General features: G+C 51.1%; 212 protein-coding genes, 3 tRNA genes, 1 other RNA gene and 3 pseudogenes (2 of these 219 only partly in view). 39 read left to right on the forward strand and 180 right to left on the reverse strand.

The genetic code is table 11. The features are described 5' to 3' along the window. The 3 genes from MKX51_RS22060 to MKX51_RS22070 form a co-directional block, all read left to right on the forward strand. On the forward strand, positions 1 to 127 hold the 3' portion of the coding sequence (locus MKX51_RS22060; protein WP_340993888.1) for a HAMP domain-containing sensor histidine kinase. 1,613 nt of this gene lie to the left of the window's left edge; only the last 127 of its 1,740 coding nucleotides appear in the window; its start codon lies off the left edge, out of view; its stop codon occupies positions 125 to 127. A 216-nt stretch (positions 128 to 343) separates the two neighbouring features. Next, on the forward strand, positions 344 to 658 hold the full coding sequence (locus tag MKX51_RS22065) for a DUF6809 family protein (RefSeq protein WP_340993889.1): 315 nt from the start codon (positions 344 to 346) through the stop codon (positions 656 to 658). Positions 659 to 935: 277 nt separating this feature from the next. After that, on the forward strand, positions 936 to 1,841 hold the full coding sequence (locus tag MKX51_RS22070) for a discoidin domain-containing protein (RefSeq protein WP_340993890.1): 906 nt from the start codon (positions 936 to 938) through the stop codon (positions 1,839 to 1,841). Between the two features lie 72 nt (positions 1,842 to 1,913). On the opposite strand, the gene MKX51_RS22075 is transcribed toward MKX51_RS22070, so the two are convergent. The 6 genes from MKX51_RS22075 to MKX51_RS22100 all read right to left on the reverse strand — a co-directional run bounded on the left by MKX51_RS22075 (position 1,914) and on the right by MKX51_RS22100 (position 10,036). After that, positions 1,914 to 2,453: a hypothetical protein gene (locus MKX51_RS22075; protein ID WP_340993891.1), complete on the reverse strand. Its 540-nt coding sequence runs from the start codon at positions 2,451 to 2,453 to the stop codon at positions 1,914 to 1,916. A gap of 974 nt (positions 2,454 to 3,427) precedes the next feature. Further along, positions 3,428 to 5,152 (reverse strand): ABC transporter ATP-binding protein, encoded by a 1,725-nt coding sequence (locus tag MKX51_RS22080; protein WP_340993892.1) that lies wholly within the window; start codon positions 5,150 to 5,152, stop codon positions 3,428 to 3,430. After that, on the reverse strand, positions 5,149 to 6,006 hold the full coding sequence (locus MKX51_RS22085; protein WP_340993893.1) for an ABC transporter ATP-binding protein: 858 nt from the start codon (positions 6,004 to 6,006) through the stop codon (positions 5,149 to 5,151). The genes MKX51_RS22080 and MKX51_RS22085 overlap by 4 nt, the downstream gene beginning before the upstream one ends. A 9-nt stretch (positions 6,007 to 6,015) precedes the next feature. Then, entirely contained in the window at positions 6,016 to 7,029 is a 1,014-nt protein-coding gene (locus MKX51_RS22090; protein ID WP_340993894.1) for a FecCD family ABC transporter permease, read from the reverse strand. Continuing rightward, a complete protein-coding gene (locus MKX51_RS22095) occupies positions 7,026 to 8,051 on the reverse strand; it encodes a FecCD family ABC transporter permease (RefSeq protein ID WP_340993895.1) in 1,026 nt (341 codons plus the stop codon). Before MKX51_RS22095 ends, MKX51_RS22090 begins: the two co-directional genes overlap by 4 nt. A 17-nt stretch (positions 8,052 to 8,068) precedes the next feature. After that, positions 8,069 to 10,036 carry an AraC family transcriptional regulator gene (locus tag MKX51_RS22100; protein ID WP_340993896.1) on the reverse strand — a complete coding sequence of 656 codons (1,968 nt, stop codon included), beginning with the start codon at positions 10,034 to 10,036 and terminating at the stop codon, positions 8,069 to 8,071. A 365-nt stretch (positions 10,037 to 10,401) separates the two neighbouring features. On the opposite strand from MKX51_RS22100, the gene MKX51_RS22105 reads away from it, so the two are divergent. The 3 genes and pseudogenes from MKX51_RS22105 to MKX51_RS22115 all read left to right on the forward strand — a co-directional run. Next, a complete protein-coding gene (locus MKX51_RS22105) occupies positions 10,402 to 10,695 on the forward strand; it encodes a phosphatidylinositol kinase (protein ID WP_076154277.1) in 294 nt (97 codons plus the stop codon). A 69-nt stretch (positions 10,696 to 10,764) separates the two neighbouring features. Beyond that, positions 10,765 to 10,911, forward strand: a complete 147-nt coding sequence (locus tag MKX51_RS22110) for a DUF2642 domain-containing protein (protein WP_340995679.1) — start codon at positions 10,765 to 10,767, stop codon at positions 10,909 to 10,911. A 244-nt stretch (positions 10,912 to 11,155) separates the two neighbouring features. Further along, positions 11,156 to 12,004 (forward strand): annotated as a pseudogene (locus MKX51_RS22115) (aldo/keto reductase); the annotation flags it as partial. Positions 12,005 to 12,367: 363 nt separating this feature from the next. On the opposite strand, the gene MKX51_RS22120 reads toward MKX51_RS22115, so the two are convergent. The 5 genes from MKX51_RS22120 to MKX51_RS22140 form a co-directional block, all read right to left on the reverse strand. Continuing rightward, the gene (locus MKX51_RS22120; protein WP_340993897.1) at positions 12,368 to 13,258 is read right to left on the reverse strand and encodes an ROK family protein; all 891 of its coding nucleotides are present in this window, start codon (positions 13,256 to 13,258) and stop codon (positions 12,368 to 12,370) included. After that, the gene (locus MKX51_RS22125; RefSeq protein ID WP_340993898.1) at positions 13,239 to 14,789 is read right to left on the reverse strand and encodes a glycoside hydrolase family 32 protein; all 1,551 of its coding nucleotides are present in this window, start codon (positions 14,787 to 14,789) and stop codon (positions 13,239 to 13,241) included. The genes MKX51_RS22120 and MKX51_RS22125 overlap by 20 nt, the downstream gene beginning before the upstream one ends. Before the next feature lie 93 nt (positions 14,790 to 14,882). After that, complete coding sequence (locus MKX51_RS22130) at positions 14,883 to 16,472, reverse strand: ABC transporter substrate-binding protein (protein ID WP_340938979.1); 1,590 nt, start codon at positions 16,470 to 16,472, stop codon at positions 14,883 to 14,885. Between the two features lie 48 nt (positions 16,473 to 16,520). After that, complete coding sequence (locus MKX51_RS22135) at positions 16,521 to 17,405, reverse strand: carbohydrate ABC transporter permease (RefSeq protein ID WP_340938978.1); 885 nt, start codon at positions 17,403 to 17,405, stop codon at positions 16,521 to 16,523. Between the two features lie 14 nt (positions 17,406 to 17,419). Then, positions 17,420 to 18,322 carry an ABC transporter permease gene (locus tag MKX51_RS22140; RefSeq protein WP_340944452.1) on the reverse strand — a complete coding sequence of 301 codons (903 nt, stop codon included), beginning with the start codon at positions 18,320 to 18,322 and terminating at the stop codon, positions 17,420 to 17,422. Positions 18,323 to 18,845: 523 nt separating this feature from the next. On the opposite strand from MKX51_RS22140, the gene MKX51_RS22145 reads away from it, so the two are divergent. Next, positions 18,846 to 19,883 (forward strand): LacI family DNA-binding transcriptional regulator, encoded by a 1,038-nt coding sequence (locus MKX51_RS22145; protein ID WP_340938975.1) that lies wholly within the window; start codon positions 18,846 to 18,848, stop codon positions 19,881 to 19,883. A 116-nt stretch (positions 19,884 to 19,999) separates the two neighbouring features. On the opposite strand, the gene MKX51_RS22150 is transcribed toward MKX51_RS22145, so the two are convergent. The 7 genes from MKX51_RS22150 to MKX51_RS22180 all read right to left on the reverse strand — a co-directional run bounded on the left by MKX51_RS22150 (position 20,000) and on the right by MKX51_RS22180 (position 30,483). After that, complete coding sequence (locus tag MKX51_RS22150; protein ID WP_340993899.1) at positions 20,000 to 21,028, reverse strand: SGNH/GDSL hydrolase family protein; 1,029 nt, start codon at positions 21,026 to 21,028, stop codon at positions 20,000 to 20,002. A gap of 88 nt (positions 21,029 to 21,116) precedes the next feature. Then, positions 21,117 to 22,763 (reverse strand): hypothetical protein, encoded by a 1,647-nt coding sequence (locus MKX51_RS22155; protein WP_340993900.1) that lies wholly within the window; start codon positions 22,761 to 22,763, stop codon positions 21,117 to 21,119. Positions 22,764 to 22,821: 58 nt separating this feature from the next. Continuing rightward, positions 22,822 to 25,728, reverse strand: a complete 2,907-nt coding sequence (locus MKX51_RS22160; protein WP_340993901.1) for an alpha-mannosidase — start codon at positions 25,726 to 25,728, stop codon at positions 22,822 to 22,824. A 156-nt stretch (positions 25,729 to 25,884) separates the two neighbouring features. Next, entirely contained in the window at positions 25,885 to 27,507 is a 1,623-nt protein-coding gene (locus MKX51_RS22165) for an extracellular solute-binding protein (RefSeq protein ID WP_340993902.1), read from the reverse strand. Positions 27,508 to 27,537: 30 nt separating this feature from the next. Then, a complete protein-coding gene (locus MKX51_RS22170; protein WP_340993903.1) occupies positions 27,538 to 28,434 on the reverse strand; it encodes a carbohydrate ABC transporter permease in 897 nt (298 codons plus the stop codon). Positions 28,435 to 28,445: 11 nt separating this feature from the next. Next, on the reverse strand, positions 28,446 to 29,360 hold the full coding sequence (locus MKX51_RS22175; RefSeq protein WP_340993904.1) for an ABC transporter permease: 915 nt from the start codon (positions 29,358 to 29,360) through the stop codon (positions 28,446 to 28,448). Positions 29,361 to 29,634: 274 nt separating this feature from the next. Beyond that, on the reverse strand, positions 29,635 to 30,483 hold the full coding sequence (locus MKX51_RS22180; RefSeq protein WP_340993905.1) for an AraC family transcriptional regulator: 849 nt from the start codon (positions 30,481 to 30,483) through the stop codon (positions 29,635 to 29,637). 154 nt (positions 30,484 to 30,637) lie between these two features. Between MKX51_RS22180 and MKX51_RS22185 the strand changes: the two genes are divergently transcribed. Then, positions 30,638 to 31,579 carry an MTP-1 family protein gene (locus tag MKX51_RS22185; protein WP_340938966.1) on the forward strand — a complete coding sequence of 314 codons (942 nt, stop codon included), beginning with the start codon at positions 30,638 to 30,640 and terminating at the stop codon, positions 31,577 to 31,579. A 307-nt stretch (positions 31,580 to 31,886) separates the two neighbouring features. Beyond that, positions 31,887 to 32,972 carry a LacI family DNA-binding transcriptional regulator gene (locus tag MKX51_RS22190; RefSeq protein ID WP_340993906.1) on the forward strand — a complete coding sequence of 362 codons (1,086 nt, stop codon included), beginning with the start codon at positions 31,887 to 31,889 and terminating at the stop codon, positions 32,970 to 32,972. Between the two features lie 170 nt (positions 32,973 to 33,142). Here MKX51_RS22190 and MKX51_RS22195 read toward each other — a convergent pair whose 3' ends face one another. Then, positions 33,143 to 33,361, reverse strand: coding sequence for a DUF3502 domain-containing protein (locus tag MKX51_RS22195; RefSeq protein ID WP_340993907.1), 219 nt, complete (start codon positions 33,359 to 33,361; stop codon positions 33,143 to 33,145). Between the two features lie 295 nt (positions 33,362 to 33,656). Further along, positions 33,657 to 33,902 (reverse strand): helix-turn-helix domain-containing protein, encoded by a 246-nt coding sequence (locus MKX51_RS22200; RefSeq protein WP_445322077.1) that lies wholly within the window; start codon positions 33,900 to 33,902, stop codon positions 33,657 to 33,659. 4 nt (positions 33,903 to 33,906) lie between these two features. Here MKX51_RS22200 and MKX51_RS22205 point away from each other — a divergent pair, with 4 nt between their 5' ends. Next, positions 33,907 to 34,164 (forward strand): hypothetical protein, encoded by a 258-nt coding sequence (locus tag MKX51_RS22205; RefSeq protein ID WP_340993909.1) that lies wholly within the window; start codon positions 33,907 to 33,909, stop codon positions 34,162 to 34,164. 1,382 nt (positions 34,165 to 35,546) lie between these two features. Here the strand turns inward: MKX51_RS22205 and MKX51_RS33250 are convergent. From MKX51_RS33250 to MKX51_RS22225, 5 genes are all read right to left on the reverse strand, one after another. After that, positions 35,547 to 35,828, reverse strand: a complete 282-nt coding sequence (locus MKX51_RS33250; protein WP_445322027.1) for a phBC6A51 family helix-turn-helix protein — start codon at positions 35,826 to 35,828, stop codon at positions 35,547 to 35,549. 96 nt (positions 35,829 to 35,924) lie between these two features. Next, complete coding sequence (locus MKX51_RS22210) at positions 35,925 to 36,155, reverse strand: hypothetical protein (protein ID WP_340993910.1); 231 nt, start codon at positions 36,153 to 36,155, stop codon at positions 35,925 to 35,927. 172 nt (positions 36,156 to 36,327) lie between these two features. Further along, positions 36,328 to 36,816, reverse strand: coding sequence for a type II toxin-antitoxin system PemK/MazF family toxin (locus MKX51_RS22215; protein ID WP_340993911.1), 489 nt, complete (start codon positions 36,814 to 36,816; stop codon positions 36,328 to 36,330). Between the two features lie 14 nt (positions 36,817 to 36,830). After that, positions 36,831 to 37,022, reverse strand: a complete 192-nt coding sequence (locus tag MKX51_RS22220) for a hypothetical protein (RefSeq protein ID WP_340993912.1) — start codon at positions 37,020 to 37,022, stop codon at positions 36,831 to 36,833. A gap of 503 nt (positions 37,023 to 37,525) precedes the next feature. Continuing rightward, positions 37,526 to 38,284 carry a hypothetical protein gene (locus tag MKX51_RS22225; protein ID WP_340993913.1) on the reverse strand — a complete coding sequence of 253 codons (759 nt, stop codon included), beginning with the start codon at positions 38,282 to 38,284 and terminating at the stop codon, positions 37,526 to 37,528. Between MKX51_RS22225 and MKX51_RS22230 the strand changes: the two genes are divergently transcribed. After that, positions 38,270 to 38,503 carry a hypothetical protein gene (locus tag MKX51_RS22230; RefSeq protein ID WP_340993914.1) on the forward strand — a complete coding sequence of 78 codons (234 nt, stop codon included), beginning with the start codon at positions 38,270 to 38,272 and terminating at the stop codon, positions 38,501 to 38,503. The two genes, MKX51_RS22225 and MKX51_RS22230, sit on opposite strands and share 15 nt — an antisense overlap. Before the next feature lie 40 nt (positions 38,504 to 38,543). Here the strand turns inward: MKX51_RS22230 and MKX51_RS22235 are convergent, their stop codons facing one another. From MKX51_RS22235 to MKX51_RS22250, 4 genes are all read right to left on the reverse strand, one after another. After that, a complete protein-coding gene (locus tag MKX51_RS22235; protein WP_340993915.1) occupies positions 38,544 to 39,059 on the reverse strand; it encodes a hypothetical protein in 516 nt (171 codons plus the stop codon). Positions 39,060 to 39,115: 56 nt separating this feature from the next. Beyond that, positions 39,116 to 39,340, reverse strand: coding sequence for a hypothetical protein (locus MKX51_RS22240; RefSeq protein ID WP_340993916.1), 225 nt, complete (start codon positions 39,338 to 39,340; stop codon positions 39,116 to 39,118). Positions 39,341 to 39,500: 160 nt separating this feature from the next. Beyond that, positions 39,501 to 40,901, reverse strand: a complete 1,401-nt coding sequence (locus MKX51_RS22245) for a hypothetical protein (RefSeq protein ID WP_340993917.1) — start codon at positions 40,899 to 40,901, stop codon at positions 39,501 to 39,503. 635 nt (positions 40,902 to 41,536) lie between these two features. Beyond that, entirely contained in the window at positions 41,537 to 41,863 is a 327-nt protein-coding gene (locus MKX51_RS22250) for a hypothetical protein (RefSeq protein WP_340993918.1), read from the reverse strand. 588 nt (positions 41,864 to 42,451) lie between these two features. On the opposite strand from MKX51_RS22250, the gene MKX51_RS22255 reads away from it, so the two are divergent. After that, a complete protein-coding gene (locus MKX51_RS22255) occupies positions 42,452 to 42,643 on the forward strand; it encodes a helix-turn-helix domain-containing protein (RefSeq protein ID WP_340995680.1) in 192 nt (63 codons plus the stop codon). A gap of 609 nt (positions 42,644 to 43,252) precedes the next feature. Here MKX51_RS22255 and MKX51_RS22260 read toward each other — a convergent pair. The 14 genes and pseudogenes from MKX51_RS22260 to MKX51_RS22315 form a co-directional block, all read right to left on the reverse strand. After that, the gene (locus MKX51_RS22260) at positions 43,253 to 43,723 is read right to left on the reverse strand and encodes a helix-turn-helix domain-containing protein (protein WP_340993919.1); all 471 of its coding nucleotides are present in this window, start codon (positions 43,721 to 43,723) and stop codon (positions 43,253 to 43,255) included. Between the two features lie 321 nt (positions 43,724 to 44,044). Further along, complete coding sequence (locus MKX51_RS22265; RefSeq protein ID WP_340993920.1) at positions 44,045 to 44,446, reverse strand: hypothetical protein; 402 nt, start codon at positions 44,444 to 44,446, stop codon at positions 44,045 to 44,047. Beyond that, on the reverse strand, positions 44,433 to 44,858 hold the full coding sequence (locus MKX51_RS22270; protein WP_340993921.1) for a hypothetical protein: 426 nt from the start codon (positions 44,856 to 44,858) through the stop codon (positions 44,433 to 44,435). The genes MKX51_RS22265 and MKX51_RS22270 overlap by 14 nt, the downstream gene beginning before the upstream one ends. A gap of 899 nt (positions 44,859 to 45,757) precedes the next feature. Beyond that, positions 45,758 to 46,039, reverse strand: a complete 282-nt coding sequence (locus tag MKX51_RS33255; RefSeq protein WP_445322028.1) for a tyrosine-type recombinase/integrase — start codon at positions 46,037 to 46,039, stop codon at positions 45,758 to 45,760. Next, positions 46,036 to 46,212 (reverse strand): annotated as a pseudogene (locus tag MKX51_RS33260) (tyrosine-type recombinase/integrase); the annotation flags it as partial. The gene MKX51_RS33255 and the pseudogene MKX51_RS33260, both read right to left, overlap by 4 nt. 40 nt (positions 46,213 to 46,252) lie before the next feature. After that, positions 46,253 to 46,858, reverse strand: a complete 606-nt coding sequence (locus MKX51_RS22275) for a tyrosine-type recombinase/integrase (RefSeq protein ID WP_340993922.1) — start codon at positions 46,856 to 46,858, stop codon at positions 46,253 to 46,255. 63 nt (positions 46,859 to 46,921) lie between these two features. After that, positions 46,922 to 47,194, reverse strand: a complete 273-nt coding sequence (locus tag MKX51_RS22280; protein WP_340993923.1) for a hypothetical protein — start codon at positions 47,192 to 47,194, stop codon at positions 46,922 to 46,924. Between the two features lie 722 nt (positions 47,195 to 47,916). Continuing rightward, positions 47,917 to 49,455, reverse strand: coding sequence for a hypothetical protein (locus tag MKX51_RS22285; RefSeq protein WP_340993924.1), 1,539 nt, complete (start codon positions 49,453 to 49,455; stop codon positions 47,917 to 47,919). A gap of 105 nt (positions 49,456 to 49,560) precedes the next feature. Beyond that, positions 49,561 to 50,493 (reverse strand): hypothetical protein, encoded by a 933-nt coding sequence (locus tag MKX51_RS22290; protein WP_340993925.1) that lies wholly within the window; start codon positions 50,491 to 50,493, stop codon positions 49,561 to 49,563. Positions 50,494 to 50,816: 323 nt separating this feature from the next. Beyond that, complete coding sequence (locus MKX51_RS22295; RefSeq protein WP_340993926.1) at positions 50,817 to 51,833, reverse strand: hypothetical protein; 1,017 nt, start codon at positions 51,831 to 51,833, stop codon at positions 50,817 to 50,819. Positions 51,834 to 51,893: 60 nt separating this feature from the next. Further along, positions 51,894 to 53,072 carry a hypothetical protein gene (locus MKX51_RS22300; protein WP_340993927.1) on the reverse strand — a complete coding sequence of 393 codons (1,179 nt, stop codon included), beginning with the start codon at positions 53,070 to 53,072 and terminating at the stop codon, positions 51,894 to 51,896. A 53-nt stretch (positions 53,073 to 53,125) separates the two neighbouring features. After that, the gene (locus tag MKX51_RS22305) at positions 53,126 to 53,641 is read right to left on the reverse strand and encodes a hypothetical protein (RefSeq protein ID WP_340993928.1); all 516 of its coding nucleotides are present in this window, start codon (positions 53,639 to 53,641) and stop codon (positions 53,126 to 53,128) included. A 42-nt stretch (positions 53,642 to 53,683) separates the two neighbouring features. Further along, the gene (locus MKX51_RS22310; RefSeq protein ID WP_340993929.1) at positions 53,684 to 55,420 is read right to left on the reverse strand and encodes an ATP-binding protein; all 1,737 of its coding nucleotides are present in this window, start codon (positions 55,418 to 55,420) and stop codon (positions 53,684 to 53,686) included. A 12-nt stretch (positions 55,421 to 55,432) separates the two neighbouring features. Further along, on the reverse strand, positions 55,433 to 56,587 hold the full coding sequence (locus MKX51_RS22315) for a hypothetical protein (RefSeq protein WP_340993930.1): 1,155 nt from the start codon (positions 56,585 to 56,587) through the stop codon (positions 55,433 to 55,435). Between the two features lie 385 nt (positions 56,588 to 56,972). Here MKX51_RS22315 and radC point away from each other — a divergent pair, with 385 nt between their 5' ends. Next, positions 56,973 to 57,584, forward strand: a complete 612-nt coding sequence (gene radC, locus MKX51_RS22320; protein WP_340993931.1) for a RadC family protein — start codon at positions 56,973 to 56,975, stop codon at positions 57,582 to 57,584. Here radC and MKX51_RS22325 read toward each other — a convergent pair. Further along, on the reverse strand, positions 57,581 to 57,928 hold the full coding sequence (locus MKX51_RS22325; protein WP_340993932.1) for a helix-turn-helix domain-containing protein: 348 nt from the start codon (positions 57,926 to 57,928) through the stop codon (positions 57,581 to 57,583). The genes radC and MKX51_RS22325 overlap by 4 nt on opposite strands. 190 nt (positions 57,929 to 58,118) lie before the next feature. Here MKX51_RS22325 and MKX51_RS22330 point away from each other — a divergent pair, with 190 nt between their 5' ends. Further along, complete coding sequence (locus MKX51_RS22330) at positions 58,119 to 59,348, forward strand: stalk domain-containing protein (protein WP_340993933.1); 1,230 nt, start codon at positions 58,119 to 58,121, stop codon at positions 59,346 to 59,348. A gap of 85 nt (positions 59,349 to 59,433) precedes the next feature. Here the strand turns inward: MKX51_RS22330 and MKX51_RS22335 are convergent, their stop codons facing one another. Further along, entirely contained in the window at positions 59,434 to 59,781 is a 348-nt protein-coding gene (locus tag MKX51_RS22335; RefSeq protein WP_340993934.1) for a hypothetical protein, read from the reverse strand. Positions 59,782 to 60,090: 309 nt separating this feature from the next. Between MKX51_RS22335 and MKX51_RS33265 the strand changes: the two genes are divergently transcribed. Beyond that, positions 60,091 to 60,393, forward strand: coding sequence for a transposase (locus MKX51_RS33265; protein WP_445321984.1), 303 nt, complete (start codon positions 60,091 to 60,093; stop codon positions 60,391 to 60,393). Beyond that, a complete protein-coding gene (locus MKX51_RS22340) occupies positions 60,315 to 61,268 on the forward strand; it encodes an IS3 family transposase (protein WP_445322057.1) in 954 nt (317 codons plus the stop codon). The genes MKX51_RS33265 and MKX51_RS22340 overlap by 79 nt, the downstream gene beginning before the upstream one ends. A gap of 720 nt (positions 61,269 to 61,988) precedes the next feature. Here MKX51_RS22340 and MKX51_RS22345 read toward each other — a convergent pair. After that, entirely contained in the window at positions 61,989 to 63,920 is a 1,932-nt protein-coding gene (locus tag MKX51_RS22345) for a hypothetical protein (RefSeq protein ID WP_340993935.1), read from the reverse strand. Between the two features lie 389 nt (positions 63,921 to 64,309). Here MKX51_RS22345 and MKX51_RS33270 point away from each other — a divergent pair, with 389 nt between their 5' ends. The 3 genes from MKX51_RS33270 (at position 64,310) to MKX51_RS22355 (ending at position 65,912) form a co-directional block, all read left to right on the forward strand. After that, a complete protein-coding gene (locus tag MKX51_RS33270) occupies positions 64,310 to 64,510 on the forward strand; it encodes a helix-turn-helix domain-containing protein (protein ID WP_445322078.1) in 201 nt (66 codons plus the stop codon). 80 nt (positions 64,511 to 64,590) lie between these two features. After that, positions 64,591 to 65,760, forward strand: a complete 1,170-nt coding sequence (locus MKX51_RS22350; RefSeq protein WP_340993936.1) for a tyrosine-type recombinase/integrase — start codon at positions 64,591 to 64,593, stop codon at positions 65,758 to 65,760. Beyond that, the gene (locus MKX51_RS22355; protein WP_340993937.1) at positions 65,757 to 65,912 is read left to right on the forward strand and encodes a hypothetical protein; all 156 of its coding nucleotides are present in this window, start codon (positions 65,757 to 65,759) and stop codon (positions 65,910 to 65,912) included. The genes MKX51_RS22350 and MKX51_RS22355 overlap by 4 nt, the downstream gene beginning before the upstream one ends. Before the next feature lie 201 nt (positions 65,913 to 66,113). On the opposite strand, the gene MKX51_RS22360 is transcribed toward MKX51_RS22355, so the two are convergent. The 3 genes from MKX51_RS22360 to MKX51_RS22370 all read right to left on the reverse strand — a co-directional run bounded on the left by MKX51_RS22360 (position 66,114) and on the right by MKX51_RS22370 (position 67,617). Continuing rightward, positions 66,114 to 66,199: transfer RNA gene (locus tag MKX51_RS22360), tRNA-Leu, on the reverse strand. Between the two features lie 179 nt (positions 66,200 to 66,378). Continuing rightward, positions 66,379 to 66,855, reverse strand: a complete 477-nt coding sequence (locus tag MKX51_RS22365) for a WGxxGxxG family protein (RefSeq protein ID WP_340993938.1) — start codon at positions 66,853 to 66,855, stop codon at positions 66,379 to 66,381. Positions 66,856 to 66,930: 75 nt separating this feature from the next. After that, positions 66,931 to 67,617 carry a M15 family metallopeptidase gene (locus tag MKX51_RS22370; RefSeq protein WP_340993939.1) on the reverse strand — a complete coding sequence of 229 codons (687 nt, stop codon included), beginning with the start codon at positions 67,615 to 67,617 and terminating at the stop codon, positions 66,931 to 66,933. 178 nt (positions 67,618 to 67,795) lie between these two features. Between MKX51_RS22370 and MKX51_RS22375 the strand changes: the two genes are divergently transcribed. Then, positions 67,796 to 67,957 carry a hypothetical protein gene (locus tag MKX51_RS22375; RefSeq protein ID WP_340938952.1) on the forward strand — a complete coding sequence of 54 codons (162 nt, stop codon included), beginning with the start codon at positions 67,796 to 67,798 and terminating at the stop codon, positions 67,955 to 67,957. A 40-nt stretch (positions 67,958 to 67,997) separates the two neighbouring features. Here the strand turns inward: MKX51_RS22375 and MKX51_RS22380 are convergent, their stop codons facing one another. After that, a complete protein-coding gene (locus MKX51_RS22380) occupies positions 67,998 to 68,333 on the reverse strand; it encodes a YolD-like family protein (RefSeq protein WP_340993940.1) in 336 nt (111 codons plus the stop codon). Positions 68,334 to 68,608: 275 nt separating this feature from the next. Here MKX51_RS22380 and MKX51_RS22385 point away from each other — a divergent pair, with 275 nt between their 5' ends. Further along, positions 68,609 to 69,034 carry a GNAT family N-acetyltransferase gene (locus tag MKX51_RS22385; protein WP_340993941.1) on the forward strand — a complete coding sequence of 142 codons (426 nt, stop codon included), beginning with the start codon at positions 68,609 to 68,611 and terminating at the stop codon, positions 69,032 to 69,034. Positions 69,035 to 69,121: 87 nt separating this feature from the next. On the opposite strand, the gene MKX51_RS22390 is transcribed toward MKX51_RS22385, so the two are convergent. Further along, positions 69,122 to 69,724, reverse strand: a complete 603-nt coding sequence (locus MKX51_RS22390; RefSeq protein WP_340938949.1) for a hypothetical protein — start codon at positions 69,722 to 69,724, stop codon at positions 69,122 to 69,124. A gap of 201 nt (positions 69,725 to 69,925) precedes the next feature. On the opposite strand from MKX51_RS22390, the gene MKX51_RS22395 reads away from it, so the two are divergent. After that, positions 69,926 to 70,417, forward strand: a complete 492-nt coding sequence (locus MKX51_RS22395) for a PH domain-containing protein (protein ID WP_340993942.1) — start codon at positions 69,926 to 69,928, stop codon at positions 70,415 to 70,417. Between the two features lie 17 nt (positions 70,418 to 70,434). On the opposite strand, the gene MKX51_RS22400 is transcribed toward MKX51_RS22395, so the two are convergent. Beyond that, positions 70,435 to 71,910 carry a glycosyl hydrolase gene (locus MKX51_RS22400; protein WP_340993943.1) on the reverse strand — a complete coding sequence of 492 codons (1,476 nt, stop codon included), beginning with the start codon at positions 71,908 to 71,910 and terminating at the stop codon, positions 70,435 to 70,437. A gap of 162 nt (positions 71,911 to 72,072) precedes the next feature. Here MKX51_RS22400 and MKX51_RS22405 point away from each other — a divergent pair, with 162 nt between their 5' ends. Together MKX51_RS22405 and MKX51_RS22410 are read left to right on the forward strand one after the other, a co-directional pair. Further along, complete coding sequence (locus MKX51_RS22405; protein ID WP_340993944.1) at positions 72,073 to 72,513, forward strand: NucA/NucB deoxyribonuclease domain-containing protein; 441 nt, start codon at positions 72,073 to 72,075, stop codon at positions 72,511 to 72,513. A gap of 128 nt (positions 72,514 to 72,641) precedes the next feature. Further along, positions 72,642 to 72,788: a hypothetical protein gene (locus MKX51_RS22410; RefSeq protein WP_340993945.1), complete on the forward strand. Its 147-nt coding sequence runs from the start codon at positions 72,642 to 72,644 to the stop codon at positions 72,786 to 72,788. A gap of 47 nt (positions 72,789 to 72,835) precedes the next feature. On the opposite strand, the gene MKX51_RS22415 is transcribed toward MKX51_RS22410, so the two are convergent. Then, positions 72,836 to 72,991, reverse strand: a complete 156-nt coding sequence (locus MKX51_RS22415; RefSeq protein WP_155991357.1) for a hypothetical protein — start codon at positions 72,989 to 72,991, stop codon at positions 72,836 to 72,838. Between the two features lie 169 nt (positions 72,992 to 73,160). Here MKX51_RS22415 and MKX51_RS22420 point away from each other — a divergent pair, with 169 nt between their 5' ends. From MKX51_RS22420 to MKX51_RS22430, 3 genes are all read left to right on the forward strand, one after another. Next, positions 73,161 to 73,337, forward strand: coding sequence for a YjfB family protein (locus MKX51_RS22420; RefSeq protein ID WP_076076056.1), 177 nt, complete (start codon positions 73,161 to 73,163; stop codon positions 73,335 to 73,337). A 143-nt stretch (positions 73,338 to 73,480) separates the two neighbouring features. Next, the gene (locus tag MKX51_RS22425; RefSeq protein ID WP_340938943.1) at positions 73,481 to 74,023 is read left to right on the forward strand and encodes an ImmA/IrrE family metallo-endopeptidase; all 543 of its coding nucleotides are present in this window, start codon (positions 73,481 to 73,483) and stop codon (positions 74,021 to 74,023) included. Positions 74,024 to 74,115: 92 nt separating this feature from the next. Continuing rightward, entirely contained in the window at positions 74,116 to 74,280 is a 165-nt protein-coding gene (locus MKX51_RS22430) for a hypothetical protein (protein ID WP_340938942.1), read from the forward strand. 10 nt (positions 74,281 to 74,290) lie between these two features. Here the strand turns inward: MKX51_RS22430 and MKX51_RS22435 are convergent, their stop codons facing one another. The 3 genes from MKX51_RS22435 to MKX51_RS22445 form a co-directional block, all read right to left on the reverse strand. Next, positions 74,291 to 75,094, reverse strand: coding sequence for an undecaprenyl-diphosphate phosphatase (locus tag MKX51_RS22435; protein ID WP_340993946.1), 804 nt, complete (start codon positions 75,092 to 75,094; stop codon positions 74,291 to 74,293). 190 nt (positions 75,095 to 75,284) lie between these two features. Beyond that, positions 75,285 to 75,524: a hypothetical protein gene (locus tag MKX51_RS22440; protein ID WP_340993947.1), complete on the reverse strand. Its 240-nt coding sequence runs from the start codon at positions 75,522 to 75,524 to the stop codon at positions 75,285 to 75,287. Positions 75,525 to 75,700: 176 nt separating this feature from the next. Continuing rightward, complete coding sequence (locus tag MKX51_RS22445; RefSeq protein WP_340993948.1) at positions 75,701 to 75,919, reverse strand: hypothetical protein; 219 nt, start codon at positions 75,917 to 75,919, stop codon at positions 75,701 to 75,703. A 763-nt stretch (positions 75,920 to 76,682) separates the two neighbouring features. Between MKX51_RS22445 and MKX51_RS22450 the strand changes: the two genes are divergently transcribed. Then, complete coding sequence (locus MKX51_RS22450; protein WP_340938938.1) at positions 76,683 to 76,883, forward strand: DUF6199 family natural product biosynthesis protein; 201 nt, start codon at positions 76,683 to 76,685, stop codon at positions 76,881 to 76,883. 601 nt (positions 76,884 to 77,484) lie between these two features. On the opposite strand, the gene MKX51_RS22455 is transcribed toward MKX51_RS22450, so the two are convergent. The 11 genes from MKX51_RS22455 to MKX51_RS22505 all read right to left on the reverse strand — a co-directional run bounded on the left by MKX51_RS22455 (position 77,485) and on the right by MKX51_RS22505 (position 88,316). Beyond that, positions 77,485 to 77,558, reverse strand: a tRNA-Ile gene (locus tag MKX51_RS22455). 49 nt (positions 77,559 to 77,607) lie between these two features. Continuing rightward, positions 77,608 to 77,681, reverse strand: a tRNA-Met gene (locus MKX51_RS22460). An 85-nt stretch (positions 77,682 to 77,766) separates the two neighbouring features. Next, positions 77,767 to 77,931 (reverse strand): hypothetical protein, encoded by a 165-nt coding sequence (locus MKX51_RS22465; RefSeq protein ID WP_340993949.1) that lies wholly within the window; start codon positions 77,929 to 77,931, stop codon positions 77,767 to 77,769. 599 nt (positions 77,932 to 78,530) lie between these two features. After that, positions 78,531 to 79,172, reverse strand: coding sequence for an orotate phosphoribosyltransferase (pyrE, locus tag MKX51_RS22470; protein ID WP_340993950.1), 642 nt, complete (start codon positions 79,170 to 79,172; stop codon positions 78,531 to 78,533). Then, on the reverse strand, positions 79,169 to 79,885 hold the full coding sequence (gene pyrF, locus MKX51_RS22475; protein WP_340995682.1) for an orotidine-5'-phosphate decarboxylase: 717 nt from the start codon (positions 79,883 to 79,885) through the stop codon (positions 79,169 to 79,171). The genes pyrE and pyrF overlap by 4 nt, the downstream gene beginning before the upstream one ends. 196 nt (positions 79,886 to 80,081) lie before the next feature. Further along, positions 80,082 to 83,303: a carbamoyl-phosphate synthase large subunit gene (gene carB, locus MKX51_RS22480; RefSeq protein WP_340993951.1), complete on the reverse strand. Its 3,222-nt coding sequence runs from the start codon at positions 83,301 to 83,303 to the stop codon at positions 80,082 to 80,084. A gap of 1 nt (position 83,304) precedes the next feature. Continuing rightward, positions 83,305 to 84,486: a glutamine-hydrolyzing carbamoyl-phosphate synthase small subunit gene (gene carA / locus MKX51_RS22485; protein WP_340752336.1), complete on the reverse strand. Its 1,182-nt coding sequence runs from the start codon at positions 84,484 to 84,486 to the stop codon at positions 83,305 to 83,307. 84 nt (positions 84,487 to 84,570) lie between these two features. Continuing rightward, complete coding sequence (locus MKX51_RS22490; protein WP_445322029.1) at positions 84,571 to 85,845, reverse strand: dihydroorotase; 1,275 nt, start codon at positions 85,843 to 85,845, stop codon at positions 84,571 to 84,573. A 115-nt stretch (positions 85,846 to 85,960) separates the two neighbouring features. Beyond that, the gene (locus MKX51_RS22495; RefSeq protein ID WP_076076017.1) at positions 85,961 to 86,869 is read right to left on the reverse strand and encodes an aspartate carbamoyltransferase catalytic subunit; all 909 of its coding nucleotides are present in this window, start codon (positions 86,867 to 86,869) and stop codon (positions 85,961 to 85,963) included. Positions 86,870 to 86,871: 2 nt separating this feature from the next. Next, the gene (pyrR, locus tag MKX51_RS22500) at positions 86,872 to 87,453 is read right to left on the reverse strand and encodes a bifunctional pyr operon transcriptional regulator/uracil phosphoribosyltransferase PyrR (protein WP_076076014.1); all 582 of its coding nucleotides are present in this window, start codon (positions 87,451 to 87,453) and stop codon (positions 86,872 to 86,874) included. A gap of 626 nt (positions 87,454 to 88,079) precedes the next feature. Beyond that, entirely contained in the window at positions 88,080 to 88,316 is a 237-nt protein-coding gene (locus MKX51_RS22505; protein WP_340993952.1) for a hypothetical protein, read from the reverse strand. A gap of 169 nt (positions 88,317 to 88,485) precedes the next feature. Between MKX51_RS22505 and MKX51_RS22510 the strand changes: the two genes are divergently transcribed. Beyond that, positions 88,486 to 89,046, forward strand: a complete 561-nt coding sequence (locus MKX51_RS22510; RefSeq protein ID WP_340993953.1) for a GNAT family N-acetyltransferase — start codon at positions 88,486 to 88,488, stop codon at positions 89,044 to 89,046. 354 nt (positions 89,047 to 89,400) lie between these two features. On the opposite strand, the gene MKX51_RS22515 is transcribed toward MKX51_RS22510, so the two are convergent. From MKX51_RS22515 to lspA, 3 genes are all read right to left on the reverse strand, one after another. Further along, entirely contained in the window at positions 89,401 to 90,654 is a 1,254-nt protein-coding gene (locus MKX51_RS22515; protein WP_340993954.1) for an LL-diaminopimelate aminotransferase, read from the reverse strand. A gap of 101 nt (positions 90,655 to 90,755) precedes the next feature. Beyond that, the gene (locus MKX51_RS22520) at positions 90,756 to 91,730 is read right to left on the reverse strand and encodes an RluA family pseudouridine synthase (protein WP_340993955.1); all 975 of its coding nucleotides are present in this window, start codon (positions 91,728 to 91,730) and stop codon (positions 90,756 to 90,758) included. After that, positions 91,723 to 92,226 carry a signal peptidase II gene (gene lspA / locus MKX51_RS22525; protein WP_076075971.1) on the reverse strand — a complete coding sequence of 168 codons (504 nt, stop codon included), beginning with the start codon at positions 92,224 to 92,226 and terminating at the stop codon, positions 91,723 to 91,725. The genes MKX51_RS22520 and lspA overlap by 8 nt, the downstream gene beginning before the upstream one ends. A gap of 289 nt (positions 92,227 to 92,515) precedes the next feature. Here lspA and MKX51_RS22530 point away from each other — a divergent pair, with 289 nt between their 5' ends. Further along, positions 92,516 to 93,244 carry a TraR/DksA C4-type zinc finger protein gene (locus tag MKX51_RS22530; protein ID WP_340938926.1) on the forward strand — a complete coding sequence of 243 codons (729 nt, stop codon included), beginning with the start codon at positions 92,516 to 92,518 and terminating at the stop codon, positions 93,242 to 93,244. A 361-nt stretch (positions 93,245 to 93,605) separates the two neighbouring features. Here MKX51_RS22530 and MKX51_RS22535 read toward each other — a convergent pair whose 3' ends face one another. The 14 genes from MKX51_RS22535 to MKX51_RS22600 form a co-directional block, all read right to left on the reverse strand. Next, complete coding sequence (locus tag MKX51_RS22535) at positions 93,606 to 93,890, reverse strand: DUF5665 domain-containing protein (protein WP_340995684.1); 285 nt, start codon at positions 93,888 to 93,890, stop codon at positions 93,606 to 93,608. 453 nt (positions 93,891 to 94,343) lie between these two features. Beyond that, entirely contained in the window at positions 94,344 to 97,436 is a 3,093-nt protein-coding gene (gene ileS / locus MKX51_RS22540) for an isoleucine--tRNA ligase (RefSeq protein ID WP_340993956.1), read from the reverse strand. 899 nt (positions 97,437 to 98,335) lie between these two features. Beyond that, positions 98,336 to 99,388, reverse strand: coding sequence for a pseudaminic acid synthase (gene pseI / locus MKX51_RS22545; protein ID WP_340993957.1), 1,053 nt, complete (start codon positions 99,386 to 99,388; stop codon positions 98,336 to 98,338). Continuing rightward, entirely contained in the window at positions 99,366 to 99,938 is a 573-nt protein-coding gene (gene pseH / locus MKX51_RS22550) for a UDP-4-amino-4,6-dideoxy-N-acetyl-beta-L-altrosamine N-acetyltransferase (RefSeq protein ID WP_340993958.1), read from the reverse strand. Before pseH ends, pseI begins: the two co-directional genes overlap by 23 nt. Then, entirely contained in the window at positions 99,910 to 101,028 is a 1,119-nt protein-coding gene (gene pseG / locus MKX51_RS22555) for a UDP-2,4-diacetamido-2,4,6-trideoxy-beta-L-altropyranose hydrolase (protein WP_340993959.1), read from the reverse strand. Before pseG ends, pseH begins: the two co-directional genes overlap by 29 nt. Next, positions 101,022 to 101,816, reverse strand: a complete 795-nt coding sequence (locus MKX51_RS22560) for an SDR family NAD(P)-dependent oxidoreductase (protein WP_340993960.1) — start codon at positions 101,814 to 101,816, stop codon at positions 101,022 to 101,024. Before MKX51_RS22560 ends, pseG begins: the two co-directional genes overlap by 7 nt. 4 nt (positions 101,817 to 101,820) lie before the next feature. Further along, positions 101,821 to 102,738 (reverse strand): aldo/keto reductase, encoded by a 918-nt coding sequence (locus MKX51_RS22565; protein ID WP_340993961.1) that lies wholly within the window; start codon positions 102,736 to 102,738, stop codon positions 101,821 to 101,823. A gap of 17 nt (positions 102,739 to 102,755) precedes the next feature. Beyond that, the gene (locus MKX51_RS22570) at positions 102,756 to 104,525 is read right to left on the reverse strand and encodes an N-acetylneuraminate synthase family protein (RefSeq protein ID WP_340993962.1); all 1,770 of its coding nucleotides are present in this window, start codon (positions 104,523 to 104,525) and stop codon (positions 102,756 to 102,758) included. Positions 104,526 to 104,548: 23 nt separating this feature from the next. Further along, positions 104,549 to 105,745, reverse strand: coding sequence for a UDP-4-amino-4,6-dideoxy-N-acetyl-beta-L-altrosamine transaminase (gene pseC / locus MKX51_RS22575; protein ID WP_340938918.1), 1,197 nt, complete (start codon positions 105,743 to 105,745; stop codon positions 104,549 to 104,551). Then, complete coding sequence (locus tag MKX51_RS22580; protein WP_340993963.1) at positions 105,742 to 106,707, reverse strand: dTDP-glucose 4,6-dehydratase; 966 nt, start codon at positions 106,705 to 106,707, stop codon at positions 105,742 to 105,744. The genes pseC and MKX51_RS22580 overlap by 4 nt, the downstream gene beginning before the upstream one ends. 11 nt (positions 106,708 to 106,718) lie before the next feature. Further along, the gene (locus MKX51_RS22585) at positions 106,719 to 107,723 is read right to left on the reverse strand and encodes an SDR family NAD(P)-dependent oxidoreductase (RefSeq protein WP_340993964.1); all 1,005 of its coding nucleotides are present in this window, start codon (positions 107,721 to 107,723) and stop codon (positions 106,719 to 106,721) included. A gap of 17 nt (positions 107,724 to 107,740) precedes the next feature. After that, on the reverse strand, positions 107,741 to 109,165 hold the full coding sequence (locus tag MKX51_RS22590; protein WP_340993965.1) for a CDP-glycerol glycerophosphotransferase family protein: 1,425 nt from the start codon (positions 109,163 to 109,165) through the stop codon (positions 107,741 to 107,743). A 41-nt stretch (positions 109,166 to 109,206) separates the two neighbouring features. Continuing rightward, positions 109,207 to 109,983, reverse strand: a complete 777-nt coding sequence (locus MKX51_RS22595; RefSeq protein ID WP_340993966.1) for a glycosyltransferase family 2 protein — start codon at positions 109,981 to 109,983, stop codon at positions 109,207 to 109,209. Between the two features lie 179 nt (positions 109,984 to 110,162). Further along, positions 110,163 to 111,137 (reverse strand): CgeB family protein, encoded by a 975-nt coding sequence (locus MKX51_RS22600; RefSeq protein WP_340993967.1) that lies wholly within the window; start codon positions 111,135 to 111,137, stop codon positions 110,163 to 110,165. Between the two features lie 110 nt (positions 111,138 to 111,247). Between MKX51_RS22600 and MKX51_RS22605 the strand changes: the two genes are divergently transcribed. After that, entirely contained in the window at positions 111,248 to 111,691 is a 444-nt protein-coding gene (locus MKX51_RS22605) for a hypothetical protein (protein ID WP_340993968.1), read from the forward strand. 106 nt (positions 111,692 to 111,797) lie between these two features. Here the strand turns inward: MKX51_RS22605 and MKX51_RS22610 are convergent, their stop codons facing one another. From MKX51_RS22610 to MKX51_RS22785, 36 genes and pseudogenes are all read right to left on the reverse strand, one after another. Beyond that, positions 111,798 to 112,283: a DivIVA domain-containing protein gene (locus MKX51_RS22610; protein WP_036690176.1), complete on the reverse strand. Its 486-nt coding sequence runs from the start codon at positions 112,281 to 112,283 to the stop codon at positions 111,798 to 111,800. A 131-nt stretch (positions 112,284 to 112,414) separates the two neighbouring features. Continuing rightward, positions 112,415 to 113,197, reverse strand: coding sequence for a YlmH family RNA-binding protein (locus tag MKX51_RS22615; protein WP_340938910.1), 783 nt, complete (start codon positions 113,195 to 113,197; stop codon positions 112,415 to 112,417). A gap of 4 nt (positions 113,198 to 113,201) precedes the next feature. After that, entirely contained in the window at positions 113,202 to 113,474 is a 273-nt protein-coding gene (locus MKX51_RS22620; RefSeq protein ID WP_340938909.1) for a YggT family protein, read from the reverse strand. Between the two features lie 4 nt (positions 113,475 to 113,478). Continuing rightward, entirely contained in the window at positions 113,479 to 113,922 is a 444-nt protein-coding gene (locus MKX51_RS22625; RefSeq protein WP_036690181.1) for a cell division protein SepF, read from the reverse strand. Beyond that, positions 113,922 to 114,617 (reverse strand): YggS family pyridoxal phosphate-dependent enzyme, encoded by a 696-nt coding sequence (locus MKX51_RS22630; protein ID WP_340938908.1) that lies wholly within the window; start codon positions 114,615 to 114,617, stop codon positions 113,922 to 113,924. Before MKX51_RS22630 ends, MKX51_RS22625 begins: the two co-directional genes overlap by 1 nt. Before the next feature lie 4 nt (positions 114,618 to 114,621). Next, positions 114,622 to 115,479 (reverse strand): peptidoglycan editing factor PgeF, encoded by an 858-nt coding sequence (gene pgeF / locus MKX51_RS22635; RefSeq protein WP_340993969.1) that lies wholly within the window; start codon positions 115,477 to 115,479, stop codon positions 114,622 to 114,624. Between the two features lie 103 nt (positions 115,480 to 115,582). Beyond that, positions 115,583 to 115,927, reverse strand: a complete 345-nt coding sequence (locus MKX51_RS22640) for a YlmC/YmxH family sporulation protein (RefSeq protein ID WP_209871931.1) — start codon at positions 115,925 to 115,927, stop codon at positions 115,583 to 115,585. Between the two features lie 167 nt (positions 115,928 to 116,094). Further along, positions 116,095 to 116,877: an RNA polymerase sporulation sigma factor SigG gene (sigG, locus tag MKX51_RS22645; RefSeq protein WP_036690188.1), complete on the reverse strand. Its 783-nt coding sequence runs from the start codon at positions 116,875 to 116,877 to the stop codon at positions 116,095 to 116,097. A gap of 78 nt (positions 116,878 to 116,955) precedes the next feature. Next, positions 116,956 to 117,678, reverse strand: a complete 723-nt coding sequence (gene sigE / locus MKX51_RS22650) for an RNA polymerase sporulation sigma factor SigE (protein ID WP_036690190.1) — start codon at positions 117,676 to 117,678, stop codon at positions 116,956 to 116,958. A gap of 8 nt (positions 117,679 to 117,686) precedes the next feature. Then, the gene (spoIIGA, locus tag MKX51_RS22655; RefSeq protein ID WP_340993970.1) at positions 117,687 to 118,655 is read right to left on the reverse strand and encodes a sigma-E processing peptidase SpoIIGA; all 969 of its coding nucleotides are present in this window, start codon (positions 118,653 to 118,655) and stop codon (positions 117,687 to 117,689) included. A 214-nt stretch (positions 118,656 to 118,869) separates the two neighbouring features. Next, positions 118,870 to 119,733 carry an Rpn family recombination-promoting nuclease/putative transposase gene (locus MKX51_RS22660; RefSeq protein WP_340993971.1) on the reverse strand — a complete coding sequence of 288 codons (864 nt, stop codon included), beginning with the start codon at positions 119,731 to 119,733 and terminating at the stop codon, positions 118,870 to 118,872. Positions 119,734 to 119,858: 125 nt separating this feature from the next. Then, positions 119,859 to 120,977 (reverse strand): cell division protein FtsZ, encoded by a 1,119-nt coding sequence (gene ftsZ, locus MKX51_RS22665; RefSeq protein WP_036690196.1) that lies wholly within the window; start codon positions 120,975 to 120,977, stop codon positions 119,859 to 119,861. A gap of 63 nt (positions 120,978 to 121,040) precedes the next feature. Then, the gene (gene ftsA, locus MKX51_RS22670) at positions 121,041 to 122,303 is read right to left on the reverse strand and encodes a cell division protein FtsA (RefSeq protein ID WP_036690197.1); all 1,263 of its coding nucleotides are present in this window, start codon (positions 122,301 to 122,303) and stop codon (positions 121,041 to 121,043) included. A gap of 316 nt (positions 122,304 to 122,619) precedes the next feature. After that, the gene (locus tag MKX51_RS22675) at positions 122,620 to 123,384 is read right to left on the reverse strand and encodes a cell division protein FtsQ/DivIB (RefSeq protein ID WP_340993972.1); all 765 of its coding nucleotides are present in this window, start codon (positions 123,382 to 123,384) and stop codon (positions 122,620 to 122,622) included. A gap of 65 nt (positions 123,385 to 123,449) precedes the next feature. After that, positions 123,450 to 124,733 (reverse strand): UDP-N-acetylglucosamine 1-carboxyvinyltransferase, encoded by a 1,284-nt coding sequence (gene murA / locus MKX51_RS22680; protein WP_340938902.1) that lies wholly within the window; start codon positions 124,731 to 124,733, stop codon positions 123,450 to 123,452. Positions 124,734 to 124,918: 185 nt separating this feature from the next. Continuing rightward, positions 124,919 to 126,034 (reverse strand): undecaprenyldiphospho-muramoylpentapeptide beta-N-acetylglucosaminyltransferase, encoded by a 1,116-nt coding sequence (gene murG, locus MKX51_RS22685; RefSeq protein WP_340993973.1) that lies wholly within the window; start codon positions 126,032 to 126,034, stop codon positions 124,919 to 124,921. 5 nt (positions 126,035 to 126,039) lie between these two features. Further along, positions 126,040 to 127,137: a stage V sporulation protein E gene (gene spoVE, locus MKX51_RS22690; protein WP_036724276.1), complete on the reverse strand. Its 1,098-nt coding sequence runs from the start codon at positions 127,135 to 127,137 to the stop codon at positions 126,040 to 126,042. Positions 127,138 to 127,186: 49 nt separating this feature from the next. Beyond that, positions 127,187 to 128,608, reverse strand: a complete 1,422-nt coding sequence (murD, locus tag MKX51_RS22695; protein ID WP_340993974.1) for a UDP-N-acetylmuramoyl-L-alanine--D-glutamate ligase — start codon at positions 128,606 to 128,608, stop codon at positions 127,187 to 127,189. A gap of 3 nt (positions 128,609 to 128,611) precedes the next feature. Then, a complete protein-coding gene (gene mraY / locus MKX51_RS22700; protein ID WP_340938899.1) occupies positions 128,612 to 129,577 on the reverse strand; it encodes a phospho-N-acetylmuramoyl-pentapeptide-transferase in 966 nt (321 codons plus the stop codon). Between the two features lie 15 nt (positions 129,578 to 129,592). Then, positions 129,593 to 131,002, reverse strand: coding sequence for a UDP-N-acetylmuramoyl-tripeptide--D-alanyl-D-alanine ligase (locus MKX51_RS22705; protein ID WP_340993975.1), 1,410 nt, complete (start codon positions 131,000 to 131,002; stop codon positions 129,593 to 129,595). Next, positions 131,002 to 132,489, reverse strand: a complete 1,488-nt coding sequence (locus MKX51_RS22710) for a UDP-N-acetylmuramoyl-L-alanyl-D-glutamate--2,6-diaminopimelate ligase (RefSeq protein WP_340993976.1) — start codon at positions 132,487 to 132,489, stop codon at positions 131,002 to 131,004. Before MKX51_RS22710 ends, MKX51_RS22705 begins: the two co-directional genes overlap by 1 nt. 248 nt (positions 132,490 to 132,737) lie before the next feature. After that, positions 132,738 to 134,666: a stage V sporulation protein D gene (locus tag MKX51_RS22715; RefSeq protein ID WP_036724385.1), complete on the reverse strand. Its 1,929-nt coding sequence runs from the start codon at positions 134,664 to 134,666 to the stop codon at positions 132,738 to 132,740. 90 nt (positions 134,667 to 134,756) lie between these two features. Continuing rightward, a complete protein-coding gene (locus MKX51_RS22720) occupies positions 134,757 to 136,988 on the reverse strand; it encodes a penicillin-binding transpeptidase domain-containing protein (RefSeq protein ID WP_340993977.1) in 2,232 nt (743 codons plus the stop codon). A gap of 46 nt (positions 136,989 to 137,034) precedes the next feature. Next, the gene (locus MKX51_RS22725; RefSeq protein ID WP_340938894.1) at positions 137,035 to 137,430 is read right to left on the reverse strand and encodes a hypothetical protein; all 396 of its coding nucleotides are present in this window, start codon (positions 137,428 to 137,430) and stop codon (positions 137,035 to 137,037) included. A gap of 23 nt (positions 137,431 to 137,453) precedes the next feature. After that, positions 137,454 to 138,407, reverse strand: coding sequence for a 16S rRNA (cytosine(1402)-N(4))-methyltransferase RsmH (gene rsmH, locus MKX51_RS22730; protein ID WP_340993979.1), 954 nt, complete (start codon positions 138,405 to 138,407; stop codon positions 137,454 to 137,456). Positions 138,408 to 138,446: 39 nt separating this feature from the next. Further along, positions 138,447 to 138,884: a division/cell wall cluster transcriptional repressor MraZ gene (gene mraZ / locus MKX51_RS22735; RefSeq protein ID WP_036724286.1), complete on the reverse strand. Its 438-nt coding sequence runs from the start codon at positions 138,882 to 138,884 to the stop codon at positions 138,447 to 138,449. Between the two features lie 209 nt (positions 138,885 to 139,093). After that, the gene (locus tag MKX51_RS22740) at positions 139,094 to 140,365 is read right to left on the reverse strand and encodes an adenosylhomocysteinase (RefSeq protein WP_340752293.1); all 1,272 of its coding nucleotides are present in this window, start codon (positions 140,363 to 140,365) and stop codon (positions 139,094 to 139,096) included. A 25-nt stretch (positions 140,366 to 140,390) separates the two neighbouring features. Beyond that, entirely contained in the window at positions 140,391 to 142,022 is a 1,632-nt protein-coding gene (gene bshC, locus MKX51_RS22745) for a bacillithiol biosynthesis cysteine-adding enzyme BshC (protein ID WP_340993980.1), read from the reverse strand. Between the two features lie 194 nt (positions 142,023 to 142,216). Continuing rightward, on the reverse strand, positions 142,217 to 143,137 hold the full coding sequence (locus MKX51_RS22750) for an ABC transporter ATP-binding protein (protein ID WP_036724386.1): 921 nt from the start codon (positions 143,135 to 143,137) through the stop codon (positions 142,217 to 142,219). Between the two features lie 251 nt (positions 143,138 to 143,388). Further along, positions 143,389 to 143,555 (reverse strand): annotated as a pseudogene (locus MKX51_RS22755) (peptide ABC transporter ATP-binding protein); the annotation flags it as partial. A gap of 25 nt (positions 143,556 to 143,580) precedes the next feature. Further along, a complete protein-coding gene (locus MKX51_RS22760) occupies positions 143,581 to 144,528 on the reverse strand; it encodes an ABC transporter permease (protein ID WP_340938891.1) in 948 nt (315 codons plus the stop codon). Between the two features lie 3 nt (positions 144,529 to 144,531). After that, positions 144,532 to 145,464, reverse strand: a complete 933-nt coding sequence (locus tag MKX51_RS22765) for an ABC transporter permease (protein ID WP_340938890.1) — start codon at positions 145,462 to 145,464, stop codon at positions 144,532 to 144,534. A gap of 224 nt (positions 145,465 to 145,688) precedes the next feature. After that, positions 145,689 to 147,407 (reverse strand): peptide ABC transporter substrate-binding protein, encoded by a 1,719-nt coding sequence (locus tag MKX51_RS22770; RefSeq protein ID WP_340938889.1) that lies wholly within the window; start codon positions 147,405 to 147,407, stop codon positions 145,689 to 145,691. Positions 147,408 to 147,557: 150 nt separating this feature from the next. Continuing rightward, positions 147,558 to 147,944, reverse strand: a complete 387-nt coding sequence (locus tag MKX51_RS22775; protein ID WP_036690228.1) for a DUF3397 domain-containing protein — start codon at positions 147,942 to 147,944, stop codon at positions 147,558 to 147,560. 6 nt (positions 147,945 to 147,950) lie between these two features. Beyond that, complete coding sequence (locus MKX51_RS22780) at positions 147,951 to 148,931, reverse strand: ketopantoate reductase family protein (protein ID WP_340938888.1); 981 nt, start codon at positions 148,929 to 148,931, stop codon at positions 147,951 to 147,953. 137 nt (positions 148,932 to 149,068) lie between these two features. Then, positions 149,069 to 149,716, reverse strand: coding sequence for an RsfA family transcriptional regulator (locus MKX51_RS22785; protein ID WP_340938887.1), 648 nt, complete (start codon positions 149,714 to 149,716; stop codon positions 149,069 to 149,071). 346 nt (positions 149,717 to 150,062) lie between these two features. On the opposite strand from MKX51_RS22785, the gene MKX51_RS22790 reads away from it, so the two are divergent. Further along, positions 150,063 to 150,299, forward strand: coding sequence for a DUF2626 family protein (locus tag MKX51_RS22790; protein WP_036724295.1), 237 nt, complete (start codon positions 150,063 to 150,065; stop codon positions 150,297 to 150,299). Between the two features lie 173 nt (positions 150,300 to 150,472). Further along, complete coding sequence (locus MKX51_RS22795; RefSeq protein WP_340938886.1) at positions 150,473 to 151,609, forward strand: coiled-coil domain-containing protein; 1,137 nt, start codon at positions 150,473 to 150,475, stop codon at positions 151,607 to 151,609. On the opposite strand, the gene MKX51_RS22800 is transcribed toward MKX51_RS22795, so the two are convergent. Together MKX51_RS22800 and MKX51_RS22805 are read right to left on the reverse strand one after the other, a co-directional pair. Next, on the reverse strand, positions 151,601 to 152,833 hold the full coding sequence (locus tag MKX51_RS22800) for an extracellular solute-binding protein (RefSeq protein WP_340993981.1): 1,233 nt from the start codon (positions 152,831 to 152,833) through the stop codon (positions 151,601 to 151,603). The two genes, MKX51_RS22795 and MKX51_RS22800, sit on opposite strands and share 9 nt — an antisense overlap. Before the next feature lie 406 nt (positions 152,834 to 153,239). Further along, entirely contained in the window at positions 153,240 to 154,571 is a 1,332-nt protein-coding gene (locus MKX51_RS22805; RefSeq protein WP_036724299.1) for a PhoH family protein, read from the reverse strand. A 106-nt stretch (positions 154,572 to 154,677) separates the two neighbouring features. On the opposite strand from MKX51_RS22805, the gene MKX51_RS22810 reads away from it, so the two are divergent. After that, the gene (locus MKX51_RS22810) at positions 154,678 to 155,253 is read left to right on the forward strand and encodes a YhcN/YlaJ family sporulation lipoprotein (protein ID WP_076075880.1); all 576 of its coding nucleotides are present in this window, start codon (positions 154,678 to 154,680) and stop codon (positions 155,251 to 155,253) included. A gap of 34 nt (positions 155,254 to 155,287) precedes the next feature. Here MKX51_RS22810 and MKX51_RS22815 read toward each other — a convergent pair whose 3' ends face one another. From MKX51_RS22815 to MKX51_RS22840, 6 genes are all read right to left on the reverse strand, one after another. Continuing rightward, complete coding sequence (locus tag MKX51_RS22815; protein WP_036690242.1) at positions 155,288 to 155,740, reverse strand: pyridoxamine 5'-phosphate oxidase family protein; 453 nt, start codon at positions 155,738 to 155,740, stop codon at positions 155,288 to 155,290. Positions 155,741 to 155,840: 100 nt separating this feature from the next. Next, the gene (locus MKX51_RS22820; protein ID WP_340993982.1) at positions 155,841 to 156,947 is read right to left on the reverse strand and encodes an LCP family protein; all 1,107 of its coding nucleotides are present in this window, start codon (positions 156,945 to 156,947) and stop codon (positions 155,841 to 155,843) included. Between the two features lie 87 nt (positions 156,948 to 157,034). After that, positions 157,035 to 157,331: a YlaH-like family protein gene (locus MKX51_RS22825; protein WP_340938881.1), complete on the reverse strand. Its 297-nt coding sequence runs from the start codon at positions 157,329 to 157,331 to the stop codon at positions 157,035 to 157,037. A 151-nt stretch (positions 157,332 to 157,482) separates the two neighbouring features. Next, positions 157,483 to 159,327 (reverse strand): translational GTPase TypA, encoded by a 1,845-nt coding sequence (typA, locus tag MKX51_RS22830; protein ID WP_036724305.1) that lies wholly within the window; start codon positions 159,325 to 159,327, stop codon positions 157,483 to 157,485. Positions 159,328 to 159,582: 255 nt separating this feature from the next. Then, the gene (locus MKX51_RS22835) at positions 159,583 to 160,095 is read right to left on the reverse strand and encodes a hypothetical protein (RefSeq protein WP_076075875.1); all 513 of its coding nucleotides are present in this window, start codon (positions 160,093 to 160,095) and stop codon (positions 159,583 to 159,585) included. A gap of 210 nt (positions 160,096 to 160,305) precedes the next feature. Then, complete coding sequence (locus tag MKX51_RS22840) at positions 160,306 to 160,968, reverse strand: TerC family protein (RefSeq protein ID WP_340938880.1); 663 nt, start codon at positions 160,966 to 160,968, stop codon at positions 160,306 to 160,308. 182 nt (positions 160,969 to 161,150) lie between these two features. Here MKX51_RS22840 and MKX51_RS22845 point away from each other — a divergent pair, with 182 nt between their 5' ends. Further along, complete coding sequence (locus MKX51_RS22845) at positions 161,151 to 161,840, forward strand: TerC family protein (RefSeq protein ID WP_340938879.1); 690 nt, start codon at positions 161,151 to 161,153, stop codon at positions 161,838 to 161,840. Here the strand turns inward: MKX51_RS22845 and thiI are convergent. From thiI to MKX51_RS22875, 6 genes are all read right to left on the reverse strand, one after another. Next, positions 161,822 to 163,063, reverse strand: a complete 1,242-nt coding sequence (gene thiI / locus MKX51_RS22850; RefSeq protein ID WP_340995686.1) for a tRNA uracil 4-sulfurtransferase ThiI — start codon at positions 163,061 to 163,063, stop codon at positions 161,822 to 161,824. The genes MKX51_RS22845 and thiI overlap by 19 nt on opposite strands. Positions 163,064 to 163,120: 57 nt before the next feature. Beyond that, on the reverse strand, positions 163,121 to 164,272 hold the full coding sequence (locus MKX51_RS22855; RefSeq protein ID WP_340993983.1) for a cysteine desulfurase family protein: 1,152 nt from the start codon (positions 164,270 to 164,272) through the stop codon (positions 163,121 to 163,123). 112 nt (positions 164,273 to 164,384) lie between these two features. Next, positions 164,385 to 165,095: a lytic transglycosylase domain-containing protein gene (locus MKX51_RS22860; protein ID WP_340993985.1), complete on the reverse strand. Its 711-nt coding sequence runs from the start codon at positions 165,093 to 165,095 to the stop codon at positions 164,385 to 164,387. Positions 165,096 to 165,250: 155 nt separating this feature from the next. Next, complete coding sequence (locus MKX51_RS22865; protein WP_340938876.1) at positions 165,251 to 165,661, reverse strand: hypothetical protein; 411 nt, start codon at positions 165,659 to 165,661, stop codon at positions 165,251 to 165,253. A 13-nt stretch (positions 165,662 to 165,674) separates the two neighbouring features. Beyond that, positions 165,675 to 165,896, reverse strand: a complete 222-nt coding sequence (locus MKX51_RS22870; RefSeq protein ID WP_445322030.1) for a DUF1540 domain-containing protein — start codon at positions 165,894 to 165,896, stop codon at positions 165,675 to 165,677. A 152-nt stretch (positions 165,897 to 166,048) separates the two neighbouring features. Beyond that, positions 166,049 to 166,546 (reverse strand): YpuI family protein, encoded by a 498-nt coding sequence (locus MKX51_RS22875; protein WP_036724316.1) that lies wholly within the window; start codon positions 166,544 to 166,546, stop codon positions 166,049 to 166,051. Positions 166,547 to 166,830: 284 nt separating this feature from the next. On the opposite strand from MKX51_RS22875, the gene MKX51_RS22880 reads away from it, so the two are divergent. Continuing rightward, the gene (locus tag MKX51_RS22880; RefSeq protein WP_340993986.1) at positions 166,831 to 168,702 is read left to right on the forward strand and encodes a S8 family peptidase; all 1,872 of its coding nucleotides are present in this window, start codon (positions 166,831 to 166,833) and stop codon (positions 168,700 to 168,702) included. Positions 168,703 to 168,719: 17 nt separating this feature from the next. Here MKX51_RS22880 and pdxR read toward each other — a convergent pair whose 3' ends face one another. Beyond that, the gene (gene pdxR, locus MKX51_RS22885; protein ID WP_340993987.1) at positions 168,720 to 170,153 is read right to left on the reverse strand and encodes a MocR-like pyridoxine biosynthesis transcription factor PdxR; all 1,434 of its coding nucleotides are present in this window, start codon (positions 170,151 to 170,153) and stop codon (positions 168,720 to 168,722) included. Positions 170,154 to 170,249: 96 nt separating this feature from the next. On the opposite strand from pdxR, the gene MKX51_RS22890 reads away from it, so the two are divergent. Next, positions 170,250 to 171,464, forward strand: coding sequence for an aminotransferase-like domain-containing protein (locus tag MKX51_RS22890; RefSeq protein ID WP_340993988.1), 1,215 nt, complete (start codon positions 170,250 to 170,252; stop codon positions 171,462 to 171,464). Between the two features lie 423 nt (positions 171,465 to 171,887). Here MKX51_RS22890 and rnpB read toward each other — a convergent pair. The 31 genes from rnpB to MKX51_RS23045 form a co-directional block, all read right to left on the reverse strand. Beyond that, an RNA gene (rnpB, locus tag MKX51_RS22895) (RNase P RNA component class A) lies at positions 171,888 to 172,305 on the reverse strand. A 63-nt stretch (positions 172,306 to 172,368) separates the two neighbouring features. Next, entirely contained in the window at positions 172,369 to 173,484 is a 1,116-nt protein-coding gene (locus tag MKX51_RS22900) for a Nif3-like dinuclear metal center hexameric protein (protein ID WP_076075850.1), read from the reverse strand. Continuing rightward, positions 173,460 to 174,239, reverse strand: coding sequence for a tRNA (adenine(22)-N(1))-methyltransferase (locus MKX51_RS22905; RefSeq protein WP_340993989.1), 780 nt, complete (start codon positions 174,237 to 174,239; stop codon positions 173,460 to 173,462). Before MKX51_RS22905 ends, MKX51_RS22900 begins: the two co-directional genes overlap by 25 nt. Then, positions 174,236 to 175,060, reverse strand: a complete 825-nt coding sequence (locus MKX51_RS22910) for a hypothetical protein (protein WP_036724394.1) — start codon at positions 175,058 to 175,060, stop codon at positions 174,236 to 174,238. Before MKX51_RS22910 ends, MKX51_RS22905 begins: the two co-directional genes overlap by 4 nt. Before the next feature lie 139 nt (positions 175,061 to 175,199). Beyond that, complete coding sequence (gene rpoD / locus MKX51_RS22915; RefSeq protein WP_036690273.1) at positions 175,200 to 176,333, reverse strand: RNA polymerase sigma factor RpoD; 1,134 nt, start codon at positions 176,331 to 176,333, stop codon at positions 175,200 to 175,202. Between the two features lie 40 nt (positions 176,334 to 176,373). After that, complete coding sequence (gene dnaG, locus MKX51_RS22920; RefSeq protein WP_245368119.1) at positions 176,374 to 178,209, reverse strand: DNA primase; 1,836 nt, start codon at positions 178,207 to 178,209, stop codon at positions 176,374 to 176,376. 24 nt (positions 178,210 to 178,233) lie between these two features. Further along, positions 178,234 to 178,713, reverse strand: a complete 480-nt coding sequence (locus tag MKX51_RS22925) for a YaiI/YqxD family protein (RefSeq protein WP_076076338.1) — start codon at positions 178,711 to 178,713, stop codon at positions 178,234 to 178,236. Positions 178,714 to 178,888: 175 nt separating this feature from the next. Continuing rightward, positions 178,889 to 180,970: a glycine--tRNA ligase subunit beta gene (gene glyS, locus MKX51_RS22930; RefSeq protein ID WP_340993990.1), complete on the reverse strand. Its 2,082-nt coding sequence runs from the start codon at positions 180,968 to 180,970 to the stop codon at positions 178,889 to 178,891. Next, positions 180,963 to 181,850 (reverse strand): glycine--tRNA ligase subunit alpha, encoded by an 888-nt coding sequence (gene glyQ / locus MKX51_RS22935; RefSeq protein ID WP_036724333.1) that lies wholly within the window; start codon positions 181,848 to 181,850, stop codon positions 180,963 to 180,965. The genes glyS and glyQ overlap by 8 nt, the downstream gene beginning before the upstream one ends. Positions 181,851 to 182,296: 446 nt before the next feature. Continuing rightward, positions 182,297 to 183,052 (reverse strand): DNA repair protein RecO, encoded by a 756-nt coding sequence (gene recO, locus MKX51_RS22940; protein ID WP_076154225.1) that lies wholly within the window; start codon positions 183,050 to 183,052, stop codon positions 182,297 to 182,299. Between the two features lie 36 nt (positions 183,053 to 183,088). Continuing rightward, on the reverse strand, positions 183,089 to 183,232 hold the full coding sequence (locus tag MKX51_RS22945; protein ID WP_076075837.1) for a YqzL family protein: 144 nt from the start codon (positions 183,230 to 183,232) through the stop codon (positions 183,089 to 183,091). A 110-nt stretch (positions 183,233 to 183,342) separates the two neighbouring features. After that, positions 183,343 to 184,233, reverse strand: coding sequence for a GTPase Era (gene era / locus MKX51_RS22950; RefSeq protein ID WP_036724337.1), 891 nt, complete (start codon positions 184,231 to 184,233; stop codon positions 183,343 to 183,345). 473 nt (positions 184,234 to 184,706) lie between these two features. After that, a complete protein-coding gene (locus tag MKX51_RS22955; protein WP_340993991.1) occupies positions 184,707 to 184,961 on the reverse strand; it encodes a hypothetical protein in 255 nt (84 codons plus the stop codon). 212 nt (positions 184,962 to 185,173) lie between these two features. Further along, positions 185,174 to 185,593: a cytidine deaminase gene (locus tag MKX51_RS22960; RefSeq protein WP_340993992.1), complete on the reverse strand. Its 420-nt coding sequence runs from the start codon at positions 185,591 to 185,593 to the stop codon at positions 185,174 to 185,176. A gap of 246 nt (positions 185,594 to 185,839) precedes the next feature. After that, positions 185,840 to 186,235: a diacylglycerol kinase family protein gene (locus MKX51_RS22965; protein ID WP_339311095.1), complete on the reverse strand. Its 396-nt coding sequence runs from the start codon at positions 186,233 to 186,235 to the stop codon at positions 185,840 to 185,842. After that, positions 186,235 to 186,735: an rRNA maturation RNase YbeY gene (ybeY, locus tag MKX51_RS22970; RefSeq protein ID WP_340938864.1), complete on the reverse strand. Its 501-nt coding sequence runs from the start codon at positions 186,733 to 186,735 to the stop codon at positions 186,235 to 186,237. The genes MKX51_RS22965 and ybeY overlap by 1 nt, the downstream gene beginning before the upstream one ends. Further along, positions 186,707 to 188,986, reverse strand: coding sequence for an HD family phosphohydrolase (locus tag MKX51_RS22975; RefSeq protein ID WP_340938863.1), 2,280 nt, complete (start codon positions 188,984 to 188,986; stop codon positions 186,707 to 186,709). Before MKX51_RS22975 ends, ybeY begins: the two co-directional genes overlap by 29 nt. Positions 188,987 to 189,003: 17 nt before the next feature. After that, positions 189,004 to 189,975 (reverse strand): PhoH family protein, encoded by a 972-nt coding sequence (locus MKX51_RS22980; protein WP_036690294.1) that lies wholly within the window; start codon positions 189,973 to 189,975, stop codon positions 189,004 to 189,006. 15 nt (positions 189,976 to 189,990) lie between these two features. Then, positions 189,991 to 191,172, reverse strand: coding sequence for a sporulation protein YqfD (yqfD, locus tag MKX51_RS22985; RefSeq protein ID WP_076075818.1), 1,182 nt, complete (start codon positions 191,170 to 191,172; stop codon positions 189,991 to 189,993). Continuing rightward, the gene (gene yqfC, locus MKX51_RS22990) at positions 191,169 to 191,462 is read right to left on the reverse strand and encodes a sporulation protein YqfC (RefSeq protein WP_036690297.1); all 294 of its coding nucleotides are present in this window, start codon (positions 191,460 to 191,462) and stop codon (positions 191,169 to 191,171) included. Before yqfC ends, yqfD begins: the two co-directional genes overlap by 4 nt. A 181-nt stretch (positions 191,463 to 191,643) precedes the next feature. Beyond that, positions 191,644 to 192,237 carry a hypothetical protein gene (locus MKX51_RS22995; protein WP_340993993.1) on the reverse strand — a complete coding sequence of 198 codons (594 nt, stop codon included), beginning with the start codon at positions 192,235 to 192,237 and terminating at the stop codon, positions 191,644 to 191,646. Between the two features lie 16 nt (positions 192,238 to 192,253). Next, on the reverse strand, positions 192,254 to 193,255 hold the full coding sequence (floA, locus tag MKX51_RS23000) for a flotillin-like protein FloA (protein WP_076075813.1): 1,002 nt from the start codon (positions 193,253 to 193,255) through the stop codon (positions 192,254 to 192,256). A 36-nt stretch (positions 193,256 to 193,291) separates the two neighbouring features. Further along, complete coding sequence (locus MKX51_RS23005; RefSeq protein WP_340995690.1) at positions 193,292 to 194,629, reverse strand: NfeD family protein; 1,338 nt, start codon at positions 194,627 to 194,629, stop codon at positions 193,292 to 193,294. A 201-nt stretch (positions 194,630 to 194,830) separates the two neighbouring features. Beyond that, positions 194,831 to 195,274, reverse strand: a complete 444-nt coding sequence (locus MKX51_RS23010) for a GatB/YqeY domain-containing protein (RefSeq protein WP_036724349.1) — start codon at positions 195,272 to 195,274, stop codon at positions 194,831 to 194,833. A gap of 15 nt (positions 195,275 to 195,289) precedes the next feature. Continuing rightward, complete coding sequence (gene rpsU, locus MKX51_RS23015; protein WP_005547957.1) at positions 195,290 to 195,463, reverse strand: 30S ribosomal protein S21; 174 nt, start codon at positions 195,461 to 195,463, stop codon at positions 195,290 to 195,292. 142 nt (positions 195,464 to 195,605) lie between these two features. Next, positions 195,606 to 195,965, reverse strand: a complete 360-nt coding sequence (locus tag MKX51_RS23020) for a histidine triad nucleotide-binding protein (RefSeq protein ID WP_076075810.1) — start codon at positions 195,963 to 195,965, stop codon at positions 195,606 to 195,608. A gap of 799 nt (positions 195,966 to 196,764) precedes the next feature. Then, positions 196,765 to 200,415 (reverse strand): AAA family ATPase, encoded by a 3,651-nt coding sequence (locus tag MKX51_RS23025; protein ID WP_340993994.1) that lies wholly within the window; start codon positions 200,413 to 200,415, stop codon positions 196,765 to 196,767. Position 200,416: 1 nt separating this feature from the next. Continuing rightward, a complete protein-coding gene (locus tag MKX51_RS23030; RefSeq protein WP_340993995.1) occupies positions 200,417 to 201,598 on the reverse strand; it encodes an exonuclease SbcCD subunit D in 1,182 nt (393 codons plus the stop codon). A gap of 371 nt (positions 201,599 to 201,969) precedes the next feature. Then, positions 201,970 to 206,151 carry a UvrD-helicase domain-containing protein gene (locus MKX51_RS23035; RefSeq protein WP_340993996.1) on the reverse strand — a complete coding sequence of 1,394 codons (4,182 nt, stop codon included), beginning with the start codon at positions 206,149 to 206,151 and terminating at the stop codon, positions 201,970 to 201,972. Further along, the gene (gene addB / locus MKX51_RS23040; RefSeq protein ID WP_340993997.1) at positions 206,148 to 209,708 is read right to left on the reverse strand and encodes a helicase-exonuclease AddAB subunit AddB; all 3,561 of its coding nucleotides are present in this window, start codon (positions 209,706 to 209,708) and stop codon (positions 206,148 to 206,150) included. The genes MKX51_RS23035 and addB overlap by 4 nt, the downstream gene beginning before the upstream one ends. 314 nt (positions 209,709 to 210,022) lie before the next feature. After that, positions 210,023 to 211,426, reverse strand: coding sequence for a class I SAM-dependent rRNA methyltransferase (locus MKX51_RS23045; protein WP_340993998.1), 1,404 nt, complete (start codon positions 211,424 to 211,426; stop codon positions 210,023 to 210,025). A 100-nt stretch (positions 211,427 to 211,526) separates the two neighbouring features. On the opposite strand from MKX51_RS23045, the gene MKX51_RS23050 reads away from it, so the two are divergent. Then, positions 211,527 to 212,516, forward strand: coding sequence for a Na/Pi cotransporter family protein (locus tag MKX51_RS23050; protein WP_340993999.1), 990 nt, complete (start codon positions 211,527 to 211,529; stop codon positions 212,514 to 212,516). 153 nt (positions 212,517 to 212,669) lie between these two features. Here the strand turns inward: MKX51_RS23050 and MKX51_RS23055 are convergent, their stop codons facing one another. The 13 genes from MKX51_RS23055 to MKX51_RS23115 all read right to left on the reverse strand — a co-directional run bounded on the left by MKX51_RS23055 (position 212,670) and on the right by MKX51_RS23115 (position 225,628). Continuing rightward, on the reverse strand, positions 212,670 to 213,551 hold the full coding sequence (locus tag MKX51_RS23055; protein ID WP_340995691.1) for an Rpn family recombination-promoting nuclease/putative transposase: 882 nt from the start codon (positions 213,549 to 213,551) through the stop codon (positions 212,670 to 212,672). Positions 213,552 to 213,780: 229 nt separating this feature from the next. Then, positions 213,781 to 216,027 (reverse strand): Ig-like domain-containing protein, encoded by a 2,247-nt coding sequence (locus MKX51_RS23060; protein ID WP_340994000.1) that lies wholly within the window; start codon positions 216,025 to 216,027, stop codon positions 213,781 to 213,783. A gap of 211 nt (positions 216,028 to 216,238) precedes the next feature. Further along, on the reverse strand, positions 216,239 to 217,588 hold the full coding sequence (mtaB, locus tag MKX51_RS23065; protein WP_340994001.1) for a tRNA (N(6)-L-threonylcarbamoyladenosine(37)-C(2))-methylthiotransferase MtaB: 1,350 nt from the start codon (positions 217,586 to 217,588) through the stop codon (positions 216,239 to 216,241). Positions 217,589 to 217,591: 3 nt separating this feature from the next. Continuing rightward, positions 217,592 to 218,356 (reverse strand): RsmE family RNA methyltransferase, encoded by a 765-nt coding sequence (locus tag MKX51_RS23070; protein WP_340994002.1) that lies wholly within the window; start codon positions 218,354 to 218,356, stop codon positions 217,592 to 217,594. Positions 218,357 to 218,519: 163 nt separating this feature from the next. Beyond that, positions 218,520 to 219,203, reverse strand: a complete 684-nt coding sequence (locus MKX51_RS23075) for a site-2 protease family protein (protein WP_340994003.1) — start codon at positions 219,201 to 219,203, stop codon at positions 218,520 to 218,522. A gap of 2 nt (positions 219,204 to 219,205) precedes the next feature. Next, a complete protein-coding gene (gene prmA / locus MKX51_RS23080; RefSeq protein WP_340994004.1) occupies positions 219,206 to 220,264 on the reverse strand; it encodes a 50S ribosomal protein L11 methyltransferase in 1,059 nt (352 codons plus the stop codon). Positions 220,265 to 220,489: 225 nt separating this feature from the next. After that, positions 220,490 to 221,071, reverse strand: coding sequence for a DNA-3-methyladenine glycosylase I (locus tag MKX51_RS23085; protein WP_340994005.1), 582 nt, complete (start codon positions 221,069 to 221,071; stop codon positions 220,490 to 220,492). A gap of 111 nt (positions 221,072 to 221,182) precedes the next feature. Further along, positions 221,183 to 222,844, reverse strand: coding sequence for a DUF4179 domain-containing protein (locus MKX51_RS23090; RefSeq protein ID WP_340994006.1), 1,662 nt, complete (start codon positions 222,842 to 222,844; stop codon positions 221,183 to 221,185). Further along, positions 222,804 to 223,301 (reverse strand): RNA polymerase sigma factor, encoded by a 498-nt coding sequence (locus MKX51_RS23095; protein WP_445322079.1) that lies wholly within the window; start codon positions 223,299 to 223,301, stop codon positions 222,804 to 222,806. The genes MKX51_RS23090 and MKX51_RS23095 overlap by 41 nt, the downstream gene beginning before the upstream one ends. Positions 223,302 to 223,549: 248 nt before the next feature. Beyond that, positions 223,550 to 224,461 carry a methyl-accepting chemotaxis protein gene (locus MKX51_RS23100; RefSeq protein ID WP_340938845.1) on the reverse strand — a complete coding sequence of 304 codons (912 nt, stop codon included), beginning with the start codon at positions 224,459 to 224,461 and terminating at the stop codon, positions 223,550 to 223,552. 110 nt (positions 224,462 to 224,571) lie between these two features. Next, positions 224,572 to 224,931, reverse strand: a complete 360-nt coding sequence (locus MKX51_RS23105) for a hypothetical protein (RefSeq protein WP_340994010.1) — start codon at positions 224,929 to 224,931, stop codon at positions 224,572 to 224,574. A 122-nt stretch (positions 224,932 to 225,053) separates the two neighbouring features. Further along, positions 225,054 to 225,233: a YfhD family protein gene (locus tag MKX51_RS23110; RefSeq protein ID WP_036732220.1), complete on the reverse strand. Its 180-nt coding sequence runs from the start codon at positions 225,231 to 225,233 to the stop codon at positions 225,054 to 225,056. Between the two features lie 35 nt (positions 225,234 to 225,268). Beyond that, positions 225,269 to 225,628 (reverse strand): hypothetical protein, encoded by a 360-nt coding sequence (locus MKX51_RS23115; protein WP_340994011.1) that lies wholly within the window; start codon positions 225,626 to 225,628, stop codon positions 225,269 to 225,271. A 538-nt stretch (positions 225,629 to 226,166) separates the two neighbouring features. Here MKX51_RS23115 and MKX51_RS23120 point away from each other — a divergent pair. Continuing rightward, on the forward strand, positions 226,167 to 230,237 hold the full coding sequence (locus MKX51_RS23120) for a S8 family serine peptidase (protein WP_340994012.1): 4,071 nt from the start codon (positions 226,167 to 226,169) through the stop codon (positions 230,235 to 230,237). Positions 230,238 to 230,657: 420 nt separating this feature from the next. Here MKX51_RS23120 and dnaJ read toward each other — a convergent pair whose 3' ends face one another. Continuing rightward, on the reverse strand, positions 230,658 to 230,686 hold the final stretch of the coding sequence (dnaJ, locus tag MKX51_RS23125; protein WP_340994013.1) for a molecular chaperone DnaJ. It continues 1,099 nt past the right edge of the window; the window shows 29 of its 1,128 coding nt (coding positions 1,100-1,128); its start codon lies beyond the right edge, outside the window; the stop codon is at positions 230,658 to 230,660.

Raw genomic sequence — 230,686 nt, forward strand, 5'->3', positions numbered from 1 at the left:
ATCCACAGACGGCTCCGGCCTCGGCATGAGCATCGCCAAGACCATCGTGGAGGCACACGGTGGGGAAATCAAGGTTCAATCGACAACCGGGCAAGGCACGGAGTTTGAGATTGTTTTGCCGTGCTGAGTAAAAAAGGGTTCCAGTTCTGATGAGCTGGAGCCCTTGTTTCTGTTTAAGTATGAATACATACTCAAAGGCATCCATTGTCATCCCACATTTAACAGAATTTATATTACTATTCCTAAGGATTCATGTAATCTCCATCATTCTGTAGAGTAAACTACGTGGATTTAACAGTTTATATCTTTTACTGTTAAACACAAAGATGAAGGAGATGAGTAAGTGGAAAGTATCCTAGAAAGCCTGTATCATGGCAACTTGCATCCCGATGAAAACATTATACCCGATGACCTACAGTACTCTATTTTAAGAAAAAGAACATCTGACATCATAGAGGTTTGGAAGGAGCGGCTTTCAGCGGAGGAATTCGACGAATTAGAAGCACTGTTAGACTTGTATGGTCAAACTCATGGCATGGAGTTGGCAGCTAGTTTCAAGTGTGGATTTCGCTTGGGAGCGGGGATTATGGTAGAGGTTTTGACCGGGGAGAAGGGGCTTGCTGGTCGGTTGAGTGTTGATGGTGATAAGACTCAGTAATTAACAGAATGAATTGTAAATGATGATGACCTGCTCTTTATAGTGGATCAGATTCTAAACAATCCAGATTATTTGCCTAATACTTAACAATGATTAAAGCCCGCCGACCAGTAAGGTTGATGGGCTTTTACTTTTATTAAAGTGACTATTTTACCATAATTATGTACTTTTAATGTCTTAAATCTATATATCCCAAATATAAGAATTAATGTTTAGACACAGTCACTTAAAAAACTTTATTCTTATCACATCTTATTACAAAGGTGGTATTCAAAAAGTGTCAAGATCATTTAAAATCGTCATCTCGACTTTTTCAGTATTATTGATTATTGCTGTACTTTCCTCATTCACTTTTCCTTTATTAACCTCCGCTGAAGAGAGTTCAACACCCAAAAATTTGATTCCTATTATGACCTCTAATGATGCTCCGACTGGGCATGTAACTGCTAGTAGCGTTTGGGTTAGTGTTGATGGGATAGCTCACCACCAACCATTTAGACTTTTTGATGGAGATTTAACCGATGTTGGATGGGGTACCAGCCAAGGTAATAAATCTGGATGGGTTGCATATGAATTTGATCGCCCGGTTGTAGTCAACCAGTATGCATTATTGTCTCGTCCATGGATTGAGCAAGATATTTATAAAGGAGAAACACCTAAAGACTTTACTTTGGATGCATGGGACGGAACAAACTGGATTGTGCTCGATTCTGAGGTAGATATTACAGACTGGAAGCCAAACGTAAAAAAAGTATTTTCTTTCACTAATAAAAATCCTTATAAAAAATATAGATTAAATATCACTGATAATAATGGGGAACCTAGAGATGTAGCATTAGGAGCAATAGAAATGTATAGTACTGCTACAGCCGCACCCGAGCCGACCGCACCTCCAAAACCTATTGAAACTCCAGTACCCACTCCTACTAATTTACCTGAATTACCCAGCGGCGACCGCGCATTATTGACAGTCACATTAACAAATGGAGTTGATAAAGAATTCGACCTTCCCATTTCTGAAGTTGATGCTTTCCTAACTTGGTACGACTCAGCGAACGGATCTGCTCGGTATGGAATTGATAAATACGACTACAACAAAGGCCCCTTCAGTAAACGCACTGAATACGTAATACATGATAAGATCCTAACTTTTGAAGTAAGTGAGTATACAACAACCGAATAAGTAGTCCCATTATGTATGATACTCTTTATAAAAAAGCCCCGCCAGAGATAGCGGGGCTAAGCACAATGGTGATTATTGCAGAATCGTAGCCATTTGTTTATCGGTAAGTATGATGCTATATGCATACCCATTATCATCAAACATTGCTGATATTAAGTAAACTTTGGTGCCATCATAATCATTTTTCAACCATTCATCTTTATTTAAAAATTTCCCATTTACTGAGTCATATGCATAGTCTAAATTCGATTCATTTTCCCCAAAGTTTTGATTTCCGTATTTTTCCTTAATCTCATCTCTCAGCATTCCTATTTTTAGTTCTTTATTCGTTATGTAAACATTCTTTGAATCCTCACCTATTCCAATACCCACTACTTTTTCATCTCGGTACATAATTCTTATGCCATCATTATAACTGAATCTATTTTTGCCGACTTTTTCCCCTTCCCCAATCACCTTTTCTGCTGCTGTACGACTCATACCGTAGCTTACAATTTGCTTTTCATCGTTTACTCTCATTATTGCTAAATCACCTGTGGTCAGCCCACTTTTTGAAGAGCCGCACGCAGTCAGCAAAACCAAAAAAAACAATACTAAAATCTTCTTACGCATGTCCATTCCCCCATGATAATTTCCCTAAAGTTTACCATGGACAGAAAAAAGAAAAAAGCCCGCCAACCAGTAAAGTTGACGGGATGAATTGATTTAAAAACCTTCTATATTAATAGATGGTCGTCTTGTAGTAAACGTATTTGTAGCGGAAGTAACCCCCAAGAAAGCTGCCCCATTTTTCAGAATATGTAGGAGCTAAAGGTGTGTTAGTTTACCAATTAGTATAGGTAATTGTTTTATAGTAAACATCGGGGAATCCAGCCTGAAGATCTTCCCAGCCCCCTCCAAGTGATTGGTTCGTTTGAAGAATTCTAGTATAATCAATAACATCAGCTACTTGTGCAGCGGAAGCAACGGGAGCGATAGTAAAAATTAGAGACAACGCATTATACCTGCGAATCTCTTTTTCACAAAATCACACCTTTCGTTATTAGGATAACCCAACTTTATTCCATAAATAATAATTGTTGGTATAAGATAAAAATACTTTCCATATATAGTTAAAAATTTACCGTTTTATGTACGTTAAAAATTCAAATTGATCTCGCTAATGCAATTTCCGGCCATCTTAACCATACCTGAATGATACCCCTTCTACTATTCCGCCATAATCATGGATTTACTCTTCAGGGTAATCGTTATATTGGTACCAGACAAATACTCGTGTTTGTGACATCGCCGCAACTATGAAGTTTATATCGCTCTCCAGGACTTTCTATGCGCTATGTAACTTTTCAAGACACTTTTGCATTTGGTATGAAGGATTTCTGCCAAGGCTTAAATCATTCTCTGCCGAACGACGAGGCCAGTGTCATAAGACTTTAACCAATAGCCCGCCGACCAGTTAAGGTTGACGGGCTTCTGCCTATGTTGTAAAAGCAAGGTTATTTGCGGGTTTATATGTTGTATTAAGCCACGCTCCTACCATTGACGAAGCAACTGCTTGCAACGGATCGGCGTAACGCCTCTCACATTCAAGAGGCTTGCGTCGCATACAATCGTGCATAAATGCCGCCGCTACGCAGCAGTTCCTCATGCGTACCCGTCTCGGCTATCTCTGTGCCCTCCAGCACGACGATCTGGTCGGCATGACGGACCGTGGATAGCCGATGGGCAATCACCAGTGTTGTGCGATCCTTCGATATTTCGTCCAGCGCCTGCTGGATCTCTTGCTCGGTCTTGGTATCCAGCGCCGAAGTCGCTTCATCCAGAATGAGGATTGGCGCATTACGCAGAATCGCCCGTGCTATCGAAATCCGCTGTTTCTGCCCTCCTGACAGCCGTACACCGCGTTCACCAATCACCGTATCGTAGCCTTGCTCCATCTGTGCTATGAAATCATGCGCTTTCGCCGCTTTCGCTGCGGCCATCACATCTTTCCCGGTTGCATCCGCCCATCCATAAGCGATATTGTCATACACGGAGCCGTCAAACAGGAAGGTGTCCTGCAGCACCATCGAGATATTGTCACGCAGGCTGGAGAGCGTCACATCCCGAATATCAATACCATCCACTCGAATCGAACCGGCCTGAGGGTCGTAGAATCGGTTAACGAGACTGGCCAATGTCGTCTTTCCTACACCGGTTGTACCTACAAGCGCGACCGTCTTTCCGGGATCAATAGTCAGGTTCAGCCGTTCTAGTACAGGCGCACCCTCCTGATATACGAAGGTGACATCTTGAAAAGATATCTGTCCTTGTACACGCGGTAAGCTGACTGCGTCTCGCTTCTCCTGTATATCCTCCTCTTCTTCCAGCACCTCGTATACCCGTTTAAGACCTGCGGCGGCTCGCCCGGTCATCTCCACCAGATTGGAGAAGGACTTTACCGGCTGATAGAACATACCCAGGTAGGCGATGAATCCGATGATATCAGCAATGCTGACCTCGCCTGTTGCCATTAATCTGCCGCCTAGAATCACGACAAACACAGTACCCAGCGCAGTGACAAAGGCTAACAACGGCACAGACGTTTCATAGAACAGACTGGCGCGCAAATAGGTCTTCGTATGTTTCATAGCCAGACGAGATACGTTGCCCTGCTCCTCCTCCTGCCGATTAAAAATTTGGATTTCCTTCATGCCCGCCAAGTTCTCCTGCACCTTGCCGGAGATTTCTCCCCGCGTTTTGGAATTCTCTCCCCACAGCGGCGACAAATGCTTGCTCTGCCATATCGTAATCGCAAGCAGCAACGGAATCGTAATCAGACTGATCAGTGCCAGCTTCACATTAATCGTCAAGAGAAGAATGCCTACTCCGATAAAGGTCAATGCGTTGATGATAAAGTCAGGAATAGCATGGGCAATGAAAATTTCAGCTTCCATCGCATCATTCACAACGCGCCCGGTCAAGTCACCCGTCCGGCTTCGGTGGAAATAGCGCAAGCTCATCTGCTGATATTTGCTATACAATCTTGTTCTTAAATCTGCTACATAATGAAGTGCCGCATAATGGTTCATATAGCCGGCCAGTGATGTTCCGATGGCTTGCAGACAGGTGGCTCCAAGCAGCAACAAACCAATCTTCAGCGCTTCCGCGGCAAACTGGCTGCTGCCTTCGGTAGCCAATTGGGTCAACGACCGAAGCGCCCAGGGCAGATAAAACCCGGCCATTGTGGCCATTACGACACCGGCAAATCCAATCCCTAACTGCAACCAGTATTTCCGTGCGCCCAGCAGGACACGCCATGCGGTTGTCATGTGGCAATCGCCTCCTTCTGCCCCTTAGCCTCTGGGAATCCTTGATCTACTTCTTGGTCTCTACGCTTATCACGCAATAGCTCGTACGTCACATACACCGGCCGCCCTGTTCGTGGTTCCAGCATAATCTCGGCATCAATGGCAAACACCTCACGCAGCGTCTGTACCGTCATTACACGCTCTGGCGAGCCATGCTCCACCACCTGGCCCTCACGAATCGCCACCATATAGTCGGAGAAGCGTGCTGCCAGATTCAGGTCATGCAGTACCATCACAATCGTCACGTGCTGACTGCGATTCAGGTCATAGAGCAGTTCCAGTACTTCGAGCTGATGCGCCAGGTCCAGATAGGTGGTGGGTTCATCCAGCAGGATCAGATCGGTCTGCTGGGTGAGCGCCATCGCAATCCATACGCGCTGACGCTGACCGCCAGAGAGCGTATCCACCTCACGATGCTCGAACGCTGTAAGCTGGGTAACCGCTAAGGCCCAGGCTACTACTTGCTTATCCTCTTTGGAGAGCTTGCCGAAACCCCGTTGATGAGGAAAACGTCCATAGGCGACTAACTGGCCGACCGTCAAACCGCTCGGTGCGGTTGGCGTCTGCGGCAGAATCGCCATCTGCTTGGCGACTTCCTTGGTGGACAGTGTGCGGATATCGGCACCATTCAGATAGACCGTACCATTATTCGTCTTGAGCAGCCGGCCGACTGCCTTGAGTACAGTTGATTTGCCGCATCCATTGGGACCAATAATCGAGGTGATCTGTCCACGCGGAATCTGCAAATCCAGTTCTTTGACGATAAGCGTGTCATTATAGGCAATATCAATTTGCTCTGCTGTAATACTTTCCATGACGTCCTCCTAATTGGCCTTCGCTAGTAAATAAAGAAAGTACGGAACACTGATGACCGTAATGACGATTCCCGTCGGCACATCTCCCCCCAGGTTAACCGTGCGCGTAATCGTGTCTGCCAGCACCACGACTAATCCGCCGGTCAGGCTGGCAGCCGGAATGAGCAATTTGTGATCGGGCCCGACCAGTTTTCTTGCCATATGCGGAGCGATCAAGCCAACGAAGAAGAAGCTTCCGCCAACAGCCACAGCGCCAGAGGATAAAGCAACAGCAGCGATCGACAACCCCAAAAACTGCCGCTTCACAGAAAGACCCAGCCCTTCTGCCGTCTGATAGCCCAGATGGAGGGTGTTCAGCATCCGGGACTTGTAGAAAATATAGCCGATTAAAATCAAGACCCATGGTGCCAGTACGGAAATATAGCGCCAATCAGCGCCCCACAAGCTTCCCGCCAGCCAATTCAGCATGAAGTCCATCTGCGAATCATCCAGCTTGAGTGTCAGGAAGGTGGTCAGCGCCCCATACCCGCTTCCGAGCGCGACCCCGGTTAAGATCAGACCGATTGGCGAGAGGTTTCGCCCGCGGTGATAAGATAATAAGAAGATCAATCCCGCCGCCAGCAGGCCGCCAACAAAGGCCAGCAGCGGCAGGGCAATGAAGGAACTTTTTCCTGTCGATGCGATGAATACTACGAAGAACAGGACAAACAAACCTGATCCTGAACTAATCCCCAGTGTCCCCGGACTAGCCATGTCGTTGCGCAGCAAACTCTGCATCACGACCCCACCCGCTCCCATTCCCAGACCTACCAAGATCGACAGTACGATTCGTGGCATTCGAAAATCGAACAGGATCAGATTGTGCTTGCCGGTACCGTTACCCAGGAGAACGTTCAGCACTTCCAGCGGTGAAAGATTCATCTTGCCGGAATTCATGCTAATGACAGCAAACATAAGGATGAGCAGCACAAGCACTACATTGATGAGGATACCCCGTTGCACCGTATAACGCTGCTTGATCATTCGAATTCCCTCCTTTGCCTGCGGGCGAGGAAGAGAAAGTACGGCACACCAATGATGGAAAAAATAATGCCAATCGGTGTTTCGAACGGCCTATTAATCAAACGGCCAGCCAGATCGGCCGATACGGTCAGCAACGCGCCATATAGCGCAGCCGCCGGAATAATGTACCGATAGTCGACACCGACCATATATCGCACAATATGCGGGGTAATCAGACCCACAAAACCGATTGGGCCAACCACGACAACAGCCAATCCAGTCAGCACGAGCACGATAATCGTCGATAGCCCCTTGACCAGTCCGCTACGGATACCGAGTCCACTTGCCACATCCTCTCCCAGACTGAGCAGTGTAACGGAAGGAGCCAGCGCCAGCGCCAGCAGTATACCACCAACAAATAAGGGGGAGATAATCAGTAGTTCCCCCCACTTGGCCCCCGCTGTACTGCCTGCCGTCCAGAATGCCAATGCCCGGCCCAGGTTGTAATTGATCGCCAAATACTGACTGAGTGCGCCAAACAGCATGGAGATGGACAGCCCTGCCAGTACCAGCCGCTGAGGCGTCATTCCGCGCTTGCCCAGTGACGCAATGAAGTAAGTGATCCCGGTCGCGAGCGCTGCTCCCAGACATGCAAACAGCATCATTTGCCCATACGAATAACCCGGTAGAAACGCCAGGCATAGCGCAATCGCGAATGCTGCCCCGGAGCTGATCCCCATCAGCCCGGAGTCGGCCAGCGGATTGCGCGTTGTCCCCTGCATGATCGCACCACAAACCGCAAGGCTACATCCGACGATCAGATCGGCTACAGTACGCGGAAGACGTAGGGTTTGAATAATTTGATGTTCAGTGAGCGTTGGATCAAACCGGAAAATAGCCTCCCATGCAGTCGCTAACCTCATATCAGCGGCACCAAAGCTAATCGACGCCGCTGACATGAGAACCGTTAATCCAAGCCCTACCACCATGTAGATGGTGAAGTTCACCGCCCCACGGCGATTTTGTTCAGGCTTGTTTTTCATCGTATTTCCAGGTCCCCTTATTTAGCTAATGCCAGCAATTGATTGATAATATGATCAATCAATGCACTGGAAGTCATTATATCCGTGGACCAAGATAGCGATGAACCCACCGTTACGATCCGGTTATGTTGCACAGCGGGTAGTGATTTCCAAACCGCATGATCAGCAGGAACTTCCGTATCTCCTAAGGCGATCAAATAATCCCCCATGTAAGCGGGCAAGACCTCCATAGAGATCTGTCCCCAATATTTATCCGCGTCAATAATATCAGATTGAACTTTTGACGGTGCCTTCATTTGAAGCTGATTATACATAAGCTCGCCAACCGCATGCTTGGCTCCAGCGATGGAGTTCGTTTTATCACCGAATTCTCCCATAGTAATCGTCACGTCTGCAAGGCCGGCATTCTTAAGGGATAGCTTCGCTTCTTCGATTTTGTTAGCATAAGCATCCAAAACAGCCTCAGCCTCTTTCGGCTTATTCAGAACATCGCCAATGAAATGGATACGCTCCTCTGTGGTCATATCACCATAAGGGACATAAATGGTCGGGGCAATTTTGGATAAATCCTCATAATTCTCTTCGCCCCATGCTAATATGATCAGATCAGGCTCAAGCGTCATGACATCTTCCGGCTCCATTTTTATGTTAACTGAATCTTTAATCTCGTTAGAATAGACCGCCTCTGTCTCGCCCTTTGTCGCTCTCGCCACACCTAGAGGAGTTACACCCAAAGCTACCACATCACCAACCAGATAATCGACTACAACACGCTGAGGGTTGCCCGGCACCTCAACATCACCCTTTACTGTAGATATCTTTCTGGTCTGCGAGACTGCTTCTGAAGCTTTCGTCTCCTGTACTTCCGGTTGTGTCGTCTGCCCGGTCTCCGCAGGCGGATTCACCGTTCCCCTATTATTCGCTGGCGTCCCCGACGTACATGCCGTCAGCAGCAGCATCAGGCTCATCGCCGCCACAAAGATCATTTCTTTACTTCGTACTTGTCCAAACATGCTTGATTCCCCATCTCTATAAGACTTGACTAGACTCGCCAGTTCCCTCTCATTGTATTGAAGATGAGAATCATTATCAATACCATCAACCTGCATAGGTAGTGCGTTTATTTTCCGATAATCACTCGGCGTCATCTTGTAATACTTCTTAAACATCCGAAACAAGTTCTTCTCATCAGCAAATCCAGATCCTGTTGCTATCTCTTTAATGGTTGCCTCTGTATACTTCAAGTCATGACAGGCAGCTTCAATCCTTCTCTGAATGAGATACTCCTGTAAGCTCATCCCTTCCTTCTTTTTGAACAACCGCGTTAATTGCCCGCCACTGATCCCAAACATAGCGGCAATATCCTGGAACATAATCGGCTCCCTGTAATGCTTATCGAGATATACCTTCGCAGAACAGGCTGGATTGGGCTGGAGATAGCGAATCTCGCCACCCTCTAAATCTCTGAACACCCTATGAATCAATTGATATAGATAAGCTTTGGCCTGTAGCTGATCCATCGCCTTGCCGCGGTTCCAGTCATTCATCATCTGTTGAAACCAGTCGAGCAGCAAGATAGGATTACTTGGTGTATAACCAAACTGTTGAACAAATGGATTGACTTGCTCCAGTAGTTGCTGCAGGTACCTCCTGGAGAAGAGAGGGGATTCAGCTTTATACAACACCATGAAGGTCTTCACCTTCTCCCCTGTAGACGAAATACTAAGCAGGCTCCCCTTGCCGCCGTGAACCAAACCGAAGCGTTCCATCCCAAATGTGGTCTCATTCAGTTGAATTTGCGCTTCCCCTCCACATACATAGATAAGCATGCTGCTAGGCATTTTATATTGCTCCAATGGATATTGGGGCGCTACATGATGTAAGCGTACATCTATCAATGTAATGATTGAACGTGCCCAGATGCGGGCCATCATGTCGATCATCTCCGGTGTATAGGCATGGCTTGCTTCTGATTTCTCTTGCATCTATCCGCGCTCCCTCATCAATTGATATTGATTATCAATATCATATTTCATGAGGTAAGTATATCATCATTAAGTAAACTTGGGTTGTTTTGTAGGAAGGGTTAGGCTCGATATCATCAAAATCGTAGAACCCTTAGCACGCTATCCTCGATTTTCAAATATGGCAGTTTAAGTTCACCCTCAACCATTTCCTCCAATCATTCAGACCGTTAATATTCGTTTCCCCTATATCCATACTCATCGTTTATCCCTCGTTACAAAGGGCTTATTTCATTATGAATTTTGTGTGCTATGGGCATATGCCGTGTTGGATATGGGTTATAGTCCATAGACTGTTGACGAGATATTATTTGAGGAGGTTACTTATGGAAACGAATTATCAACAAGTTGCCTGGAATTGTATGAATAAGTATGTCGGTATTACGACAACGGACGGTCAGTCTCACGACGGGTTTATTGCTCAAATCGATCAGAACAACGTTATACTTGCCATTCCCACAAATGAAATGATGGGCCAGATGAACGGAATGCCTGCTAACGCAACAGCCTACAGACAATTCGGATACTATCCGGGATTCTACCCGCGCCGCCGCTTTTATCCAAGACCGATTCCCTTTGGTGCCATTACAGCTTTATACTTGCTTCCATTTTTCATTTAATAATGATTAGGGAATTCGTTATTGCATGGGCATCCGCCCAGTTCTTTATGTGGGCATTAGCATAGGATGATGTATAACCAGGTAGTGCTCGAAACCACTCGCGGAGGGATTAGCGGCTGCTTAGTGGAAGTTAAGCCAGACCACGTTGTATTGCATACCAGGGGCCGGAAGTTTTTCGTACGAATCTGCGAGATTGTCTGGATCATGCCAGAATAGATTTTGTGAGGGAGCTACGACAGTAGCTCTTTTTTTGATTTGCCAAAGAAATTCTATACAAGGTGCTGCACGGTGAACACGGTGACTCCTTACGACAAATTGTAACGGAGGGGAGTCCAAGCGTTCATATTAAAAACGCAATCGAGCACATTCTGAATCATTATCAGGATTCATTCCGCATTGAGGATTTGACACAACTTGCGAAGATGAGCGTTCCGTCGTTCCATAGGCCAGCGAAGAGAGCCTCGGCAGAGCGTTCAAGGATTTCGCTACACGGGAGAACGTCGTCATTGCCACCAAACTGGGTGCTCCCATGCGTTCAGGACCTAACTCATTCGGGCTCTCTCGCAAAGCGATTATGACCGAAATTGACCACAGCTTGCGACGTCTTGGAACGGATTATATCGACCTGTACCAGATTCATCGCGCTGACCCTTTTACCCCGTGGGAAGAGACGCTTGAAGCCCTCCATGATCTCGTAAAAATGGGCAAAGTACGCTATTTGGGCGCCTCCACCATGAGAACTTGGCAGTTCGCAAAGGCCCTGCATCTCCAGAAAGAGCACGGTTGGGCCCGCTTCATCTCCATGCAACACAACTACAACCTGATCGCCCGCGAGGAAGAGAACGAGATGATCCCGCTCTGTGCCGACGAAGGGATTCAGACGATGGTCTTCAGTCCGCTGTCGCGGGGCGTCCTTGCCCGGCCTTGGGGTACACAAACGCCCCGCTCCGAGACCGAAACCGGTGCTGCCCAATACTATCAGGCAACTGCAGCAGCCGACCAAAAGATTGTGGAAGCCATCGGTCACGTTGCAAAGGAACGCGGAGTTAGCCGCGCCGAAATCTCACTCGCCTGGCTGTACCGCAACCCCGTCGTTGCCGCGCCCATCGTGGGAGCGCTCAAAACCAGTCATATTGACGATGCGATCAAAGCCCTCTCGATCAAGCTATCCGACGAAGAAGCAGAAAGACTGGAAGCTGCATACACCCCTCGCATCGACGTAAATGTTAGAAATTCCGACCCGAAGTCGATAGCCCGCATGGCGGCAACCGTTGGGCATGAGGTTGCAATTCCGGGTGGGGGGAAGTGAATTGAATAGAGTAATAGGCCCATGCAGGTTGCATGGGCCTATTGGACCAATGTAACAATTTCACTCTCTCAATATTTAGTGAACTATATAATTACATATCTAAAACCGCAATTCTTTTAAAACCAAAAGATTCAATTTAGGCTTGTTCTTCTGTTTTTAATTTTGGAACTGCCCAAACTAATGAATATTTAGCTCTTGTATTAGCAACATAACCTATTCTTCCTGATTCCAGCTCTTTTTCGAGCCAATGTTCCCCACTGAAAGCAGGACAGCTTCCTAATGCTTCAGCTTCAACCATCTAAATACATAAAAAGCCGCCAATCCGGCAGCTTTTTATGCACTTATTCTAACATCATTCAACCACTACCTTACCTTTGAGCGTGAATCGAATGCTTGTACTCCCAGTGCTAATGCCCCGCACAAGCCAGCATTATCGCCGAGCATAGGTGCTACAATATAATGTCCCATATCCGATACAATCGGCTTGGCACTCACGTATCCATTTAGAAGGCTGCCTACTTGCTCCCGGATCATCGGGAATAAGTGGATTTGTTTCATCACGCCCCCGCCGAGAATGACTTTCTTAGGGGATAACGTCAGGATGACATTCGATATGGCCTGCGCGATGTAGAATGCCTCCATCTCCCATGCCGGGTGGTCTTCCGGCAGGGTATCGCCCTTAGCCTTCCATCTTGCTTCTAGCGCCGGGCCGGCGGCCATACCTTCCAGACAATCGCCATGATAGGGACAATTGCCACCAAAGTCATCGTTCGGATGCCGCCTTGTGAGGATATGTCCACCTTCTGGATGAACAAGTCCATGTACCAGGTTACCCTCGGTATAGACGCCGACTCCTACGCCAGTCCCGATCGTATAGTAGACGCAGCTATCCAATCCTTGTGCTGCACCCCATGTGGCTTCGCCCAACGCGGCAGCATTGACGTCCGTATCCCAACCAACCGGAACATCGAAGACCGATTTTAGCGTACCCAAGAAATTATATCCGGACCAGCCAGGTTTTGGCGTTGTCGTCACATAACCGTAAGTCGGACTGGAGAGTTCGAGGTCAATCGGACCAAATGATCCAATCCCTATGCTATCGACTCTCTTCTCCCGGAAGTAGGCGATGACATTCTCCATCGTCTCTTCGGGTCGACGGGTCGGAAAGTGAATCCGATCCTCAATCTCCCCTTCTTCGTTCCCGACACCGCAGACAAACTTTGTTCCGCCTGCTTCAATTGCCCCGATACGCATGAGCTTCCTCCTTGACCTCATCTCTCCATATGCTTCCCAGCTCATTGATTTGGAGCGACATCAGCTTTACGTCTCCGCCAACCGCGTAGAGCTCAAGTCCGTTGCTCTCGGAAGCGGGGAAAATCATGTCCGAGATGACCGCTAGACCCTCACCACCGAACACTTCAATCGAAGACCAATCCATGAAGATGGACATGCGTACACGGTTATTCACAGGCGTCAGCGGTGCCTGGTGCTTAGCTGCGAAGTCCGGATGGAAATTCGTAGTGCCTGAATTCGTGCGATCGACAAACAACTCCATCTTGAGGGTATCGTACCCCACCACCGTTTCTTCATCTGCAGACTTTCTAACCTTCATTCCGAACTCCGTTGCGGTTCCAATTTCGAATTCCGCGGTCAATTCCGCTCTATCAGTGGTGATGTCCGCCAGCGGATTCATATCCGGAACCAAGGTTACATTCTCCAGAGCCATAAGCGGTGAACCTATCCTTCTCAATTCTTCTACCGGTTCTTGCACCAGACGAAGGCCTTCCCGATAGGTTCTCAACTTCAACTCCCGTGGAATGGATGCATTTCCCCGCCACTTGTCAGTCGGAAGCGTCCCGGCATACCGCCAGTTGTTCATCCAGCCGATCCAGAGCTTACGGCCGTCTCCTTCCGGTATATCGCTCCAGGTGACGGCTGCATAGAAATCGGACCCGAAATCAATCCATTTCACATCATGAACCGAAAGAATAGGCTCGTCAGGTGTAAATGTCTTACCATCGAAGCTGCCGACGAAGTACATCATACCGGAGCCGCCTGCCGGTGGTTCAGGTTCGTTCGGGTTCACTCCATTACAATCGCCCACACTTAGAATGAGCACCCACTTCTTCTGATTGGGATCACCATCGACATGAATCGAGAATAGATCCGGACATTCATAAACGCCGCGATGTGTTCCGATGACGTCAGCGCCAAATGCACTAGCAAATGCCCATTCCTTCAAATTCGGAGAAGTGTAGAACTCCACACGGTCTTGAACAGCCAGAGTCATAATCCAACTAGATGTATCCTCATGCCAGAATACCTTCGGATCGCGGAAATCAAGCGTCGTCTCCGGAAACAATACCGGGTTTCCTTCATATTTTGTCCAAGTCCGTCCCTTGTCTCTGCTGTAGGCGATGCTTTGAACCTGCGGCTTACCTGGCTGCACCTTGTTGTCGTTATTCGTATAGATCGCCACAAGCCCTGACCCGTACTCATCAAAAAAACCACTAGTGTTTTGTGTATCGACTACCGCGCTTCCAGAGAAAATCGCACCGTCCTCACCTGGCGGCAAGGATGCTTCAAGCTCCTCCCAATGGACCAGATCGGTGCTTACCGCGTGCCCCCAATGCATTCTTCCGAAATCGGGTTGGCTTGCGAACGGCGTGTGCTGATAAAAGAGGTGGTACTCATTCTCGTAATACACCATTCCGTTCGGATCGTTCATCCAGTTTTGTTGTGGCGAATAATGATACTGCGGACGGAACTTCTCTGTATAATTCATGTTTCTCCCACTCCTCCAGAATAATAATAGTCGGAGCATGGCCTGCTATAGCATGAACTCACACTCCGACGGTATGCATTATAATGTAACTGGCTATTTCCCCGCTCTGTCGTAACCTGTTTGTTTGATTTTCAGCCAATCCTGCATGCCAAGACGATCAAGCTCTTTGATGAATGCGTCCCACTCTTTGTCCACGTTCGCGCCTTGCATCCATTCCGTACGCTTCTTCAGAATATATGGCCACAGGTCGGCTTCGGTTTGGGTCAGGCGCTCTGATTCCTCTTTGGAGAAAAACACTCTCGGATATATATGCTCAGCTTTCATATCCGGCACATAGATCTTCTTCAAAATATCAATGCGATAGGCCGCATCGTCCGGCATCGTCGTTACCTTACCGTAATAGGAATCGAGAATAGCTAACGGTCCGCCAGCGCTCGTTTTGACGCGCAGCTCGTTCGGTGAAGCACCGTTCAGCGGCAAGTGCTTCAGCATTTTAGTAGCTTCGTCCATTTCAAAAATATTCTGTTGCGTTTCGTCGCCATAAGTTCCCCAATTGTTCTGTACAGACTGGGACGGATCATACATTGCGTCTATCCATTTAATCGTCGCTTCGATGTTCTTGTTATCGGCTGTGATCACCATTCTGCCGCGGTCAAATCCCATACCGTTCGCACGGGCTACATTCTTCCAGCCGTTCGGCCCTTCCAGTGCCGGCATCGGTTCAAACGGACTGTCCATGCCGCTCACATTCGCCTTGTCCCAGGTGAAGTACAAGCCGTAGCGATCATCTTTTGCTTTGGCTATAAATTTGTTCCAGTCTTGGGTAATGAATTCCGGATCGATCAGACCCGCTGCGTACAGCTCCTGAAAGTACTTCATGCCTTCCTTATAGCCCGGCGCCAATACGGCATTGTTCACCTTGCCGTCATTGTCGACCAGCGTTAGATCCCCGTTAAAGCCAGCTCCGAAGGAACCGAGAAGGAAACTTAAATCCTCGTTGGCCCCGTCATCATTAATAAAAGAAACCGGAATCTCGTCGGCTTTGCCATTGCCATTCGGATCCTTCGTTTTGAACGCGATCAACACTTGTTTCAGTTCCTCCGTCGTCTTTGGCATTTGCAGGCCAAGCTTATCCAGCCATGCCTTGTTAATCCATGGAATATTGTTGACAGAGTGAATACTCTCCTTGCCTTCACCAAGCTCCTCAATCCAAGGGAATGCGAGGATGTGCCCGTCCGGTGAAGTCATCATACCTTTGTATTGGGGTGCCTGTTCCAGCACCTTACTGAGGTTCGGCATTTTCTCAGGCGTAATGTATTCCTCGACAGGAATGATTGTGCCGTCATTGGCCAATTTCAACAAATCGAAATCACTGAGGCCGGCGTTGAAAAGCGCATCCGGAAGCTCACCTGTGGCCAAAGCGAGATTCCGCTTCTCGACGTACACATCTTCCGAATAGACTTTCCAGTCGATATGAATGCCGGTCTTTTCTTCCAGGCGTTTGAAGATCAGCTTCTCATTCGGGTCTTGAGGAGCAAGCGGCGAGTTCGGCGTCATGAAGGTTAGGGTTTGATCACCGGAATTCCCCTTTTCTTTGTCGCCTTCTTTATCGCTGCTGCATCCCGTAATTGCCATAACAGCCCCCAGGGAAATAATGGATACTGTTTTCTTAAAATGTTTCATACTAATTCTCCCCTTTTAAATGTCTTCATTTATATAACTGTAGGCTCTCTACTTGAGGGAACCGACCATGACACCTTTTTCGAAGTATTTCTGGAAGAAAGGATACATTACAAGAAGCGGAAGACTGGAGACTACGATGGCCGCATACTTCATCAATTCGGACAATCGTGCTAACTCAGCCTGTTCCTTAATTGAAGAGACAATATTCGGATCAACCTTGTTCAGAATCAGAATACGCCGAAGTACGAGCTGTAGCGGATATTTATCTTGATTCTCCAAGTAGATCAGAGATTGAAAGAAATCATTCCAGTGACCAACGAAAGCATATAACGCAAGGACAAACACGATAGGCTTGGAGAGCGGAATGATAATGCTAAAGAAGATTGTGAAATCTGAGGCACCGTCAATCTTAGCCGCTTCGTTCATTTCCTTTGGCAAGCCCCGGAAGAACGTACGGGCCAGAATAATGTTCCAGACACTCACTGCACCCGGGATCACGAGCGCCCAGATGGTATCAAGCATGCCCAGACTCTTCACCACGAGATAAGTCGGGATCAGACCCCCGCCAAAGAACATGGTGATAATGAAAAGCGTCATAATTATTTTTCTTCCGACGAAGTCGTCGAGCGCCAATGGATATCCTGCAAAGACGCAGACAGAAACCGTTATCACTGTGAAAACGGAGGAATATAGCAACGCGTTCAGAAATCCACCAATGATTTTGTCATCCGATAAAATCATTCTATATCCCTCAAGGCTATAATCTGAGAAGTCGAAGGATAACCCCTTATTCAGAAGTGCCGTCGGTTCCATGAACGAAGCCACGACCATATAAATCAGCGGACCAATAATCGCTACAACGAGGAGAACCAGCAGGGTGAAGATAACACCGAGCACGACCTTGTCCATCTTAGTTGGTTTAATACTGTCCATGATGATCTCCTTTCCTATACAATTCCATCGCCATCGTTAACCCGTTTCACGATAAAATTCACCGTAAACAGCATAATGAGGTTAATGACGGTATTAAACAATTCCACGGCAGCGGAGAACGAATAGTTCGCCTGCTGGAAGCCGATCCGATAGACATAAGTACTGATTACATCCGATTTCTCCATGTTCATTTCGTTCCACATCAGAATGGCTTTGTCACCGCCACCGGCCATAATGCCGCCTGCCGCGAGAATGATCATGATCGCAATAACCGGCCTGATGGTTGGTATATCAATATGCCTTATACGCTGAAGCAGGCTTGCACCGTCAAGTGTCGCCGCATTATGCAGCTCCGGATCCACATTGGCCAATGCAGCCACATATATAATGGACGACCATCCAGCCCCCTGCCAGATTCCGGAGAGGATATACATCGGACGGAAATATTCCGGTTCTGACATGAACGAGAGCGGCATTCCGCCAAAGGCCACAACTAATTTATTTACCGGGCCTGTTGGAGAGAATAAGACAAAGAGCATACCCACAACAACAACAACAGAAATGAAGTTCGGCGCATATAAGAACAATTGAATGTTCTTTTTCATCGCGGCCTTGCGTACCTGATTCAACATTAATGCCAGAATAATCGGCACCGGGAATCCCAGCAACAGACCGTAAATGTTCAACTGAAGGGTATTGAATAACAATTGCTCAAAATTGGGTGCATTAAAGAATCGTTCGAAGTGATGAAACCCAACCCAGTCACTCCCCAAAATACCTTTTCGAAAGCTGTAGTCTTTAAAAGCGATCAGAACACCATACATAGGGAGATATTTAAAAATAATAGTCAATACGACTGCCGGAAGGACAAAAAGGTAAAGCCAATAGTTGTTCTTGATATACCTGAGTTTCTCCATAAGTCCTGTGCGATTCCTAGCTTCCGGTCTTTTATTTTGTGTGATTCCAGAAGTTTGTTGCAACTTCTCCTCCCCCTCAATACTCATTTGCAAAACATAAATGTGATTTTGGATACTTCTCGCGCGAAAGTAAGTGCTTCCATAAGTCACTGACAACAGCTTAGCAAATTCAATTTACAACATCACGATTACTTCGTCAAGACTTTTTACGACTGCAAAAGTAAACATATGCACACTTAAAAAGCACTCTTTCATTTTAATAACGTAAAATTCATTAATTTTCCTGCTCAAAACAACGAAATAATAGTTTTATATTCCGAAAAAGCCATCACGAGGTGAATGCACACCATCCACCTTCTTTGTGCATTTGTTTACTTTTGCACAAAATGTAAACCTTAACACTCGTTCTTTTTCCTTTTTCTCCATTTGTTCATTTGTAACAATTAAGTTGACAATTATATTATTTTATACTACGATTATTTTGGTCGAGAACGCACTACTTCTGCTAAAGGAGCCATTCTCTTTGAACAAAGAAAAAGTAACCATTCAAGATATAGCCGATTCGCTTGGACTATCTAGGAATACTGTATCCAAAGCATTAAATAATAATCCTTCTATACCGGATGAGACACGCAGCAAAGTGGTCAGAAAAGCTATTGATATGAATTACAAGCAGTTCGCCTTGTTCGAACAAGAAGTCACACCTGCCAAAAAAACCGGCAATATCGCCCTGCTTACAGCAAATATGCCGAACAATTCACATTTTGGCACATCACTGCTAAGCGGCCTCGAACAAAAAATCAGCTCCGAAGGCTTTAATTTGTCGATACATATCGTTCGAGAGAATGAACTCGATTCGTCGGCTCTTCCTGTCAATTTCGACAAAAGTAAAGTAGATGGCATTGTCTGTATCGAATTGTTCGACAAGAGCTACTCGGAGTTTATTACGTCATTTGAGATCCCGACATTATTCATTGACGCTTCAGCAGAACTGACGTTTTCTGAGATGAAGGCAGATCTGCTGCTGATGGAGAACATTCACAGTTCTTTCAGTATAACGAAGAAGCTCATTGATGAAGGAATTACGGAGATCGGGTTTATCGGCGATTCCCGCCACTGCATGAGCTTCAACGAGCGTTGGGACGGGTTCACCAAAGCCATGTATGCCGCCCGGATTGATCTTGATGAATCCTTCTGCATTCTCGAAGACGACCGGCGCATCGCTGACTATAAGTGGCTTAAGCAGCGACTAGCCAGCATGACAAATCTTCCACCCGCGTTCGTATGCGCCAATGACTACATCGCTATTAATGTCATTCGTATCTTAAAGGACCTTAATATCCAAATTCCTGGTGAGGTTAAGGTCTGCGGATTCGATAATTCCCCGGAGTCGCGAATCGTGGAACCCCACTTGACCACCGTTCATATCCACCGGTCCGAAATGGGCTTTCTTGCGGCCGAGATGCTTCTGTCCAAAATCGAAAATCCCGGTAGACCTCCGCTGGTTACGCATGTGAAGACGATGCCGCTTTTCCGTCAATCGACGGGTCATGAGGAGTAGAGTGTAGAACCATGCCGTAGACTGCGCGTTGGCAGAAGTTGAGTGTTGCGCGTGTCGCGAAGCTTACAACAAGGAACCCTTTCAGCAAACGTTATGCTGAAAGGGTTCCTTGTTTTTTATTTCATGCAGCAATTATCCGTAGCAATCAACGGACGCTTAAGCAACTCCCATCCGGTCTTGGCGGATATAAAAGAGGCAAGCTCCCACCCCATCCGGTAATGCGTCTGATAGCCGGGATGGTAACGGCCTCCCCAGCCTTCTACCTCTGGATGAATCAGCCCTAAATCAACCAAGAATACCTTTCCGTTTCCAGTTTGATTACAATAAGCCACGACCTTATCTACACTGGCCAGATAGTTGTTGTTCATGGTTCCAACACAGCAAAAAACATAGGGATCATTGTATTGATCCAGGATAACCTGAATGAATTTTAAATAAGCGGCGATATACTTCTCATCATCAATTGGCGTTGAATAATCGTTTTGACCCAAATTAATGATAATTCCATCAGGAATATATCTGGAGAAGTCCCATGGCGCCGTCTCTTTGCCAAGGGTCCCGAAAAAATGCTCCGGCAATCCATGCTTATTCCCTACCGCATCCTGCCAAACGCCAATGCCGCAAATGGCCATCGTATGATATTCCGCGTTCAACATTCTGGCACTGATCCCGGCATAGGACATATAGCCGTCGTCAAGATGCGGGGCTTCAGCGAGCTCATGCGGATGACCGATCCCTCCTCCATCTGTAATGGAATCCCCAAAGTATTCAAGCCGGATAGGTTTGGCCGCAGGCGGGGCAAGGAAGCTTCCGCCGTCAGGAAGAGAAAAATGATGAAAAGCGATGTTTCCAGTCAAAATCCCTGTCCGCTTGTGAATTTCCAAAGTATGCTCACCATCCGGGAGTCCCTGTTCGATTATGTATGCATGAACCCCCTTCTTCAGATTAATCCAATTACGGGCGATCCCGTCCAATACGATTTCAACGTAATCCTGGCCGCCGGAATCCTCCGCTGTCATAGAGATGGCCGTACCCCGGAAGGCAAGATGAACAGCACTGTTGACCCATCCGCATATCGGATTCCCCTTGTCCGTTAGATCAAATCGCCCCATCAGCCTGGTGTACTTGGTAAAGTCAAAATCCAAAGTAACTCCTCCCCTAAAGGACTCCTCCGGAAAACCTACAGCACTTCCGGAAGGGTCCTTATTCAGTTAATGCATATGACCAGGCTCGCTATTGACCAGTCTTCCCCTGAACCGGAGTAAGCCCTAGCTCCGGATTCGCCAGATCAAGTTTATACATGATTTGATTATAGTTATACCGTGGTGTCGCGACATGATTCGTGAACGTATTCGTATAAGTCCCCTCGAAGTAGATTACCCGGCCGCCATACTTATTGAAGTTTTTATGCTGGGCAACGTTATAGAAAGTATAATTATCGTGCGTAACGATCTTTTTGGCATTAGTCCATGGACCTTGAGGCGCCGGAGCTTCCGCGTACCAGATTTCTCCGAGCACCGATGTCTTCCCCTGCAGCTGCTGCCCGATCATCACATAACGCTGCCGGTAAGCGTTCCATTCGACGGAGCTTGAGGAGATTTGAACCTCTTCGCCGGTATCGGCATCCTTCAATTGATAGTATTGCAGGTCGGACGCTTGGATCACGCCTAAATGGATCAGCTCCTTCTCTTGATCCTGCTTAAGCGGCGGAGTATTCTTTTTCCACCCCCATACAAGCTGGCCGCTTGCGTCACGTTCCAACGACGTTTGAGCTCCGTTGTACGTCGTTCCCGGTGTTAAAGCTGTAAACGATTCATATTGAGTATAGTCGATGATAGCGTCATAGCTTGCGGGAACGCGCAAATTCGGCATCCGGTGTTCGGTAAAGAGCCAATACCCCAGGCCGTTCTCCTCATAATAGGTCGCCTGGCCGCCCGGATGACGCCAATCGTCTATGGAAGGGAACTGGACGACCTGCTCGAATTCCTTAATATTGTCATTAAAAGCAAGGATGCCGAAAGCATTGAGTCCGGGATTGTGAGTACTATATCCGGCGAGCAGGCGTTCATGTCCTGTACTGTCCTTGGCAGTCATCAAACCGAACACCCAAGCTATGCCGGCACCGTCTGGCAGCTGCGGCACCAGGCTTTTGACGAAACCGTCCGGTGTAGTGAAATAGTCCAGATTCACACCAGCATCAGGATCCAATCCGCCGTTTTGCGGCAGCTGAGAAGTTGCTCCCGTCACCCGGAAGTTCCCCAGCGGATACGCCGGTCTGTCGGTGTCGCCCCAGAACCAGTACAGCTTATCGTTGTACGTGATCGTCTGTACGGAATCCTGTCCCATGACCAGACCGTTTATCAGAGGCTCCTGAATCGGCGCCCCCAGACCAAGGAGCATACTGTCTCGATAAATGCCTTGACCCGTAATCCGGTACAGCCGTTCAGCGATGTTGACCCGGTTCATCTCGATTGTAATCGTGCCCCCGGGCGTAATCTGCACAGCCTGCCCGCGATTGCCAAACATATCGGCGGGGATATCATAACCGTGGCTCGACAGATGGAAAAAGACCGACTGATCCATCAATCCGGGTTCACTGAACGCCACTACACCAGCACTATCCGTGTAATACAGAATGTTGTTCGTCGTCTTCAGCTCAACCAGCGGAATGCCCCGGCCCGTCTCGGCATCCACGATCTTGATCTTGAATGGCTCCTGGACCCCTTTCTTTGTGCTGCTCAGATTTTGCCGGGCGCCGCTTTCATCCGCCTGCGCTGCAAACGCGCCGCCCGGCGCCGTCATCATCATCATCATCATCATCATCATCAGCAGCACAAGGCAAGTCCATATTCCCGCACTTTTCCACTGTTTCATTGTCATTTTGTTGGCCTCCCGATCTTAGTCAATTGGATAGAATGAAATCCCCTGTCTATTCATATCACGCCTTGCGTAGCGCCAATCGAAGGGTCTTCACCCCGAACGGACGAAGCCTAAGCATAACTTCTCCGCCTTCGTGCGGCACTTCTGCAATCTTCTCCTCCAGCATATTGGTTTCACTAACCTCCGCCACGGACAGCCCGATGTGAAGCTTGCAGACTACAGAGGCCCCTTTACTCTCGTACAGACGCACCACCCAATCACCCGATCCGTCTTCGGCAAGCTTGACCGTCTCCGCAATCACATTGGCTTGATCAATGCAGAGTACAGAGTGTGTCCCGCCCCCTCCTCCAGGCACAAGGCTGACAGGATAGTTCAGCTCATATGCTTCGCGCACGACAGGACTATCAAGAAACGCACCGTTCCAGAACGTAAATGCATAAGTAAAATGATGCACCCCTTGATCGGACGTTTCATCCGGCCAGGTCGGAGCCCGAAGCAGCGTCAGGCTCATCGTGTTATCATTGACGGAAATGCCGTATTTGCAGTCGTTCAGCAGTGCGAAGCCGCGGTTGGCCTCAGCAAGGGCAGACCACTTATGCTGAACCACTTCGTAACGATCCGCATCATGCGGACGCGAAGCATGATTCGGCCTCTTGACGTGACCGAACTGAATTTCCTGCAGGGACTCGTTCGTATGAATGCGAACCGGGAAATCGACTTTCAGCAGCTTATTCTTCTCGCGCCACTGAATCGTTGTATGGAACTCCACCCGGCGGCTGCCCGCAAGCAACCGGATATCCTGAATCATAGTCGAATGATTCAATTCCCGCTCCACCCGAATATTCGCGAAGAGCGGTCCATTCGCAGTAACGGAAATCTTGGCGTTGGCGTTTAGCTCAACGGGTGCCAAGCGGTAGCGCCGGTCAATCTCCCAGGCATCGAAATCCGAATTTTGATCCCGGTACATCCGCATGACATTACAGCAGTCTGCTGCCCATTCCGTACCGTTCTCCTTATCGACAACCCGTGTAATCTCACCCTTTTCGTTAATTCCAAGGTCAATCCATTCATTCTCCATATGCGATTCACTTGCAAAGACTGTGGACAGAACAGGAACGGCCGGAACTTCCGGTTCAGCCTTGTAAGTCGACCAGCCCATGGAAGGAGCCTCCAGCTGGACATAGCTGACTCCTTCGTGCAATTGCACTGGTAGAACGGCTCCATTGCTATTCGCAATTCCGTGAACGCCATTAGGTAGTGCAACCAGTTCCTGTCTTCTCCAGGACATCGAGTTAAATACGGTAACACTGGATGACTCGCCGTCCGTGATGGCATCTTTTGCTTCAGACGCCATGTTGTACAGTTCCTTATTCAATTCCATCAGCTCAAGCTGCGCCTCTTCATGGACGCGGTGGATAGACGAGCCTGGCAGAATATCGTGGAATTGGTGCAGCAGCAATACCTTCCACAGACGGTCCATCTCCCCGTACGGATAGGCCCGGCTGTTCAAGTGATCCGCTGCAGCCCCCCACAACTCCGCCTCACGGAAGCCAATTTCCGCCTTCCTGTTCAGCTTTTTGATGACCGCTTGTGTTGTATACGTCCCCCGGTGAGCGGGGTAATAGAGCTCTCCCACATACTTGGCATCAGGGATGCCCTTTTCGATCTGATCCCGGAAAAATTCGATTGGCGAGCCGTGCTTCGTCTTGGGAACGCCCTCCAAATTGCCGAGCCTGCGCATAAACTCAAGATCGTCCCGGCTCGAGCCTCCGCCTCCGTCGCCATGCCCGAACTGCGTGAGCCGTGTAGAAATCCCTTCAAGCTGGACGCGGTCTTTCCACTGATTGATCAAGAATGACGGACTGATCCGAATCGGGTAGTAATCCCCATAGTTAAGCAGATGCGACAAGATTTGCGAACCGTCGATCCCCTCCCACAGAAACGTATTATGCGGGAACGGATCTGCCACATTATCATAAGTACCGAACAATTTAACGGTACCGAAATACTTTATCCCGCAACCCTTCATGATTTGCGGCAGGTTCCCGGAATAGCCGAACACGTCAGGCAGCCACAGCATTTCATTGTCTACGCCGAATTCTTCCTTGAAGAAGCGTTTACCGTGCATCGCTTGGCGGATCAGGCTTTCACCGCTAGTAAGATTCGTATCAGGCTCTATCCACATGGAGCCTTCGGGAATGATCCTGCCTTCCTTCACCGCTTGTTTGATCCGCGTATACAGTTCTGGATACAGCCTCTTGACCAACTGGAACAAATAGGGCTGGCTCTGCATGTAGGTATATTCCGGATATTCATCCATGAGCGCAAGCTGATTGGACAGGGTCCGTGCAATCTTACGCTTCGTCTCGGCAATCGGCCACAGCCAGGCCACATCCAGGTGGGACTGTCCCATAAGGTACAGGGTAGGCGCCGTAGAACCGTTGACACAGGATAAAAGCGGTTTCATGATCTCCCTGCACTCTTTTACGTTCTCTCCCAGCAATTCCTGACGCAGGGTCAGGTCCAACGCCGCAAATACCTGGGTCAGACAACGGTCTATCTCCGCAACGCGGAGAGATTTGACATCAAGATGATTGCGAAGATCATACAGGCATTCCAAATCAATGAAAAACTGGTACACCTCTTCTTCAAAAATACAGAGCTGTGACTCTCCGAACACCGGCTGAGAATTGGAATGGCCGGCGTACGCCTCTGCGACAATCTCGAATGGTTCGCCGCTTTTTGCCGAACGGGTTAAGGTTATATAATGATGGTTAAGATCCTTTGCGCCACTCACGATGCCGTCAACATACACCGTCGCTTCGGATCCAAAATCAAGCATGGCCACCAGCCGTTTGCCTTCGGCCTCCTTAGGGACGATAACCGTGGAGCGGAACCAGCCGTACCCCCAGTTCTCCCCCCACTGTTGTCCCCTGGGAATGCTCTGGAACGGTTGTTCATCCATTTCATGAATGAACAGCTGTTCCTTTGTCGTAAAACCTGAAAACTCTATTGAAGAAACCTTTGTAATCATAAATTGATTTCTTTTATTCAGAAGCTTTTCGACATGGAATAAAATCTCCTTTTTCTCATTCAAAGCTCTTCTCACATCCTAGTTATCTTAATTTGCTGTTACTCTTTGCGCAGCATCGTTATAAATTTTCAGAACTTCATCAATGGCGCCCATTTCTTGGACCTTATCTATGAATTCCTGCCAATCATCGAAGCTGCTCTTGCCGGCCACGAATTTAGCCTGTTCTTCCGTAACAAACGTTTTAATCGGGTTCATAATCTCCGAGATCCGTTGGTTCTCATCGCCTGTGAGCTGAATCGAAGGTTCGCTCAGCCAGGAAGGAACGTATTCGTTCTCAGGCATGGGTAAGCTTGTCAGGAAGGGCGACTTCTCAATCGGCACCTCTTCATACTTGCCGTTGAACACGGTATAGTCTGTCGCGGCAAAATCTACAAACGCTCTTGCATCACTAACCATTTGCAGGCCAGGATTATGATTCCGGCTTGCCCGCATGCCATATTTATCACCTTCCAGCCATGGATCTTTGGCATTTTTCAACGAGTCTGCAAAGGTCGGAATACCATTCTCCCCCATCGTATAGGTCGTGCCCTCAATTCCCCAGGTGATGAGTCTGATCATGTCCTCCGAATATTGATAATCAATGAATTTGATCAACTCCTCGGGGTTTTTCACTTTTGAACTTAGGCCATAAGCTGCCCAGCCCAAATCAGGAGTATTGCCATTCACCACTTCCTGCCAGGCTTTCCCGTACTTCGGATTGTCAGGATACAGGGAAACTGCAAAAATCTTGCCATCGTTGGCCGTTCTTGTGTATTCCGCCGGAGTGGTGAACCACTGCGTCAGCCACATGAGGTTGTCGCCGTTCAGCGCCTTTCTTTTCAGCGTATCATCTGTATCAATCGTATACTCCGGGTCTAACAGCTTATCCGCATACAGCTTATTTGCAAATTGGAGCGCATCTTTAAACCCTTCTTCCAGAACCCCATATACATATTTCTCACCGTTCCAGAAAATTTCATCCTTGATATGGTTCGCAGAGAACAGCGATCTCAGACTATTCCATTTGGTTGCGACGGGATATTTGTCGGGATAGAGTTTTTTAAGACTTTTGGCTGCCTCATAAAATTCATCAAGCGTCTTTGGAATTTCGATATGATTCGCTTTGAACACGTCATAGCGGTAAGAGGACGTATTCTGAATGAGCATGCCGCGATCCTCAGGGAACCTCGGAGTGGAAGTTTCCATAAAGGTATACATCTCGCCGTCAGCATTCGTTACCCGCGTCATTCCATTTTTCACCTTGCTAATGTAGTTCATATAATTCGGCATTAACTCTTTATATTGGGCTAATTCGAGGAGCTGGCCCTGAGCAGCCATTTCACTCGTATCATAAAATAACGGCGTCACGAAGAAGTCTGTCAGGTCGTCGCTCGCAATCATGAGTTTGACCTTCTCGTCATACTCGGAAGACGGAATATAGTTATAATCAATCTCCACCTTTTTACCCATGTATGCTTCCATACGTTTGTGCCATTCCTTGCCTACGAGACTATTCGGATTATCCACACCATACGTAGGCAGAGTCACCGAAAAGCGCATCACTTCCTGATCCCCACCATCAGTGGCAGAATTTTTGGATTCATTTGAACATCCTGAAACAATCATCAGTGCGACCAACCCGAGGACAAGTATTTTCGCCAGCTTGTTCATTTCATCCCCCCCTAATTTGTACGATAAATCTCAGCCTTTAACGGAGCCTACGAATAATCCCTTGGTGAAATGCTTCTGAAAGAAGGGATAAATGCACATAATCGGAAACATGGTTATAATAATGACACTCATTCGTACCGCCTTCGGATCAAGCGTTTCTCCCGGGGCATTGACAGCAACAGCACCGCCTCCTACCCGGCCTTGAATCGCAGTCGTATCCAAAGTGAACAGATAGTTTCTTAATACCATCTGCAAAGGGTACTTATCCTGATCCCGCAAGTATATCAGGGCTTCGAACCAGCTGTTCCAGCTTCCGACCAGACCGAACAGAGCAAAGGTTGCAAAAAGCGCTTTCGACAACGGCAGTATAATTCTGAATAGGACCACTAAATCATTCGCCCCGTCGATATAAGCAGAGTCCTTCAGCTCAGAAGGGATATTTAGAAAGAAGGTACGAAATAAAAATACGTTATAAGCGCTGATTGCGCCCGGGAGAATCATGACCCATACCGTGTCTAACAGGTTCAGACTGCGCATAAGCAGATAGGTCGGAATCAAACCGCCGCCGAAAAACATCGTTATCATAAGGAAGAAGGTCAAAAATTTCTTACCTGCAAATCCAGGGATCGTGAGCGGGTACGCCATCATTGCCGTAAAAAACAGCATGATCCCCGTCGAGCCTGTCGCATAAATAATTGAGTTCAGATACCCTTTAAAAATGTATGGATCATGAAATACCGTCGTGTAGGCTTCCAGATTAAATCCCTTAGGCCAAATCGTTACGCTCCCGGAAGAGATGTAACTTGCACGGCTTAGCGATGTCGCGACAATGTGCAGAATCGGATACAGTACAACAACCAGAATCAACAGCATGATCACAACATTTATTACATCGAAAGCTCTGGAGCCTAAGCTATCCCTTTTCAACTTCCCACCACCTAGAACAGACTTGTCTCTGACACTTTGCGGCTAATCCAATTGGTCAAGTAAAGAACAATAAAGGAAATAAGCGACATAAACATTCCGATTGCTGTGGTGTACTCATATTGCGCACCCAGTATACCTTGACGATAAACATAAGACCCAATGACATCCGCTACTTCATATGTCTCAGGGGAATAGAGCAGAATGATCTTCTGAAAATCACTCCCAAGAACTCCTCCTACGGCGAAAATCAGCAAAATGATTGTGGTCGGCTTGAGCGAGGGCCATGTAATGTGCACAACCTTCTTCCACCGGCCTGCCCCGTCTACTTCAGCCACATCATAAAGCGTTGGATCTATTCCGCTTAATGCGGCAAGGTAGATGATCGTGCCGAACCCGACGCCTTGCCATATACCGGAGGAAATGAAGATGGACCGGAAAAAATCCGACTCCAGAAGAAACATAACCGGCTCTCCGCCGAAAAAGGCGACAATATTATTAAACAAGCCGTCTCTTGCCGTAAATTCCTTCAGCATTCCCGCAACAATGACGACGGAAATAAAATGCGGGAAATAAGATACCGTCTGAACCATCTTCTTAAATCTTTTATTCCTTAGTTCATTGAACAGCAGAGCCAATATAATCGGCGCCGGAAACGACCAGAATAAAGTATACAAACCAAGAAGCAACGTGTTCTTCAACACTCTAAACGCCATGGGATCATTAAAAAAAGAAAGGAAATACTTGAATCCCACCCACTCGCTCCCCCATATCCCCTTAGAAGCGTTAAAATCCTTGAAAGCGATTAGAATTCCGTACATCGGAAAATAATGAAAAATTAACAGCGTCAGGAAGCCGGGAAGCACCATAAGGTAGAGATAGCGGTGCCTGATCATTCTGGCTATGAACCTGTTATTACTTGTCTTCACATTAACGCCTCCTGACTGTCAACGTGTTGTAGTCTTATACGGCTGGTACTAGGCTCACAGACACCTGAACTCCACGATTCAGCCGTTTGCAAGCGCATTCATTTTCACCTCCAGATCAGAACCCAGTTCGTCGAAACCGGGTTGTTCGTGCTTTCCGTTTCATCAGATTAGACCATCATGATGCCAAATGTTATTATGCTAAATAAAAAATATCACATACCTTTTAATGCGTCAATATATAAAACCTAAACAGAAATAATATTAATTTGGTATACTATCTGTGAATTTTGCCAAATTGCCGGTACCGATGAGGCGTCAGATTATGTCTCCGTTTAAACAAGTCGTAGAAGTAGCTAACATTCTCAAGTCCAATCTCCAAACTGATATCTACGATTTCCATATCCGTATTCAGCAGCAAATTCCCGGCGTAGGAAATCCTTAATTCATTGATATATTGGGTCGGAGACATCCCGAGATGCTCCCTGAACATTCTGCATACGTAAGCATGCGATTTGCCGGACAGCTGAACAAGCGCGGCCGTTCCCCGCGTAAATTGTTCTTTCTTATTCACCTCTTTGCATAGGGCCTTTAACCATTCCGGCTGTCCCGCAGGTTCGAACGGCTCCGCTTCAGCCGTGATATAACGGGAGAACAGGTCGGTCAAGATGGCTCTTACCTCTGCTTTGATAGCCAGCTTCTTCTCCTGCGGGATCAGATTGAGCTGCTCCAGCCGATACCGCACATATTCTTTTTCCGTTTTGGACAGCAAAGCCGACGGCGGCATGGCCGGCTCAAGAAGCCTCCCACTCGGGAATCCCTCTCCCAAAAAAGCAATCATGTCATCCAGAACCTCCCGGTTAAACGACAAATTAATGAACTGGCAATCACTATCTGCCGTCTGCTCATAGCAATGCACATCCCGGTCCCGTATGAACACGAGCGTATTTTCCTGCAACAACTGACGATTGCTGTTAATAACATGCACAACGCTTCCCTTCAGAATGAGAAACAATTCAAAAAAGTCATGACAATGCAAACCGATCGTCTCGCGCACCGAAGCGATCAGCCGGTAATGGGCCTGAATTTCAGAATCAATGCCGTCCGCCGCGAGAAGCTTCAACATTGGCGATATTCCTCCTTGTTCGTAAATGTACTTTGATAAAGACAAGCCTTGCAATGTCAAACCACCATAATACATCCAAAAATGGAGCAAGAATTGGGATATAGCTATCCATTAGGATAGAATTGTTATTGAAGCCTGAAAGGAGATTGCGCAAATGAACTTATTGCAGCTGCGTCAGCAATTTGAAGCAAACAAGCGGATCTATGAAAGCGCTAAGCTTGTCTTCCACGGGGTGGAAGACTTCGATGTCTACAATCCTACGATCCCGTTTGAATGGAACGGCAAGCGCTACATTTATGGACGCCTGGAAAGACGCCAGGAGTGGGCACGGTCTTGGGTTCGCCTGTTCGAGCAGAGCGGTCCGGATGACTGGACAGCCGTGCCGGACACCATGATTTACCAGCTTGAAGACCCTTATATTAGCATCATCCACAAACAACTTGTATTGGGCGGTACACATGTCCGTTATAAGCAGGGGCAGCTTGATACTTTCTACGGGTACTTCTACAAAGGCCGTGATATTCATGATCTCTTCTACTTCACGACCGGTCCGGATTATATGAAAGACATTCGGCTCGTAGAGCTTCAGGATGGCAGAATCGGCGTCTTCTCACGACCACGCGGAGAAGGAATACGCAAGGAATTCGGAAGTGAATCTTTAGTTGGATTCACGATCATCAACAGTCTCGACGACCTGTCTCCGGAGGTTATCGGGAACGCCCCTAACATCCGAGGCCTGTTCCACGAGGATGAGTGGGGGGGCTGCAATCAGGCCTACTTGCTTGAGAGCGGGAAGATCGGCGTCATTGGTCATATCTGTTATGCCGAAAGAGATATATCGACCTATATGAACATGGCTTTCGTATTGGACCCGCAGACGAATCAATTCTCCGGGTTGAGAATCATCGGCACACGTCCATGTTATCCGGAGGGTCCCGCCAAGAAACCGCATCTGACGGACTGCACATTCACCGCCGGCATAGAAATGCGTCCCGACGGCAAGGTCAATCTGTACAGCGGCATCGGCGATTGCGAAGTTGCTCGTATTGTCATCGACTACCCGTTCGAGAAGGAAGGCGCCATTGTTACTCTCTAAATCAAACACTCAAGCTTCGGGCTGCTGGATTTGCCAGCAGCTCTTTGGGTTGTCCGTTGACGGCGTAGCTGACTGCAGTAAAGATGTTATGTTAAGTTAATGAAACAGCATACTTTATTTGACCCCATAGTAATACATACCTGCACAAATTTCAATTATTTTATCTAATAAAGCCCCAATATTACTTAATTCCCGAGAATCCTCTCCTTATTCGATAAAAATTCATCCAAAACACTTTGCAAGTAAGTATACTTTTTGAAACAATGTACGCTATAATTGAGGAAATGTCGATATGAGGTGAACTTACTTGAGCAAGAAGGACTTAACTCTGCCAAAGTACCAGATGGTTAAAGACTATGTCTTATCCCAGATTGAGAATCAGGAATTTACAGAAGAAAACCGGATTCCCAGCGAGTCGGAATTCTCCAAGCTGCTGGAAGTCAGCACTATTACTGTGCGCAAAGCACTGTCAGAGCTGGTAAACGAAGGCGTGATCTACCGTGTCAGGGGTAAGGGGAGCTTCGTCGCCAGTCAAGCGGCCGTCCCGGAAAAGACCTCGAATCTGGTGGCTTTTGTCATTTCCGGCGTCGAACTGTACGATAGCTCGTATATGCAGATCATGAGGGGCATCCAGTCCTTCCTGGGCAAACATGGCTGCAAGCTGATCATTGAATTCGTGGAGAATGATTTCGAGCAGGAGCGTGCACTTGTGCTGGAGCTGATTCGAACAGAACTAAGAGGACTACTCATCTATTCCTCTGATCCCGAAGCAGCAAAGGGCTACCTCGGGGAGATTCGCAAAACAGCAATTCCCTTTGTTATGCTGGATCGCTCGCCTTCCGGCTATCCAGTCAACGTCGTCACTTGTAATAACCACGACGGCGCTTATGAAGCAGTAGAATACTTGATACAGCAAGGTCACCGGCGAATCGGATTTGCAGCTTACGACTATCATCTGAGTCCGGAGATTGACAGATATAACGGTTATCGCAATGCCATGTTGAATGCGTCCATTCCGATATCCGAGTCTCTCTTGTTCCTGGATAAGGACATGGATCACTCTATGCTTGCACACCTGATTCAAAGCGGGGAGCTGACCGCTCTTTTCTGCGCCAACGATAAGCGGGCCCTTGAGGTAATAGAGCAGCTGACCGCACTTGATATCCGTATCCCTGAACAGGTATCCCTGATCGGCTTTGACGATTTCGAGAGCTCCAAGTTCGCCAAGGTCGCCTTGAGCACAGTGAAGCAATATTTCGACGTTCTTGGCTATGAGAGTGCCAAACTGCTGTTCGAAATTACCGAAGGCTCGTCCTATGGCAACAAGAAAGTCATGTTGCCTACTAGCCTGGTTATACGTGAGACCACTAAGCCATTCCAAGGTAATGCTTGATTCACCCGGTCCATTCTATCCTGATTATATTGGACCGCAAGCTTTTACCCGCTAGCCGATACGCAGAAGCTCACAATAGGCCAGCCCCCTGATTAAGGAGGCTGGCCTATATTAACAGACCCTTTTATCTCTCTAACTTCCAACCTCCCAGTATCTTGGGTGAAGCCCGGTCACATTGCTTTCCACTCTTCGAATTGCTCCTGTGCTTCTGCAATGACTTTATCCAGCCCGGCAGCCTTCATCTTAGCTATTGCCTTCGGCAGATATTCATCCGGATCGACCGCACCTGTCATAATAGGTGGATAGAATTCCTTCACGATCGCCGAGATGGACGCCACTTCCGTCTTCGCCGGATCCGGGTTGAAGTTAAAGCCAAAAAATAACATCATCAGAGAGCAGGTTCAAGAACATCATAGCCCGCTCTGGATTGGGCAGATCGAACGTGGAGAAAAGAACCCTACGATCAAAATATTAGAACTAATCTCGGCTACTCTGGAGATCATCTTAGTTGATTTATTAACTTTATATGATCCGAAGGGTGGTATGAGAAAGCGGTTGCCATCCTTCAGTTTTAACAATAACCCCAGAAACCATTAAGCAGTGTCTACTGGAAGGTGTGGGCAGGTTCCAAAAAGCAAAAAAAAGAGCACCTTTACAGTACTCTCCCAGCTCCTTCACAACAATCTATTCATCAGGGCTATACTCTATCAACTCCGACAGCTTACACTGGAACGTATCGCATAACCTAACCAATGTCTCCAGCTTAACGGTCTCCAAGTCCGTTTCCCGGTACAGTTTGTTAATCGAATTCCGGCTTAGGCCTGATTTCTCCATCAACTCGGTGATGTCGTCGATCCGGTGTTTGGCCATTAGGATTCTTAAGTTGCTTCTCAACATGAGGCGTAGCTCCCTACACTTAATAGTATTTATAGTTATGTTCCATATCCATCTGGAAGGGATGTACCGGGAACTGCTGGATACGGATCCTACATATAAAATGCTGCTGCAAGAAAGTGATCAGTACTTCCACCAGCTTAGGAACGCCCTTCCCGAGGACCAGCAGGGTTCTGCTTTCCAGTATGAAGACACGCAGTTCTCCCTTCAAGCCATAACCGAACGCGCCATTTACCTGCAAGGCTTCAAGGATGCGCTCTATCTCTCCAATGAGCTGCGGAGTTCTTCCACTGCTTAATTCTATCTTAGCTGTATATTTTCCTGTTTCTATTGTGAAATCTGTTTCTACCCAAACTCTGTTTTCATCCTGTACTCTTTTTTCGATATCAGTATGTATAGAAAAGACGCATTCAGCAGAATGCGTCTTTCTCTACTACTATATATGCCGAGGACGGGGGTCGAACCCGTACGGTACTCACGTACCGCAGGATTTTAATTCCACCCTAGTTATTCGCACGACAAAAAACCGCACCACTGCGCCACTCCTACGCTATTTTCACGTTTACCTGCCCGCCAGCTACCCGAGGACCTGTCCGTTCATTTACTCGATATGCCCTACGCAGAGTACGTAATACTGTGCGCTTAGCTTCTAATAGTTTAGCGTATTTGCAAACGCAAAAAAGCGCAACCCTCACGGATGCTACTCTGCAAAGACTGCGTAATGTTTCATTTCGTGATTAACTCCCCGGACGCCGTTCGGATAATTCGCGTTTTACATTTCGGGCATTTAGACGACCCGTCGAGTAGCTTCGATTCAAATCCGCACGTAGGGCAGGCAACGCTCTCCGTCTTTACGTATTTTACAATCGCGAGTGGTATGCCGATGACTCCACCGAGAATAAGTCCGATAATGATCGCAAGTATGAACACGCGCGTTCGACCTCCGTTTAATTTTACCATTATTTACCTTTATTATCGTCCGCCGGGAACGTTTTGGTTTTGTAAGTAACGATACTCACACGACATTAAGATTATTACATATACTGACTCCCCGAGATAAAAATGCTGCGCGGATTCTGAGTACAGCTGAATTCGCTTACTTAAAGTAAGCCCTTGGGGTTCAATTTTCTGCGTTAAAGCGTCACTTTAACGTAATGAATACGATATACATTTACCAGTACACAGGACTCTAACTCCTGTGCGTATGCAAAACGAGGGTAAACGTAGGCGCGGCGCGGGTTTGAGCCGTCCGTTGCATAAACGCCCCTTATACGCTGCATATACATTTCCAGCACACGGCCTTACGATCCCTACAACCGCGCGGCTTAACGCATATCGACGCTGGTAGATTATACATACGTAATGATTACGTTTATGCATGCGTTTATGCAGCGCCAGGACACGCCGAAACGCTGCCCCCCTGAAATTTCCAAGGGGCCACCCGGTCCGAGCCGCCTGCAGGTGAAACGGCCAATAGTCGCCAAAAGTCGAAAGTATCCGAAGCCCCCATGTTTGCGAAAAGATGCCGTTTTGTATACTTTTGGGACGATACATGTCCCGGTACAATCAGTGTATATTCCCCGTACATCTGCGTCACGCTTACGATTATGCGCGTTTACATCGCCTTCCGTTTTGTTGTGCGTTAACCCGACGCAAGGTAACACGCATGAGTTTCGTATCCTACATGAATCCGCAATCTTTAAACAGACGTTCGATCCCGTCAACGGTCGTAGGTAATGGCCTGCGCTTTATACGTGGACGTTTCGCTTCCATCTTCCTACGTAGTTCCCTAGCGAATTCCTTACGCAGCCGCCATCGGTACAGCGTACGCCTATCTACCGTACAGGCCCGCGCTATATCGTCAAGGTTAGGCGTAGGCACCGTCGTTAGTAGCTCGATCGCTAGGTAATGGCGTTCATCCAGCGGCGGCCGGCTGCGCTTCTTACGCTTCTTTGATGCCACGTTATCACATTCCTTTCTCTTTCCTTACTGATAGAATTAAAAAATAAACCTATTAATAGGCAAAACGTACACGACTAAGAGTGGCCAATCGTTCGGCTATGCCGCATCCCTTCCGTTAAGATTCGCTTTGATATCGTGTACATCCAGCGCAAGCGTTTCGTACTGGCCTGCGAGTGACTCGAACCGTTGCGCCAGGCTCTCCGCTAAACTCATTAAGCGGTCTTCACGCGCCAAAGCTGCTATATTTATGCGCTTAATCTCGCGCCATACTACCCCGGTGACAACCGCAATTGCTCCGATGACAGCGCCATTAATAATCGTATCCATCCGTTAACCCGTCTCCTTTCGTTGGGTATACGCAAAAAAGCCCCGCGCGTGATTGCGAAGGGCTTGCGTTTGGGATTGCGAGTTAGTGCGTAGTAAGAGGAAGAAGATGAATTAGAGTAGAAATCAAAAAAGCCACTCCGATGAGGGAGTGGCTTTAGATAAAAGTTATGTACTATTTCCTCGTGAAGTCTTTCATATAATCGCCTTTATATTGGGAAAGGAGTTCCTTGAATGCATTTGAGATTGATTCGAACAAATCAAAATTATAAAAAATTGCCTCGTCAATCATTTGAGTATTAGAAACTTTACCCATATACCATTCTTCACAGAGATCCGTTTTGGGTACAGTAAACACCTGATCTAGCAGCACTACACTATCTTTGTCTAAAAAATTATTATCAGCCAATGGTAGTGCTGCGTGATAAGGGTATTTTAATACTCCGTTCTCCGTAAGTCGGTTAGATATGTCTGTAATCGGAGAAATGATCACTCTATCTTGTTTTGGTCTGAACTTCCCAATTATTATACAGGGATGTATCAAATCCATTGTGTTTGCCGAAGCAACGCTTAAACTACTAAAGTTGAACCAATGAACACAACCACGATCTGTGTTTTCGAGCTTAATTCGAGTTGGCGAAGATGGTAATGCGGGAGCTGGCATTTATCACACCTCAACTATTCTTCAGAATATAACTTCTTTTTTTCTTTCATTGATTCCACAAAATTAATTCCATAATCGTCATCTTGATTTTCAAAATGTTTTTGTATAGACTTTCTTTTGTGAGGATCAATGATCATATCAAGTATATTCTTGGTGTTCAAAGCGTTTTTAATTTTGGAACTTTTTAATTCTAATACTACACCCATGTCTTCGTCCTCCTTGTTTTTACTCAAGCATATCGCCTCCCATATAAGTCAATGGTAAAGTCTACGCCAGAATAAAAATTTATATACCCAATTGATGACTCATTGTCAATAGGTATTTTCTCTCTTGTAGGAATAATATACCATGTAAATATATGATAAGAAACATCTGTGGATTATTCTGTGGATAAACCTGTGCATAACTCTTTTCTATCCACAAGTGAGTGGGGAAACGTTATACAAAAATTGATTAATAAAAGAATTGAAAATATATTATTCGCAATTATTAGTAGATTTTTTGTGCAAGAAAACAACCAAAATAAAAGAGCCATTCAGAGAGTGAATCTGAAGGCTCTTTTATAATGCGTATTTTTACGTCTCACTAGTGAACAGTATGGTCCTATCGCAAATCAATTACCCGTCAAGGATCTGTCTTCGGTCCAGTTTGCGTTAAGTGTATTTGAAAAACCAGCTGTTATATTTGCGGGCCTCCGTTAATTTATTCGTTAATCTTTTATTCCCGTAGACTGCAGCCGCGCAACCGCTCGCGTACGTTCATCGTAGAACGCAGTAATATCAGCGCGGTCCGTAAGCACGACCTCTTCTGCGCCCATGTCGATGTTCTGCGTAATATACGTCGGAGCCGCCGGAGCCTGCGCTGCTACACGCGGAGTTACGATCATATCCCACAACGCTGCCTGTTGCGACGCGTTGAGAATTAGCTCTTGTCCATGCGCGATAACCGGTACAGCCGATCCCACTGCGCCTTGAACGATGCCGCCCTCGCTAAAATGCTGCAGCTTCTTCCCGGTATCTGCGCCGACTCCGTACAGGTCGCGCAGCTCTTGATTCCGCGCAGCTAACCGCGCCATTTCCGCCGCATCCCCGCGAGTCTTGGCTGCCGTCCACCGGTCCTTATTCGCGTTGTACTCGTCGAGGTCGGCCTCTTTCTGTGACGCCGCTTTTGTCGCAGCGACTTCGGCCATCTTCGCTTTATACTGCGAGACGAACGTGTCCAGCTCGGTCAGAATCGTAGCGTTAGCCGTAGCAGCCTCGGAGACACGGAACGCGGCAATGCCGGCCTCAATCGTTTTGATATCGCCAGAATATGCGTCAAATGCTGCGGTCAGCGCTTCGTACTGCGCCTCGGCATCCGTTTTCTCTTTCTCGTACGCCGTAAGCTGCGTCTCCTTCTCTTTCTGGAGCGCGGTCTTCTGCGATTCAAGTTCACGCTTGCGCAAGTCGCGGTCGTGTTCGAGAACCATACGGTCGCGGTCTTTGATCGCCTGCTCGCGCTCTGCGATTCCCTCCGGCCCTACTGCGGACGCGAGTTCTGCAATTCGGGCGTTCTTCTCCGTGATCTGCGTTCCGTAGTCGGCATCCGCGTTAAGCGTCTGCTCTTTCGCAAGCAGTTCGTCGATGGCGGCGATCTTCTCGTCCTGCGCAGCGACATACGCCTTCTTCCGCGCCTCAATCGCTTCTAGGTCCGTCTTCTTCGCGGCATCAATGCGGGACTTTTCAGTTTTAACGAGTGCCTCCGCCAGTTTGGCCGTATCGTCTATAAGCGTTTTGCGCGCTTGATATAGCTGTTCGTCGGCCTTCTCGTAAATACTCGCTATCCTTCGCATACTGACCGCGCAGCTTCGTCCATTCTGCGACCTTGAACGCTGCGACGTCCGCTTCCGCTGCGCCTGAGTCTTCGAGCCTGCGCACCTCTTTCTCCAAGAGCTTCACGCGCTTATCGTACGTATCCCTCGCTTCCCTCTCGGTAGCCGAAGCGACATCCTTACGGGCAGCGCGCGCCTGCTCATCCGCTTTCGCGTAGTAATCAGAATCCTTGCCGTAGCGATTACGAAGCTGCTGCCAGAGATAGAGTTTTTGATTCGCAATTTGACGCTCCGTCTTGCCCGCGTCTTCCATGCGGCGGACTTCCTGCTCAATCGTCGTATTGCTGAAATCATAACGCGACTGAACGGAATCCTCAGAAAGACGTTTGAGCTGCAGATTAAGAGTGCACGCGTCTTCTACGGATTCCTTCAAAAAGACCGCATGTTTCTTCTTTAACGCCTCGTACTTCTCGATCTGCTTGTCTGCGGTCAGGTTGTAGATATCGGACGTATACTGGACGGTGGAGAGGTCGGCCTGGAAAGCTTCTTCCGCAACTCCGCCGCTAGTTCAGCCGTCGACTTCGTCTTCTTTTCCTTCGGTGCTTTCGGCGGTTTCTTCGGGTCCGGCGCGATGATGTCCTTCGTAAAGTCCTGCGATCCCGTCTCGACTTCGTTCGCCAGCTTCTCCATTTCACGCGCGGCTAAACGGCCCAAGAAGGGGCTCCTGCATCACTCGCCCGGCGGCAATTGCTTCCGCGCCTGTGAACGAGAGCCAGGAAGATGCGCGCCAATAAGCCGCCAGGTTATGGCCGCTCTCAGTCGTGTACGAAATGCCTATTAATAGGTTTATTTATCCTATCTGAACTACAGGAAATCAAGCAGGAATATCAGTAATGACCGCTTCAAACTGACGACGCGGTAGCATAGCCCTGAGCTCTGCAGTCTCATAAAAGTAAGCAAGGCACGCCGGCAAACTCGAACCTTCTTTAACTTCGTACGTCCTGCCCTCCTCGGTAAGTAGCATACGGTAGACGTTAGGCTTCTTTATAACCATTCCTCTCCGCCTTTGGTCGCGCTGCAGTATCTCGATAAAGCCGACGTCTCTCAGCTTTCCGATGTTCCGGAATGCCGTCTGCTTATCAATGCCGGTTGCCTCCGCCATTTGGTCGAACGTCATATAGAACGTACCCTCGTCGCTGCTCCATCGCTTCGAGTGGATTAACAACGCATAGGCCAGCGCCTTATGATTCTTCTGCGGACAGTTACGGATTATGCCGTTAATCTCGCCATAAGTAACCGATAGGTCGCGTTGCTCCATCGTTAGCGTCAGGTTCCTGTCGTACACGTACTCGACGCATTCCCGAAGATCCCGCGCGCAGAACTCGTAATCATAGGCGTAATACTCCGGGTTCTGCCAGGCAAACCATTCGTACATATTCGCGACCGCATCGTCCTTCTCAACGCCGTTGTGATTGAATAGGCGCGCTAATAGAAGGAACGACTTATGACGCTGACCAGGGCCGGGTAATCCGTTAACGTAGATGTCGGCAGCGCGTGATAGCGTGTAGCTTTCCGATTGATCGTACGTGCCGAGCTGCTTGTGCCGGCTGATCGCGGTTTCCATCTCAACGGCTGCGTGCGTATCCTGTGCGTATTCGTCACTAGCGGCGACGGTATCGAGAATGAACGCGTGGTCCATCTTTTCAATCGTAGCGAGGTAGGCCTCCGATTCTTCCGGACTCATGACGCGCAGCCCTTCCTCAACGCGGCAGAATCCGCAATAGTTGCCGGTCTTCTGATGCTTGCCTAGCGGTAACTTAACACCTTGCTGTCCGGAGGGCCGGAACTCAACCTCGCCGCCCTTAACCGCGCTAACCTCTGCGATTGAAAGCGTCAGGTCGAACAGCTTGCGGGTTACTTCGATAGATAGCGCTTTGTCGAAGAACACGTCAACGTGATAACCCTTATTCCCGCTGAATGAGATCACGTATTTATGTACGCTGAGGGAATCAAGTGCGGCCGCCAGCTTGTACGTAACCCATTTCGCCGTATCTAGGTCGGGGAAGTCTACGTCGAACGTTAGGAACTTCGTCAGGAAGCGACCGGCGAATGTGCCTACCGTCGTCTTACCGCCGACGTGGTTCGCCAGGTGGAAGCGACGCAGCGGCTTATCGCGTTCTGTAAATGTCGCGTAGTGACCGCCCCGGAACTGTAGGAGGTAGTGCGTATTTTGAATAATGTAGAGTTCAAACAGACGATCGACAGTATCAGCCATTATGCGCCGCCTCTCCGAGATTTAGCTTGTAGTATAGATTGCGCCCATCGCTAATCAAACGTAGAACGCCGGATACCTGCATATCAGCAGCGCACCGTCTCATTTCGTCAACGGAAAGCCCGGTCATATACGCAAGTTGCTCGTAAGTAACGGGCGTGTAGCCTTTTGGGATTCGGGTAGACCGCATTCTCATCGCTCCTTTTTGATTTGAGTTATTATTCGTAACTAGACAGACATAAAAAATAAACCCCCGCGCCGCCGGGCAGACGGTACGAAGATGATTTCAAAATTTGTCTTCGTACTAGAGGTCCGTAGACGTTACGTAATACAACCCTCTTTAGAAAACTAACGTAAACTTTCCTCTAAAAAGTTGAAACGCTAATTAATAATCCCCGTATAATCAGATATAAAACAAAACGGACAACCCCTCGCCCGATTAGGAGGAGTCGTCCGAATGAATCCAGCAGACTATTGGCGTAATCCACGTTGTTACCCGAATTGTTAGCGCAATCCGGCAAAGCGTTCCGCGTGGCGATTCCTACGTTTGCAACCGCAGGACACGGAAGTACATCGTATCGGCCGTCAACGTTCGAGCGCTGGCGATCGACGAAACGTTATGAAACGAGTTGTATGGATTACTCTACTACCTCCGTCGGAACCATCGGCGGCGCATCTACGGAAGCCGCGAGAGTAAACGCAAGGTAATCCAACGTGGTCATGTTACGCAAGCGAACGGCGAGTACAGGCAATGTCTCGCAAGATTCAAGCGCCAAGCCAGCGCCTACAATAGCGTAGATTCCGACTGTGGCGGTCGGTTCTACTACTGCAATCTCAGCGGCCCCATTAGCGTGATATAGCGCGGCCAGTTGACCGTTAAGCTCGGATACGATGATTCCTTGATGGAACTCGTCGTCAGCCGGGCTATTGTCGCTGCGCCATTGGATCGTTACTTCGTTGTTCATGCGTCCCCCTATACGTTTAAAGCCCGCCGGCTATGGTTTGTGCGGATTTCCGCGAAATGCCCCCGCGTGGGAACACGTTTCGACCGGTATCCCTCCGGCTGCTCATCGGGCGGAAGTGACGGCGAGAGACAACGCAATCCAGTTGCCGCCCTTCGTACGTATGTATAAGCGGCCGTTCATGCGTTTACCGGCGGTGTACGTCATAGGAACACCTCACGTACGAAAACGCCGAGCAATATAACGGAAGCTTTAGCGAGAGGCCATAACATTTTACGGAGTGCCTGGCGGCGCGGGTCGGGTACGTGGGGACTTCAACAGTGATTAACGGTATCAGATTGGGCATTGCGGTAATCCTCCTAATTGATTAAATGGTCGTGGTTTGATACGATGAATTTAATAAATAAATATATGTAAATTGAAACTTGCCGATGCTGAGAACGTACAATAGAGTGCAAGAGTTCTAGTCAACTAGTTGACGTGCGTTCTTGACGTCTACTATACACCCCCCTCGTCTTGTTGTCAACTAGGTGACCAACCTTATTAGGAGGAATTTTAGAGATGGTAATTAGGTTCACACTAGGTCGTTTGATGAAGGAACGCGGGTTAGAGCAAAAGGATATAGTCGAGATTACAGGGATAAGCAGAAACGCAGTCAAGGCGCTCGCTTTGGATGCAAATAATCGGATCGACTTTCCAACGCTAGACAAACTTTGCCGCAAGCTCGGAGTTACACCGGGGGAGCTAATCGAATACATAGACGAAGAGGACCGCGCCGAATAATTGGGCGGTCTTTTTACGTGGAATTACCCTGGAATTAGGCGTCATACCCCGACCTTACGCTAACCCTCGGTCGGCTCTTGCGCGGCAAATTCGCGGCTGTACGCAGGCAGAACGTGCGGTATGTGCGGACATAAGAAAAGCGCCAGCCCTAACGGATTGATTCCGCTAAGGCTGGCGCTCCTTGTTGTGTCTCACGTTGAATAAGCGTACAATGGCATTGAGTAAATTCTGCGGAGTGATAACCGTTATCTTGGCGGATGGCCGGTTATTTTAGCTCCGCTTTTTTCTGTCGATTACAAGTACCAGGGAAGCAAATGATATCATTAATGTCAGGGCTTGCTCTATTGTCAACACTGTCCTCACCTCCTTTATGATTGCGCGAAAATTCGTTGTTAGTAGAATCATTTGAGTTACCCTAAGCTTGATCCATGGCGCACATCCTTCGGAAACTGTAGCAAACCATGCTAATCTCGGGCAACAACGCGATGAGGCGGCTGCGAGCGTACAGTAGATTACGCCAGGGATAACGTTCGAGCTCGTCGAGGAATACCGCATGATTAATATTAGCCATTTCATAGTCTCCTTAGTCGACCTGACAAGCACGTCCTGTTATGCACGCGAAATCAGAGACTTTTTTCTGACGGTATAAAAGTCCGCAATCTCTGAAGCTAGGAGTTCCACTTGCTCCTTTGACAGCTCGCCGTCCCTCTCTACCGCCCAAAACTTTAGCCAGTCCTCAATAGTCGTCCCTTCTACCGCTCTCAGGAGATGCTCCTCCATCGACTTTGCTTCTTGGATTGTCTTTTCTACAAACTCGGCTTTTTCACGAATCTCAGCAAATATCTCTTCTATCCTCATCGTCGGGTACCCCGCTATAATGAGCATAGACTCCTCCTTGACCCCCAGCGCTTTGGCGAGGGAGATTACATTAGCCCGGGTGGGGAAACTCGTCCCTCTTTCTATTTTGCTAATCTGCGAAGTACTAATCCCTGACCGTTCAGAAAGAGCCTGTAGTGTAAGCCCGGCCCTCTTTCTAGCGGATCGAACAAACGTGTCTAGTTCAAATTCATTCTCTTCCATAAACTACCACTCTCCTCGTGCATTTATCCTAACATAACAAAAATCAAAGTTCAATATAAATTTGTTATGGAGAGATAAATCAAAACCCGCTCGCAACCTGCGCAGCCTCTTCGCGTAAATCCGTTTCTTGCACGATGCCCCAATTCGGCAGGTACACGATTTCAATGCGAGCACCTTCACTGCGTCCGCTTGACGAGCGAACACTGCACGGGTAGTATGCAGTTTTTAGAATGCGCGACGTGTGATATTGCCTACCTCCTTACGTTTTACAGCTTATAATTTTATCCTTAAAAAAGTCAACGCTTCACAAATTCGTCACATTTAGAGGTACTCCGCAATCTCCTCCGCCGACTCAGCTCGTTCCTTCCGCTTCCCTTCCGCCAACACCTGCGCCATGATACGCGGCAACATGTACGTTATCAAAAATCCCGCCGTTAATTGCGGATACTGCGCTGTTACACGATGTTCTGCAAAAGCGCGTTCGATCGTTTCGCGCAAGGGGCCCTCACCGTATAACGTTAGCGCACGTTTGATTACGCCCTGCTCGTAGCGATATCCGCCGGCAGTCGGAATGTACGGATTAGCTCCGTAGCGTTCACGGTTAAGGTCGATAATCTGAGTCATAACGGTTAGTGTATTCCAATCGGCGAGAGGTAGATTGCGCCAGTCCTTGCGCTGCTCGGCGGTAATACGCGGTTTAGCTGGCGCTTTACTCTCCGCCATTATTCCACCACCTCCGGAAAAAGGATCGGCTGCAGATCGCGGACAAGGCGCATTGCGAACGGATAATCTGCGAACGTTGCCGTTCCGTAACACTGGCCGCCTGGAATACGTGCATCATAGCAGATCGGAGGATTTCGTTTTCCTTCGCGTAGGTCAACGCCTCAATAGTGGCTGACTCCACGCGTATCGACTTGGACTCGGCGTCGAACTTCCAGTAATCGCGGTCCTTTTCTGCTTTAATCGCTCGTTCGATCGCGTGAGGCCAGGCGACCGGTGCCTCTTCGAAGAACTGCGTCGCTGCGTCCGATAGACTTGACGCTGTGTAGCCGCCTCCTTCATCGTAATACACTTCCGGAACCGCTGTGCATAATGCTAAGTCTGCGTGTAAATCACGTTGTGTTTCCGTTGTCAATCTTCAACACCTCCGATTATATATTTGATTCTAATACTGCGCAAATTCAAATTCGCCAAAAACACCATGCGGGCAGACCCGTCTTCACTCCGCAAAATACAATAATTTGTACGTTTTTAACGACAAGTTGTTCGTTTAAACTTGCTTCCTGTAGCTATTATCCGACATTTAACCATAATATGGTATATAATCAAACTCCCTATATCTCCCCTATACTCTTTTTTCCGCAATTTTTCATTTTTGAATTTCGGCCTTCCGGGCAACGTTTTATATCCATCCGCATTCATATAAGGAATTATTATCTATATTCTTCATCAATCTTCGTCAACACCTCCGATTATAAGTTAACGCCCTATTTCCGTAAAACGCCAAATTCGGCGATTTCATAGATTTCGAGCAAAACACCGTAGAGCATTGATAATCGTTGTTTCGCAACTAAAAATACCAATTTAATGTAAAAATCCTTCGTTAGACTTCGCCAAAGTGCGTACATCGTTGTAGATTAACACGCACAAATGCGGTCCAGAATGTCCGAACTCGTTATGTCTCGCGAATTCTCTCGCATCCTTACGATTTCATTTCCGCCCTCCCTTCGTATAATGTTCGATGATATGTCTAACTGTCTTCACTTACGCAGCCTCCCTTAATATCTGCGAAGATTTGGCGTAACCTATGCAGCCTCCCTGTATAATCCATTTGTGCGCAGATACAACCGGTAAGCCGCCTGCTCCCGCCGGCACATGGAGATCGGCGCACCCACCCGCAAGTACTCCGCTATGAACGTGTCATCCACGTCATCAAACGGCTGGCCGGTCGTGTGTAAGCGCCAGTGTACGAACCTATAGACGAAGAAAAAGCCGGTCGGCCCTAGCCTGGGCGTTCCGGCTTTATTTACGCTACTATCTCGGCTTTAATACATCGTGAATTACCGAATGCTCTGCGTGCTGCTCCTTAAGGGCGTGCTCAGTTGGCGTTGTATACCGCATTGTCGACCGCATATCTTTGTGACCTAGCATTGCGGCGAGATGGCGGAGTGAGCCTCCGTTATCCATGAACATTGTCGCGGCCGTGTGGCGTAATTGGTGCAGGAACACGTTAGCATCTATGCCCGCCTCCCTTGCGTATTTCTTGAAGCTCTCTCTCAGGCGGTCATCACGCAATCTCTTCCCCTGCGTCGTCAAAATATGTATTCAGATTCAAACTTCCTATTCTCGTGAATTAGTATCGTCAGGAGTCGTAGTGTGTAATCCGATAGGGGGACGGATCGCCCTTTTCGCGTCTTCACATCTTCCGCAGCAAAATGGACCATTCCGCGCGTGAAATCTATACTCGAAACTTTAAGCGATAGCAATTCGCCAGCCCTAACGGATTGATTCCGCTAAGGCTGGCGCTCTCTATTTACGCTTCTTTATATTCGTATTCCTTTTCGTTGTTGCCGTCAGCTTCTTAAGCGGACTCGACTTCGCATGTTCCACCTTCAAGTCCTCGTTAGCTAGCGCGACGTACCGCCGCGTCATTTCCATACCGCCATGGCCCAGCGTCTTCTGCAGCGTAAAAGCGTTCGCACCGCTACGTATATATTCGAGACTGAACGCATGACGCAGATCGTACGGACGAATGTGAACGCCGAGCTGATCGCTATACAGTTCCAGGCGGTCGCCCCACGTATGGCGGTTCATATGCCGGCCTTCATACGTGCAGAATATCGGCGTGTCCGGCCCCCAATCGTCAGGCCGCGCGAGTAGTAACTTCCGGATTGCCCGAACGGTCATGTCGGATATCGGAAGCGTGCGGCTTTTGCGTGCCTTCGCAATCTTCGCCGGTATGCAAATTTCCGCTGCTTTTTCCTTGAAATCAACGGGCAGTAAATGCAACGCTTCCGACGGTCTGATGCCGCAATCTAGCGTTATGAGGATGAGACAATAATCACGCAGTCCTGTGTACTTGTCTTGATCCGGTAGCTTCAAAAGCTCGCGGAGTATCTTCTCGTCGATGTTCACAACGCGCGGCTCGGCCTTCCGTTTCTTAATATTCTCGATCGGATTCGCGCCGATAATTCCGCGCTAAACGCACCAGCCGAAGAATGTCCGTAGATAAACCAAACGGTTGTTATACGTTGACGGCGCGATGTCCTCCGCTAAGTATTCGAACACCGCCTCCGCTAACCTGTCCGACGTAAACCACGCGCCAGGATAACGCCGCATAAACCGGCCTACGTGCTGCGTATAGTCGTTCTGAGTCAGCTCCGCCAGCCCCTCCGCGCGCTTGTATTCGAGGAAGCGCCCTAACGCCGATTCCCACGAATGATCCGCTCTAACCGTCTTAATTCTCGCCAAAACAAAAACGCCTCCCATTCGTAATGAACGGAAGGCGTTCGAGTCCTGTGCGTCAGCTAAACGCGTTCGCGCAAGTACACAGGATTAGCGTGTACCTGACGCTCATTTAACATTGATGCAACCGTGATTTAATGCGTAGTGCCGAGGACGGGGGTCGAACCCGTACGAAGGTCACCCTTCGCAGGATTTTAAGTCTTGAAGTAGCCCCTTTAGCTCCACATCTACACTAAGGAAAGATCGCACATAAATCCTTTAACCATGCGGGTTGAAGGCTATTTTTTGTTCAATACACTTTTACGTTCAGGGATTGGGATATGCAGCCATGTTAGCAAAAATGTTAGCAAATGCTGTTTCGAATGGCTTGTGCTTCTACTCCTTCTAAATGCACCTCATCGTTTCTTGTGGTGCATCGAGTGATATGGATGTAAAAAAATGAACTGAGAAAGGTATTAGTTACTGCCTCCCATAAATCACTTCGATTGAATACGAATTGAGTTATGTAGTCTCGAACTGTCTGCTCCACGCTTATCTTGTAGAGATAATCCATTTATTATTTTTGGTAATATAATCAGATTTGATAGCGATATTATTAGCGGATGTTCTCTTACGGAATATACTCATGATAATACCTTTTCCTCTTACTGCTTTCCGTTATGATTGAAAAGTGTAGACACTTCCCTGATCGTTGTGAAGCGTTACTCTTGGTAAGTTAGGCAACTGTATTATACAAACTGCTTGTGTTTTAACTTAAAAATGGGATATGTAATTTTATATCCTGCAAAATCCACTTCTTGTTCTTCACTCCAATAGTCATTATTCAATTTAGGAAGTAATATATCAGAGTTAACTTCCTGTATTAGATTAGCTAAGTTTCCTTTGTGCCTTTTTAGTAGATTTTCGAAATTGATCGTATCAAATATTTTAATATCTTCATACAAATGTGAACCTAAATTATTTTTCGAAATTACTGTAAAGCAGATAGTTAAGTTATTCGGTGCATTTTTCAGTCCAAAACATCTCCTGAAAAAATCACTAGTATTACTATAAAAATATTCTCTAATCTTCGTAATTTGAGAAAAACCTTTATTTATACCTTCATTATTTTTTCGTCCTTGTACATTTAAATGTTCAACAGTTGTGTCTGCTCGTGACAAATTTTTCAATTCTGAAACTATAATTGAATTACTTTTTTTGTCGTATAAAACCATATCGATATCCGTTAAGTTTTCATTTGAAGTTTCTTTTGGAATTTTTATATTGAATTTGCAATTAATATTTTCATATGATTTGAGCATTTCAACAATTTCATTAATTAGTGATTTCTCTTTAAAACTTTTATCACTAATCTTATATATCTCATCTAATAAAACAAGTGTATTTCGCTCAATATTACTATACAAAAACAACCCATGTGAAGTAATATAGCTCTTTTTTTTATTCACGTCCAATATTTCAATCAATGGAGTACAAATTACATCAAGTCTTTGCCCAGTCTTAAATGTTAGATCATCTATAATATATTTGATTTTTTCTAAAGACATATTAGTTAATTGATTTATTTTCCCGAATAAGTTTTCGCAATCAAGATACATAGGGTTGTAATCGTTCTTATATATGTCTAATTGTCTATTAAGTAATACATACGTATACACACTTAGATATACATCATAGAATTCATCTAAACTGTAATTATTAAATTCCAGCGTATTATCAAATTCTCGAACTTTTTTCAAGTAAGAATAGCGCAGAAATCTATATACCTCCTTAGGTGGGCCATCATCACCTTTTCTAAAGTTCAAACTTTCAAAAAGTTTTTTGTTATAATTTTGATTTCGATTGAGTTTATTATATAGATTTAAAGCCTCTAAGGCATAAAAAGTTTGATTATAATTGAATTGAACAAAGTCTTTATTTATTATGAAATCAGCCTTCCCATTACAGTACAGGATAAAATAATTTCTAATATGATTGTAAGTTTGTACATCTTCAAAGTATTTATCTAATTTGGTTAGTAAGTGAGTGTCTTTTCTACAGGAATCATTACATTGCTTAAATGCCAGTTTTAAAGAAGTATCCAGTATGTCCAACTCATGATGTATATCAGTCTCAGCTGTTATTTTTCGTGAAGCAATATCAAATCTCTCTTCAAATTTCAACAAAATACCTTGTATTAAATAAGATAAATTGTTTTTAAATAAATTTTTGTTTTTCATATAAAGCTCTATATCATTTTCAAACTTCTTATGTTCTTCACTAAGCATATGAGACCTCTCTTCTGATGACCCAAAATGATTATAAATATTTTCAGAAAAATGATAGCTAAGTTAGTATTGTGTGGAAGTTATTTTATCCTCTATAAAGAACTTTTATAATGCCTCTTCTTGACGGTTTAAAAGCCAGTACAAATAATAATTGTGTTCTTCATATTCATTCCATCTCTTGCCGAATTCCATTTTCACAAGCCATTGTGAACCAGTTAATTGCCTGAAATTTCTCATAACGAAGAAACTATAGAGTAATTCATATTCTTTAAGATGTCTGTATTTTTCATTAAGTAAACTAAATGCTTCAGAGTATATCTTATTTTCTAAAGTTATTATTTCTATTCCTTTTCTAAATTTGATGACAAAATCTCTATTCTCTTGATCCTCGAGATTATCATCATCAAGCTCATCAATCAACTGATTTATATCGTGATTTTCAATATATTCTGGTTCGCTACATGCAATAGAATAATTTCCAGATTTAGTATAGGTATTTCTATGATGGTTATTTAAATCGACTACTCTTTTGAAATTAGAATATTTTATTATTTGTTTTTTTATATATCTATCAACAAGTTCATCAACTTTGTGCAATGCAGGTGAAGCATATATTGCTAGAACTTTTGAGCCTAGATTATTATGTATTTCCATGAGCAATTCTTGTTGCTCTTTATAAATATTATAACGGTAATAAGGAGTATTCCAATAATGCCATTCGCTTGCTCTTGAATTTGTAAAATATTCAGGCCTTTTATATTGAAATAAAATGTTGGCTTTCATTTTCGGCAAGTCATTTATTTTTTTATTTAAATACTTTTCCATTATCTCGGCGATATTTCTTAATCTGCTTCCCGAATAATCAGAGGAGGAGCACCCCATTATTGACCACATTTTTGTATCAATTGAGTAAGCAGATGCATCAAATCCTAAATCTCCTTCTTGTACCTGTCCTAGTGGAAAATAGATATCAGACCGTTGTCCTAGTTCCAAATTAAAGTAATTTTCATACGTTTTTTCCTCAAAAGTTACTCTCATAGATTCACCTCTATATTGAGCTTCTAATACTCTAAGACATATATCACTACATTTCTATTAATAGTAATAGCTAAAAATTATCAATTCCATAAAAGTTAACAAAATGAAGGTTAGAAGGTTGCATTACTGCCATTATGTATGATAGCGGACCTAAAGAATGAGCATTTGGCACCAAATACTACCAATAACCGAAAACCTAAAACTTAAAAATTGGATCAAACGTTTTGCTTTACATCAGTTTTATAAACTATCACCAGGAGTGCTATAAAAAGATTCAAAGATACGGACAATCGTGAGAAGTTTAAAGAATCACATCGAGAAAATCACAATAAATCATATATCTCTAAACTTCGAAGCTTAGAATCTAAGTATCGGTTTACAGATAGATTCTTACTTTCATTAACTTTCGATTGACAATAATCATATATTTTACTTCCATTTCCTGTGAAATCTTGAATTAAGCTTTGGTTTATTCCTCTTTTTATCATCTCAATTATAGCAAACTTGATTATTCCTGTTGTATCTCCTCTTCCTGTAAATTGAACCAACGTATCTGAGATAAAAGAAGTCCCTTTAAGTTTTTCTCCATCGAAGCGAGTAAATAAAAAATTGTCTTTATTATCACAATCGCTTTGCATCTGTTTTTTTATTGCCACATATTCTTGAAGTTGTGTGAAGAGATTAATCGGCAGTCGAATGTAATATCCATTAATTCTTAATATTTGCTGTTTCAAATTTAAATCTGATAACCTAAGATTTATAATTACTTGGTATTTCGCTCCGGTAAATAACAGAAGTTTTATTATTATGCATGAAACGAAATCATTATATTGTGAAGGGTATTTTAATATCGAGTCTCCCTCTAGCAATTCTTTGATTTGCTGGTCACATTCAGATATTAATACTTCAACCTCTTCTTGTGTAAGTTCTGTTTTTGAATCTTTTTTCTCAAGATCACCACTTTCAAAAATTTCTTTTTTTATTTTGTATGTAAATGAGTCCTTGCTGTCATTGGATAAACTAAATGATTTAATTAAATTTGCATTCTGAATTATCAATTTTTCAGCATCATAAATGAATAGAAAATATCTTTTTATAACTGATATATAGTGCCAAGCAACGCTTTCACTATTAATTTTGTTGGCGATTATATAATAGTTTAGACTTTCAATAACTTCTTCTGTTTTCATTGCTTCAAGATATGATTTATAAGACTTATCATTTATTCCTTTATCAGAAACTAAGAACTTATAAAAAACCATTATTTTATTTTTGTATATTTCATATGAGCTATCTGATACTTGGTTCATAAAAAGTTCAATAGTTTCTTTAAAAGTCATAATATCACTCTTTCTTTAAGCAGTTTCAACTCAGTTTCACTTTTAATGTAAGCAAATCAGCTAATTAAAAGCTGAGGAATTAGAATTTTGAAATGCCTGAATGATAATTGCAAAAAGACCACTCCCGAATAAAATACTCACTACAACTAAATAGACGTTTAAGAAAAGCAGGGACTGTGAGAATGATGTTCGTTTATTGATCCAACCAAGAAATTTAAAGACAACACTTTTTGAGGGTTTGCTTTTGTTCATAATTAGATGTGTTATATGAAATACTTCAAAAGTAAGCAAGAGCAAAGATAAAAAGGAAAGGAACAATAATGATAGTGCTTGTCCCAAAAGGAATACAAAATCCATTGTACTTTGAAAGGACAACTGCATGATACGTGACACAATGCCATTCATTCCATTCTGGATTATTTGCTCTTTAACTAATCCAATTTTTTCAGATTTATAAATAGGAAAATTTGTGACGCTTATAGCACCTACAGCCCCAAACCAACAAACCACAGGAGTCCAAAGTGCCCTTTTGTATTTAGAATCTATTTTTTTAAATATATTTTTCTTTTTTAGGATGTAAATTCGATGCACAGATAGTAAAGCCATTACACCAAAAAAGAAAATTCCTGTCCAAAAGATAAGAGATTGATATTTTAAATAGATCACCATTGTAATGACGCTAAGAATCATTCCTATAATAATAAAAATTTGAGGCTCTGAAGTTGTCTCACTCTTCTGAACTGGAGTAAGTAAAACCACTTTCTCATTTTTTGTATCAGGTGCTATATTTAAAAACCTTTCTCGTAAATCATTGTTAAACAACTGATCCAGCGCTTTTGAAATTTTACTATTATGAAAAACTTCAAATCGGCAACCATTTTGCTGGCATAACTCTTGACATCTAAGTATTTCATTTGACTGAGGTTCAGTATTTACAAATGCTATACACAATGCACCTTCAGCTCTTTGTAACTCCAAAAGCTGCTCAATACTTTTAACAATATCATCATAAACTTTTCCGAATTTAGAATCAGTGGTCACTTGTACATAGATAAGTTTACCTTCGTCAGACTCCTTCCACATATCAGGCGTACCTTTTCTAGTTTTGTGGGTACCCTCAACTGCTCCACTATGAATAAGCCCATCCCACTCATGATTCATTCTTGGTAACAGCTCAAATGCAAGCCGCTGTAGTTCTCCTCCACTCAATCGCTTTAACATATACTCTGTATCTATCAAATTCTCTACCACCTCTAGTAAAGTTAAATGAAATTAAGTGATCTAGAACCAGATCAAAAAGTAAGCATTTCTGTATGTGTTAACTTTCCCCTTAAGTAATATTCAGTGTATACTTCCCTCTTTGCCGCATTAATTTCATAATATATGCCTAATCCGTATCTACAAACATGTTCAGGATGACATGTACCATCAAATGACCAGACATCATCGAATCTATCTTTAGTTAGGGCAATTAATCTGTTCTTATCCTTAATTTTTGCGGATTTCCTATTGGATGATTTTTTCATCTCTAATGCTATTAAATTATCTTGATATATATTCTCGCCTCTACTATGGATTATGATGTCACAATTTATAGGAATAACTTCAATATTCTCATTTATTATAGTCTTTACTTTTCCATTGTTTCTGTTGTACTCAACATCTACATAGTATTCTGAATAAGTAGTTCCTTTTAGCTCCTTTTGAAGATAAACCATCAACGATCCGCATAAAGTTCGTTCGGCTACACCACTGAGGATTAATTTATCTTGTTCTAAGAGAAAGCTTGTATTAGCTTTCTCAAACAAAGCAATTAGCCTCCTAATTGTCCCATCCACTTTTGCATTTCCTCACTTTATCCAACTTTTTTCTAATGATTCAAAATGCACGGTAGCCCAAGGTTTTTTCCATTCCTGCAAATAATTTATGTCATTAGATGAAGGAGTCATCTCACACTTATCTATAATAACAAGTGAAGGCATTACAATCGAATCTCCAATTAATATCGCCTCCCCTTCTTTTAGGGTTGAAAGCGAATCTGTAAGCGGCCCTAAGTTATCGGGCAACAAACGTTTAACGTAATTCTGATCGTCAGGATTGGTTAGTCGCATAGCAATAAAATTATTACATTGAGAAAAAATTGTCTCTGATATCTCGGACGGTCTCTGACTAACTATCATTGCGGAAACACCATACTTCCTACCTTCTTTTGCTATACGTTCAATTGAAACCCGGCAAGAATTGTACTTTGCAGATTGGATTTTCGGAACATACTTATGTGCTTCTTCATATACAAGTAATAATGGTGTTTTGTCGAAATCTTCACTGAAACTTTTCTTGAAATGATAACCATATTCAAATAACAATCGAGAGATTAATGATACAGTTATACTCAAGACTTCAAAAGGGACTCCGCTTAAATCAATGATAGTTATATTATGATTTTGTATACTCGAATCTTTTTTAACATCATATCCCAAAAATTGAGTGATTGCCTCTCTAAATCCAATTGTCTCAGCTTTGTCTTTTAATAGAAAAGCTAACCTTTCATCATTAAGCTTATTCTCCATTCTTGAGATAAAGTTCAAAAAATCACCATGATTAGGTCCATTTGAACTGGCGCTAGAAGCAGGTTCTAATAAGCTTTCAAACATTAGGCTGATATTGTCTTGATTTATCTCAAGTTCTTTTTCCTCAGGTCCTTTCCAAACGATTTTGTTAGATTTATTTTTCCGATTATTGTTTTTGTTTTGAATATAGGTTAAAACTTCATTAATGCTGAACTTATAAGGAGCATCGTATGTAATGTGTTTTGGATTTACGTCAGGATTGTATTTTCTTTTGTTAAGGACCACAGCCTCTTTAAATACATTCCGCTGATTATGATCGTTAGCCTCCGTGTCAATAAATAATTCTTGAAGTTCTTCACTATTCATGAGCCAATAAGGAAGAACTAAATTTTCAATATCGATGTAATTAGCTTTTGGAAATGCAGATAAATACTCTGAATGAATATCAAACAGGACAATATGCGAGTTATTCAACCCTTGGAATTCACTACCATCTTTCTCAAGAATAGCATTTTGCAATATTTTTGCTACAGTGTGTGACTTCCCTGATCCAGTTGAACCAACAACCGCAATATGCTTATTAAAGAACTTATTACCATTCACAGGCACTTTAATACTGACATCTTGAGACAATGAAGAAAAACAGAATCTCTTTTCAGTTTCAATATTCTCATAAATCCCTTGAATTTCCGTCATCTTAGCAGGTTCAACATCAGTCGGAGGTATTGCTATGTTATTTCCTCCTCTTGTAAAAACACCATCCGAATCTAGAAATCCGATCGGCATTGCTTCCAAAAGATATTCATTCTTTTCATTCTCATTTTTTTGAATTGAAAAATTCTCAATTATACAAATTAATGCACAGTCCTCGCTATCCGATACTCTTAGATAAGTACCAACTGAGAACTTATCACTTTCTAGCTTAAACCTTTCAATATCACTAACTTCAATTTTAATTTTATTAGGAAGTACCGAAACTACCCTTGCTAATTTTTTTTCCGTTTCAAAATTCTCCATATTGTAGCCCTCCTAAGTAATCATTCTAGCTATCTGCTCAACTTCATCAATTTGTATTTGATAATGTCTGGACTTCAATAATTTTTCAACATTTAATAATGCGGCTCTATCTAAATAAAAATGATAGACCTCTTGAAAAGAAATAGCTGACATGATTTCTTCCAGAGATTTATATTCCACTATCTTGACCATTGTGTTCTTTTCGATTGCGGTTAATTTTTCAATTCTGAATTTATCACCATTAAAATACGTTCCATCATTGAACATTATTTTTCTATCAATCAGTGTCTGCTTTATTAAGTTCAATTTATCATTACAGATATCTTTAAAAACAACAAAAGGTGGGGGGGATTTATCAGGACGAAAAAATTTTTGAAATATTCTACCTACTATTGTCAGTAAGACAAATTCATCACATCTATCATCAACAGGTATAATAAACAGTCTTTCGTAATTATCAATATTTAATTTTTTCATTGTAAAAAAACTCTTTTTTACAGTCAATTCATACTTTTCTTTGGTAAGGAAATCGGCATATGCTGCATGGAATATAACATACTTAACATCTTTCAAAAAAGAATGAAGCGATCCAACATTTAATTTTCTCTCACTTCTATTTTGTATTGCCATCTCTAAAAGTTTCGAACGAAAAATCGAATGATAATAAATGGCTGTTTCTAGGTTTTTACAACCAAAAGTTTGATTTATTAAGTCTATAGTTTCTTGAAACTGTGTGCTATAGTCATTAGTAAATTTGATGATAAAGTTTTTTAAAAAGTTAATTTTAAAGGGACGATTGTATTTGGACTTCTCCGCCCCTAAAATTTTTTCCAGTTCACTAAGTTTCAGCACCTTGTCTTGTAAAGGCATATCCTTAAAATAACAATATAAAGAATATTTTTTCTGGTCATCCTTTTGAAATAAATTCATTAATTGAATTATCGGTTTTCTTACCTTGCTCTCAGAGTAGGTTTGAGTTTCCTTATGTTTAACTTGTATCACATAATCTTCGTAAGAAATGTCCTGAACTTGTTCAAAATTAATATTACTTTTCGGATTACTCAATATTGTCATTAAAGTCGAATCAAATTGGTAAAGGAATCCTTTTATAGCGTAATATCCTCCATCGGAATCATCCTCTAGTATATCGGCAGTACCCTTTTGCACTATATCCACTCCTTCCAAGCACAATTTCATGAGACAACAAATGCTTCTAGTATCTTAACCTCATAAAATTCAAGATTTTTACAAATTCTATGTATTGGTATAATGGAGTTCTTAGACTTCAATCTAATGCGGTATAAGTGCTAGTTGCTATTAGAATTAAAATTCGACAATTTCCTCCATTTCCCTTTTTTTAATGATGATTATTTTATATTTTGAATCTATGAACAAAACATGCGTACATTAAGTAACTTCGATTCTATATTATATCCCAGATACCTATGCTTGATAGGTAGTCCTCGCGAGAGGCTAAACCAATGAAAGAGCCGGACACATTTAATCGTGTCCGGCTCTTTGTTTCCCCCAAATATTATCAGGAGGCGTTGTTATGAATCACAACTACAGTGAAGAACTAAAGAAACTGATATCTGAATCCTTAAGAGAACGACCTGACAGCTATCCTATACAGCAAATCTTTGCGGAATTTCCCACAACGACAGAATTAATGGATGTATCTGAACAACAACTAATAAAAATAAAAGGTATCGGGATGGGAAAAGCTCGGCAACTTACTGCAATGTTGAAGCTGGCCAAACTACTCACGATTCCCTCATCTCAAGAACAAGTTAAAATACGTAGTCCTAAAGATGCATTTGAGTTGCTTGAGCCTGATTTCAGATATTCTACAAAGGAGTATTTCACCTGTCTATTCCTAAATACTAAAAACTGCGTAATTTCTAAAGAGAACGTATCAATAGGCTCTTTAAACGCTGCCATTGTACATCCTAGAGAAGTATTCAGAGCCGCAATCAAACGCTGTAGTGCCTCTCTCATTTGCTCTCATAACCATCCGAGTGGAGACTCGACTCCATCTTTTGAAGACGTTGAATTAACAAAACGGCTAGTGAAAGCAGGCGAAATTATTGGTATAGAAGTACTCGATCATATTATTATTGCCGGAAATAGTTTTGTAAGTCTTAAAGAACAGGGATTAATCTAAACTGTTTTGCCAAAAGAAATATCGTCAAGATGCAGAAACATTAACTCTAACATCTCTAATGCCATTTTCTGCTCTTTGCTCGAGCGATTATTTAAGAGTTTATTTATCTTATTCGCATAAAACTCATCACTAATTTCAATTGATTCATGAAGAAGATCGTCAATTGTTACTCCTAGTTGATTAGCAAGTCTAACGAGGGTATCAAGAGTTACCGATCTTTCAGCGCGTTCTATCTGTCCTATGTAAGCATGAGAAATGTCTACCATTTCCGCAAGTTTCTCTTGAGTCATATTTAGTCGTTGTCGCTCTTGGCGCAAACGAGCACCTAATAAAGCATAGTCCATTATTAACGCCTCCTTCTTAACACTAGATAAAAAGGAAAAGTTAATTAATACACTAGTAGTTTCAAAAAATATACTGTAAGCTTTATTTATGGGGAATGATTCAAAAATACAGATGTTTAGGAAGGGAGGTTTGCTATTAAACTTGCGTTTTTTAATGAAAATAGAATTTTAAGGAAAGAGGGATTTCAATATGAACAAATTCATGAAATTTTTTATGACATCCGTATCTTTAATTCTGATCATTGTCTTAACTTCTCCTAATGTGAGCGCTCACCGAAATTCAGAATTCACTTATGAGTACAACGGAAAAACCATAGGGAAAATAACTAACCCCGAAAATGATTATGGCACTTATTATTTCCCGGTTGCAGAGATACTTAGTGCGATTGATTCAAACACTAAAGAAACTTATCTAGGCCGTGTTGGAGCATACGATACATCCCAAATCATTTTTAGAGAATCATGCTATGAGTTTAAACTATCCAGCAAAGTTACTGTATATGATAAGGAATGCAAAATCGTTAAGGGTAGTATTGATATTAGTCGGAAGCAGCTTTTTCTTGATGACAACAAGGTATTTATGCCCGCATTTATATTTGAAGATATCCTCGGTGAAGGTGCTACTGTTAGCCTTTATACAGACCGAATTATCATACGTACGAAAGATCATGTAGAGGATATTAAAGAAAATAATAAAGTTATCCTCATTAAAGTGGATGATCCATGGATGTATGTCAATGAGGATATAAAAAAGCTTGACCCCCAAGGAGGAAGTCGTCCTGTAATGCAAGATGGAAGGACTTTGCTGCCTATTGCTGCGATAATATCGGAATTCGGTGGGTCAACTGCGTGGAACGCAAAAGAACAAAAAGCTTCTATTACACTTCTCAATAACAAGGTTGATATATGGATTGGTAAAACAAAGGCACTTGTAAATGGTGTAGAAAAAACTCTTGATGTTGGTCCAAAAATCATTGACTCAAGAACAATGGTTCCTCTACGTTTTGTAAGTGAAAATTTAGGACTCAAAATTGGATGGGACAATGCAAATCTAACAGCTGGAATTTATTACGGCGACTTTGACACTATCCCTAGTTCATACACTAGTTATTTTAAATACAAAGAGGAGCAGAAAACTACAGAAAAGACTGTTCAGGCAGAGGTTACATACATTACTACTGATCCATTAGATAAAAAAGGAATTAGGATTAATCTCGGAGATGTAGTCTCTGCAGAAGGCATGTTTAGTGGATCAGTAAAAGATATTAACGGCTCTAAAATCTTAGTGTATTGGAACTCTAAAAGTATACTGATTCCAAACGGGGATGAAGAATTTTGGGGCTTAGTAACGGGAATTAAATACAAAACAAATCAATGGTTAGAGGCTAGAACAGTTACCATAGAAAGTTCCGGTCATTAAATCTCAATTTATGACTCATTGCTAATAGTAAATAATATCAATCAAGTGCCAGTACTACTTAGAAGTAAAAGTAGTGGCACTTTTTTTATTTTTCAACACTAAACAAGCATGGCAAAAAGTCTATCCCTTCCGTCATAGGAATCGTTACAGGGTTAATTCCAAGCTCATGCAATTTTTTTATACATTTATCGAATTCTTTCCTGTCTTCAAAAGCTTCCTTCGCCTTCCAAATCCCTCTTTTGTAACTTACTAATTCAAGGGTTCTTATCAAAGCTTCCTTCAGTCTTAATTGCATTTTTTTATTTTCAATGATCGCTTTAGCTTTTGACAAAGTATAGTAATCTCCAAAGCCGATAGTTTTTTTATAGTATTTAAGAAGCTCATTTTCCGATATATCTTCCCTCAGAAATTGAGAAAAACCTTGTTTGCTCAATTGGTTTTTCTTCATAATTCTATAGACTTTATTATAATAACACTGCACCTCAAAACGAATTGTATAATTAGCTCTATCATCCTCACAAGGCAAATCATTTTCCTTTAACTGCTCGCCTTTATCATAACATTGGATATTCAAAGTAACATGCGGCAATGACTTTGTATTCGATTTGCTTGTTCTGAAAATATAAAAACTATGTTCAGTCGGTTCATGGCGTTTACTTGGTATTATCCCCTTTAAGTAGACACTCGAAAAAACCTCATGTGTTAACATGAGGAAATGAGTGAACTGGGAGGGGATTTTGGTATGGCCAAAAAGGGACAAGTGTTTCAATCGTACACGGAGGCATTCAAGAAAGAGGCTATTCAAGCCTATTTTACAGGAGGGGAGAGCTATAAGGTCGTCTCCGACAGGTTGGGGATTGTGAACTGTACCCAGCTTAAAGTATGGGTAAAGAAATATCGGAATGGGGAGCCACTCCATACACCAAAAGGGGCAACAAGCCCTTTAAAAGGACGTCCACGTTCTACATTTGCCAGTATAGAAGAAGAACGAGATTACTTAAAGGCACAGGTGGACTACTTAAAAAAGCGGTATCCAAATCTGTAAAGGGAGGGAAGCTTGGACTGCATGACAAATACGCCGTAATTGAAGAACTACGTGACCAACATGGCATCACCCGCCTATTAGCCATTGCAGAGGTATCGCGGGCAAATTACTACAAGTGGCGAGGTGCAGAGGTTCGACGAATGGATGCCCATGAGCAAGAGCACGCCATGAAAGAGCATATGGTGGCGATTCACCTGGTTCATCCCTATTTCGGGTACCCTCGAATGCAGGCAGCCCTGCGGGAGGCAGGCTACCTCGTCAACCACAAGAAGGTATGGCGGCTCATGAAAGAGCTATCGATCCAGTCTGTCATTCGCAAGAAAAGGCGTCGTGCGGGCTCTACTCCTTCCGTGGTCTACCCGAACCGATTAAAGCGTAAGTTTCATGCGACAGCACCTCAGCAGAAGCTAGTAACGGACATTACGTATATCTCAGACGGCACCCGTTTTTATTATCTGTCTGCGATTCAGGACCTCTTCAACAATGAAATTGTAGCTTGGCAGATCTCGGAGCGAAACGACGTAAACCTCGTCTTGGATACGGTTGAACAGTGGACACGGAAAAGAGACGTGTCTGAGGCCGTGCTCCATTCGGACCAAGGCTTTCAGTACACGTCTCAGGCGTACAACACACGATTAGAGGCATTCAGCGTCAAGGGCAGCCACTCTCGCAAAGCAACCTGCCTGGATAACGCCTGCATCGAATCCTTCTTTTCGCATCTGAAGACAGAAAAGTTGTACCTTCACCAGTGTAAGTCAGAAGCAGAGATTCATCAAGCCGTTGAGGAGTATATCTACTTTTACAATTACCAACGTTTTCAGGCGAAACTGAAACAGCGCGCGCCGATTGAGTATCGACACGCGCTGGCTGCTTAGCTTTTTTCATCTGTCTACTTGACAGGGGTATGACCAACTTGATGGTCTATATTTTAAAAACAATTGAAAACCATTCGGGATATTGGCCCGTTTAATCAACTTTATATACAGTTTGATATGTTCTGTATAAAAATTGAATGCAAAATCCACTCTTTTGAAACAATAAGTATCTAACAGATGTAATTTGAATTTAAACTGTCGGTTACGCCTCTTACTTTCAAATTTCTTTTTTATTGGAGTAAAAGCCTTCTTGAAGGCAGTATAAATGGATTTCGAATGCTCCATTGTAGCCAATTGTAGGTAGTCGTTTACATCAAACAGCCTCATGGGATTCATAATAATCTCCAGTGCCTTATAACTAATACCTTCCTCATATTCCAGGCTTCTTAGAATTAATTTTATTCCTGCCTCTTCCCGAAGTAAGTGGCAATGATAAGTACCGTCCTTCTCTTGGTAAAACTTTGTGTGGTTGATTCTTGATAATTCTTGCAGAACTTTAAATAACGCTGAATAAAAATGATAATCCAATTTACAGAACATATGAACAGTATGATGCATAACAAAAAACCTCCATTCATTGAATTTAGGTTCTTGTTACGCGCATTTTTAAAATTAATACAACTATATTTACAATCAGAAAATAGCGGTTGTAACAACTATTGATAATCAGATAAATAATAAAAGATAATATATACGTATAAGAACGCGACTACTCTCTGTTCATGAATCTTTGCTATTTTCATAAAGACTATTTTTTAACCTTTTCAGTTCTCGTTTATTTATCTTGTGTTCTCTTTTCTCTTCCTCAACACGATTGTTCCTCTCATGATCCAATGCATATTCTTCAAGCAAGGTATTAAGAGTACTTTCTTTATTGATTTCTACAATTTCCTCAATCAGATCAGGAAATTTTTCAGTATTAAATTGAATGGCACGCCCACTCAGTCCTGTTACTGGTTTTGTCACTTTATCATTCGATCTGTATATTAAATTTGCTTCCCTCAACAGCTTGCCAAGCTTTATAATACCTATAAAGTCTGATCTTTCGGTTTGGAACAGAATATAATCAACAACCTTATCATACACAGACTGCCATACCAAACTTAACGTTTTTTTATTTCTATCAACGATCCCTAATAATTCGCCTTGTTCCATATAAGGGATATCATTCACGGTAACAGTGATTTCCTTCTGAATAATTAAGGCTTTAAGGGCATCTAGAAATGTTTGAACGTCCTGGTTTAATGTTGAAACAGCTTGCTGTTTTAACAATTCACAAAATATGTTTTTCGCCTTCTCACCATAAATAGCATTTTCTTCAGGCGTTATATAGCCCTTCTCTAAACCATATGCCAAGTAAAAATTAAATGAAACCGTCAGATGAGCAAAACTATCTTTTTGTCTGCTATGCACATTCGGCTCTATTGAGTAGTAATTTCGGTAGTATTCAAAATCTCTACGGTAACTTTCAATGAAATGAGAATTCAACTTCTCACTCATCCACTTCAAATAACTAACCACACTTGTTGGCAAAAAGCTACCTTCTTTAAAGCGGTTAAATCTTTCTACCTTCAATGGATCATATGTTGAAGTTTGCTTCTTATCGAATAAATTGTCCATTTGAACACGTACAACTCTTCCTGCAGTTGATGCTATATCAGCATTGCCCATGGTAATGAATTTTTCGCCAGTAAAAAGCACCATACCTTCAGGACGAACTGTAAAATTTGAACTCGTTTCCCTATCACCTATATCTCTAATTAGTTTTTCTATTTTTTCATTTGTTAAATCAGCAATCCTTTTTGTTTTTGAAGTCCCGTAATCATCGTAGATCGAAACACAGTCTCTATTCATAATATTTTTGGTTAAGTCTTTCTTATGATCATATACATGAACAAGCTTGAGACTCTCAAAGATTTGAGTAAACATCTTAGATAAACTCGTCTTGCCCATCCCCGATTTCCCTTCAATCCACATACTGAATTTAGGAGCTATATCGTTTTGGATTAACGGTGATGTTATTACTGAAACCAATACTAGTGAAAAAAGAGCGTGCGTTAGCTTCGGTTCACAAATATTCAGCATGTCCAAGCTTCCTAAAAACGCTTCTTTTGATGTAATTTCCTCATCAATCTTTAAATTTGATTCCGTTTCTTTTAACCGTATATTCTTATCCGTTTCACCAATTGTTCCTCCACTATGTACATAAACCCATTTCTCACCTATGTAATGCCAACCTGATCTTTCAACATCAAATACATCAATCAATTCTTTACTTTGAGATCTTAAGATGAATTTCTTAAATAACTGATATCCCTTGGTTCCGCTCATATTAAACATACCTAATGGGATCTGATTGCTCAACCAGCTCTTAGTTGCTATGTCCTTATTCAGTACTTCTATTTCAGGCAAAATTGTAGTTTTTTGACCATCAAATATCAGTCCCGTAAAAAGATACGAGCCTATTTTCCCATCTACATTTTTGACCGTCCCCTTTGGAATAAGACTAAAGTTTGCTATCGCCTTCAGCTTCTTACTTTGGATAATGCAAAATTCCCCGTTTTCATTTAAATCAAATTCATTATCAGAATATTTGCTTTTAAATTCCTCTATTAATTCCTTTACAGAAAGATCGTCCAGTTCTCTCTTCATACACAAAACCCCTTTTCATTTAAAAAGTGATAGTGTGATGAATTTTCTTCAATATCCATCACACTATCACACTTTTTCATTCAATAACTCTAATTCCACCTTTATTTTGTGTTTTAAAAATTGTCTTAGTAAGAAATAATTTTCCCTCATACATTGAAATAATCGAATAAGATTTACCTCTGCATAATTGGGATTTTGGATAAACATATTTTCACTATAACTTGATATGTTTTTGAAGTCCATGACATACAGACAATAACCGAGAAAGGTGCAGAACAACAACGAAAGGCATGAACAAATAACATAAGGTACGGGATAACGGTTTCAGAACCGTAGTGTCGAAACTGACAAATATATATTATTACCACGAACAGGAGTTGATTGCATTGATGCTACAAGATTATCCAGAAGTTATTACAGTTGAAGAGCTTTTAGACATATTGTTAATTGGCAGAAACTCTGCCTACAGACTACTGAAATCTGGCGAAATTAGGTCGATAAAAATTGGACATACGTACAGAATTCCTATACTAAGTGTTAAAGAATTTATTCTAAGCAAAGCAAGTCTAGACCTATCGAAATACATGTAATCAAATAGCAGTTTCGCAGGCAGGGGCAATCACGCTCCTGTCTTTTTCATATTCAATAAAATCATTGGAGGTCGAAGCACATGAAAGGCAGCTTACGTAAACGCAATCAATACTGGTACATCATTGTCGAAACAAAAGACGAATCCGGGAAACGGAAGCAAAAGTGGATTAATACCAAATGCGAGAAGAAATCAGATGCAGAAAAGTTTCTACGAGAAACTCTTACGAAGATGGACAATAACAGTTTTGTCCTTCCACAGCGAAAACTCAAATTCACTGAATTTATGCTAGATTGGCTTAATAATGTTATTAAAAACGAGGTCGAGGAAACGACTTGGGAGGGTTATGAGATGATTGTAACAAAGCATATCATCCCATATTTCATGAGTAAGAATGATATACCCCTACAAGAATTACAACCCATGCATCTGCAAAAATATTATGAGACAAAGTATCAAGATGATCCATCAACTGGAAAAAAAAGATTATCCGCTAAAACACTACGAAGACACCACGCTAATATCAGGAGTGCATTAAAATTCGCATTACGAATGGAGTTAATTCCCTTTAATCCCGCAGATCGAATCGTACTTCCAAAGCAGGAGAAGTTCAACGCTAGCTATTACACTGTCGAACAGCTCGAAAAGCTATTTGAGGTTTGTTTGGGTACACCGATAGAATCGGCAGTCTATCTCGCGGCTCACTATGGGCTTCGCCGTTCCGAGGTGCTTGGGCTAAAGTGGGATTGCATCGATTTTGAAGAAAAGACAATCTCAATTCGAGAAGTTCGTGTAAAGATCGGCAAAAATGTTGTCATAAAGAAACCTAAAAGCGAAAGCAGCCAGCGCACTTTGCCTTTAATGGAAAAACTTGAGGATTACTTGTTACATCTAAAGAAACAACGGAAGAAATACAAACAGCAATACGGCAAAGATTACGTCAATAGCGGTCTTGTTTGCTGCTGGCCTGATGGCAGTCCTATGAAGACAGAATACCTGAACCACAAATTCAAGGACATACTCGCAAAGAATGAATTGCCACACATCAGATTCCACGATCTCAGGCACTCAACAGCCAGTTATTTGATTAAGCATGGAGTAAGCCTGAAAGAAATCCAGGTGTGGCTGGGGCATTCTACCATCAGCATTACAGCCAATACCTATACGCACATCGACATGGAGACTAAAAAAGATACAGCACAAAAGATCAACGATCTATTTTCCAAAAATACAAAGGAAGCAGCTCAATGAAGTACAAAGCCTGGAGAGCTTTAGATAATGAGGCGATCAATTCTGCGCTGCTGGACATAGCCACGCTCCATGTAAAACTTGCTTTGGAGTACTGCGACAAGATACTTTACCTTGTCGTAAAGAAGTCATCAGAGCAGAAATCCAGCGATTGAGAATGGAGCGTGACAAATTCCACAAACGCAGACTCTGAACTAGAACAGCTCATCGTGAAGTCGGTCCAAGCATCATTCTGAACGTATCGGAAACCTCGAATCTACACCAAAAAAGAGGCACCGTTAGCAAAATGTTAGCAAACCACCTTAAAAACAAACAAGGGTTCCAGCTCTAATGAGCTGAAACCCTTGTTGCTGTAGTGCCGAGGACGGGGGTCGAACCCGTACGAAGGTCACCCTTCGCAGGATTTTAAGTCCTGTGCGTCTGCCTGTTCCGCCACCCCGGCATGTTGTGTGTGCGTTATACGCGACAAGAAATATAATATCACGTATCTGGAGGATACGCAATTGCTTTTTCCAATATTTCTGCATAAGCAGCAAATAGCCCGTTCAGTCGAGACTGACACGGGCTTTAGTGCTTGGCGCTGCTGTTCCTTATTTGCAGAACTGCGGTGCCCCGCTCAGACTAGTGGCGGTCACGCTCACCGGTTCTGCTGCGCATGCCAGCCAGACCCAGGAGGCCGAGCAGACCGAGCCAGCCCCAGTTGGAGGAGCGGTTGTCGTTGTTGGCTGTGGTGGTTGTGCTCTGTGCCCGGTAGCGGCCCGTTGTGTTATTGTTGGACAACGGGGAGACGGAGCTGTTGTCGCCGGTACGGATTTTGTCCTTCATGATGGATTCGGTCTTGTGCATGGAATCTCTGGTCTCATTCATCATGGTGTTGCCCCGGCTGTCCATCATCCGGTCATCCAGATTGCCCATATTCCCCATGTTGCCCATCCGGCCGTCAGTAGTTGTGCTGTGCATGCCCGGAGCGGTGGTGCTCATAACGCCCGGAATCGTAGTGGTCATACCGCCCGGCGCTGCTGCGGAGATGTCACCTGCTCCGAGCAGACTCATGGACAGGACCGTACCGCAGGCAAGACTTGTGATCAGCTTGTTCAAAATGTTGTGCCCCCTTCATGGATGTGGTTAATCGCTGATAATTTCCCCATCCGGCACAGCATCTATGCAGAGAAGTTATTCCTTCACAATGTTCACGGTCTTGCTGGACGCATTATACGTGACCTTGGCTCCAAGCGCTTCCGCAATCGCACGTACAGGCGCATAGGTAACCGCATCGTCCATGACGCCGGTCGTCAGCTTCTTACCGTTGAGCGTAATATTTACCGGGATATCCTTGTTCACCTCTGGCTCACCTCCGGTTATACGGCTTAGTGCGGCTGCACTCTGCTGGGCAGTAGGCCGCCGGCCTGCCTTCAGGTCCTGGATGGTAAGGCCGAAGCTCATCTGCAGATGGGCGTAATCCTTGAAGGAGGTCCAGTCCCCGCCCCATTCGAACCCCAGCTTCTTCCCCTCCTGTACCACCTCTTGCCAGTCTGCCACCTTGTCGCCATCCCCGTCACGATTCATATCCCAGGACACATTCCTGCCATCCGGCAGCAGCAGCGCGAAGTCTATCGCGAGGCCGTAATTATGGAAGCTGTCGCCTCCCCGGGCATTCGTTACAATGTCGCCCTTCTTGGTTCTCCCTTGAGCATATAGCTCATTCTGCTGCGCTATCGTGCGCATGCCCTGCGTAATGAGGATCTGCACCCCCCGGTTATAGCTCCGTCTAATCAGCTCGTTCGCCCCGGCCAGTACGGCCGGATGCAGCTTCGCCAGCCTTGCGGCCGACTTCTGCTTGACCTGCTCCAAAGTAAGCATCTACTCACCCCCTGGTATAGTATATGCCCGCTTTGGCCGGGCGGTTTACGCCGATGACCATTTTTTTCGCAAAATGAGCTGTGCAGCACCTGATCTCCCCGGATGAACTGTGTGCCTACAGGCCAGAATAAGAATGCAGACCGCAAGTCAGGTCATTCTAACGGAAAGGGGGATGAACATGGAGATATACAGCGACAGCTACAGAATAGCCCCGCTTAGCGACCAGGAGGATGTGGTGGAGGTAATCCGCCAGGCGGAGTCGGAAATTGCCCGGATGACCGGGAACCCGGAGGTCACGCTGATTGCCTATGAGAAGACGGGCACCGCGGCAGGTAAATGAAGCTTGGACCCGTGCTGATTCCAGGCAGAACGGTTATCTTTTAGACAATATAAGCCTCCACAATGTCATCTACCAGCAGCCACTTCCATTCCTCCGCCCACCGCAGCTTGAATTCACGCGAGTGGGTGTGAATGGAGGTCACGAACCCGCTCAGCTTCCTCTGCTCCAGAGGACCATACAGCACCAGCGTAACCCGCACATGACTCCGCAGCGATAAGGCCAGCGTATGCTCAATCTCCTCCAGCTTCTGCTCGTCCAGCACCGGCTTCAGGCTATGCCAGGTCTCCCGTTCGTCCCTCCTGATCCCGCCCTTATGCTCCGTCAACATGATCCGGCTGCTCTCCCGCAGACCGCCCGCTTCAAGCTTCTTGCCCATTGCTATTCCCCCACTCTGTTGTTTATAACCCGGACTACATCATCTTGCCGCCCACAAACCGAACGCATGTTTGTATTATATCTGCGATCCATCTTGTTAGGCAAGCAGAAATTAATGTCAGGCCAAGGACGCTGAAGGAGAGCTTCAGCTAATCATAATACAGGGTTGAACTAGCACCACACCTGCATGAAAACAGCCATCCCGTGGTTCTAGTATTTTAGCTAATCTGATGCCATCATTAGGGTAATGGGGTAGAAAGGACGGAGATGAAATTTATGATTAGAGCTGCAAATGTGGAGGATCGGGAGGATATTTCCAGACTATTAACGCAATTAGGTTACCCGGATACCGAGCTTTTTATGAAAGAGAATATAGAAAGACTGCTTGCTGACCCCAATGAGGAGTTAAAGGTCTATGAAGCGGAAGGATGTGTTATCGCCTGTCTTTCCCTGCATTATATCCCGCAGCTGGGCATGAGAGGAGATATCGCCTCCATTAGTTATCTGGTTGTGGATTCCTCAGTTAGAGGGAAGGGAATCGGACAGGAATTAGTGGAATTCGCCTCAGCTTCCGCCCGCCGAAGAGGATGTGCCAGTATCCAGGTTCATTGCCATGCCAGAAGAATAGAGGCTCATACATTTTATGAAAGACAAGGTTTCAGGGAGGCCCCTAAGTACTTCTCAAGAAGGTTGGACCAATAATTCAATCCACAGCAAAAAGACGCCTACAGTAATGCTGTACAGCGTCTTCATCCGAACCCTTTGGCGTATAACAAGTCTTGTCTCTGCTTATTTCACTGACGAAGTCCCTGCGCTTCCAGCACCCGGTTCCTGCTTGGCATCTGTGCCTGCATCTGACACGGTTCCCGGTACGGCTTGCTCCGGTTCAATCAGTCCTGCGGCTTCTCTGGCTTCATTCAGCTTGGAGATGCCGTAGAGCATCGCTATGTCCGCCTGCTCATTCATCGTGTTGAATTCCTCAGCGGTCACATCGGGCGATACTGCGCCCTTGGAAGCCTTCTCCTTGATCTGATAGGCACTCTGAAAAGCAATCACAGAATCTCTAAGCAGCTTCTCGATCGTATCCGGCAGGCCACCCGCAATCTTGATATCGTTCACATGATCTGCAAGCTGAGATGCGGTATCCTGGAAGCTGTCCACAGCCTTCTGGAATTCTTTGTCTGTCGCTTGTCCGGTGGAATAAGAGGTTAGCGTGGTGTTGAAGTTCTCAAGCGAGGATTTGCCCATTTCGTCGAATTTCGACATTTCATTGTAAAAGCTCTGTACCGTCTCCTGTACCTCTTCCGGGGATGCCGGTTCAGCACTGTTATTGCCGCAGGCACTGAGGATCATGACGGCCATTAGCAGTCCTGCAAGTAAAGCTTGTCTCATAGTTAATATCCCTCCACTTAACAGAATAATATCGATTTTTGTTAAGTGCAAATGAAATTAATGTAAAATTCGGCGTAATGAAACATATGTCAGCAGATAAGCGTATTCATAGGGAGAAACGGCGGTCAATAACCCGTTGATGACTGGCAATTCCTGTTATACTATAATGAATTTATCCGTTCAAGGAGAGGAAGATCTATCATGGCTTATTGCACAGCATGTGGTGCGGAATACAAGCAAGGTGCCAAATTCTGCGGGGAATGCGGGGCAGGCACAGAAGAGGCCGGTTCTTCGGCAGCAGCACGGCGTCCGGCGGCTGGCCATAGCTCCGGTCCCGAGCAAGAATTATGGCAGGGCAAGCCTGCCGGCATCTCCGACCGTCTCAAGGGGCTGATCGGACTGAATACCACCAAGTATACGATTACGTCCCAGCGGATTATGGTGAAGAGCGGACTGATCGGCAAGGATGTCGAAGAAATTGAGCTGCTGCGGGTCAACGATTTCTCCGTCACCCAGTCGGTTATGCAGCGCATGCTGGGCATCGGGACGCTGATCATTTTGTCGGATGATGCTTCATCTCCGCAGCTACCCTTCAATAGAATCCGTAAGGTTCAATCTGTCAAGGATATCCTGCGCCAAGCCGTCCGTGACGAGAAAATCGCCAACAACATCAGCTACCGCGAGCATATCTGACGCTTCGTTACTCTTTGTTATGGAAGGTAGAGGGCTCCTGCCGGAATGACGCCTTTGGCCTGGCTGGGGCTCTCCCACATCAGTACCGCCCGCGCATCCCCCTGATTCTCATAGTACTCCACCTTCAGCTCATGCAGCTTCCCTGCAATCAGACTCACGGTGCCTTGCCGCTCCTGCCCGCTCTGCTTCATCCAGCTGTCAATAACCAGCTTCCCGTCAATCCATACCCGGATTCCGTCATCGGAATATGAATAGATCGTGTAGGTCTCACTGTAGGCAGCGCTTATTCGGCCGCTCCAGCGTACCGAGAACAGATCTGCGTGAACGGCCGGATCAGGCGCCGCCTGCCTCCAGGCGAAGTTAATATTGGTATCTGTCCGGGTGAGGGCAGGCGTGCCGGTAAGCGTAATATTGTTATAATACTGCCCATAGAGGCCCGGCTTGGGGAGTACCCCTCCTGAAGAAGCATACGCCGCCGCTTTGGCCGAATAGTCATCTCTGGAGAATACGGCACTATTCCGCATAAAAGCCTGAATCACTGCATCCTTATTGCGCTCGTACAGCATCTTGCCCCAGGTCATCTGATAGCTCCATTTGTTCTGCGTGCCTGCCAGCACAGCTGGCGGAGGAAGCTCTCCGTTCTCGCCGATGGCGATCAGCTTGCCGCGCCCCAGGTCCCAGAGCGTATCATGATGGCTTGCCTTGTAATCCCCCTCGAAAATATCCGCCGCCAGCACATCCACTCTGCCGCTGCCCGGATAATATTTCGCCGGCTCCTCACTATTCTTGTTCTTGGCATTCGGACTCCACACCCACAGAAGATTGTGCAGCTTATGATAGACGGTGTACCGCTGGAACATGATCTCCCAGAGGGTCACGAAGGAGGACTTCTGCCCCCACCAGAACCAGCCGCCGTTCATCTCATGATAAGGTCTCCAGAGGACGGGGACACCGGCGTCATTGAGCTTTTTCAGGAAAACAGCTACCTTATCGAGCTCGGCAATCAGCGCGGTATATTCGGGGGTTCCGGGTGTGATGTACTTGCTGAAATTAGCTTCGCTGAGGCTCATAGAGACATTCGTCCAGGCGGGTGCGCTGCCCGGCAGGTTGGCATGATAGGTCATCGCTACGATGCCCCCGGCCTTGTGCCAGCGGATCGCACTGTCGGTTACGCCCTGCCGCTGACTGCTGATAAGCTTCTCCGTCTGGCCGCTGATCGGCCCCATCTCATAACCGTGTAGTCCGGCATAGCTGCCAGCCGTAATCTTCAGCTTGTTGTTGATATCATCCGGGCTCTCCAGGTAATCATGCTGACCGCTGATCATTCCCTGGCCCTGCAGCCAGTACAGCGTCTCCAGCAGCTTCCGTGCGGGAGCTCCCAGCTCCGCGTCAGCTGGAGCCATTTGTATTTTGCGAAAAGCCGCTTGCCACTGCACATCACCAATCAGCCGCGAGGCCGAATCCAGCAGGTCCCTGAGATTGCGCTGTTCCACATTTTCCACCATCCTTTTCATTGTGTTTGTACATATTATGACGAATTATGGAACTTCAGCACGGCAGATGCACAGAATTCGGGCTGTCACAATCCGGTATTCTTACGCTATACTATTCTGGGCACAGGCCTTATACCCATACCAACCTACAAAGGAGCAGATATGAAAGCCAAAAAGTCCATCATCAGTCTCATCATTATCGCCCTGCTAAGTCTTGCCGCCTACCTGCTGGAGGAGAACGGGCAATGGCTGCCGCAGACCCCTTCTGCGAATCCTTCGGAGGTCGTGAAGCTGAAGTTCCCGGCAGACCGCTACCCGGAGACCGCAAAGCACATCCAGAAGGCCATCCGCAAGGGAGAGTCAGCGATCTGCACCATCAACCGCAAGGACGCGGAGGAGAACCGCAAGGCGTCTCTGAAGGGAGTCCCCACGAAGAAAGGCTATGACCGGGACGAATGGCCGATGGCCATGTGTGCAGAAGGCGGAGCCGGGGCGCATATTGAGTACATAACGCCCAGTGATAACCGCGGAGCGGGAAGCTGGGTCGGCAATCAGCTGGAGGCGTTCGCTGACGGTACGCGTGTGGAGTTTATTTTCAAATAAGCCGGCATGTGGGGGATGTTATTCAATTTCACCGCGATACAGCGTAGAATGAAATGGGATAATATAACTTTGATGGAGAGCCGGAAGTGTTCTATATCTGTTATCGGGGCAAAAGGCTGTACGGCCCTATGTCCGAAGCTGAAGCCTTACAGGAATGGTTCGCGCTTGCAGGAACAATCAAAGAACTCTATATCATTGAAACCGATGCAGCTACAGGCAGAATCAAACGCCAGATCGGGCCAACGGCCCGTGCTCATAAGAAGAAAAAGAAATAGCCCTATCCGGCACAGGCCGGACAGGGCTACACTGGCTATTGGCGATTCTAGAACAAACAGGCTTTAGTGATGATAACCAGCAGAATGAACAGAACCAGAATGGCACCTGTCGAAGTCCAAGGGCTTACTACCGGAACGATTGGAGGTCCCTGATTCACTCCACCTACGTTATTTCCACAACCGCAACCATACTCTGCTCCCATAATTAATTCCTCCTCTTGAATATTGAATACAGCACAGAATATGTGGAATTCCGCCCCGTTGCATGGGCCAATTGGCAAAGAAATACCATTCACCTAACGGACAGGCGTCCAATGGTCGATATAGAGTATGAAGCAATAGCTTCAAAACAAATGGAGGGAGGAATGCCGGATGGATATTGCTGCATTATCCGTAGTGATGAGCCAGTCATCCTTACAGCAGGCCGCAGGGCTGCAGGTGATGAGCCTTGCCAAGGAGCAGGCGCAGAGCAGCGCCCAGGATATGGTTCAGATGCTGAGTCAGGCCACGCACCCCACCTTGGGAAAAACACTTGATATTCGGGCGTAATTCCTTTATGCTTACATACATAGGAACACCCGTTCCATATTTCAGCCGGTGAAGAGTACGCGCTGAACTGCTGCTTAGCCCTTACGGGCTTTTCTTTTGGCCAATAACACGAACATACGATCTTATATCTGGGGTGATTGATTATGCAAGGCTATTATCAGATGACCGCTTTGGAGAAATGGACAGAGGATCTGTACCAGCGCATAGGCATCCGCAAGCCGTCTGACATCTCCATCGATTACATAGCGAAGCGGCTCAATATCTGGGTACACTATCTGGATGTCAGAAGCAAGGCGATTGAGGCTGCGGCCGGAATGTACAGCATGTTCATCGACAACCGTCTTCCTCCCGAGCTGCAGCGGCTGGAATTCCTCCACGAGCTCTGTCATCTGCTGCGGCATGCCGGCAAGTCTACGCTTATGCCCGGAGTGTTCACGCAGGCGCAGAGAGATGAATCCGACCGGTTCATCCTGTATGCCTCCATGCCCTATAGTATGATCTCAGCGAATACGCTGCCCGAGCTTCGTGAGGATGCCGTTGCCGAGCTGGCTGTAGCGTTCCAGGTACCCGTCCCACTTGCTCTGCAGCGGATCGATCAGATCCAGAGACGAATTTTCCAGGGGCAATTAATGGCTGTTATGGAACGTAACGAAGACAGAAATATCATCCACAGACATATTCGCTAAGCAGTGCGGGGATAATACGCTATAGACCCGGAGGGCGGAGATTCCCCTCTAACACAGGGTTAGATTCTACTGTAAAGGGGATCACCATCGACATGGAAGCTATGCAAGTGATTCAATTACTGCTGACTCATCCGGAATACAGCGTGGATGCCGTCCACCCCGAGATCCCGGATTTTGTCGGCATTGAGACGATTGAAGTGGACCACGAGACCCAGACCTTCTCCATCCTGCTGCAGGAGCCTAAGGAATACGGCTGAGTGCAGGATTTTACAGAATAACAATTACATAGAATAGCCCCGCTAACACGAACCGGTACAGCGCGAACCATTCCAGGCGTAGCCGCTTAATCAGCTTGATGAACGTGACTACTGCAATCATGGCTACGAGGAAGGACGTCACGAACCCGATAAGCATCAGGGTCAGCGCATCTGAACTGAGTAGATCCCTGCTGTCATACAGGTCAAGGAGGCTTGCTCCGAACATCACCGGCACTGAGATCAGGAAGGTGAAGTCCGCAGCGGCTTTCTGGCTGGTTCCCAGCAGCAGACCGCCTGAGATCGTCGAGCCGGATCTTGAGAAGCCGGGCCACAGCGCCAGACACTGGAACAGCCCGATGCCGAAGGCTTGTTTATAATTCAGACCGTCCACGGTCTCTGCCGTTACGGTACTCCTGCTGCGTGCGGCGAAGATCATCAAGAGACCACCAGCAATCAGACCAATGAGGACCGGCTTGGGGCCGAATAGCTGGCTCTTGATCGTGTCCTTGAATAGTAGATAGATGATTAACGCTGGTACCATGGCCAGGATCATATGAATTGCATTCAATCCCTTACTCTTGGCGAAATCCATCTTAAGCATATTCACGCCAATGTTCACATACTTCTTCCAATACAGCAGCAGCACGGCCATTACCGCACCTAGCTGGATTACGATTTTGAAGGTAACCGCAGCCTCCCCCTCGAAATCCAGCAAATCCCCTGCCAGGATAAGGTGCCCGGTAGACGAGACCGGCAAGAATTCAGTCAACCCCTCAATAATCCCTAATATGATTGCTTTGATAGCTTCAGTCACTGGTGAATAGCCCCTTTCGGAAGTGAATCAATATATTTCCAGTATAAGAGGCAGGAAGGAAATTCCCCATCGTTTGACCTTACAATAACGGATTAGGTGTGACATAAATGTCATGTGGCGTTGTGACCACAAAAAAGCCACCAAGCTACTGGTGGCAAAATTTCATTATGCTCTATTCGTAAAATAGCCGCTATGCTAATTGTGTAATAACAAGATGTGCTGAAACGGGTCTTGTTCCTCCGGCAAGAGGAGTAATTGTAAGTGCAGCGGCATTTCCGGCAGGATTGCGAACGGTTAGAATACTGTTAATGACCGTTGTTTGCACGATCGCCATTTCTACGATTTGTGAGGTACCTGTTGCCCGCCCAACTACGGTATAAGCGAGATCTGCACCATTTAAAGTCAAGATTAGTTGTCCGGCTTCGTCCACGCTAACCTGAAACAGCACCTGATACGTCCCAATAGCCGCTAAATTAAAAGAACTCGGTCCGGTACGGGCAATCGTTGTCCCGCTGGTAGGGCCATCTTGAGGAAAGCTTACATCTGTGCCCGGCGCTACCGTTGCCGTATTATCAGAAGGCATCAGAGCAAAGAAATCAGCAAATCCTAATACCCCTCCCGCCGTTCCTGTTGCCCCGGTTGCTCCTGTTGCCCCGGTCGCTCCTGCAGCTCCTGCGGCTCCTGCAGCTCCTGCAGCTCCTGCCGCTCCGGCTGGCCCAGTGGCTCCTGTTGCTCCAGCCGACCCTGCAGCTCCTGCCGCTCCGGCCGGACCAGTAGCTCCGGCAATGCCTTGTGGCCCAATCGCTCCCGCCGGACCAGGTTCACCCTGAGGGCCCTGGGGACCTATGAGGCCCTGGGCTCCCGGAACTCCCTGCGCCCCTTGAGGGCCGACAGGCCCCGCTGCTCCCTGGGGGCCTATCGCTCCAGGTGGCCCGGGCACACCTTGGGGGCCTTGGGGCCCTGGAGGCCCGCCGGCAGGTCCCGGAGGACCTGCTGTTCCCTGGGGACCTCTTGCCCCCGGGATTCCCGGTATGCCCGGGGAGCCCTGCGCTCCTTGGGGCCCTGTGGGACCAATGACGGTTGGAGTAGTGACATTGACTTCAGGCGGTGGACAGGTTACTTTAACAACCTTTTTAATCACTTTCTTAACAACTTTCCGGTGTTCTTTTCTTTTTCTTTTTGGAGAAACGAGGGTGACGATTTTTTTAGGATGACATTTTTTATCGTCTGGACAACTCAATACGGACACCTCCCTAATAAGATAGTGTAGTGTACGCATCCCATCTGGTTTAGAAATGGACGAAAAACCAGTTTTTACTAGTCAGCAACCTAATTCCAAAAAAAACGGGCGTTAGCCATAGTAGTTACGCCCTTAAATACATCACAATGTCCCACACCAAATTTTATTATTTTTCGTATTTTAGAATTGGACAACTGATACTTCCCTGTCAGACCCGAATTTCTAATTCGGGTCTGTTTTTTGGTTATTCTCCTTCAAACTCATGCTGCATCAATTAAGCTGACGCTATAAATGATGTGCAACTTCAGATGCTCAATTCACGTAAAACTGATAAAGGAGCTGGTAAAAATGGTTGTCTTTGCTATTCTATTTGTACTGATTGCGATGCTGAATATCTTCTTCCCGGCCATGGGCTGGCATATGCGTTATGGCTGGATGGTCAAGGGCGACTCCGGCCCCAGTGAAGCCTATCTCATGATGAGCCGAATCACAAGTGTGATCGTTCTTATTCTCTTTTTCTTGTTCTTTTTGCCCTCTATGTTTGGTTAGGGGGATAAAACAATAAAACAGGAGCTGCTGGCGCTTCCCTGCCAACCACTCCTGTTTTTATTTTCATTTAAAATTTTTAGCCCTGTTAAGGAATAGCAATGAGCGCACGGGGAAGGCCAGACGATTGACGGTACATTAATATTTTCAACGGTTCCGTGGATAACTATAAAATAATGTATGTGAAAGGTAAAATAATGAAAAACACTACTAAATGGTTTGTTTACTTATGTTGGTTCGGGGCTCTTGCTATAAATATTCGGTTGCTAATAAGATCATTTTCAAACAATGAGCCTGTATTCTCTAATATAGTAGGTGTTGCTTTATTGGTAATTGCTATTATTAGCTTACATTTCAGTGAGAAAGCTAAAGAACAAAAGAATGGAAGTAACAAGTAATAAAATTAAACCCTAAGAAATCAGAACATATTTATTGAGTATTTGAAAAAGCTATAAAATAAAACTCGCCGGGCTTAATGCCAGACGGACTTATTATTTGTACAGGCTCAATCATAGTAAAACTTCTATAATATATTTGTTAACATGTAATACAGCAGCCGATGCATATTAAAAACCCCCTTGCTAGGCAAGGGGGTTAAGTGAAGTGGGCCCTACAGGACTCGAACCTGTGACCAATCGGTTATGAGCCGACCGCTCTAACCAACTGAGCTAAGGGCCCGGACTAGGATATCCGTATTATACAAGTGCTGTCCGGTGTAATAAGGTAATTGCGGGGGCAGGATTTGAACCTGCGGCCTTCGGGTTATGAGCCCGACGAGCTACCGGGCTGCTCCACCCCGCGTCAGTTAATAATTATTTAAACAGCGACAATAGATAATATACAATATAGCCATGGATAAAGTCAAGGATGATTTTGGTTTTTCTGGCTAAGGCAGAAAACGCACACCATAACGCCCCTTGCGCGAACGGTATATTTCCACAAAACGCGGATCATGATAGCCATAGATCCAGCCGTCCTGCTCCAGTCTTTTGGCAAGGCAGCCCGCTTGAAATCTGGTCCTGAACAGCTTGGAAAAATAGATCCAATTCATGATACCCTCTTCTCCTTCATCGCAATAATATATGTCCCGGTGCTATTTATCATGCCCAGTTTTGCAAGAAAATTAGAGGATTGCTCTGCGGAGTGGATGGCAATTTCTGCCCTTATGCTTAGGTGACTGGTTGAAGGATAACGCTGGCATGGAGCAGATTACTGGGGGGGATGGAGTCTAACAAATGAGTTGAGAACAGAGTATGGAGTATGCAGCTAATTGTAATGAGCAGTTGAGGGGAAATAGTTGGATTTTATACACTTGCTTGGGCGGAAATCGCCTCTTCAAAGGAAATAAGTGGATTTAGGTCATTTAGTTCTGGCGGTATCTGCGTTATTGTCGATTTCAGATTTCAACAAGTGTATTTTTTCCAACTAAAGCCTCTATAAGTATGCTGGGCCAGTGAATAGATGCTGTTTTTCCACTTCTTTTCCCTAAGAGCCCAAAAACTAATTAAAGCATAAAAAAGAAGCCCCTTCCCCGGCTAAGGGTACAAAGCTTCTTCTACGCACTCTCTACGCTTTACACTTTACGCTTTACACTTTACGCTTTACGTATTCTCCACGCACTATCTTCCAGCCTCAGCGTCTTCTCCTACCCTACACGCCGAAGGCGGCAGGGTCCTGGCGCCAGGATTGCAGCAGCGCTACATCGCTCTGAGCGATCTTGCCTTGGGCCAGCGCCACATTAATCAGCGTGCTGTAGTTGGACAGGCTCTGGAGCGGAAGCTCCGCTGCAGCGAATGCGTCTACCGCGCGGTCCAGCTCGTAGCTGAAGATGGCCAGCACGGCCAACGGGAGGCCGCCTGCTTCCTGAACGGCCTGCGCGGCTTTGATGGAGCTGCCGCCGGTGGAGATCAGGTCCTCGATGACGACGACCTTCTGGCCGGGCGTGATGAGTCCTTCGATCTGGTTCTGCTTGCCGTGGCCTTTGGCCTTATCGCGGATGTAAGCCATCGGCAGACCGAGCTTATCGGCCACCCAGGCCGCGTGCGGGATACCGGCTGTTGCTGTCCCGGCGATCACCTCGGCGTCCGGATAGCTGGTTCTGATCAGCTCTGCGAAGGCCTCCGCAATGTAGTTGCGGACAGCCGGAAAGGCCATGGTCAGACGGTTATCGCAGTAGATCGGCGATTTAATGCCGGAGGTCCAGGTGAACGGCTCCTGCGGGCGCAGGGCTACCGCTCCGATCTCCAGCAGATGACTGGCGACCTGTTCACTTCGATTCTCTAATATGCTCATGCTTGGCTCATCTCCTCAATAATATTCAGTGCTGCAGCTCGCGGATCTGCCGCTGCTGTAATCGGCCGGCCTACTACCAGGTAGTGGCTGCCTTGGCGGATAGCCTGTCCGGGAGTCATGACCCGGGACTGGTCGTCCAGGGACGCCCCGGCGGGCCGGATGCCCGGGGTAACCGTGCGGAATTCCGGTCCGCAGGCTTCGGCAATCACCAAGGATTCCTGCGGGGATGCTACGACTCCGTGCAGGCCTGCTTCCGCTGCAAGCTTGGCATAACGCACCACCGCATCCGTCACTGGTCCGGCTATGCCGATTTCGCGGTTCATCACTTCCTGACTGGTGCTGGTAAGCTGGGTTACCGCGATAATCAGCGGCATGTGCAGCGACGGCTGGAGGCTGACGGCCTTCGCCGCCCCCTCCACCGCAGCTGCCATCATGGCAGCTCCTCCGGCGGCATGTACATTGAACATATCAACCCCGAGCAGGGTCAAGCTTTCGGCCCCGCCCCGTACGGTGTTGGGGATATCATGCATTTTCACATCGAGGAATACCGAATATCCGCGCTCCTTCAGTTCCCGGATGAACTCAGGTCCGGCTGCATAGAACAGCTGCATACCCACCTTCATATAACAGGGAATGCCTTCGAGCTGTTCGATCAGCGCCCGCGCCTTGTCTGCATTCGGATAATCCAAGGCTACCATCAGGCGTCCGGCCATTTCATTACGCTTCTCTACCTGTCCTATGTTCTCATGTTCATGCTGCTGTGCTGCTGTCCCGTCCATTCGCTTCCCCTCTTTCTTGGTTCAAGTGGTCTCCTAAGCAACCATTTCCAGGTCCCGGGCATAGGGGAACGGTCTGCGTTAACGCAAACCGTCCCTGTAGCAGCCTGTTACAGCTGCCTCACCCTCTATCTTATTGTCCGACAAAAGCAGGCATCGACTGGGACGAGAAGTTAATCGTCTGCAGCATTCTCAGCAGCGCCGTTACCGTGTCAAGCGAGGTCATACAAACGACGCCGTTCTCTACCGCTTCACGGCGGATGCGGAATCCGTCACGCTCAGGTGTTTTGCCCTTAGTCAATGTATTGAAGACGAAGTTCGCTTGACCGCCGCGGATCAGATCCAGAATGGTCGGCTCCCCCTCATCCAGCTTGTTCACGTTCATCACGTTCAGCCCGGCCTGCTCCAGCGCCGCTGCTGTACCGCCGGTGGCGATGATTTTGTAGCCCATGGCATGGAAGCCCTTCATCAGCTCAACCGCTTCAGCCTTGTCTTTGTCGGCTACAGTTACAATGATTGCCCCGGTAGCCGGGATCTTCATCCCTGCGCCGATCAGGCCCTTGTAGAGCGCCTTGGCATACAGCTTATCGCGGCCCATGACCTCACCGGTGGATTTCATCTCCGGTCCGAGTGTAGGCTCAACTCTGCGCAGCTTGGCAAAAGAGAACACCGGCACTTTGACTGACACATAGTCGCTCTCCGGCCAGAGGCCTTCCGTGTACCCGTCTTCCTTCAGCTTGCCGCCGAGAATGATCTTGGTCGCCAGGTTCGCCATCGGAATACCGGTCACCTTGCTCAGGAACGGAACCGTACGCGAGGAGCGCGGGTTAACCTCGATCACATACACTTCGTCCTGATAGATAACAAACTGGATGTTCACCAGCCCGATGGTCTTGAGCTCTTTGGCAATCTTTATCGTGATCTCGGCAATCTTCTGCTTGAGGCCTTCATCCAGATATTGCGGCGGGTAGACAGCGATGGAGTCGCCGGAGTGAACCCCTGCGCGTTCCACATGCTCCATGATCCCCGGAATAACTACGGTCTCGCCGTCGCAGATGGCGTCAACCTCAACCTCTTTGCCCAGCATATAGCGGTCGATCAGCACCGGATGCTCCGGATTGACTTTTACCGCTTCAACCATATAGCTCAGCAGCTCTGTGTCGTTGTAGACAATCTCCATGGCGCGTCCGCCCAGGACATACGATGGACGAACCAGCACCGGATAACCGAGTGATTGCGCGGTTTCGACAGCCTCATCAATGTTGATTACAGTCTTGCCCTTCGGTTGTGCGATATCCAGACGGGCCAGCAGCGCTTCGAACTTCTTGCGGTTCTCGGCTTCGTCGATACTCGCAAGGCTGGTACCCAGAATGTTCACACCCGCAGCAGCAAGCGGTGCAGCCAGGTTAATCGCGGTCTGTCCGCCGAACTGCACGATAACTCCGATCGGATTCTCTTGGGCAATGACGTTCATGACATCCTCGAAGAACAGCGGTTCAAAGTACAGACGGTCAGAGGTATTGAAATCCGTAGATACGGTCTCTGGATTGTTATTGATTATGACGGCTTCATAGCCAGCCTTCTGGATAGCCCATACCGCATGCACAGTGGAGTAGTCGAACTCAATCCCCTGGCCGATACGGATCGGACCGGAGCCGAGTACAATCACCTTCTGCTTATCGGAATGAATGACCTCATTCTCTGTCTCATAGGTAGAGTAATAGTATGGCGTAGTGGCCTCAAATTCAGCGGCGCAGGTATCGACCATTTTGAATACCGGAACCAGACCCTGCTGCAGACGCAGCACACGTACCTCCGACTCCTTGGTGAATGCCCCGCCCGGACGGCCTTCGGCACGAATCTCGGCAATCGCCCGGTCTGTGAAGCCCTTGCGCTTGGCCTGATACAGTATGTCAGCAGACAGTGTCTCTTCGGCACGGATCTCATCCTCGAAGCTCACAAGCCCTTCGATCTTGGAGAGGAACCACCAGTCCACATTTGTAATATCCTGAATCTCCTGCAGCTCATACCCGCGGCGGAAGGCTTCGGCGATCAGGAACAGGCGCTCATCATCCGGCTTGGCAAGTCTATAGCGCAGCACACTCTCTTCAAGCAGCTCCGCTCCCGGCAGACGGAAACGGTGGACACCGATCTCCAGCGACCGGATGGCCTTGTGAATCGACTCTTCAAAGGTACGGCCGATCGCCATGACCTCACCGGTCGCCTTCATCTGGGTACCCAGCTTGCGGTTCGCCGAGGTGAACTTGTCGAACGGCCAGCGCGGGATTTTGCTGACAATATAGTCCAGTGTAGGCTCGAAGCAGGCGTAAGTCTGCCCGGTCACCGGATTGACGATTTCATCCAGCGTATAGCCGAGGGCAATCTTGGCTGCCATCTTGGCAATCGGATAACCAGTCGCCTTCGAGGCCAGCGCCGAGGAGCGGCTTACACGCGGGTTCACTTCAATGACGTAATACTGGTAGCTCTGCGGGTCCAGTGCGAACTGAACGTTACAGCCGCCTTCAATACTCAGCGCGCGGATAATCTTCAGGGAAGCGCTGCGCAGCATCTGATATTCACGGTCGGACAGCGTCTGGCTCGGTGCCACAACGATACTGTCGCCCGTATGTACGCCCACCGGATCAAAGTTCTCCATGTTGCAGACTACGATACAGTTGTCGTTCGCATCACGCATAACCTCATATTCAACTTCCTTCATCCCGGCGATGCTCTTCTCGACCAGACATTGGCCGATCGGGCTGTAACGGATACCCGCCTTAACGGTCTCACGCAGCTCTTCTTCGTTGTCGCAGATCCCGCCTCCGGTTCCGCCCAGCGTGTAGGCAGGACGAACGATCAGCGGATAGCCGATTCCTGCGGCGAAGCCCAGAGCTTCTTCCACACTGGTAATAATCGCACTTTCCGGCACTGGCTGATCCAGCTCGCGCATCAGCTCGCGGAACAGATCGCGGTCCTCCGCTTTCTCGATGGATTCGAGCTGTGTACCCAGCAGCTTCACTTTCTCTTGCTCCAGGACTCCGGCACGGGCCAGTTCTACAGCCATGTTCAGGCCGGTCTGTCCGCCGAGTGTCGGCAGCAGCCCGTCCGGGCGCTCCTGACGGATAATGCCAGTCACGAATTCCAGCGTGATCGGCTCGATGTATACTTTGTCCGCCATATTGGTATCGGTCATAATCGTCGCCGGGTTGCTGTTGATCAGCACGACCTCGACGCCCTCTTCTTTAAGGGCCTGGCAGGCCTGAGTGCCTGCATAGTCGAATTCGGCAGCTTGACCAATAACGATCGGGCCGGAGCCGATAACCAGAATTTTTTTGAGTTTGTTGTTCTTAGGCATGTTATAAAGCTCCTTTCACGGCTTCAAGCTGGGGTGCGGATGATTTCGGTGCCGTGATTCTGGCATTCGCTGCAAGCTGCGCCTGACGCGATCCGGCCGGCCGCTGTGCCTTGTGGTCTGCGATCAGCTGCAGGAAGCGGTCGAACAGATAACTGCTGTCATGCGGCCCCGGCGCCGCTTCCGGATGGTACTGCACCGAGAAAGCGGGGTAGCGGGTATGCTTCAGTCCTTCAACGGTCTTGTCATTGTTATTGATATGGGTAACTTCCAGGTCAGTGCTGGCAATGGATTCCTCATTCACGGTGTACCCATGATTCTGGGAGGTGATGAAGCAGCGTCCGCTCTCCAGCTCCTTCACCGGATGGTTCCCGCCGCGATGGCCGAACTTAAGCTTCTCAGTATCGGCGCCACAGGCCAGGGCGAACAGCTGATGCCCCAGGCAGATGCCGAAGATCGGGTATTCGCCGAGCAGCTCGGAGATCGTCTGTACCGCATAAGGCACATCCTTCGGGTCTCCAGGGCCATTCGAGAGCTGAATCCCGTCAGGGTTCAGGCGGCGGATCTCGTCTGCGGTGACATCATGAGGGACAACCACCACATCACAGCCGCGGTTGTTCAGCTCGCGCAGAATACCGGTCTTCGCGCCGTAATCGACCAGCACGATGCGCTCTTTGGTGCCCGGGCTGCTGTAGGCTGCTGTAGTTGAGGTACGTGCAACCTGATTGCGCAGCTCTTCAATGGTAGTGTCACCCATCATCTCCATCAATTCTTCCACACGCTTGTTCGAAGTGGTGAGAATTGCCTTCATGGTGCCATAGTGGCGGATAATGCGGGTAAGCATACGGGTATCAATCTCGCTGATGCCGGGAATGTCATATTCCTTCAGCAGATCGTCTACACTGTATTCAGCACGCCAGTTGCTGGGTACGGATTCGTGACGCCGCACGACAAAGCCGTGTACAAAAGGGCGAACGGACTCGAAGTCATCACGGGTAATGCCGTAATTCCCGATCAGCGGATACGTCATGGTGACGATCTGCCCACAGTACGAAGGGTCCGATAGTACCTCCTGATAGCCTGTAATTCCTGTGTTAAAAACAACCTCGCCCGTCTTCTCGCCTTCCGCGCCAAATGCGGTGCCTGTAAACAGTGTTCCGTCCTGAAGCAGCAATCTCGCCTGCATGCCTTCCACTCCTTCTTGTTTCTGTAGTCTGATTCTTATGTCACAGCCATGCAGCCGGGCTGCATGGGCTACTGCTTACTTCTGTTAAGCCTCACTCCATACGGCTCTGCCGTCTACCCAGGTCTTCACCGGCCAGCCCTTAAGCTTCCATCCGGTAAAAGGTGTATTACGACCCTTGCTTGCAAACGTAGCAGGATCTACTGCTCTCTCTTCATTCAAGTCAATCAGGGTCAGATCGGCAGGCGCCCCTACTGTAAGGCTGCCTGTATTCAGTCTGAACACCCGGGCCGGATCAGCGGTCATCCGCTTCACCAGCAGGGACAGATCCCATTTGCCTGTGGCCACAAAAGCGGTATACAGCAGCGGGAAGGCCGTCTCAAAGCCGACGATGCCAAACGGGGCAAGCTGCATTCCCTTGGCTTTCTCTTCCTCGCTGTGCGGGGCATGGTCGGTCACGATGATATCCAGCGTGCCGTCCAGCAGCCCTTCGATGCAGGCTTCGACGTCGCGGCGCGAGCGCAGCGGCGGGTTCATTTTCCAATTGGCGTCCATGCCCGGAATATCTTCCTCCGAGAGCAGCAGATGATGCGGGCACACCTCGGCGGTCACCTTAATGCCGATTTGCTTCGCCTGGCGGATCAGCCGGACCGATTGCTCGGTGCTGACATGGCACACATGATAGTGGACGCCCGTTGCTTCAGACAGCAGAATGTCACGGCCTACATGAATGGCTTCCGATTCGTTCGGAATTCCCTTCAGGCCATGCTTGTCGGCAAAAGTGCCTTCGGCTACAGGCGCTCCTTCCACCAGCGAGTTATCCTCACAGTGGGCAATGACCGGCATATCCAGTCCCTTGGCCAGCTTCATCGCATCCTTCATCATCTGCGCGCTCTGTACGCCTACGCCATCATCGGTGAAGCCGATCGCTCCTGCTTCCTTGAGTGCCGCAAAATCCGTCAGCTCGCGTCCCAGCTCATTCTTGGTAATGGCCGCATAAGGCAGCACCTTAACTAGTCCCGCTTCGCGCGCCTTATCCTTCACGAGCTGTACGATCTCTGCACTGTCTGTTACCGGGCGTGTATTCGGCATGCAGGCAATCGTTGTGAATCCGCCTTTGGCTGCCGAACGTGCGCCGGTCTCAATCGTTTCCTTATGCTCGAACCCCGGTTCGCGCAGATGTACGTGCATATCAATCAGTCCCGGAATCAGCAGCTTGCCTTCCGCTTCAACGGTCTCCCCGGCTTCCTCTACCGCCTCGGCGGCATCCTGAATCTTCGAGATAATACCGTCCTGCACAACAATATGCTTGCGCTCCAGCACGCCTTCTTCGTTCAGTACACTGGCATTTTTGATGATCACGGTTAGGATTCTCCTTTGTGCCTTCCGGCCGCAGCCGTAAGCTCTGTAGTTATTATATAATAAAAATTCATCTTTGTGTATATTTATTAATGCCCTTATGTGAGGTTTTTTTCTGCTATTGCAGCGCCCGCTCCATGACAGCCATCCGTACCGGGACTCCGTTCGCCATCTGCGGGAAAATCCGGGACTGGCTGCTCTCCACCACCGCATCGTCGATCTCCACATTGCGGTTCACCGGCGCCGGGTGCATGATAATCGTTGCCGGGTCCAGCCTGGACGCCCGTTCCTCAGTCAGCCCGAAGTGCTCCCGGTACTGCTCAGCCGATAAAATAATACCCGAAGCATGCCGCTCCAGCTGCACTCTCAGCATCATGACCACATCCGCCTTCAGCGCTTCTTCCATGGACACGTATGGAGCGTAGGCCGCAAGCTCAGGAGCCTGCATATTCGCCGGTGCGCAGAACTGCACGCTTGCCCCCATTTTGGTGAGTGCCCAGAGGTTGGACCGTGCTACCCGGCTGTGCATAATATCCCCGATAATCGACACCTTCAGGCCCTTCAATCCGCCAAAATGCTTGCGCATCGTGTACAGGTCCAGCAGCGCCTGCGTCGGATGCTCGTTGTTGCCGTCCCCGGCATTGATCAGCGGAACGCCAACCTTCTCGGCAAGCTGCTGCAGCACACCGGCAGGCTTCAGCCGGACCACTCCGGCATCGATACCCATTGACTCCAGTGTGCGCACGGTGTCGTAGATCGACTCGCCCTTCTCCACACTGGAGGCCGCAGCCGTGAAGTTCAGCACTTGCACACCCAGGCGTTTCTCGGCCATCTCGAAGGAAAAGCGGGTTCTTGTACTATTCTCGAAGAACATATTGGCAACAAAATGTGCTCTCAGCACCGGCGTGAGCTTCTCGCTCTGATGATCCCAGTAGGCTGTTCTGTCTAGCAGCTGGGTAATCTCCGACCCCGCCAGCTCCTTCATCCCCAGCAGACTGCGTTCCTTCACTTTGGTTGCCGTCATCATTGTTATCGTTCCTCCCGGTTTGAAATAATGTACACTTCGTCCTTGCCGTCATATTCGCTCAGGGACACTTCAATCTGCTCATGCCTGGAGGTAGGTACGTTCTTGCCGATATAGTCGGGGCGGATCGGCAGCTCCCGGTGGCCGCGGTCCGCCAGTACAGCCAGCTGGATCATCCGGGGCCGTCCGCAATCCATCAGCGCATCCATTGCCGCGCGGATCGTTCTTCCGGTGTACAATACATCGTCGAACAGGATCACTTTCTTGTCCCGGGTGCCGCTGGTGCCCGGAGGCAGGATCAGGTTGCTGTTGACAACTGCCTTGTCCATCGCTTCCCGGTTGTCCCCGCCGCCTTCGCGGTCATCGCGGTAATGGGTAATGTCCAGCTCCCCGTAAGGGATGTCCACGCCCTCAATTTCCTTAATGCGCTCCGCAATCCGCTGAGCCAGATAGATCCCCCGGGTGCGGATGCCGACCAGCAGGCAATTCTCGATACCCTTGTTTTTCTCCAAAATCTCATGTGCAATGCGTGACAGTGCCCGGCGAATCGCCGTTTCGTCCATAATGACATTTTTTTCAGTAACCATCCTCTTTGCCATCCCCCTGCTTGATCGCCTGTTCAAGTTCCCCGGATAACAAAAAAACTCCTTGCCCAAAGCAGGCAAGGAGTGAAATCCGCAGATTCAAAAAGATGGCGTGTCCGCGCGCATAAAAAGACCCTCCGTACTCATACGGATTCCTTCTCGACGACCGCGAACCTCGATTCACGTTACCTTGCCAGCCTCACGGGACTGAATTAAAGGCGCTATTCAACTATAGGGAATTATGACAGATGGATGGGGGGATGTCAAATTTTCTGGGAGGGAAGTTGAAGGAAGGGCGGTTTAGGTGCGGGGCGGCTGGGTTTAGGTGAAGGGCGCGGCTGCGGTGATTTTGGACTTTCGGTCGCAGTTGTCTCCAGATTGATTTGAATAAACCGCTTAGCGGATTAAATCCGGAGACAAAGGCGAACGCTGCCGCTCCTACAGTTCCAAAATCCCCTCCGCCGCTTCCACCTAAACGGTGAAAGAGATAAGGACTTGCCATCCTCCCTTGGGGAGGGGGCAGGCAGGAGGGCACTATGGCGCTGCGCTGATAGTGCGGACTACACAACTGCGGAATTCAGGAGTTTCACTAATGGCACAAGACACCGTATCAGCGGCAATATGCCAGCTCATTTAAAAAAAGTGACCGCCACAATCAAACTCATTAACAACACAGGGATACCGTAGACAATCATGTATCCTATATATTTCACGGGTCTGGGAAGGCTGGTTAGATCAATTCGCCGAAAAGGCCCCCCGCCTTCGATCAGCTGCTGAGGCAACAATTGTTCATCAATATAACCGATACTGCTTTCAGCAATATCAGCTTTCTTATGGGTTTCAGTATGTGCGGGTGTAGTGTTCATCTTCTCTCTCCTAATGGAATTATAATGTCGTACAAGATCCAACAGCACAAGAGTCTGATTATTTGTTCTCATATTATACATTTTTTTACATGGTCGATCCACCCTAATTTCGTTCCAGCCCCTGCTCTGTTATGATAAAACTGGAATGGAACTGGAGGCGAATGAAATCATGAACATGGAGTTTATTACTATAGAAGAATGGGATGAAGCGTGGTGGGGGCGGATGGAGCAGATCTACCGGGAGGCTTTTCCCAGCGGGGCTAAAACGGAAGCGATTCTGCGCAGTATGCTGAACCGGGGGATTGGTTACTTACATGCGGGGGTGCATCAGGGGGTAGTTGTCGCGATGGCTGTTACGGGTGTTGTGGGACAAGCTGCGGACAAGATCCTGATTATCGATTACCTCGCAGTAGATAAGGCATTGCGCGGAGAGGGAACGGGGACCTGGATGCTGGAGCAGATCAAAGCTTGGGCTGTGCAGGAATACGGCATCCGGGGAATCATCATTGAGGCGGAATCCGGGGCTACGGAGTCGCACAAGGAACGTATTCATTTCTGGAAGCGGAACGGGTTCGTCCTGACCTCCTATGTGCATCAATATCGAATGGTACCGGAGCCATATCAGGCGATGCTGCTGCCGCTGGATGAGAGCGCGAATGTGCCGGATGACGGCGAAGGATTGTTCCGTTATATCAATGCTTTTCATAAGGTAGCTTACCGGAAAGGATAAGCGGCACTGCTTCCCTACATGTTGCACATTATGCAGGAATTCTTCCGCTTAACGAAGCTGCTGGGCCAATTGTTGCAGTTTTTGCAGGATTCATGCCAAAGATTTATCATTACCGAATGTATTGTTGCAAAAAGTGCAGGATTTGCGTGTCCGGGCTTGGTTTGAGCGGTGCGAGGTTGCAATTTGTGCAACAAATTGGGGCGGGTGGCCGGTTCAGGCCGGGCGATCACTATAGTAAATAGACGGCGACCAAGTGGAAACGGCATTGCCGTCCTTTTAAAGGACGGTACCGTTTCAGCGAGAAATAAAAACCGCCGCAGATTGCTCTGCAGCGGCTCCCATTCAAACCAAAACTTAAAATTCAAATTCAACGTCGCTAAGACGTCTTTGGATTTCGGAGATGACACGCTTCTCCTCTTCCTCGCCCTTGGCCACGAAGGTCACGGAGAAACGCACGAACGCGCCGGCATCATCCCAAGGCACGGTGGAGATGAGCTTCTCGCGGATCAGGAACTGCGAGAAATCCTCGCCGGATTCGAAGCGGCGTCCGCCCTTGACGCCCTTAGGTGCGGCTACATACAGGAAGAAGGAGCCCTTCGGCTTCTCGGCCTTGAAGCCCAGGCTGTTCAGCGCATCCACCAGCATGTTGTGGCGGCGGGAGTATTTGGCGGCAATCGCTTCGGTAATCTCAGGATGAGAGAGGCCGTAAGCGGCAGCTTTTTGAATGGCGATGAACTGGCCGGAATCATTGTTGTCCTTCACATCACTGAACGCCTTCACGATCAGCGGATTGCCGGCCACGAAGCCGATTCTCCAGCCGGTCATGTTATAGGACTTGGACAAGGAGTGCAGCTCAACGCCAACATCCTTCGCACCAGGCACGGACAGGAAGCTCAGCGGCTTCACGCCGTCATACGTCAATGCAGCATAAGGTGCGTCATGGATGACGACTACATCATATTTTTTGGCCCAGGCCACTACTTCGCTGAAGAATTCAGGGGTGGCGCTTGCGCCGGTAGGGTTGTTCGGATAGTTGAGGTAGAGCAGCTTCGCCTTACGGGCAACCTCTTCAGGAATGGAGCTCAGATCAGGCAGGAAGTTGTTCTCCTTCTTCAGCTCCACAGAGTAGACTTGTCCTCCCAGATACTTGGTATGAGTACCCAGTACCGGATAGCCCGGAATGGTCATGATCGTGATATCGCCCGGATTAATGAATACGGATGGCAGCATAGCCAGCGCAGGCTTGGAACCGATGGAATGCACGATTTCCGTTACAGGGTCAATTCCGTCTACCTGAAAAACTTCCTTAAGATACACAGCCGCAGCCGCTTTGAATTCAGGAATACCGTTATCGGAGTAGCCGCGGTTCTCTTCCTTGGCCGCTTCCAGCGCAAGTCTTGCCACGATGCCTTCATCTGCCATTTCGTCCGGCTCGCCGACGCCCATGTCGATCAGTTCAATGTCCGGAAAATCCTGCTTCGCCGAAGCTTTGGCGCGTTTGATTTTCTCAAATTTGTAGATGGAGGTGTCCTTGCCGTATCCTTCGCCGCCGATGCGGTCTGCGAAATTCGTCTGAATGAATGTAGCCTGATATTGTTCAATGCTCATAATCTTCTATTCATCTCCTGGGCCTAAATTGTGAAGCTATGCTCTTAATATGACGCAAATCCGGCCTGTGTACCATGGATTTATAATCTATTGATTTGTACTTATCTGCTGCGCAGTGTAAATAGAAGCTCTTCCATATCCGCCGGGATCGGCGCGCTGAACTCCTTGTACTCGCCTGTAGTAGGATGCACGAATCCAAGTACCGCTGCATGAAGGGCTTGTCCATTCATGGTAGTTCCCTTGCTGCGCCCGTAGACCGGATCACCCACCAGCGGATGGCCGATGAATTTCATGTGAACACGGATCTGGTGCGTCCGCCCCGTCTCAAGCTGAAGCTCCAGCAGTGTGCAGTCACCGAAGCGCTCCAGCACGGTAAAATGCGTCACGGAGCGCTTGCTGTTCTTCTCAGTTACGGTATACAGCTTACGGTCATGCGGATCACGGCCGATTGGCGCATCTACGGTTCCCTTGTCATGGGACAGATTGCCGTGTACCACTGCGATATAGCGGCGGGTCACGCTGTGCTCCTTAAGCTGGGCGGACAACGAAGCATGACTGGCGTCATTCTTAGCCGCCATAATCAGACCGGAGGTATCCTTGTCGATCCGGTGGACAATGCCTGGACGAATCTCGCCGTTAATGCCGGACAGATCCTTGCAATGATACATCAGCGCATTGACCAGGGTGCCGGAGGGATGTCCCACTGCCGGATGCACGACCATGCCGCGCGGCTTGTTCACCACAATCACATCGCTGTCCTCGTAGGCCACTTCCAGCGGAATATCCTGTGCGATCAGATCCGTAACCTCGGGTTCCGGCACCGTAACAGTTACCTTATCGCCTTCATTCAGCTTGTAGTTCGCTTTGACCGGCGAGCCGTTCACCACTACATGTCCGCTGCCGATCCATAGCTGAACCTGGGAGCGCGAGATCTCGTCTTCCAAGGCCTCTGTAACGTATTTATCAATCCGCTCCCGCGCATTGCCCTCGGCAACGATCCATTCGGTGACGTCTCTGTCTTCCTCGAGGGCGCCTGAATCCGCCAGCTCTTTGACGTCTTTGTTCAAATCATTCATTCCCTTCTTTGACTTCCTGTGATTCCTTCACCTCGGTGACTTCCTGTTCGCCCTTCACTTCCAGCAGCGTGTCCAGAATAATCAGACCCACCCCGACCACGATACAGGAATCGGCCACGTTGAAGATCGGGAACGTATAGCTTCCGAAATTGAACATGAGGAAATCCACAACCTCACCGTTAAGAATCCGGTCCAGGAAGTTGCCGATCGCTCCGCCAAGGACAAGCGCCAGCGCGGTAGGCAGCAGCTTGCGGGTCTTGCGGGCCTTGTTCAGGTACCAGACGATTCCGCATACAACGATTACTGTAATCACAATGAAGAACCATTGCTGCCCCTCCAGAATTCCAAAGGCGGCTCCACGATTGCGGTGCGACGTAATAATGAAGAAATCCTTGATTACCGGAATTTGCTCTGCGAGCTCCAGCCGGGTGGCAATCAGATATTTGGTACCCTGGTCAATCAGAAATACAATTAGCGCAATCAGAAAGTACACCACAGAAGTTGTCACTCCGTTCTTATTTTTCCCGCGGCTACGCGGTACGAATACTGTATAAAGACTTGTATATTGTAGCACAGGCCTCAAGAACCCGTCTATTGCATGACCAGGCAAACCGGTTAAGTAAGGGCACTATTTGCCAGCGCTAAAAAAGGGCCCCGGAGGCCAAGCTATCCAGAGAAAGAAACGGCCTCGCCGGTATCCTGCCGGGGTATTCTTCCCTTCCTTCATCCCTGGCACCGGCGCTAGGCCCATTTCAGCGATTAGCTACCGAAAGGAGCTCACAGCAATGAGCCATCTGACACCACAGCAGCTCTCCGGGCTGCGTACTGCTCTTCTGCAGCAGCAGGAGGATATCAAGCACAGGCTAAGCAATAGCGGACAATACGGACTGCAGGAGGCTATGCGTGACAACACGGGTGAGCTGTCGGAAATCGATAACCATCCCGGCGATGCTGCCACAGAGCTGTATAACCGTTCCATGGATATCTCCCTGCTGGAGCGGGATGAGCATGAGCTGGATGATATTGAATCAGCCCTGCGGGCGATGGACGAAGGAACCTACGGCATCTGCATCGCCAGCGGCGAACCTATTCCCTATGAGCGACTGGCCGCCCTTCCCTCCACCCGCTACACGAAAGAGCATGCTCCCCGTCAGAGTGCTCCGTTCACCCGGCCGGCCGAGGAGGAGCTGCTGTCTCCGCCGTTTGGCCGCACCAGTCTGGATGAGCGGGACGACCAGAACGGGTTCGATGGCGAGGATGCCTGGCAGATCGTGGAGAGCTGGGGCAACTCGGATTCGCCGGCTATGGCAGAAGGGAACAACATCGGCTCCTACAATGATATGGAGATCGAAGCAGACGAAACCGAGGGCTTCGTGGAGCCCTGGGAGAATTTCGTGGCCACCGACATTTCAGGCAATCATCTGATGATTATCAAGGGCAACAGCTACCGTCATTACATGGACGACGAGGAAGGCGACTACCTGCTGGACCCGACTCGAAAAGAACGGAAGTAGCACAGCTGGCACAGCAAGTGAGCACAAACCATGGCCCAGCTAATGCTTGGCAATGGTTAGGAACGATCCGATGAGAGAGCTGGAGAGGCTTAATTGCACTTTGTACAACTAAAACATCTGATTCATAGGCTATATCTCGTTTAGTTGCATTCCGTACATTTAAAAAGCCTTCTTCGCTAAGTTCGGTCCTCTTTAGGCAAATTTAGTTGTACAGAATACAGTTATCCATCTAAAGCAGGCTATTTCGCTGCATTTAGGTGTACATTCTACAACTATCCCTGTGCTTGTCTTAGAACCCTGTTCCATTTCTGTCTAACTAGTACTGCCCCACAATGTGGGGTTATTTCAGGTTCAGCGCCGCTCAGAACGTCTTCAGCTCCAGTTGATGCTGGACAATCCGTACAATATCCGCGATATAATCGCCGATGATCGGCAGATTGAGCGCACCAAGCACCTGAAGCACATAAATAATCGTCGCTGCAAAAAAAGTGAATCCGAGCGCAATCCCCAGCCCCCTGGCCACGCCGGAGAGAATGTTCAGCCAGATTAGCCGGAACGGGGAATACAGCAGCTCGGTATATTCCGAGATTCGTGACTTCTCCATCTGCTGGGCCAGACTCGTGGTCATCCGGTACAGGGCGTTCAGCTTCTCTTCCGGGGGAAGGTCGGCCGGATCAACGGTTGCTGTGACAGATACTGTAGGCTTAGAACGGGGAGAAGCGGCTGGCTGACTTGTCCCAGGATATTCTGCGCCCGGTTCTGTCTTGCCCGAAGGGCCTGCTCCAGAATGCGGGGGCTGCTTCTCATGCGGCGAGTCCTCCCTGTTATTCCCTCTGTCCGTGGTTCTGATCGAAATTCTGCCCGGCCCTTCCGGCTGCTTCGGCTGCTCCGCAGGACTCTTCCCGCCTTTCCATCCGCCCATGCCCCTGCACCTCCTGGTTGTCTATAAGCCGCAAAACAAACGAGCCCGGTCAAAGAGAATTCTCTCTTCAAGCACAGGGCTCGTCATTTGCATTCTAACCCGTGGAAACTTTTCCTTTGCGGCTAGTATATGCCATACAGGGACAAGTAATGCAGGAAATGCGCGGCCGCTCTGGAGTTAAGCGCCGATATGAATACCGATGCTCTTGCCGCCGGCATCCACGGTCTCATAGGTATACTCTCCGTCAAAATCAACCGTAGTCACCAGTACATTCTCACGCAGCACATGCTCGAATGCAGTCACCGCTGCCTTCAGCTCGTCATCGACATGCAGCGTCAGGGCAATCCGCTTGTCGATCGGCAGATCTAGACGTTTGCGGTAATCCTGCACCGCACGTACGACTTCGCGTACCCAGCCTTCCTGTACCAGCTCCGGCGTGATTTCCGTGTTCAAGGCCACTGTCAGTCCATAGCTGGAAGCGGAGGCAAAGCCTGGTTTGGCCTGCTTCTCCACCAGCAGCTCTTCGGACGTAATCTGCAGCTCTTCTCCGTCCGGTGACACAATGGCGATAACGCCTTCTTGCACTGCTTTGCGGGTAGCATCACTATCCATCGCTTTGAGGAAGCCTTGCAGGAAGCCGACGCTCTTGCCGTATTTCTTGCCTGCCACCTTCAGGTTCAGCTTCAGGGTGAAGTCTACGAAGCCGCTGTCGCTGTGCTCGATGACGATATGCTTGACATTGATCTCTTCTTTGATCAGCTCTTCATAATCCGCCACGTTGAAGTTGTCAGGCGTGGATGCAATCAGCTCGGACAACGGCTGGCGGTTCTTGATGCCGCTCTCGTTGCGGACGTTACGGGCCAGCTCGACGATGCCGCGGGCGTACTCCATATCTTTTTCCAGGGCAAGGTCGATCAGGTTCTCATCCGCTGCGGGATAGTCTGCCAGATGCACGCTCTCCCCGCCGCCCAGATTCGTGAAGATATCCTCGGACAGCATCGGGGTGAATGGAGCCATCAGCTTGGCTGTGGTCAGCAGGACATGCGTAAGGGTGCGGTAAGCATCCAGCTTCTCTTCGCCCAGCCCGCTGCCCCAGAACCGGTCACGGGAACGGCGGATGTACCAGTTGCTCAGCTCATCCACGAAATTCTCAATCGCCTTGGAGGTGTTCACGAAATCATTCACGGCCAGCCCTTTATCCACCAGCACGATCAGGCTGTTCAGGCGGGACAGAATCCAGCGGTCGAGCTTATGCCCAGACACCTTGAACGGGTGATCCGCAGGATCATAGCCGTCGATTCCGGCGTACAGCGTAAGGAAAGCATGCGTGTTCACCAGAGTGTCCACTACCTTGGACTTCGTCTCCCCGACCAGACCGCGCGAGAACCGCTTGTTGTTCCACGGCGCACTGTCAGACAGAATGGCCCAGCGGAAGGCATCCGTGCCGTATTCGTTCATGATTTCCCATGGGTCGATGACATTGCCTTTGGATTTGGACATTTTCTGGCCGTTCTCATCGAAAATATGGCCGTGGGCGATAACCGCCTTATACGGAGCCTTGCCTGTGAACAAGGTCGATACCGCCAGCAGGCTGTAGAACCAGCCGCGCGTCTGGTCGATCCCTTCGCAGATCATATCTGCCGGATACTGGTCCTCGAACCGGTCTTGATTCTCGAACGGGTAATGACTCTGGGCGAACGGCATCGAGCCGCTGTCGAACCAGACGTCGATCACTTCCGGAGTGCGGACCATGACGCCGCCTTCGCTGAACGGGCTGCGCAGCTGGATATTATCCACGTACGGCTTGTGCAGCTCGATATCCTCAGCGACCTCGCCGATGGCCATCGCTCTCAGCTCGGCAATGCTGTGCGGTGCGAATTCCTTGCCGGTATCCTGGCAGACCCATACGTTAAGCGGTGTACCCCAGTAGCGGTTACGGCTGATATTCCAGTCCACCAGCTCCTCCAGGAACTTGCCGAAGCGGCCTTCGCGCACATGGTCCGGGTACCAGTCCACACTGTTATTGTTGGCAATCAGCTGATCCTTGATTGCTGTCGTCTGGATGAACCAGCTGTCTGTTGCGTAATAGAGCAGCGGGGTGTCGCAGCGCCAGCAGAACGGATAGCTGTGCTCGTATTTCTCTTTGTGGTAGAGCAGTCCACGTTCAGACAGCACCTTCACGATATCAAGGTCACAGTCCTTCACGAACCGTCCGGCAAAATCACTCACTACATCCGTGTATTTCCCGGAAGCATCCACTACATTCACGAAGCTGATCCCATTCTCGCGGCAGCTCTTATAGTCGTCTTCCCCGTGAGCCGGAGCCATATGTACGATCCCGGTACCGCTGGAGTCCGTTACAAAAGAGGCTCCGACAATCACATTATGCTTCTCTGCCTTGATATAACCGAACGGCGGTGTGTAGCTCTGGCCGATAAAGTCAGCGCCTGTGTGTGTCGACAGGATAGTGTACTCGCCCTTCAACACATCGTCCACCAGATTCTTAGCCAGTACATACACGCCGTCTTCCTGCTGCGCACGCACATATTCCATAACCGGATTCATCGCCAGCGCCATGTGCGCCGGAAGCGTCCAAGGCGTAGTCGTCCAGGCCAGCACATAGTCGCCGCTGCCGTCCAGCTTGAACTTGGCGGTGGCACTCAGATCCTTAACTGTCTTATACCCCTGGGCTACTTCATGGGAGCTGAGGGTCGTCTGGCAGCTCGGGCAGTACGGGCTAACGCGGTGCCCCCGGTACATCAGGCCTTTCTCATGAACCGTAGCCAGGATGTTCCATACGCTCTCGATATACGTATTGTCCAGCGTTACATACGGATGATCCAGATCCGTCCAGTAGCCGATCGCTTCCGTGAACTCGCGCCACTGCTTCTCATAGCCGAATACACTTTCCTTACATTCCTTGATGAACTTCTCCACACCGTATTCTTCGATATCCTGCTTGCCTGAGATACCGAGCTTCTTCTGCACCCCGAGCTCTACCGGCAGGCCGTGCGTGTCCCAGCCTGCTTTGCGGATGACGCGGAAGCCCTTCATGGTCTGATAGCGGCCGATGAAGTCCTTGATGACCCGGCCCAGCACGTGCCCGATATGCGGCACCCCGTTCGCGGTCGGCGGCCCTTCATAGAACACATAGTTCGGGCGTCCCTCGCGGTTCTCCATCGAGCGGCGGAAAGTGTCCTCCTCGCTCCACTTTTTCAAGATCCGGACATCTCTGGCCCGGGCTTTTTCTTTGACGTCTACCTTATGCATGATGGTCAATCCCTTCGTTTAGTCTTAAACTGTATCGGATATCATCCGAGCCTTCTTCTTTTAAAAAGATTTTAAAACTTTAAAGCTTTTCGATCCCTCCCAAACCCTCCCTTCGCCAAGGGAGGGCCCCAAGGGCGCTGCCCTCTGGACACCCGAAATAAGTGCATCGTGCGAGGAGCAGGGTCAGTGGACGGGAAGGATTACTTCGGCGGAGTCCTCGGCCCTTCTTAGGCTGCCCTGACGGGTACGCCTGCGGGGCCTTAACTGCGTGGGTCCTTGCCGTTACTTTTGGGCCACCCGGCCCGCGAACCCGGAGGGCAGCACTGGACGGGCGCGCCCGGGGCTTTGCCGTTTTCGCTGTTGAGGCGCCGCAGGCGAACCCGATAGGGCAGCCTAAGAAGGGCCGGTCCTACGCCGAACAAATTTTTCCCCTTCCGCGGACGCCTCTCCAACCTCGATAAGCACTTGTTGCGGGTGTCCAGAGGGCGGCCAGCCCTTGGGGTCCCCCTTGGAAGGGGGATTTAGGGGGATGCCCACCACACAAAAAGGCGCCGCCCCGCCCCCAAAGGGGCGAGACAGCGCTCGCGATACCACCCTAATCTGCACTGCACGCACACCCTACGGGTGTGGATTCAGTACAATCTCAGTCCGCAGGCAATAGACAACCTTGCGGGTCCGGGATAACGTCCGGCAGACGGCGGAGCCTACGCACGTATTACACGCTTCAGCTTAGCTTCTAGGGGAGGATCTTCGGGTAAGGCGTGAACGATCGGCTCGCAGCAAGCACCGACTCTCTGGAGAACGTTACCTTATCGTACTTGTCCCGTCATCGAATTTGGATTCAATGGATACAGATATGTTCTAGTTATAGACGTTTTCGCCCCAATTGTCAAGGCGGATTACAGCAGCAGGTCCCAGCTCAGTGGGGTGCCGGCGGGCAGATCGGTTCTGAGGCGTTTGCCGAGAAGCAGATCATAGTATTTGGGCGCGAGGCCGTAGCCGGGACGAATGACTTTGAGGTTATCCGCAGTGAGCAGGTCTCCGGCCTTGATGTCCTTGGAGGTATAGACAGACCGTCTGAATTGCAGGGATTTCTCTTCTTCGGGCGTGGGCCCGATGGAGACGCCGCCGAGCGCCCTCCAGGCCGTATCTGTCTCCCGGACCAGGGAAGCGAATTCTGCCGGCTCCAGGGAGAATGCAGCATCCACCCCGCCTTCCGCACGGTTAAGGGTGAAATGCTTTTCGATCACCGTACTGCCCAGCGCCACGCTTGCCACAGCGGCCCCTACGCCCAGGGTATGGTCGGACAGGCCCACCTGAGCACGGAAGACGTCGCGCAGATACGGAATGGTATTGAGGTTGGTATTCCCGGGCGAAGCCGGATAGCTGCTGGTGCATTTGAGCAGTATATATTCCTGGCAGCCTGCTCCGGTAATGGTGTGGACAGCCTGTTCAATATCGCCAAGCGAAGCCATCCCGGTGGATATAATCATCGGCTTCCCTTTGGAGGCTACCTTACGCAGTAAGGGAATATCATTATTTTCAAAGGAAGCAATCTTGTAGCAGTCGACGCCGAGGGTCTCCAGGAATTCGAGCGAGGACTCATCGAACGGGGTGCTGAACGGAATCATCCCGAGCGCCCTGCACGAAGCAAAGATAGGCTCATGCCACTCCCAGGGCGTATACGCCTCAGCATACAGCTCATACAGCGATTTTCCCTTCCACAGTCCATTCGAATCCCCAATCATGAAATCCTTATTCCGTAGATTAAGCGTCATGGTGTCCGGCGTATAGGTCTGGATTTTGAACGCATGTGCGCCCGCCCGGGCGGCGGCCTTAACGATTTCGAGCGCACGGTCCAGGGACTGATTATGATTACCGGACATCTCCGCGATCACAAAAGGCGGATGCCCGCTGCCGATGGTGCGGTTACCGATCTTTATTTCCTTCATGGCCTGTCGTTGCCTCCTCTGTCAGCCGTAGCCTGTGCTTCTCCCATTGCTCCCGGAACAGGGCCATCAAGACCACATCCACTGGCTGATGATTTCTGATCCGTTGCCTGCCTAGCCTGCCTTCCTCTATGAAACCTAGTTTGCGGTGATAGGACAGGCTCCGCTGATTGAAATCCAGGATTTGCGCGCACACCTTACTTAGCTGCTCCACCTGGAAAATATGCTCCAGTGCCAAGATTCCCATCATGGTGCCGGAGCCGGGGGGACAGCTCATGTCCCCTATATAAAAGCCCCATTCACAGGTCTTATGGACCCTGTCGATCTGTGAGAACTGCACGAAGCCTACCGGTGTGTCCAGATAGTAACAGATTCGGACCACCCGGCTGGTATCCTCGGCAATAGCATCCATCCAGCTAAGATGCTCTTCCAGCGCAATGATCCCGTCATGATTCATATAGGGCCGGATATGATCGGCATTGCGCCATTCCCATATGAGCCGGCTATGCTCTTGGCCCAGCTTCTCAAGCCTGTAGTCCCTTAGGTCTGCCATAGTCCCCTCCCATAATCCTGTCTATGACCTCATCCCATTTATCCTCGCTCATCAGGCGGAGCGCCTGCTCAGACATGGCCCGTACCCTGGGCGGGTTAGCGAGCATAGAATTAAGCCCCTGCTCAATTGTTTGAGCGGTCACCTCGTTACTCTTCCCCAGGCAAAGTGCAGCCCCCTGCGCATGAACCAAGGCCGTGATCTCCCGCTGATTATCCGCCGTAATAATACACAGTGAAGGCAGGCCCAGGTAACAGCGCTCCCAGGTCGTACTTCCGCCTGCTCCGATGGAGAGGTCTGCCTTCTGCATCAAGTCAGCCATGTAATCAATCTGACAATGGAAGCTGGCCTGTGGCATCGTGCCGCATAAGGCTGCGATGTCACCCTTGCGGCGGTTCATTCCTCCTGCTACGACATCCAACTGCAGGTTAGCGAATCTGGGGCTCTGTAGTGCTTGTAAGGTCTTCAGGGTCTCCCCCGTTGGATCTGTGCCGCCAAAAAACACCAGAACCCGGTTGATGCTTCCGTCCCGTTCAGCCAGCCCCAGCTTAGCCGCGCGGAATTCCGGCCGCAGCAGCGTATAGCATGTGCCTGTCAATTTCGTGCAATAAGCGGGAAGCAGCCCCTGGTAGCGGTCCCGGGCAGCGGATGGATTGGGGTCCAGCAGCAGATCACACTCATGCGGACGGTCCGCCAAATCGTCGATGGCCACCAGCTTCTTCACTTTCCTCTGGACCATTGTCTCCCACCGCTTATCAATGCCGTAATGGTCAACAATGAGGCAATCTGCAGGAGCAGCTCCCTCCAGCCGCTGCACTGTCTCCAGGGCATCGGTCCGCCAGTCCACCTGAAGCCAGAATGCGGCGTATGACGGATCATCCGGCGGCGGAAGCAGCTCCACCGCATAGCCCTGCCCCCTGATATAATCTGCCAGATTCCCCGGCAGCTCGCGGCAGATGAAGGTGACCTGCCCGCCCCTGGCGGCAAGTCCGCCTGCAAGTGTGAGGCAGCGCATAATATGGCCCGTGCCCATAGAATACGAGGAATCGGCGCGAATCCATATATTCATCTGCTTATCTGCTGTGCTTACCATGCGGTCCAGCCTCCGTCAACAGAGATATTCTCACCTGTAACATAGCTTGAAGCGGCAGAAGCCAGGAATACCATGACTCCCTTCAAATCTTCAGGAGTGCCGATCCTGCCCAGCGGATTCTTCCTCTCCAGCTGCCGGATGAACTGCGGATCGGCTTGAACCGCTGCATTAGGAAAAGGCCCAGGCGATACCGTATTGGCCCTGATTCCGTGTGTCCCGAAGTGGCAGGCAATGTAACGGGTAAACTGGCCAATCGCCGCTTTACCGGCCCCGTAATTGGCGGGATTATCCATCCCGCTGTCTCCGTAGACCTCCGGGTTCGGCGAGACCAGCCCATACATCGAGGAGACGTTAATGATGGAGCCTCTCTTTTGTTCAACCATATAGGGCAGGACGGCCTTGACACATCTGAAGGTTCCATTGATCGTCCCGTCCAGCCCGGCCAGCCACTGCTCTTCACTCATGACGGCCAGCTTGGCGGCTGAGCTGAACGCGGCATTATTCACCAGAATATCGATGCTTCCGGCCGCTTCGGCGATGCTCTGAATACATTCTCTGACTGATGCTTCATCCCGGATATCCATTGCCTTGCCGAAGCAGGCTGCTCCGGTTGTCCGGGCGATCGTCTCAGCAGTCTCCTTGCAGCGCTGACCACTTGAGCTTACCAGATAGACTGTCGCGCCAGCCTCAGCCAGCCCCTCTGCTATAGCTGTGCCCAGATAACCAGCCCCTCCGGTCACAACCGCTGCCTTGCCTTGCAGATTAAATAATTCTTGAAGAGTACGCATCCGGTTACTTCCACCTCCTGGGGTCAATGATCTCTACAGGAATATCCGTAAAGGATTCACCAAGCTTCTGCCTCACTGCCCGGCTTAGAGGGGGCAACGCCATCATCCGCAAGTTCTCCTGCACCTGTTCCACCGTCTCGCAACCAATCACCATCCCGGATATCCCCGGAAGATCCCTCACATAGAGGAAGCACAGCTCTTTAACGGGTATCCCGGTTTCCTCGCTGTACCTGATTAATCGTAACAACGGCTGCTCCGCCTGCTTCAGCCCCGCCGGAAGCTGCTCCGGTGCCATCAGCAGCAGGCCTTGCAGATAGACACTGCGGACGAAGATTTCTGTGCCCTTCCGGGCGAGCCGCTCCAGCATTCCATTCGTTATCCATCTCTGGTCCAGCACATTCAACGGAATTTGAATGCTGTCCAGGTCCTCCGCGCGCATAAAATTCGCAATATCCTCCGCATCATACACGGATACACCGATTCTGCGGATGAGCTGCTGCTGCTTCAGCTCCTGCAGCATTCGCAGAATCTCACCGCCCTGGTAGGGCAGATCCAGCGGATCATGCAAGAGACAGACATCCAGCGCAGAGCACTTCAGCCGGTTCAGGGAAGAGCGGACAGAAGAGGTGACGAACCTCCTCCGCGCTTCCTCCGTGTGCAGTCCTAACCGCTGGACGGAAGGAAGCTTCGTCACAATCTGCGGCCGGCTCTGCGGATCTGCACCTTCCAGGCAATCTCCGATGATAGACTCGCTGTCCCCATATCCCGGTGCGGTATCCAAATAACCGATCCCCGAGGAGAGGGCATATTGGAGCAGTTCGTTCCTCTGTTGTATAGAGAAATTGACAGCTGTATTCGCAATCCCGTAATTTCCGCCTAACTGGGCTGTACCCAGCACAAGGCTCACTCTATTCGTCATCATCCGAAGCCTCGCTAACGTTATGGTCTCTTCTTCAGGGTGGTTGCTTCATTCAGCTCCTTGACCAGCTCCGTATCATCCCGCCATTTCACCTGAATGCCCCGGTTGCGCTCAGCCATCTCAGGGTGGCCCTGCAGGAATGCCTTCAATTCTTCGAAGTACAGCGGTCTTGCACCCACATCCAGTGCCTGGTAGATCGCCTCGAACAGCTCCAGATCCTGAATCTCATCCATGGTTAACCGCCACTCGGGATGCACCCACTCTGCAGGAAGATCCACAGCATTGATCTTGAAGAGCTGCGGATTGTTGAAAAAGTAAAAGGACAGATACTCCGCATGCGTAAGCGGATTGGAATAGTGCAGCAGCCTTCTCAGCGCTTCAACGGTAAACACATCCCCCACCGTACCCATGGTCGACTCCTTGGCGTAGGTAAAGTCCGCACCGCTTGCCAGATGCCGGTCTATCAAAAACTGAAGCATCTCCGGGGAGATCGCCGGATTGTCACCGGTGACCCGGACTACGATATCTGCCTGGGCCGCTTCAGCCACGCTCAGCATTCTTGCAGCCACATTGTCCGGGTCGCCGGTTACCACCTTCACCTGATGGTTCAGGGTGAACGCTGTAAGGGGCTGGTCGTCCGGCAGATCCGAGGTGGCAAGCACCACCTCATAGCCGCCCGGCACAGCCAGACAATTCATCAGGCATCTCTCGATGGCTGGAATGCCGTGAATCTCGCGCAGCGCCTTGCGGCGGAGCCGGGTGGATTTCAATCTGCAGATGACGGCGATGCAGATTTTGGGTGCTTTTACCTTCCCGGGCGTGATGGGTGTGTTCGCTGGTATTGCTGCCGTTGCAATCATAGGGAATTGCACCGAAGCATTGCGGGCCATGAGGGCATCCGGCTTAGAGGAACGTTTATAGCATATGTTCGCAGGCGTGATGATTTCACCAGGGCGCAGCTTCGTACGGGAGATGATCTTCAGAGAGGAATCCTCCAGATACCTTCTTTCCGATTCCTTAATTTCGAGGCTGCCCAGTACACACTCTGCCCGGCGCAGCTTATCCACCATCCGCCAGAATTCCTCGGGCGTAAGCGCCGAATAATAGTCAATGCCCTTCTCCGCACGATTCAGAGTGATATGCTTCTCAATGACACTGGCGCCCAGCAGAAAGGCATAGACCGGAAGATCAACCGCCATTTCATGATCGGCATCCTCATGGTCCGCGAAGCCCACCTCCAACTGATAGGTCTGCTTAATATGGGCGATCCGGCTCAGATTAGACTCCTCCGTCCGGGTCGGATAGCCCTGGAAGCCGTGCATCAGCACGATGGGGCCTTTGAAATGACTCCGGATGTAGGATAATTGGGAATCCATCTCTTCCTCCAGCCAGCCACTTACGCCGATGAGTAAGGGCTTATCGAACCTGTGCAGGGCTTGAATCAAGGGGAGCGACTGTAAGACGGTTGTCGGTAATTTCAAGCCGTCTACCTGACCTTCAAGCTCCGTAAGCAGCCCGGCCCCCCATTCATCATAGAGATCTACCCAGACCTCCAGCCCCGCATCCTTGGCAAGCTGTACCGCCTCCGCCCATTGCTGCTTGCCGATGAACAAATCGATATACGTCTGATAATGGATGAAATCCGGCACCGCTAGGCTGTCGTAATGGAACCATTGAAATTTCACCCCGTCAGCGCCGCTGCGTGCGGCTGCGAGGATCAGCTCCCGCAGCCGGCCGGGGTCGCCCATATGGGCATTGGCAATCTCGGCAATAACCTTCACTTTGGCCACATTAATCACTCCCTTCTCTATTTTCACTTGGAGTAGTGGCGGATCACCTTCTTGACCGCGGCGACCACATCCATCACATCTTCAGCTTCCATGCCCGCATACAGCGGGAGCGTAATGAATTCTTCGTAGCAGCTTTCCGCGACCGGACATATCCCCTTCTTGAACCCCAAGCTTTCGTAGTACGGATGCAGATAGGCGGGAATGTAGTGGACGTTGACTCCGATGTTTTCCTTTTGCAGCGCCTGAAAGACCGTCTTGCGGGTGGCCTTCAGCCTTACGAGCTGAAGTCTGACAATGAACAGATGCCAGCTCGACTCTGCCTCGGGAAGCTGATGCGGCAGAATAAGCTCCTTGGCACTACTCAGCTCTTGCAGATACAAGGCTGCAAGCTGCTTGCGCTTCTCAATGAAGCTTCCGATTCTGCGCAGCTGGGAGATGCCGAGTGACGTCTGGATATCTGTGATCCGGTAGTTGTATCCGAGGAATTGCATCTCGTAATACCAGGGTCCGTGGTTCTCCCTTAACTTGCGCTCATCCCTGGTGATGCCGTGGGTGCGGAACTGCAGCAGCTTCTCATAATACGCCGGGTTATTGGTCGTAATCATTCCGCCTTCGCCCGTTGTTATATGCTTTACAGGATGGAAGCTGAACATGGTCATATCCCCGATAGCCCCGATGCTTCTATCCTTATATCTGGCGCCAAGCGCATGGGCGGCATCCTCAATCACGATCAGATTATGCTCCCGGGCAATCTGCAGAATCTCATCCAGCTGTGCCGGCTGGCCGGTGAAATGGACCGGGATAATCGCTTTCGTTCTCGCGGTTATGCTCTCCCTGATCCGCTGCGGATCAATATTGTACGTCAGCGGATCGATATCCGCGAATACCGGTACGCCTCCCTGATACAGCACACAATTCGCCGTGGCAGCAAACGTCATGGGAGTCGTAATCACCTCATCCCCTTCGCCGATCCCGGCGGCATAACAGGCCCCGTGCAATGCCGCAGTTCCGCTGGAGAAGGCCACCGCATATTTTGCCCCTGTAAACGCTGCGATCTCTGCTTCGAATTGCTCAATGGCCGGGCCGCTGGTCAAATAATCACTTTGCAGCACCTTGACCACGGACTCAATATCCTCGTCATCGATCATCTGTCTCCCATACGGCAAGTAGTGGGCACGTACAGGCTTCCCGCCGTCAATGGCCAGTTTGCTTTTACTCATGACTGGTTCGGCTCCTTTCGGTGAAAGGTCTCAAGAATCCATTGCTCTGTCCGCCGGATGCCCTCTTGGATCGTAACCTTGGGCGTCCAGGACAAGTGCTTCTCCGCCTTGTTGTAATTGCATAACAGCTTCTGGATCTCACTCTGCGGGTGAATATGCGGAACGTGATGGATGGGAGCCTGCCCGTCTGCAATAAGCTCGGCCAATTGATTGACAGTGATATCCTCACCCGTGCCTGCATTAACAATTTCTCCATGCAGCTTGTCGCTGTAGCCCGCCTCCACCACGAAATCTGCACAGTCCCCCACGTATAATAGATCCCGTGATTGGGTGCCGTCTCCGTAGATATTCAGCGGCTCGCCCTTTAATTTGCTGTGGATGAAGATCGCCACAACGCCGCCTTCGCCGCCGGTTTTCTGATAGGGACCATAGGTGTTGAACGGTCTTACAACGACCACCGGCAGATCATAAGCATAGTAATAGGATAGCACCATATTCTCCGCAGCAATCTTGGCACCGGCATAAGGAGAGGCTGGCTTGATGGGGGATTGCTCGTCAATTCCCTGCTCATCCGTAGCTCTGGCGTAGACCATGCAGGTACTCATGAAGACCATCTTCACCTGCTGCTTGCGGCATTCCTCCAGCAGATAGAAGGTGGCCAGTGTATCATTGTTGAACGTGGTTTCAGGATCATCTATGCTGTCTTGCACATTGATACTTGCTGCCAGATGGTAACACAGGTCGAAAGTATGCTCCCGGAAAAGCTCCTTCAAGGCTTCTCTGTCCTTGAGGTCCATGATCTGCACCTTCTGCAAATGCTCGTGATCTTCATACTCTTTCAGATTATCCAGGGAAGAATTCGCCAGATTATCAATGATCCATACCCTTTGTCCATCCTTTAACAAACGTCCGACCACCGATCTGCCGATGAAGCCTGTGCCTCCGGTTACAAGTATATTCATAGTAGCCTCCACTAGATTAGATTTTGTTCCGATGCCAGCTTCCTTACCTGCTCCTTGGTCAGCGGGATCTCTCCTTCGGAGCTGTAGGTGCCCGGCTTCGGCCTGCCTGCTCCCCGGTAGGACTGCGGTGCAGCATAGGGGGAAGGGACAATGTATACATCCTTTAATTCATAGGCGGTTAAGGATTCCTCGTGGGTCATCAGCTCTTCGTACCTCTTCTCACCGGGCTTCAGGCCGATCTCCAGAATCTTCACCGCAGACGGGCGGGTCCCGTATTTCTTCGGTGCCTCCTCGGCCACAACCTCAGCCAAGTCCTTCAGCCTGATCACCGGCATCTTCAGAATAAAAGTCTCACCGCCCTTCGCCAGCTGCAGAGACTGAACGGTGAGCCGGGTCGCCTGCTCCAGCGTCATCATGAACCTTGTCATGGACAGATCCGTTACGGTGATCGCTCTGCCTTCTCTCGCCTGCTTCACAAACAAGGGAATGACAGACCCTCTGGACCCCATCACATTCCCGAACCGCACCGTGCAGAACACCGTTTGGCCAGGGGCTCCCGAGGTGACGGCAGAGGAAATCAGCTTCTCCGCAGACAGCTTGGTGGCTCCGTAGTTATTGGTCGGTGAAATGGCCTTATCTGTGCTTGTAAAAACGACCTTGTGTACCTTCTGCTGCTTCGCTGCCTGAATCACGTTATGAGTGCCGATAATATTCGTTAGTACAGCCTCGAACGGGTTATATTCACAGAAGGATACATGCTTCATAGCAGCTGTATGGAACACATAATCTATCCCCTCCATCGCAGCCAGCACGCGGTCATAATCCCGGACATCGCCGATCAGATAGCTAAGCCTTGCGTTCCCTTGCAGCTCATCCTGCAGCTCGAACTGTTTATATTCATCTCTGCTGAGAATCCGGATGATCTGAGGCCCCTGCTTCAGCAGGAGCTTCACAATACTTTTCCCGATGGTTCCGGTTCCGCCAATGATCAGAATTTTCTTGTTCCTAAAGAACATCTCCTCCTCCCCCCTGTTCATAGCTTGGGTCTTCCCTGGATCAGGCGGTCCATTAATTCGGCAAGTCTCCGGCCGGATTGCTCAATCTGATAGGATTGCTGCAAGAACTTATCCATCACAGTCTTGTAGTTTACTTTCTCTTTATTGCTGGAGAAATAATGGGCCACCATTCGGGTCAGATCAGCCGGTTCTTTTTGAATATAGGGATCAAGGGCATCATAGTAATCATATTCACGGTTGGCCTGAATGAATTTGTAGACAAATACAGGTTTGTCGAATAAAAGGCCTTCCAGGGCAACCGTGGAGAGGGTGGCGACCACAGCGTCCGATTTCATAATCAGCTCACGGGTGTCAGCCTTTCGGTCGGTAACCACATGAACATTGCTATATTCTTCTTCATACTCGGTATACAGCGAAATCAGCTTCTTGGACAGCTCCCAGGGATGGGGCTTGATGATCAGCTGAAACTGCGGATGTGAGGCCAATTGGGTGAGCAGGGTGCGGATCTTGTATTCATCCAGCGTCGGTCCGGTAGCGATTAGTAAGGTGATTTTATGAGGATCAAGCTGGTAGGTTTCCCTAAAAGATTCTATAGCGGTGGGCTTCGAAGTAAAGATATCATCATAACGCGGGTGGCCGGTGATCACAATTCGCTCCGCTTCAAGCCCTCTTCTCGTATACCAGTCGTGTTCATATTGCCCGTAGATTCCGATATGGCTGGAGAATACAGGAATGAATGCTTCCTCTCCCATCAGAATTCCGTGCTGCAGACATACGCTGGGAATCCCCTTAATCCCTGCAACGACGGCAAGTGTCCGGCTGGCAACATCCTCTGTCGTACCTACCATTACAGCGGCTACCGGCAGGTCATTGTAGAGATTAAACACCATTTCAATCGTATCTACAATGGAAGGAATCCGGCTTAGGAAGGTCTGGGTAAAAAATTCATTACTGAATGCAGGGTGTCCTTCGGCCTTAGCGAATAGCTCCGCCGCCCGCTGGATCAGCTCTTCCGCCTCAGCTTTGGTGTCCTGCTTGTAGCCCAGGCTGTAAACATTGGGGATGCCAAATAACTCATCCGCTCTGGAGCGGGATAGAATCATAGCCGAATTTCCGCTGAAATGCTCGCTGATCGTTTGCTCCGACATTCTGATATAGTCCAGATTAATCAGTATTTTGCCCTTCAGATTGGACTTCACGGGCTGATAGAGCGGCGCAACCCACTTTTCAAAGAAAGGCTGAATCTGGTGCTGCTCTTGAATACCGGAATGCTCCAGCTTCAGCTTAAAATCACTGCTCCCCATCTCGCTTCTAAGCTCATCATTGATTTGCTGATAGAAGTTCGTCATCAGGGCCAGAGGGATATTCCTGTATTTCAGCTCCTGCGCAACATGGATAAATTCACTATAGAGCGACCAGTAATTGGACAGATAGATAGACAATCCGTTTTCCCTCCTCGTGGTACCTTTCTATGGCAGAGACCTTATTTCTTTTGCTGCTGAATGGATTTCAGCTCTTCTCTCAGCTCCTTGCAGGTTCGCTGCGGTGGAAGCATCTGGATGAATTGACTCTTCTCCTGGTGCGCCAATTGGTAGTGAATGGACAGCTCGGTGATATAGTTATCATCCAGAATCTCATCCACCGGGTAGAAATCCCAGAACTGGTTGAGCCGCCAGAAGAACCGGCCGTCGCCAATTCTATAGAACTCCGGATTCTCATCCCAGTAGGACCCGAACTTGTCATGAATGACCGGAAGAATGGAGCTTCTGTGCAGGATGGAGCAATGATCAATGACGCAAGGAGCCACCGAAACGATTTTTTTGGCCGGTCTTAGCTGGCTGCGGGTCACTTCATTGTGTTCATTCAAGTAGTTGACCAGCGATGCAGAGTAGGCAATCATGACCTCGGGGTTCTCCTCCAGATAGTCCACCATCTGCTCTAGTCTAGTATTTCTGTAACAGTTGTCATCCGTGGCATAGGAAATATACTCTCCCTTGGCTTGATACAGGGCTTGATTGATCAGTGCGGAATATCTGACCTTCTCCACTCTCTGCTGCAGAGTTTCTGTATCGCTTCTGACAAATTTGATTCTCTTATCCTTGAGATAGGGCTCAATCACTTTCAGAGTTTCTTCATTCGAGTTATCATCCATCAGGTAGAATTCAAAGTCTGTAAGCGTCTGATTCAGAATGGATTCAATGGACTTTGCGACATATGCGGCCTTATTGTAGCTGGTCATAATGATCGTAACTTTTGGCAATCGAATACCTCCCCCGCTGTTTACTTGCTATCATATGTATCCTTCTTCGAAACGTTATAGGTTAGAAGACTAAATTTTCAAATGGAGGACAGAATACCGCTCGTAATCTATGGGCAAACCTGAATAGACGCCTAACAGCATGGCTGTTAAGCGTCTATCAGGTCCGGTAAATCCGTCTATTAAGCTTGCACGTTCATCAACAAATCATGCAGCCGGTGCTCAAAGGTATGGGCTGCCAGCACCTGCTGCCTCGCGGCTTCAGCGATCCGCTTGCGCTCATCGCCATGTGCCATGTAGTAATGGATCTTCTGCAGTAAATCATGCTTATCCTGATACGAAACCACCTGTGTGCCTTCTTCAAACTGCTGACGGAGCCCGCTCTTATAATCTGTAAGCTGGAACGCTTCACAGCTGGCCGCATCGAAGGTGCGGTTGTTGATGCTTGTGGCGATAATCCCCGCCCGGTTCCGGTTGTACTTCTCAGCGTAGGGCCGGTGGATATTCAGCACAATTTTCGCCCCGTTATAAAACTTAGCAGCCGTTTCGGGCTTCACCCAGGCGTTCACCAGCTCTATAGTCTGGCCGGGCTGCTTCACCCATTCATTGTAATAACTGCCCCACCCTCTCCCCACAATTTGAATCCGGTAATCAGTTCTCTGTACTAAGAATTCGATAAGCTCTATCCGGTTACTGTAGGGTACACCTACCAAACAAATATCACTTTTATACTCTTCGGAGACCTCTGAGGGATGAAACAGGCCGGGATCTGTGCCCAACGGCAGATGATAGACATGGGGATGGCCAAGCTGTCTGTATTGTTCCAATGCAGCCTGATCAATGGTGAAGATGTAATCAAAATAAGGGACAAGCGAAACGGTCCAATCCATATAATAAGGGTCTTCGGTCAGCCATATCGCTGACTTCCCTTTGGTTTGTTGTATGAATTCCAGTACAGGCGTTGTGATTTTGAGGCCGGCCAGAACCAGAATCAGATCCGGCTGCAGGGATTGCTGCTTAAGCTTTAATGCATCCAAGCCACTCCTTAGCGTAAAAGATTCACAACAGTGGCCTGCCTTCTGAAAAGCATCCACTATATTCTGTTCAAAAAAGTAATAGACGGCCCGGAAACCTGAGGTAATAAATAGAATATTCAATCTAATCCTCCCTTATAAACTCCCAATTTTCCAAAGAATAGGATGTCGCCCCAAGCATAATATCCATGAAAACCATATGATGTGATTATGATCAAATTGGAGGTGAAAATATGGCGCAAACTTTAGTTGAATATGCAAGAAGCTTCCATACCAATCTAAGCACTGGAGTTATTATGATTCCAGTCCCTTCCACACCAACTTTGATATTAGAATTCGGTATGGCAATTCCTCCTGCTCCAAGCAATTATGTAGAACTCACTACTACCGTTGGCTGGGAGGTAACGAACGTATTTGCCACGCCGCCCGATCAGCCCAAGCTCTTGCTTGAAGTCCTTGTGGATGGAATCCTCGTCGGCAGTGCCCAGCAGTCCTCCATCTCGAACGATGAAGATGAACCGCTGCGGATGACCACCATGTTCCAGACCATTCTTACCGATCTTCCTGAAGGATATTATCCTATTCAGGTATTTGCGACAAACCTAGAGGATCTTCAAGGAGATATCACCTTAAGAGGCCCTATCCTCATCACCGGAAAAGTAATCGCCACTGTATAAAGGCTACACAAAAAAACTCCTTGGTAGAAGTCTTATTTGCTCTAAAGCAAACAAGATTAACTTCTACTAAGGAGTTTTTGTATGGATATCAACGGTGTTCCCCTGCTCAGAGCGCGTTCTCGCTAACCTCACGGCTCTCCAGCGCATTCCAGTCATCCTGGGACAGCAGCTCCAGCTGGGCTTCCAGCAGCGTCCGGAACCGGGTACGGTAGATCGAAGCCTGCTTGCGCAGCTCCTCGGTCTCGATCGCCACCTTGCGGGATTTGGACAACGCTTCGTTGATAATCCGGTCGGCGTTCTTCTCCGCTTCCTTGAGGATCAGCTGGGATTCCTTCTTAGAGTTGTTCTTGACATCATCCGCAGCCTCCTGGGCTACAAGAATAGTCTTGGACAGGCTTTCTTCAATATTGACGAAATGATCCAGGCGTTCCTGAAGGGTTAACAGCTGGTTGTGCAGTTCCTTGTTCTCCCGGATCACACTCTCGTAATCCTTAATCACCTGATCCAGAAATTCATTGACCTCATCTTCGTCATAACCGCGGATTCTCCGGGAGAATTCCTTGTTATGTATATCGAGCGGTGTTAATGGCATGCTGTGCACCTCCTAGAAATTTCGGTGAAGATTATAGATGAAAGACAATTACCGGCGCACGGCCTGCTAAATGTCCATATTTCCCTGAGATTATCAATTTCGACAAGCACAGCTGTAATCCTGCAAAGACTTCAGACAAATTTGCCTACCAAAATCCGGTAACGGCCCTTCTTCGTCAAGCTGCCGATCTCCAGCACCTTGAACCGTCCGAAGCCCTGGATAGAGACCATGTCCCCGTCCTTCAGCGAGCAGGACGGGTCTTCCTCGACCTTCCAGTTGACCCGGACGCGCCCGGCCTTGATCGGGGCCAGAATCTTGCTCCGGCTCAGTCGCGTGACATCCGCTGCAATCCCGTCAAGCCTGAGGGAAGCCACTGTGAACTCCATCGCCTCCAGCTTGACCTCACTGCTGCGCAGGCCGGATAACGGCAGAATCTCCGTACTGACGTTAATCCGGTGTACACCGGTCAAATGAATGGACAGGTAATCCGCGATGTCAGCAGCCACCACTACGTGGCAGCCGTCTTCCAGCACATGAATATCGCCGATCTTGCCTCTTGTGATGCCAAGTCCCAGGATTGCCCCCATATAATCCCCATGCATAAGCGAGAGAAATTTCTGTTCGCCTGAGGTGATATTCAGCACGCTTAGCTCCATATCCTCTTCCGTGAGGTCACGGTAATCCGGAGCCACCAGCCCCCGCTTCCGTTCGGCATCCGAAGAACCGCCCTCCCAGCGCACAATCACATCGGGATGGCGGTTCACCAGACTCTGCAGAATATAGGCCTGACGGGGGTCCAGGAATTCGGTCAGCTTCGTCTCATGATACTCCCCGGCATTCGTGACCCACTCCCAGGCCTTGTCCACAAACGGCCGCTCATCCGGGTGGAAATGCCCGTAGATTTCATTCTTCATCGGATTAGCCGAAGACCGAGGTTACGATAGACTGAAGCCCGACTGCGGCAAAGCGCAGCATGATAATCGCGACAATCGGGGAAATATCCAGCGTTCCAAATAGCGGAGGGATAATCCTCCGGAACGGTGCCAGATACGGCTCCACCAGCTTGCCCAGCAGCTCGCCGATAAAGTTCTCACGCAGATTCGGCAGCCAGGACATCAGAATGTATACGAGAATCATGTAATAGTAAATCTGAAATAGGATGAATATAATTGAAGATACTTCGTTTAACACCTGCTCACCTCATTCTGTTGTAATCTTGCTCGTCACCCAGGATCTCGGTAATGGAGCCTTGAATCTCCACGGTGTCCGGTGTGCACATAAATATATTGCCCCCAATTTTGGATATTCCTCCACCCAGAGCATAAACAGTTCCGCTGAGAAAATCAATAATCCGCATCGCCTGGTCATTGCGCACCCGCTGCAGGTTAATTACTACCGTGCGGTGTGAACGCAGGTGGTCGGCAATCTCCTGCGCCTCGTCATACGAACGCGGCTCGTAGAGTACAACCTTCACATTTTTTTGGGAATGAATGCTGACGACGTTGGCCCTCTGATTCTTGCGTGTTTCTACAGGGGCGGGTTCGTATTCATCCTCATCGCGGGAGATTTGCTCCCGTTCCACAATCTCCTCTTCCTCCTGCAAGCCCAAGAAACTCATAAATCGGTTCATCACGCCCATCATTCTCCCTCCTCATGACCTACTAATACCGTTCCCAGGCGTACCCGGGTGGCTCCTTCCTGTATCGCCACTTCAAAGTCATTCGACATGCCCATCGACAGCTCTTGTATTGGCTCAGGTGTCAAGCCCAGGAGATTCAGCCGGTCACGCAGCTCGCGGAGTCCGCGGAATACCGGCCGGGTCGCCTCGGGGTCTTCCTCGTGAGGAGCCATCGTCATCAGTCCGATGACCTTCACCCGGTCAAGCGGGGCGATCTCCCTCAGGAAGTCCTCCACCGCTTCCGGCGCCAGGCCGAACTTGGTATCCTCGCCTGAAATATTCACCTGCAGGAACACCTTCACATCAAGTCCCGCAGCTTCCGCCTTCTTATGCAGCTCCCTGGCCAGCGACAGCCGGTCCAGAGAGTGAATATATTGAAATTTACCGATAACGTCCTTCACCTTATTCGTCTGCAAATGCCCGATAAAGTGCCATATTCCCTTATGTCCAAGCGCATTCCATTTCGGCTCCGCATCCTGCCAGCGGCTCTCGGCGATCTCCTCAAGACCGGCCTCCAGCACAGCGGCAACCGTATTCAGCGATACGTATTTCGTTACCGCAATCAGCTTGACTTCACTGGTATCCCGGCCGCTGGCCGCGCAGGCCCGTGCGACACGTTCCCGGGTAGTGGCTATTCTTTCTTGTAGCGAGGCCAAAATGTCAACTCTCCTTTATTCCGATCCAGCTCGTCATTCTCCCAGTGACCCCGTTTTCCTTCCGGTAGGAGAAGAACAGATCACTGTTACAGCTTGTACACCAAGTTGTACATTCGATATGAGTCGGCAATATTCCTGCTTTTATCATAATGCGTTGATTCAATTCTTTCAAGTTCAGCATCATTTTGCTGCTGTCTGTCTCCGATGGTCTATATACAGCCCGCGCGCCTTCTGCCGCAGCCGGCAGGTTCAGCCCGGCCTCCAGGCGGCGGACAGGGTCCATTACATAATCATCCACCTCATAGCAGCAGTCACCGATGGAAGGCCCTATAGCGGCCTGTATGTCCTCTGGACGGCTCCCGTACGTCTGTCCCATGCGCTCCACCATCGCCGCCGCGATTTCCGCCACGGTCCCCTTCCAGCCAGCATGCGCCAGCCCTACCACGCGGTTCAGCGGATCATGGAAGAACAGCGGCACACAATCGGCGTAAAAAGAAGTCAGCAGCACCCCGGGCACATTCGTCAGCAGCCCGTCCGTGGCCTGAAAGGCAGAGTTCCGGTCCAGGCTGCCCCGGCCCCGGTCCTGTTCTGCAATGACTGCGATCTCTTTGCCGTGGGTCTGTTCCCCGCAGGTCCAGTCGGCCAGCCGGAAGCCCAGACTCGCAGCCAGCAGGCTGCGGTTAGCCAGCACATCCGCCGGATCATCGCCTACATGAAAAGCACAATTGAAGCTGTCATACGGCTTCGTGCCGCTGCCGCCTGCTCTGCCGGTAAAGCCTGCAGTAATGCTCTTATAGGGCTCACGCCACGGCTCCAGATGCAGCAGCATGGGCGCTGCGCCATTTTGCATAAACGGTTCCATCTCTTCACCTCCGCTTAAGTGTAACACAAACTCATCCCACACCGTCCATTTCTCAACCCACCCTATGACTATACCCATAAAGGCAGAAAAAAGACGCACCTCATTAATAAGTGCGCCGTTCACTGCGGTCCGGCCGATCCAGGTACATCATCTCGCGGTCTTCCTGTCCCTGCGGTATGCGGGGCTCCTCCAGCTTCACGAGCACGACATCCGCCCCGATCTTCACGATATTCCGCCACGGAATCACAAGATCGGCGCCGCCGCCGAACAGCCCCATGAACCGGGTGTACCCCGGGACAATCACAGCGTCAATAACGCCTCTGCGCAAATCCAGCTCCAGATCGCTGATCTGGCCCAGCCGTTTACCGTCCACAATATTGATTACATCTTTGGTTTGAAAATCGGAGATTTTCATCTTTTTACCCGAAGCTGACGTTTCCTCAATCATCCTGCCACCCCTGTACATTCAGACCTATAGCTTCAGTATATGTCCTTAGGGCTTGGCCGCATGACTGTATTCCAGAGCCTCAGCGCCCCGGACATATAAAAGGATATCCCGGCTGGCCGCTAGGTGCCGCCATTCCGGAATATCCTCCGCTCATTTATAGACTGTGGTCAGGACTTTACATGCTTTTGCATTTGCTGGATCGCTGATTTCTCAAGCCGTGAGACCTGGGCCTGTGAGATGCCAATCTCGTCAGCGACCTCCATCTGGGTCTTGCCTTCGAAGAAGCGCATCGACAGAATGCGTTTCTCCCGCTGCCCCAGCCGCTGCATGGCCTCCCGGAGCGCAATCTCCTCAATCCAGGAGACATCCTTGTTCTTGTCGTCGCTGATCTGATCCATCACATAGATCGGGTCCCCGCCGTCATGATAGATCGGCTCGAACAGGGATACCGGGTCCTGGATCGCATCAAGCGCGAAGACAACATCCTCCTTCGGAACGCCGAGCGCTTCGGATATTTCGAAGATCGTCGGCTCCCGCGAATTCTGGTTCGTCAGGCTGTCACGCACCTGCAGCGCCTTATAGGCAATGTCACGCAGGGAGCGGGATACCCGGATCGGGTTGTTGTCGCGCAAGTAGCGGCGGATCTCTCCGATGATCATCGGCACCGCATAGGTGGAGAACTTGACATTCTGCGATAAATCGAAATTATCGATGGCTTTCATGAGTCCGATGCAGCCTACCTGAAACAAATCATCCACGAACTCTCCACGATTATTGAACCTTTGAATCACGCTTAGCACAAGCCTGAGGTTGCCATTTACCAATTTCTCTCTGGCGGATCGCTCGCCCTGCTGCTGCAGCGAAGTGAACAATGCCCGCATTTCCACGTTCGTGAGAACAGGCAGCTTGGCGGTGTCCACACCGCAAATCTCGACTTTATTTCGGGTCATGATGATTAACCTCCCAAGGAGAAACATTACTGTACATTATCTCCCCGGTCCGGCATTTTATTCCTCAGCTTTCATCACTTACACCATCTTGTTGAACTCCTTGCGCAGCCGCTTGATAATTCGTTTCTCCAGGCGCGAAATATAGGATTGGGAAATGCCCAGCAGATCGGCCACATCCTTTTGCGTTTTTTCCTCGCCGCCCCGCAGCCCGAAACGAAGCTCCATAATCAGCCGTTCCCGCTCGCTAAGCTTCTCCAGCGCCTTCTGCAGCAGCTTACGGTCGACCTGCTCCTCGATGTTGCGGTAGATCGTATCGTTCTCCGTACCCAGCACATCCGAGAGCAGCAGCTCGTTGCCGTCCCAGTCAATATTCAGCGGTTCATCAAAAGAAACCTCGCTTCTGGTCTTGCTGTTGCGCCGCAGATACATCAGAATCTCATTCTCGATGCAGCGCGAGGCGTACGTGGCCAGCTTGATTTTTTTCTCCGGATCAAAGGTGTTGACCGCCTTAATGAGTCCAATCGCGCCAATAGATACCAGATCCTCGATGTTAATGCCGGTGTTCTCGAATTTCCGGGCGATGTAGACCACCAGCCGCAGGTTACGCTCAATCAGCATAGCCCGGACCGCCGCATCCCCGCTGGAGAGCCGCTGGAGCAGAAATTCCTCCTCCTCGCGTGTCAGCGGCGGCGGCAGCGCTTCACTTCCCCCGATATAATAAATCTCCTGGCTCTTCAGACCGAGCAGAAACAGCATGCGGTAATACTGCAGTTGCAGCACAAGCTTGAATTTAACCATTATTGTTCCTCCTATAGGTTACTTAGCCCCATCACCTTGTCAGCCGGCGCTTCTGGAGCACTCTCTTTATGGGTCAGGTCAGGATGTATGACCGCCCGGTACGCGCCGTCTCCCGACAGTGTCCCGCCATCCAGCCCGATGAGTACCCTTGTGCTGCAAAAGGTATCACCGCCAAGCTCTATCCTCACCTTATCCGGCTTCAGCGCGAGCATGAAGGATGCCCCGCGGTTGACGCCTCTGTACGGCACCAGCCGTACCCTGTCCTGCCAGGCGAACGACTGCCCGTCCGTTTCCAGTACAAGTGTATCTGCACCCGTCTGGGTCAGCCTCCCTTTCCAGGAAGCCGGCAAATGGCCCTCCCACAGCGAGGCTTCCATCACCATCACCGGAATCCTCGTCAGCGGATCGCTGAGCCGGTTCCCGGTATCCAGTAGTCCGGGGCAGGTAACTGATACTCCGTCGATCTCCACCGTCACTTCCCCGATATAGGAATCCAGTTGCTCTCTGTGCCGGCGGGAGGACTGGATCAGCTTGAAGAGCAGCAGCACCAGCGGAAGCAGGGCAAGCACGAACCAGAACCCGATCTTCAGATGGTAAGCTTGGCCTCCCGAGGAGGTGAAGATTATGCCCTTCCAGATGTCACCAGAGCTTTGCAGCAGATAATGAACGCCTATGATCCCTCCCGCCGCCGCAAAATTAATGATATAAAACGCCCCAAATGCCCGAAGATAGCTTTGCAGACTTCTAAATCCAAAGGCTATCCAGATCATCAAAACCGATAAACCGAATTTGACGAGAAAGGTATACAGAAAGGACAGCTCCGGTACAAACATCATGACAACATAGAGAGCCCCCGCCAGCGCTGAGAGTGTCAGCCGCCACCAGGACACCTTGTGCTTAACCAGCCAGCTTGTCAGCCACAGCAGGACTCCGTCGATCAGCAGATTGGCGGCAAAAATCAAGTCAATATACACAACCATCGCTCTCACCTGCCTGCAAGCGGATATCTATCCGGAGGCCGGGGTGCAGGCTCTCTTTTTAGACGATATGATTAGTATAGAAACTCCCGCATCCAAAGTCTGTCTAAACATGGGGGGCGTTCTTGCAGTTTTTTTGTCGAGTTATAGGCCTTGAGAGGAACTTCAGCGCACAACAAAAGCCAGCCTTAAGCGGCTGGCTTCATTCGTGCCGGATTTAATTGTTGATAGATTCCAACTCTTCTTCGGAGAGTCCGGTGGCCTTCTGCACTGAAGGATAATCCATTCCCATAGACAGGAGATTCTTTGCTATAACCCGTTTGGCTTCTAACTCACCTGCCGCTGCACCTTCCGCCACTCCCTTGGCGAAGCCTTCCCTAAGCGCACCATCACGCTGTGAAGCTTCGTCCATCAGAAACTTCTGGCGGTCCTCATATTTACGGCGGGCTTCTGAATCCTGACTCAGAAATTCCAGCGTCTCCATCGCCTTCTTCAAGGCTGGCTCGTTCATTTGCAGCACCTCCCAATCAGAGTAGTCAATCCCTTTCAAGAACAGCAGCCAGTTCACAAGGCCGCCCTCGCCGGGCTTAGCCGGCTGGTTCAGCTTGGGCAGCTCCAGGAAATGAATCTCGATATCGTCTGTCAGCGGCGCTCCGCTGCTGTCCTCCCGCAAATGAAATACACTGTGTGTATGTTCATTAGGGAGTACCTTATAATTCAGAATATTGATGGTCACACATTTCTTGAGGTCTATATATTTGCCGCTCACCTGAAGCTGGCCCGCATACCTTTTGCTCCAGTAATACAAGGTCCGTTTCTCAATATCATATTTGTTAAACAGCTGCATCTCAATATTAATCAGCTTGCCGTCTACAGACTTCGCCCAAATGTCAAATATCGATTGCTTATCCAGCGGATCATCCTTATCCGTATAGGGATTGAGCAGCACCACTTCCTCCAGCGGAAGATCGCCCGCATCCAAGAATATCTGGTTCAGAAAAGCGAGCAGTACATCCTTGTTGCCCTCGCTTGCAAATATCCGCTTAAATACAAAATCCACCCGGGGGTCCAGCATTTCCATGGTATCGTCTCCCGTTAACGTTATTATACAGCCTGAAAAGCAAAAAAACACCATACCCCGCAGTTCAAAGCTGCGTGATACGGTGCTTCCGTAACAGTCTAAGCTATAATCGCTATTGATGGCTCTTAATCATTATTGCCGCGTGTCCGGTTGCGCAGGAAGGTCGGAATATCCAGCTGATCAGAGCTTGTCTGATTCCCGAACGGACGAAGATTCTCACTCTTGCTCTTATTATCAGCAGCGGGTTCGCTGTTTGCCGCAGGACGGCGTACAGGAGCTATGGGAGAAGGCTTGTGTTCAAAACCGGTCGCAATAACCGTAACCTTGATCTCGTCCTTCATGCTCTCTTCGATAATGGCACCGAAGATCATATTCACTTCAGGGTCCGAAGCAGAGGTAACAATCTCGGCAGCTTCATTCACTTCGTACAGGGAGAGGTTAGAGCCGCCTGTAATGTTCATAATGACGCCGCGTGCACCTTCAATGGAGGTTTCAAGCAGCGGGCTCATGATCGCCTTGCGGGCCGCCTCAGATGCACGGTTCTCACCGGTTGCAATCCCGATGCCCATAAGCGCTGAACCGCGCTCCGTCATAATCGTCTTCACATCGGCAAAGTCAAGGTTGATCAGGCCGGGAACCTGAATAAGGTCGGAGATGCCTTGTACCGCCTGACGGAGTACATTGTCCGCTTCACGGAAGGCTTCGAGCATTGGAGTCTTCTTATCCACAATTTCCAGGAGGCGGTCATTCGGAATCACAATCAGCGTATCAACCTTTTCCTTGAGCGCTTCGATTCCGAGCTCTGCCTGGTTGGCACGTTTTCTGCCTTCAAAAGTGAACGGGCGGGTCACGACGCCTACCGTCAATGCTCCGCATTCTCTGGCGATTTCGGCAATGACAGGCGCTGCGCCTGTTCCGGTACCGCCGCCCATGCCTGCGGTAACGAAGACCATATCCGCGCCCTTCAGCGTATTCGAGATCAGATCGCGGGATTCCTCTGCCGCCTTCTTGCCGACCTCAGGATTCGCTCCTGCGCCAAGTCCGCGGGTCAATTTATCCCCGATTTGTAATTTATGCTCCGATTTGGCCATATGCAGCGCTTGGGCGTCTGTATTAACCGTGATGAACTCAACACCCTGAACGCCATTTTCAATCATCCGGTTCACAGCGTTGCTTCCGCCGCCGCCGACGCCGATGACTTTTATTTGCGCCAAACTCTCCATTTCAAAATCAAATTCCAACATATTGTTTCCATCTCCCCCTCGAGTAGTGCTTGGATGGCCAGTCCAAGTATATCTGGATTACACTTATATGAACTCGCTAAACATATTCTTTAGTCGTTCCACCAGACCCGGCTTCTTGGAAGAATCCTGAACCGGCGCTGCGCTCTGCTTGCTGCGGTTAACGGTCTTCTTGTTGGCACTTCCGCCGCTGCTCCGTCCGCGGTAGTTACGTACCACATTATGAAGGATGCCTACGCCGCCCGTGAAGCCGGGGTCGCGTACTCCAATATAATCCGGAACAGCGATCCGTACGGAGGCTGCCAGCTCGTTCTGGGCCACCTTAAGCACCCCAGGCATCGAAACTGTACCACCCGTAAGTATATAACCTCCCGGGAGCTCCGTATAACCAAGCCGCTTCACTTCCTGGCGGATCAGGTGGAAGATTTCCTGGACTCTCGGCTCGATAATCGCCGCCAGATCTTCCTGGTTGAATTCCTTCTCTACATTGCTGCCGATACGCAGGACTTTGAAAACGACCTCCGAAGCGGCATCGTCGATCCAGGCACAGCCGTATTTCAGCTTGACCTTCTCGGCCTGGTCGGTAAGTGTCCGAAGTCCGTACGCAATATCATTGGTTATGAATTCTCCTCCGATCGGAATCGTGGAGGTTGCACTAAGGGAACCTTCTTCATATACGGCTATCGTGGCTTGTCCGGCACCTATATCCACCAGTACAGCCCCCATCGATTTCTCATCTTTGGAGAGCGCTAATCCGCCAGCCCCGAGAGACATAAGGACAAGATCTTTAACCTTAAGACCTGATTTCTCCACGCAGCGGAGCAGATTATGTATGGGGGTCTTGGCACCGGTAATGATCGTGGCCTCCACTTCCAGGCGGACGCCGATCATTCCGCGCGGGTCCTGAATGCCTTCAAGGCCGTCTACGATATACTGCTTGGCGACAACATCAATGACCTCGCGTTCAGGCGGGAGTGCAATGACCTCCGCTGCCTTGATTACGCGGTCGATGTCATCTTCGCCGATCTCACGGTCCTCATTCTGAACGGCAACTACGCCATGGCTGGATTGCAGGCCGATATGGTTGCCGGAAATGCCGACATACACCTCGGATATTTGAATACCGACCATTTGCTCCGCATGCTCTACGGCACTCCTGATCGATTGCACAGTCTGATCGATGTCTACAATCGCACCCTTGCGTATCCCTTCCGAATCAGCAGATCCAACGCCAATAATATTGAAGGTTCCACTAGTAACTTCCCCGATTATTGCCCGAACTTTGGATGTACCGATGTCCAAACTAACAATGATGTCATTGTTGCTCAAGCCCTATGGCACCTCCTGTTATAATCATAATAAACATGTCTTTGATCCCGGTCGCGGGAAACATCTCTGTACATATTCAACATCCCTAATCCTTTCCCTCTTTTTTCAACAAATTTTTTGAGAGGAATAATATGACAAGGTATTCACGTGCAGGCAGGCGCCCTCCGCTTAGCGGGATCAGCACCTGACATTCAAACAAGGAAAACAAGAGAACAACGGCTATATATCTCAAAAAATCCGCAGAAAAAAGAGGGATATTGCTTATTGCCCGTAAAACAGATTGTAGCATTTATTCCGCTCTATTAGTAGGGACTATTTACTCTTGTGTCTCTGCGTCTTCCCCGTTGTCCCCGGCTTCGGTATGGAACGGAACATAGGAATCCGCCTCCAGCATTTTGATCAGTCCCGGCTCCTCCGTCTGAATCACCTGATTCAAATAGCCTACTTTATTCTTCAGCAGGGAAATGGCCGTAATGACCTCAAAACGTGAACGTGTATAGAGCTTGATCCGGTCAGGAAAAGATAACGTCGGGGAAGGCACGATCTCCGATATATCACTGGTCAGCTCATTTGGAATTTCGGCCAGCGCCTGGCACAGCTTGGTCTTATAAGGATCGTCAGCCTTCCAGTTGGTCAGTATCGGCTTCTCCACGGCAATTCCGGTATCCGTCACAGAGACGGCGGCCCCGCTCGACAGAATAGCCTCCAGCACGCCTGCCTGGTCCAGCTCATAGGCAACCGCCGGGTACTCCTTCACAGTGATCGTAACCACACCGGGGAACCTCTTGCTTACTTGCGCCTCCTGAACCGTCTTCAGCTCCTCCAGCGCCTTCCCCACAGTATCTCCGGAGACTGCGAAGAACTGTCCTCCGATCTTCAGACCGCTTGCAGCCAGCAGCTGCTCGCGGGACGTATATTTATCCCCCTGCATTTCAATGGCTGTAATCTTGCTGATCGACGAACGGAAGAAGATTACAGCAAGCAGCGCAGTGAACAGCAGTGCCAGGATAATGATGATTTTACGGTTTTTTCTCTTGCTAGGCTTGTCCTCTTTCAAAAGAGGTATTCGCGTTTTTGGCATTCTCATATCTCCGTAATAAGGCCCTGTCTCCTTCCTCACGGCTACGCCGAAGGAGACAGGGAGCTTTAATTGGCCAAATCCAGCGGGTCAGGCACAGGCACCTTGCGGCTAATGCGTGCTCCCAGCTTCTGAAACAGTAACTCAATGCCGTCGTATCCCCGGTCAATATGATGCGCCTGCTCAACAATAGTCGTTCCCTGAGCAGCCAGCCCGGCGATTACAAGGGCTGCTCCTGCCCGCAGGTCAGTAGCCTCAACCGTTGCCCCGTACAACCTCTGAACGCCGCGTATGAAGGCCCTGTTCAGATCAATGGAGATATCGGCTCCCATCCGGGCCATCTCCTCCACATGCTTGAAGCGCCCTTCGAAGACCGTTTCCTTAATCACACTGAATCCTTCCGCCAGGGACAATAGAACCATAACCTGAGACTGCAGGTCCGTAGGAAAGGACGGATACGGAGAGGTAACAATTCGCTCAACCGCACGGGGACGTCCCATACAGCTGATATTAATTATATCATTGCACACTGTAATTTGAACACCGGCGCGCCTCAGGATGTGGATCAGGGAGGTCAAATGTCCTGCATTGGTGTGTGTCAGCGTCACATTGCCCCGCGTGGCGGCGGCGGCAATCATCACGGTTCCGGCAACAATCCGGTCGGGGATCACCTCATAGCTGCAGGCATGGAGCTTGCGGACACCCTGAATGGTGATCGTATCCGTCCCTGCGCCGATAATCTGTGCCCCCATCGCATTGAGGAAGTTCTGCAGGTCCTGGATTTCCGGCTCTCTCGCTGCCCCGGAGACGGTGGTTGTGCCCTCGGCCATGGCGGCGGCCATCATGATATTCTCCGTGGCGCCCACGCTGGGATAATCCAGATGGATATCACAGCCTCTCAAGCTGGCAGCCCGGCAGCAGATCCGGCCGCCGGACTCCTCAATCTCTGCCCCGAGCAGCTTCAGGCCCTGCAGGTGGAGGTCAATCTTGCGCTCCCCGATGGCACAGCCCCCCGGCTGATAGATCGTCACTTCCCCGAACTTGGCCAAAAGCGGGCCCATCAGGAATATGGAGGATCTCATCTGCCGCATCAGGTCCTCCGGAACATGAGAGGTCAGGAGAAAGGATGTATCGACGGTGACCGTCTCCTCTTCATGTACTGTCCTGCAGCCCAGCCGCTGCAGAATATGCAGCATCGTTTCGATGTCCAGCAGCTTCGGCACATTATGCAGTGAGTGAACTCCTTCGGCCAGCAGGCTGGCTGCCAGAATGGGCAGTGCCGCATTTTTTGCTCCATGGATACGTATGGTGCCTGACAGGGGGTTTCCACCCTCAATCACCAATTTGTCCAATGTATCACCTCCGAGATTACCGCTCACCCACCGTAAGCACTTCCTGCACCACGGTCCTGCAGAATCGGCCGGAACGAACTCCGTTTCCGAATCTCAGACATTAAGAAGCGCTCTGGGTGATTGTCACGATTATAGGATCATCCTATGTTCGGAGCTCCGTGTGTGTGACAATGTCAGCCCGGATTCTAGCGTTCCCGTCCTGCAGCCAGTCTGCGGAGCTCGCTGACAACCAGGGAGGCGGAATCTCTTTTGCCTAGGCGTCTAGAGGCCTCCGACATGCTGTGACGCAGCGTATCCGCTCCAATGATCTTCTGAACCGCTGTGAACAGCGCCTCGCCACTTAAGTCCTTCTCCAGCAGTACCACTGCCGCACCTTCACCTTCCAGCGCTCTGGCGTTGGCTTCCTGATGATTGTTCGTTACATTGGGAGACGGAATGAGGACAGAGGGTATGCCAAGCGCGGTAATCTCTGCGAGAAAAGAGGCGCCTGCCCGGTTCACGATCAGGGAAGTGCAGGCCAGCACCTCAGGCATATTGTGAACGTAAGGGAGGACATGCAGCCAGTTCGGAATACCGCCCAGCTGCTCGCGTACCGCTTTGCGGGTATCCTCAAAGTAAGACTCTCCGGTGACATATACATAGTGAACACCATTACCCTTACCCACAAAGGGTGCCATTTCAATCATGGCACGGTTAATCGCCTTGGCTCCTCCGCTTCCTCCGACAACCAGCACCACCGTGCTTCCTTCGGGGATACCGAGTGAAGCGAAGCCTCGCTGCGGATTAGCCGTCATGACCGTAGTGGCCCGGGGATTGCCCGTATAGATTACATTCTTGGCCCCGGGAAAAGCAGGCTCTGTGCCTTCAAAGCTCACCGCGACCGTGCTGGCATACCGGCTGAGAAAGCGGTTGGTCAGTCCCGGAATCGCATTCTGTTCATGGATCAGCGTCGGGATACCGAGCCGGGAGGCTGCATACACCACAGGTCCGCAGACATACCCCCCGGTGCCGACAACTACATCAGGCTTGAACTCGCGCAGCATGGCTTTGGAGGCTTTGACCCCCTTCAGGAACCGCATGACCGTCTTCACATTATCCATCGACAGCTTGCGGCGGAAGCCTGTAATATCAATGGACTGGAAAGGCAGATTCTCCTGAGGAACCAGCTTGCTCTCCAGACCTCGCTTGCCTCCTATATACAGGAAGACAGAATCCGTATCTTCGGATTCCAGTTGTCTGGCTACGGCTACGGCAGGATAGATATGTCCTCCTGTGCCGCCGCCGCTAAGTACAATACGCATGTCTTTCACCTCGCATAACGGGATAAATTAAGCAGAATGCCAAGAGCTGTGAGCATCAGGGTGAGCGATGAGCCGCCATAGCTGATGAGCGGAAGCGTGATGCCGGTTACCGGAATCAGGCCAATTACCACACCGATGTTGATGACGACCTGAACCGCCACCATACAGACGATTCCTACGGCAAGATAGCTGCCGAAGCGGTCCGGCAGGCTCATGGCTACCTTCATTCCGCGCCAGATCAGCAGCAGGAACAGCAGCAGCACGGCCAGCCCTCCGATGAATCCCAGCTCCTCGGCCAATATAGAGAAAATAAAATCAGTCTGCGGCTCCGGGACATAGCTGTATTTTTGCCGGCTCATCCCGAAGCCCAGTCCGCCCAGCCCGCCGGGACCCACCGCGTAGAGCGACTGAATGATCTGATAACCCGCGCCCAGCGGATCGGACCACGGGTCCAGGAAGGCGGTGATCCGCTGCAGCCGGTAAGGCGCAGCGGCAATGAGTCCGGCGAACCCGGCCAGCCCCAGCGCACCGAGGGAGAGCAGATGCTTCATCCGCGCCCCCGCTGTGAAGACCATCATCATGGCCGCGCCGAACATGACAGTGCCTGTGCCGAGATCCGGCTGAAGCATAATAAGTGCAAACGCGGAGCCGATCAGCGCAAGCGGCGGAAGCAGCCCGCGCATGAAGCTGGAGATGTCATACTCCTCGGTTCCCAGCCACTTGGCCAGGAAGAGGATCATCCCCATTTTCATGAATTCCGAGGGCTGAATGCCGAAGGAGCTGATGCCGAGCCAGCTGCGCGCACCTCCGCGAACCACGCCGATGCCGGGAATCAGCACCAGCACCAGCAGGGCGAAGCACACCAGCAGGAGCGGCCGGGCGAACCTTTTCAGCACCAGATAATCGGTGTTCGCCGTAATGAACATCGCGATGAGGCCCAGGCCTGCGAACAGCATCTGTCTTTTGACAAAATAAAACGAATCGCCATAATTGCGGAAGCCCAGAACGGACCCGGCACTGTATACCATTACCATACCGATAGCCAATAAAGCCAGTATCGGAAGCAGCAGCCAGATATCGGGCGCATGACGGGATTTGTTCATCAGGAGCACACCTCTTGCATCCGTAGTAGGGGCTTATCCACCCCCCTACTTAAAGGTTATGCACCGCCTCTTTAAAAATACGCCCGCGCTCCTCATAGGAGGTAAACATATCCCAGCTGGCACAGGCAGGGGACAGAAGAACTACATCCCCCGCTTCCGCCAGGGCGGAAGCCTCCCGCACAGCCTGCTCCAGCACGGCAGCGGCACTCTCCCCATTATCGACGGAGATGACCGTCTTTACTCCTGCCAGCCGGGCTACAGCCGCCAGCTTGTCCCGGGTCTGTCCAAGCGCCACCAGGGCTTTGACATTCTCTCCGAGGACAGGCAGCAGCTCCATATAATCCGAGCCGCGGTCCAGGCCCCCTGCGATCAGAATGACCGGCTTCCGGAAGGAGGCCAGCGCCATGGAGGTAGCTTTGGAATTGGTAGCCTTGGAATTGTTATAATAGGCGGCCCCTGCCTTGTCTGTTACATACTCCAGCCTGTGCTCCACCCCGCGGAAGGAAGCCAGCACCGGACCCAGCACCGCCGGGTCCGCTCCTGCGGCAATGGCAATGCCGCAGGCAGCCAGCGCATTCCCCACATTGAAACGGCCGGGAAGTCCGATAGAATCAACATCGGCTATTTCGGTCTCGCTCCCGGTGTAATCGCGGCAGATAATGACCCGCTTCAGCTCATCTGCCGTATCCGCCACGTAGGACGGGCGGACGAAGATGCCCTGCACCAGCTCCTCGTTCATGGAGAAGGGCAGAATGCCCGCCTTCAGATAGGGTACGAGCTCGCGGCAGACCGGATCATCCCAGTTCAGCACAGCGGTATCCTCCGGTCCCTGATTGGCGAACAGCTTCGACTTGGAGGCTACATAATCCTCCATGCCTCCATGGTAGTCCAGGTGGGTCTCCGCCACATTCAGCAAGGCAGCGATTCTGGGCCGGAATGCTTCGGTGCCCTTCAGCTGGAAGCTGCTTAGCTCGACCACCATCCAGTTGTCCGCGTCAGCCTCCTGTGCGGCCTGAGAGAGCGGCGTTCCTATGTTCCCGGCCACAATGGGGCGCATCCCCGCTGCCTCCAGCATATGGCCCACCCAGGTCGTTGTAGTGGTCTTGCCGTTGGAACCGGTGATGCCGATCATCGGGGCAGCGCAGAGATGATAAGCTACCTCCACCTCGGTCACCACCTCAATCCCCAGCTCCAGCGCCTGCTGCACCGGAGCGACCGAATACGGAATCCCCGGATTCTTGACAACCAGCTGCACACCCTCGTGGATCAGGCTCTCCGGATGCCCGCCGCATAGAACAGAAATTCCCAAAGATTCCAGTTCGGAAGCTTCGGGACTCTGATCTCTTTCCTTTTTATCATTGACCGTCACCACAGCGCCGTGTTCATGCAGCACCTTGGCCACCTGAACGCCGCTTTTGGCGAGCCCCAGAACGACCACCTCTTGACCACGGTACAGATCCGGATGTTTCATTCGTTACAACCCCTTGATGAGATATAGTCCAGCTGCCGCCAGCACGAGGCTCACCGCCCAGAAGGAGACGACTACACGCCACTCCGACCAGCCGCCCAGCTCAAAGTGATGATGGATCGGGCTCATTCTGAATACCCGTTTGCCGCGCGTCTTAAACGAAGCGACCTGAATAATTACGGACAGCATTTCAACCACGAAGACTCCGCCAATCACCACAAAGAGCAGCTCGGTCTTGGTGACAATAGCAATCGCGCCTATTGCCCCGCCGATCCCGAAGGAGCCGAAATCGCCCATGAACACCTTGGCAGGATGGGCATTGAATACGAGAAAGCCAAGCACTGCGCCAATCATCGCAGCGGCACAGACACCAGCGGCAATCGAGGTTGCCTGCATGGCTACCACCGCGAAGGCAGCGAGCGCAATTGCGCTTACGCCTGACAGCAGACCATCCACACCGTCCGTGAAGTTAACGGCATTCGTGACCGCCATCATCATCAGCACAATGAACGGATAATAGAACCAGGGGCCCCAGTCGAAGCTGAAGGAGGTTCCCGGAACGCTGATATTCGTATGATGCCCGGAAGAGATCAGCAGAACACTGAGCACGACGCCGACCAGCAGCTGGCCCAGCAGCTTCTGGCGGGCCGTAAGCCCGAGGGAGCGCTTGAACACAATTTTGATATAATCATCTAGGAAACCAATGAGTCCATAGCCCAGCGTAGCAGCCAACAGTACATAGAAGTCGGAATTAATGACCGAGAATTTCAGAAAAGACAGCGTGAACGCGACCATGATAATTACGCCGCCCATGGTAGGGGTTCCCGCCTTCTTCAGATGGGTCTGGGGCCCGTCGTCACGAACCTGCTGTCCCAGCTTAAGCCGGCGCAGTAGCGGTATGATTAGCGGAGCGGCAATGACCGCAAGGATAAAGGACACAGCAATAGTCAGCAGAAGTAATTGATAATCCATGGGTACACCCCTCCTTTAGTTAGCATTCGCTTCAGAATGTTCTTTCAAGCGCTGTAGCACTTCTTCCAGCCGCATCCCTCTGGATGCTTTGAACAACACAACATCGTCATTACCGCACTTCGCGTTCAAGGCATCGATCAAGGCTTCTTTATCTGTAAAAGCATAGATATGCCCGGCCTCAAACCGCTCCGAGGCCGCCGCCGCAAGCTGCGCCGACAGCGGGCCGAAGGTGAATACGTCATCCGTCAGCTCCGGGTCGATGTAGCTGCCGATCTGCCGGTGGAACTGAAGCTCCTCCGGCCCGAGTTCCAGCATGTCCCCCAGCACCGCGATTCTGCGGCCGCTGCATTTCATGGACTGCAGCACATCAATCGCCGCTCTCATGGATGTAGGACTGGCATTATAGGCATCATTCAAGAGCACCAGCCCGCTTGCCGCCTGAATAACTTCAATCCGCATACCGGTCAGCTTGAGGCCGCTTAGTCCTTCTGCTATATTCTCACCCGTCACCTTATAATGACGCGCCACTGCAAGCGCAGCGAGCGCATTAATTACATTATGCTGCCCCGGCAGCGGAAGGGTGAAGGCCCGCTCCCCATGCTGCAGCGAGGTGAAGGTCATTCCACCGCTGTGCGTCATCAGGCCGGTCGGATAATCATCATTGTCAGCCGACTGCCCGAAGCGGAAGGTTAGCAGCCCTTCAGGCGTGCGGAAGCCTGGCTCTGCCAGAACCTCGGCAAGCAGCGGCTCATCCCCGTTATAGATCAGCAGCCCGCCTGGCTGAAGTCCGTCCACAATCTCCAGCTTAGCTCTGGCAATCTCCTTGCGGGAGCCAAGCTGGAGCAGATGGGATTCGCCGACATTGGTAATTACCGCTACGTCAGGAGAAGCGAGCAAAGACAAGAGGGCGATCTCTCCCCGTGAGCTCATGCCCATCTCCAGTACGGCGATCTCAACATCGTTGTCCATAGAGAGAATCGTAAGCGGCAGGCCGATATGATTGTTGAAGTTCCCTTGGGTCTTGTGTACCTTGTACTGCACTTCCAGCAGTGCCGCAATCATATCCTTGGTCGTCGTCTTGCCGTTGCTTCCCGTTACGGCAACCACCTGGGGGGCCACCTCAGCCAAATAGGCGGAGGACAGCTTCTGCAGTGCCTCTAAAGTGTCCTCTACCAGTATAATCCCGCCGCCTGCGGGTGCAGGCCCCTTATCCCTCTGCCAGAGGGCAGCGGCAGCTCCTGCCGCCAGCGAAGCGGCTGCATAGTGATGGCCGTCGAAGTTCTCTCCAACGAGCGGGACGAACAGGCAGTCCCGCGATATTTTGCGCGAGTCGGTTACGACTCCCTTAATCTCTATATCCTTAGCTTCGGATGAAGACAGCTCTCCTCCGCACATTTCCGCGACGTTATGCAATGTTCTAATCATCAATAGCTTCGGCCCCTTATCACTTCTTTGGCAACGATGCGGTCATCGAAATCATGCACGACTCCCTTGATCAGCTGATAGGTCTCGTGACCTTTCCCCGCAATCAATACTACATCGCCGGGGCTTGCCATTTCAACAGCTTTTGTGATGGCTTCCCTCCGGTCCGGAATCATCTCATAGCGCTCGCGCGCCACGCCATCCTCACGCAGGCCCGCCTCAATATCGGCCAGAATCTGCAGCGGGTCCTCCGTCCGCGGGTTGTCGGAGGTGACCAGCACATGATCACTGTATTTGGCAGCTATTTTGCCCATGAGCGGCCGTTTGGTCGTATCGCGGTCCCCGCCGCAGCCGAAGACAGTAAGCACCTTGCCTTGCGCAAACTCCGTAACAGCCTTCAGCACATTCTCCAGACCGTCCGGCGTATGCGCATAGTCAACGATTACCGCGAAATCCTGACCGGCATCCACCGATTCGACACGGCCGTCCACGCCGGACACCGACTCCAGACTGGCCTTGATGTCCGCAAGCGGCACATCCTCCAGCAGCGCAGCCGTAATAGCCGCAAGCGCATTATAGACGTTGAACTTGCCGACCATGCGAAGCGAAATATCCGTCTCACCCTTAAACGTCTCCACGTGGAAAAAAGTTCCTTTGGCGGTGATCGATATTTGCGAGGCTCGGACATTGGCAGCCTTGTCGATACCATATGTAATGACCTCCGCTGCGGTCTGGGCGGCAAAATAGGCGCTGGCTTCATCGTCGACATTCAGCACGGCATATTTGCGTTCTTCCTTCCACGGGGAGATCACGTTGCCGAGCCGTGAGAAGAACAAGCCCTTCACTGCGCGGTACTCCTCCATCGTATGGTGGTAATCCAGGTGATCCTGGGTCAGATTCGTAAAGATCGCGGTGCGGTAGTCGGTCCCTTTCACCCGGCCCTGCTGGAGGGCATGGGAGGATACTTCCATTACACAGCACTGCACGCCCTTAAGCGCCATATGATTCAGGCTGCGCTGAAGCTCCAGCGATTCCTGAGTCGTACCGGACATCGGATAGCTCTGACCGTCATACCGCATCTGGATTGTACCGATCAGGCCGGTCTTCACCCCATGATCCTGCATGATCCGTTCAATCAGATACGTAGTCGTGGTCTTGCCGTTGGTACCGGTGATGCCGATCAGCTTCATCCGGCTGCTCGGTGAACCGAAGAAGGCATTAGACAGCACAGACATGGCATACCGGCAGTCATCCACCACGATCTGCGGCAGGTCAATGTCCAGCTTCCGTTCGCAGACCAGGGCAGCCGCGCCCTTGGCAGCAGCCTGAGGTGCGTAATCATGTCCGTCCACTGTATGTCCGGGCAGACAAATGAACAAATCGCCCGGACCCACCTTGCGTGAATCGGCCTGCAAATCTGATATTTCTATGTCTCCGTCCCCGTATAGACGGGAAGCAGCCAGACAAGAAGAGAGCTCTTTAATTAACATACCTATCCCTCACTCTGCATTTGTACTTGTAAGTTTTTCAGTAATGGGATTACCGTGACTCCAGAGAAGTTTTGGGCTTCCGGCCGCTGTTGTCCCCAGATTTCTTTTAATCAAACCGCTATTCGCGGTAGAAATCCGGTGACAAAGGCGGACGCTACCGCTCCTACAGCTCCAAAATTCCCTTCCGTCACTTTTCCCTGTCTGTATATTTTCAAGTTCAATTTATATAAATCTTTAAATGATACGACTTAAGGTTCACTTGGCGTTCCCATGTAAATCCGGATCGTGGAGCCTTGCTGCACTCTTGCCCCGGCCTTCGGAGCCTGATTGATCACGGTATTGCCGGTGCCGGAACGGACCAGCATGAAATTCATATTCAGATCCTCATAGATATCCTGAACGGTAGCTCCCGTAAGATCAGGAACCGTCACGATCGGGGTCTCGCCGTATTTATAGGTTCTCGGCAGCTGATCCTTACGCTCTGGAACCTTCAGATACAGAAGAGAATCCTCAAGAATATTCTGGACAATCGGAGCGGCTACTACACCCCCGAACTGAATTCCCTTCGGGTTATCGACTGCCGTATAGACCACGATCTGCGGATCATCCGCCGGGGCGAAGCCGATAAAGGAAACGATATGCTCCGTAGGAGAATACCGGCCGTTGATTACTTTCTGTGCTGTCCCTGTTTTGCCGCCCACACGATAGCCGTCAATAAATGCCGGCCGGCCTGTGCCTTTGGCAACCACGCTCTCAAGGGCAGCCCGCACTTTCTTCGAAGTCTCCTCCGAGATCACCTGCCGCACTTCCTCCGGCTCAGTCTCGGAGACAACGTTCCCGGTATCCGGGTTAATCCAGGCCTTGGCCACATGCGGAGTATACAGCTTGCCGCCGTTGATGGCTGCCGATACCGCAGCAATCTGCTGGATGGGCGTGACGGATACCCCCTGGCCGAATGCAGTAGTCGCCAGCTCCACCGGGCCCACCTGGGCCGGCTTGAACAGAATCCCGTTCGCTTCCCCGTTCAGATCGATGCCCGTCTTGCTCCCGAAGCCGAAATCCCGGATGTACTTGAACAGCGTATCCTTACCCAGACGCTGTCCCAAGGCTACAAATCCCGGGTTGCAGGAGTTCTCGACCACTTCAAGGAATGTCTGGCTTCCATGCCCGCCCTTCTTCCAGCAGCGCAGCTTGGCTCCGCCGACCTCAATGTAGCCCGGATCAAAAAAATGCTCATGCTGCAGGTCCACCTTCCCCTCCTGCAAGGCTGCAGCCAGCGTGATGATCTTGAAGGTGGAACCCGGCTCATACGTCATCCAGATCGGAAGATTCCGGTTATATACCTCGGCATCGTATTCCTGGTAAGCCCCCGGCTCATACCCCGGCCGGCTGGCCATCGCCAGAATCTCGCCATTGCGGGGGTCCATGGCAATAGACCAGGCCCCCTGCGCCTGATATTTCACCATGGCCTGATCCAGCTCGCGTTCCATAATAGATTGAATCTGCTTGTCGATGGTCAGCTGCAGGCTAAGTCCATCCTGCGGCTCGGTGTACTTCTCGGAGGACCCGGGCATCAGCCGGCCTCCCGCATCGGAGAGATAGGAGATATTGCCCGCGCTCCCCTGAAGCAGCTTATCATAGATACTCTCAATACCGGTAATCCCCTGATTGTCAATTCCGGTGAAGCCCAGAATATGTGCGGCCAGATCCCCGAAGGGATAATACCGTTTGTTATCCTCAGCGACAACGATGCCCGGCAGCTGCAAATTACGGATGCTCGCGGCAAGCTCCATCGTAATTTTGCGGCCGCCGGGCTGCAGTTTCACTGAGGCTTTCTTTTGGGTCAGCAGCTGAACAAGCTTCTCCTCGGTCATGCCGAGCAGCGGAGCCAGCTGCTTCGCGGTCTGTTCCTTCTCCTTCACCTGTACAGGAATGGCATAAATCGTCGGTGAGCTGATGTTATAAGCCAGCGCCACACCCTCCCTGTCCAGAATCTCGCCGCGCTTGGCGGTGAAGGGGATATTCCGCCGCCATAAATCCTCGGCCCTCTCGCTCAGCTTCTCGCCTTGGGTTAACTGTACATAGGCAAGACGCACAGCCAGCGCGCCGAACAACACGGCCAGTCCCAGCAGCGTCCACAGCATTCTCCGCCGGCTAACGACTTTCGATACCTTCATTGTGTTCTCCCCGCTTTCGCTCATAGACATGATCTCTTACCTTCATGACTATTCGGGACAAACAGGGGTTAGAACAAGCCTATATGGGTGTTACTCTGCAGCTTCTTCCTTATCGGCATCAACGGCTAAGGCAACAGGTATATTCTCGCCGTATTCATTGAGAGGGCTAAGCGTAAGTGATACCTGCGTCTTCCCTTTACTCTTGGCCTGGCTCTGCTCTGTGACATAGCCTTCTCCCTCAATGGAGATCCCGACCTTCAGCAGGTTCAGAATCTCCAGCGCATCGCGCAGAGACTGCCCGCGCAGATCAGGAAGCGTCACGTTCTCTCCCTGCTCACTTAACAGATAGATGCGCTGTCCGGCGGTCAGTGCGGTGCCCTTCTCAGGGTACTGGCTGACTACATTTGCCCCTTGGCCTACAGCTTCGAAATCAAAGCCCTGATTAATGAGCAGTTGTCTCGCCGCCTTCACCGTCTTGCCGGTCAGATCCGGCGCTTTACGCTGGACCACAGCCTCGGCCTTCACCGTCTTCTTGTCAGCAGGGCCTGTGACATCCCCCGCTTTGGGTACGCCCATATAAGGAAGCGCCTGGGAGACGATATCTTTGAAGACCGGACCCGCCGCCGCACCGCCGCCGGCCGCATCGGCAGGTTCGTCAATAATGACGAAGACTGCGATCTTAGGGTCATTGGCTGGTGCATAACCGAGGAAGGAGGAGCGGACCTTATCGCGGTCATACCCGCCCTTACCATCCGGCTTGATCGCCGTACCTGTCTTACCTGCTACCCGGTATCCCTCAATGTAGGCATGCCGGCCGGTTCCGTGCTGCTGATCGGCCACTACCTGCTCCAGATAGCTGCTTGTCTCACGGGCACTTGCCTCGGATAGTACCTGACGCACAACCTCTGTCTGCGTGACCGTAGTCTTGCCGGTGTTCGGATCGGTAACCTCCTTCACCACATGCGGCACGAGCAGCTTGCCGCCGTTCGCAATCGCCGCGACGGCTGCAAGCTGTTGAATCGGAGTCACCAGCAGCTTACCGTGTCCATAGGCAAGCGTTGCATTCTCTACCGCCCTGTTCGGATCAGGGTTGACAATACCCGTAACCTCTCCCGGGAGATCAATGCCTGTCTTTTCAGTGAACCCGAAATCCGTAATATACTGCAGCAGCTTCTCTTTGCCCAGCATCTCATAACCGAGCTTGACGAACGCAACGTTACTCGACCGCTTAACTCCTTCGAGGAAACTAATGGTTCCGTAACCGGCTCTGTTCATATCATAGATAGGCTTGCTGTATCCCTTAATCCGGACGGAACCGGACTGGAAGGTGGCATTCGGATTGAACAGCTTCTCCTGCACAGCACCCGCCAGCGGTACAATCTTGAACGTTGAACCCGGTTCAAATCTCGTCATAATAGCATGGTTATAGAAGCCGGCTGCATCCTGATTCTGATCATAATATTCATTTGGGTTAAAGGTAGGCATATTGGCCAGACCCAGAATCTCCATCGTCTTCGGGTCGGCAGCAATAACACTGATCGACTTCGGCTTATACTCCGCATACGCCTTTTTCATAGCCTCTTCAATATAGAACTGAATCGTGCTGTCAATCGTCAGCTTGTAGTTGCTTCCATTGACCACAGGCTGGAACGTATCCTTCGAATCGGGCAGCTTGATGCCCTTGCCGTCACTCTGGTAGTTCAGCTTGCCGTCCGTACCGGAGAGCTGTTTGTTCAGGAGCTTTTCCAGTCCCATCATCGCTTTGCCGTCCCTGTCGGTATATCCCAGAATATGTGCAGCGAGCGAACCCTTCGGATAATAGCGCTTCTGCTCCCTGACGAGTCCGACTCCGGTCTCCAGCGTATCATGCTCCTTCTTGAGCTTCTCAACGAAAGCCGTCACCTTATCTTTCATTTCCTCATCGATTTTCCAGCCCTCATTACGGATCTCACGGTTCTTCAGATATTTCCCGTCTTTATCCTTGGCCTCCACCAGCTTCTTCAACTCATCCACCGGCTTGTTCAGCAGCTCATGCAGGCCCTGAATCACCTCTTCACCGATCTTTTTCTCGGCAATGACCTCAGGGTTAACCACCACCGTGTAGGCCGGCACATCGCTTGCCAGAACACTGCCGTTACGGTCTTCGATCACCCCGCGGACAGCCTTGATGGTTGAAGTGTGGGCCCACTGCTTAGCTGCGGTCTCCTGCCACTCCTTGCCTTGCAGAACCTGAATCCAGAATACTCTGGCGACTAAAACAAGAAAAAAGAGGGTAATACACCCTCCTATAAACAGCGTGCGAAGTTTGATTCTCTTAACCATAAGGTACCTCACAACCTCTATTATTGCGATTGCCGTTCATCGCTGATTATTTACCGGCTTTGTCAGTAGCCTGGCTGTTAAGCGGAACATAGATAGTAGAGTCCTCAGAAGGGACCACAAAGCCCATTTCCTTCGCCCGCGGGACAATCGTCTGCTCCAGCGTCTGCTTCTCCATCTGATAGGTGGCAATTTGCTTTTTGTTCTTGGCGATTTCGCTGTCCAGCTTCTGGGCCTGCATATTCAAATCGTAAATATGGACGTAACGCCAGATCAGGGCGGCTGCTACCAGAATAAAGGCTCCCAGTGTCAGCAGGTACATAAGCTTCTCCTGCAGCGGAAGCACTCTCCGCGTGGTAACAACTTTCTTTTTCTCACGGTAGAGCGGGTTGGTCTCTTGTTTTCTCTTGGGTTGAACTGCTAAATTACCGCGGGTATAAGCCATCTCTGATTCTCCTTTATCGTCATCTACAATTTCTCTGCGATACGCAGCTTGGCTGAACGGGCACGTGAGTTATGCTCCAGCTCTTCTTCTCCCGGCACAATCGGCTTACGGTTGATCAGCTTCAGGGTGCCTTCGGCACCGCATACGCAGTACGGCAGGTCAGGCGGACAAGTGCAGCGGCTTAGATAGCTACTGAAAATCTGCTTGCAGATCCGATCCTCCAGCGAGTGAAAGGTAATAACAGACACCCTTCCCTCAGGCGCCAGACAACGGACAGCGGCATGCAGCCCTTCCTCAAAAGCGCCCAGCTCATCATTGACGGCTATCCGCAGCCCCTGAAAGCTCCGCTTGGCCGGATGTCCTCCGGTCCTTCTTGCCGCCGCAGGAATGCCTTCCTTAATCAGCTCGGCCAGCTCTCCGGTGCTCTCCACCGGACGTTCTTCCCTGCGCTCTACAATCTTCCGGGCAATCCGCCGGGAGAATTTCTCTTCTCCATACTGGAAAAGCACCCTGGCGATTTCCTGCTCACTCCAGGTGTTGACGATATCCGCCGCGCTCAGCTGTGCCGACTGGTCCATCCGCATATCCAGCGGAGCGTCATGGTTGTAGCTGAAGCCCCGTTCCCCTTCATCAAACTGCGGAGAAGATACCCCCAGATCAAAGAGAATCCCGTCTACTTGGGGAACTCCGTCCTTTTGCGGAACAAATGGCAATCCCTTCAGCACCTGCTCCAGATCGCGGAAGTTGGTCTTGACGGTCACCACCTTGTCGCCGTATCCGGACAATCTCTCCTTCGCGTTGTTCAGTGCCCAGTCATCCTGATCCAGACAGATCAGCCGTCCCCCACCGCTAAGCTTGGATGCGATAAGGGCGCTGTGCCCGGCTCCCCCGAGCGTACAATCTACATATAGGCCATCCTTCTTGATGTGCAGCCCTTCTGTCGCTTCTTCTTTTAGTACCGTGATGTGGTGAAACAAGCTGCATCCCTCCAAGGCAGTAATTCGAAATGTTATGTTTTATAGATCAAAATTGAAATCCACCAATTTCTCAGCGATTTCGTTGAACGATTCCTCTGACTGTTCGAAGTACTGCTCCCATAGCTCCTTGTTCCAGATCTCCACCCGGTTCGAAACGCCCAGAATAACACAGTCCTTGTCCAGCTTGGCATATTGCCGCAAGTTTCCCGGCAGATTCACCCTGCCTTGCTTGTCCCATACACACTCCGTCGCTCCCGAGAAAAAAAAGCGGCTGAAGGCACGGGCATCCGATTTCATCAGTGAAAGGCTTTTAAGCTTTTGCTCCATGATTCCCCATTCTTCCATGGGATAAACAAACAGGCAGGAGTCCAGGCCGCGGGTCGCCACGAAGGAGGTTCCAAGCATGTCACGGAATTTGGCCGGGATAATGATCCGTCCTTTATCGTCAATGGTATGCTGGTATTCCCCCATAAACATGATCTATTCCCACCTCTACATCCCGATTCCCCACTTTGCCCCACTTTTCACCACCTAAGCATAATAGATTCGCCATTAAAAATCAAAAACCTTTTTCCGGAGCAAGGTAATTTTTTCTTATTTGTCAAGAGGCTATTCCTGCATCCCCTGCGGACACGCAAAAGCCCGGGCCAATGTGATTGGCTCCGGGCTCGTGCAGATCCATATCCTTAGTCGTTCAGATTCCAGCTGTCCAGATACTCGACTTGCGCCTGTGTCAGGCTGTCGATGGCGATCCCCAGACTTTCCAGCTTGTAACGCGCTACCTGCTCATCCAGCTCATAGGGAACATTCTCCACTTTGACACCAATGCTCTTATAATTGTCATTCACATATTTAAGGGACAACGCCTGGAGTGCGAAGGTGGTATCCATAATCTCTGCCGGATGGCCATCGGCTGCGCCAAGGTTCACCAGACGTCCTTCGGCCAGGAGGTACAGCTTGCGTCCATCCTTCAGCTGATACTCTTCGATATTCTTGCGCACCGTCCGCTGCGACACTGAGCGCTCAGCCAGCTCCGGCTTGTTGACCTCCACATCGAAATGTCCGGCATTGCAGAGAATCGCGCCATCCTTCATCACATCATAATGCTCACCACGGATCACATAACGGTTACCTGTGACTGTAACGAAGAAATCACCGTGCTTCGCAGCTTCGAGCATCGGCATGACATGGAAGCCGTCCATATGCGCCTCTACCGCCTTAATCGCATCCACTTCCGTAACAATTACGTTCGCCCCAAGCCCCTTGGCCCGCATCGCCACCCCTTTGCCGCACCAGCCATATCCCACCACAACCACGGTCTTGCCGGCCACAATCAGGTTGGTGGTGCGGACGATGCCGTCCCATGCCGATTGTCCTGTGCCATATCGGTTATCGAACAAATATTTACAATAGGCGTCATTTACAGCCACCATCGGGAACTTCAGCATTCCTTGCTTTTGCAGTGCCTTAAGGCGGATGATACCGGTAGTTGTCTCCTCAGCACCACCGCGGATATTCTCCATCAGGTCGGGTCGTTCGGAGTGCAGCAGGGTGGCGAAATCACCGCCGTCATCAATAATCAGGTCAGGCTTGCTCTCCAGTGCCCGGATGTTCAGTGCCTTGAATTCTTCCGGAGAAGGATTGTACTTGGCAAATACGGTAATGCCATCCTCAACGAGCGCAGCACACACATCGTCCTGGGTAGATAACGGGTTGGACCCTGTAATCGTTACCTCAGCGCCGCCAGCCTGCACTACCTTGGCCAGATAAGCGGTCTTGGCTTCCAGGTGAAGGGTGATCGATACCTTGAGCCCCTTGAACGGCTGCTCGGCTTCGAACTGCTCTCGGATACGGTTCAGTACCGGCATATGCTGGCGAACCCAGTCGATTTTGAGATGCCCCTCGGGTGCAAGCGACATATCGGCAACAATACTGTTTTGCTTGGATAATGAACTCATGGTAGGACCCCCTAGAATAATTTGCTTACATATAAATAATACGGTGTGTTCCGCTGTAGTCAGCAGGCACAGCCATCAATTCCTCCAGCCATTCCAGCCCGTACCGGTTCAGATAATACATCATATTGTAGACCCGCTCCTGAAGCTTGCCCAGCGGCATTAGCGATAGCTCAATCCGTTCCCACTGGCGCAGCGCAGCCTCATTCTGCTTCTCCATCGCATCCAGAGCTTTGCCCTGCAGGAAGGAGATCTGGTCAATAATCTTATCCTTATTATTGCTGCCCAGCTTCAGCAGACCTGCCTGTATGCTGCCAAGCTGCTCGATCAGCGGCTCATACATCCCGGAGAATGCTGATTTGATCTCTTCGAATTTGTCTTCGAGCTTCAGCTCATCCTGAGCATTCAGCCACGCCTTGCGTTTATCATCCAGACCCGTCTGCACATCCGTGAAGGACAAGCCGTATTTATCCATATGCTTGCGAAGCGTTCCCTCAATCACTGTAAAAGACATGCGCGGAATAATCAGCGGCATCTGTCCATCCAGCACCCTGAAGGCTTGATGCGGAATGGCCCAGTAAGCCATTTCCCCTTGTCCAAGCACCGTAGCAAGTACAGGAAGTACATAGTCCTGCATCAGCGGACGGGTTAGCACATTGTTGCTGAACCGTTCGGGATGGCTCTCCAGCAGTTCCAGCAGCTCGGAACGTGAGAATGAGACAGTCGCCTTCCGGTCTGCGAACCGCCCCTCCACCTTATGGAGCAGAAGCCTTGCACCTTCATGAATATAGAAAAGATTCGCATTGCCGGGCGTCACATCAGCCTGCAGCTCATATCCGCTCGCCTTAATCCGTTCAGCCGCTGCAAGATAGGCCGCCTCCAGTTCGTCATTCCGTTCGATCATGGAAGCGAACATGGGCGCTTCCAGCCTGCGCAGCGCAGGATCGGCCGAATCCAGCAGAATCAGTCCGAATTTGCCGAACAAAGACCCCATTAGCTTGGCAAATGCCTCCGTCATATTCCCGGCGCCCGTGGATGCAGCCGTAACCAGCTCCATCAGCTGCAGTTTGAATTCACTGTCCTGCAATAAGCCGTCCAGCTGCGTAACCGCCTGAAGCCAGCTCTCGGCATCTACCTGGATCTCGCTGACCGAGGACCGGGGTCCTTCGCCTTTATCCAGCTTGATCCGGGTAATTTCGCCGCTCCGGTTCAGCACATAGGTATGATTGACCTCATCCCAGTCATGGTCCTCACCCGCAATCCAGAACAGCGGAACGACAGGCCGGCCAAGCTGGACCGCTGCCTCGCGGGCCGCCTGAATCGTAGTAATGGCTTTATAGACCACAAAGAGCGGGCCGGTGAACAAGCCGCTCTGCTGGCCGCCTGTCACCACTAGGGTATCCGGCTGTTCCAGCAATTCTATCGAGCGGAGGACGGCTTCATGGGTATTGTATTTCCCGTTGTAGCTGCGCAGGTACGATACAACCTCTGCGCGGTCTGCCCGCAAGCTTCCTGTACAATCAAGCCACGCTGCGCGGTCTTCCCGGCTCTCCTGGCTGCGGAAGTCCCCGCCATACAAATGTCCTACTGTTTCGTATTGATGTATATAGTCGCTGGCGAGCGCAGATCCGCCCGGCAGTGGTTCCGGTACAACATTCATTGATAATGGCCTCCTTGTTCTGCAATAACCCGCTGCTATATGTAATTCATAAATCGTTAAACCCTTTATGATTGTATCTAATGTTGAGTGTGGCGTCAAAGTAATATACGCCATCCTTTTGAAGGATATCCGTAAATTGAAAGAATAGGCGAGAGCTGAATGCTCCCGCCTACGTTCCGCCTGTCATTTTAAGTTTAGGCAAATTGCTTGGCTACGAAATGTCCCTTGGACACCTCAACCAGCTCATAATCGCTGTCATTTGTTTTCTCGCCGGCTGCATAAATCGGGCTGCCCAGCTCATCATGCAGATGAATGCGTTTTTTGTTGGCTTCAACCTCTGGGTCCGGAACCGGAATCGCCGAGAGCAGGGATTTGGTATACGGATGGATCGGATTAGCGTACAACTCTTCGCTTTCCGCCAGCTCTACCATTTTGCCCAGGTACATCACGGCCACACGGTCACTGATATGCTTAACCATGGACAAGTCATGCGCGATGAAGAGATAAGTCAGTCCAAGACGATCCTGCAGCTCCTTCAGCAGGTTAACGACCTGCGCCTGGATGGATACGTCGAGTGCCGAGATCGGCTCGTCACAGACGATGAACTTAGGGTTCACGGCGAGTGAACGGGCAATCCCGATACGCTGGCGTTGTCCGCCGGAGAACTCATGCGGATAACGGGTGGCATGGTCATGGTTAAGTCCAACCATATCCAGCAGCTCTTCAATCCGCTTCTTGCGTTCCTGCCGGCTACCGGCCAGATTGTGAATATCCAGTGCTTCACCGATAATATCAGACACGGTGAACCGCGGGTTAAGCGAGGCATACGGGTCCTGGAAAATCATTTGCATATCCCGCCGCATCGCCTTCATCTTGCCGCCGGACAATTTGTAGATATCTGTACCATTGTATTTCACGCTTCCTGCAGTCGGCTCATACAAGCGGAGAACGGTACGGCCGGCAGTTGTCTTGCCGCAGCCCGACTCCCCTACCATACCCAGGGTTTCGCCTTCGCGGATCGAGAAGCTAATATTATCAACTGCCTTAAGAACTCTTCCTTTGCCCACATTGAAATATTTCTTAAGACCTTCTACTTCAATCAGATTCTTGCTCAGATTCTTACTCAAACGAACTGCACCTCCTTGGCCATCGAATGCAGATTTCAGCAGTGCGCTATAAGCGTATCACTGAACTCTGTGAGGTCTTATGCTGCAGTGCCGCACAAGACCATTGGTGTATTAAGATAACCCTCTCATCTGTCCCGGCAACTGCGCCGGGGTTCAGCGTATTCAGGATGATGGAGATCCCAAGCGAATTGCTGCACATCGCCGGAGAATTCGTGGGGATATTGGTTAAAGCGAGCCTACGCTTTCATAATGCCTACTAGCTTCAGCATTTCAACAGCTTAATGATTCGCTTCGGCCGCTAGCATATTCTGATGTTAATCAAAACTTCGGTTATCTGATTGCCCACTTGGATCATTGGGTTCAAAGAAGTCATCGGGTCTTGAAATATCATGCCAATATCTTTGCCGCATGGGTTCCACCATAGTGTATTTCTATTTCTTCAGCTTAGGGTCAAGCGCATCACGCAGACCGTCACCAAAAATATTAAAGGAAAGCATCGTTAAACTGATAAGAATCGCAGGGAACAGGAAACGCCACGGATAGTAAAGCCAGCCGGTCAGCGAGTCATTGATCATCGATCCGAGTGAAGCTACCGGAGCCTGTACACCAAGACCAAGGAAACTCAGGAACGCTTCGGCAAAGATGGCATTCGGCACGGACAGCGTAATCGTTACAATAATCGGTCCAACCGCATTCGGCAAAAGATGCTTGAATAGCAGCCGCTTGGACCCTGCACCCATCGAACGCGAAGCCAATACGAACTCACGGTTCTTCAGCTGCATAATCTCGCCGCGCACAATCCAGGACATCGTAATCCAGCCTGTTATCGTCAGCGCCAGGATAATGGTACCAAGGCTTGGTTCAAGTACAACCAGCAGCAGGATAACTACCAGCAGGTATGGAATGGAGTACAGAATTTCAGAGATCTTATTCATGATATTGTCTACACGGCCACCGAAATAACCCATGATTCCGCCGTAGATAACCCCAATGAAAAGGTCAATGGCAGCAGCGGCAAGGCCGACAATCAGTGAGATTCGTGCGCCGTACCAGGTACGGACAAAGATATCGCGTCCCAGATCATCTGTACCAAACCAGTGATCGGATGACGGGGGCTTATTCGTGTTGAGCAAATCATTAGAGTAGTAATTGAACTTTGAGAAGAACGGCGCAAAAATTGCAGCCAGTACGATCAGTCCAAGAACCCCCAGAGCTGTCATTGCCATTTTGTTCTGGCGCAGGCGCTCCCAGGAATCCCGCCAGGCGGACAGACTTTCGCGCTGAATGACTTCAGCTTGCCGTTCATCAATTCCAATCTTACGGAAATCTTCCGGTTTCAGGTTCGCATCCTGCGATACCAAGTTTTTGTCAGAAGCCACTCGTTAGCCCTCCTTTCCGCCAGATAGTTTGATACGCGGATCTATAAACACATAAGCAATGTCGGTGATAAACCGCGCTACCATAAGCAGTACACCATAGAAGATGGTAATCCCCATAATAACGGTATAATCACGGACGCCAATCGCTTCGACAAATTGCTTGCCGATCCCGCCGACACCGAAGATCTGCTCAATAACGACCGAACCGGTTACGATGTTAGCCGTCATAGGTCCCATATAGGTTACCACCGGCAGAATTCCGTTACGCAGCACGTGGCGGCTCAAGATGGCTGCCCAGCTTAGGCCTTTGGCCTTAGCCGTCTTAATGTAATCTGCATGCAGGACCTCCAGCATACTGGAGCGCGTCAGCCTCGCTATGAAGGCTATAGGCTGCGCTGATAACGCCGTTACCGGGAGGACATAATACATTGGCCCTTTGAACCCGGAGACAGGGAACATGTGGAACTTGTAAGCAAACACATATTGCAGGAGCGAGGCGACTACAAAGCTCGGAACCGCAATCCCCAGCACCGCCAGCACCATTGCTGCACTATCAATAAACTTACGGTGATAGAGTGCCGCCATCATGCCGAGGAAGACTCCGACAATAACCGACACAAGAATTGCGATAAGCCCCAGCTTCAGAGACGCCGAGAATGTCTGGCCGATCAGGTGTGTTACATCCTGATTCAGACGCTTCATGGATACACCCAGATCACCCTGGGCAATGTCACCCAAATACTTGAAATACTGATGATAGAGCGGCTTGTCCAATCCATATTGCTCGTATAAACGCGCTTTTATTTCTGGTGGAATCTTCTTTTCAGAAGTAAACGGGTCCCCCGGAATAGCTTTCATCAGAAAAAAGGTCGCTGAAATCAGCACAAATAGCGAAACAAGCATATAGAAAAACTTATTGGCAATATAACGAACCATCCCCATCAACACCTCCTTTGACTTTTTTGAGACACATAATTAGATTTTATGAAAAAAATGGCCTTTTGTCTAATTTCTTATTTTGTAAGTTCGTGAAATCTTTAACAAAAAGCCCGAAATGCAAAAAAAAGGGATATATATGGAATTCCACATATATATCCCGAAGTGTAAAGCTCCCTTCAGACTATCACTATTCAGTTCATAAACTGAAGGTTCTGCATTTCTTAGTGCTCAAGCAGGTAAGCACGAGTGAAGTCAATGGCACCGCTGAAGTCAAGAGTTACACCTTTGAGGTACTCTTTAGTCAGGGAGTTGTTGGTGTAGTAGTAGAACGGAATCAGGATCATGTCATCCTGAATGATCATTTTCTCAGCCTGAGCAAACAATTCTTGGCGTTTTGCCAGGTCAGAGCTTGTTTTCGCTTCTTGAATCAGTTTGTCATACTCAGGGTTAGCGTAACCTGTATCATTGTTACCGCCGCCTGTTACCCACATATCCAGGAAGGTCATTGGATCATTGTAATCCGCAGTCCAGCCGGCACGTGCGATCTGGTAGTTCAGGTTCTGACGGTTGTCGATGAATACTGCCCACTCCTGGTTCACCGTGTTAACAGTGATACCCAGAGCCTGTTTCCACATATCAGCTACAGCCAAAGCAATTTTCTTGTGGCCTTCACTTGTATTGTAAGACAATTCAACCGGTGGCAGCTCAGTCAGACCTTCTTCAGCCAGACCTTCTTTCAGCAATGCTTTGGCTCCTTCAATATCTTCTTTGAAGTAGTCGTCTTTAACTGCAGTACGGTATTCACCGTCAGCGCCCGCGATACCTGGAGGTACATACCCGAATGCTGGAAGTTGTCCGCCCTGTGCTACGTTGTCAATCAGCGATTGACGGTTAATAGACATTGCAAGAGCTTTACGGATTTTTACATTGTCAAACGGTTTTTCAGTGATGTTGAATTCATAATAGTAGGTACTTGCGATACCTTTTCTCTGGAATTCGTTAGGAAGCTCTTTTTGTACGATTGGCACCTGTTCTTGCGGGATTTCACCGTGAGGTGCGCCAGCGCGGTCAAGCTCGCCGTTCTTGTAGCTCAAGAGTTCAGTTGCTCCACTGTTAACCAGGGAGAAGTCGATTTTAGCCAGCTTGATGTTGGCAGCATCCCAGTACTTATCGTTCTTGCTAACTTGCAGGGATTGGCCGGTAGTCCACTCAGTCAGTGTGAACGCACCGTTAGTGATCATAGTGTCTTTGCTTGTAGCCCATTTAGCATTACCCTCAACGGATTTGTGTACAGGGTAATAAGTATAGAAGGACAGAAGGCCAAGGAAGTAAGGAGTTGGTGCTTTCAGCGTAACTTCAAGAGTTTTCGCATCTACAGCCTTTACGCCCACTTCGTTGAAATCTGCAACTTTCTTAGTGTAGTATTCTTCACCATTCTTCAGGTAGTACAATTGATAAGCGTAAGGTGCAGTAGGATCTGTGTTAGGGTCGAGCACGATTTTCCATGCGCGAACGAAATCAGCAGCTTCTACAGGGTCACCGTTGCTCCACTGTGCATCACGCAGGTGGAACGTATATACCAGTCCGTCAGCGGAAATATCCCACTTTTCAGCAATACCCGGCTCAGCTTGGCCAGTTTCATCATTCATGCGGGTCAGGCCTTCATACATAGTTTTCAGGACGGTGTTGGCTTGGCTGTCCTGAGCTTGTGCAGGGTTAAACGTAGGTGGTTCTGCAGTCAGGTTGACTCTAAGTGTCTGGTCAGCAGCCAGCTTCTCGTCACCTGTTGTTCCTGTGTTCGTGCTGCCCTCTGGTGCAGTCGTCGCCGCTGCATTGGTGCCGCTGTTCGCATTGTTCTTGTTACCGCCGCAGCCAGCAAGCACTGTGCCGATCACGAGAACCATTGCGATCATGAGCAATAGACTTTTACTCTTCTTCATCTAGCAGTTCCCCCTAAATAGAATGTGGTATATGGTTTATGATTATACAACCAGTGGTCAAAAAAATCTAGAGCAATATTTTCTGAAAACGACTTTTTTTTAATTCTTTAAAATTTTGTGACGTTGACGCTTCACCGGAGCAGTGGAACGTTACATCGCTTGTGATATGTATTGAATGAGGCCTACCACCATAAATAATACGTAACCTACGCCCAGGAAAAAGAAAGAAAGCCGCCACACAGCACGAAGTAACCGTTTTCCGTCCACCCCTCCTTTGAGGCGGTTTTGCGCGCCGCCAATCAGTCCTGCGGATATTAATACAATAAGTAGTATAAGAAAGAATCCAAAGGTTGAGTCAAAAATGATATTAAACAGTCCCGAAACTGACAGCAATAAAAATAAGGTAGTTACATCCATCGCCAGCATCATCGTTTTCCTCTTATCATGCCTCAGCCCGATTCCTGCGAAATACACAATCAAAAAAGGAACAATCGGAATAACGCTTAACACGCCGAACGAATTCCGGAGAAATTCCAAACAGCTTCACCCCTCCCTCACAGTCATGCCTTCTACCAGTCCGCAGATCCAGCGGTGCAGCGGAGCCTGAACGCCCTGCCGCAGCCCCATATTCACAATGCTTCCGTTAATCCAGCGGATTTCCGTCTCCCTTGCAGCAAGTACATCAGCCAGCATCGATGATGTATTGCCCGAGGTCGCACGGCATACTTCAAGAATGGCTTCCCAGGCACCCTGCTCTAGGGTGATCCCGCAGGCCTCGAATATCCCGATTGCCTCTGTATACAGTTCCTTCATTAGGAGTACACGTGCAGGGAAGGCCAGCAATTCGCCGTTCTGAACCCGCCAAATGGCGGTTAAAGGATTAATTACAGCATTGATCAAGAGCTTCCGGTAAATGATGGTATCCACTTCTTTCGACAGAGAAGCGTGAAATCCTGCTGAGGCAAGAGCTTCTATGAAACTAATTATCGCCGCAGGCTCAGATGCCTGCCGGTCAGTTTCATGAATATTTATAGGAGAGCTGCTCTTCCCTATACATATTTCCCCTTTGCCGGCATGAATAACCTCTGTTAATGTTTTCCTCTTCGCCGCCTCTGTCGTTACAGCTGCCCAGATGGATGATTGCGGCAGCAGCCCCCCGAGCAGCTCCAGATGTCCGCAGCCGTTCTGAAAGCCTATAATTACAAGCTTCCTGTCTCTTAGCGGCCGGAGAATCGCAGGCAGAGCTTCATGAAGCACCTTCTGCTTAACCGTAATCAAGGTAACCTCCCCCGGCTCTGTCAGCTGACACTGTGTATATTCTTCTACCGGTGCAGCGGAGAAGCTCCCGCCTGGAAGCTGTGTCGCCTCCCTGCCATCTTCATAGCTGACAGTCAGCCCCCGTTCGGATAATGCCCTGCTCTGCTCCTCCCCCCTGCACCATATCCGTACTTCAGCCCCACCGGCGATCAGCCGGCCTGCAAGCAGCAGCCCCAGTGACCCCGCACCTATCACATCTATTCTCACTAACCCTGCCCCCTGCCATGCCAAGCTCCAATAATTTTCCTAATTATATCCTGCCTGTCTCTGCAAAAGCAAAACAAAAAACCCTGCTAATCCGTTGCTGTTACGCATTCGGACGCAGGGCTCGCTGCCTAAATCTTCTATTCAATCCGTTCCAGGTTTCCGTTCGCATCCATTTTGAAGCGGGTCTTCTCTTCATCCTCTTCATTCAGAAAAGCCAGCCTGCGGGCACGGTCCATAATCTGGATCAGTGCCTTGTAATCATCATTGACCACACGGTAATCGCTCTGGGCAAGATTAACCTCTCTGGATAAGCGTTCATTCTCCACTCTCAGCTCTGAAAGCTCTTCTTCCTTCTCCCGCAGATCACGCTCCAGCATCTTAAGCTGTCTTCCGGCCTCCTGGAACGTTCCTTTCCATTGCCGCAAAAAGCGGATGACAGCATCGATGGACAAACTGTTCTCGCTTAATCCTTCGCTGCGGCTGTAATCTTCCTCAATGTCACCGAGAATCAGTCCGGCTACCTGCGCCCCGCGCGAAGCAGGCTGTTTTTTCAGATAGCTCCGTTTCTGGCGCTGGCCTTTGGCAATCCCGATGGCCTCCTCGTAGCTTTTGCGCACGCAGCTGTTCCAGCGGAAACCGCAGGCAGCCGACGTTCTGCCGATTTTTTCACCCACCTCTTCAAAAGCAGCAAGCTGTGTGCTGCCCTCTCGGATATGACGCAGCGTTATTTCTGCCAATATCAGATCATCTTCTGCACTCCAAGCATCCTGTCTAACGGCTGTCATAAAGCCTAACCCTCCTAACAACATCATGAAATAACCATCTTCAGAACCGGCAGCTCCGCCGGGTAGTGAATAGGGATAAAAGCTGCTTACTCCATTTCTATGCCTCTATTAGAGTTCATAGAATCTATTTGATACTAATTTGTATTGCCAATTTGTCTGGACCTCATACTCCCTTTGCTATAAATTCTCCTTTTCGAAACTAAAGGCTTGTGTCAATAATAAAAATCATATATTTTATGAAATTTTGAATTTTTTTCAATGAATTCGTTTACAGTGTTTTGGAGAGCCGTTATAATAAAGCTAAAGCAGCTGTTAGCCGGATTCATACTGGAAGGGGGACCCTCTCTTGGACCGCATGTTTCGCGTATTAGGATTTTTCACACTCACCATCGGACTTATGGCTTTTGCCGGTAATCTCACGGAAATGGCCCTGCTATTCTTTTTGCAAACCGCTTTTTTTGTGATTCTGGGCTATATGAAATTTACAGAAAAGACCTACATTCTGCTCTTTTGGGGGTATATGATCCTGACGTTTACAGGCTTCAGCTATTGGACGATATTTGAGATGGAATTGCCGCTCTAACGCATATATATAGAAATGAACGGATATGGCTTCTTGCTTTATGGGAGCATTTCCGTTCTTTTTGTTTGCAAAATTGTAGTTCGGGGAGACGCAAAACAGGGTATGATATTTTAACAGGCTGAAACATATGAATAGTACATACCTGTCTAACTCTGTTCAAGGTGGTGGTGCAAGTGTTATCCCGTAATACGGTTCGCCGGTTATTCGCAGCAATATTGATCCTCACCTGCATCGCTATGCCGCCGGCTTCTCCGGTCTATCTGTCCGCCGGTTCCGGTTCCCCTTCAGGAGTCAGCGCTCCGCCGCCCTCTATGCCGGATGATGAAGAGACCCGCAAGCTGCTGGAGCAGACGCTGTCCTCCGCAGAGCTTGAACGTGAGATTGCCCGGATTACTGCAGAACAACAGACGCTGGAGCACAAAGCCGCTGAGCTGGAGGAGCAAGCTGCTGCCAAGCAGAATAATATCGCAGATCAGCAGGAACGGGCAGGTGCTGTTGTGCGGGCCTATTATATGGGGGAACGGGATGGACTTCTTACCGCATTCCTCTCCGCCAAAAGCATCAGCAGGCTAATCGCTCTATTCGATTATTATGAGATTATTATGGGGCAAGACCGGAAGACGCTCACGGAATATGAGACGCAGTACAAGGATTTGAAAAGCACACTCACGGCCGCCCGGCGCAGCAGTCAGGAGCTGTCAGAGCTCAAAACGGCGCTCGAAGAGCAGCAGAAGCGTATGCTTGCCTTAGATAAGGAGATTGCAGGCGGGATTCAGGCCAGTACAGATCCTCAGAGTATGGAGCGGCTGCTGGAGGAGTTCAGTAAATATTGGGAGAATATCGGACTGCATGAGGTGCGGAAGTATTTCAAAGCGCTGGCTTCTGCGATGAAGCAGCTGCCGGAGTTCGTCCAGAGCCGGGATGGCGTGCTGGTACGCAAGGGGATGACCTATAATCTGGCCCTTTCCGAAAAGGATCTGAATGAGTTCCTGGTCACCCAGAACCCGCTGTTCCAGGATTTCCGGTTCGCGTTCAAGGACAATTCAGTCTCGGCAACGGGTAAAAGCGGGGGCTTGTCGCTGTCGCTGACCGGCCGCTATACCATACAGCAGGAGCCTGTCAACGGCTTGATGTTCCATGTTGATCATGTGGTATTCAATGGCCTGGAGCTGCCGGATACCACCCGCCAGGCTCTGGAGGAGGAATTCGATCTCGGCTTCTATCCGGCGAAGATTGTCTCCTTCCTGCAGGCCACCGAGGTCTCAAGCTCGGACGGCATCCTGCATGTGAAGCTGTCCCTCTCATTCTAACGGAGGCTTTACCACCGCTTCATAAGCGGCGGCATTCAGCTTGCCGGTTAACAAACCAAGCGCCGCCTCCGCCTTCCGGTTCCACTCTGCCTCAGAGCCGGGACTGGGGGTGTTATCCTCTGCAAGGAACCATCCGGCTTCCATTGGCAGCTTCCCAATCTTGGGCTGAGTTGCCCGGTACAGCTCATCCAGTGCCGGCAGACGGTCCGTGTTCTCCAGCCATTCCAGCTGGGCCGTGCTTGAAGTCACGTAGGCGAGCCATTTGACCGCTGCTTCCGGACTGCCGGATTGTGCAGGAAGGGCAAAAAAACGGCTGTGAATACCCTCGTAGCTCGGTATACCCTCCTGCTTCTTCGGCATCTGCACCGCCAGCGTCGAATTCCCGTGCTTCTCCCACTCCGAGAGCGGCACAGCCGCCACCGCAAGCTTCCCATCCTGCAGCAGCTCCCAGATCTCCTTATTGAACCGGCTGGTCAGATACAAATAGCTGCGCGCCGCTTCTGTCCACTGAGCCTGCTCAAGGCTGGCGGAGCGCAAACTGCTGCCCATACTATGCAGTACGGCGGCATATCCGTACGGATTCCGCGTATCCATAGCCAGCAGATAACGCTTCTTCTCCGGGTCCTCCTTCAGCCGGCCTAGCAGCATATTCCACTGCTCCAGGCTTGCAGGCACCTCCGCAAAACCCATTCCGGCGAGCCGCTCCGGCGAATACACAAGGACATAGGGATCGATATCCAGCGGCACGCCCCAGTTATATCCGTTCCACTGCATCTGCGGAATCAGCATCGTAAGCGGCGTGCTCCCGGGAACACTCTGGTAGATATCTACCGGCAGCAAATAGCCCCGGGTCGCCAGATCATAGATGCTGTGGCCGTCCAGCATCACAATATCCGGGCTTGTCCCAATGGTTAGTTCATCACGCACCTGTGCTCCCCCGTCTTCCGCCTCTACATTCTTAAGGATCACGCTGACTCCGCTGGATAAAGTGTACTCTTTGCTAATCTGCTCCAGCACGCTGAACTCCTCCGTACTGAGCGAGACGCGGATCTGGAGGCTCTCGATTTCCCCTGCTTCCCCTGAAGGAGGACGCTCTGATTGGTCCAGCGGCTGTCTGGGCGGATAGCTTCTATGATCCGTATTCAGCTCCATGCTGGGTGACAGGCTTGTCAGGGCCAGCAGCAGAACTGCAAACAGCAGCCAGTAATTTTTGCGTTTCAGCACATGCGCCCTCTCCTTCAGCGTTTCTTATTCCTCATTTTAGCAGAGATGCAGGCGCTTGTCTTGGGTTGTGAAACCGTTCTCTTTATATAGAAGGAAACGGCGGGATAGGAGCACCTAAGGAACATGGTAGCAAGTTGGCGGTAGCCGCACCTACGGTGAATATTTGGACTTCCGGCCGCTGTTGTATACAGATTTCTTGATCCAAACCGCTGTTCGCGGTTGAAATCCGTATACAAAGGCGGACGCTCCCGCTCCTACAGTTCCAAAATTCCCCTCCAGTGCTGTCGCCTTATTGCTTCAGCTAACCACAGAAACTCCCTTCCCGCCGTAAGGGGGAGGGCATACAAAAGCCGGGAGTGGTTAGCTCCCGGCGGGAATAATATTTGTTGGGTGTTGTTTTGGCGGGTTACAGCAGATCGGCCGCCAGCTGGGCCAGATGCGAACGCTCGCCTTTCTCCAGCGTGATATGTCCGCTAATCCCCTGCTGCTTGAACTTCTCAACGATGTAACTGAGTCCGTTACTCGCCGCATCCAGATAAGGGTGGTCTATCTGCTCGGGGTCACCCATCAGGATCACCTTACTGCCCTCGCCGGCCCGGGAGACAATCGTCTTCACTTCGTGGCGGGACAGGTTCTGCGCCTCATCAATGATAATGAACTGCGACGGGATGGAGCGGCCGCGGATATAGGTTAGCGCCTCAACCTGAATACTTCCCAGACCCATCAATATTTTATCGATATCCCCTGCCTTCTTGGTGTCGAACAGGAATTCGAGGTTATCATAAATCGGCTGCATCCATGGACGGAGCTTCTCATCCTTCTCTCCCGGCAGATAACCGATATCCTTACCCATCGGAACCACCGGGCGGGCAATCAGCAGCTTCTTGTATTTGTGCTCATCCTCTACCTTGAACAATCCGGCGGCGAGAGCCAGCAGCGTCTTGCCTGTTCCCGCCTTGCCCGTGATGGTCACCAGCGGAATGTCATCATTCAGCAGAAGCTCAAGCGCCATCCGCTGCTGCGCATTCCGGGCGCTAATGCCCCATACCGCATCATTGCCCAGATAGAGCGGCTCCAGACGGGAGGCATCGCTGTTGACCTTCAGCAGCGCTGATTTGCCGCTGCCGATCTCATCCTTCAGAATGACGAATTCATGCGGATACAGCGGATAGGACAGCGCCAGCTGCTTCGTGGGCAGGAACCGGTGACTGTAATATTCATCAATCAGTGAAGGATGGGCCATCAGCGACTGGCAGCCGGAGTACAGCTCATTCAGATCGCCGGTGCGGTCGGACAGATAATCCTCCGGAGTTATGCCAAGCACATCCGCTTTGATGCGGACGAGAACATCTTTACTTACAAGCACCACAGGACTCGGGTCAGCCTTCTCGTTCTCCTCATGAAGATAATTGAGCGCGACAGCGAGTATCCGGTTGTCATTGGAGACTTCGCCGAACATCTCCTGTACCTTGACGAAGCTGCGGTGGTTAAGCTCCACCTTCAGCGTGCCTCCATGGTCCAGTACCACCCCGCTATGCAGGTGGCCCAGCTCCCGGAGTCCGTCTAACAGACGCGATACGGTGCGGGCGTTACGGCCGATTTCATCGGCATTACGCTTCTTGGAGTCGATTTCTTCCAGGACTACAGCAGGAATGACCACCTCATTCGCCTTGAAAGCAAAAATCGAATTGGGGTCGTGCAACAGCACGTTAGTGTCCAGTACGAATATCTTTTTCATGTTATCCCCTCCACAGCGCCTGGTTTGATTGATCATACATAACTCTTTTCAGCAAGGGCAAGATAAGGTAAATCACTAATTCTCAGGCTGAAAGGAGTACGCACATATGAGAAAATCAATGTGTCTGTTACTGGTACTGCTGCTGCTGACAAGCTGCGGTATCGCTAATAAAGAGACATCACCCTCTCCTCAGGATAAACAATCAGCTGGCACTTTAAACAGCCAGGGGAACCGCGGAGTGCGGACATTGTCGGAAGATGGTACAGCCGTACAGGAGCCCACCCCGGACTCGGGACAGCCTTCAGAAGGCAAGCGCGACAGCGATGTGGCACTCAAGGATCATTTTGAACAATTAGCGCGAAGAGTCCCAGGTGTGGAAGGCGTCCACTGTGTCGTCATGAACAACCTTGCCGTGGTCGGCATTGATGTGGACGGCGCCCTTACCCGTTCGCGGGTCGGAAGCGTGAAATATTCGGTAGCCGAAGCGATCCGCAAGGACCCTAGGGGCGTAAGAGTCCTGGTGACTGCCGACATGGACCTCAGCAGCAGACTGGCCGAGATGGGCAAGCATATCTCCAAGGGCAACCCGGTCTCAGGCTTCGCCTCCGAGATGGCCGATATTATCGGCCGGATCATTCCGCAGCTGCCGGAGGATATAGAGCCGCAAGGCAATACCCGGTAGGAGCTAATTTCAAAAAAAGCCTAGTGATAGCACACTAGGCTTTTTGCATGGCGGCAAACACCTGTCCGTCCAGCTTCTCAGCCGCACGTGCATCGTATACCTTCGCATATTTCGGAGCAGATTCCAGGTGCGCACCATAGAACAGCGCATTGCGGACCGCTTCAATCTCAATATCAAAACAGCACATCTTAAACGGAACATCCGGCAGCGGGTCCAGCCGAACCGCAGCATGACCGTTAATGGCATGCACCGTCCCTTCACCAAACACAGTAATCGTTACCCTCGGGTTAACCTTCATGTTGTTCACCAGTCTGGAGCGGTGGTCCACAGCCAGCCGGACAATGGAAGGGCTCACAGCATAGATCCAGGAGATCGCAGTCGACGTAGGTCCGCCGGATTCTGCATCCACAGTGTTAAGAAGAACAAACGTCTCCGATTGCAGCATAGCTAGCAGAGTTTCATTGAGCTGAGCAACGGCTTCAGACATAGTTACAGGCCCCCTATGCAGCAAGAATACATTCAATTTATTATATTATAGCACAGGACGAAACTTGCATTCAATTTACAGATTGTACCCTGCCTGCTGCTCAAGGCTGGCCTGAGACCACTGCAGCGGACACTCCGGATATCCGGTCCTGAAGGCTTTTCTTGGCTGCGTCCAGCTCCTTATCGTTAATATATACATAGGGGCTGCGCCAGGTTCCGGTTACCGGTACATATTCGACATTCTCCTTGGAAATATCCCAATACGTAGCGATCAGGCTCTTAATCTGCGCATTCTCAATATCGCTCTCCAGATTATCGTCCACCGCATCCAGCACCCGGCCGATTTTGAGAACACCGCCCAGCGACTGCATCTGGGAGATCAATGAAGTCAGTACCTCGTTCTGGCGCTTATTGCGTTCAAAATCATCCGAAGGCTTCGTCGCCGGCTTGCAGTTGGACTTGCGGTAACGCACATAATCCAGCGCTTTATCTCCGTTTAGCTTGGCTTCGCCTTTTTTAAGATTAATATTGGTGCCGTCCACACTGTCCGTGTAACACATATTGGCACTGATATTAACATCTACGCCGCCGAACTCATCCACAATATCACGGAAGCCCTGGAAATCCAGCACGGTTGCGTAATCTACCTTAATGTCCAGATATTTGCCCATCATCTTCTTCATCTCATCCTCGGCCAGAGTCCCGGAGGTCTTCTCCTTGCTCTTGAAGCGGGAGTAAAAGGCATTGATCTTCGTCTTCTTGTACCCGCCAAGCTCGACATATGTATCCCGGGGTAATGAGACCACCGTAGCCGACTTGGTCTCCGGGTTCAAGGCCGCGACCATGATCACATCTGTCAGGTTGGACGGGTGCTTCGGACGGTTGTCCGTTCCAAGCAGCAGCATCGTCAGCGGCTTCTCCGAGGCGGATTGTCCTGCCGCAACCGGCTGGTCCACTCCGAATCCTCCGTGGTCCACCTTCCAGTACAAATATCCTGCGTAACCTACTGCTGCTATAACAGCTATCAGGAGAATGATGAGCAGCACTCTCATCAGCCGGGCGAAGAATCCGCGCTTTTTCGGTTTCCGCGCTTTTTTCTTTGCGTTTGAAGCTGAAGCAGCAGACCTCGGCTGCTGCCGGTTAGTAGGGGTGGTGCTTCCTTGCTGGCCGTTCCTTCTGGGTGGCAAATTGCCCTTGCTTGTATTCATAATCCATTTAGTTCCTTTTCATTCAACTGGAGTTGAAGCAGATCACTTCGTAATAACTTAGACGAGCCCTGTCATCAAAAGTTGCGCCTACTGCCGTTTTGCAGCCGCTGCAGCCTTGCGCTTCTGCCGGGCCTCCACCAGGTAGCGGACCCGCACAAGCAGCATCAGCCCCACCGCTACAAGCAGGCACTGGATGATCGGCAGCTTGTCATGCTGGAAGATAAGAAGCATGCCTGAGCCTGCCGCCATCATCACATACAGTACGATCTCTTTGCCGATCGGCAGCTTCTGATTGACGCGGAATACTTGGTTATACACATAAGTCAGTAAGATAAAAATGACAATGTAAGCGATAACTGGATGCTCAGCGAACCAGCTTTGCATAGCCCGTCACTCCTCCCGGATCATAAGTTACGCTTACATTATATCACCCGCAGCCGTTTTATACTGCTATTAATCCCTGTAATTTGAAAGATCCCCGCCTGTACAATGAGAAAAGCCGCCGGATTATTCCGGCGGCTTCATTGTTATCAGCTTACGCTTGGCTGGCTTGCGCCGCCTTACGCTGCTTCTCTACACGCTCGCGTTCGCCCTTATTCAGGATCTTTTTGCGCAGACGTACAGATTTAGGAGTGATTTCACAATATTCATCATCGTTCAAGTATTCAAGCGCGCCTTCCAAAGAGAAGGTACGTGGAGTCTTCATTTTTACAGTATCATCTTTGCCTGAGGTACGCATGTTGGTAAGTGCTTTTTCTTTACAAATGTTAACGATAATATCGTTATCACGGGTATGCTCACCTACAATCATACCTTCATAAATTTCTGTACCTGCATCCAGGAAGAGAATACCACGATCCTCAACACCCACGATTCCATATTGAGTTGTTGTGCCACTTTCACTTGCTACAAGCACACCCTGATGACGTCCGCCAACTTGGCCGCCAACCAGTGGAGCATAGCTATCAAAGGCATGGTTCATTACACCGTAGCCGCGTGTCAGCGTCAGGAAGTGTGTGTTGTAGCCGATCAGACCGCGTGCCGGAATCAGGAATTCCAGACGGACTTGGCCGGTGCCGTGGTTAATCATGTTGACCATCTCGGCTTTACGGCTGCCCAGACTTTCCATAACGGAGCCCATGCTTTCTTCCGGAATGTCAATCATGAGGCGCTCAAGCGGCTCGGATCTGACACCATCGATATCCTTAATGATTACTTGTGGTTTAGACACTTGCATCTCATAACCTTCACGGCGCATATTCTCGATCAGAATACCAAGGTGAAGCTCACCGCGTCCAGAAACGATAAACGCATCAGGGCTATCCGTTTCATCCACACGCAAGCTCACATCCGTTTCCAACTCTTTGAACAGACGCTCACGAAGCTTACGGGAAGTTACCCATTTACCTTCTTTACCGGCAAAAGGACTGTTATTTACAAGGAAAGTCATTTGCATCGTTGGCTCGTCAATCTTAAGAACAGGCAATGCTTCAGGGTGCTGCGGATCAGCAATCGTCTCACCGATGTTGATATCCTTGATACCGGCAATAGCCACGATGTCGCCTGCGCCGGCCTCTTCTGTCTCCACACGCTTCAGACCCTGGAAGCCGAACAGCTTCTCGATACGGGCAGTCTTGCTCTTGCCGTCACGCATAATGACTGTAACAGACTGGCCTTGCTTGATTACACCGCGGTTCACACGGCCAATGGCGATACGGCCCAGGTATTCGTTGTAGTCCATCAGAGTGACCAGGAACTGCAGCGGTTCTTCAACCTTCTCGGTTGGAGCCGGGATATGCTCAACGATGGTTTCATAAAGGGATAGCATGGTCTCATCCTGCTTCTCAGCATTCATGCTCGATGTGCCGTTAAGCGCAGAAGCATAGACTACAGGGAATTCAAGCTGATCGTCACTGGCTTCAAGCTCAATGAACAAGTCCAGCACTTCATCAATAACTTCCTTCGGACGCGCAGCCGGACGGTCAATCTTGTTCACGACTACGATTGGGGTCAGGTGCTGTTCCAGCGCCTTACGGAGTACGAACTTGGTCTGCGGCATGCAGCCTTCATAAGCGTCAACAACGAGCAGTACGCCGTCAACCATCTTCATGATTCGTTCTACTTCGCCGCCGAAGTCAGCGTGTCCAGGTGTATCTACGATGTTAATCAGGAACTCTTTATAAGTGATTGCTGTATTTTTAGCTAGGATTGTAATTCCACGTTCCCGTTCGATATCGTTAGAGTCCATGGCGCGTTCCTGAACGTGCTCGTGCGCGCTGAAAATCCCGGACTGCTGGAGAAGCTGATCGACGAGTGTTGTTTTACCATGGTCAACGTGGGCAATGATCGCAATGTTACGGATATCTTTTCTTGAATGCATGATTTGTATCCAAATCCTCTCATTTATCAAATTAAAACTGTTTAAATTCTTAGCATGTCACGGCAGTCTCACAAAAGAAGCGCCAGGCAGAAAGCCGACGCTCCAACATTCCTTAATTTTATAGTGAAAGTACTATGAAAAGCAAGTCTTTTTCTGAAAAAAAACGTTGCCAAGTCCGCTTAAATTTTCTAATTTTGCCTCATGTCCGGCTCAGCGGTCTTGAATTGTCCTATTAGGGTGTGTAGACGATCTGTTCTACCAGCCACCGTTCCACTTCTTGCGGCTTCCCGGTCTGCCTCTTCCCAGCATCAGCCACAGTCCCGCAGCAACCAGCACAGCGCCGAGCAGATAGAGCGCACCAGTACCCAGCAGGGTGAAGATAACCAGCACTACACTAAGCAATCCAAGGATCACAGCGGCTGTAGTTAACCCTCCGGTTCTGCCTGAAGCATACAGCGAATATTCATACAGTCCCACTGCGATCCCCAGCAGAAGAACAGGCCATAAGTATCTCATAAGGTCCCAGCCCCAGGTATTGCATAAGCCGAAGAGCAAACCATACACCGATAGTATACCCGCAGGAATGAGTACAGATGCAGAAGCGCGGCGGGTGAAAAAGAGCACATGCAGGAACAGGCCCGGAACCAGAATGATGAGCGGCCATAACGCCCGTCCCAGAAAACCGAACACCCCCAGCTTGCCCAGCAGAATCACGAGCCCGGCGGCGGCGATGAATACACCCAGTTTCATGTCATTTTTGGAAGACATCTTTCACCTATCCCTTCAAAATTTCGTGTCTTTTCACCGGTCGGTGCCCCTTCAGCAGGCAAATCCGGCGACAGGTTTCCCTTTATTTTAGCTGATAAACGCATAAAACACCATCATTCTTCACACATCCCGGCGGGGCATTCTCGAAAAAAAAGAAATAAGGCTGCACCAAAAGCCTTCCAGCTTTTGGTACAGCCTTATTATTGCCGGTTATCTGCCTGCAGATACTTTTCTGTGCTTCAGCATGCCCGTGACAACCACAATAATGCCCAGCAGCATCGGCAGCATGGCATGAAGCGTCGGCAGCAGGAACGAAATCACCGGGCCGAATTTGGCATCCTGCAGCAGCATGTTCCCGGCGGTATACGCCAGAATATAGGCGCCGATGAAGACCAGCACCGGGAAGCGGTGCAGCCAGCCCACGATAATGCCGCTCCCCCAGACGACAATCGGAATGCTGATCGCAATCCCGATCACGATCAGTGCCAGATCCCCTTTGGCCAGCCCGGCAATCGCCAGTACATTATCCAGGCTCATGATGAAGTCCGCCAGCAGGATGGTACGTACCGACTTCCATACGCTGGGGCTTCCCTCAATTCTCAGCTCTTCCTCGTCCTCAAGCAGCAGCTTGAAGGAAATCCAGAGCAGCAGCATGGCCCCTCCGGCTTCGATATAGGGAATCTTGAGCAGCAGCACTGCGGCGAAGGTCAGGATACAGCGCAGCGCGACTGCTCCGGCGGCCCCCCACCAGACTGCCAGCTTCCTGTGCTTCTCCGGCAGATTCTTGCTGGCCATCGCAATGACCATAGCATTGTCTCCGCTGAGCACCAGATTAATCATTAGAATTTCACCAAGCAGCAATAATGAATCCATCCACCTCAGCCTCCCTGAACTCCATGTATCTACATGTATGCCGGGGGGCGACAAGCTATGCATCTTGTCCCGCTATTTTAGAAACTGCGCATGTACGGCCGTATTGCAGCGTATATCTATAGTCTCCGGCCTGACTCGCAGCAGGGGATAGCAAGCCACCAAACCTATAGGAGTGACCCGGGATGAATACATCCGCTACGGATTTCATATTATCTCTGCTGAATATCGTGTTCCTCGATTTGATTCTGGCAGGCGACAATGCCATCGTCATCGGCCTGGCCGCGCGGAACCTGCAAGGACAACGGCAGAAGCAGGCGATTCTGCTTGGCACAGGCGGTGCGGTAATCCTGCGGATTATCGCCACGATTCTTGTGGTGTGGCTGCTTAAGATTCCATGGCTGTTGGCAATCGGCGGGCTGCTGCTGATCCTTATAGCTTACAAGCTGCTGTCCGGCGGCAGTGCAGAGACGGACATTCAGGCCGGCGGAACGCTGTGGGCGGCTGTTAGGACAATTGTGATCGCCGACGCAGCCATGGGACTGGACAACGTCATTGCTGTTGCCGGCGCAGCGAATCATAATATTACGCTAGTGGTGCTGGGACTGCTGATCAGTGTGCCTATTGTGGTCTGGGGAAGTACCCTGTTTATCCGGTTAATCAACCGATATCCATGGATTATTTATCTCGGGTCAGGCGTACTCGGCTTCACAGCCTCCAGTATGATTGCCGGTGAGAAATTCATCGCCCCTTACTTCAAGACACATCCGCTGCTGCACGTTCTCTTCATCGCCGCAGTAATTGCCGGTATCCTGGCTGCGGGACACTGGAAGCGCCGCCGGACACACCTCGCTGTTCAGAACCACTCTTCCTGAAGTCCTGCCTGCGCAGGTACCAAGTCCTCCGGCTTCTCATTGCCATAAGGTGTAATGAGTACGGTCTCGGTTCCGGCAACCGCCGTATCGAGTAAGGCCTGATAGCCCGGCAGCGTCGCTTCAATCTTGTCTACAATCCGCAGATTCGGATTCGTCGTCGGCGATTTGGGCACGAACAGCGTACAGCAATCCTCGTATGGCAGGATGGACAAGTCATACGTACCGATAGTCTGCGAGAGCTCCACAATCTCACTCTTGTCCATCATCACCAGCGGACGCAGCAGCGGCAGAGCCGTTGCACGCCCGATTACATTCATACTTGGCAGGGTCTGGCTGGCCACCTGGCCCAGACTGTCGCCGGTAATCAGCGCAAGCGCCCCCTCCTTCTCCGCAAGGGCGGTAGCAATCCGCAGCATAGCCCGGCGCATGAGTGTAATGATCAGATTATCCTGCCCGATCCCGGTAAAAGAGGTCTGCGCCTCCGTGAACGGAACCAGATGCAGCTTAATTACACCGGCATAACGCGACAAGATACGCGTCAAATCTACAACCTTCTGGCGGGCAAGCTCGCTCGTATATGGATAGCTGTAAAAGTGGACGCACTCTACCTCCAGCCCCCTGCGCATCGCTGACCAGCCCGCAACCGGACTGTCGATCCCGCCGGAGAGAAGCAGCATAGCCTTGCCGTTCGTTCCCAGCGGGAAGCCGCCGACTCCGGCAATATTCTCACAGAAAATAAGAGTATGCTCTTCACGAATCTCAATCTTCAGCTCCAGATCGGGAGACTTCACATCTACCAGCAGCCCCGGATATCCCTGCAGCAGCGGTGTAGCTATAAGCTTATTCATCTCTATAGAGCCGTGTGGGAAGCCCTTCCACACCCGGCGCGCACTAACCTTGAAGCTGGTTCCCGCCGCCGGAGCAAGAAGGTGGAGGAAGGTCCGGCTGGCCGCAAGAATATCCTCGAATTCCGGCCGGGAGACTTTCACCGGGCTAATTGAGGCGATCCCGAATACTTTTACGAGCGCCTCTGTTAATTCTCCTGCGGGTTCACCGTTCAATTCGACGTAGATCCTCCCGAATTCCCGGGTCAGCTTCACATTGGGATACGGCTTCACCATCTCCTTCACATGCCGCAGTACGGTCTTCTCGAACCGGCTGCGGTTCTTTCCTTTGAGAATGAACTCCCCGAAGCGCAGCAGGAGCATATCGGCATAGTCCATGCTGCTTCCGTATCCGGCATTCTGTACTCCGCTACCTGTCTCAGTTGTTGTCATTGGTTATTTCATGCCTCCTTCTGCAATCTTCAAGGATTGGACGGCTGCCAGCAGTGCCTGCTCCAGCCTGCTCACATCCTGCTGCGTGTGACTGTCCCCCAGGCTGATCCGTATGCCGCCAAGCGCAGCGGCGGTATCCCTGCCCATGGACAGCAGAATCCGGCTCGGCTCGGCTTGGCGCGAGGAACAAGCGGAGCGTGTGGCAACCGCCATCCCGAGCTCTTCCAGCCTGCGGGCCAAGACCTCCCCCTTCATGCCGGGGTAAGAGAAGTGAACAATATGCGGCGCCCCGTCCTCCCTGCTGTTCAGTACAAGCTCTGGTATCCCTGCTATATAATTCTCCAGCTGTGCCTTGAGCGGACGAATCCGGTCGCTGAAGGCCTCCCGCTGTTCCCCGCTCATCCGCATGGCCTTGGCTGAAGCTACAATATTCGGCACATTCTCTGTCCCGGCGCGCTTGCCCTGTTCCTGGGAACCGCCAGTCAACAAGGGAAACAGCGTGACGCCTTCTCTGACATAGAGAATTCCCGTCCCGCGCGGCCCGCGTAATTTATGCGCGGACAGGCTGTACAGATCTGCCTGCCAGGCCTTCAGTGGAGCCTCAAGCTTCCCGTAGCCCTGCACGCCGTCTACATGGAAGAGCGTCCGGCGGTTCACCGCCTTGACCAGTTGTCCGATCTCACGCAGCGGCTGTACCGTGCCGATCTCATTATTCACATGCATCACACTCACCAGCACCGTATCCGGCCGGACCGCAGCGGCAATCCGCGAGGGTTCGATCACTCCCTGAGAGTCAGGTGGTACGAAGGTAACCTCCCAGCCCAGCTTCTGCAGCTGAAGACAGCTCTCGTAGACCGAAGAATGCTCCAGCTCCGTGGTCACAATATGCCGCCCTCTGCTCTGATACTGCAGCGCAGCTCCTTTGACCGCCAGATTGTTGCTCTCGGTAGCCCCCGAGGTGAATAGTATTTCCTGCGGCAACACATCAAGCGCAGCTGCGCACACCTCACGCGCACGCTTGATCAGCTTGTCCGCCTCTTCTCCCGCCCGGTGCAGGGAAGAGGGGTTGGCGAAGTGCTTCCTCATCACCTGCTCCAGCGTCTGCACAACCTCCTCATAGGGAGGGGCAGCAGCGGCATAATCCCAATACAGCATATATCTGCGTTCTCCTTTGTTGATCAGAATTCATAACTGCTTATATGTTGCAAAAAGGATCAAACGGCCTGCCCCCAAAGAAGCAGAGTGCAGATTCCGTTTGATCCTTATATTATACCGCGAATTGCGCGCGGGCGCGTTCTATTTTGGCAATGTAGGCCTGAGTCTCCTTCGGAAGCCCGGAGAGGTTCGCCATAAGCTCAGCATCGGTGCTGACTCCAAGCTTGTTCACCCGGCCCGGTCCGGCATTATAGGCGGCCAGCGCCATCTTCTCCTGTCCGTCATACCGCTTAAGCTGGTACGAGAGGTATCGTACGCCGCCGTCAATGCTCTGGGCAGGATCGAAGGGATCAGAGACACCCAGTCCGTTAGCCGTTCCGTCCATTAACTGCATCAGTCCCTTGGCACCGGCAGAAGATACAACATTCGGATTGAAGGAGGATTCCGTATCAATAACCGCCTTGATCAGATCAACCGGAACGCCATATTTCGCGCTGGCAGTCTGAATCAGCTGTTCATAATCCGTCGGCACGGTCTGCGTTATTTCCCCGGAAATGCCGCTATTTGCCTCTGCTGCTTCCCCAAGCTGCTGCCACAGCAGATTATCCATCGAAGAGGTACCTGCAAGAGCAACGTATGTGCTTTTATTGCTGCTGTCAGTGGCTTGAGACGTACCGGCTGCCTGCTGAAGCATTGCAGTGAACGCCGCTGCCGAGGCACCGGTCACTCCGGCGTTCGATTGGGTATCCTCACGCTTCATGCTTGAGCTTCTCAGGTCTACCCATTTCAACTGACCGCTTGGCGCAGCGGCATTGATTGACATGCATTCATTCCCTCTTTCACGCGAAGTCTTATATTTGAACTTTACTATTTATTCACAGCAATTACTATATGCCTAAGCGAAAAAACAGACCTCAGACCTGCATAGTTAGGTCTGATAGCCTGTTTTGAAAATCGGATATGCAGATTCAGCCGGCTCTAACGGGCAAAAGGAATTAAGACAAAATAGCTTAAAGTGGATACAATTCCCAGCCCCATCGACCAGGCCCCGGCTGATTTTTGTCCTCTGGCATAGGCATAATACCCCAGAACAGCGGCAATCGGCCCCAATATAATGGACCAGATGAATAAGGATACTACACCGAAGCCCAGGCCGATATAGCCGATACTCCTGTCCTCTCCCTCTCTTACGCGGCCTGTTGTCCGCTGAGCTTCGCCGCTCCGTTCCATAGTGCTCTGAAGCTGCGACGGGAGCGGACTGAGCTCGGCGGCATACTCCTCATTGTGGCTCCGGTCCCGGCGGGGGTAATCGACTCTGCTGCGCGGGCGCAGGATAACCTTTCTGCGGGCGGAACGGTCCACTTTGGGTTCATCATTCGGATTATCCATAAGGGCCTCCTTCTCAGGCGTTCGGCTTGAACGTCAGACAACAGGTTGCGGACGAGGTTCCGGCACGATCATGATGATTACCCGCCGTCAGCTCCTCTGCGTATTCCTCCATATAACGGCTGCCTGCATGCTGATCGATCTCAATGACAATTTCCTCGGCACGGCACAGGTTCTGTTCTCCCCAAAAATGACAGTTGCTCACACTACACTTCACAAGCGGTTTGGCGTTTGTCATAATGATCACCTCGTCATGTATTATGCCCGCTGTGAATTCTGGATATGCGGCTATGGCTGCCTGCCTGAAGACGGCAAAAAGACCGCCCAAGCAGCCATAACGGCAATTGGGACAGTCTTTTACAGAAATAAGATTATAGACCGGACAATGGATTACACCTGATTCTGCATCCGCTTCTCTGTCAAATAATCATTCTCATAATAAGTCAGATCATCACGCAATTCTTCATAGACCTTGGTGATCTCCATAATGATGTCGCGTGCCGGACGCACAGGCTTCTTACGGAAACGAATCGCATCCTGCCCGGTATAAGCGTAACGTCCATCCTCCGAATAACTCTCATTCTTAGGATAGAAGAAGTTATTAACTCCTAGATGATATACATTATATAGCGCTTTTTGCGCGAAAGGTTCATCGAAGGTAGCGCGGCGCAGTGCAAGCCCAAGCTTCTCATAAGACATTTCCGAGAACACCAGCAGATGGCGGAGATCAGACAAGAACCCCCGATAGAAATGCAGCGTTTCTTCATCCTCTTCGGTAACAAGCTGCGGAAGTGCATGCTCATTCAGGAACAGTTCCATTTTGTCGATAACGGATTTAAGCTTCTCTCTCGTGGATTCACACAATTTCTGCACACTTACTGCTGACATGGCGGTTGCTCCCCCTTATTGTACCTTGCATTAGTAGTTGTTAATGACACTTAGACATTGCAGTTGTACTCTCTTGATAGTATCACAAAATCTCGTAAGCCTCCACCGTACTGATACCGGAGAAGAATCCTTCTTCTGAAAAGAACATTACAAGCCCCGGAAGGCGCTTTCTTTTTGATATTAACATAAAACCAAGGACGGCGGTAGCCTTTTCGTAAGATGTATAAAACAGGCTCTTGCTCCGAACCCTAACCGGTATATGAAAACAGGAAGGAGCGGAAATCATGTCACGTAAAAATTTAACCGTCGCCGGTGTAGTCACTGCCGCGCTGACCGTACTGCTGCTCACCTTCGCCCTGCGTCCGGAAGGCAGCGGCGGTACCCTCCGGCAAGCGTCTGTGCCTAATCCCGCTCAGGAAAAAGTGATCAAGAAAACCACCCTTGTGCAGGATGTAACGGCCACTGACAAGCTGAACCGCATCGATGTAAACAGACATCTGAGCACCCTGCTGGCCGATATGCATCACGCTTCGCCTGAAGCTATCTCAGCATATGCGCAGAGCCTTCAGGAGGGGCACGGGCATATTACCATGCTGATGCTGGTGGATTTCAACACCCGTAAGACAACCACCTTCAAATCTTCACTGCCGGAAGGAACCGACCAGGAGAATAAGCAGCTGCTTCATTATCTGAACACGGCCAAAGCTGCGATCAAAGGCCACCAGTCCTATGAATCCCCTTCGTTCATCATCGGCGACAAAAAATACTATTTCGTGGCCCAGCGTAACCGGGAGGGCCAAATCGCTGTCATCGCTCTGATTAACCAGAAGATTCTGGACCGCGTCGCGCTGCATCAGCTCAAGAATCTGCGGCTCATCCCATACCCGAAGGAAGGCAAGTACCGGGTAGAATCCGTCCACGCCGATACCTTGAAGGACATCACGGTCAAGACCGGACATGACAATGAGAATGCCAGCCATTACTACGAGAATGAGATTGTCGTCCGCTTCCCGAACGGGCATCCCACGGCGGCACAGCTTCAGACCATCGCCGCCGATATCCGCTGCAAGGAGCCGCGCAAGCTGGGGTATGCTTATATTTTCCGGTCGGATAAGATGAGTTACTCTCAGCTCAAGACCTACTTCGCCAATAAGTGGCATCCGCTGTACGCAGAGCCTCACTATATGTACTTAACCAATGATGCGGTCAGCGAAAATACGGGAGCGAATGTAATTACGCCCAATGACCTGCTCTTCTCCACTTACCAGTGGAATCTGCCGGCAATTGAAACCCCGCAGGGCTGGAACCTGTCCAAGGGCAGCAAGGAGATCGTAATCGCCGTTGTGGATACCGGTGTTCAAGCGAACCACCCGGATCTGAAGGGGCAGCTGCTCAAGGGGTACAATGCGATTACCAGCGGCAGTACGCCGGATGACGATGTCGGACATGGCACTCATGTGGCCGGCATCATCGGAGCGTTAACCAATAATGAAGAAGGGGTCGCCGGCATTAGCTGGTATAACAAGATCCTTCCGGTAAAAGCGCTGGATAATGCCGGGGCGGGCACCACCTATTCGGTGGCCGAAGGCATTATCTGGGCGGCAGATCAGGGGGCTAAGGTGATTAATCTCAGCCTGGGCAACTATGCCGACTCGCAGTTTCTGCATGATGCGATTAAGTATGCCTATGACCGGGATGTAGTGATTGTCTCCGCTTCCGGCAATGACAATACAGAGCGGCCGGGATACCCCGCAGCCTATGAAGAGGTGATTGCAGTCGCCGCAACGAATGCGGCGGGAGAGCGTGCTTCCTTCTCTAATTACGGGGATTACATCGATGTGGCTGCACCCGGGGAGAGCATTGCCAGCACCTATCCCGATAATCAGTATGCTGCGTTATCCGGCACCTCGATGGCCAGTCCCCATGTAGCGGCGCTGGCCGGACTGGTGCGCTCCTTGAACCCTGCGCTGACGAACAAGGAAGTGACCGCGCTCTTGACCTCTAATGCCATCGATCTGGGCACCGCCGGCCATGATAAATATTACGGCTGGGGCCAGGTGGATATCTACCGTACCCTGCAGGCGGCAGGAGGAGGCCAGGTTCCGCTCCAGCTGTTCCCGCAGCAGGTCGGCAAACAGCTCGATTCCATACAATAAGCTGCGGCCGTTAGCTGTTAAGAGCGCAGATGCCGTTCCAGCAGCAGCAGCAACCGGCGGAGTCCGCGCTCCATCCCCTCTTGCGTCAGCTGCGAATAGCTCAGCCGGATATGCCTGGAGGGTATATCCCCGGCATAGCAGACATCGCCCGGAAGGAAGGAGATCCCTTCCTGCTCGGCCAGAGCATGCAGCTTCGTTGTCTCGGGGGATTCCGGCAGCTGCAGCCACAGATTCAGCCCGCCCCCCGGCAGCTGCCAGGTTACCCCGGCCGGAGCATACTGCTTCAGCAGCTTCGCTGCCGCCTCCATGCGGACACGCAGCGCTGACCGCAGCTTCGCTGCGTACTCGTCATACTGGCGCTCGATGAAGGGCAGCACTGCCCGCTGGGTCAGCAGCGGACTGCCGAGATCACTGGCAGACTTGGCGGCGATCAGCCTGGAGAGGATATTGCCCTCAGCGGCCACACAAGCGATCCGGCAACCGGGGGCGAGGACTTTGCTGAAGCTCTTCATGTAGACTACATGTCCGGCGGTATCCAGCGATTTAATGGACGCCGGGGGCGGCTGATGGAAATACAGGTCACTGAACGGATCATCCTCCACAATGAGACAGCGGTAGCTGCGGGCAAGCTCCAGCAGACGCTGTCTTCTTGGCATGCTCATCGTGACCCCGCTCGGATTCTGGAAGGTCGGATTGGTATAGATGAGCTTAGGCGGCCTCCGGTCACACATCGCTGTAAGACGGTCCACCCGCATGCCCTCCCCGTCCATTGGAACGAAGATCATCTCAGCCCCCCGCCCGGCAAAAACATCAATCGCCCCCGTATAGCTGGGCGCCTCCAGATACACCGTATCCCCCGGACCGACAAAGGTCCGGGCGACCAGATCGATCCCCTGCTGTGCGCCGCTTGTGATCATCAGATCACCGGAGCTAAGCTGTATTCCCCGGCCCTGCAAATGCTTACGCATTACCTCGCGCAGGTCCGGGTCACCCTGAAAATTACCATAGGTCGCCATCAGCTCAGGCTGCTCATTCACAAGTGCAGCCATAGTCGTGCCTATCGGCCCGAGCGGAAGCAGACTGCTGTGAATGGAGGCCAGATGAAAGGGATAGTCCACCTCTGAATAATCGAAGTTACGCCACAGCTGGGCCCGTGGCAGATAGTCATCATATCCGTCCTGCCATCTTACCTCTGCGCCTTGCCTGTTCCGCTCCCGTTCTGCCACATAGCAGCCTTTACCCTGGCTGCACAGAATATGACCGCGCTGCTCCAGGTCAGCATAAGCCTTGCTTACCGTTACCTGGCTTACCTTCAAGGAGGATGACAGACCTCTAACGGACGGCAGCCGTGTGCCCGGCTGGAGCAGCCCCGAGGTGATCCGCTGCGCGATCGTCTCACTGATCTGCCGGGGCAGCGATTTGTCGCCGCTGCGGAGTAAATCAATATGCATAGCCTGCCTCCTCTTAACTGTTATATTTACCGCTTTACTGTTATACCGCTATACCGTTATGATACTACAAAATTCAGAATAGCAGGGAGCATGAATATGAAGATCAACTATGCGGACATGACGAACCACCTGGGGTCCTCCGCAGTCCGCGATATCCTTAAGATCACACAGGGCAAGGACATCATCTCGCTTGCCGGCGGGCTACCTGCCGAGGAACTGTTCCCGGCAGAGGCGATCCGGGAGGCTTACAGCCGCGTGCTGACAGGCGACAGTTCTGCGCTGCAATACGGACTGACAGAAGGCTATCTTCCGCTGCGTGAACAGATCGCCGCCAGACTGGGGCAACAGGGCATCCCTGTCTCCTCCGCTGAAATGATCCTCACTACCGGCTCCCAGCAGGCCATAGATCTGCTCTGCAGAATTCTGCTCGATCCGGGAGACACCGTACTCGTAGAGGCACCGACCTATCTGGCCGCCTTGCAGGTACTGGGTTCTTACCGTGCAGACATCCAGGTTGTGAAGAGCGATGAAGAAGGGCTGCTGCCGGAGCATCTCGAAGAGCAGCTTCGGGTACACCGCCCTAAGCTCTTGTACGCCGTTCCCACCTTCAACAACCCTTCTGGCGCAACCTGGAGTAAAGTACGCCGTGAACAAGTGGTGGAGCTATGCCGGAAATACGGTGTGCTGATGCTGGAGGATAATCCTTACGGAGAGATTAGATTCGATGAATCTCCGGGAGCCTATCCGCCGACCCTCGCAGCCATCGACAGGAATCTGGGCGGTGATCCCTGCGTGGTGTATACAGGTACTTTCTCCAAGATCGTAGCCCCGGGACTGCGCACCGGCTGGATCGTTGGCCCCGCTGAATTGGTCAAGATGATCGCCAGAGCCAAGCAAGCCGCCGATTTGCACTCCAGCACCATCGATCAGCGCGCCCTGCATGAGCTGCTGCGCACCTTCGATCTTGAAGGCCATATCCGGCTGGTCTCCCGGGAATACAAGTCACGGATGCAGCTGCTATCAGCAGAGCTGGCTTCACAGAACTGGCAGGATACCTCCTTCCTGGAGCCGCGCGGCGGCATGTTCCTGTGGCTGAGCCTGCCTGCCCGGATTCATACCGCCGAGCTGCTGCCGCTTGCCGTGGAGCAGGGCGTTGCCTTCGTTCCGGGCGAAGTTTTCTATTCGGAGCAGCCCATGAAGAACACGATGCGCCTGAATTTCACCCATACCCGGCCGGAGCTGCTGCCGCTCGCGGTGCAGCGCTTGTCCACCGCGCTGTCCCGGTATGAGGAGCGTCTGTTGCCGTTGTAACGGAATCTGCTTAAGGAACATGAGAACATCCACTCTGGCGGCGTCTGCGAAATGGAATTTTCGCAGAGGCCGTCTTGTGCAGGAACTCCACCTTCAAAACCCTCATTTGTAACGCTATGTGGACTGAGAAGACGTTATTTTGCTAAAAATAAACCTTTTCTACTCCTTACGGACTGAGGGGCCGCTATTTGATCGCTAGGAACGCAAAATGAAGAAAAATTTGTTAGTTAAGGCCCACTGAGTCCGCATAGCTTACAAAATAGGCTCATTGCCCGAATTAACGGCTTTGGAGTCCGCGAGTGAAGAGGCTGAGGTATATGATATGGACTTATGACAAAAAGGCGGCCCCCGAAGGAGACCGCCGTCTTATTGTCTGTATGAGTCATAATTAATTACTGCACTATTCTTATAAAAGTTGTCAGTTAGGAAAGTTTGCCGTAAGCCGGGTTCTGTGCTCGTTGTGGTTCAGACGGGAACTACCCTCCCACCATAAGCGACAATCATCTATCTAGGCCATACATTACTGCACAGCTCCAGCGACCAACCTAGACACGCCTCAGGCGAAGGCTGCGGCTTCCGGTTAGGGAAGCGGCTGCGTCTCATTAGGTCTTGCTCCAGATGGGGTTTACCAGGAACGAAGTCACCAGCGTTCCTCGGGGTCTCTTACACCTCGGTTCCATCCTTGCCTGTGCCGCCCGAAAGCGGCCATCGGCGGTCCATTTCTGTGGCACTATCCTTCGGCTCGCGCCGACTGGACGTTATCCAGCACCCTGCCTTGTGGAGCCCGGACTTTCCTCCCGCATACGCTCTCACGCATACCGGCGATTGTCTGTCAAACTTTCCGAAACAACATTGTATATTATACAGATATGCCGCCCGGCGCACAAGTGTAAATAATAACAGCCTACAGGAATGTAAAAGGCTCGGTATCCGGCTGCGAGGCATGCACTGCCGTGCCGTACTTGTGCTCCGTCAGCTTGCCGGCCAGAAACTCCGCTACCTTCACCTTCATGATCTTCTCCGCATTATGGCCCGGATCGATCAGGGCGATTCCCGCGAGGTGCGCATCCTGTGCGGTATGGTAATCGATATCGCCGGTCACCAGCACATCCGCTCCCTTGAAGATAGCGCTGCTGTAGTACTTGGCACCGGACCCGCCCATGACTGCCGCCTTGCGGATCTTGCGGTCCAGATCTCCAACTACCCGCACGCTCTCCACATCCAGCCCGCGTTTGACCGTATCGATGAACTCACCAAGCGTCACCTGCTCCTTCAGCTTCCCCACTCTTCCAAGTCCAAGGCTGCGGCCTTTGAGGTCCATGGAATACAGATCATAAGCCACCTCTTCATACGGATGAGCCTTCAGCATGGCCTGTACCACCTTGTTACGGATCGTATGCGGCACAATCGTCTCGATGCGGACCTCTTCAGCCCGCTCCAGCTTGCCAGGCGTGCCGAGATACGGGTCCGTGCCCTCCTGGGGAATGAAGGTGCCATAGCCTTCGATATTAAAGCTGCAATGGCTGTAATTGCCGATCCAGCCTGCCCCGGCGTTCAGGATGGCATCCAGCACCTTCTGGTGATGATCCTTCGGCACGAATACAACCAGCTTGGACAGCTGCTCGGTATGAATATCCTTGATCGGTGCACCATTCTCAATGCCTAGCGCCTCGGCCATCCAGTCGTTCATTCCGCCTTCGGCCACATCCAGATTCGTATGGCTGATATACACGGCAATGTCGTTTTTGATCAGCTTCTCATATAAGCGGCCTGCCGGGGTATCCGTCAGAATCCCTTTGATCGGCCGGAAAATCACCGCATGATGGGCAATAATCAGATTACAGCCCTTGGCAATCGCTTCGTCCACAATGCTCTCATTGACATCCAGCGCCACCAGCACCCCGGTGATTTCCTTCTGAAGACTGCCGACCTGTAGCCCGACATTATCCCATTCCTCCGCCAGATGCTTCGGGGCAAGCTGCTCCATATATCCAATTACGGTCTGTCCTTTGGCAAACATTCCAGCACCTCCGCAATCCGTTTAATCTGAAGTCTGATCTTGCTGCGCTTCTCCTCAGCCGCCTCCAGCTCCGAACGTGCGAGCGAGGCCAGGATGCTCTCCAGCTTGGAGATTTCACCCTGCCATTTGGCAGCGAATACTTCATTCGGCGCTTGCAGCAGCAGCGGTCCCATCTCCAGCAGCAGCGCCTGATCAAGCGCTACCTTTCCTGCTGCAAGCAGACGTCCGCTGTACAGCTCTTCATTCGTCCCCGCCGCTTCAGCGCCCTCAGGGACCGCGGTCAGGATCTCGTAAATTTTGCCGTCTTCCTCCAAAATATGCTCCGAGACCAGCACCCAGCTGTTAGCCAGCAGCCAGCGGCGCAGAATATCTTCGCCTACATTGGGCTGCAGCGCGAGCGTCTTCACCCCGGCCAGCTTGCCGAGCTTCTGCCCGCGGTCCAGAATCGCCGCGATCAGTGAGCCGCCCATCCCGGCAATGGTAATGCAGTCCGTTTCCCCCGGCTCCAGCACCTCCAGCCCGTCTCCGCGCCGTACAGCGATCTTTGCACCGAGTCCTGCTTCCGCAACACCACGGCGCGCCGCTTCATAGGGTCCCGGATTTACTTCTCCGGCAATAGCCGAAGGCACCCGGCCGCTCTTCACAGCGGCAACAGGCAGCAGGGCATGATCTGAGCCGATATCGGCAAATCTGCTGCCCGCAGGGACCTGCTCCAGCAGCAGCTGAAGCCGGTCAGATAATTTTACGTTGTTCATGAGGCCACCCACGTTATCCATTTTTTTCTGAAGAGGAACAGCAGCGCAAGGCCCACTGCAATCTTCAGTATTAATATCAGCGAGGTCCATTCCGGGAATCCCGCTCTGAGCCATAGCGCATCCACCTCCGGCATCAGCCAGAGGGCAGCACCCGCCCCCAGGTACACCCCAGAGACCCCGCTAACCTTGTGATACATCAACCAGCTCATCCAGATCATCAGCACACACAGCGGAAGCCAGAGCAGCTCCAGCTCCAGAAGAGAGGCATCCGGCCGGACATGTCCGAAGAATCCTGCATAGAGCAGAGCCCAGAAGGCATATCCGCAGAAATGAAGCAGCCCGATGCGCAGAAAAAAACCAAGCACACACCACAGCAGCCCGCAGGCCGCAATCAGCAGCGGTGTCCAAAAATCAGCATCCAGCTTATGCAGCTCAATGAGCCACAGTCCGAATCCCAGCGTTAAAATGCTGCCGATTCCCGCCAGCATCAGACTGATTGTCTTGTTGCGGTTCAGGTAAATCGCTGAATATCCATAACAAATAATTAGGACACTGAGCGCTGTTGCAAGTTGCAAAGGCCAGGGAAAAACGCTAAAATAAAGACTAATCAAGAAAATCAAGGAAATAATTCCAAAACCAAACAGCCAAATTTTGATGCTTCCCTGCTGGAGATTCCGTAACGATACCGGATTGCTGTCCTTCACCTCTGCCTGATCATCATACAGGTTAGTCAGGAAGTCACAATATTGCTCGGGCAAAAGCTTGCTTCTTCTCCAGTATTGTATTTCTCTTAATATAGTATCACGTTTCTCCAGGTTCAACCGGCATCCCTCTTTCCAGAACTTGCCATCCCTACATTAGAAGCTCCCGCACACGGCGGGACTCCAGCATTGGTGAATCCCCTTGACAACATAATAGGACCTCCTGCCACTGTGCAGCAGAAGGTCCCGGTTGTACGGTCTATTCGAGGAAATCCTTCAGCCGCTTACTGCGGCTGGGGTGACGCAGCTTACGAAGCGCTTTGGCTTCGATCTGGCGAATCCGCTCGCGGGTTACGCCGAACACCTTGCCCACTTCCTCAAGTGTTCTCGTCCGTCCGTCATCCAGTCCGAAGCGCAGGCGGAGCACATTCTCTTCACGCTCAGTCAGCGTGTCCAGCACATCCTCCAGCTGTTCCTTCAGCAGCTCATATGCCGCTGCATCCGCAGGCGCCAGCGCCTCCTGGTCCTCAATGAAATCTCCCAGATGCGAATCATCTTCCTCACCAATCGGTGTCTCCAGCGATACCGGCTCCTGGGCAATCTTCATGATCTCTCTAACCTTCTCAACGGTAAGCTCCATCTCCGCTGCAATCTCTTCAGGTGACGGCTCGCGTCCCAGCTCCTGCAGCAATTGGCGGGAGACCCGGATCAGCTTGTTGATGGTTTCAACCATATGCACCGGAATACGGATCGTACGCGCCTGGTCAGCAATCGCACGCGTAATCGCCTGACGAATCCACCAGGTTGCATAAGTACTGAATTTGAAGCCTTTGTTATGGTCAAACTTCTCAACTGCCTTGATCAGACCCATGTTGCCTTCCTGAATCAGATCCAGGAACAGCATGCCGCGTCCGACATAACGCTTGGCGATACTGACCACGAGCCGCAGGTTCGCTTCTGCCAGTCTCCGCTTCGCTTCCTCATCACCATTCTTGATCCGCATCGCCAGTTCCACTTCATCGTCAGCCGATAACAGCGGCACGCGGCCGATTTCCTTCAGATACATCCGGACGGGGTCGTTGATCTTGATCCCCGGAGGCAGCGACAGATCATCGTCGAAGCTGAAGTCGTCTCCTTCTTTGTCCTCATTGTCTTCGCTTGGACGGAGGCTGTTCACCTCTTCATCGTTCTCATTGACAACCTCGATCCCCAGATCGCTCAGCTGCTCGTAGAATTCCTCCATCTGCTCGGGGTCTTGATCGAATGGCGACAATTTCTCCATGATATCTTTGTAATTAAGTGATGATCTTTTCTTCCCGTGATCAATAAGCTGATCCTTAACCTGATCCAGAGTAAATTCCGCTTCCAGTTCAGTGTGCTGATCGTTCGCCATAATTCGACTCCCTCCTCCCTAGGTACATCCTGTCAACAGCTCATTGTCTCTCTAGGGCTAAAATTTCACTTGCTATTTGTGCTGCACGCAAAAAGTCACCGGATTTCTCCGCCTGAATCATCTCTTCACGCTTGGGTTCAATTTTGCGCTGCAGAGGATACTTCCGCACTTCACGAATACAATCGTCCAGAACCTGGGTATTCCAGTCCGGAGGGGTATCCATCATGGAGATGGCCGTTGCGGTCTTCTCCAGACGGTCGTCCTGAAGCGATGATAGAAACCGGCTGATGCCGGGTGGTTTGCCTTGCGCATAATAAGCATATAGATAAGCGGCGATTGCCGCATGATCATCAATATTGAACTCTTCTCCGAGCCGTTCACCCACATAGGCCGCCGCTTCCGGGTCTTGAATCATGAATGATAACAGGCGCCGTTCCGCAACATGGTAAGCAGGCAGTAAGGTAGGTGTCTGCACTTGCCCTTTTTTATGCCTACCATTATTCCACCTATTATCGTTATTATCCCCTTCGGGGTTGTTTTTTTGCATGGAGGCCCGAAGTAAATTACAATCCTGCTTCAGACTGTCGTAGGACAGCTCAAGCTCGGAGGCGATTTCCCGCAGGTACACCTCCCGCTCCGTTGAAGAAGGGAGCCCGGCGATAATCTCCAGAGCCTCCTTGACATAGGCAATTTTGCCGTCTTCCTCTAGGAGTATATGGTTTTTTTTCAGATATATAAGCTTAAATTTGATGGAGGACACGGCAGAGTCAATCACTTGTTCCCTGAATCTGTCCCCGCCATGCCGGGAGATGAATTCATCCGGGTCCAGGCCGCTGGGAAGCAGGGCTACCTTGACCCGCAGACCGCTGGCTTCCAGGATAGGAATGGCCTTAAGGGCCGCAGCTTGTCCAGCCTTATCTCCATCATAGGCAAGCACAATCTCATCTCCAAGGCTCTTCATCAAGCCCACGTGACCCTCGGTGAGCGAGGTTCCCATCGTGGCTACCCCGTTCTGCACACCTGCCTCCCAAGCCGAAATGACATCACCGTATCCCTCGAACAGGACGATTTGCCGCGTTTTGCGGATGGATGCTTTGGACTGGTGCAGATTGTACAGAATGCGGCTTTTGTTAAATAACCGGCTCTCGGGAGAGTTCAGGTACTTCGGCTGCCCCTCCCCGAGAATACGTCCGGCGAAGGCGATCGTCTTGCCCATGCGGTTCGCAATCGGAAAAATAACCCGGCCGCGGAAGCGGTCCAGATATCCTTTGCCTTCCCCTCGGGCAGACAATAGTCCGCCCTTCTCCATCTCGGCGAGATCGAAGCTGCGCTTCTCCAGAAACTGCAGCAGCGTATCCCAGCGGTCCGGCGCGTAGCCGATCTGGAACTGGTCAATCATTTTGTCGCTGAAACCCCGGGTTCTTAAGTAATCCATGGCGGCAGTGCCGTATTCCGTGTTTTTCAGCAAAAAATGATAAAACTTCGCCGATAATTCATACGCCTGAATCAGCCGGTCCCGCTCGGGATCGGGGGCAGCAAGCGCCCCGCCTCTCCCCTCAGGAACAGGGATATCACTCTCTTCCGCCATGATTCTGACTGCTTCGGGGAAGGATAATCCTTCGATTTCCATCCTGAATTTGATGGCATTTCCGCCCATACCGCAGCCAAAGCAATGAAAGACTCCCCGGTCAGGGGTGACAGTGAAGGAAGGGGACTTCTCCGAATGGAACGGGCAGAGGCCCCATAAATATTTACCCTGCTTGGACAAATGGACAACCTTGCTGACTGTATCGACAATATCATGCCGCGCCAGCACGTTCTCGATAACCTCTTCGGGAATAGGACCATGTCCGCTAGCCACTTCAACCACCTTCATCTCTTAACAGTTAAATATAATTCGCTATAGCTGGACATTCTCCTGCAAAATTGTTAAAAGTTTTGTCAGTTTATGTTGAAAAAGATTTTTTTCCTCTGCGGTAATCGCTTTGGGACCCTTGGAATAGTGCCCGCGCCTGCGTTCAACCGCCTTGGCATGCCTGCTCTCCAGCATAAAATCCATGGTAGAATTCTCATATTCCTGGCCCCGGTTCGAAAGTGCAAGGCAGCGTTTGCCCAGCGCCAGCGCCGCCAGTCCATAATCCTGCGTAATTACGATATCCCCTGCAGAAATATGATTGGCGATATAGAGGTCGGCACTGTCTGCCCCGCGGTCCACCTGAACCACCGTAACGCCTTCTTCCGCCCGCAGCACATGATCATAGGAGGAGACCATCAGCACCGGAAGCCCGAATTCGCGCGCCACGGTAATAATCTCCTGCTTAACCGGACAAGCATCCCCGTCCACAACAATCTTTCTTAGCCGGGAAGTTCCCAAGCTCACCTCACCAAATTCCTGTGTAATATATATTACGCTCAACCGTTCAAAAATCCTTCTTTGGTAAAGCATAAATACGGAACGAATGTCAACTTACGCATTGGCACCGTTCCGTATATTTATACCCTAAACCCTCGATCTATACCATAAAATCGCAAACATTACTTAAAATTTGCCTGAATTACCACACCAGCTTGCCGAAATCAGCAAACAACCTGGAGTCGGTATGAATGCCGGCCAGCAGCGCCAGACGGTTCGAGCGGACGGCTTCGTCTTCGGCCATAACCATAACCGAATCGAAGAATCCGGTAACAGCTGCTTCAAGTCCCGACAGAATCTGCAGGGCCTCAGCGGCATGTCTGGAAGCAAGGGCTGCGCGGTAAGGCTCATGAATACTCTGCCAAGTCGCGTACAGCTTCTGTTCCGCTTCTTCCTTAAGCAGGACCGGGTCGATAACTGCACCCTCCGGAGCTTTGGCGGCCAGATTGCTGACACGGGTCAGGGAATCCATAGTAATTTTGAAATCAGCCTGATCGGTTACGGCATTCATCAAAGCCAGACTTCTGCTTACTACATCAACGATATCATCGAATCCTGCCGCAAGCGCTGCATCTACAACATCATAACGTACATTGTTGTCAGCTAGCAGGCGTTTGACGCGCAGACCGAAGAACTCGTACAGAGTTATACGCAATTCAGGGGTGAAATGTTTCTCTGTACGGAAACTTTCATGAACTTCCAGTGCCGCTGCAAAAATCTCCTGCAGGCTTAGGCTCAGCTGATGCTCCAGTACGATCTGGACAATCCCTGCTGCCTGACGGCGCAGGGCATAAGGATCCTGGGAGCCGGTTGGAATAATTCCGATCGAGAAACAGCCGACAATCGTATCGATTTTATCAGCAAGGCTGACTACAAGACCTGCCTGTGTAGAAGGAACAGCATCTCCGGCGAAGCGCGGCTGATAATGCTCGAAGACCGCTTTGGACACCCGTTCTGCTTCCCCAGCCTTGCGGGCATAATCCTCACCCATCGTGCCTTGCAGTTCAGGAAACTCACCTACCATCTGGGTTACCAGATCGAATTTGCAAATATCCGCTGTACGGCTCACTTCCGCAGCAGCTTCTGAAGACAGCTCAAGCTTCACCGCCAAGCGGTCAGCGATGGCACGGATACGGCGCACTTTGTCACCTACACTGCCCAGCTCTTCATGATAGACGATATTCTCCAGCTTGGCCAGAGCATCATTAATCTGCAGCTTCTGGTCTTCTTCATAAAAGAATTTGGCATCCGACAAGCGCGCACGCAGCACCTTCTCGTTCCCCTTGGCGATGACATCCAGCGATACCGCATTCCCGTTACGTACTGTTACGAAGAACGGCAGCAGCTTGCCGTCTTCACCAAATACCGGGAAATAACGCTGATGCTCACGCATCGAGGTGATCAGCACCTCCTGCGGAATATTCAGGAAGGCCGGATCAAAGGTACCGAACAGCACAGTCGGCGTCTCTACCAGGAACAGGACCTCTTCCAGCAGATCCTCCTTGATCGCAATCTTCCAGTTCTTCTCTTCCGCAAGCTTATGAATACCGCTTAGAATCAGCTCTTCGCGCTCCTTCACATCCACCAGCACATGCTGGCTGCGCAGAGCTTCAACGTATGCAGCAGGCTCTGCGATCACAGCTTCTTCACCGAGGAAACGGTGGCCGCGGCTCACCTTGCCCGCCTTGACTCCGGTAATCGTAAGGTCAATGATCTCTTGGCCGAAGAGAGCTACCATCCAGCGGATCGGACGGACGAACTTGAAATCATAAGCGCCCCAGCGCATATTTTTCGGGAAGGTCATGCTGCTGACAATGCCCGCCAGGCCTTCGGAGAGCAAGGAGGCTGTCTCGATGCCGGTGCTGCTCTTGGTCACATAGATGTATTCCACGCCTGCCAGTTCCTTGAACGTGAACTGCTCCGGCGTGGCGCCCTGACTGCGGGCAAAGCCTAATGCAGCCTTGCTCCATTCGCCGCTGGCATCCAGTGCGATTTTGCGTGACGGGCCTTTGACCTCTTCGCTTACATCCTCTTGGCGCTCTGCGGCATCCTTCACCAGTACGGCAAGGCGGCGCGGTGTTGCATATGCACTGACGCCCTGATGACTGATCCGTGAGGCCTCCAGCCATTTCGCCGTTCTGTCCTTCAGTTGCTCCATCGCCGCGCGGATAAAGCGTGCAGGGATTTCCTCCAGACCGATCTCGAACAGAATATCCTTAGACATGGTCAGCACCTTCTTTCTTCAGCAGCGGGAAGCCCAGCTTCTCGCGTTCCTCCAGATATGTCGCCGCTACGGTGCGGGCCAAATTGCGTACTCTCGTAATGAAGCCTGTGCGTTCCGTTACGCTGATTGCGCCGCGCGCATCCAGCAGGTTGAAGGTATGCGAGCATTTCAGCACGTAATCATACGCCGGGAAAACTAAATGGTTCTCCATCGCTCTGCGGGCTTCCTCTTCGTAGGTGTTGAACAGGGTGAACAGCATTTTGACGTCCGAGACTTCAAAGGTGTAGGTGGAATGCTCAACCTCCGGCTGATGGAACACATCTCCGTACGTCATGCCGTCTACCCATTCCAGGTCAAATACATTTTCCTTATCCTGAATATAGGAAGCCAGACGCTCCATCCCGTAAGTGATCTCCACCGCTACCGGACTTGCTTCAATTCCGCCAACCTGCTGGAAGTACGTGAACTGGGTAATTTCCATACCGTCCAGCCACACTTCCCAGCCGAGACCCGCACAGCCCAGAGACGGATTCTCCCAGTTGTCTTCAACAAACCGCACATCATGCAGCAGGGGATCTACGCCCAGTGCCTTCAGGCTATCCAGGTACAGCTCCTGAATATTGTCCGGGGACGGCTTGATGATCACCTGGAACTGGTGATGCTGATACAGGCGGTTCGGGTTCTCCCCGTAACGGCCGTCGGACGGACGGCGTGAAGGCTCCACATAAGCAACCTTCCACGGCTCCGGACCCAGGGAACGTAAAAAAGTCATAGGGTTCATCGTGCCCGCCCCTTTTTCCGTATCATACGGCTGGACGAGAATACAGTTCTGGGCGGCCCAGAATTGCTGCAGGGTCAGAATCATCTGCTGAAAGTTCATAACTACCGGCTCCTTCGCTTTACAAGTGTGTACTGCCTCTTGCTTATGACTGGCTCTTGCTGCTGCGCGATGGAGGCGGCACCAGCTTCTATGTACCTGCGGTATGTGCTGGAAGAAGGATCTCCCGCACAACCACAAGCCAAAAAGCTCCCGCCCCCATGCCTGATGAACAGACATAGGGACGAGAGCTCAAATATGTTCTCCCGCGGTTCCACCCTACTTGATTACGCAAAAATCACGAAATCCACTTTTGATGTCGCCGCTTCCGTACTCCCGGGTGCCCTGTTCATGAACGTCGTCCCGCCAGGCTTCCACTATCCCCGGCTCGCTGCTGCGACAATATCGCCCACTACTTTCCCGATCCACGCACTCTCTCCAGTTCTGGAGCAAACACGGCAATCTTATAAAAGAAACTGAACTTATAGTAACGGATAATTAGCGATTCGTCAAATATTGTATTTGTCGAGCTGGTCCAGGAAGCTCTGGGACTTCAGTCTGAGCCCCAGCTGCATATCCATGAATCCCCGCATGACGGTCTTCAGCTCCGCACGGGTCTCCGGCTTCACATCCACGTTCCCCAGCCTGGTCAGATCCAGCGCCGCGAAGATCCGCAGCAGCTTCAAGGCACGCGGAGAAATCTCCATGGCCGGAGGATCGTTATGCCGGCAGCTACGGCAGAGGACTCCCCCCAGACGCGGACTGATTCTAAGCTCCTCATCCGGCTTGTCTTTGCCGCAGACGATACAGGAATCGAGCTGAGGCCCATAACCGGCAGCCTGCAGCACCTTCATTTCAAATACATTATTGATAATGCCGGGCTCTTTGTCTTCCTCCAATGCATTCAGGCAGGCGGTCAGCTGGCGGTACCAGAAGCTGCCTGTCTCTTCATCATGCAGCACCCGGTCCAGCAGCTCGCAGGCATAGGATGCATACGCCGCCTTGACCAGATCCTCGCGCAGCGGATGATGGGACTTCGTGATCTCGCCGGCATTCAGTGTTCCCAGTCCGCCGTTGTTGCGGAAGAACACGAACTCACCTGTTGTGAACAGCTGGATCAGGGCAGCATGACGGCTTTTGACCTTCTTGGCGCCCCGCACCAGAACCCCTACTTTACCGGCGTTCTCGGTGCAAAGCGTAATAATGGCGTTCCCTTCACCGTAGTCCATGCTGCGGATGACGATCCCTTCCACCCTGTATAGCATGCCTCTTCCCCCAACCACTCGGCAAGCAACCAGTCCTTATTGTGCTTCTTCATCGATGGCCATCTCTTCCTCCGCCGGCAGCGGTCCGCTGCCCTCGGGCGAATCCCCAGCTTCCCTGTACAGCAAATACGCATCGAGATCTCCAGTCATTGCAAAATACTTCCACGAAAAATTCCGCATTCGTATTCATCCTTTCTTCGGAAACACGATGTCTCTTCAGATGTAGGATGTGCGATGCCCCAGGATCTATCCGTGCAATTCCTGCCATGTTGAGGCGGCGTGAGAGGTGATCATTCTTTATGGAAGCCCAAATCCCGCAGAACGCGGTCCTGGTTACGCCAGTCTTTTTTCACCTTCACCCATAATTCTAGGAAAATCTTCGAGCCCAGCAGGTTCTCAATATCCGTCCGCGCCCGGCGTCCGACTTCCTTCAGCAGCGCCCCCTGCTTACCGATAATGATTCCCTTCTGGGAATCGCGCTCGACAAAGATAACCGCCGAAATATGCACAACCCCATTCGGTTCCACGCTCATATCCTCAATCGCCACGGCGATGGAATGCGGCACCTCTTCACGGGTCAGATGCAGAATCTTCTCGCGGATCAGCTCCGCGCAGACGAACTGCTCGGGGTGATCGGTAATCTGGTCGTCCGGGTAATACTGCGGGCCTTCCGGCAGGTATTTCTGCACCTGCTCCAGCAGCGTGTTGACGTTATTGCCCATCTTGGCTGAGATCGGCACGATCTCGGCGAACTCATGCAGCTTGTTATATTCCGTAATCATCGGCAGCAGCGCTTCCGGTTCAATCTTGTCAATCTTGTTCATGACCAGGATGACAGGAGTCTTAATGCTCCCGAGCTGTTCCGCAATAAAACGGTCCCCGCCGCCCATACCCTCGGAGGCATCGACAAGGAACAGTACCGCTTCCACTTCATGCAGCGTGCTCATCGCGGTCTGATTCATGTAATCGCCCAGTTTGGACTGTCTTTTATGGATACCCGGGGTGTCCAGGAATACAATCTGCGAATTATTCGCCGTATATACCCCGTGAATCTTGTTCCGGGTGGTCTGCGGCTTGTCCGACATAATGGCAATCTTCTGGCCGATTACCTGGTTCATGAGCGTTGATTTACCTACGTTTGGTCTGCCGATAATGGCGACAAACCCTGATTTGAATTTCATATGATCCTCCTATTTATCTTACAACTTGGTTGAAAGCGTTTCTGTCAAAAGCGTTCACCCTTAAAAGCGTTTCGATCCCCCTAAATCCCCCTTCGCCAAGGGGGACCCCAAGGGCCCCGGCCCTCTGGACACCCGGAACTGGCGTGGGCACAGCGGTTAGCGCGGTAAGTGACTGTGGAGCATGAGCGCTTACCGTTCCCTGCGGGAACACGCTTGACTGCGGCGCGGTTGATTGGCTGTGACCAGCATGCGGCGCGGGACAGGTAGCTGCGGAGCATGAACGCTTTTCGTTCCCTGCGGGAACACGCTTGAGTACGGCGCGGGAAAGATTAATTTGTTGAATACCTGAAGCCTGCCCATGCCCGCAACTAGCTTAGTTGTATTTTGTACACTTATTCTGCTCCAAATCAAAGGTTATTACGGTTTAGTTGTAATTCATACATCTATTTTCCTCTTCAACGTTACTTTTGGCGTTATCCGATGAATATAGTTGTACAAATTACACTTAAATCAACTTTTGAAGGGAATAGTGGAAAGTTAGTTGTACAATATACTGTTAACTCTGGAGCACGCTTGACTACAGCGCGGATGATTAGTTGGATACCGGAACGCTCGCCTGGCCCATGTCCCTGCACCTGCACCAGCACCAGCACCAGCACCAGCACCAGCACCAGCACCAGCACCAGCACCAGCAGGCTTAATTGTATTTTGTACAACAGAATAAGCAAATCTAAGGCTCTTTAACGGTTCTATTGTATTTTATACAGCAGATTTGCCGCAAACAGGCCATAAACAGGTTATTTCCCGTTTTCAATTGCACGAAATACAACAGAACCTATCTTGCATCCAATTTTGGCACAATCTATTGTACGTTATACAGTAGAGTGCCCAACAGCAGCAATATGTTGAAGTCCTTAGTACCAGCACCAGCCTGCTGTCATCACTCCGCACTCTGTCCCTGCGCCAGATCCGCAGGACCGAAGGCGCCGGGGAGCAGATCGCGCACGGTTGTCTCCACAATATCACCCTTGAGGTTGCCGAGAATAACCGGCATATCAGGTCCGCACAGCTCGACCATCACCTGCCGGCAGACGCCGCAAGGCGATACGGGGCCATCCGTGTCGGCCACGACAGCGATGGCTTTGAAGGTACCGGGCTTGTGCCCGTCCGCAATCGCGCGGAACATGGCCGTCCGCTCGCCGCAGTTGGTCGGGCCGTAAGCGGCATTCTCGATGTTGCAGCCGTGGTGGACCTTGCCATCCTGATCCAGAAGGGCTGCACCGACCCCGAAGCGGGAATAAGGTATATATGCATTGGCTCTTGCCTTGATCGCTTCTTGAAGAAGTAGCGCAGAATCCATAATTGTCCTCCTAAAAGTTTTATCAAGCATCCTCTTCATTGAAATCCCTTCGAGATAAAACTCGCTTCGTAAGCATAAGCCTAGTTTTATTGAGCACTCTCTTCATCGAATCTTCTTCGAAATAAAACTCGCTTCGTAAGCATAACCTTAGTTTTGGGAGCATGGCCCGAAAATATTATCCTAATTAAAGATGACGGAGCGCGCAAAGCGGGTCCGCCTCTTACACCAGCTGAAGTTGTAAACTGATTATGACATAAGACCTGTGATCCAGTCCATCACGGGATGATAAAAAACATAGATTCCGGCAATCACGGCAAACACCGCCGTAAGCAGCACGGCGCCTGCGGCGGTATCTTTGGCCTTCTTGGCCAAGGGGTGAACCTCAGGCGAAACCAGATCAATCGTCGCTTCAATCGCCGTGTTCAGCAGCTCGGCTGTCAGCACCAGCGTAATGGCCAGCAGCAGCAGCATCCAGCTTGACAGAGGAAGCCTGAACACAGCGGCGGCAATCACTACGATAACCGCAAGGCCGCTATGCACCTTCATGTTCAGCTCCGACCGGAATGCTGCCGCAATGCCGTGTGCGGCGAAGCGAAAGGAATGCCAGAATTTTTTGTGGCCCACCGCCGTATTCTTGACCATTAGCGTGTCAACCCGACCTGAGCCAGAGCCTTCTCCTGCTTGGACATCATTTCGGCCTCAGCCTCCGGCTCCTGATGATCATAACCCAGCAAATGCAGGAACCCGTGGACGAACAGGAAGCCCAGCTCCCGCTCCAGCGAATGGCCGTATTCCTCAGCCTGCTCCTGCGCCCGGGTAACCGAGATGATAATATCCCCAAGCACATTCGGTACTTCCTCCAGCTCTTCGTCCTCATCTGCCAGGTCGTACCGGATCTCCAGCTCATCTTCTCCGGCCTCATTCATCGCGAAGGAGAGCACATCGGTCGGACGGTCAATGCCGCGGTACTCGAGATTCAGCTCGTGAATGCGTTCGTTATTGACGAAGGTCAGATCCACTTCCCCCGTGTCAATCCCTTCCGCTTCCCCTGCTGTCTGCAGAATCCGCTCCAGCAGCTCGATCAGATCGCCGTTAATTTCATGTTCATCCTGTTCATTGTTCCAAACGACGCTCAGACTCATTTTTGATGGCCCCTTCCTCTTTTTTGGGCTTGCGCACATCCTCGGGGTATTCAATCCGGGAATGGAATATGCCCATTACCGTCTCTTTCAGTGTCCGTGAAATAATATCCAGCTCCTTGAGCGTCAGATCGCATTCATCGAACTGATGGTCATCCAGCCGGCTTTTGATAATTTTCTCAATCATGGTCTCCACCTGCACCACGGTTGGCTTGCGGAGCGAACGGACTGCGGCCTCCACACTGTCAGCGATCCCGACGACTGCGGATTCCTTCGACTGTGCCTTCGGGCCGGGATAACGGAAATCCTCCTCCGTGAAGTCCGGCTCTACACCCTTATCTTCTGCAAGCTTCAATGCCTTATGATAAAAATAATGCAGGAACGTCGTGCCGTGATGCTGCTCCGCAATATCGCGGATCGGCTTCGGCAGCTTGTATTCCTTCTGCATCTCCACCCCGTCCCGGGCGTGGGCCACAATGATCGACTTGCTCAGCTTCGGCTCAATCGAGTCATGCGGATTCTCCATATTGTTCTGGTTCTCTATGAAATAGAACGGGCGCTTCGTCTTGCCGATGTCATGATAATACGACCCTACCCGGCACAGCAAGCCGTCCGCACCAATCGCTTCGGCCGCAGCCTCGGACAGATTGCCTACCATCACGCTGTGGTGATAGGTTCCCGGCGTCTCTGTAAGCAGCTTGCGCAGCAGCGGATGGTTCGGGTTAGACAGCTCTACGAGCTTCAGGGCCGACAGAATGCCGAACGTTACCTCGAAGAACGGCATCAGGCCGATGACCAGCACTGCGGTAAGCAGACCCCCGGCAAAGGAGAAGCCCAGAGCATATAACGTATTCGTCTCGTTCCATACGCCGCCGCTCAGCATGGTCAGTATGGCTACGGTCAGGCAGCCGAGCAGGGACACCATAATACCACCCTTGAGCAGCGTTGAGCGCTGTCCGGCGCGGTGGGTCGAGAAGATGGCAACATAACTTACGATTAGGGCAAAGAAGCCGAAGGTGAAATCAAATATCGTATTCTGCTGGACATTCAGCAGGATACTGGCCAGAATGCTGAACAGAATGGAACAGAAATAAGCTAAGGTCATGTCCAGCAGCATGGAGATCAGCATCGCGCCCAGAGCCACAGGTGCCAGATAGCCTATATATGTCCGCACATCCGTTTGCAGGAAGGCCGTCAGCTTCATCATAACGATGGTAATGATAAAGACCAGAACCAGCATAAGCAGCTGGGAGTTATTGTATTTGAAGCCTGAGGCTCCGCCATTGTAGCGGATGAAAGTCATCAGGCCAAAGGACAGCAGTGCAGAGAGCAGGAGCAGGCCGAGCTGCGGCCAGTAATTAATCTCTTTGCTGAGCAGCCCGTTCTCATCCAGCAGCTTGTACAGCTCAGGGGTAATCTCCTGATTCTTGGCGACCAGCACATCCCCCTGCTCGATGAATACATCCGGTGTATTCTGACGGGCCTGCACCTTCGCTTCCTTGGTCGCGTCCTCGTCATAGAATTTGTTGGCGGTGATCACCAGCCGCACCAGCTCCTGAACCACCTCGCGGGCGGTCCGCTGGCCCAGCGAACTGACGCTGACCTGCTCAGCGACCTTAGCGCGCGCGCTCTGGGCGTCGGTAATCTGGTCGTTCATCAGCTTGGTGACAATATCCCGGGCCACCGGCTTCATTTCGATGATATCCTGCTGAGTCAAGCGCGGAATCTTGATATAGGTCTCTTCCGGAATGACGTAGGCCTGGTCCTTGATGACAGACTGCATTTCATTCAGCAGATGCTCGGAGTAAGTCCCGGCCTTTTGGCTGGCAGCCACAAAATTTAGGATAAAATCATTGGCCCGCCGCGGAATCTCTTCCCGGTAAATCTCCGTCTTCTCGCTCTGTGAAATCGTATCATCCTGATTTAGCCCGCCGATCCGGTCCAGCAGCAGAGTTACTAGATTCTCCGCCCGGATAGGAATAATGGCATAACGGTTGGTCACATTCTCTGCAGCAGTCTCCTGGGCCTTGAGCTTGGCGTTGGTGTCCAGGATTTGCTTGGGTGCTGTAATCTCCTTGGCACTGCGGGTTCCCTCTTTGATATCATACCTTTTGGGCAGCAGATCAGAGGACAGGCTGAGGTAGAAAACAACCGCGAGTAACAGGAAAAGAGCATAGCGCGACACCGCGCTATACTTCCATCCGCTGCTGCTATATACAAATCCGCTTAATTTCGATGGTTGCTTTGAGGCCATGAAGACAATCCCCTTTTTTATTGGAGGTTTTCGGCAGAGCGGTCATAGGCAACGATAATTTTCTGCACAAGGGAATGACGGACAACGTCCTGCTCAGCAAAGTATACAAAGCCAAGCTCCTCGATACCGGAAAGAATCGTTTTGGCTTCGATCAGCCCTGACTTCTTGCCGCGCGGCAAATCGATCTGGGTCACATCGCCCGTGATGACCATCTTGGAGCCGAAGCCCAGACGGGTGAGGAACATTTTCATTTGTTCGGGTGTGGTATTCTGCGCTTCATCCAGGATGATAAAAGCATCCTCCAGCGTACGCCCGCGCATATAGGCAAGCGGTGCAATCTCGATCAGCCCGCGCTCCAGCGCCTTCGCCACCTGATCAGGCCCCATAACGTCGTACAAGGCGTCGTAGAGCGGCCGCAGATACGGATCTACCTTCTCCTGCAAATCTCCCGGTAGGAAGCCCAGGTTCTCCCCGGCCTCTACAGCCGGACGCGTAAGCACGATCCGTTTGACCGAGCCTTCCTTCAGCGCCGTCACCGCGAGGACCACAGCCAGATAGGTCTTGCCGGTGCCCGCCGGGCCGATGCCGAAGACGATATCACGCTTTTTGATGGTGCTCACATAATGCTTCTGGCCAATCGTTTTGACACGGATCGGCTTGCCGCGGAATGTTGTCGTAATCTCGCCCTTGAACAGGTCCAGCAGCTGGTCGGCACGGAAATCCTTCGCCAGCTCCACGGCGTACTGCACATCGCGTTCGCTCAATATGTAACCCCCGCGTACGAGTGACAGCAGCACGTTGAAGAGCTGGCCCAGCATGTCCACTTCCCGCTCCGTACCGCGAATCGTGATTTCGGCCTCGCGTGAGTTAATAACTGCCGGAATTTCTTTCTCGATGATTTTCAGGAATCCATCCTGCGGGCCGAACAGGGATTGCGCTTCTCCCGCATTGTGCAAAGATATTTGAATGCTTGCAGTCTGTTCTGACAAGTAGCCTCATTCTCCTCAATTGTTTACTATCGGAAGCTCTTCCGCGATTCTCTCTTCCACCTCAAACAGCACTTTCATATAAACTTTACCATTCTCTTTCTTCTCATGCAAAATTTTTTGACTTTTGATGACGCTATCAGCGCCGTAACGCGCGAAAATATCGCTCTTGGCCCGCGTCAGCCCTTCTGCACGCGCGGCCTCCGAAGTAAGCGCTTCAGTGGTATATTTAATCTCCAGCTCCTTCTCGGTCATCAGGCCCAGCGGCAGCTGAAACGAGCGCCACGACAGCATGTCGGGCTCTGAAAGCGTACGAGACTTCGCAAACCCGGAGTCCCCGTAGCCCCATAGCTGAATTGCCCATTTGCCAAGAACGAGATAGGTGCGGTCCTTGCGTTCTCCTGTATACGCACTGCCCGTTCTTTTGAGCGGTACCTCCAGATTATATTCATGCCATACAAGGCCTTTGACCATGCCTTTGGCAACTACGAACTCTGTATTCTCCTCGTCACCAAGCGCTCCGGAGATGAGGATGTCCCCTTTTTTGACCCGCGAATTCCGGCTGACCACCGGTCTGCCCTGCTCCGCATAGATCTCAGTCACGACTGCATCGGTCCGGCTGATGAGATGGCGCTTGCTGAGCAGCGGTTTGTTATCCGGGCGGTCAGCTTCGACGACCTGTATGGTTATGCTCGTCCCGTTCCGGTGGAACCCGGCCCAAGTCAAGCCCGGAACCAGGGTGGTCAGCTCACGGGACAGCTCGTCCGATTCCTGCATGCGCCAAATCCACTGAAACGGATAGACGCCCTCCTTGCGTGCGGCTTCCAGGATGTCCTCGGTCGGAATGCGGGTATTCCCTTCAACCTTGACGCTCCAGATCATCGAGGAGAGCAGCAGCAGGCCTACACCGAAGATCAGCATACCTGCGGCAAAAAACTTCCGTCTCCACAAGCGCGCGAGGCGAAACGGAAGTCCGTGCCTGGCTGTAACATGCATACGGCAGCCTGTCTTTTTGAGGAGCGGGCGAAGCCGGAAAAAGTCATCCAGCAGCAGATTCAAAGAAGCGCCGTCCCCGGCAGGCCTCACATCCCAGATGATGATGCCCGCTCCAGTTACAGCATTAATGAATTTCTCCACCTGCGGTCCGCTCACATGCAGTGTAACGAACCCCCGCAGTGATGACAGAGGCGGTTCTTTCATGGATTCTCCCCACTTTCCTTATATCTGATTTCACCGATTACTCCAATGACGGCAAGCTCCTGGCCCAGAATATTGCGGATGACCAGTCCTTCACCGGAAATCTCCAGCACCCCTTGGGTTAATGCCAGCCTGAGCTGCTCCGAAGAGAAGTGCAGCACGCCGCGGTGGTTCTCAATATACAGCTCCTTATTGCCGATCAGGGTGATCCGGGGCATCTCCTGCAGCACATCCTGCGGAAGATCCAGTACCCCGTTTGTCCATCCCCGCAGCCTGCGGCCGATACGGGTCATAAGTAGACGCTCCCCCTTCCTGCCTTCTGTACACCTTATGCGGCGGGGCGGCTGTTTATGAGAAGAACTCACACCCTTCTCCCAGGGAAAACAGCAAAAAAGCCTGAATCCCTTCCGGTTAAGGAATGGATTCAGGCTTATGTGCAGTATTACATGTTGATCGGGAGGCGGAGGCAAGATCTTAGCGCCGCGTGGAATGCGGCTGGCGGGCACGGGGCGGACCCAGCACCTCCGCCCATACCAGACCGCTGCGCAGCGCGTCAGGGTCGCCTGTGAGCGGATGGGCAGCATATGCCGATGATGCTGCATCTGCGTCCTCCCCGCCTGCTTCGGAGCCCGCAGACGGGACCGCAGCCGCCATTCCGTCGAAGGCAGCCTGCAGCGCCTCCAGCTCCCGCTGCATGCGTTCTGTGCGGGCCTCCACGCTGTCCAGGTCATCGGCCTGTTCCAGAGACACCCCTTCGCCGTTCTCATCATCGGCAGCCGGCTGCTCAGCCTCAGCCCATGCTGGCGAATACGGGGCCTCCTGAGCATCCGGCGGCAGGGCAGGCCGGTCCGGGCCAGCCTCTGTCCCGGCAGGCGCAGGGAAGCCGCTGCCCTGCTGCTGTGCGTGTCCGGCCTTCCAGCGGCGGGGCAGCATATTGCCGCTGCCCCCGCCGCCGCCAAAGGTAGGCATCCCTCCGCGCGGAGCCTGTTTGTCTTTGCCCTTTCTTTTGTTCAGATTGGTGATGATCGCTATGGCCGCAAGCACCAGGAAATAGATCACGCCGCTCATGGGAGCTCACATCCCTTTATTTGTGGGGCGGACGGCTGCTGTCGTCCCCATCGTTTAGTTTGCCGAGGGAACCGCGCATCTGCGTATCTGCCTCGATGTTTTTAAGATTCATATAATCCATCACGCCAAGCTTGCCGGAGCGCAGGGCTTCGGCCATCGCCAGCGGAACCCGAGATTCGGATTCAACGACCAGCGCCTTCATCTCAACCACGCGGGCCTTCATCTCCTGCTCATGGGCAACCGCCATCGCCCGGCGTTCCTCAGCCTTCGCCTGGGCGATGCGCTTATCCGCTTCTGCCTGCTCGGTCTGCAGGTACGCACCAATGTTCTTGCCTACATCCACATCCGCAATATCAATGGACAGAATTTCAAAGGCAGTCCCTGAGTCCAGACCCTTGGACAATACGGTCCGGGAGATGGAATCCGGATTCTCCAGCACATCCTTATGCGAATTACTGGAGCCGACTGTGGTTACAATCCCCTCGCCGACACGGGCAATAATCGTCTCTTCGCCCGCACCCCCGACCAGCCGGTCGATATTGGCCCGCACCGTTACCCGTGCCTTGACCTTGACTTCAATCCCGTTCTTGGCTACAGCCGCAACAATCGGCGTCTCAATGACACGCGGGTTAACGCTCATCTGAACCGCCAGCAGCACATCTCGTCCAGCCAGATCGATGGCGGCGGCACGTGTGAATTCCAGCGGAATATCCGCTCTCTGGGCGGCAATCAGCGCGTTCACTACACGGTCCACATTCCCTCCGGCCAGATAATGGCTCTCAAGCTGATTGATATTCAGCCCCAGCCCGGCCTTAGTCGCTTTAATCAGCGGATTGACAATCCGGCTCGGCGTTACCCGGCGCAGACGCATGGCTACCAGCGTGATAATGCTGATTTTGACCCCGGAGGCCCAGGCGGACACCCACAGCATGACGGGGAAGAAGCTGAAGAAGACGCTTAGTACAATAATCACGGCTACCGCGATCAGCAAAAAAGTAATCATAGATGCTTCTAACATACGCTTACCTACCTCCGATATTTTGATAGACAAAAATTATTTCACAGCTTCCTTCACTACCACACGGCCGCCCTCAACCTTCACCACGGACACGGCCGTCTGCGCCTCGATGAACCCGCCTTCTGTCACCACATCTATCCGTTCGCCGCCAAAGGTCGCGGTTCCGGACGGACGCAGCGGGGTTACACTCATGCCGGAAGCCCCGATCAGACGCAGCTTCTCCGGGACAGGCACGAATCCCTTTTCTCTGGTAAGGCTGTCCTGAAGGATGAACCGGTTCCAGATTCCCCGCTCCTTGAAGACTACGGCTACAATCACAATAACCACAGCCGCCGCCGAAAAAGCAATACCAAGGCTGAACAGCGCATGTGTAAAGCTGTAAGCAGCCCTTACAACACCCGCCACCAGACTGATGGACCCGAGGATTCCCAGAATACCGAAGCTCGGCACGAACAGCTCCAGAATCAGCATCACCAGTCCCAGAATGAACAGCAGCAGCGTCTCCGCCCCGGCGAAGCCGGCCACATAGTTGCCGAAGAAGTAGAGGGCAAATGCCAGCGTACCGACAATTCCGGGCACCCCAAAGCCGGGCACCAGCAGCTCGATGAACACACCGGCGATGCCCACAAAGAGCAGAATTGTCATGACTACCGGATGAGTCAGAAATTGCGACATTTTCTCCGCACCGGTATGTTCAATGCGAAAAATGTCGTCTGTCGAGTAGCCCAGCCAGGTAATCGCCTCCTGCTCCGTTCCAGCAATCCGGTCGGCGTAACCAGCCTGAAGTGCTTCATTGCTGCTCAGAGCGATAATCTCGCCCGCCTGCTTGTTCACGCCCAGTTCCGGGCGGTTAACTACCAGATGAACATCCATCATGCCGGCAGCCACTTCAGGATCACGCCCGTTCAGCGAGGCAGCCCCGATCATTTTGGATTTCCAGTACGATACCATCTTGGCGTCTTCCACGCTCTTCCCGTTCATGTCCACCAGCGAAGCGGCCCCGATCATGCTGCCCGGCTTCATGATAATGGCGTCCGCGTTCAGCGCGATATAGCTGCCTGCTGAAGCGGCGTTGCCTTTGATATAGGCTACTACCGGGATCTTGCTGTCTCTGACCAGAGTGCCGATTCGTTCGGCGGAATCCACCCGCCCTCCAGGTGTATCGATCTCCAGAACAATCAGAACTGCGCCGTAATTCGCCGCCTCCTGAAAGCCCCGTTCCAGAAAGCTCTGCAATCCGCGTTCGATTTCCTGGTCCACCGGAATGATGAAGACCGGGCCGCCGACAACTGTACCCGCCGCTGCGCCCGGTGCGCGGACCGCTTCATTATCCGCCTGAACCGTCCCCGCCAATGGCAGGAACAGAAGAACCATTAAGGCCGCGATACAGGAAAATATGATGGTGCGTAACTTATTCAAGCCTGCGCCCCCCTTTTGTACGTGAACCATTTGCATTCTCAACTTATCATTTTATGTAAGTCTGCATATAATTCTTAGTATACCTTATACGCAGTTCTATCCAAAAAGCTCCACACAATGAAAAACACCCCTTATAAAAGGGGTGCTAGCGTTATATTATTGCAGAAATTGCTGAACCGCCTGGTTCACAAGTTTACCATCGGCGCGACCTTTGACCTTAGGCATCAGTGCGCTCATCACCTTACCCATTTCACTTTTCGAAGAAGCACCGGTTTCCTGGATGGTCTGCTGTACAATTACTTTAATTTCTTCTTCGGTAAGCTGCTCGGGAAGATATTTAATGATAATCTCGATTTCTGCCTTAGTACTCGCGGCAAGCTCATCGCGACCCGCTGCTTCAAATTCTTGGAGGGCATCTTTGCGCTGTTTGATTTCACGACTAAGGATATCAAGCACTTCGTTGTCGTCTAATGTTCTCTTCAAATCTATTTCAAGATACTTTATTGTAGAACGAACCATTCGAATGGTGGAGAGTGTGAACTTGTCCTTACTCTTCATCGCTTGCTTCATATCTTCGTTCAATCGTTCGCTAAGATTCATGCGTGGGTAATCCTCCTAAAACTTTCTCTTACGAGCAGCCTCAGACTTCTTCTTGCGCTTTACGCTTGGCTTCTCATAATGCTTGCGTTTCTTCACCTCAGCCAAGACACCATCCTTAGCAATGGAACGTTTAAAGCGACGAAGTGCAGCATCAATTGTCTCGTTTTTGCGAACTTTCGTTTCAGACACCAGTTTTCCCTCCCTCCGACCAGACCGTCCAAGAGCATAACAACACGGTTCATCACCTTTCATTATAGGTCAAACCTAAATAAGGTGTCAACCTTCGCGTTATTCTTTTTTCAGCCGGGCTGTACATAGTTGCATTGCTTACTTAGGCATGAGAGCTGGAGTTCCCCGTAAGGGCACCAAGCTTGGCTCCGCCCAGCAGATGATAATGCAGATGCGGCACTGCCATCCCGCTGTCCGGACCGCAATTATTAATCAGCCGGTAGCCGGTATCGGCAATTCCGAGCTCTGCGGCAAGCTGCTGTGCTACGGCATGAATCTCGCCAATCAGCGGCAGATCCTCAGGCGTAACCTCATTCATGGAAGCGATGTATTTCTTCGGGATAATCAGCACATGCACAGGGGCGGCAGGCTCAATATCGTGGAACGCCAGAATCCGCTCATTCTCGAACACCTTTTTGGACGGGATTACACCTTCGATAATTTTGCTGAATACAGTTTCCATACCACGCTTCCTCCCAAAAAATTTGTAATGCAGAAGCTTGCATCCGGCACTTTCCGCAGCACAGGCTGAGATAACAGACACGAACCTAACTGTTATTCGTGCAACGGCCACACGCCACTCACAGGCGATGATCCGTCAATACAGCTAGAGCTCTGCGGGGCGCACACGCCTGAAGATCATCGGGCTTCCGGCCTGATCGGCTTCGCGACAAATTTCAATTTATGGAACTAATCATACAGGAATTTGAGCAAATACGAAAGGCGGAAGGCTATATTCTGGTAAAACCAGATGTTTGGGGCGGCTTATGCTGGGATGGTAAGGGAAACTGGGCGGGCAGCGATGTGTTGTGGGGAACAGGGGTGGAGGGTGGATGATCACGATAACAGGGGGTGTAGAGAGGGCGGGCTGTATTATAACAGGGTGGGCGGCAAAAATTTTGTTCAGTTTCTCGTCTACATTCGATCCGGGAAAATCTTCATTAGCACAATTGGCCCTCTAACCCTTCGCTGTAGCATAATGTATTCGGTTTTCCGCAAACATTTTGTTCGATTGTCTTTAAGGAGGGTGCTCCCTCTTTGGGGTACGACCGTTGCTAATTTTGAGCGTGGACCCAAAAAAAGACAAAAAAAAGGAAACACCCTTCACAGCTCATCTGAGCTGCTTCGGCAGCGGACGTATGAGAAGGAGTTCATTCCCTGTCATACGTCCGCCGAGGTGTTTCAAATAATGTCGGCTTAGCTGTATTATAACAGGGGGTTGGAGGTGTATCTGTGATTCTCATCACAACCAACCCCGGCTTTCACATTTTTTCCAAAAGAATGGTTGAACCCCCGCCGCCCTGCTCTGCAGGAACCACGATCAGCTTGCGCGGCAGGCGGGCCCGAAGCTCAGGAACATGGCTGATAATGCCCACAGACAATTGGTCATTATGCAGTCTCTCCAGTGAAGTGATGACGGTGTCGAGCAGATCCGGGTCCAGGGTGCCAAAGCCCTCATCCAGGAAAAAGAATTGCAGCGGGTATTGTCCGCGCAGCTGAATCTGGGCTGACAGGGCAAGCGCCAGCGACAGGGAGGTCAGGAAGGTCTCTCCCCCGGATAACGTGGACACTGGACGTCTAACGCCGCCATTCCCGTCATCCCGGATGACGAAGCCCCCGCCTGAATCCACCTCCAATGCATAACGCTGCTTGCTCAGGAACCGCAGACGCTGTGACGCAGCCTGGCATACCTGCATCAGCTGCTCCTCTGCAATATACTCGACAAAGGCATTGCCGCGCAGTACGGTCTGCAGCTTGGATAGACGCTCCTGCATCGCCGCATGTCCGGCCCGCTTGTCCTCCAGCTCTACCCAGCGGATATGGCGCTGCTGCAGATCCTCCAGATCCCGCTCTGCCCGTGCACGGGCCTGAAGCGAGGCTTCATCATCCTCTTTGCACCTCAGCAGTGCGTCCTGGCTCTCCTGCCATTCTTCACTGCTGAGCACAGCTCCAGCCAGCTTGTCTTCAATACTCCGCAGCTGCAGCAGGCACTCCGCCTCTTCTTCGCGGTAGGACTTCACCCGCTCAGCGGCCTGCGCCCGTTCTCCAGCCTCCAGCGATGAGGCCTCGACCTCTGCGGCCGAAGCGAACGGCGAAGACTGCAGACTCTCCTCCCACTGGGCGGAGGCAGCGGTATAATGCTCCTGCGCCGATTCTGCCGCCTGGCGGGCTACCGCAGCTTCACGGGTCTGCTGCTGCGCCTTGTCCGCTGCCCGGCGGTGTTCCTGCCGGCTGCGTTCCAGCGCAGTCTGCAGCTCCAGCAATCTGCGTTCACATGCGGCCAGCAGTTCCCCGGCAGGCTGGCCGTCGGTCCATTCGCGCAGTCGCTGCTCTTTATCACGGGCAAGCGCCTCTTTGCCTTCAAGCTGCGCATCCCACTGCGCCAGCTCCTTGTCCAGCCCGGCCAGCTGCTCGTTCAGCGTCTGTACGGCGAGGCTTTTCTCGTCCAGGAACTTGACGCTGATCTCCAGCCGGCTGCGGATCTCCTCGGCGCGTTCATCCTTGCCAAGCATCTCCTGATACGTTCTCTCCGCTTCCTCCGGGGCAAGCTGCGGGAAGAGACGGCTCCATTCCTCCCTTAGCTTGCTGGCTGAAGCAGCCAGTTCCTCTGCCTTGACAGACAGCCCCTGCAGCCAAGTCTTCTCCGCTTCGGCACCTGCTGCTTCCTTGTGATACACCTGCTCCAGCTCCTGCAGGGAACGCTGCCAGTCAGCGGCCGCACGGCGCAGCTCTGCGGAGCGTCCTCGCAGCGCGGCCAGCTGCTCGTTCAAGGCAGACAACTGGCCATTCAGCGCAGATAGGGCTTGTTCATCCGGGAGGTGCGAGGGTGCCGGTGCCTGGGAGTCGGGAGACTCCGGGGCGTTTAAGGAACCAGGTGCGGCGTGTGAATCTGAACTGTTCAGAGAGTCAGATGCTGCATAAGAGCCGGGACTGCTTGAGAGCTTGGAAGCCTTAAGAGGCTCCGAAGTGCTCAAGGAATCAGAAGCGGTGTGAGACTCGGAATTGCTGAGAGTGGTAGGTGCGGCGTGAGAAGTAATGCTTGCCGTCTTGTCCGCAGCCGGCTCTGCCCCGGCCGAGCCAGCGGCCGACTGGTGCAGCGCCTCTTCGGACGCGGCTCCCGCTAGCCCGGCAAGCCACGAGCTGTCCTGCTCCAGCAGGCTGTGCAGCAGATGGCGCGTCTCCAGCGCCTGCCGGGCCTGAGCGCGGACATGGCGGAGCCTATTGTCCAGCTCCTCAGGGTCCCCCTGCTTCTGAACAAGCGCAGGGGAGGGGTGATGCTCACTGCCGCATACCGGGCAGGGAACCCCTTCCTGGAGTTCACCGGCGAGTGCCTGCGAGAGCCGGTGAACCTCCTGCTCCTTCAGCGCAGCCTCCAGCGCGCTGATGTGCCCCTCCAGGCGGCCGGCAGCGTCTCCCGCTGCCCCTTCGGCCGTCCGCAGCTCTTCCTGGTGCAGGGCGGCGGCGGCCAGCAGCTCCCCGCGCCCGGCATCCAGCGCCTGCCGCCGGGACCCGGCGGCGGCCAGCCGCGCTTCCGCCGCTGCGAGCACCGCCGCGCGGCCCTGGCGCTCACGTTCTGCCGATTCCCACTGGGCCTCGGCAGAACGCAGCCCCTGCAGTCTCTGCATGGCTTCCTGCAGAGACTGCCGCTCCTGGGAGCGGACCGCCAGCGGCTGCAGGCTCTGCTGCAGCTCGTGCTGTTTCTTTTGGCCACGGGCCAAAAGCTCACGCTCCCGGGCCAGGCTCTCCCGCCCGGCGGCTAAGGACCGGGCGGCTTCCTCGCGGCGCGCCTGCAGCGCCGCCCGCTCGCTGTGCAGCGCGCCGAGCTCGGCCTCCAGCTCGAGCGCGCGCCGGTACCGGCCCTCCTCCTCGCGGAGGGCCGGCTCGCCTGCGGACAGCGCGGCCTGGGCCGCTGCTTCCGCTTCCGCCCCGGCCGCCGCCTCCTGCACGGCGGCGGCGGCCAAGGCCTCAAGGCCCCCGGCGCGTGCCGCCCGGGCCTTCCAGGCCTCCTCCGCGCTGCGCCAGGCCTTCAGCGCGGGCAATCTGCGCTCGGCCTCGTCCGCCTTGCCGAGCTTCTGCTCCAGGAGGAGGATCTGCTCCTCCTGGGCCAGCAGGGCCTGCCGCTGCGACTCGCGGCGGGTCCGTTCCTCCTGCAGCTCGCGGATGCGGGCGAAGCGCTCGGCGCGCTTCGCAGCCTCCGTGAGCCGCCCCCGGCAATCCGCCGCATGACGGATCGCCTCCTGCACACGGACGGCGGCCGCTTCCACATCTGCCTTACCCGCGCTGCCCAGCCCCTGCTGCTCAGCCTCCAGAGCGCGCAGTGCCGCCTCGTTCTCCTTGACGCGGCGGCTCAGCTTAAGTGCAAGCCCGTCGCCGTACTGCTCCAGATGGAACAGACGCTGGAGCATCTGCCTGCGGTCCACGCCCCGCAGCGACAGGAACTCGGCGAATTTGCCCTGCGGCAGCACAACGGCCCGGGTGAAGTCGTCCATCTTCAGCCCGATGTGCTCCTCGACACAGCGCGTAACCTCCGCCAGCTTATCGGCCATCACAAGATCCCCGTCCGCCTTCACCTCGATGAACCGGCTGATCGTATTGCTGACCGACTGCTCCCCGGTGCGTTTGAACTTCCGTTCCACGCGGTAGCGGCGCGCCCCGGAAGAGGAGTTCAGCTCGAAGGTGAAGGCCACGCTGAGTTGGTCCTCGGAATGGTTCATAATCCCCTGGGTTCCGTTCACGGCGCGCTCCACTTTGCCGTACATCGCCAGTGTAATCGCGTCCAGCAGACTGGATTTGCCGCTGCCTGTCGGACCGAAGATCCCGAACAGCCCCGTCTCGGTCAGGCTCGCAAAATCAATCTCCTGCTGCGCCCGGTAACTCTGCAGCCCGGATAATTTCAATAATATCGGCTTCAAATCAGTTCTCCTCCCCTTCCGCAGCTTCGTGCCGCTCTTCTTCCGCCAGCTCCAGGAACAGCTCAATCAGGCTGTCATCCGGCTCCGCACCGCCGGTCTGGCGCTGATAGAACCTGCGGAACAGCTCCTGTACCGGCATGCGGGAGCGGGACATCTCTTCCAGCTCCTGCTCCATCTGCGGATAGATTGGCCGGATATGGACGATGCCTTCCCGTGACTTGCGCAGCCGCTGGATATCATTCATCGACATCGCCTCGGTCAGCCGCAGCTCCAGATCAATGAATGCTCCTTCATCCCTGCCCTCATCCAGCCAGCCGTAGACCTCCTGCAATCCGCCCGCAGACTTCCAGTTCACCAGCGGACGCCCGCAGGAGAGATAGATCTCCTCGAACACCGGCTCCCCGCCGGGTGCGACATCAATCATGGCCACCGACTTGGCCTGGCCTGCTTCTGAGAAGCTGTAAGCCAGCGGAGAGCCGCTGTAGCGGATCATCCCGTCGCCCTTGACCCGCTGGGCGCGGTGAAGATGCCCAAGTGCGGTATATTGCGCGCCGCAAGAGAGTGCCGAAGGATCAACGGTATACGCACCGCCGACCTGGATCGGCCGTTCGGAGTCACTCTCCACGCCGCCCAGCACATAGATATGGCTCATCGCCAGATTGACGGTCTGCGGGGTGAACTCGCGTCCAAGCAGATTCATCAGCCGCCCCACCCGGGCGCTGTAAGCCAGCCTCAGCTCAGCCTCTCCGCTGTCTCCGGCAAGCAGCTCGCCCAGCCGGGCTTCGGAGGGGTAAGGGAGCGCAGCGATTTTGGCAACCTCGCCGGTTCTGGCCACATGCACCGTGACCGGTTCCGAAGTCGGCATTCCGACGAGCGTAATCCCCTGTCTGCGGACAAGCGGAGACACGGAAGCTACGCGCTCCGGCTGGTCGTGATTGCCCGAAATAACCACCAGCGGACGGCCGCCTGCCGTCAGTCTGGCCGCCGCGTCATAGAACAGCTGCTCCGCCGCAGCCGGAGGATTGACCGAATCATAGACGTCCCCCGCCATGAGAATCAGATCCGCCCCGGAGGAATCGGCTATCCTAACCAGCTCATCCACGAACTGCTCCTGCTCCTTCTGCCGGCTTCGGCCCTCCAGCGTCCGCCCCAAATGCCAGTCTCCCGTATGCAATATACGCATTTCCGCCCTCTTTTCCCCGCCTGTCTGCGGCAATCATAGATTCATATAATAGATTGAACAATCGGCCAGTAATCCTGCACAGAATACAACATTCCTATTCCAATATGTGGCCCTATTCCGGAAGTATTGCAAGAAAAGCAGCATTTCCCCCGTCCAGTCCGATATACGGAGCTATTCTTGTATTTCATGCAGCAATCTGGTCCAATACGCGGCAATGTCTACACTCAAGCTGCAATATTTACAACATTTCGCATCTTATAGTCCCGCCGCCAACAATCACCGAGCAGAATGTATGAGCAGGTATGAATTAGCCTAAAACACCGCTTAGCACACCTATATCCGCCGCAGTTATCGCATCATTTCCCCGCCAATCACAATCTCACAGCATGTCCGCCGTCGAAAAAGTACAGCCATACCTCGCTGACCGGCTCGCCCAGAATATCCAGCAGCGCCTTGCTGTACAGCTCCAGCTGGAAACGGTATTTGTCCGACAGCTGTGTAAGCCCGTCTCCATGCGGAGGGATATGATCTGTTTTGTAATCCAGCAGAATCAGCCGCCCCTCTTCCCGGAACAGGCAGTCAATCACCCCTTGAATCAGTACCGTCTCTGCAAAATCACCGCCACCGCGTTCATCCGCAAGTCCGGCAGCCGCTTCATCCAAATAGTCAAGCCCCCGGTAGGCTTCACCGGCTGGCATCGTGTAGCTGAAGGGCTGCTCTCTGGTCTTCCAGGCAGAGTGGAAGAGTCTGTGGCCCAGCTCACTCTGGCAGAACTGCCCGACTTCCTCCAGCACCACCGCATCTGCCTGTTCCCTGCTAAGGATAGCAAGCCTTACAAGACGCTCAAGCGTAGCCTCCAGCACAGACCGGTCTACCGGCTCATCCAGGGGAATATGCTGCATCACCGTATGGTAAGCCGTTCCACGCTCTGCAGGGGTAAGTCCCCGCTTTTCCATGAATTTCGGCCGCTGGAGATGCAGGCTGTCCCTATACCCGCGTTCATTCCGTTCGTCCGGAATGCCCGGTAGCTTCCGCACCTCCAGCTGGTCGTAAGACGGCTGCTCCTGCATCGACAATAATCCCTTGAGCTCGGTGACCGAGGTCTTAGCAGGGATGCCTGACGCTGACGCATACCGGTAAGTCCAGCCCAGTCTCTCCGCAATCTCCGCAGCAGCCGGGGTCTCAGGTCTTGACACCGCCCTGCCCCTGCGGAGCGCCTCCAGAATTACCCGGCGTTGCTCGCTCTTGTCCTGATCGTCATCCCCTGCAAGAAAAGCGCCCGGGCTAAGCTCCGCTGCACCAGTCACCGTAATGCTCCAGTTCGACTCATCGCCATGCAGCACCGTGGATACCGGCCCCTCGCTGCCTGCCAGCTTGCGCAGAATAGCAGCGGCAGGGTGGCGGATCAACGCCGGTCCCACCCAGTCCAGATAACTGCGGCCCCGGGCCAGCAAGTGATCCGCCAGCAGCAGCTCCTCGCGGCCCTGCATCGCTGCCCAGCCGGAAGCCGTGCGCGGCAGATCCCTGACCGTACCCACCAGAATCATTTTGTCGCGCGGACGGGTCAGTCCGACGTAGAGCACGCGCATCTCCTCAGCGAGCAGCTCCAGCCGCGAACGGCGGTTAATCGCCAGATAGGGCAGTGTCGGGTAGCTGACCCGGGTCTCCCGCTCCACGAAGCGCGGCCCGAAGCCAAGCTCCTTGTGCATCAGGAACGGAGAATGGAGGTCCTGACGGTTGAACATTTTGGCCATACCTGCCAGAAAGACAACAGGGAACTCCAGACCCTTGGACTTGTGGATCGTCATAATTCTGACGCCCCCGGCCTCCTCGCTGCTTCCTCCGGCAACCCCCAGATCGCCGCCGTTCTCTCTCAGCCGTGAGATGAACACCAGGAAGCGGAATAGCCCTCTGGCCGAGGTCTCGTTCTCGAATTGAACAGCCCGGTCATACAGCGCCTTCAGATTGTTCTGGCGCTGAAAGCCTCCGGGAAGACCCCCGACCCACTCCAGATACCCGCTCTCCCGGTAGATCCTCCAGATCAGCTCGCTTAAGCTTCCTTGCCGGGCAGCATTTCTCCAGTTCTCCAGCCTATCCAGGAAGGACTTAAGCTTACGCTGCAGCGTAAGCGGAATATCCCGCAGCGCCGCCGAAGCATCGGTTCCGTCTATACCTTCCTGTACACCCTCATTTCCTGACGATGGCGTAAGCTCTGACGCGGCGGCTGTCTCTCCGGTTGTGTCACCGGTACCGGCATCCTGCCCCGCCAGCAGCGCAGACTCCCGGAACAGGTCCGGCTGATTGTCCAGCAGTGCTTCCCCTGCTTCAGAGGCCGCAACCAGCGCATCATAGAATGTTCCTCTGCTGCACAGCCGCACCTTCGCCAGCTCCTCCTCGCGAAGGTTCACTACCGGTGAGCGCAGCACTCCGGCCAGGGGAATGTCCTGGCGGGGATTATCGACAATCTGCAGCAGGGAGAGGGCAATCTCCACCTCCGTAGCCTGAAAATACCCCTTGTTCTGGTCCCCGTACGCCGGAATGCCTTCACCCCGCAGCTCCTCAATCATCAGCGGCGTCCATACCCGGGCCGAACGCAGCAGAATGACAATGTCGCCGTATACTACGGGACGCATGATCCGCAGTCCTTTATCATAGATCAGCAGCGGCTCACCGCCGGTCATTCCCGTCATCTGTGAGATACGCCGGGCAATGGCCCGTGCTTCCAGCTGCGCAGTCTCACTCTCGGCCGCCTCCAGCTCCAGAAGAGGCAGCTCATCGCCCTCTGCCGCTTCGTCCGCCGGACCCGTCGCAGAGGCTCCCTTGTCGATCAGCAGCAGCTCCGGCGCAAAATAAGTATCCGGGCCTTTCTCCGCAGCTCCCGGGAAGTTCGCTCCGTACACCAGCTCTGCCCGCTCATCATAACTGATCTCCGCGACATTGCTGTCCATGATCTGCCGGAAGACCATATTCACCGCATTCACCACTTCCAGCCTGCTGCGGAAATTGCGGGCCAGATCGATGACGAGACCCTCTTCCCGTTCCTCCTGTCCCGGATCAGCCCCCGCCCGGCCATCTGCCTCACCGGCATGCAGGGCGCTACCTGCACTGTCTCCGTAGGACGGACCATTACTGAACCTGCGGTATTTGTCCAGGAACAGGCCCGGCTCCGCCAGGCGGAACCGGTATATACTCTGCTTCATATCCCCGACCATGAAACGGTTGCCGGGGAATTCCCGGGAGATCAGCCGGACAATCTCCTCTTGCACACTGTTAGTATCCTGATATTCATCCAGCAGCACTTCGTCGAACTGGCTGCGGTACTCTATCGCAGCATCCGACGGGAGCGAATGCCCCGGCTGCGAGTCCGGATGGCGCAGAATCTGCAGGCAGTAATGCTCCAGATCACTGAAGTCCACCAGCCCCCGGCCCGCCTTTTCCAGCCGGTAGCGCTCACCGAACGCAATTACAGTCTCCGCCAGCTCCTGCATCAGCGGAGCCGCCGTATGAAGCTCACCCAGGAAGGATTCCGCCGGACGGCCGAACAGGGATTTTTGCAGCTCCAATAGGCTCTTCTTCACCTGATCCCGGATCGCCTTCACGCTCTCCTGAAGCAGAGGGTCGGTGGCATCCTTCTTGCAGGGCTTCAGCTTCCCGAAGGAGATCTCCATGAAAATATCATACAATCCGGCCCAGGGCTGTGAGTCCACTGCGTCCAGCAGACCTTGCGCCATCTCCAGATCGGCTGTGAGATTCTCCGCATAGGGTGCAGGACCGCCTGGCTGAAGCGCGATGTCACGCCCCTGCTCCAGCTGGCTGACCGCCCCCTTCAGCGTCAGCCTGGCTTCGGCGAGAATGCTCTGCACCCAAGGCGTATGGCTCAGAGCCTCAGCATCCGGCAGCGCAAAGTCGGCTGCGGTATCCCGCAGCCACTGCGCGGGCCAGGGATGGCTGCGCGCGAAATCATGCAGCCGCTGAATCAGCGAATGCACCGCATCATCGCTCCGTTCACCGCTGAACCAGTCTGCGAGCTGCACGAACAGGGTATCTTCCCCGTCCTCAGCAACCTCGCCGTATTTCTCTTCCAGCAGCTCTTCCAGCAGCTCCTGGCGCATCATCTCCGCCTCATGCTCATTCAGAATACGGAAGCCGGGATCGATTGGAATCATCTGGTAATACCTGCGGATTACTTCAAGGCAGAAGGAATGCAGCGTGGTAATAGAGGCTCTGCCCAGGAGAGCCAGCTGGCGGCGCAGATATTCGTTCCCGCCTTCACTGTCCTCCTCCAGCTTGCGCTCGAGCGCTTCCCGGATACGCTGGCGCATCTCGGAAGCGGCAGCCTTGGTGAATGTTGCCACCAGCAGCCTATCCACGCTGAAGCCCGCTTCCTCATTGCTGATTTTGCGGATAATCCGCTCGACGAGAACCGCCGTTTTGCCGGAACCGGCTGCCGCCGCCACGAGAATATCGCTGCCGCTCTCGGCAATGGCGCGCCACTGGTCGTCACTCCACAGACTGCCTTCCGGCTTCGTTTCGGGTACAGGTCTTGTGCTCACAGCTTCTCTCCTCCTTTGCGGGACAGCAGATCCCAGATCACTTCTTTGCCCGGCTTACTTAGAATATTATAACTATTGCCATCCACCGCTTCATCGAACTGGCAGACGGGACGGAAGGAGCAGAAGGTACAGGCCGTTTCCTGCTGGATGCGGTAAGGCTGTATCGCCACATCCCCCTCCGTAATGCTGGTCCCGATCTCCGAGATCGTGCTGCGCACCGAGGACCGCAGCTGCTCCCACTGCTCTGGGGTAGCTACAGATGCGCTGCTGTAGAAGCTGCCGTCACTCTTCAGCGCTACCGGAACAATAGAGGAATACCCTTTGTCTAGGGTGGTATCCATCAGCGATACTACCTCACGGTCGGCGGTCAGCAGGCCCTTCATCTTGAAGCGCTTCATCAGCTCCTGCTCCGCCTGTTCCCGGTTCATTCCGTTGGCTGAGGTCAGAAGCGGATCATGAACGTGGAAATAGAGCGCCCCGGCAGGCAGTGCTGCCTGGCCGAGCCATTGCTCGGAATAGGTCAGCAGCACATCAAGGTAAGTTAACATCTGCAGCGACAATCCATAGTAGACCTCATGCAGCTTGAGGTCCTTCTGGCTTGATTTGTAGTCGATAACCCGCAGCAGAATCCCCTGTTCCCCTTCAGCCTTATCCACCCGGTCAATCCGGCCGACCACCTCCATGACACAGCCGTTCGGCAGTGTAATTCTCAGCGGAGGCAGCTCCTGTCCCGGGCCGAAATCCAGCTCCAGCCCGACCGGCTCGAAGCTCCCGCGCCGCGAATGCTCCCCGAGGATGACCGAAGCGCGGCCGACAATATTCTTCAGCTTGCGCGAGATATAGCCGTATCGCTTGCTGCTCATCAGAATCTCTCCCTGTAACAGTGGTGACAGCTTATCCACTGTCGCCCCTGCCTCACGGCGGCATTCCTCCGCAGTCATGCTGCCCCAGCTGCGGCCTTGCTCCTGCAGCCGCTTCGCCATTTCACTAAGGGCCGCATGGAAAAGCTGCCCGATATCCGGAGCCTGGAGCTTATAGAGCTGGCGCTCCTTCAGCCTCAGTCCGTAGGAAGCGAAATGAGAGAAGGAGCAGGCAACGAACCGCTCCATCCGTGACACGCTGCCACGCAGCGTAGAGCCGCCATACAGGCGCAGGCTGGTCTCCTTCTTCAGCCGTATGCCTTCATTGCGGTAGAACAGCGAGCCGAGCAGCCGCTCCAGCTTCAGCTTCATGGACAGATCCGCATGGCGGTATTCCGCTGCCTGATCACCCGCAGGCTTGTCTGCGCCCTGCTCCGCCGCAAACCAGTTATAGACCTCCCACCACATGCCGGGTATCTCTGCCCCTTGACGCCACTGGCGGAGCTGAAGCAGCAGCATGCGGAGCGTCTGCTCAGGATGGCCGATGAAGTCCATATGGACAGCATCGTCATCATTGCCGCTCTGCGGGAAGCCGGAGAGGAATTGTTCATCTAACTGCTGCGGGAACATTCCCTGCAGCTGGCGGATGACCTCCGAAGGCAGCAGTGCTTTGCCCTCATCGTCAGCTGCAGCATAGCTGATCCACAGCTTCCTGCTGGCCGTCGTAAGCGCATTGTAGATCAGGAAGCGCTCATCCAGCAGCTTCCGGGAGGAGCCCGGCGCAAGCTCCATCCCGGACTTCTCCAGCAGGAGGCGTTCCCCTTCGGAAAGAATGCCGTCTTCCTTGAACTGCGCCGGCACCACTCCTTCGTTGAAACCGAGCAGGAAGGCGTACTTCACCCCCGACACCCGGGTACGGTCCATCGTACCTACCAGCACCTGGTCAAGAGCGGGCGGGACGAGCCCCATCTTAAGCTCAGCCAGACCGGTCTCCAGCACCCCGGCGAACAGGCTGAATTCTATCCGTTCCTTGCCCATCATCTCGGCAATCTGGTCCAGCAGACCCAGAACAGCGCCCCAGAGCTGGCTATGCTCCCGGGCGGCTTCCGGGCGGCCTTGCTTCAGAGATTCTGCCCCCATCCCTTCGAGCTTCCGTGCCGCTTCCGTATCCTCCAGCAGCAGATATACCGCCCGGCATAGCTCCAGACCGCTGCGGCTGGCTTTGATTCTCTGCTCAAATGACTGCAGCGGTTCCGCAACCGCCTTCCGGCAGGCCTCCATCCTTGCCAGCATCGCTTCATCTACAGCTTCACTGCCCTCCAGAGAGAGGCGCGGAATCCCCTTCCAGGAGCGCCCGTTCGTCCAGCGGGAGCCGTGAATGCCGCAGGCCAGCACGTAGTTCTCCAGCTCATCCATATGGGCGCGGGTAATGCTTCCGTCCAGCGGCAGCAGCAGCTCTGTCTTCACGCAGCGGAACACATCCTCATAACGCCAGCGGCGGCGGACGACATCCAGGGCCGAGCGGATGAATTCCACCAGCGGATGATGCAGCTCACTGAGCTTCTGGTCCAGGAAGAACGGAACGCCGAAGTCCTGAAATAACGGGGCGATCAGCGGCTCATAATCGGCCATATTACGCATGAATACCGCCATTTCCCCATATTTGGCTCCCGATTCTCTGGCCAGGGCCTGCATCTCGCGCAGCACGCCCTCCACCTCGGTGCGTCGTGAAGCTGCAGCCCGGATACTGATAGCTTCCTTCACCTGTTCAGCCGGTCCTGTCCAGGGATGCCGGCGCTGTAGTCCGCGCTCCAGATGCGCGAGTACCGGACTGTCCTTGAACCTTGGCAGGACGGGCGGAGCCAGCAGTTCATCCCACACGGTAAGTCCCATCTCTTCTGCTAATCCCCGCAGCTTAATGTAAGTAACCGCCGCCGGATGGAACAGCTCCAGTTCATGCGGGGCACCGCCCGGCGGATAGATCCGGTCCAGTGTGAGCGCAATGGTCATGGTGTCCGCGTACTGCATCAGCTCACGCAAGACGATGAATTCCTGGTTGCTGAAGCCGTGAAAGCCATCCACCCATATCTCGGCGCCGCGGATATAGGCAGAGTCCGCAATATGCTCAGCCAGTTCGGCCAGTCTGTCCTCTTCATCTATATAGAGCTGTGACATCTCCTGGTCCAGCTCACTGAAGACGAGATGCAGATCATCCAGCTTCCCGGCCAGAATAGGGCTGCCCAGCGTGGCATCCCGCATTCTGCCGATCTGCTCCTCCAGGTCTCCGGCTCCAAGACAGCAGCGCTTAAGCTCCGTGTGCAGACTGCTGAGCCGCTCCACAAATCCCGGCCGGTCCGAGGAAGCCCCGAACAGCTTCAGCTCCTCCTTGCGCTTGCTTATAATCTTGTAGATCAGCATCTTCTTGCCTTCTTCACTGATTGGCAGACTTGCGCTGCCGCCGGTCTCCTGCTTCACCCGGTAGGCAAGCCGCGAGAAGCTGAGCGTCTGGGCGCGCAGACTTCCCTTCACGCCGCCCGCCGCCAGCAGTCCCCGTTCCGCTCCGAACGATCCCTGCTCGGGAACAAGTATAATGATTGGGGCCCCCAGCGGCTCTGCCTTCAGCCTGGAGGACACCCGCTCCCATATTGTAGTCGTCTTGCCGCTGCCCGAGCGGCCGATGATGAAGTTAACCGTCATTTCAGCAGACTCCTTCCGTTGAACCCTGGCACTCAATGCAATACCAGAATCTATGAAACTTCTCGTCTCAATAGTATAGCATACCTCAACCGCACGCTCCAGAACGTACGTTTGCCATTGTTTGCAAATACACAAATAAAAGACTCTCCCGGAGCCGCGCAAACGGCAGACGGAAAAGTCTGAATAAACTCATCAGCTATAGCAGCTATTCTGGTTATGAACCACCTTTTAACTGTACCAAAATGCATCAAAAAAGAGCCTCTATAAAAGAGACTCTTCCCGCAAAACCGGCTGGCCCGCCGGGTCTGAAACTTCTATTTGCTGCGCACCTCAAAGATGGCGAACTTCAGATAATGCCCCTCGTCTACGCCGAGAATCTGCGGATGGTCCTTGCCTGCGGCCCGCCATTCGATCAGCCTCAGCACCTTGCCGGCATCCTTGGCCGCCTCCATGATCGTGTCAAGGAACAGCTGCGGCTGCATGTGGTATGAACAGCTGGCCGTGACCAGATATCCGCCGTCATTCACCAGCTTCATGCCCTGCAGATTGATGTCCTTGTAGCCGCGTACGGCCCCTGCCACTGCACTTTTGGTCTTGGCAAAAGCAGGCGGGTCCAGAATCACGACATCCCACGTGCGCCCGCCCCCGGCGGTCATCGGCTTCGCGGTGTCCGCCTTGGCAACCGGCTTGCTGCCGGTTTTCCCTTCCGCAGCTGCGCCGCTCGTAGCCCGCTCGGTCCGTTCCTCCTGCCCCTTGACCTGATTGCGCAGGAAGGCAAATGCATCATCCACCACGAATTCCACCCGGTCGCTGAACCCGTTGATCTCCACATTGGCCTTCGCACTCTCGATGGCATGCGCAGACACATCCAGGCAGGTTACCTTCTTGGCGCCATACTTGCAGGCATGCAGTGTGAAGCTTCCAGTATGCGCAAAGCATTCCAGCACAGTTGCCCCATCCCAGTAAGGGAATGTAACAGGCTTGCCGCTTTTATTGACCGGCAGTGTCTGGATGGAACCATCCTCGGCAGCTACGCTCTGCAGTGTAATTCCGCTGCGCCCGCCCCAGCCCTTCATCAGCGGGGCAATCGATGCCCTGTTCTCCCGCTGATCGAAGAAGTAACCGGTCTTCTGCCCCTCTTCAATATCAACGATGACCTTCAGCCCGTTCTCACTTACGGTAATGTGGCGCGGACATTCGCCGTAGAGCACGCCCGTGGTCTGTTCCAGCCCCTCCAGCTCCCGCACACTGACATCGCTGCGCTCGTAGATGCCACGCGGCGCCATCACCTGCACCAGCGCCTCCACAATCTCAGAGCGATGCTGATCCATAGCCAGTGTCAGCAGCTGCACTACAAGGACTTCACCGAAGCGGTCAATGATCAGCCCCGGCAGGAAATCCGCTTCCCCATAGACCAGACGGTAAGCGTCCGCCCCCGGCAGGAAGCGTTCCCTGTGCCGCAGACAGTCCGCGAACCGCTGTGCAAAAAACGCCGTGTCCATTGCCGCCAGCTTATGCTGCGACAGAATTCTCACCCGGATCTGCGAAGCCGGATTATAATACCCGGTAGCCAAGTACCGCCCCTGATGGGTCAGAACATCCACCAGTCCGCCTGCCTGCGGCTCTCCGTCTACAGATGCTACTTCACTGGCATAGACCCATGGATGGCCCTGCTCCAGTCTTTTTTTACGGTTACGTTCCAGAATTACTGATGCCAATACCTTCAACTCCCTATTCTTGTTGCCAGATTAATATACATGTCCTATGCCTGGCGTTCATATATTGGTACAACCCCCGTTCAAAAAGGAGCCTGTCCTTATGATCCGTGAACTGCTATTCCCTATCCTCTACGGTCTTGTCATATTCCTCGCCGGGATGAAGGTGATGGAAGCCTCGCTGTCGCGGCTGGCCGGTCCGCTGCTGAATCGCAGCCTGCACAAGGCTACCTCCACACCGGCCAAAGGCCTGATCGTCAGCGCCCTGCTGTCGGCGCTGCTGCAGAGCAGCACCGCTGTAACGGTGCTGACCATCGGCATGGTCAATGCCGGGCTGCTGACCTATGCCCGCACGCTCGGCATTATTCTCGGCAGCAACATCGGCACCTGCCTAACCACGGAGCTGATCAGCCTGCAGATCAGCACGCTGGCCGCGCCGCTGCTGATCGTGGCGCTCTGCCTGTGGGCCGCCGCCGTGATGGCCGGCGAGCTGGCCCCGCAGTCCTGGCGGCTGCTTGAGGCCTGCCGCCGGATCTCGGGACCGCTGCAGTTCATCTGCCTCGCGGTCACCGGCTTCGCGCTCATCCTGTGGGGCATCGCGGTCATGCAATCCATCGGCCCCGCCCTGGAAGGCAGCGCCCTGTTCCGCTGGTTTCTCGGACATGCCGCAACCAGCGCACTTTGGGGGCTGGCCGCCGGGGCTGTGCTGACGGCGATGGTGCACAGCAGCGCCGCAGTCATCGGCATGGCGATGGGCCTCGCCGCCAGCGGCGTGATGCCGCCTGCGCTTGGCATCGCCATCGTCCTCGGTGCGAACATCGGCACCTGCGTCACTGCCGTCATTGCCGCCATCGGCAGTACGCCTTCCGGCGTATTCGTCGCCTGGTCGCATGTCACGCTGAATGTCGGCGGCGCCTTGCTCTTCCTGCCCTTCACCCAGCCGCTGCAAGCCCTGTCCGCCTCGATCGGCGGCGGACCTGCCGCCCAGCTCGCCCATGCCCAGACTATTTTCAACGTCGTCTGTTCGCTTGGGGTACTGCCGTTATGCTATCTGCCCGTCTGGTCCAGGCTGGAGCAGCGGCTGCAGTCCTGAGTCTTCCAAGAATCGTAATCGCAGTCCCCATTATACTTCAAATCCATCCTGCAGTACTAATCCAATCTGCAAGGGAAGTATAATAAACAAAGTGAGTGATTTACGCAACCCATAGAAAAAAAGACCTAGGGCACTATCACCCCAGGTCTATATTTACATCAGCTTCTTAATCTTATCCAGTGGCAATTCAACGGCCTCGGATACCGCTTCCGGAGAAAATCCATTAAGCAGCAATTTACGGATGAGCTCCGCCTGACCTTCTTCTTTTCCTTCAGCTTTCCCTTCCGCTTTGCCCTCTTCGTATCCCCAACGCTTCCAGGCTGGCATCAATTCCATAATGACTTCTCCCTCCTCCGGGTAATGATCAATTAATTCTCTTAGAATCTCCTCATCCTGTGTCCGGTCCGGCTTGAAATACAAATCCGCCACTGACATAATCAGCGCCAGCCGTCCCTGATCCAATCGCGTCCTGAGCTTGATGAACATACGCAGGAATTCCCGCCGTACTTCTCTCGCCTCTCTTGTAGTATAACCCATCTTCGCTATTAACGCAGCAGCCACTGCATTGTCTGAGTCGATGAACCGCCGCCAGTTCTGCTTACGCAGCTCCACCTTAAGGAACTGGAAGCGCAGAATGGAATGCTCCGGAATTGACATCTCCAGCGTGTCCTGCTCTTCCCGGACCTCATCTGACGTAAAGATCGCAATCGGAATAATCAGCTTATGGTCTTTGCGGTAGCGCTCGAATAGACGGCTGAAGTAAATAAACATTCTCTCATGGAATGCGGTATCCCTATACGATTGCGGTTCCAGGTGAATTAGGATATAACCGTCCAGCCCTTTGTAGCGGGTCTCCAGCAGCAAATCCAGCTCACGCGCTTCTTCGCCTACAATATCTACCAATAACTCCTGCATTAAAAACCGGGTCTCACTATAGTCCAGCATGGCATGCAGTTCAGGAAAAAATAACTCTATGAATTCTTCAAAGAACGTCTCCAGCAGCTTTTTGAAAGCTTCATCATGTGGTATAGAAATATGTTTCGCCTCCTGTTATAGGTTTGAGCTTGTACTAATGTGATTATATTCCATTTATTTGGGATTGTATATAATAAAAGGAACATACATTCGCTTCTAAATGTGATATCCCTACCTTATTAACTTTGTGCATTCCGATTCCTCACCATAAACAAAAAACCTGCACACCGTCCAAATGGACGTATGTACAGGTCTTCTTGTAGCCGCTCAAACCGCCAGCAGCTCTGCGCTATTTCACACTAACAGATACCGAGACGGTCTTGGTACCCAGTTTTCCTTTAATAGATGCGCTCCCCTTACTGACTGCTGTAATCTGTCCGGCAGCATTCACCTTGGCGACAGCAGGCTTGGAGCTGGTCCAGGCCACGCTTCCTGTGACAACTGCAGTGCGGCCGGTATCATACAGCGCGGTTACCACTACGTTTTTGCCAGCGCCTGGTGCAAGACTCAGCCGGTTCTCACTGACCGTAAGCTTCATTAGCTTGGGAACAACCGTAATCTTTACCGTCGCCTGAATGCCCTGGTAGGAACCGGTCAGGGTAGTTGTCCCCTCAGCCACTGCTTTAACGGAGGTTCCCTTAATTGTAGCCACAGCAGGATTCGAGGATTCCCAGTTCATTGCCCCCGAGAAGTTGGCAGATTTGCCGTTTGAAAAATATCCGGTAGCCTTGATGGACTTGGACGCCTTGATATTCATTTCCAGCGTCGCCGGCTCCACCACCAGCTTCACGACCTTCTGTTCAATCGTTACCGGAACACTGATGGTCTTGTTGGAGTAGGTTCCCTTCAGGGTTGCCGTACCTTTGACCAGTCCCTTGATGGTCTTGGCGGAAGTTGTCTGTTTAAGAACGGCATTGCTGCCGCTCAGCTCCCACTTAATGCTTCCCGATACATCCAGCTCGTCGCCATTCTCCAGCACAGCCTGGACAGCGGGCAGCGGCAGCTCTTCACCGATCACTACGCCCAGAGCAGCATCGGGTCCGATCAGGACCAGCACTTTATTCTGAACTGTAACATTAAACTGAACTGTCTTGGAGCGGATCGCCGCAGCCGAAGCAGAGGTCACTTCACCCGTCTTGAGCTTCCCGGTCAGGATCGCTGTGCCTGCCTTGCCGCCGACAAACTTCCCGTCCTTGATGGACACAATCTCTTCATTCGCAGAGGTCCATTCCATCTCATCGCTAATGTCCAGCTTGGTTCCGTCATACTTGGTTCCGTTCACCTTCGGCAGGCTAACCGCATCCGCCGTGTATATTTCCTGCTCCGTCTTCTCCAGGCCCAGCACAGTCAAGGTTGGATAGACGGTGATCTTGAAGCTTTTGCTGATGCCCAGATAGCTGGCCTTAATGATTGAAGTTCCTACCGCTTTACCCGTAACAGTGGCATAAGCGTTGCCTGCATCCGCCGTATTGGCAGTTACTGTAGCATTCATCAGGTTATCCGAGGTCCAGACGGCGGACGCCGTTTCGTTCGAGGTTGAATTGACGGCATTCCGCATTGCTGCGGTTACATTCAGACTCTCCCCCAGGAAAAGCGACTGGTCGCCGGAAGGCGTCAGCAGAAGCGCTTCATAAGGCGCACGCACATACACATCCACCGACTGGGTGACGCCCAGGTAGCTTGCGGTAATAACCGTTTTACCCACGCCCAGGATGGTAATCTCGCCGTCCTTAACAGTAGCTACGCTCTCGCTGGAGCTGCTCCATTCCACCTCATTGCCCAAGGTGATCTCCTGACTTGCCGAAGTGGCTTTGGTCTTGGCGGTCAGCTTGACCGGGTTGTCGCCAACCAGCATTTCCATTTCCTTGACAATGGTGTCTTTCACATCTTTCAATACAATAGCTGCATAAGGAAGCTCTACTACCGCTTTGATCGTTTCGGTTAATCCCTTGTACTTGGCGGTAATGGTAGCCTTACCTTCACCGACCAGAGTAATCTTACCTGCAGTAATGGTCAGCACGCCCGTATTCGAGCTGCTCCATTCCGTGTCCTTCGTGACATCCTTCTCCGCAGTGGCCGATGTTCCGCCGATGGCAGTGGCCGTAACAGACAGCAATTTCTCTTTGTCGCCTAATTTATAGCTGCCCTCTGTGCTGCGGGTCAATTTCAGTTCCTTGAAGGCATGGGTGACCGACACCTCTACAGAAGCTATAGCATTATTGTAGGTTGCTGTGATCATCGCCGTTCCTGCACTTACCGGTTTAAGCTGGCCGTTCAGTACCGTGACCACTTCCTGCTTGGAGGAAGTCCATGTCGCGGCTGCCGTCACATCCCGTTTGGATGCGGAGCCCTCCACATTGGCATATACCTTAAGCTGCTTCGGCGACTGGCCCACAGTGAGCTCAACCTTGGCTGCGCTGTCGAATTCAATAGAGATAGTGTCTCCAGCAGCGGCAAAGACGTTTACCGGAAAAGCGGCTACAACGAGCAGTATCATAATGAGGAGCGTTTTTGTCATTTTCCTGTACACGGTCATCTGTTCTCTCCTTAGACGGTCTGATTATCGGTGGACTTTTTTCCCACTCTCTTCCACTATATCGACAACTCCGGCCCAAGTCTTTACCCCATTTTCAGTATTTCACGATTCCCGGGCAAATTCAGGTCTTTGTAACTATAGAATCCGTACTTATGAAAAAAGGATGTCTCCCTGCCAGCAGTGGCCCGGAAGACATCCGTATACGTCTGTTCTAGCGGACGCTTTCGCGCAGTCCAGCTGCCGCCCGGCTAACACTAACAAGCTCGCCGCGGCATTCATTCACGCCGGCTTCGGTTATCTTCACCTGGCACAGCTCGCCCTGCAGCGAATCGTCGCCGCCAAACAGCACCTGGAGATAGTTGTCGCTGAAGCCGTGCTGTACGCTGCGTCCCGCCGAGCCTTTGGCCGCCCGCTCCGGGATCACGGATAACGTCTTGCCGACGAACCGCCGGGCATAAGCTAGCTGCATTTCTTCAGAGAGGTCAATCAGCTCCTGCACACGCGTATTCTTGATCTCCTCATCGACCTGATTGAGCATCCGTGCAGCCGGAGTTCCGGTCCGTTTGGAATACGGGAAGACATGCATCTCCGAATAGTTGACCGCCTTCATGAAATCATAGCCTGCCCGGAACATCTCATCCGTCTCGCCCGGGAAGCCGACAATCACATCGGTTGTGATCCCTACATCCGGCATAGCCTCTCGGATCAGCTGCATTTTGGCAAAATACTCTTCCGTGGTATACTTCCGGCGCATCGCCTTCAGCACCTCGTTATGACCCGCCTGGAGCGGAATATGCAGATGGCGGCACATCTTGGTGCTGCGGTTCAGCACCTCCAGCAGCTTCTCGTCAATCTGGCTCGCTTCAATGGAGCTGATGCGGACACGTTCCAGCCCGTCCACCTTATCCAGCTCCCAGAGCAGGTCAGCGAGACGGTAGTTGTCCAGATCATCCCCGTACCCGCCGGTATGGATGCCGGTCAGCACGAATTCCTTGTATCCGGCCTCCACCAGCTGATGCGCCTGGGCGACAATCGATTTCGGATCACGGCTGCGCGACAGACCGCGCGACCAAGGAATGATGCAGAAGGTGCAGAAGTTGTTACAGCCGTCCTGAATCTTCATGAACGCCCGCGTCCGGTCAGCGAACCCGGGCACATCCATCTCCTCGAACTCACGCGTCTTCATAATGTTGCGGACCGCGTTTACCGGCTGGCGCGACTCCTGAATATTCTTCACATGGGTCATGATCTGTTCACGGTCCTGGTTGCCGATCACCAGATCGACTCCGGGGATATCTAAGATCTCTCCAGGTGAGGTCTGCGCGTAGCAGCCGGTAACCGCTACGATGGCGTCAGGATTGCGGCGGACCGCCCGGCGGATCATCTGGCGGCTTTTTTTGTCGCCCGTGTTGGTCACCGTACAGGTGTTAATCAGATAGACATCGGCGGAACCCTCGAAATCTACCTGCTCATATCCATCATTCTTAAAAAGCTGCCAGATGGCCTCGGTATCATAGAAATTGACTTTGCAGCCCAGTGTATAAAAAGCTACAGATGGCATGGTTTAAGCTCCTCCCATTTCTCCGGATTCATATAAAATGCAGGCGGCGGCAACCATGCCTGCGGTTTCACAGCGCAAAATACGAGGCCCCAGCCCGACAGAGACGGCTCCGGCTTCCTCAGCCAGCCGGCATTCCTCCGTACTGAAGCCGCCCTCCGGCCCTACAACTATCATCACTTTGGCCGCAGCCTCCTGCGGAAGCGATGCCAGCCATGGCGCGGCTGCGCTGCGGAGCTGGAGGCCCTCTTCCTTCTCATAGCAGAAATAGACGGCATCATAGCCGCCGAAGCTCTGAAGCAGCTGCTTCCAGCTGAGCGGCGAATGCACCTGCGGAACAATATTCCGGTGCGCCTGTTCGGCAGCCTCCTTACAGATTTTGCGCCAGCGCTCTACCCGCTTACTCTCCTTGCGCTCATCGTACTGCACAATCGTCCGCTCTGAGAGGAACGGCGTGAAGGCTACAGCCCCGATCTCCGTGCATTTCTGAATGACTGTCTCCAGCTTGTCCCCTTTGGGCAGACTCTGGGCGACGGTAATCTGGATACGCGGCTCATGGGTCATGGCCAGAGGCTCCAGTATGCTCACGGTGACGAGGCCGATCTCTATGTCAGCAATCTCGGCCAGCGCCTCGCGGGATACCCCGTCGCTGACGATCAGCTTGTCCCCCGCCTTGCCGCGCATGACCTTGGCGATATGGCGGGCGTCTTCACCGTCAATGCTAACCTTGTCTTGTCCGAACTGTGCCGGAGTTACGAAATAACGCTGCATCTCTCAACCTCATTCTGTCCGTTATTCAGGGTAAAAGCGGCGTAGTCCCCGCCAAATCAGGTCCCGGCCGCCGCTTCACACGTATCATTCATCTACTTAATAATCACATTATATTCTACAACGTTTGCCGGGCACTGAACAGCCCCCGTCCTTACTGACGTTCTCAGACCCCGAACATCCTCAGGAACAGCTGGAAGAAATCATTACCCGTACGTGTCGCCCAGTAGCTAAGCGGTTCTATCGTATAGGCGCGCAGACCCGGAATGAAGATGATCAGCAGGAACAGGAAAACCGTATACTGCTCATACTGCTGAAGTCTTCCACGGATCGGACGCGGTGCGATATCCTCTACGATCCGGTAACCGTCCAGCGGCGGCAGCGGAATCAGGTTGAACAAGAAGAGGAAGAAGTTGAAGTGAATGAACATGCCGAAGAACCAGATCAGCGCCCGGAGCACCTGCTCGTTCTTAATCGAATCCATCGTGCCCGTTCCCACAAGAATCGCATAGATCAGCGCACCCAGAATACCCAGCAGCAGATTGCTGATTGGCCCGGCGGCTGATACGATGACACCCATCAGGCGGGGACGGCGGAAATTATCCCGGTTCACGGGAACCGGACGCGCCCAGCCGAAGCCCGCAATCAGCAGCAGAATGATACCGAAGAGGTCAAAATGCACCGCCGGATTCAAGGTCATACGGCCCAGCAGGCGTGCTGTGGGGTCCCCGAATTTATTGGCAAAATAGGCGTGTGCGAATTCATGCACTGTAAACGCAATAACAATCGTAATCAGAAAAAACGGAAGCTGCTGCAAAGGATATACTAAAATTTGATCCAGGGAACCCATCTCTACCTCTTTCCGGCTGTGAACGCCACCCAGTCTTCTTCGCGGGTTACTTCTAAAATCTCGAAACCGGAGGACCTCAGCGCTTCCGCGACTAGCCCTTCCTTATCCTTATAAATCCCCGAGGTAATATAGATCCCCTCCGGCTGAAGCGCACGGTAGACATCGTCCGTGAACAGTACAATAATCTCGGCCAGAATATTGGCCACGACGACACGTACCGGCAGAGTCACTCCCAGCCCGTCAGCCGCCGGGGCAGCCACAGGCACGGCCTCCTGGCCATCTGTATTGCTCGGCCGGGCTGAAGGCCACATCTCTCCGGCTGCGGTATCCGCCGCCCCCTCACCGCCCAACAGCGAGAGCAGATCGCTCTCCTTAACCGTGATGGAAGCCTCCAGCCGGTTCAGCGCCACATTCTGCCTAGCGCTCTCCACCGCCACTGGGTCCAGATCCAGCGCAAGGACAGAGGCGGCACCGAGCAGCATCGCTCCGACAGCAAGGATGCCGGAGCCCGTACCTACATCGATGACCTCGTCCCCGCTGACAATATGCTTTTCAAGAGCGCGAAGGCACAGCGCCGTTGTCGGATGCGTCCCGGTTCCGAAGGCCATGCCGGGGTCGATCTCAATAATTTTTTCATCCGCAGAGGCCGGGGTATATTCTTCCCATGTCGGCTTAATGGTCAGCCGCTCCGAGACGCGCAGCGGCTTGAAGTACTGCTTCCAGGCATGGGCCCAATCCTCCTCATCCACCGTCTTCCAGGAGATCTGTGCCAGCCCGGGGTCGATGCCGAACTCTCTCAGCTCTTCCACCCTTGGCGTCACCTCGGACACAACCGCGTCCATGTCCACCGATTCCGCATAATATCCTTTAATGACCGCTTCCCCTTCGGGGATGTCATTGAGCGGTTCATCGTATAATTCACCGTAACGTGTATCCCGGGTTTTATTCAGCGTCCCGGATTCTTCAATAGAGACTCCGCCCGCTCCGGCCTCAACCAGCAGATTGGATATCATCTCCTGTGCTTCCTCGGTTGTATGTACCGTCAATTCTTGCCATAGCATGGTAATGAATCCTCCTAAAAGTTTTGCGAGCAATACTGCACCCGACTTTTCTTCACGCAAAACTCGCTTCGAAAGCATACACTTAGTTTGTGAGCGTTACTTCTCTCGATTCTGCTTCGAACAAACTTACCTCGGAAGCATAGACTCAGTTTTGGGAGCATAATCTCCCTTGAAGCATGTCTTAGCTAGTATAGCATTTCTTACCCGTTCAGCGCCAAACTGCGTTCAACTCTCTACGCCTGACGGGGTGCTGCGGCAAAAACAATCCAGCGCATGGTCATCTACCATCCCGGAGGCCTGCATAAAAGCGTAACAGATCGTCGAGCCGACAAACTTCATCCCTTTGCGCTTCAACGCCTTGCTCATCTGATCAGACTGGGGAGTGGTCGCAGGGACCTCCGCTCTATTCTTCCAGTGGTTCACAACCTGCTTCCCGCCGACGAAGCTCCACAGATAACCGGCAAAACCTCCCTCTTCCTCGCGGCAGATCTGCTGGTACACCTGTGCATTGGTAATCACTCCCTTAATCTTCAGACGGTTGCGGATAATCCCCGCATTCTGCATCAGCTCAGCGATTTTATCCTCCCCGTACAGCACGATCTTCTCCGGATCAAAGCCGTCAAAAGCCTCGCGGAAGCCCTCCCGCTTCTTCAGCACCGTATACCAGCTCAATCCGGCCTGCATGCCCTCCAGCATCAGCAGCTCGAACAGCTTCAGGTCATCAACCAGCGGCTTGCCCCACTCTTCATCATGATAAGCTATGTATACCGGGTCCGTGTTCACCCAATCGCAGCGCTTTAGTTCCACCGTACCTCTCTCCTCTGCCTTATGATCCTTCAGCTGTACATAAGCCGTATCTTCTAACTGTATACGAAAAAAAGAGAAGAACACAAGGTTCTTCCCGTTAAAATAATGTCACTATTGTCCTTGCAGCTGTACCCGTGTCTCTTTGTCCGGTTCATTGGTAGAGTAGAAGAACATGTATATTGAAGCTTCTGTGCCTTTGAAATCCTTATATACATCAATGCTGTGATTGTTTCCGTTTCCACGGAAGTTTACAGTTACTATTTTACCCAAGATTCGATCTTTACCTGTGCCAATATGAGTCTGATTCACGCCGCCAAAATTCGGATCATCGCTCTTCGTCTCCACGTAGAGGTCTGCTCCCCGCATATAGTAGGTCCACTGCACCGGATACCCGCCGGTTTGCCGGATTAGCGTCTGCTTCTCACTGGAGATGTTGGTTAATTCCAGTGGCTTCTTGTCATCCTCATGCCGGGTAACCTTATAATTACCTACAAGTGTCATTGGTGTTGTCTTTGTAATCTCAAGATCTACCGGCCGTTCGAAGCGCAGCGTTCTCAGATCCTTGTCCTCCGATGTCGAATACCACAATCCGCCTTCCAGCTTCTGTCCGCCTACCTCAAGTCTATAATTCACATAAGGCAGCTCAGCGAATTTAGCTTTAGTCCGGATGGACACACGGACCTGCGTAGGCGTTACTACCATTTGCTCAATCTTGTTAGTCGTGTCTTCCGCTTCCAACGGCAGATCCAGTGCCGTCTTCATCGTGGCGCCAGCCATCTTCTGCTTGCTGAGCTCGAAATCGAACGTCCATGGACCATCAATATTGCGTTCAAGTTTGGTGTAGCTGAGCTTATACGTTGTGTCAGCCTTGGGCACATCACCCGGCTTGTAGTACTGAAGCGAGGTGTATTCCCCGTTGTCTCCGGGCTTGCCCATTGCTCCTGCCTGAGAGTTCTTGACTGGCTCTCCATCTCTATATGCTATGATTTGAGGGTATGCCAAGCTCTTAGCTTCTGGATTATTAAAGACTGCTGCCGTGGACAGCATCAGCTGTTCATTCCCTTCCTTAAAAGGCTGAACACTGAACGACTCCAGTCCATCCCGGTGTACCTGGAAGTTCTGCCGCTCCGGCGAGTCCGTATCCAGCTTCAGGTCCACCTCTTGTTGGGAGTAGGATTGAATTCCAGTTGCGGTAAGGCTAACCTTGACCGTCTCCTGTCCCGGACTCCAGTTCGTCTCGAAATAACCATTGTACCGTTTGTTCTTCTCATCCCACTGCTGGTAGTAGTATTCATTGTCATCGCCGTTCCCATTCGTATCCTTAAGGGACATTCCATTCACATTCCACATTCCATTTCCCTTGTCTCCCCCAACGTCCAGACTATACAGAATTACAGTCCGGTTCTCATCCGAGAGCGCCGTATGTAACGTCAGGGTTACTCCATCCTTGGTGACCGTCTGTCCGAGCGGCTGACCCAGATTCTGTGCCAGCGCCGCCTGTACACCGCTTCTATGGTTCAGCAGATTCCCCCAGTCAACTTGCACAGCGGCATACACAGGAACAGCCATCAGTACTACGCTGAAGGAGGCTGCGACAGTGATCTTTCGCCAATTACGATGACGGACCGGGCTATTTGCTCCCGCACGGCTGCTGCCTTTGGATGATGCATATCCGGCCTGCTCCATTCTGCCCCACATTTGCTCGAAATCAGGGTAATTCAGCTCCTGATTCTCATTTAAGCGACGCTTTAACTGTGCTTCGGTTCTGTCCATATTCATCGTCCTCCTTCGTTATGGGCTGAACGCCCGCTTCTTCCAGAATCATCTTCATCATACGTAGCCCCTTATGCTGTCTGGACTTCACGGTCCCCAGCGGGATATCCAGCATCTTGCGGATTTCCTCCAGACTGAAATCATGCATATACCGCAGCGTCAGCACCGCCCTGATCTTCGCCGGGAGCCGGGACATGTATCCCGCCCATTCCAGCTTCGTTTCCTTCTGCTCCACCAGCTTGTCTACCGGCGGCTGCGGATTCTCCCTGAACATATGGAGATGGGCCGCCAGCTTCTGCTGCAGGCTGTTCCTGCGCTTCAGGTGGTTCAGGCAGGTGTTGACGGTGATTTTCATAATCCAGGCCTTCAGATATTCAACGCCTTGCCACTCGCTGCGGAAGAGAGTGATGAATACCTCCTGACACAGATCCTCAGCATCAGCAGCATCGTGCACCATATAATAGCAGGTGCGGTATACTTCTTTGTTGTAGGTTTGGAATAATTCCCTGTTGCCCACTTGAGCATGCCCTCCTTTCTTGTTTGAATTACCTTTTTAACAACCCCGGGCTTCAAAAGGTTCATTTTCAGCAGCATATCCAGCTATATGTACTAAAAAAGCAGCATGTCCACCTGAAATGCACAGGCTGCATACTGCTTACGATAGATTGTCCGGGAATAACTGCTCATCTTCAGGGCAAGCACAGCTTAGATAATATTCATGACCTCACGCGCCTGGTTGTCCAGTTCCTGCGCAGAGGTAGCAATCAGCGTGAATTCATCCAGCGCCACCTGAATCTGCTGCTGGCTGAGCTGGACATTATCCTGCACCTGGTTCAGGCCCGTAGATATTCTGCCGACCTCTTCCGTAATGGCCTGGACACTGTCCCGCACTTCGGTAATCTGATCCTGCACCATCGCGGACAGCTTTCTTACCTCCTTGGCCACCACATCGAATCCCCGGCCGAATTCTCCGGCATGTGCAGCCTCAATCGCTGCATTCAGGGCAAGCAGATGGGTCTGGGAAGCAATATCACGGATGGTCTGCACTACGCCGCGGATCGCCGCCGCCTGCTTTTGCAGATTCAGCAGCGTTTCGGTATTCTCGGTCGACACCTCGGCAATCCTGTCAATACTCAGCAGCAGCTCCTGACTCCGCTCAATTCCCTTGTCCGCACGCTGATTAAGGCTATCTGCCATTCCCTGCATCCGCTCCACGACATGGCTCATGTTATTCTGTCTCTCCGTGATGTTGGTGGCCACCTTGGATACGCCGATGACATGGGTATCTGTCTCATCAAACACTGGCATATATGTAGCTTCCAGCCAGACTGAATTCCCTTCTGCGTCCATCCGTTCAATTTTGTCCTGGAAGCTCCGGCCAGCCATTAAATTCTGCCAGAACAACTCATAATCGGGACTGTTCACGAATGAGGGGAAGCACAGCTGACTGTGCTGCATGCCGTACATATCCTCTGTTTTGTATTTCACTGACTGGGCAAAGATCTCATTGACATAGGCGACACGGCGGTTAAGATCAAACCGGATCATGGCAAGATTCTTTTCCAAGGCTTTGACAACCAGTTCGTCTGTAACTGCTTGGTCTGCTAGATTTTCCATGTTGACTGCTCCCTATACATCTCAATTTTTAACTGATATGCGGACGACACTTGCTTATTTCACTTTACTCTTATTAACGGCTATTTTAGCTTTTAAAATGATAAGATTTTTTAATTCCCTAACTTAATTCCCCATACGCTGTCCTTCCTGTATGCAGCCGCTTCCAGCAGCTCTGGTAGTCTCGTATCCTGCGGATAATGCCGCTCCAGATACTGGACGAAGGCCTGGCGCAGACCGATCTCCTTGTCCAGCTTGTTGAATTCATTGGGGTGCTTTTCCATTTCGGCGATGGAAGCTTCCCAGCCTACCAGATCTGCCGCCTCCGACTGTTCTGCTCGAACCTTTTCAGCAAGCATTCTTAGCTCCCGGTAAGCTCGTTTCACTTTGGAGGAATAGACCTGCTTCTGGTTCAGGAAGGTTAACAGCGCTACCAGCAGCGCCAGTCCCACCCACATTATCACTGTATCCACTTATGTATCCTCCCGGCTTCGCATATCACTCCATTATACACGCCAAAACACAAAAATACCCCACTTACGCAGGGTATCCGTAGCAACAATTCGTCTGCTCATCTCTTCTTGACTTCACCGAGTTATTCTTTCTTCATAATCTCTCCCAACTGCCGCTTATCAGCCTCACGGGAACGGTCCATGGCCTCAATATCATCCTGATCTGCTTCAGCTGCTGAGAATTCAACATCCTCGGCCTTCGCCTCATAGAGCATTTTCATTTTTTCGGTTTTGGAAAAGATTTTCGAGTTCTCTCTGTCCATCGCTTGCCATCAGCCTCCAATGTATTTATCTGACCTTAAATCATTCCGCCGGCTTCCTCAATAAGCGACATCGCCTGACCATGGACAGCCGCATCTACAATAACCGTCAGCAGAATATTTCTGCCCGTCGGACCGCCATCCCCGCCGTGGCTCATTCCGCTCCCGCTCGTATGCGCCGCAGCTAATATGCCCGTATGGTCACTGACTGCCGTCATCGAATCCATGCTCGCCAAATTGCCGGTAACCGGATTTACTCCCGGCTTCTGCTCGCTTCCCCCAAACCTGCTGAACCGGTCAATGGAAATCTCCTCTGCACGCAGTGCCTGCAGCTTACGGGAGACCCCTTCCGCTTCCTCCGGGGTTTTGAAGTAGGCCAGTATACTTTTTTCAGACATGGGAATTCCCCGCTTTCTGCCTGGTGTCCATAACGTACAAGCTTACTTGGCTATTTTGGATTTCCGGACATAATTTTATACATTTCCCGGCTAAAGGTTCCTTTAAATGGAGGAAATCAGGAGCCAGACTACTAAACTATAAGTTCGTTTTACGCTCAGCATATATGTCAGTAATTATGACGAAAATTGTTTTTTTCTCTGTTATTTTGTATTTTTTTGTCCTATAAGATTGGTTTCATAGGTTAAATAGACTAAACATGTCATATAACATTCCACATAAAATAAAAACGTTCTCAAATCTCTATAAATTTTGTGTGGATTTTACAAATAACCAGTGGTAAAATCTTCTTAATATTTTTCCTAGTAATCTTGACGGAAATAAACCGGATTAATAGAAAAGGAGAATCCGACTACTGTCTGTAGCAGGAGAGATGAAGCCAGAACCAACATCATATTGTGGAGGGGATTACATTTGGAGTGGACAAAATTACCTCGTAAGCTATCATTACTAACATTATCATTAGGTGTGGCTGCAAGTATGATTCCAGGCGCGGCATTCGCCGCCAGCAGCTTGAAGACACCCGTATCAGGCAATCATCTTCCAGCCTTGATTCCAGCGAATCAGCCTTATATTTCTCCACAGATTAACACCAAATCCTCAAATCTTGTCCGGGTTATCGTTCAACTCAGCGGTCAGCCTGCCGCCGTCGGCAAATATGCCGCCAGACAAGGAATTACAGCGCTCGCTAATACAGCGACTGAAGCTGCGGTGAACAGCCAGCAGGAAGAAGTACTTGATAAGGCTGAAGCCAAGAAGATTGACCTGACCGTCAATTACAAGTACGACACGATTCTGAACGGCTTTGAAGTCACCGTTCCGGCTGACAAAATCCCTGAGCTGGCGAAGATCTCCGGCGTGTCTTCCATTTATCCGAACAGCACCTGGTACGCTCTCCCTGATCAGACAGTGACCGAAGTGACTTACAGAAACGACAATGCTCCCCTGAAGCAGATTCATGCCGACTGGGCAGCAGACAAAGGTCTTGACGGTAAGGGACTGAAAGTCGGTGTGATTGACACCGGTGTTGACTATACACACCCGGATATTGCTCCAGCTTATAAGGGCGGTTATGACTCCTTTTACCAGGATGATGATCCCTATGAAGAAGTGCCGCTTACTCCTGAAGAAGATGAAGAATATGGTGTAGGATATGCGGGAACTTACCACGGTACGCATGTAGCAGGCACGATCATAGGTCAGTATGCAGCTAAGGGTGATGTGGCTCAGAAGGGTGTCGCTCCCGGGGCTGATTTGTATGTCTACAAAGTATTAGGCCGTAATATTGATAAGCCGAACACTTCCTCCGGATCTTCCGCTCAAGTCATTGACGGAATTGAACGTGCGGTCAAGGACGGCATGGATGTCATCAACCTGTCGCTCGGCTCCGATTCCGAGAAGGATGTTAACTCCCCTGATTCCATCGCAATTAATAATGCAGTACTCTCTGGAGTAACTGCTGTAATTGCGAACGGGAATAATGGGGAAAAGGGCCAATATTTCTCAATGGGTTCTCCAGCTGCTTCCCAATTGGCCATTTCAGTAGGTTCAGTGACCAGCCCTATTGACGCTTACTCCGGCGAATTCAAGGCAGAAATTGCAAACTCAGTAACTTCTGTTACTTATGATACCTACTTCCCATTCCATATGATGGCGTATGAGCTGGGTAAATCTGATTTCTCCAGTCCAGATGTTATTGGCACCGATCCTATTCAGGTCGTTTATGCCAACCTTGGAGCTGATGAAGATTATCCGGAAGGTGATCTCAGTAATACAGTTGTTCTGATATCCCGCGGTGATCTGTCCTTCCAAGCCAAGGTGGAAATAGCCAAGGAACATAACGTAAAAGCACTCGTGATCTTTAATGGTAACGCTAAGAAAGTTGGCGATAAGAGTGTAGCAATTCTGGACGAGAGCTACACAGACCGTTCAGGATTTATCGAAGTTAATCTAGGAAATGCATACCAGAACGTTCCTACATTCGATATTGAAGGATCTAAAGGCCGCAAGTTAGCCAGAGCCATTCTAAAAAATGGTGACAATCCAACCTATTTCACTTTTGGTTCAGAATATAAACATGAAATGACAACTGGTGATACAATGAGTACTTTCTCTTCATTAGGACCGAACTTTGACGGCAATTTGAGCATCAAGCCCGATATCGTTGCTCCTGGTGACGGGGTGCTCTCCACCTACCCTGCTTATGGCAAAGACCATCCTAAAACGGATTATTCTAAGGCCTACACGCGCCTTAGTGGTACAAGTATGGCAACACCTCATGTTGCAGGTTTGTCCTTGCTCATTAAACAAGCTCATCCGGACTATACACCATTCGATATACGTGCGGCACTTGCCAATACCGCAGTAGGTCTAAAGGTTAACGGCCAACCACAAGATTTTTATCGTCAAGGTCCAGGACGCGCCAATGTAGAAGATGCTATTAACACTCCTGCACTGCTGCAGGCAGTCGAACCTATCTCCATTCTGGACAAGAACTTTGTCCCTCAGAATGTGATTAACTACAATCCGTCCACAAGCTTTGGCACATTACTTCCAGGTTCTGAAGCTACGAAAGTCCTGCAATTGAAGAATGTGAGTGATAGCACCCTCACCTATTCAGCTTCCATAGAATGGAATTATGGTGATCCTAAAGTATCTGCGGTTCTCGACAAATCATCGGTAACTTCAGCCGCGAATGGTGCCTCTACGTTCAACCTGAAGGTCACCGTTGCTGCTGATACGGAGCCACAACTGCTGCAAGGTAATATCGTACTGAAAGCAGACGGACAGCCAACACTTCACTTGCCATTTGCAATCAATGTAGATAAGACAACCGAACAACCTGATTGGGGTACAGGCATTCAGGAAGCTACACTGAGCCAGCCGATCGTCTACACTAATTCAAGTGCAGTACTGAACTACAAATTGAAGGCTGAAGATATTAACTACTACGAAGTGAACCTGATTGGCTTGGATGATATCAAGAAAGGCTCCTTCCAGGTATCCACGACCGGTGCGCCGGATAAGTTCTTCGAGCCTGGGAACTACAGCACTGTTATATCATCTACTTACCATCCGTATGACCACAACGGTGATCCAATTCTGGATGCCAGCGGTAACCCGGCAGTAGCCAGCCTGACCGATGGGGTATACAAGCTGGAGCTTCTCGGCATTACCGCAGAGGACAACACCAAGACACCGATCAAGATCGACTACAACAATGATGAATATTACAGTACCTACACCTCATTCCGCTTTATCACTGTCTCTGACAGTGGAAACAATGGTGGCGGAGGTGGAGGCGGTACAGTAGTAACGCCAACTCCTGTAGTTGTTCCAGGTCCTGTGAAGTCCCTTGTAGATGAGGGTGTTCAACAGGTATCTGTAACACCTCTAACCGCCTCGAAGGATGGAGTAACGACAGTAACCGTCAGCGACAGCGATCTTAAGGCCGCTCTGGCTAAAGCCGCTGCTGCCAAGACAGCCGTTGTTATCTCTGTCAGCAGTATCGCTGATAAGTCTGCTAAACTGAGCCTGACGGCAGAACAGTTGAAATTACTGGCTGGTACTCAAGCAGGAAGCACCGTTATTGTAAATATCGCCGGATCTGCTGTATCCTTGCCGGTATCCCTGCTGGCCGCTTCTCCTGCTGGCCAGGGTCTCAAGCTTGTGATTAAGCAAGAGCCAGATGCAGCCAGCAAACTGATTGCAGGTACTCCGGGTGCCAAGGTCATCGGAACTCCGGTATCCTATGAAGCTTCATGGACTACAGCTACAGGGAGCACTTACTTGAACGTTCCAACCAACGTGTTCATCAAGCGCACCTTTACTGTACCTGGCAAGATTGAATCCAAGACCGCAGGCGTACTGTTTGAAAAAGATGGACTGGTGACCCCGGTTGCTTCTGTCTTCACACCACAGACAGACGGAACAACCATTGTTACAGTAAGCCGTCCAGGCTTCTCCGTGTATGCAGCAGTCAGCAAACCGGCAGCAGCCTTCACAGACATTGCTAATTCCAAATCAGCAGTTGCCATCCAGACCTTGGCCGACAAGCTGATTATCCAGGGAACCTCAGCGACTACTTTTGCACCACAGAGCAATCTGACCCGCGCTGAGTTCACAGCGCTCTTGACCCGTGCACTGGGTCTGCGTACCGATGCCAGCGTTACCTTCTCCGATGTGAAATCGACGGACTGGTACGCCAAGGATGTCGCCGCAGCCTCCAAGGCTGGCCTGATTCTGGGTATCGGCAATGGCAAGTTTGCTCCAACCCAGAAGGTAACCCGTCAGGAGCTCGCTGTCATTCTGGACAGAGCCCTGAAGCTGACAGGAACCGAACTGAAGGCTGTTGCTAATCCTTCGTTCACAACCTACTCTGACAGCGCTAAGGTAGCCCCTTACGCCAAGGACAGTCTGCAAGCCCTAACCAAAGCCGGTATCTTCGCCAGCGAAACGGGCATTGCCTTCAATCCAACAGCTCCGGCAACCCGTGAGACAGCAGCCGCTGCACTCTATGAATTGCTGAGCAAGAGCGGATTAATCGAGTAGTAGAATAAGCTTAAAAGGCTGTCCCAGTAGTTGTTACATGACTACTCTGGACAGCCTTTTTTGTTTGGTTATGACCCGTTTGAACACTTGAGCAGACGCTGTTGCAGATAATGTGCATACTACTTCTGATTGCATTTACTACATTAGAATCCCCTTTAATTTGTCCCAAAAGAGATTCTGTTGTATTTCATACATTTGGTTCTTAGATATCTGTTTAAAAATGCCCATTTAAAGAATTTCTAGTGTACGTTGTGCAACAGATTCTCTTTTTGATGAATTTCAGAAGCATTCTGTTGTAGCAAATACAACAGAACCACAAAGACAATAAACCCGGCAAAAAACAGCGCCCCGCCTCCACTTAATGGAGATGGGGCGCTGTTTTACAAGCTCTTCCATCCTTATTTCATATTACTTAAAAGTTCAGTCTCCCCGGAACGCCCGTTTCACAC

Source organism: Paenibacillus sp. FSL M7-0420, assembly GCF_038002345.1.
Lineage (GTDB): Bacteria > Bacillota > Bacilli > Paenibacillales > Paenibacillaceae > Paenibacillus_AQ.

Coding starts and splice junctions, on each gene's coding strand:
- MKX51_RS22285 (WP_340993924.1), bottom strand. CDS start 49,455: ATGCTTAGTGAAGAACATAAGAAGTTTGAAAATGATATAGAGCTTTAT.
- MKX51_RS23030 (WP_340993995.1), bottom strand. CDS start 201,598: ATGCGTATATTGCATACGGGAGACTGGCATTTGGGGCGGACGCTGGAG.
- mraY (WP_340938899.1), bottom strand. CDS start 129,577: ATGGATTATCAATTACTTCTGCTGACTATTGCTGTGTCCTTTATCCTT.
- MKX51_RS22395 (WP_340993942.1), top strand. CDS start 69,926: ATGGCTTATTGCACAGCATGTGGTGCGGAATACAAGCAAGGTGCCAAA.
- MKX51_RS22880 (WP_340993986.1), top strand. CDS start 166,831: ATGTCACGTAAAAATTTAACCGTCGCCGGTGTAGTCACTGCCGCGCTG.
- MKX51_RS22135 (WP_340938978.1), bottom strand. CDS start 17,405: ATGGACAGTATTAAACCAACTAAGATGGACAAGGTCGTGCTCGGTGTT.
- MKX51_RS22560 (WP_340993960.1), bottom strand. CDS start 101,816: ATGCGTACTCTTCAAGAATTATTTAATCTGCAAGGCAAGGCAGCGGTT.
- MKX51_RS22580 (WP_340993963.1), bottom strand. CDS start 106,707: ATGAATATACTTGTAACCGGAGGCACAGGCTTCATCGGCAGATCGGTG.
- MKX51_RS22840 (WP_340938880.1), bottom strand. CDS start 160,968: ATGGATTCATTATTGCTGCTTGGTGAAATTCTAATGATTAATCTGGTG.
- MKX51_RS22080 (WP_340993892.1), bottom strand. CDS start 5,152: ATGACAACCGCATGGCGTGTCCTGCTGGGCGCACGGAAATACTGGTTG.
- MKX51_RS22290 (WP_340993925.1), bottom strand. CDS start 50,493: ATGAGAGTAACTTTTGAGGAAAAAACGTATGAAAATTACTTTAATTTG.
- pgeF (WP_340993969.1), bottom strand. CDS start 115,479: ATGGAACCGTTTATGCAAAATGGCGCAGCGCCCATGCTGCTGCATCTG.
- MKX51_RS23120 (WP_340994012.1), top strand. CDS start 226,167: ATGATTCCAGGCGCGGCATTCGCCGCCAGCAGCTTGAAGACACCCGTA.
- floA (WP_076075813.1), bottom strand. CDS start 193,255: ATGTTAGAAGCATCTATGATTACTTTTTTGCTGATCGCGGTAGCCGTG.
- addB (WP_340993997.1), bottom strand. CDS start 209,708: ATGACGGTTAACTTCATCATCGGCCGCTCGGGCAGCGGCAAGACGACT.
- MKX51_RS22185 (WP_340938966.1), top strand. CDS start 30,638: ATGAACTTATTGCAGCTGCGTCAGCAATTTGAAGCAAACAAGCGGATC.
- bshC (WP_340993980.1), bottom strand. CDS start 142,022: ATGAATGTTGTACCGGAACCACTGCCGGGCGGATCTGCGCTCGCCAGC.
- sigG (WP_036690188.1), bottom strand. CDS start 116,877: ATGACCCGAAATAAAGTCGAGATTTGCGGTGTGGACACCGCCAAGCTG.
- MKX51_RS22205 (WP_340993909.1), top strand. CDS start 33,907: ATGTTCCATATCCATCTGGAAGGGATGTACCGGGAACTGCTGGATACG.
- dnaG (WP_245368119.1), bottom strand. CDS start 178,209: ATGAAGGTGGTTGAAGTGGCTAGCGGACATGGTCCTATTCCCGAAGAG.
- MKX51_RS22410 (WP_340993945.1), top strand. CDS start 72,642: ATGTCCGAAGCTGAAGCCTTACAGGAATGGTTCGCGCTTGCAGGAACA.
- MKX51_RS22265 (WP_340993920.1), bottom strand. CDS start 44,446: ATGGCGGAGAGTAAAGCGCCAGCTAAACCGCGTATTACCGCCGAGCAG.
- MKX51_RS22505 (WP_340993952.1), bottom strand. CDS start 88,316: ATGAACACTACACCCGCACATACTGAAACCCATAAGAAAGCTGATATT.
- MKX51_RS22870 (WP_445322030.1), bottom strand. CDS start 165,896: ATGACAAACGCCAAACCGCTTGTGAAGTGTAGTGTGAGCAACTGTCAT.
- MKX51_RS22390 (WP_340938949.1), bottom strand. CDS start 69,724: ATGAGACAAGCTTTACTTGCAGGACTGCTAATGGCCGTCATGATCCTC.
- MKX51_RS22890 (WP_340993988.1), top strand. CDS start 170,250: ATGAAGATCAACTATGCGGACATGACGAACCACCTGGGGTCCTCCGCA.
- mraZ (WP_036724286.1), bottom strand. CDS start 138,884: ATGTTTATGGGGGAATACCAGCATACCATTGACGATAAAGGACGGATC.
- MKX51_RS22865 (WP_340938876.1), bottom strand. CDS start 165,661: ATGGATAATCCGAATGATGAACCCAAAGTGGACCGTTCCGCCCGCAGA.
- MKX51_RS23020 (WP_076075810.1), bottom strand. CDS start 195,965: ATGGAAACTGTATTCAGCAAAATTATCGAAGGTGTAATCCCGTCCAAA.
- recO (WP_076154225.1), bottom strand. CDS start 183,052: ATGCTATACAGGGTGGAAGGGATCGTCATCCGCAGCATGGACTACGGT.
- MKX51_RS22180 (WP_340993905.1), bottom strand. CDS start 30,483: ATGTTGAAGCTTCTCGCGGCGGACGGCATTGATTCTGAAATTCAGGCC.
- pyrF (WP_340995682.1), bottom strand. CDS start 79,885: ATGGCCGGACGCCTGATGGTAGCCTTGGATTATCCGAATGCAGACAAG.
- MKX51_RS22585 (WP_340993964.1), bottom strand. CDS start 107,723: ATGTTCTTTAGGAACAAGAAAATTCTGATCATTGGCGGAACCGGAACC.
- MKX51_RS22770 (WP_340938889.1), bottom strand. CDS start 147,407: ATGAAGAAGAGTAAAAGTCTATTGCTCATGATCGCAATGGTTCTCGTG.
- MKX51_RS22825 (WP_340938881.1), bottom strand. CDS start 157,331: ATGCAAAGCTGGTTCGCTGAGCATCCAGTTATCGCTTACATTGTCATT.
- MKX51_RS22515 (WP_340993954.1), bottom strand. CDS start 90,654: ATGAGCATTGAACAATATCAGGCTACATTCATTCAGACGAATTTCGCA.
- era (WP_036724337.1), bottom strand. CDS start 184,233: ATGAAATTCAAATCAGGGTTTGTCGCCATTATCGGCAGACCAAACGTA.
- MKX51_RS22495 (WP_076076017.1), bottom strand. CDS start 86,869: ATGATGACGGCAACCAAAGTGAAGGAACGCAGTCTGCTGGGGATGAAG.
- prmA (WP_340994004.1), bottom strand. CDS start 220,264: ATGCTATGGCAAGAATTGACGGTACATACAACCGAGGAAGCACAGGAG.
- ybeY (WP_340938864.1), bottom strand. CDS start 186,735: ATGAGTCTGAGCGTCGTTTGGAACAATGAACAGGATGAACATGAAATT.
- MKX51_RS22610 (WP_036690176.1), bottom strand. CDS start 112,283: ATGCCATTAACACCGCTCGATATACATAACAAGGAATTCTCCCGGAGA.
- MKX51_RS22660 (WP_340993971.1), bottom strand. CDS start 119,733: ATGGAAATGCTGGACCCCCGGGTGGATTTTGTATTTAAGCGGATATTT.
- MKX51_RS22765 (WP_340938890.1), bottom strand. CDS start 145,464: ATGGTTCGTTATATTGCCAATAAGTTTTTCTATATGCTTGTTTCGCTA.
- MKX51_RS22705 (WP_340993975.1), bottom strand. CDS start 131,002: ATGATTAGAACATTGCATAACGTCGCGGAAATGTGCGGAGGAGAGCTG.
- MKX51_RS22715 (WP_036724385.1), bottom strand. CDS start 134,666: ATGAAGGTATCGAAAGTCGTTAGCCGGCGGAGAATGCTGTGGACGCTG.
- MKX51_RS23100 (WP_340938845.1), bottom strand. CDS start 224,461: ATGGAAAATCTAGCAGACCAAGCAGTTACAGACGAACTGGTTGTCAAA.
- MKX51_RS22370 (WP_340993939.1), bottom strand. CDS start 67,617: ATGCTTACTTTGGAGCAGGTCAAGCAGAAGTCGGCCGCAAGGCTGGCG.
- MKX51_RS22125 (WP_340993898.1), bottom strand. CDS start 14,789: ATGAATTATACAGAGAAGTTCCGTCCGCAGTATCATTATTCGCCACAA.
- MKX51_RS22810 (WP_076075880.1), top strand. CDS start 154,678: ATGAGAAAATCAATGTGTCTGTTACTGGTACTGCTGCTGCTGACAAGC.
- pyrR (WP_076076014.1), bottom strand. CDS start 87,453: ATGGTTACTGAAAAAAATGTCATTATGGACGAAACGGCGATTCGCCGG.
- MKX51_RS22330 (WP_340993933.1), top strand. CDS start 58,119: ATGAACAAATTCATGAAATTTTTTATGACATCCGTATCTTTAATTCTG.
- spoVE (WP_036724276.1), bottom strand. CDS start 127,137: ATGAACAAATCCCGTCATGCGCCCGATATCTGGCTGCTGCTTCCGATA.
- MKX51_RS22860 (WP_340993985.1), bottom strand. CDS start 165,095: ATGTCAATCAATGCCGCTGCGCCAAGCGGTCAGTTGAAATGGGTAGAC.
- MKX51_RS22215 (WP_340993911.1), bottom strand. CDS start 36,816: ATGCCAGCTCCCGCATTACCATCTTCGCCAACTCGAATTAAGCTCGAA.
- MKX51_RS22725 (WP_340938894.1), bottom strand. CDS start 137,430: ATGGCTTATACCCGCGGTAATTTAGCAGTTCAACCCAAGAGAAAACAA.
- MKX51_RS23060 (WP_340994000.1), bottom strand. CDS start 216,027: ATGACCGTGTACAGGAAAATGACAAAAACGCTCCTCATTATGATACTG.
- MKX51_RS22220 (WP_340993912.1), bottom strand. CDS start 37,022: ATGGGTGTAGTATTAGAATTAAAAAGTTCCAAAATTAAAAACGCTTTG.
- MKX51_RS22350 (WP_340993936.1), top strand. CDS start 64,591: ATGAAAGGCAGCTTACGTAAACGCAATCAATACTGGTACATCATTGTC.
- MKX51_RS22640 (WP_209871931.1), bottom strand. CDS start 115,927: ATGATTGAGGAAACGTCAGCTTCGGGTAAAAAGATGAAAATCTCCGAT.
- ileS (WP_340993956.1), bottom strand. CDS start 97,436: ATGCATAAGGTAGACGTCAAAGAAAAAGCCCGGGCCAGAGATGTCCGG.
- MKX51_RS22625 (WP_036690181.1), bottom strand. CDS start 113,922: ATGGGCGTGATGAACCGATTTATGAGTTTCTTGGGCTTGCAGGAGGAA.
- MKX51_RS22375 (WP_340938952.1), top strand. CDS start 67,796: ATGGAGATATACAGCGACAGCTACAGAATAGCCCCGCTTAGCGACCAG.
- MKX51_RS23005 (WP_340995690.1), bottom strand. CDS start 194,629: ATGGTTCTTCTGTTCCTGCCATTGGCGGGGACGGTTCAGGCGGATAAT.
- MKX51_RS22615 (WP_340938910.1), bottom strand. CDS start 113,197: ATGAAGAATGAAATCTACGGGCATTTCCACCCGGATGAGCGGCCGTTT.
- MKX51_RS22855 (WP_340993983.1), bottom strand. CDS start 164,272: ATGCTGTATTGGGATTATGCCGCTGCTGCCCCTCCCTATGAGGAGGTT.
- MKX51_RS22995 (WP_340993993.1), bottom strand. CDS start 192,237: ATGAGCGGCGTGATCTATTTCCTGGTGCTTGCGGCCATAGCGATCATC.
- MKX51_RS22345 (WP_340993935.1), bottom strand. CDS start 63,920: ATGAAGAGAGAACTGGACGATCTTTCTGTAAAGGAATTAATAGAGGAA.
- MKX51_RS22415 (WP_155991357.1), bottom strand. CDS start 72,991: ATGGGAGCAGAGTATGGTTGCGGTTGTGGAAATAACGTAGGTGGAGTG.
- MKX51_RS22605 (WP_340993968.1), top strand. CDS start 111,248: ATGGCGCAAACTTTAGTTGAATATGCAAGAAGCTTCCATACCAATCTA.
- MKX51_RS22255 (WP_340995680.1), top strand. CDS start 42,452: ATGAAGGAACGCGGGTTAGAGCAAAAGGATATAGTCGAGATTACAGGG.
- MKX51_RS22465 (WP_340993949.1), bottom strand. CDS start 77,931: ATGAATTGGATCTATTTTTCCAAGCTGTTCAGGACCAGATTTCAAGCG.
- MKX51_RS22355 (WP_340993937.1), top strand. CDS start 65,757: ATGAAGTACAAAGCCTGGAGAGCTTTAGATAATGAGGCGATCAATTCT.
- MKX51_RS22820 (WP_340993982.1), bottom strand. CDS start 156,947: ATGAATACAAGCAAGGGCAATTTGCCACCCAGAAGGAACGGCCAGCAA.
- MKX51_RS22155 (WP_340993900.1), bottom strand. CDS start 22,763: ATGACAATGAAACAGTGGAAAAGTGCGGGAATATGGACTTGCCTTGTG.
- MKX51_RS33265 (WP_445321984.1), top strand. CDS start 60,091: ATGGCCAAAAAGGGACAAGTGTTTCAATCGTACACGGAGGCATTCAAG.
- MKX51_RS22420 (WP_076076056.1), top strand. CDS start 73,161: ATGGATATTGCTGCATTATCCGTAGTGATGAGCCAGTCATCCTTACAG.
- MKX51_RS22965 (WP_339311095.1), bottom strand. CDS start 186,235: ATGGTCAAGAATACGGCGGTGGGCCACAAAAAATTCTGGCATTCCTTT.
- MKX51_RS22740 (WP_340752293.1), bottom strand. CDS start 140,365: ATGAGTTCATTATCCAAGCAAAACAGTATTGTTGCCGATATGTCGCTT.
- MKX51_RS23095 (WP_445322079.1), bottom strand. CDS start 223,301: ATGGTGCACGATGCTGCTGATGCTGAGGATCTGTGTCAGGAGGTATTC.
- mtaB (WP_340994001.1), bottom strand. CDS start 217,588: ATGCCATCTGTAGCTTTTTATACACTGGGCTGCAAAGTCAATTTCTAT.
- MKX51_RS22110 (WP_340995679.1), top strand. CDS start 10,765: ATGTATAACCAGGTAGTGCTCGAAACCACTCGCGGAGGGATTAGCGGC.
- MKX51_RS22090 (WP_340993894.1), bottom strand. CDS start 7,029: ATGATCAAGCAGCGTTATACGGTGCAACGGGGTATCCTCATCAATGTA.
- typA (WP_036724305.1), bottom strand. CDS start 159,327: ATGCATTCAAGAAAAGATATCCGTAACATTGCGATCATTGCCCACGTT.
- MKX51_RS22520 (WP_340993955.1), bottom strand. CDS start 91,730: ATGAATGATTTGAACAAAGACGTCAAAGAGCTGGCGGATTCAGGCGCC.
- MKX51_RS22905 (WP_340993989.1), bottom strand. CDS start 174,239: ATGAACAACGTAAAATTATCTGACCGGCTTCAGCTGCTGCTGGAGCAG.
- murG (WP_340993973.1), bottom strand. CDS start 126,034: ATGCGTATTGTACTTAGCGGCGGCGGCACAGGAGGACATATCTATCCT.
- MKX51_RS22975 (WP_340938863.1), bottom strand. CDS start 188,986: ATGGCCTCAAAGCAACCATCGAAATTAAGCGGATTTGTATATAGCAGC.
- MKX51_RS22960 (WP_340993992.1), bottom strand. CDS start 185,593: ATGGATTCTGCGCTACTTCTTCAAGAAGCGATCAAGGCAAGAGCCAAT.
- MKX51_RS22075 (WP_340993891.1), bottom strand. CDS start 2,453: ATGCGTAAGAAGATTTTAGTATTGTTTTTTTTGGTTTTGCTGACTGCG.
- yqfC (WP_036690297.1), bottom strand. CDS start 191,462: ATGACCCGTATCGGCCGCAGGCTGCGGGGATGGACAAACGGGGTACTG.
- spoIIGA (WP_340993970.1), bottom strand. CDS start 118,655: ATGGTTGTGTATATTGACTTGATTTTTGCCGCCAATCTGCTGATCGAC.
- MKX51_RS22785 (WP_340938887.1), bottom strand. CDS start 149,716: ATGACAGCCGTTAGACAGGATGCTTGGAGTGCAGAAGATGATCTGATA.
- MKX51_RS22450 (WP_340938938.1), top strand. CDS start 76,683: ATGGTTGTCTTTGCTATTCTATTTGTACTGATTGCGATGCTGAATATC.
- MKX51_RS23115 (WP_340994011.1), bottom strand. CDS start 225,628: ATGTCTGAAAAAAGTATACTGGCCTACTTCAAAACCCCGGAGGAAGCG.
- MKX51_RS22295 (WP_340993926.1), bottom strand. CDS start 51,833: ATGACTTTTAAAGAAACTATTGAACTTTTTATGAACCAAGTATCAGAT.
- MKX51_RS22210 (WP_340993910.1), bottom strand. CDS start 36,155: ATGGATACGATTATTAATGGCGCTGTCATCGGAGCAATTGCGGTTGTC.
- pseI (WP_340993957.1), bottom strand. CDS start 99,388: ATGAAGGAAATAAAGATCGGTAACCGCACCATCGGCAGCGGGCATCCG.
- MKX51_RS22165 (WP_340993902.1), bottom strand. CDS start 27,507: ATGAACAAGCTGGCGAAAATACTTGTCCTCGGGTTGGTCGCACTGATG.
- thiI (WP_340995686.1), bottom strand. CDS start 163,063: ATGGACTATGCCGATATGCTCCTGCTGCGCTTCGGGGAGTTCATTCTC.
- ftsZ (WP_036690196.1), bottom strand. CDS start 120,977: ATGTTGGAATTTGATTTTGAAATGGAGAGTTTGGCGCAAATAAAAGTC.
- carB (WP_340993951.1), bottom strand. CDS start 83,303: ATGCCTAAGAACAACAAACTCAAAAAAATTCTGGTTATCGGCTCCGGC.
- murD (WP_340993974.1), bottom strand. CDS start 128,608: ATGAAACATCCGGATCTGTACCGTGGTCAAGAGGTGGTCGTTCTGGGG.
- MKX51_RS22195 (WP_340993907.1), bottom strand. CDS start 33,361: ATGATGTTATTTTTTGGCTTTAACTTCAACCCGGATCCGGCGAAGACG.
- MKX51_RS22260 (WP_340993919.1), bottom strand. CDS start 43,723: ATGGAAGAGAATGAATTTGAACTAGACACGTTTGTTCGATCCGCTAGA.
- MKX51_RS22160 (WP_340993901.1), bottom strand. CDS start 25,728: ATGGATGAACAACCGTTCCAGAGCATTCCCAGGGGACAACAGTGGGGG.
- MKX51_RS23070 (WP_340994002.1), bottom strand. CDS start 218,356: ATGCAGCGTTATTTCGTAACTCCGGCACAGTTCGGACAAGACAAGGTT.
- carA (WP_340752336.1), bottom strand. CDS start 84,486: ATGCAGGCGAGATTGCTGCTTCAGGACGGAACACTGTTTACAGGCACC.
- MKX51_RS22405 (WP_340993944.1), top strand. CDS start 72,073: ATGAAAGCCAAAAAGTCCATCATCAGTCTCATCATTATCGCCCTGCTA.
- glyS (WP_340993990.1), bottom strand. CDS start 180,970: ATGTCTAAGGATATTCTGTTCGAGATCGGTCTGGAGGAAATCCCTGCA.
- MKX51_RS22805 (WP_036724299.1), bottom strand. CDS start 154,571: ATGAAAAAGATATTCGTACTGGACACTAACGTGCTGTTGCACGACCCC.
- MKX51_RS22245 (WP_340993917.1), bottom strand. CDS start 40,901: ATGGCTGATACTGTCGATCGTCTGTTTGAACTCTACATTATTCAAAAT.
- MKX51_RS22565 (WP_340993961.1), bottom strand. CDS start 102,738: ATGATGACGAATAGAGTGAGCCTTGTGCTGGGTACAGCCCAGTTAGGC.
- MKX51_RS22325 (WP_340993932.1), bottom strand. CDS start 57,928: ATGGACTATGCTTTATTAGGTGCTCGTTTGCGCCAAGAGCGACAACGA.
- MKX51_RS22425 (WP_340938943.1), top strand. CDS start 73,481: ATGCAAGGCTATTATCAGATGACCGCTTTGGAGAAATGGACAGAGGAT.
- MKX51_RS22530 (WP_340938926.1), top strand. CDS start 92,516: ATGAGCCATCTGACACCACAGCAGCTCTCCGGGCTGCGTACTGCTCTT.
- MKX51_RS22095 (WP_340993895.1), bottom strand. CDS start 8,051: ATGAAAAACAAGCCTGAACAAAATCGCCGTGGGGCGGTGAACTTCACC.
- MKX51_RS22720 (WP_340993977.1), bottom strand. CDS start 136,988: ATGGTTAAGAGAATCAAACTTCGCACGCTGTTTATAGGAGGGTGTATT.
- yqfD (WP_076075818.1), bottom strand. CDS start 191,172: ATGAAAGAACCGCCTCTGTCATCACTGCGGGGGTTCGTTACACTGCAT.
- MKX51_RS22875 (WP_036724316.1), bottom strand. CDS start 166,546: ATGTCAGCAGTAAGTGTGCAGAAATTGTGTGAATCCACGAGAGAGAAG.
- MKX51_RS22945 (WP_076075837.1), bottom strand. CDS start 183,232: ATGCGGAATTTTTCGTGGAAGTATTTTGCAATGACTGGAGATCTCGAT.
- rpoD (WP_036690273.1), bottom strand. CDS start 176,333: ATGGCGAACGATCAGCACACTGAACTGGAAGCGGAATTTACTCTGGAT.
- MKX51_RS22310 (WP_340993929.1), bottom strand. CDS start 55,420: ATGGAGAATTTTGAAACGGAAAAAAAATTAGCAAGGGTAGTTTCGGTA.
- pdxR (WP_340993987.1), bottom strand. CDS start 170,153: ATGCATATTGATTTACTCCGCAGCGGCGACAAATCGCTGCCCCGGCAG.
- MKX51_RS22835 (WP_076075875.1), bottom strand. CDS start 160,095: ATGTCTTCCAAAAATGACATGAAACTGGGTGTATTCATCGCCGCCGCC.
- MKX51_RS22250 (WP_340993918.1), bottom strand. CDS start 41,863: ATGAACAACGAAGTAACGATCCAATGGCGCAGCGACAATAGCCCGGCT.
- MKX51_RS22380 (WP_340993940.1), bottom strand. CDS start 68,333: ATGGGCAAGAAGCTTGAAGCGGGCGGTCTGCGGGAGAGCAGCCGGATC.
- MKX51_RS23090 (WP_340994006.1), bottom strand. CDS start 222,844: ATGGACAGAACCGAAGCACAGTTAAAGCGTCGCTTAAATGAGAATCAG.
- MKX51_RS22710 (WP_340993976.1), bottom strand. CDS start 132,489: ATGTTAATTAAAGAGCTCTCTTCTTGTCTGGCTGCTTCCCGTCTATAC.
- MKX51_RS22815 (WP_036690242.1), bottom strand. CDS start 155,740: ATGTCTGAAGCCGTTGCTCAGCTCAATGAAACTCTGCTAGCTATGCTG.
- MKX51_RS33270 (WP_445322078.1), top strand. CDS start 64,310: ATGCTACAAGATTATCCAGAAGTTATTACAGTTGAAGAGCTTTTAGAC.
- MKX51_RS23110 (WP_036732220.1), bottom strand. CDS start 225,233: ATGGACAGAGAGAACTCGAAAATCTTTTCCAAAACCGAAAAAATGAAA.
- MKX51_RS22120 (WP_340993897.1), bottom strand. CDS start 13,258: ATGCGTATCGGGGCAATTGAAGCAGGCGGAACAAAGTTTGTCTGCGGT.
- MKX51_RS22510 (WP_340993953.1), top strand. CDS start 88,486: ATGAACATGGAGTTTATTACTATAGAAGAATGGGATGAAGCGTGGTGG.
- MKX51_RS23050 (WP_340993999.1), top strand. CDS start 211,527: ATGATCCGTGAACTGCTATTCCCTATCCTCTACGGTCTTGTCATATTC.
- MKX51_RS22140 (WP_340944452.1), bottom strand. CDS start 18,322: ATGGAGAAACTCAGGTATATCAAGAACAACTATTGGCTTTACCTTTTT.
- MKX51_RS22385 (WP_340993941.1), top strand. CDS start 68,609: ATGATTAGAGCTGCAAATGTGGAGGATCGGGAGGATATTTCCAGACTA.
- MKX51_RS22675 (WP_340993972.1), bottom strand. CDS start 123,384: ATGCCAAAAACGCGAATACCTCTTTTGAAAGAGGACAAGCCTAGCAAG.
- MKX51_RS22430 (WP_340938942.1), top strand. CDS start 74,116: ATGGAAGCTATGCAAGTGATTCAATTACTGCTGACTCATCCGGAATAC.
- MKX51_RS22130 (WP_340938979.1), bottom strand. CDS start 16,472: ATGAAACATTTTAAGAAAACAGTATCCATTATTTCCCTGGGGGCTGTT.
- pseC (WP_340938918.1), bottom strand. CDS start 105,745: ATGAGTAAAAGCAAACTGGCCATTGACGGCGGGAAGCCTGTACGTGCC.
- MKX51_RS22100 (WP_340993896.1), bottom strand. CDS start 10,036: ATGCAAGAGAAATCAGAAGCAAGCCATGCCTATACACCGGAGATGATC.
- MKX51_RS22105 (WP_076154277.1), top strand. CDS start 10,402: ATGGAAACGAATTATCAACAAGTTGCCTGGAATTGTATGAATAAGTAT.
- pseH (WP_340993958.1), bottom strand. CDS start 99,938: ATGGCAGACCTAAGGGACTACAGGCTTGAGAAGCTGGGCCAAGAGCAT.
- MKX51_RS22900 (WP_076075850.1), bottom strand. CDS start 173,484: ATGTTTGCCAAAGGACAGACCGTAATTGGATATATGGAGCAGCTTGCC.
- MKX51_RS22845 (WP_340938879.1), top strand. CDS start 161,151: ATGAATACATCCGCTACGGATTTCATATTATCTCTGCTGAATATCGTG.
- glyQ (WP_036724333.1), bottom strand. CDS start 181,850: ATGAACTTTCAGCAGATGATTCTGACCCTGCAGCAATTCTGGGCCGCC.
- pseG (WP_340993959.1), bottom strand. CDS start 101,028: ATGGTAAGCACAGCAGATAAGCAGATGAATATATGGATTCGCGCCGAT.
- MKX51_RS23010 (WP_036724349.1), bottom strand. CDS start 195,274: ATGAATCTTAGCGAACGATTGAACGAAGATATGAAGCAAGCGATGAAG.
- radC (WP_340993931.1), top strand. CDS start 56,973: ATGAATCACAACTACAGTGAAGAACTAAAGAAACTGATATCTGAATCC.
- MKX51_RS22225 (WP_340993913.1), bottom strand. CDS start 38,284: ATGGTTCTCGAACACGACCGCGACTTGCGCAAGCGTGAACTTGAATCG.
- pyrE (WP_340993950.1), bottom strand. CDS start 79,172: ATGAGCATATTAGAGAATCGAAGTGAACAGGTCGCCAGTCATCTGCTG.
- MKX51_RS22085 (WP_340993893.1), bottom strand. CDS start 6,006: ATGGAAAGTATTACAGCAGAGCAAATTGATATTGCCTATAATGACACG.
- MKX51_RS23075 (WP_340994003.1), bottom strand. CDS start 219,203: ATGGGTTCCCTGGATCAAATTTTAGTATATCCTTTGCAGCAGCTTCCG.